The 230,686-nt window shown below is 70.7% G+C and carries 191 protein-coding genes and 10 pseudogenes; 105 read left to right on the plus strand and 96 right to left on the minus strand.

Going from position 1 to position 230,686, the window contains the following annotated elements; translation table 11 throughout:
• Positions 1-335: 335 nt before the first annotated feature.
• Positions 336-1,073: a DUF4232 domain-containing protein gene (locus OHS81_RS02090; RefSeq protein ID WP_328381870.1), complete on the plus strand. Its 738-nt coding sequence runs from the start codon at positions 336-338 to the stop codon at positions 1,071-1,073.
• An 84-nt stretch (positions 1,074-1,157) separates the two neighbouring features.
• On the opposite strand, the gene OHS81_RS02095 is transcribed toward OHS81_RS02090, so the two are convergent.
• Positions 1,158-2,639: a helix-turn-helix domain-containing protein gene (locus OHS81_RS02095; RefSeq protein ID WP_328381871.1), complete on the minus strand. Its 1,482-nt coding sequence runs from the start codon at positions 2,637-2,639 to the stop codon at positions 1,158-1,160.
• A 548-nt stretch (positions 2,640-3,187) separates the two neighbouring features.
• On the opposite strand from OHS81_RS02095, the gene OHS81_RS02100 reads away from it, so the two are divergent.
• Positions 3,188-3,661 carry a carboxymuconolactone decarboxylase family protein gene (locus tag OHS81_RS02100; protein WP_328381873.1) on the plus strand — a complete coding sequence of 158 codons (474 nt, stop codon included), beginning with the start codon at positions 3,188-3,190 and terminating at the stop codon, positions 3,659-3,661.
• Between the two features lie 36 nt (positions 3,662-3,697).
• On the opposite strand, the gene OHS81_RS02105 is transcribed toward OHS81_RS02100, so the two are convergent.
• Complete coding sequence (locus OHS81_RS02105; protein ID WP_328391704.1) at positions 3,698-4,063, minus strand: hypothetical protein; 366 nt, start codon at positions 4,061-4,063, stop codon at positions 3,698-3,700.
• Positions 4,064-4,106: 43 nt separating this feature from the next.
• On the opposite strand from OHS81_RS02105, the pseudogene OHS81_RS02110 reads away from it, so the two are divergent.
• Positions 4,107-4,493: pseudogene (locus OHS81_RS02110) on the plus strand (pyridoxamine 5'-phosphate oxidase family protein); the annotation flags it as partial.
• A 407-nt stretch (positions 4,494-4,900) separates the two neighbouring features.
• Here the strand turns inward: OHS81_RS02110 and OHS81_RS02115 are convergent.
• Positions 4,901-5,176: pseudogene (locus OHS81_RS02115) on the minus strand (DUF4440 domain-containing protein); the annotation flags it as partial.
• 203 nt (positions 5,177-5,379) lie between these two features.
• Here OHS81_RS02115 and OHS81_RS02120 point away from each other — a divergent pair.
• The 5 genes from OHS81_RS02120 to OHS81_RS02140 all read left to right on the plus strand — a co-directional run bounded on the left by OHS81_RS02120 (position 5,380) and on the right by OHS81_RS02140 (position 10,775).
• Positions 5,380-6,045 (plus strand): maltokinase N-terminal cap-like domain-containing protein, encoded by a 666-nt coding sequence (locus tag OHS81_RS02120; RefSeq protein ID WP_328381875.1) that lies wholly within the window; start codon positions 5,380-5,382, stop codon positions 6,043-6,045.
• A 179-nt stretch (positions 6,046-6,224) separates the two neighbouring features.
• The gene (locus tag OHS81_RS02125) at positions 6,225-6,650 is read left to right on the plus strand and encodes a GNAT family N-acetyltransferase (protein WP_328381877.1); all 426 of its coding nucleotides are present in this window, start codon (positions 6,225-6,227) and stop codon (positions 6,648-6,650) included.
• A gap of 330 nt (positions 6,651-6,980) precedes the next feature.
• Positions 6,981-8,324 carry a hemolysin family protein gene (locus OHS81_RS02130; RefSeq protein ID WP_328381879.1) on the plus strand — a complete coding sequence of 448 codons (1,344 nt, stop codon included), beginning with the start codon at positions 6,981-6,983 and terminating at the stop codon, positions 8,322-8,324.
• Entirely contained in the window at positions 8,321-9,340 is a 1,020-nt protein-coding gene (locus OHS81_RS02135) for a hemolysin family protein (protein WP_328381881.1), read from the plus strand. Before OHS81_RS02130 ends, OHS81_RS02135 begins: the two co-directional genes overlap by 4 nt.
• Positions 9,341-9,488: 148 nt before the next feature.
• Positions 9,489-10,775, plus strand: coding sequence for an FAD-dependent oxidoreductase (locus OHS81_RS02140; protein ID WP_328381883.1), 1,287 nt, complete (start codon positions 9,489-9,491; stop codon positions 10,773-10,775).
• Here the strand turns inward: OHS81_RS02140 and OHS81_RS02145 are convergent.
• A complete protein-coding gene (locus OHS81_RS02145; RefSeq protein WP_328381885.1) occupies positions 10,744-11,367 on the minus strand; it encodes a TetR/AcrR family transcriptional regulator in 624 nt (207 codons plus the stop codon). The two genes, OHS81_RS02140 and OHS81_RS02145, sit on opposite strands and share 32 nt — an antisense overlap.
• A gap of 125 nt (positions 11,368-11,492) precedes the next feature.
• Between OHS81_RS02145 and OHS81_RS02150 the strand changes: the two genes are divergently transcribed.
• The 3 genes from OHS81_RS02150 to OHS81_RS02160 are packed head-to-tail and all read left to right on the plus strand — an operon-like array spanning position 11,493 to position 13,419.
• A complete protein-coding gene (locus tag OHS81_RS02150; protein WP_328381887.1) occupies positions 11,493-12,329 on the plus strand; it encodes an SGNH/GDSL hydrolase family protein in 837 nt (278 codons plus the stop codon).
• A gap of 38 nt (positions 12,330-12,367) precedes the next feature.
• The gene (locus tag OHS81_RS02155) at positions 12,368-12,850 is read left to right on the plus strand and encodes a DUF6545 domain-containing protein (RefSeq protein WP_328381889.1); all 483 of its coding nucleotides are present in this window, start codon (positions 12,368-12,370) and stop codon (positions 12,848-12,850) included.
• Positions 12,847-13,419 (plus strand): hypothetical protein, encoded by a 573-nt coding sequence (locus OHS81_RS02160; protein ID WP_328381890.1) that lies wholly within the window; start codon positions 12,847-12,849, stop codon positions 13,417-13,419. Before OHS81_RS02155 ends, OHS81_RS02160 begins: the two co-directional genes overlap by 4 nt.
• Positions 13,420-13,491: 72 nt before the next feature.
• On the opposite strand, the gene OHS81_RS02165 is transcribed toward OHS81_RS02160, so the two are convergent.
• Complete coding sequence (locus tag OHS81_RS02165) at positions 13,492-13,959, minus strand: esterase-like activity of phytase family protein (RefSeq protein WP_328381892.1); 468 nt, start codon at positions 13,957-13,959, stop codon at positions 13,492-13,494.
• 31 nt (positions 13,960-13,990) lie between these two features.
• Between OHS81_RS02165 and purB the strand changes: the two genes are divergently transcribed.
• From purB to OHS81_RS02190, 5 genes are all read left to right on the plus strand, one after another.
• On the plus strand, positions 13,991-15,424 hold the full coding sequence (purB, locus tag OHS81_RS02170; RefSeq protein ID WP_328390846.1) for an adenylosuccinate lyase: 1,434 nt from the start codon (positions 13,991-13,993) through the stop codon (positions 15,422-15,424).
• Positions 15,425-15,435: 11 nt separating this feature from the next.
• Positions 15,436-15,993: a G/U mismatch-specific DNA glycosylase gene (gene mug / locus OHS81_RS02175; RefSeq protein ID WP_328381894.1), complete on the plus strand. Its 558-nt coding sequence runs from the start codon at positions 15,436-15,438 to the stop codon at positions 15,991-15,993.
• Between the two features lie 162 nt (positions 15,994-16,155).
• On the plus strand, positions 16,156-17,034 hold the full coding sequence (locus OHS81_RS02180) for an alkaline phosphatase family protein (protein WP_328390848.1): 879 nt from the start codon (positions 16,156-16,158) through the stop codon (positions 17,032-17,034).
• Position 17,035: 1 nt separating this feature from the next.
• On the plus strand, positions 17,036-18,364 hold the full coding sequence (locus tag OHS81_RS02185; RefSeq protein WP_328381896.1) for an MFS transporter: 1,329 nt from the start codon (positions 17,036-17,038) through the stop codon (positions 18,362-18,364).
• Positions 18,365-18,420: 56 nt separating this feature from the next.
• Positions 18,421-19,437: a TolB family protein gene (locus OHS81_RS02190; RefSeq protein WP_328390850.1), complete on the plus strand. Its 1,017-nt coding sequence runs from the start codon at positions 18,421-18,423 to the stop codon at positions 19,435-19,437.
• 33 nt (positions 19,438-19,470) lie between these two features.
• Here the strand turns inward: OHS81_RS02190 and OHS81_RS02195 are convergent, their stop codons facing one another.
• On the minus strand, positions 19,471-19,902 hold the full coding sequence (locus tag OHS81_RS02195; RefSeq protein ID WP_328381897.1) for a hypothetical protein: 432 nt from the start codon (positions 19,900-19,902) through the stop codon (positions 19,471-19,473).
• Between the two features lie 90 nt (positions 19,903-19,992).
• A complete protein-coding gene (locus OHS81_RS02200) occupies positions 19,993-20,694 on the minus strand; it encodes a TetR/AcrR family transcriptional regulator (RefSeq protein WP_328390852.1) in 702 nt (233 codons plus the stop codon).
• A gap of 137 nt (positions 20,695-20,831) precedes the next feature.
• Between OHS81_RS02200 and OHS81_RS02205 the strand changes: the two genes are divergently transcribed.
• Positions 20,832-22,532 (plus strand): CocE/NonD family hydrolase, encoded by a 1,701-nt coding sequence (locus tag OHS81_RS02205; protein WP_328381899.1) that lies wholly within the window; start codon positions 20,832-20,834, stop codon positions 22,530-22,532.
• Positions 22,533-22,693: 161 nt separating this feature from the next.
• On the opposite strand, the gene OHS81_RS02210 is transcribed toward OHS81_RS02205, so the two are convergent.
• Together OHS81_RS02210 and OHS81_RS02215 are read right to left on the minus strand one after the other, a co-directional pair.
• On the minus strand, positions 22,694-23,428 hold the full coding sequence (locus OHS81_RS02210) for an ABC transporter permease (protein WP_328381901.1): 735 nt from the start codon (positions 23,426-23,428) through the stop codon (positions 22,694-22,696).
• Between the two features lie 4 nt (positions 23,429-23,432).
• A complete protein-coding gene (locus OHS81_RS02215) occupies positions 23,433-24,362 on the minus strand; it encodes an ATP-binding cassette domain-containing protein (RefSeq protein WP_328381903.1) in 930 nt (309 codons plus the stop codon).
• Between the two features lie 108 nt (positions 24,363-24,470).
• Here OHS81_RS02215 and OHS81_RS02220 point away from each other — a divergent pair, with 108 nt between their 5' ends.
• The 3 genes from OHS81_RS02220 (at position 24,471) to OHS81_RS02230 (ending at position 27,632) form a co-directional block, all read left to right on the plus strand.
• Positions 24,471-25,703: a sensor histidine kinase gene (locus OHS81_RS02220; RefSeq protein WP_328381905.1), complete on the plus strand. Its 1,233-nt coding sequence runs from the start codon at positions 24,471-24,473 to the stop codon at positions 25,701-25,703.
• Positions 25,704-25,707: 4 nt separating this feature from the next.
• On the plus strand, positions 25,708-26,358 hold the full coding sequence (locus OHS81_RS02225) for a response regulator transcription factor (protein ID WP_328381907.1): 651 nt from the start codon (positions 25,708-25,710) through the stop codon (positions 26,356-26,358).
• Between the two features lie 86 nt (positions 26,359-26,444).
• Positions 26,445-27,632: an ROK family transcriptional regulator gene (locus tag OHS81_RS02230; RefSeq protein WP_328381909.1), complete on the plus strand. Its 1,188-nt coding sequence runs from the start codon at positions 26,445-26,447 to the stop codon at positions 27,630-27,632.
• 176 nt (positions 27,633-27,808) lie between these two features.
• On the opposite strand, the gene OHS81_RS02235 is transcribed toward OHS81_RS02230, so the two are convergent.
• Positions 27,809-28,555 carry a GntR family transcriptional regulator gene (locus OHS81_RS02235; RefSeq protein WP_328381912.1) on the minus strand — a complete coding sequence of 249 codons (747 nt, stop codon included), beginning with the start codon at positions 28,553-28,555 and terminating at the stop codon, positions 27,809-27,811.
• Between the two features lie 299 nt (positions 28,556-28,854).
• On the opposite strand from OHS81_RS02235, the gene OHS81_RS02240 reads away from it, so the two are divergent.
• From OHS81_RS02240 to OHS81_RS02265, 6 genes are all read left to right on the plus strand, one after another.
• Positions 28,855-29,526, plus strand: a complete 672-nt coding sequence (locus tag OHS81_RS02240; RefSeq protein ID WP_328381914.1) for an aspartate/glutamate racemase family protein — start codon at positions 28,855-28,857, stop codon at positions 29,524-29,526.
• Between the two features lie 232 nt (positions 29,527-29,758).
• A complete protein-coding gene (locus OHS81_RS02245) occupies positions 29,759-30,601 on the plus strand; it encodes an alpha/beta fold hydrolase (protein WP_328381916.1) in 843 nt (280 codons plus the stop codon).
• A gap of 403 nt (positions 30,602-31,004) precedes the next feature.
• Positions 31,005-32,627 (plus strand): alkaline phosphatase D family protein, encoded by a 1,623-nt coding sequence (locus OHS81_RS02250; protein WP_328381917.1) that lies wholly within the window; start codon positions 31,005-31,007, stop codon positions 32,625-32,627.
• Positions 32,628-32,711: 84 nt separating this feature from the next.
• Positions 32,712-34,109 (plus strand): GNAT family N-acetyltransferase, encoded by a 1,398-nt coding sequence (locus OHS81_RS02255; protein ID WP_328381919.1) that lies wholly within the window; start codon positions 32,712-32,714, stop codon positions 34,107-34,109.
• Between the two features lie 150 nt (positions 34,110-34,259).
• Complete coding sequence (locus OHS81_RS02260; RefSeq protein WP_328381921.1) at positions 34,260-35,954, plus strand: DUF885 domain-containing protein; 1,695 nt, start codon at positions 34,260-34,262, stop codon at positions 35,952-35,954.
• Between the two features lie 78 nt (positions 35,955-36,032).
• Complete coding sequence (locus OHS81_RS02265; RefSeq protein WP_328381923.1) at positions 36,033-37,484, plus strand: GNAT family N-acetyltransferase; 1,452 nt, start codon at positions 36,033-36,035, stop codon at positions 37,482-37,484.
• Here the strand turns inward: OHS81_RS02265 and OHS81_RS37315 are convergent.
• The 3 genes and pseudogenes from OHS81_RS37315 to OHS81_RS02280 all read right to left on the minus strand — a co-directional run.
• Positions 37,456-37,554 (minus strand): annotated as a pseudogene (locus OHS81_RS37315) (SDR family oxidoreductase); the annotation flags it as partial. The gene OHS81_RS02265 and the pseudogene OHS81_RS37315 overlap by 29 nt on opposite strands.
• Before the next feature lie 302 nt (positions 37,555-37,856).
• A complete protein-coding gene (locus OHS81_RS02275) occupies positions 37,857-41,078 on the minus strand; it encodes an SMC family ATPase (protein ID WP_328381925.1) in 3,222 nt (1,073 codons plus the stop codon).
• On the minus strand, positions 41,075-42,241 hold the full coding sequence (locus tag OHS81_RS02280; RefSeq protein ID WP_328381927.1) for an exonuclease SbcCD subunit D: 1,167 nt from the start codon (positions 42,239-42,241) through the stop codon (positions 41,075-41,077). The genes OHS81_RS02275 and OHS81_RS02280 overlap by 4 nt, the downstream gene beginning before the upstream one ends.
• A gap of 374 nt (positions 42,242-42,615) precedes the next feature.
• Between OHS81_RS02280 and OHS81_RS02285 the strand changes: the two are divergent.
• A pseudogene (locus OHS81_RS02285) lies at positions 42,616-42,849 on the plus strand (chaplin); the annotation flags it as partial.
• A gap of 257 nt (positions 42,850-43,106) precedes the next feature.
• Here OHS81_RS02285 and OHS81_RS02290 read toward each other — a convergent pair.
• Complete coding sequence (locus tag OHS81_RS02290) at positions 43,107-44,591, minus strand: APC family permease (protein ID WP_328381929.1); 1,485 nt, start codon at positions 44,589-44,591, stop codon at positions 43,107-43,109.
• 164 nt (positions 44,592-44,755) lie between these two features.
• Positions 44,756-45,382, minus strand: a complete 627-nt coding sequence (locus OHS81_RS02295; RefSeq protein ID WP_328381931.1) for a YigZ family protein — start codon at positions 45,380-45,382, stop codon at positions 44,756-44,758.
• Between the two features lie 263 nt (positions 45,383-45,645).
• Between OHS81_RS02295 and OHS81_RS02300 the strand changes: the two genes are divergently transcribed.
• Both OHS81_RS02300 and OHS81_RS02305 read left to right on the plus strand, forming a co-directional pair.
• Positions 45,646-46,434 (plus strand): type VII secretion system-associated protein, encoded by a 789-nt coding sequence (locus OHS81_RS02300; RefSeq protein ID WP_328381933.1) that lies wholly within the window; start codon positions 45,646-45,648, stop codon positions 46,432-46,434.
• A 193-nt stretch (positions 46,435-46,627) separates the two neighbouring features.
• Positions 46,628-47,035: a CoA-binding protein gene (locus OHS81_RS02305; RefSeq protein WP_328381935.1), complete on the plus strand. Its 408-nt coding sequence runs from the start codon at positions 46,628-46,630 to the stop codon at positions 47,033-47,035.
• A gap of 25 nt (positions 47,036-47,060) precedes the next feature.
• On the opposite strand, the gene OHS81_RS02310 is transcribed toward OHS81_RS02305, so the two are convergent.
• Entirely contained in the window at positions 47,061-47,288 is a 228-nt protein-coding gene (locus OHS81_RS02310) for a hypothetical protein (RefSeq protein WP_328381937.1), read from the minus strand.
• A 267-nt stretch (positions 47,289-47,555) separates the two neighbouring features.
• Between OHS81_RS02310 and OHS81_RS02315 the strand changes: the two genes are divergently transcribed.
• Entirely contained in the window at positions 47,556-48,047 is a 492-nt protein-coding gene (locus OHS81_RS02315) for a GNAT family N-acetyltransferase (protein WP_328381938.1), read from the plus strand.
• 66 nt (positions 48,048-48,113) lie between these two features.
• Here the strand turns inward: OHS81_RS02315 and OHS81_RS02320 are convergent, their stop codons facing one another.
• The gene (locus OHS81_RS02320; RefSeq protein WP_328381940.1) at positions 48,114-48,671 is read right to left on the minus strand and encodes a YbaK/EbsC family protein; all 558 of its coding nucleotides are present in this window, start codon (positions 48,669-48,671) and stop codon (positions 48,114-48,116) included.
• Positions 48,672-48,713: 42 nt separating this feature from the next.
• A complete protein-coding gene (locus tag OHS81_RS02325) occupies positions 48,714-49,286 on the minus strand; it encodes a helix-turn-helix domain-containing protein (protein WP_328381942.1) in 573 nt (190 codons plus the stop codon).
• Between the two features lie 106 nt (positions 49,287-49,392).
• Here OHS81_RS02325 and OHS81_RS02330 point away from each other — a divergent pair, with 106 nt between their 5' ends.
• Entirely contained in the window at positions 49,393-50,262 is an 870-nt protein-coding gene (locus OHS81_RS02330) for a DMT family transporter (RefSeq protein WP_328381944.1), read from the plus strand.
• Positions 50,263-50,304: 42 nt separating this feature from the next.
• On the opposite strand, the gene OHS81_RS02335 is transcribed toward OHS81_RS02330, so the two are convergent.
• Positions 50,305-51,069: an acyltransferase gene (locus OHS81_RS02335; protein ID WP_328381946.1), complete on the minus strand. Its 765-nt coding sequence runs from the start codon at positions 51,067-51,069 to the stop codon at positions 50,305-50,307.
• 143 nt (positions 51,070-51,212) lie between these two features.
• Between OHS81_RS02335 and OHS81_RS02340 the strand changes: the two genes are divergently transcribed.
• On the plus strand, positions 51,213-51,752 hold the full coding sequence (locus tag OHS81_RS02340; protein ID WP_328381947.1) for a gamma carbonic anhydrase family protein: 540 nt from the start codon (positions 51,213-51,215) through the stop codon (positions 51,750-51,752).
• 108 nt (positions 51,753-51,860) lie between these two features.
• Here OHS81_RS02340 and OHS81_RS02345 read toward each other — a convergent pair whose 3' ends face one another.
• The 9 genes from OHS81_RS02345 to OHS81_RS02385 form a co-directional block, all read right to left on the minus strand.
• Positions 51,861-52,625: an enoyl-CoA hydratase/isomerase family protein gene (locus OHS81_RS02345; protein WP_328381948.1), complete on the minus strand. Its 765-nt coding sequence runs from the start codon at positions 52,623-52,625 to the stop codon at positions 51,861-51,863.
• Positions 52,626-52,649: 24 nt separating this feature from the next.
• The gene (locus OHS81_RS02350) at positions 52,650-53,888 is read right to left on the minus strand and encodes a cytochrome P450 (RefSeq protein ID WP_328390854.1); all 1,239 of its coding nucleotides are present in this window, start codon (positions 53,886-53,888) and stop codon (positions 52,650-52,652) included.
• A gap of 132 nt (positions 53,889-54,020) precedes the next feature.
• Entirely contained in the window at positions 54,021-55,385 is a 1,365-nt protein-coding gene (locus OHS81_RS02355) for a cytochrome P450 (RefSeq protein ID WP_328381949.1), read from the minus strand.
• Positions 55,386-55,395: 10 nt separating this feature from the next.
• On the minus strand, positions 55,396-55,986 hold the full coding sequence (locus tag OHS81_RS02360) for a GTP-binding protein (RefSeq protein WP_328381950.1): 591 nt from the start codon (positions 55,984-55,986) through the stop codon (positions 55,396-55,398).
• Positions 55,961-56,341 (minus strand): DUF742 domain-containing protein, encoded by a 381-nt coding sequence (locus tag OHS81_RS02365; protein ID WP_328381952.1) that lies wholly within the window; start codon positions 56,339-56,341, stop codon positions 55,961-55,963. Before OHS81_RS02365 ends, OHS81_RS02360 begins: the two co-directional genes overlap by 26 nt.
• On the minus strand, positions 56,338-56,754 hold the full coding sequence (locus OHS81_RS02370; RefSeq protein WP_328381954.1) for a roadblock/LC7 domain-containing protein: 417 nt from the start codon (positions 56,752-56,754) through the stop codon (positions 56,338-56,340). Before OHS81_RS02370 ends, OHS81_RS02365 begins: the two co-directional genes overlap by 4 nt.
• A complete protein-coding gene (locus OHS81_RS02375; RefSeq protein WP_328381956.1) occupies positions 56,751-57,989 on the minus strand; it encodes an ATP-binding protein in 1,239 nt (412 codons plus the stop codon). Before OHS81_RS02375 ends, OHS81_RS02370 begins: the two co-directional genes overlap by 4 nt.
• A gap of 433 nt (positions 57,990-58,422) precedes the next feature.
• Positions 58,423-58,779 carry a DUF4333 domain-containing protein gene (locus tag OHS81_RS02380; protein WP_328381958.1) on the minus strand — a complete coding sequence of 119 codons (357 nt, stop codon included), beginning with the start codon at positions 58,777-58,779 and terminating at the stop codon, positions 58,423-58,425.
• A 133-nt stretch (positions 58,780-58,912) separates the two neighbouring features.
• Positions 58,913-59,905, minus strand: coding sequence for an alpha/beta hydrolase (locus tag OHS81_RS02385; RefSeq protein WP_328381959.1), 993 nt, complete (start codon positions 59,903-59,905; stop codon positions 58,913-58,915).
• 296 nt (positions 59,906-60,201) lie between these two features.
• On the opposite strand from OHS81_RS02385, the gene OHS81_RS02390 reads away from it, so the two are divergent.
• Together OHS81_RS02390 and OHS81_RS02395 are read left to right on the plus strand one after the other, a co-directional pair.
• On the plus strand, positions 60,202-62,271 hold the full coding sequence (locus OHS81_RS02390; RefSeq protein ID WP_328381961.1) for an ATP-binding protein: 2,070 nt from the start codon (positions 60,202-60,204) through the stop codon (positions 62,269-62,271).
• Between the two features lie 101 nt (positions 62,272-62,372).
• Positions 62,373-62,582, plus strand: coding sequence for a hypothetical protein (locus tag OHS81_RS02395; RefSeq protein ID WP_176956302.1), 210 nt, complete (start codon positions 62,373-62,375; stop codon positions 62,580-62,582).
• A 102-nt stretch (positions 62,583-62,684) separates the two neighbouring features.
• On the opposite strand, the gene OHS81_RS02400 is transcribed toward OHS81_RS02395, so the two are convergent.
• Together OHS81_RS02400 and OHS81_RS02405 are read right to left on the minus strand one after the other, a co-directional pair.
• Positions 62,685-63,335, minus strand: coding sequence for a DedA family protein (locus OHS81_RS02400; RefSeq protein ID WP_328381966.1), 651 nt, complete (start codon positions 63,333-63,335; stop codon positions 62,685-62,687).
• A 254-nt stretch (positions 63,336-63,589) separates the two neighbouring features.
• Positions 63,590-64,045: a DUF4442 domain-containing protein gene (locus OHS81_RS02405; RefSeq protein ID WP_086717747.1), complete on the minus strand. Its 456-nt coding sequence runs from the start codon at positions 64,043-64,045 to the stop codon at positions 63,590-63,592.
• Between the two features lie 272 nt (positions 64,046-64,317).
• Here OHS81_RS02405 and OHS81_RS02410 point away from each other — a divergent pair, with 272 nt between their 5' ends.
• Positions 64,318-65,604, plus strand: a complete 1,287-nt coding sequence (locus OHS81_RS02410; RefSeq protein WP_328381969.1) for an MFS transporter — start codon at positions 64,318-64,320, stop codon at positions 65,602-65,604.
• 39 nt (positions 65,605-65,643) lie between these two features.
• On the opposite strand, the gene OHS81_RS02415 is transcribed toward OHS81_RS02410, so the two are convergent.
• The 4 genes from OHS81_RS02415 to OHS81_RS02430 form a co-directional block, all read right to left on the minus strand.
• Positions 65,644-66,498 (minus strand): spermidine synthase, encoded by an 855-nt coding sequence (locus OHS81_RS02415; RefSeq protein WP_328381971.1) that lies wholly within the window; start codon positions 66,496-66,498, stop codon positions 65,644-65,646.
• A 123-nt stretch (positions 66,499-66,621) separates the two neighbouring features.
• Complete coding sequence (locus tag OHS81_RS02420) at positions 66,622-67,467, minus strand: patatin-like phospholipase family protein (protein ID WP_328381973.1); 846 nt, start codon at positions 67,465-67,467, stop codon at positions 66,622-66,624.
• A 170-nt stretch (positions 67,468-67,637) separates the two neighbouring features.
• Complete coding sequence (gene tuf / locus OHS81_RS02425) at positions 67,638-68,810, minus strand: elongation factor Tu (RefSeq protein ID WP_328381975.1); 1,173 nt, start codon at positions 68,808-68,810, stop codon at positions 67,638-67,640.
• A 109-nt stretch (positions 68,811-68,919) separates the two neighbouring features.
• On the minus strand, positions 68,920-69,081 hold the full coding sequence (locus tag OHS81_RS02430) for a hypothetical protein (RefSeq protein WP_328381977.1): 162 nt from the start codon (positions 69,079-69,081) through the stop codon (positions 68,920-68,922).
• Positions 69,082-69,284: 203 nt separating this feature from the next.
• Here OHS81_RS02430 and OHS81_RS02435 point away from each other — a divergent pair, with 203 nt between their 5' ends.
• Together OHS81_RS02435 and OHS81_RS02440 are read left to right on the plus strand one after the other, a co-directional pair.
• Positions 69,285-69,986, plus strand: coding sequence for a TVP38/TMEM64 family protein (locus tag OHS81_RS02435; RefSeq protein WP_328381978.1), 702 nt, complete (start codon positions 69,285-69,287; stop codon positions 69,984-69,986).
• A gap of 280 nt (positions 69,987-70,266) precedes the next feature.
• Complete coding sequence (locus OHS81_RS02440; protein ID WP_088801387.1) at positions 70,267-71,139, plus strand: undecaprenyl-diphosphate phosphatase; 873 nt, start codon at positions 70,267-70,269, stop codon at positions 71,137-71,139.
• An 80-nt stretch (positions 71,140-71,219) separates the two neighbouring features.
• Here the strand turns inward: OHS81_RS02440 and OHS81_RS02445 are convergent, their stop codons facing one another.
• From OHS81_RS02445 to OHS81_RS02455, 3 genes are all read right to left on the minus strand, one after another.
• Positions 71,220-71,606 carry a hypothetical protein gene (locus tag OHS81_RS02445; RefSeq protein WP_328390855.1) on the minus strand — a complete coding sequence of 129 codons (387 nt, stop codon included), beginning with the start codon at positions 71,604-71,606 and terminating at the stop codon, positions 71,220-71,222.
• A gap of 145 nt (positions 71,607-71,751) precedes the next feature.
• Positions 71,752-71,949, minus strand: a complete 198-nt coding sequence (locus tag OHS81_RS02450) for a hypothetical protein (RefSeq protein WP_443058640.1) — start codon at positions 71,947-71,949, stop codon at positions 71,752-71,754.
• Positions 71,950-72,115: 166 nt separating this feature from the next.
• On the minus strand, positions 72,116-72,970 hold the full coding sequence (locus OHS81_RS02455; protein ID WP_328381982.1) for a hypothetical protein: 855 nt from the start codon (positions 72,968-72,970) through the stop codon (positions 72,116-72,118).
• A gap of 243 nt (positions 72,971-73,213) precedes the next feature.
• On the opposite strand from OHS81_RS02455, the gene OHS81_RS02460 reads away from it, so the two are divergent.
• On the plus strand, positions 73,214-74,071 hold the full coding sequence (locus tag OHS81_RS02460; protein ID WP_328381984.1) for a hypothetical protein: 858 nt from the start codon (positions 73,214-73,216) through the stop codon (positions 74,069-74,071).
• Between the two features lie 61 nt (positions 74,072-74,132).
• Here the strand turns inward: OHS81_RS02460 and OHS81_RS02465 are convergent, their stop codons facing one another.
• Positions 74,133-75,053, minus strand: coding sequence for an SCO6745 family protein (locus tag OHS81_RS02465; RefSeq protein ID WP_328381986.1), 921 nt, complete (start codon positions 75,051-75,053; stop codon positions 74,133-74,135).
• Here OHS81_RS02465 and OHS81_RS37320 point away from each other — a divergent pair.
• The gene (locus OHS81_RS37320) at positions 75,042-75,710 is read left to right on the plus strand and encodes a S41 family peptidase (RefSeq protein ID WP_443058641.1); all 669 of its coding nucleotides are present in this window, start codon (positions 75,042-75,044) and stop codon (positions 75,708-75,710) included. The two genes, OHS81_RS02465 and OHS81_RS37320, sit on opposite strands and share 12 nt — an antisense overlap.
• An 81-nt stretch (positions 75,711-75,791) precedes the next feature.
• Here OHS81_RS37320 and OHS81_RS02475 read toward each other — a convergent pair whose 3' ends face one another.
• The 4 genes from OHS81_RS02475 to OHS81_RS02490 form a co-directional block, all read right to left on the minus strand.
• Positions 75,792-76,022: a hypothetical protein gene (locus tag OHS81_RS02475; RefSeq protein WP_328381990.1), complete on the minus strand. Its 231-nt coding sequence runs from the start codon at positions 76,020-76,022 to the stop codon at positions 75,792-75,794.
• A 2-nt stretch (positions 76,023-76,024) separates the two neighbouring features.
• Positions 76,025-76,261 (minus strand): DUF6400 family protein, encoded by a 237-nt coding sequence (locus OHS81_RS02480; RefSeq protein WP_328381992.1) that lies wholly within the window; start codon positions 76,259-76,261, stop codon positions 76,025-76,027.
• Positions 76,262-76,574: 313 nt separating this feature from the next.
• Positions 76,575-77,819 (minus strand): PP2C family protein-serine/threonine phosphatase, encoded by a 1,245-nt coding sequence (locus OHS81_RS02485; protein WP_328381993.1) that lies wholly within the window; start codon positions 77,817-77,819, stop codon positions 76,575-76,577.
• 70 nt (positions 77,820-77,889) lie between these two features.
• On the minus strand, positions 77,890-78,597 hold the full coding sequence (locus OHS81_RS02490) for a TetR/AcrR family transcriptional regulator (protein WP_328381994.1): 708 nt from the start codon (positions 78,595-78,597) through the stop codon (positions 77,890-77,892).
• A gap of 289 nt (positions 78,598-78,886) precedes the next feature.
• Between OHS81_RS02490 and OHS81_RS02495 the strand changes: the two genes are divergently transcribed.
• Both OHS81_RS02495 and OHS81_RS02500 read left to right on the plus strand, forming a co-directional pair.
• Positions 78,887-80,413: an APC family permease gene (locus OHS81_RS02495; RefSeq protein WP_328381996.1), complete on the plus strand. Its 1,527-nt coding sequence runs from the start codon at positions 78,887-78,889 to the stop codon at positions 80,411-80,413.
• Positions 80,414-80,566: 153 nt separating this feature from the next.
• Positions 80,567-82,282, plus strand: a complete 1,716-nt coding sequence (locus OHS81_RS02500) for an amidohydrolase (protein ID WP_328381998.1) — start codon at positions 80,567-80,569, stop codon at positions 82,280-82,282.
• Positions 82,283-82,363: 81 nt separating this feature from the next.
• Here the strand turns inward: OHS81_RS02500 and OHS81_RS02505 are convergent, their stop codons facing one another.
• Positions 82,364-82,774 (minus strand): organic hydroperoxide resistance protein, encoded by a 411-nt coding sequence (locus OHS81_RS02505; protein WP_328382000.1) that lies wholly within the window; start codon positions 82,772-82,774, stop codon positions 82,364-82,366.
• Positions 82,775-82,901: 127 nt separating this feature from the next.
• Here OHS81_RS02505 and OHS81_RS02510 point away from each other — a divergent pair, with 127 nt between their 5' ends.
• The 7 genes from OHS81_RS02510 (at position 82,902) to OHS81_RS02540 (ending at position 88,584) form a co-directional block, all read left to right on the plus strand.
• Positions 82,902-83,363 (plus strand): MarR family winged helix-turn-helix transcriptional regulator, encoded by a 462-nt coding sequence (locus OHS81_RS02510; protein ID WP_328382002.1) that lies wholly within the window; start codon positions 82,902-82,904, stop codon positions 83,361-83,363.
• Between the two features lie 271 nt (positions 83,364-83,634).
• Entirely contained in the window at positions 83,635-83,868 is a 234-nt protein-coding gene (locus OHS81_RS02515; protein ID WP_129297794.1) for an acyl carrier protein, read from the plus strand.
• Positions 83,865-85,103 (plus strand): beta-ketoacyl-[acyl-carrier-protein] synthase family protein, encoded by a 1,239-nt coding sequence (locus OHS81_RS02520; protein WP_328382006.1) that lies wholly within the window; start codon positions 83,865-83,867, stop codon positions 85,101-85,103. Before OHS81_RS02515 ends, OHS81_RS02520 begins: the two co-directional genes overlap by 4 nt.
• Before the next feature lie 105 nt (positions 85,104-85,208).
• Positions 85,209-86,114: an alpha/beta fold hydrolase gene (locus OHS81_RS02525; RefSeq protein WP_328382007.1), complete on the plus strand. Its 906-nt coding sequence runs from the start codon at positions 85,209-85,211 to the stop codon at positions 86,112-86,114.
• A 67-nt stretch (positions 86,115-86,181) separates the two neighbouring features.
• Positions 86,182-86,499: an ArsR/SmtB family transcription factor gene (locus OHS81_RS02530; RefSeq protein WP_328382008.1), complete on the plus strand. Its 318-nt coding sequence runs from the start codon at positions 86,182-86,184 to the stop codon at positions 86,497-86,499.
• Positions 86,496-87,344, plus strand: a complete 849-nt coding sequence (locus tag OHS81_RS02535; RefSeq protein WP_328382009.1) for an SRPBCC family protein — start codon at positions 86,496-86,498, stop codon at positions 87,342-87,344. Before OHS81_RS02530 ends, OHS81_RS02535 begins: the two co-directional genes overlap by 4 nt.
• 535 nt (positions 87,345-87,879) lie before the next feature.
• The gene (locus OHS81_RS02540) at positions 87,880-88,584 is read left to right on the plus strand and encodes a transglycosylase SLT domain-containing protein (RefSeq protein ID WP_328382011.1); all 705 of its coding nucleotides are present in this window, start codon (positions 87,880-87,882) and stop codon (positions 88,582-88,584) included.
• Positions 88,585-88,851: 267 nt separating this feature from the next.
• On the opposite strand, the gene OHS81_RS02545 is transcribed toward OHS81_RS02540, so the two are convergent.
• Entirely contained in the window at positions 88,852-89,067 is a 216-nt protein-coding gene (locus tag OHS81_RS02545) for a hypothetical protein (RefSeq protein ID WP_328382013.1), read from the minus strand.
• Between the two features lie 711 nt (positions 89,068-89,778).
• Here OHS81_RS02545 and OHS81_RS02550 point away from each other — a divergent pair.
• The 3 genes from OHS81_RS02550 (at position 89,779) to OHS81_RS02560 (ending at position 92,356) form a co-directional block, all read left to right on the plus strand.
• On the plus strand, positions 89,779-90,423 hold the full coding sequence (locus tag OHS81_RS02550; RefSeq protein WP_328382015.1) for a transglycosylase SLT domain-containing protein: 645 nt from the start codon (positions 89,779-89,781) through the stop codon (positions 90,421-90,423).
• 385 nt (positions 90,424-90,808) lie between these two features.
• Positions 90,809-91,672, plus strand: coding sequence for a lysozyme (locus OHS81_RS02555; RefSeq protein WP_328382017.1), 864 nt, complete (start codon positions 90,809-90,811; stop codon positions 91,670-91,672).
• 225 nt (positions 91,673-91,897) lie between these two features.
• Positions 91,898-92,356 carry a spore-associated protein A gene (locus OHS81_RS02560; protein ID WP_328382019.1) on the plus strand — a complete coding sequence of 153 codons (459 nt, stop codon included), beginning with the start codon at positions 91,898-91,900 and terminating at the stop codon, positions 92,354-92,356.
• A 63-nt stretch (positions 92,357-92,419) separates the two neighbouring features.
• Here OHS81_RS02560 and OHS81_RS02565 read toward each other — a convergent pair whose 3' ends face one another.
• Positions 92,420-93,517 (minus strand): phytoene desaturase family protein, encoded by a 1,098-nt coding sequence (locus OHS81_RS02565; protein WP_328382020.1) that lies wholly within the window; start codon positions 93,515-93,517, stop codon positions 92,420-92,422.
• A 70-nt stretch (positions 93,518-93,587) separates the two neighbouring features.
• Positions 93,588-95,198: an SDR family oxidoreductase gene (locus tag OHS81_RS02570; protein ID WP_328382022.1), complete on the minus strand. Its 1,611-nt coding sequence runs from the start codon at positions 95,196-95,198 to the stop codon at positions 93,588-93,590.
• Between the two features lie 463 nt (positions 95,199-95,661).
• Here OHS81_RS02570 and OHS81_RS02575 point away from each other — a divergent pair, with 463 nt between their 5' ends.
• Together OHS81_RS02575 and OHS81_RS02580 are read left to right on the plus strand one after the other, a co-directional pair.
• Positions 95,662-96,957 carry an erythromycin esterase family protein gene (locus OHS81_RS02575; RefSeq protein ID WP_328382024.1) on the plus strand — a complete coding sequence of 432 codons (1,296 nt, stop codon included), beginning with the start codon at positions 95,662-95,664 and terminating at the stop codon, positions 96,955-96,957.
• Entirely contained in the window at positions 96,957-97,340 is a 384-nt protein-coding gene (locus OHS81_RS02580; RefSeq protein WP_328382025.1) for a hypothetical protein, read from the plus strand. The genes OHS81_RS02575 and OHS81_RS02580 overlap by 1 nt, the downstream gene beginning before the upstream one ends.
• A 71-nt stretch (positions 97,341-97,411) precedes the next feature.
• Here the strand turns inward: OHS81_RS02580 and OHS81_RS02585 are convergent.
• Positions 97,412-97,609 (minus strand): annotated as a pseudogene (locus tag OHS81_RS02585) (helix-turn-helix domain-containing protein); the annotation flags it as partial.
• A 106-nt stretch (positions 97,610-97,715) separates the two neighbouring features.
• Here OHS81_RS02585 and OHS81_RS02590 point away from each other — a divergent pair.
• The gene (locus OHS81_RS02590; protein ID WP_328382026.1) at positions 97,716-98,429 is read left to right on the plus strand and encodes an SDR family NAD(P)-dependent oxidoreductase; all 714 of its coding nucleotides are present in this window, start codon (positions 97,716-97,718) and stop codon (positions 98,427-98,429) included.
• A gap of 130 nt (positions 98,430-98,559) precedes the next feature.
• On the opposite strand, the gene OHS81_RS02595 is transcribed toward OHS81_RS02590, so the two are convergent.
• Positions 98,560-98,874 carry a hypothetical protein gene (locus OHS81_RS02595; protein ID WP_328382027.1) on the minus strand — a complete coding sequence of 105 codons (315 nt, stop codon included), beginning with the start codon at positions 98,872-98,874 and terminating at the stop codon, positions 98,560-98,562.
• Between the two features lie 195 nt (positions 98,875-99,069).
• On the opposite strand from OHS81_RS02595, the gene OHS81_RS02600 reads away from it, so the two are divergent.
• Entirely contained in the window at positions 99,070-100,095 is a 1,026-nt protein-coding gene (locus OHS81_RS02600; RefSeq protein ID WP_328382029.1) for an alpha/beta hydrolase, read from the plus strand.
• Between the two features lie 113 nt (positions 100,096-100,208).
• Positions 100,209-100,400, plus strand: coding sequence for an antitoxin (locus tag OHS81_RS02605; RefSeq protein WP_328382031.1), 192 nt, complete (start codon positions 100,209-100,211; stop codon positions 100,398-100,400).
• A gap of 186 nt (positions 100,401-100,586) precedes the next feature.
• On the opposite strand, the gene OHS81_RS02610 is transcribed toward OHS81_RS02605, so the two are convergent.
• From OHS81_RS02610 to OHS81_RS02620, 3 genes are all read right to left on the minus strand, one after another.
• Positions 100,587-100,790: a cold-shock protein gene (locus OHS81_RS02610; RefSeq protein ID WP_006601696.1), complete on the minus strand. Its 204-nt coding sequence runs from the start codon at positions 100,788-100,790 to the stop codon at positions 100,587-100,589.
• 293 nt (positions 100,791-101,083) lie between these two features.
• Entirely contained in the window at positions 101,084-102,274 is a 1,191-nt protein-coding gene (locus OHS81_RS02615; RefSeq protein WP_328382032.1) for a D-alanyl-D-alanine carboxypeptidase family protein, read from the minus strand.
• A gap of 242 nt (positions 102,275-102,516) precedes the next feature.
• Entirely contained in the window at positions 102,517-103,413 is an 897-nt protein-coding gene (locus OHS81_RS02620) for an endonuclease I family protein (RefSeq protein WP_443058642.1), read from the minus strand.
• A gap of 467 nt (positions 103,414-103,880) precedes the next feature.
• Between OHS81_RS02620 and OHS81_RS02625 the strand changes: the two genes are divergently transcribed.
• Positions 103,881-104,309, plus strand: coding sequence for a hypothetical protein (locus tag OHS81_RS02625; RefSeq protein WP_328382033.1), 429 nt, complete (start codon positions 103,881-103,883; stop codon positions 104,307-104,309).
• A gap of 108 nt (positions 104,310-104,417) precedes the next feature.
• Here OHS81_RS02625 and murJ read toward each other — a convergent pair whose 3' ends face one another.
• Entirely contained in the window at positions 104,418-105,986 is a 1,569-nt protein-coding gene (murJ, locus tag OHS81_RS02630) for a murein biosynthesis integral membrane protein MurJ (RefSeq protein ID WP_443058826.1), read from the minus strand.
• A 231-nt stretch (positions 105,987-106,217) separates the two neighbouring features.
• Positions 106,218-107,165: a non-homologous end-joining DNA ligase gene (gene ligD / locus OHS81_RS02635; RefSeq protein ID WP_328382037.1), complete on the minus strand. Its 948-nt coding sequence runs from the start codon at positions 107,163-107,165 to the stop codon at positions 106,218-106,220.
• A 30-nt stretch (positions 107,166-107,195) separates the two neighbouring features.
• Between ligD and ku the strand changes: the two genes are divergently transcribed.
• Both ku and OHS81_RS02645 read left to right on the plus strand, forming a co-directional pair.
• Positions 107,196-108,320: a non-homologous end joining protein Ku gene (ku, locus tag OHS81_RS02640; protein WP_328382039.1), complete on the plus strand. Its 1,125-nt coding sequence runs from the start codon at positions 107,196-107,198 to the stop codon at positions 108,318-108,320.
• Positions 108,321-108,465: 145 nt separating this feature from the next.
• Positions 108,466-108,840 (plus strand): RNA-binding S4 domain-containing protein, encoded by a 375-nt coding sequence (locus OHS81_RS02645; protein ID WP_129297775.1) that lies wholly within the window; start codon positions 108,466-108,468, stop codon positions 108,838-108,840.
• Between the two features lie 12 nt (positions 108,841-108,852).
• Here OHS81_RS02645 and OHS81_RS02650 read toward each other — a convergent pair whose 3' ends face one another.
• Positions 108,853-109,320 carry a YchJ family protein gene (locus tag OHS81_RS02650; RefSeq protein ID WP_328382042.1) on the minus strand — a complete coding sequence of 156 codons (468 nt, stop codon included), beginning with the start codon at positions 109,318-109,320 and terminating at the stop codon, positions 108,853-108,855.
• A gap of 195 nt (positions 109,321-109,515) precedes the next feature.
• On the opposite strand from OHS81_RS02650, the gene OHS81_RS02655 reads away from it, so the two are divergent.
• Both OHS81_RS02655 and OHS81_RS02660 read left to right on the plus strand, forming a co-directional pair.
• Entirely contained in the window at positions 109,516-109,710 is a 195-nt protein-coding gene (locus tag OHS81_RS02655) for a hypothetical protein (RefSeq protein WP_018092434.1), read from the plus strand.
• Between the two features lie 246 nt (positions 109,711-109,956).
• The gene (locus OHS81_RS02660) at positions 109,957-111,807 is read left to right on the plus strand and encodes a hypothetical protein (RefSeq protein WP_328382044.1); all 1,851 of its coding nucleotides are present in this window, start codon (positions 109,957-109,959) and stop codon (positions 111,805-111,807) included.
• Positions 111,808-111,877: 70 nt separating this feature from the next.
• On the opposite strand, the gene OHS81_RS02665 is transcribed toward OHS81_RS02660, so the two are convergent.
• Positions 111,878-113,383 carry an SCO1417 family MocR-like transcription factor gene (locus OHS81_RS02665; protein ID WP_328382046.1) on the minus strand — a complete coding sequence of 502 codons (1,506 nt, stop codon included), beginning with the start codon at positions 113,381-113,383 and terminating at the stop codon, positions 111,878-111,880.
• Between the two features lie 100 nt (positions 113,384-113,483).
• Between OHS81_RS02665 and yczE the strand changes: the two genes are divergently transcribed.
• From yczE to OHS81_RS02685, 4 genes are all read left to right on the plus strand, one after another.
• Entirely contained in the window at positions 113,484-114,167 is a 684-nt protein-coding gene (gene yczE, locus OHS81_RS02670; RefSeq protein WP_328382048.1) for a membrane protein YczE, read from the plus strand.
• Complete coding sequence (locus tag OHS81_RS02675) at positions 114,164-114,964, plus strand: glycerophosphodiester phosphodiesterase family protein (RefSeq protein WP_328382049.1); 801 nt, start codon at positions 114,164-114,166, stop codon at positions 114,962-114,964. The genes yczE and OHS81_RS02675 overlap by 4 nt, the downstream gene beginning before the upstream one ends.
• Positions 114,965-115,109: 145 nt before the next feature.
• Positions 115,110-116,492, plus strand: coding sequence for an MFS transporter (locus tag OHS81_RS02680; protein ID WP_328382051.1), 1,383 nt, complete (start codon positions 115,110-115,112; stop codon positions 116,490-116,492).
• A 312-nt stretch (positions 116,493-116,804) separates the two neighbouring features.
• Positions 116,805-117,182, plus strand: a complete 378-nt coding sequence (locus tag OHS81_RS02685) for an RNA polymerase-binding protein RbpA (RefSeq protein WP_030080286.1) — start codon at positions 116,805-116,807, stop codon at positions 117,180-117,182.
• A 163-nt stretch (positions 117,183-117,345) separates the two neighbouring features.
• On the opposite strand, the gene fxsA is transcribed toward OHS81_RS02685, so the two are convergent.
• The 5 genes from fxsA to OHS81_RS02710 all read right to left on the minus strand — a co-directional run bounded on the left by fxsA (position 117,346) and on the right by OHS81_RS02710 (position 123,376).
• On the minus strand, positions 117,346-117,963 hold the full coding sequence (fxsA, locus tag OHS81_RS02690; protein ID WP_328382054.1) for an FxsA family membrane protein: 618 nt from the start codon (positions 117,961-117,963) through the stop codon (positions 117,346-117,348).
• 248 nt (positions 117,964-118,211) lie between these two features.
• Positions 118,212-118,967: a polyprenol monophosphomannose synthase gene (locus OHS81_RS02695; RefSeq protein ID WP_328382056.1), complete on the minus strand. Its 756-nt coding sequence runs from the start codon at positions 118,965-118,967 to the stop codon at positions 118,212-118,214.
• Positions 118,964-120,637, minus strand: a complete 1,674-nt coding sequence (gene lnt, locus OHS81_RS02700) for an apolipoprotein N-acyltransferase (protein WP_328382058.1) — start codon at positions 120,635-120,637, stop codon at positions 118,964-118,966. The genes OHS81_RS02695 and lnt overlap by 4 nt, the downstream gene beginning before the upstream one ends.
• A gap of 585 nt (positions 120,638-121,222) precedes the next feature.
• Positions 121,223-122,878 (minus strand): amidohydrolase, encoded by a 1,656-nt coding sequence (locus OHS81_RS02705; protein WP_328382060.1) that lies wholly within the window; start codon positions 122,876-122,878, stop codon positions 121,223-121,225.
• Positions 122,879-122,935: 57 nt separating this feature from the next.
• Positions 122,936-123,376 carry an Lrp/AsnC family transcriptional regulator gene (locus OHS81_RS02710; protein ID WP_026170119.1) on the minus strand — a complete coding sequence of 147 codons (441 nt, stop codon included), beginning with the start codon at positions 123,374-123,376 and terminating at the stop codon, positions 122,936-122,938.
• Between the two features lie 209 nt (positions 123,377-123,585).
• On the opposite strand from OHS81_RS02710, the gene OHS81_RS02715 reads away from it, so the two are divergent.
• On the plus strand, positions 123,586-124,014 hold the full coding sequence (locus tag OHS81_RS02715) for a hypothetical protein (RefSeq protein WP_328382062.1): 429 nt from the start codon (positions 123,586-123,588) through the stop codon (positions 124,012-124,014).
• 50 nt (positions 124,015-124,064) lie between these two features.
• On the opposite strand, the gene OHS81_RS02720 is transcribed toward OHS81_RS02715, so the two are convergent.
• The gene (locus OHS81_RS02720) at positions 124,065-125,174 is read right to left on the minus strand and encodes a phosphotransferase family protein (protein ID WP_328382064.1); all 1,110 of its coding nucleotides are present in this window, start codon (positions 125,172-125,174) and stop codon (positions 124,065-124,067) included.
• The gene (locus OHS81_RS02725) at positions 125,171-126,310 is read right to left on the minus strand and encodes a hypothetical protein (RefSeq protein WP_328382066.1); all 1,140 of its coding nucleotides are present in this window, start codon (positions 126,308-126,310) and stop codon (positions 125,171-125,173) included. The genes OHS81_RS02720 and OHS81_RS02725 overlap by 4 nt, the downstream gene beginning before the upstream one ends.
• 176 nt (positions 126,311-126,486) lie before the next feature.
• Between OHS81_RS02725 and OHS81_RS02730 the strand changes: the two genes are divergently transcribed.
• Entirely contained in the window at positions 126,487-127,644 is a 1,158-nt protein-coding gene (locus tag OHS81_RS02730) for a pyridoxal-phosphate dependent enzyme (protein WP_328382068.1), read from the plus strand.
• Positions 127,645-127,806: 162 nt separating this feature from the next.
• Here OHS81_RS02730 and OHS81_RS02735 read toward each other — a convergent pair whose 3' ends face one another.
• Positions 127,807-128,979: an acyl-CoA dehydrogenase family protein gene (locus tag OHS81_RS02735; RefSeq protein WP_328382070.1), complete on the minus strand. Its 1,173-nt coding sequence runs from the start codon at positions 128,977-128,979 to the stop codon at positions 127,807-127,809.
• A gap of 335 nt (positions 128,980-129,314) precedes the next feature.
• Between OHS81_RS02735 and OHS81_RS02740 the strand changes: the two genes are divergently transcribed.
• The 3 genes from OHS81_RS02740 to adh all read left to right on the plus strand — a co-directional run bounded on the left by OHS81_RS02740 (position 129,315) and on the right by adh (position 133,786).
• A complete protein-coding gene (locus OHS81_RS02740; RefSeq protein WP_328382072.1) occupies positions 129,315-130,598 on the plus strand; it encodes a glycoside hydrolase family 18 protein in 1,284 nt (427 codons plus the stop codon).
• Positions 130,599-130,869: 271 nt separating this feature from the next.
• Positions 130,870-132,195: a GAF domain-containing protein gene (locus tag OHS81_RS02745; protein ID WP_328382073.1), complete on the plus strand. Its 1,326-nt coding sequence runs from the start codon at positions 130,870-130,872 to the stop codon at positions 132,193-132,195.
• A 67-nt stretch (positions 132,196-132,262) separates the two neighbouring features.
• On the plus strand, positions 132,263-133,786 hold the full coding sequence (gene adh, locus OHS81_RS02750; RefSeq protein ID WP_328382075.1) for an aldehyde dehydrogenase: 1,524 nt from the start codon (positions 132,263-132,265) through the stop codon (positions 133,784-133,786).
• A 163-nt stretch (positions 133,787-133,949) separates the two neighbouring features.
• Here the strand turns inward: adh and OHS81_RS02755 are convergent, their stop codons facing one another.
• The 6 genes from OHS81_RS02755 to OHS81_RS02775 form a co-directional block, all read right to left on the minus strand.
• Entirely contained in the window at positions 133,950-134,192 is a 243-nt protein-coding gene (locus OHS81_RS02755) for an integrase (RefSeq protein WP_328382077.1), read from the minus strand.
• A 694-nt stretch (positions 134,193-134,886) separates the two neighbouring features.
• Positions 134,887-135,704, minus strand: a protein-coding gene (locus tag OHS81_RS02760) for an IS5 family transposase (RefSeq protein WP_328382079.1) whose coding sequence is annotated in 2 segments (ribosomal slippage) — positions 134,887-135,362 and positions 135,362-135,704 — 819 coding nt in all. Because the reading frame shifts where the segments join, the coding sequence is not laid out codon by codon here.
• Between the two features lie 149 nt (positions 135,705-135,853).
• Positions 135,854-136,300, minus strand: coding sequence for a YncE family protein (locus tag OHS81_RS37325; protein ID WP_443058643.1), 447 nt, complete (start codon positions 136,298-136,300; stop codon positions 135,854-135,856).
• A gap of 240 nt (positions 136,301-136,540) precedes the next feature.
• Positions 136,541-138,253, minus strand: coding sequence for a trypsin-like serine peptidase (locus tag OHS81_RS02765; RefSeq protein WP_328382081.1), 1,713 nt, complete (start codon positions 138,251-138,253; stop codon positions 136,541-136,543).
• Between the two features lie 297 nt (positions 138,254-138,550).
• Entirely contained in the window at positions 138,551-140,161 is a 1,611-nt protein-coding gene (locus OHS81_RS02770) for a S1 family peptidase (protein ID WP_328382082.1), read from the minus strand.
• A gap of 167 nt (positions 140,162-140,328) precedes the next feature.
• A complete protein-coding gene (locus OHS81_RS02775) occupies positions 140,329-140,832 on the minus strand; it encodes a hypothetical protein (protein ID WP_328382083.1) in 504 nt (167 codons plus the stop codon).
• A gap of 345 nt (positions 140,833-141,177) precedes the next feature.
• On the opposite strand from OHS81_RS02775, the gene OHS81_RS02780 reads away from it, so the two are divergent.
• Entirely contained in the window at positions 141,178-145,278 is a 4,101-nt protein-coding gene (locus OHS81_RS02780) for a polymorphic toxin-type HINT domain-containing protein (protein WP_328390857.1), read from the plus strand.
• A 470-nt stretch (positions 145,279-145,748) separates the two neighbouring features.
• On the opposite strand, the pseudogene OHS81_RS02785 reads toward OHS81_RS02780, so the two are convergent.
• Positions 145,749-145,973, minus strand: a pseudogene (locus OHS81_RS02785) (IS30 family transposase); the annotation flags it as partial.
• Positions 145,974-147,130: 1,157 nt separating this feature from the next.
• On the opposite strand from OHS81_RS02785, the gene OHS81_RS02790 reads away from it, so the two are divergent.
• The 6 genes and pseudogenes from OHS81_RS02790 (at position 147,131) to OHS81_RS02810 (ending at position 155,489) form a co-directional block, all read left to right on the plus strand.
• Positions 147,131-148,903 carry a non-ribosomal peptide synthetase gene (locus tag OHS81_RS02790; RefSeq protein ID WP_328382085.1) on the plus strand — a complete coding sequence of 591 codons (1,773 nt, stop codon included), beginning with the start codon at positions 147,131-147,133 and terminating at the stop codon, positions 148,901-148,903.
• A pseudogene (locus OHS81_RS37330) lies at positions 148,900-149,109 on the plus strand (hypothetical protein); the annotation flags it as partial. The gene OHS81_RS02790 and the pseudogene OHS81_RS37330, both read left to right, overlap by 4 nt.
• Before the next feature lie 25 nt (positions 149,110-149,134).
• A complete protein-coding gene (locus OHS81_RS02795) occupies positions 149,135-149,755 on the plus strand; it encodes a condensation domain-containing protein (RefSeq protein WP_328382087.1) in 621 nt (206 codons plus the stop codon).
• Positions 149,752-150,987: a cytochrome P450 gene (locus OHS81_RS02800; protein WP_328382089.1), complete on the plus strand. Its 1,236-nt coding sequence runs from the start codon at positions 149,752-149,754 to the stop codon at positions 150,985-150,987. Before OHS81_RS02795 ends, OHS81_RS02800 begins: the two co-directional genes overlap by 4 nt.
• A gap of 55 nt (positions 150,988-151,042) precedes the next feature.
• Positions 151,043-154,198 (plus strand): amino acid adenylation domain-containing protein, encoded by a 3,156-nt coding sequence (locus OHS81_RS02805; protein ID WP_328382091.1) that lies wholly within the window; start codon positions 151,043-151,045, stop codon positions 154,196-154,198.
• Position 154,199: 1 nt separating this feature from the next.
• Positions 154,200-155,489 (plus strand): condensation domain-containing protein, encoded by a 1,290-nt coding sequence (locus OHS81_RS02810; protein WP_328382093.1) that lies wholly within the window; start codon positions 154,200-154,202, stop codon positions 155,487-155,489.
• Between the two features lie 401 nt (positions 155,490-155,890).
• On the opposite strand, the pseudogene OHS81_RS37335 reads toward OHS81_RS02810, so the two are convergent.
• A pseudogene (locus OHS81_RS37335) lies at positions 155,891-156,109 on the minus strand (three-helix bundle dimerization domain-containing protein); the annotation flags it as partial.
• 377 nt (positions 156,110-156,486) lie between these two features.
• On the opposite strand from OHS81_RS37335, the gene OHS81_RS02815 reads away from it, so the two are divergent.
• Positions 156,487-159,372: an AfsR/SARP family transcriptional regulator gene (locus OHS81_RS02815; RefSeq protein WP_328382095.1), complete on the plus strand. Its 2,886-nt coding sequence runs from the start codon at positions 156,487-156,489 to the stop codon at positions 159,370-159,372.
• A gap of 61 nt (positions 159,373-159,433) precedes the next feature.
• Here OHS81_RS02815 and OHS81_RS02820 read toward each other — a convergent pair whose 3' ends face one another.
• The 6 genes from OHS81_RS02820 to OHS81_RS02845 all read right to left on the minus strand — a co-directional run bounded on the left by OHS81_RS02820 (position 159,434) and on the right by OHS81_RS02845 (position 171,525).
• The gene (locus tag OHS81_RS02820) at positions 159,434-165,502 is read right to left on the minus strand and encodes a non-ribosomal peptide synthetase (RefSeq protein WP_328382097.1); all 6,069 of its coding nucleotides are present in this window, start codon (positions 165,500-165,502) and stop codon (positions 159,434-159,436) included.
• A 29-nt stretch (positions 165,503-165,531) separates the two neighbouring features.
• Positions 165,532-165,738: an MbtH family protein gene (locus tag OHS81_RS02825; protein ID WP_244329906.1), complete on the minus strand. Its 207-nt coding sequence runs from the start codon at positions 165,736-165,738 to the stop codon at positions 165,532-165,534.
• Positions 165,739-165,799: 61 nt separating this feature from the next.
• Positions 165,800-166,576, minus strand: coding sequence for a thioesterase II family protein (locus tag OHS81_RS02830; protein ID WP_328382100.1), 777 nt, complete (start codon positions 166,574-166,576; stop codon positions 165,800-165,802).
• Between the two features lie 208 nt (positions 166,577-166,784).
• Entirely contained in the window at positions 166,785-168,608 is a 1,824-nt protein-coding gene (locus OHS81_RS02835) for a non-ribosomal peptide synthetase (RefSeq protein WP_328382102.1), read from the minus strand.
• Positions 168,605-169,639 carry a TauD/TfdA family dioxygenase gene (locus OHS81_RS02840; RefSeq protein WP_328382104.1) on the minus strand — a complete coding sequence of 345 codons (1,035 nt, stop codon included), beginning with the start codon at positions 169,637-169,639 and terminating at the stop codon, positions 168,605-168,607. The genes OHS81_RS02835 and OHS81_RS02840 overlap by 4 nt, the downstream gene beginning before the upstream one ends.
• 602 nt (positions 169,640-170,241) lie before the next feature.
• Positions 170,242-171,525 carry an MFS transporter gene (locus OHS81_RS02845; protein ID WP_328382106.1) on the minus strand — a complete coding sequence of 428 codons (1,284 nt, stop codon included), beginning with the start codon at positions 171,523-171,525 and terminating at the stop codon, positions 170,242-170,244.
• Positions 171,526-171,850: 325 nt separating this feature from the next.
• Here OHS81_RS02845 and OHS81_RS02850 point away from each other — a divergent pair, with 325 nt between their 5' ends.
• Positions 171,851-172,660, plus strand: coding sequence for a LuxR family transcriptional regulator (locus tag OHS81_RS02850; RefSeq protein WP_328390858.1), 810 nt, complete (start codon positions 171,851-171,853; stop codon positions 172,658-172,660).
• An 18-nt stretch (positions 172,661-172,678) separates the two neighbouring features.
• On the opposite strand, the gene OHS81_RS02855 is transcribed toward OHS81_RS02850, so the two are convergent.
• Positions 172,679-173,971, minus strand: a complete 1,293-nt coding sequence (locus tag OHS81_RS02855; protein ID WP_328382108.1) for a condensation domain-containing protein — start codon at positions 173,969-173,971, stop codon at positions 172,679-172,681.
• Positions 173,972-174,870: 899 nt separating this feature from the next.
• Here OHS81_RS02855 and OHS81_RS02860 point away from each other — a divergent pair.
• The 3 genes from OHS81_RS02860 to OHS81_RS02870 all read left to right on the plus strand — a co-directional run bounded on the left by OHS81_RS02860 (position 174,871) and on the right by OHS81_RS02870 (position 178,834).
• A complete protein-coding gene (locus tag OHS81_RS02860) occupies positions 174,871-175,095 on the plus strand; it encodes a hypothetical protein (RefSeq protein WP_328382110.1) in 225 nt (74 codons plus the stop codon).
• A 246-nt stretch (positions 175,096-175,341) separates the two neighbouring features.
• Positions 175,342-177,834, plus strand: a complete 2,493-nt coding sequence (locus OHS81_RS02865; protein WP_328382112.1) for an SdrD B-like domain-containing protein — start codon at positions 175,342-175,344, stop codon at positions 177,832-177,834.
• Positions 177,835-178,144: 310 nt separating this feature from the next.
• Entirely contained in the window at positions 178,145-178,834 is a 690-nt protein-coding gene (locus OHS81_RS02870; RefSeq protein WP_443058827.1) for a hypothetical protein, read from the plus strand.
• Between the two features lie 7 nt (positions 178,835-178,841).
• On the opposite strand, the gene OHS81_RS02875 is transcribed toward OHS81_RS02870, so the two are convergent.
• On the minus strand, positions 178,842-180,182 hold the full coding sequence (locus OHS81_RS02875; protein ID WP_328382114.1) for a right-handed parallel beta-helix repeat-containing protein: 1,341 nt from the start codon (positions 180,180-180,182) through the stop codon (positions 178,842-178,844).
• A gap of 87 nt (positions 180,183-180,269) precedes the next feature.
• On the opposite strand from OHS81_RS02875, the gene OHS81_RS02880 reads away from it, so the two are divergent.
• Entirely contained in the window at positions 180,270-181,427 is a 1,158-nt protein-coding gene (locus OHS81_RS02880; RefSeq protein WP_328382116.1) for a Dyp-type peroxidase, read from the plus strand.
• 148 nt (positions 181,428-181,575) lie between these two features.
• On the opposite strand, the gene OHS81_RS02885 is transcribed toward OHS81_RS02880, so the two are convergent.
• Positions 181,576-182,934 (minus strand): MFS transporter, encoded by a 1,359-nt coding sequence (locus OHS81_RS02885; RefSeq protein WP_328382117.1) that lies wholly within the window; start codon positions 182,932-182,934, stop codon positions 181,576-181,578.
• Between the two features lie 1,085 nt (positions 182,935-184,019).
• Between OHS81_RS02885 and OHS81_RS02890 the strand changes: the two genes are divergently transcribed.
• The 6 genes from OHS81_RS02890 to OHS81_RS02915 are packed head-to-tail and all read left to right on the plus strand — an operon-like array spanning position 184,020 to position 195,821.
• Entirely contained in the window at positions 184,020-190,076 is a 6,057-nt protein-coding gene (locus OHS81_RS02890) for a polyketide synthase (protein WP_328382119.1), read from the plus strand.
• Positions 190,073-191,893 carry a non-ribosomal peptide synthetase gene (locus OHS81_RS02895; protein ID WP_328382121.1) on the plus strand — a complete coding sequence of 607 codons (1,821 nt, stop codon included), beginning with the start codon at positions 190,073-190,075 and terminating at the stop codon, positions 191,891-191,893. Before OHS81_RS02890 ends, OHS81_RS02895 begins: the two co-directional genes overlap by 4 nt.
• A 35-nt stretch (positions 191,894-191,928) precedes the next feature.
• A complete protein-coding gene (locus tag OHS81_RS02900; RefSeq protein WP_328382123.1) occupies positions 191,929-193,713 on the plus strand; it encodes a type I polyketide synthase in 1,785 nt (594 codons plus the stop codon).
• Complete coding sequence (locus OHS81_RS02905) at positions 193,710-194,948, plus strand: cytochrome P450 (RefSeq protein ID WP_328382126.1); 1,239 nt, start codon at positions 193,710-193,712, stop codon at positions 194,946-194,948. The genes OHS81_RS02900 and OHS81_RS02905 overlap by 4 nt, the downstream gene beginning before the upstream one ends.
• Positions 194,948-195,088: a hypothetical protein gene (locus OHS81_RS02910; RefSeq protein WP_328382128.1), complete on the plus strand. Its 141-nt coding sequence runs from the start codon at positions 194,948-194,950 to the stop codon at positions 195,086-195,088. The genes OHS81_RS02905 and OHS81_RS02910 overlap by 1 nt, the downstream gene beginning before the upstream one ends.
• Before the next feature lie 37 nt (positions 195,089-195,125).
• Positions 195,126-195,821, plus strand: coding sequence for a formyltransferase family protein (locus OHS81_RS02915; RefSeq protein ID WP_328382130.1), 696 nt, complete (start codon positions 195,126-195,128; stop codon positions 195,819-195,821).
• A gap of 464 nt (positions 195,822-196,285) precedes the next feature.
• On the opposite strand, the gene OHS81_RS02920 is transcribed toward OHS81_RS02915, so the two are convergent.
• The gene (locus OHS81_RS02920; protein ID WP_328382132.1) at positions 196,286-196,945 is read right to left on the minus strand and encodes a YceI family protein; all 660 of its coding nucleotides are present in this window, start codon (positions 196,943-196,945) and stop codon (positions 196,286-196,288) included.
• Between the two features lie 447 nt (positions 196,946-197,392).
• On the opposite strand from OHS81_RS02920, the gene OHS81_RS02925 reads away from it, so the two are divergent.
• The 5 genes from OHS81_RS02925 to OHS81_RS02945 all read left to right on the plus strand — a co-directional run bounded on the left by OHS81_RS02925 (position 197,393) and on the right by OHS81_RS02945 (position 202,776).
• Positions 197,393-197,533, plus strand: coding sequence for a hypothetical protein (locus OHS81_RS02925; RefSeq protein WP_177164756.1), 141 nt, complete (start codon positions 197,393-197,395; stop codon positions 197,531-197,533).
• Between the two features lie 81 nt (positions 197,534-197,614).
• Positions 197,615-198,802 carry a cupin domain-containing protein gene (locus OHS81_RS02930; RefSeq protein WP_328382136.1) on the plus strand — a complete coding sequence of 396 codons (1,188 nt, stop codon included), beginning with the start codon at positions 197,615-197,617 and terminating at the stop codon, positions 198,800-198,802.
• A 169-nt stretch (positions 198,803-198,971) separates the two neighbouring features.
• The gene (locus OHS81_RS02935; protein WP_328382138.1) at positions 198,972-200,042 is read left to right on the plus strand and encodes a hypothetical protein; all 1,071 of its coding nucleotides are present in this window, start codon (positions 198,972-198,974) and stop codon (positions 200,040-200,042) included.
• A gap of 140 nt (positions 200,043-200,182) precedes the next feature.
• Positions 200,183-201,409: an MFS transporter gene (locus OHS81_RS02940; protein ID WP_328382140.1), complete on the plus strand. Its 1,227-nt coding sequence runs from the start codon at positions 200,183-200,185 to the stop codon at positions 201,407-201,409.
• Positions 201,410-201,822: 413 nt separating this feature from the next.
• The gene (locus OHS81_RS02945; RefSeq protein ID WP_328382142.1) at positions 201,823-202,776 is read left to right on the plus strand and encodes a helix-turn-helix domain-containing protein; all 954 of its coding nucleotides are present in this window, start codon (positions 201,823-201,825) and stop codon (positions 202,774-202,776) included.
• A 524-nt stretch (positions 202,777-203,300) separates the two neighbouring features.
• Here OHS81_RS02945 and OHS81_RS02950 read toward each other — a convergent pair.
• On the minus strand, positions 203,301-203,984 hold the full coding sequence (locus OHS81_RS02950; RefSeq protein WP_328382144.1) for an HdeD family acid-resistance protein: 684 nt from the start codon (positions 203,982-203,984) through the stop codon (positions 203,301-203,303).
• 610 nt (positions 203,985-204,594) lie between these two features.
• Here OHS81_RS02950 and OHS81_RS02955 point away from each other — a divergent pair.
• Complete coding sequence (locus tag OHS81_RS02955) at positions 204,595-205,233, plus strand: molybdopterin-dependent oxidoreductase (RefSeq protein WP_328382145.1); 639 nt, start codon at positions 204,595-204,597, stop codon at positions 205,231-205,233.
• 261 nt (positions 205,234-205,494) lie between these two features.
• Here the strand turns inward: OHS81_RS02955 and OHS81_RS02960 are convergent, their stop codons facing one another.
• On the minus strand, positions 205,495-206,295 hold the full coding sequence (locus OHS81_RS02960; RefSeq protein WP_328382146.1) for an alpha/beta fold hydrolase: 801 nt from the start codon (positions 206,293-206,295) through the stop codon (positions 205,495-205,497).
• Positions 206,296-206,429: 134 nt separating this feature from the next.
• Between OHS81_RS02960 and OHS81_RS02965 the strand changes: the two genes are divergently transcribed.
• Complete coding sequence (locus OHS81_RS02965; RefSeq protein WP_328382148.1) at positions 206,430-207,347, plus strand: AraC family transcriptional regulator; 918 nt, start codon at positions 206,430-206,432, stop codon at positions 207,345-207,347.
• Positions 207,348-207,431: 84 nt separating this feature from the next.
• Here the strand turns inward: OHS81_RS02965 and OHS81_RS02970 are convergent, their stop codons facing one another.
• The gene (locus tag OHS81_RS02970) at positions 207,432-208,037 is read right to left on the minus strand and encodes a YdcF family protein (protein WP_328382150.1); all 606 of its coding nucleotides are present in this window, start codon (positions 208,035-208,037) and stop codon (positions 207,432-207,434) included.
• Positions 208,038-208,174: 137 nt separating this feature from the next.
• Complete coding sequence (locus OHS81_RS02975; RefSeq protein ID WP_328382152.1) at positions 208,175-209,479, minus strand: erythromycin esterase family protein; 1,305 nt, start codon at positions 209,477-209,479, stop codon at positions 208,175-208,177.
• Positions 209,480-209,837: 358 nt separating this feature from the next.
• Between OHS81_RS02975 and OHS81_RS02980 the strand changes: the two genes are divergently transcribed.
• Both OHS81_RS02980 and OHS81_RS02985 read left to right on the plus strand, forming a co-directional pair.
• On the plus strand, positions 209,838-210,704 hold the full coding sequence (locus OHS81_RS02980; protein WP_328382154.1) for a helix-turn-helix transcriptional regulator: 867 nt from the start codon (positions 209,838-209,840) through the stop codon (positions 210,702-210,704).
• Between the two features lie 148 nt (positions 210,705-210,852).
• Entirely contained in the window at positions 210,853-211,611 is a 759-nt protein-coding gene (locus OHS81_RS02985; RefSeq protein WP_328382156.1) for an SDR family NAD(P)-dependent oxidoreductase, read from the plus strand.
• Positions 211,612-211,778: 167 nt separating this feature from the next.
• Here the strand turns inward: OHS81_RS02985 and OHS81_RS02990 are convergent, their stop codons facing one another.
• On the minus strand, positions 211,779-212,483 hold the full coding sequence (locus tag OHS81_RS02990; RefSeq protein ID WP_328382158.1) for a DUF2470 domain-containing protein: 705 nt from the start codon (positions 212,481-212,483) through the stop codon (positions 211,779-211,781).
• A gap of 145 nt (positions 212,484-212,628) precedes the next feature.
• Positions 212,629-213,222: pseudogene (locus OHS81_RS02995) on the minus strand (alpha/beta fold hydrolase); the annotation flags it as partial.
• 389 nt (positions 213,223-213,611) lie between these two features.
• On the opposite strand from OHS81_RS02995, the gene OHS81_RS03000 reads away from it, so the two are divergent.
• The 4 genes and pseudogenes from OHS81_RS03000 to OHS81_RS03015 all read left to right on the plus strand — a co-directional run bounded on the left by OHS81_RS03000 (position 213,612) and on the right by OHS81_RS03015 (position 217,681).
• Positions 213,612-215,375 carry an MOSC and FAD-binding oxidoreductase domain-containing protein gene (locus OHS81_RS03000; protein ID WP_328382160.1) on the plus strand — a complete coding sequence of 588 codons (1,764 nt, stop codon included), beginning with the start codon at positions 213,612-213,614 and terminating at the stop codon, positions 215,373-215,375.
• A gap of 285 nt (positions 215,376-215,660) precedes the next feature.
• Positions 215,661-216,398 carry an SDR family NAD(P)-dependent oxidoreductase gene (locus tag OHS81_RS03005; protein ID WP_328390863.1) on the plus strand — a complete coding sequence of 246 codons (738 nt, stop codon included), beginning with the start codon at positions 215,661-215,663 and terminating at the stop codon, positions 216,396-216,398.
• Between the two features lie 151 nt (positions 216,399-216,549).
• Complete coding sequence (locus OHS81_RS03010) at positions 216,550-216,900, plus strand: hypothetical protein (RefSeq protein WP_328382162.1); 351 nt, start codon at positions 216,550-216,552, stop codon at positions 216,898-216,900.
• A gap of 89 nt (positions 216,901-216,989) precedes the next feature.
• Positions 216,990-217,681, plus strand: a pseudogene (locus OHS81_RS03015) (SDR family oxidoreductase).
• 728 nt (positions 217,682-218,409) lie between these two features.
• Here OHS81_RS03015 and OHS81_RS03020 read toward each other — a convergent pair.
• Together OHS81_RS03020 and OHS81_RS03025 are read right to left on the minus strand one after the other, a co-directional pair.
• Positions 218,410-218,580 (minus strand): hypothetical protein, encoded by a 171-nt coding sequence (locus tag OHS81_RS03020; RefSeq protein ID WP_328382164.1) that lies wholly within the window; start codon positions 218,578-218,580, stop codon positions 218,410-218,412.
• A gap of 839 nt (positions 218,581-219,419) precedes the next feature.
• Positions 219,420-219,995 (minus strand): helix-turn-helix domain-containing protein, encoded by a 576-nt coding sequence (locus OHS81_RS03025; protein ID WP_328382166.1) that lies wholly within the window; start codon positions 219,993-219,995, stop codon positions 219,420-219,422.
• A gap of 79 nt (positions 219,996-220,074) precedes the next feature.
• On the opposite strand from OHS81_RS03025, the gene OHS81_RS03030 reads away from it, so the two are divergent.
• Together OHS81_RS03030 and OHS81_RS03035 are read left to right on the plus strand one after the other, a co-directional pair.
• A complete protein-coding gene (locus tag OHS81_RS03030; RefSeq protein ID WP_328382168.1) occupies positions 220,075-220,998 on the plus strand; it encodes an alpha/beta fold hydrolase in 924 nt (307 codons plus the stop codon).
• 362 nt (positions 220,999-221,360) lie between these two features.
• Entirely contained in the window at positions 221,361-222,188 is an 828-nt protein-coding gene (locus OHS81_RS03035; protein ID WP_328382170.1) for a hypothetical protein, read from the plus strand.
• Between the two features lie 329 nt (positions 222,189-222,517).
• On the opposite strand, the gene OHS81_RS03040 is transcribed toward OHS81_RS03035, so the two are convergent.
• The 7 genes from OHS81_RS03040 to OHS81_RS03070 all read right to left on the minus strand — a co-directional run bounded on the left by OHS81_RS03040 (position 222,518) and on the right by OHS81_RS03070 (position 229,271).
• Positions 222,518-223,744 carry an HTTM domain-containing protein gene (locus OHS81_RS03040; RefSeq protein ID WP_328382172.1) on the minus strand — a complete coding sequence of 409 codons (1,227 nt, stop codon included), beginning with the start codon at positions 223,742-223,744 and terminating at the stop codon, positions 222,518-222,520.
• Positions 223,741-224,328 carry a DUF5819 family protein gene (locus tag OHS81_RS03045; protein ID WP_328382174.1) on the minus strand — a complete coding sequence of 196 codons (588 nt, stop codon included), beginning with the start codon at positions 224,326-224,328 and terminating at the stop codon, positions 223,741-223,743. Before OHS81_RS03045 ends, OHS81_RS03040 begins: the two co-directional genes overlap by 4 nt.
• Before the next feature lie 653 nt (positions 224,329-224,981).
• Positions 224,982-225,752 carry an AfsR/SARP family transcriptional regulator gene (locus OHS81_RS03050; protein ID WP_328382176.1) on the minus strand — a complete coding sequence of 257 codons (771 nt, stop codon included), beginning with the start codon at positions 225,750-225,752 and terminating at the stop codon, positions 224,982-224,984.
• 530 nt (positions 225,753-226,282) lie between these two features.
• Entirely contained in the window at positions 226,283-227,017 is a 735-nt protein-coding gene (locus OHS81_RS03055) for an IPT/TIG domain-containing protein (protein WP_328382178.1), read from the minus strand.
• A gap of 381 nt (positions 227,018-227,398) precedes the next feature.
• On the minus strand, positions 227,399-228,022 hold the full coding sequence (locus tag OHS81_RS03060; RefSeq protein WP_328382180.1) for an IPT/TIG domain-containing protein: 624 nt from the start codon (positions 228,020-228,022) through the stop codon (positions 227,399-227,401).
• 87 nt (positions 228,023-228,109) lie between these two features.
• A complete protein-coding gene (locus tag OHS81_RS03065; RefSeq protein WP_328382182.1) occupies positions 228,110-228,592 on the minus strand; it encodes a hypothetical protein in 483 nt (160 codons plus the stop codon).
• Between the two features lie 373 nt (positions 228,593-228,965).
• Entirely contained in the window at positions 228,966-229,271 is a 306-nt protein-coding gene (locus OHS81_RS03070; RefSeq protein WP_328382184.1) for a hypothetical protein, read from the minus strand.
• Between the two features lie 555 nt (positions 229,272-229,826).
• Here OHS81_RS03070 and OHS81_RS03075 point away from each other — a divergent pair.
• Positions 229,827-230,321 (plus strand): peptidylprolyl isomerase, encoded by a 495-nt coding sequence (locus OHS81_RS03075; protein WP_328382186.1) that lies wholly within the window; start codon positions 229,827-229,829, stop codon positions 230,319-230,321.
• Positions 230,322-230,686 lie beyond the last annotated feature (365 nt).

Here is a 230,686-nt window from a genome sequence, read left to right on the forward strand (position 1 = left end):
AGGTCAGAGGTGGTACGAGCGTTCCGGCGTCCCGTCTTCCGCGACGGCCGCGGCGACCGGGACGGAGGGCGCCGCAAGCTGAGGTCAGCAAGCAACCACAGCCTCATGCCGTATGCCGTATGCCGTATGCCGTATGCCGTATGCCGCATACCGAAGGGAGACACCGTGCGGGCACGCTTCCGGCTCCGCCGGTTCAGCGGCGCCGACATCACCGACGTGGTGGCTGTCGCCGTGCTCGTCGCATCAGCCGCGACCGTCTTCCTCCTGCTCGCCGACCGTCTCTGACGGCACGCATTCCGACCGCACGCAACCGAACAGAAGGCACCCCACTCACCATGCGCACCACCCGTCGCGCCACCCAGGTCGTCGCCTCTGCCGCCGTCCTGACGGCAAGCCTGGCGCTGACCGCCTGCCAGAACGACACCACCAGGGACAACGGCGGCCAGGCCCCGACCACGTCCTCCCGGCCCCTGACCGGCGGCCAGGATGCCCAGTCCCCTTCGGACGGCGACGGCAAGGGCAACGGCCCGGCCAAGGGCGGGCATGTGTCCAAGACCGCCGTGTCGTCAGGCGCCTCCGGCAGCGGGAACGCCGGTAAGAACGGCCCTGGTCGGACCGCCGGGCAGGACTCCGGCAGCCGGACGACGACCGCCGCCTGCACCGGCGCGCACGTCAAGGTCGCCGTGACCAAGGTCCGTCGCCCCGTCAACCACATGCTGCTGACCGCCACCAACACCGGCTCCGTGCCCTGCAACGCCTACGGCGCGCCCTACCTCCGCTGGGACGACGCCCAGGCCGCCACCACGTTCCTCGACGCCTCCAAGCCGCAGGCCGTGGTCACGCTCGCGCCGGGCGAGTCGGCGTACGCGGGGATCATGTACCAGTCCGCTGACGGCTCGGGCAGCGAGGGCCACACCGCCCGTACCCTGGGCGTCCTGTTCGGCAACCGGGCGGGCGATGGATCCACCGGCCCGTCCGTGCGCCTCATGCTGCCCAACGGAGGTGTCCACACCGACAGTTCGGCATGGGTCACCTACTGGCAGTCCCGTTCCGAGGACGCGCTGACCTGGTGAAGGAGCGCCGCTGATCCGGCCCGGTCGAAGGCCGGCCCGGTCACTGGGGGGAGCCCGACGCCGGTAGCCGGGGCGGGGCCGGACTCAGCCGTTCTCCTTCGGAGCGGGGATCCATTTGCTGCCGCCCAGCGGGTAGTCGTACTGTGGACGGCCCTCCATCCCACTGGTGTGGAACGGCTCCCCGTTGTCGTCGATGCGGAGCGTGCCGTGCCGGTTGCCGCTGGACCACTCCAGTTCCAGGTACCAGCGCACCGCGCGGACCCCGGCGCGCGCGGTGATCTTGAAGACCTCGGGGTCCCGCTCGCTCACCTTGTAGGGGAAGTCCCGCTGTCCGCCCTGCGGCGCGATGCCGGGCTGCGGCGCGTCCAGGGAAACCGCGAACGTCTTGGGCGTGATGCCGCCGCCGCAGCCCACACCCATGCTGTAGGCATTCCAGGCGGGCGGCGCGGCACTGCTCACCACCCGCACCCGCAGCCCGTGCAACACCACGGTCTTGTCCCCCGTGCCCTGCACCGACACCTCCACCAGCTGGCTGTCCGCCGAGACCGCGCCCAGCGACGAGATCCAGCCCCGGGCGTCCTGTTCGGAGGGCGGCGGACCCATCGTGCCGGGGTCTCGGTCGACCAGGTAGCGCTGGCTGCACGGGCTCTCCCAGCGGTACGGGCGGACATCCACACTCACCGGGAGCCCGGCCCGGTCGTCCGTGTCCGGCCCGTTCGCCTCTCCGCCGCCGGCCGTACGGGACGGGGAGAGGAACGGGGAAGGGGACGGGGACGGGCCCGTGCTCCCCGTAACGGGCGGCTGTGCGGACGCCGAGGGCAATCGACCGTCCCCGGCTCGCGCCTCCCCGTTGCCGCGCTCCGCACTTGCGGTCCGCCCGGCTGCCGCCTGACGGCCGTGCCCGTCCCCGTCGGCGACCAGTCCGGCTACAAGCGCGGCGGAGACTGCCACGGCGGCCACGGCGATTCCGGCCGTCAGCGCGATACGCCGTCGACGGCCCCCGGGCACCACCTGGGTCACGGGCCGCCCCGCGGGGCTGGCCCCGGCCACTCGGCCAGGGGCGGAGGCGGCCCCGAGGGGAGCCGGTGGCGGCACGGGCGCGGCGCCGGCGTCGGCCCCGCGGCCGGCCCCGGCCCCGCGGCCGGCCCCGGCCCCGGACCCGGACCCGGACCCGGACCCGGACCCGGGCTCGGGCTCGGATTCGGGCTCAGCCCCAGCCCCGGCCCCGGCCCCGGCCTTGCCCCCGGCAACCGTCTCACCCTCCACGGCAACAACCGCCGTGCCCCTGCCCGCTTGTTTACGGTCTCGCTCCCGGCGTCGCGCCTCGTCCGCCAGGATCCACCGCCGGTGCAGCTCCACCAGCTCGTCCGGCGTCGCCCGGCACAGCCGTGCCAGCCGCTCCAGCGGTGCGTACTCCGTCGGCACCGCATCACCGTTGCAGTAGCGGTGCAGCGTCGACGTGCTCATGTGCAGCCGCTTGGCGAGCGCCCCGTAGCTGTTCCCGGAGCGGTCCTTCAACTCCTTGAGCAGCGCCGCGACCCCAGATGTTTCTTCGACCGCCCCCACTGTCACTCCCTCCCCGCCGGCGCACACCGCGCACGGACCGTTCACCCAACACGACCGCCCGAGCCGGACCGCCCCACCCCACCCCGTACCGGCATCGCCAATTCCTCTGCAGGTACGGGAATCTCGGTACTGGATTCTGCAGGGCAGCGGCCCGCTTTGCGCGCCGACACGGTCATCGGCACCGGTTCGGCGGAGCTCAAGACCGGGCCGTCCAGTACCGCTTGAGCACCTCCAGTTGCAAGGAGGGGCGCCTTCGCCACCCACGGCGACCCCGGCTTGCCGCCCTACGACACCGACCGGCACGCCACCATGCACATCGACCGCAGCTGGCGCCTGCACCACGACGCCTCCGCCTCGGCCGCCACAGGAGAACCGGCATGACCCGAACCTCCCGCAACGGCACGGACTCCCCGGCCTCCTCCCCCCGTTGCGGCGCGGCAGGGAAGCTGCAGGTCAGGCGCCCATGTCACATTCTGCCGGGCTGTGTCGTCATCAGTGTGTAAGCACCGACGACGAACGTAAGCACCACAACGCCAGAGGAGATCACCATGAGTGCCCGATTGAACGCCTTCGGCAGCCCGACCCTGAGCAAGGTCTTCCAGCACATCATCGCGGCAGGCAAGGTGCTGGAGGACTCGACGCTGCCGGCCGCGACGCAGGAGCTGGTGAAGCTGCGCGCCAGTCAGATCAACGGATGCGGTTTCTGCACCGACATGCACAGCAAAGACGCTGCCGCGGCCGGTGAGACCTCGGTACGCCTCAACCTGGTCGCGGTGTGGCGGGAGGCCACGGTGTTCACCGAGGCCGAACGGGCCGCGCTGGAGCTGACGGAGCAGGGCACCCGCATCGCGGATGCGGCCGGTGGGGTCACGGACGAGGCCTGGGCGAACGCCGCCAAGCACTACGACGAGGAGCAGTTGGCCGCCCTGGTGTGCGGGATCGCTCTCATCAACGCCTTCAACCGGGCGAACGTCCTCATCCAGCAGCCCGCCGGCGACTACCGGCCCGGCCAGTTCGCATAATCCGGGGCCGGCAGCACGACACGCCCCTCGCCGCCCTCATGAAGAGGACGGTGCCGCACCGAAGAGGCGGCGAAGCCGTGCCCACCGGGAGGCCCCTGGGGCGTCCCCAGGGTCAGGACCCGGGTCCTGACCCTGGGGACGCCGGGCGTCTTCGTGGGTTACGGAGGACTGCGCAGCCGGCTCTTCGTCCGGGTCTCCGCGGAAGGCGACGGCCTCCTCTCCGATCCCGATCACCTCCAGGAGGACATCCAGGGCCTTGTCGGCGTCCTCGTGCCGCTGGGTGAGCCAGACAAGGGAGATACCGGCCGGATTGCCGTCGTGCTCGCTGAGGGCGAAGCTGAAGCCCCGCAGCCGGAACAGGACGACGTCGAGGGCGTCCAGCCCGTCCCACGACCGCTCCACCAGCAATCTCAGTCGCCTGGCCGCGGGCTGCACCGGTAGCTCCGGCCGGCTGCACGTCACCCCCGTGATCGCCGCCTGGCACGACGGAGTGCTGTACTTCTCCACCGGCGCGGGGGAGCAGAAGGCGAGGAACCTCGCCCACGACGGACGCTGTGCGCTGACCACCGGGAAGAACGCGCTCACCGAAGGTCTCGACCTCGTGGTCGAGGGCCGGGCGGAGCCGGTTGCCGATCGCGCGCTGCTGGAGGAGGGGATCGCGGCGTACGAGGCGAAGTACGGGCCGCACATGACCTCACCCGAGGGCACCTTCCACGGGATCGGGGAGACGTTCCGGAGGGGGGACGCGGTGGTGTTCGCGGTCGCCCCGGCCACGGCGTACGGCTTCGGCGGGGCCAACGGGGTGTATTCCCATACACGGTGGGCGTTCTGAGCAATCGGGCCCTCTGAGCAATCGGCCCCACGAAATTCCGGGCTCGCGGAGAGAAAGTGGTTGCCGGTGGACGGCCAACGCCAACATTCTCGCTGTGCCAGGGCGCCATAGCGGTGGCTCTCCAGATGGAGCCACCGGCGGCACTGCAGAGTGGTCATGTGTGGTGACGCCGGGACCCCGAGGACCTTCCGTAGGCCAAGGCAAGGGCATTGCGTACTGCAACGTGTCCGGCCGCCCGGAAAGCCTCGGCGTGGGAATCCACTTTTCTCTGGCCTCTTGGCCCCGGCGAATGGCCAGGTGTTGGCGAATGGCCAGGTATTGTCGGTCAGCGTGCCTTGATGGAAGTACAGACGCCACCCTGCCGCACTCCTGCGCCACAGTGAACTGCGTCGAGCTCGGCGGCCTTTGCGGTCGGAGATGTACGTCACGTGAACGATGCCCGGGGCCATCAGCGTCGCTGTCATGTCGCTGGTGGTGATGCGATCCGGTGGGGTGTCTGAACCAGGAGCGATGGCGGTCAGGATCGACACCCGGTCCCAGCGCCGCCCGGACGCCCCGAACTCGACGAACTCCGGGTCCAGGAGTTCGGCTGCGAGGGCCGGCGACGCGCGAACGTCCGGATCGAGCAGCCGCAGTTCACCTTCGACAGCGGCTCGTAGGGACTGGTCCTCCTCGTCGTTCATGGAGCGAGCCCAGGGTCTCGTCCGTTACGAGAGTGGATCTCGGCCGAGGCCGGTCATGTCTGCCGGGACAGTCGCGATCTGACGCGCCGCCAGTGGGCCCGGCTGGAGCCGTTGTCTCCTTGGCGCCGGGAAACCACGCCATCAGCGCGCTGCAGATGGAAAACTGGGAAGGCTCACCTCTGCGTAACGGGAGAATGCTCGGCATGGCTGTCATCCACCACACCCGCCTCGAACCGACCAAGTTGGAACTCCTTGCCTCCTGGCTCCCCTCCCGTCCGTGGTACGGCGACGGCGCGGGAGGGCCGGAGTTGGCCAACGCGGGTGGCTTCCGGCTGGACGACCCGCAAGGCGAGGTCGGGATCGAGTTCATCGTGGTCACCGACGCCTCCGGACCTCTCCCGGCCGCCTACCTCGTTCCGCTCACCTATCGCGGTGCCCCGCTCGACGGGGCCGAGCACGCGCTCGTCGGCACCATGGAGCACGGAGTGCTGGGGCGGCGCTGGGTCTACGACGGCTGCCACGATCCGGTGCTGATCGGCCAATTGCCGGCTCTGATCGAGGGCCGGGACCAGGCGCAGGACCAGAACACCACAGGCGCCCCGGCCCGGGACGTCACCTGCGCCTATGCCGGCGAAGGCTCCCTCCCCATGGACTTCACCACGGCTGCCACCGACACCCGGGAGAGCACGGAACTGCCCACGCTGAACGGCATGGTCCTCCGACTGCACCGGGTACTTCGGCCCGCCCCGGAGCCCTCGTCCCTCTCCCCGCGGGGAACGACCGGTCACATCGCCGGCTCCTGGCACCTGCCGGATGGCAGCCGCACCGCGGGACTGTTCGCCACCTTGCACACCGGCCCTCGGAGCTGAGGGCCGTCCCGCAGGTTCTCGTGAACCCGGGAAGCCTGACGCTTCGGCCCATACGCTCGCGGCGTACGTACGGACATCCGGGACCGGGCCCGCCCCTTCCGCCGCCGTCGCCGTCTCCGCCGGTCCACCGGCGGGGAAACCGTTCGCCGGACAGGCCGACGTTCTGTTTGGCTCGTCTCATGAACGATCTACAAATCCGCTGCGCCGATCTCTCGGACATCGACACCGTGTTGCAGTTCTGGCGCGAAGCCGCGGAAGGAACGAGCATCAGCGACGACCGCGAAGGAGTGGCCCGGCTGGTTACCCGGGATCCCGAAGCACTGCTCCTGGCGGAGCGCGACGGCACCCTCGCGGGGACCGTGATAGCCGGCTTCGACGGATGGCGCTGCCACCTCTACCGGCTGGCTGTGCACCCCGGACACCGCAGGCAAGGCATCGGCGGTGCGCTGCTGGCGGCCGCCGAGGAGCGGTTCCGTGCGCTGGGCGGGCGGCGCGGCGATGCGATGGTGCTGGACCGCAATGAAACGGCGCAGCATGCGTGGCGCGCGGCGGATTACGCGCCCGAGCCCCAGTGGAGCCGCTGGGTCAAGCATCTCGACGGCTGAGCGCCCCCCGGCGCACCGATTCATCGATACGCCGATACGTCGATACGCCGTCGCACCGGGGCCTCGACACCCCGGCACCCCGGCACCCCGGCACCCCGGCACCCCGGCACCCCGGCACCCCGGCACCCAAAGAGCCCGCCCCTGCCCCCGGCACGGGGCGGGCCCACCCCCGACCGGCAACTTTGCTGACCCTTTACCATGGAGTCTCTCCTCCCCCGAGTGAAAGGTGTGTGAGCGTCCGGCCATGGACGAGCCTCCTAGTTGTCGATCATCCATTCGACAGAGCGCGAACCTCCCGATCCTGTTCGATCATGGGACGGAGGTGACTCGATGACCGACCTGCTCTTTCTGGGCGTGGCACTCCTTCTGACTCTGGCCTGCGGGGTCTTCGTCGCCGCCGAGTTCTCCCTGACGACCGTCGAGCGCAGCGACCTCGAACGCGCCGCCGAGCGCGGCGACCGTGGCGCGGACAGCGGGCTGAAGGCGGTCCGCAGCCTCACCTTCCAGCTCTCCGGCGCCCAGCTCGGCATCACCGTCACCGGCCTGGTCATCGGCATGCTGTCCAAGCCGGCGATCGCCACCCTGCTGGCGGGTCCGCTGGACGCGATGGGCCTGCCGCATTCGGTGGCGGAATCGGCCGCCCTGGTGCTCGGAACGGCGATCTCGACGGTCGTCCTGATGGTCGTCGGCGAGCTGGTGCCGAAGAACTGGGCCATCTCCGACCCGCTGGCCATCGCGAAGCGGGTGGCCACCGCCCAGCGCGGCTTCAGTGCCGCCTTCAAGCCGCTGATCCGGCATCTCAACAATGCCGCGAACCACATGGTCCGCCGGATGGGTCTGGAGCCCGCCGAGGAGCTGGCCTCGGCACGCGGTCCACAGGAGCTGGTGGCGCTGGCGCGGCACTCCGCCAAGGAAGGCGCGCTGGAGCCCGACACCGCCGAGCTGTTCGTCCGCACCCTCAACCTCGCCGATCTGACCGCGGAGAACGTCATGACCCCGCGGGTGCAGGTGATCGCGCTGGAGGTGCAGTCCACCGCGGAGGACGTGGCCAATGCGACCCGGGCGACCGGACTGTCCCGCTTCCCCGTCTACCGCGGCAGCCTGGACAGCGTCGTCGGGGTGGCGCACATCAAGGACGTCCTTGCCGTCCCGGCCGAGCGCCGGCCGCGGCACCCGGTGTCCGAGCTGGTGCGCGAGCCGCTGCTGGTGCCCACGACGCTGACCGTGGACCGGCTGCTGGACCGGCTCTCCGGCAGGCGCACGATGGCCGTGGTCATCGACGAGTACGGCGGCACGGCCGGCGTGGTGACCCTGGAGGACATCGTCGAGGAGGTGGTCGGCGAGGTCCGCGACGAACACGATCCGATGGAGACCCCCGACCTCGCGCCGGCCGGCACCGACGCCGAGGGCCGCAGGGTCTACCAGGCCGACGGCTCCGCTCGCACCGACCAGCTGCAGCGGATCGGCCTGTGGCTGCCCGAGGGCCCGTACGAAACCCTCGCCGGACTGGTCGCCACCGAACTCGGCCGGATACCGGTCGCCGGCGACACCCTGGAGGTGGCCGGCTGGCGGATGGATGTGCTGGACGCCGCCGGCCATCGTGCCGCGCGGGTGCTGTTGCACGCCCCGCTCCCGGGCAGCCATGACGAGCAGGACGCGGAGGCCCGCCGATGATCGGGGTGCAGCTTTTCGTGGGCCTGCTGACGCTGGTCGTCAACGCCTTCTTCGTGGGCGCCGAATTCGCCGTGATCTCGGTGCGCCGCAGCCAGATCGAGCCGTACGCGGAGCGCGGTGACCGCCGGGCGACCAGCGTGCTGTGGGGGCTGCAGCATGTCTCGGCCCTGCTGGCGGCCGCCCAGCTGGGCATCACGCTGTGCACCCTGGTGCTGGGCGCGGTCGCCGAGCCGGCCATCGCGCATCTCCTGGAGCCGGTGTTCCACGCGGTGGGGATCTCGGACGCGCTGATCCATCCGATCTCGTTCGTGATCGCGCTGTCGCTGGCCACCTATCTGCACATGCTCTTCGGCGAGATGGTGCCGAAGAATGTCGCACTGGCCGAGCCGGTCCGCAGCGCCCTGATGTTCGGGCCGCCGCTGGTCGCGCTGACCCGGGCGCTGCGCCCGGTGATCTTCGCGATCAATGCGCTCGCCAATGCGCTGCTCAAGCTGCTGCGGGTGGAGACCAGGGACGAGGTCGCCGCGACCTTCTCGGACGACCAGCTGGCGAAGATGGTCGAGGATTCGCGGGCGGCCGGGCTGCTCGACGAACGGGCGCAGGAGCGGCTGCGGGACGCCCTGGAGCTGGGCCGCCGCCCGGTCAGGGATGTGGTGCTGCCGGCCGAGAAGGTCGTCTCCGCGCAGATGGGGGCCACGCCCGAGGAGCTGGAGCTGCTGGCCGCCGAGTCCGGCTTCTCCCGCTTCCCCGTCGTCGACGACACCCGCCGCATCCTCGGCTATCTGCACGTCAAGGACGCGCTGGACGCCACCCCGCGCGATGTGCCCTTCCCGGTGTCGGCGCTGCGCCCGATCGCCCGGGTCAAGGCCTCCACGCTGCTGGACGACGTGCTGACGGCGATGCGCGGTTCCCGTACGCATCTGGCCGCGGTGATCGGCGAGGACGGGCGGCTGGCCGGGCTGGTGACGATGGAGGACGTGCTCCGGGAGCTGGTGCTGCAGCGGCCCGGGGCCTGACGAGAGGCGGCAGCCCGAGCGCCTGACCGATCGGTTAGATTATTGACCGATCGGTCAGATGCGTGCGCGCTCAGCCGTGTGGCGCACTCAGAGGCGTGCGTGCCCGCACCGGTCGCCATCGCATCCGACGCGACGAGGGGGCAGGGGCATGGATCGCACCAGGTGCTGCATAGCGGGCGGGGGACCCGCCGGAATGATGCTCGGACTGCTGCTGGCCAGGGCCGGCATCGAGGTGACCGTCCTGGAGAAGCACGGCGACTTCCTGCGGGACTTCCGCGGGGACACCGTCCATCCCTCGACCCTGCGGCTGCTGGACGAACTCGGCCTCGGTGAGGCGTTCGCCCGGCTGCCGTTCGCCAAACTGGAGGAGATGCGGGCACAGGTGGGCACCACCACGGTGGTACTGGGCGATATGCGGCACCTCCCCGGCCGGCACAAGTACGTCGCCATGGTCCCGCAGTGGGACTTCCTCGATCTGCTCGCGAGCGCGGCCGCCAAGGAGCCGTGCTTCACGCTGCGGATGCACACCGAGGTGAGGGGACTGCTGACCCAGGACGGCCGCGTCACGGGGGTGCGCTTTCGTGACGAGCACGGCAACAGCGGCGAGCTGGCCGCGGACCTGACGGTCGCGTGTGACGGCCGGGACTCGCGGGTGCGGCAGGCTGCCGGGCTCCGGCAGCGGCTGTTCGAGGTACCGATGGATGTCTGGCAGGTACGGGTGGAGGCTCCCCCGAGCTCTCCACTTCGTTCGAGCAGGAGGGACCCCCATCCTGACACCCGCAAGGACGGCCGGGTCTTTGCGCGCTTCGACGGCGGCCAGGCGGCGGTCACCATGGACCGCGGCACGTATTACCAGACGTCCTATCTGATCAAGAAGGGCCGGGACGCGGAGCTGCGCGCCCACGACATCCAGTGGCTGCGCGACCGGCTCGGGGCGCTGTTCGACTGGGACGACGAGGTGACCGGGGCCATCGGCTCATGGGACGACGTCAAGCTGCTGGAGGTGACCTTCGGGCGGCTGCGGCGCTGGTACCGGGACGGCCTGCTGTGCATCGGGGACGCGGCGCACACCATGTCGCCGGTCGGCGGCGTGGGGGTCAATCTGGCGCTGCTGGACGCGGTCGCGGCGGCCCGGATCCTGGCGGCACCGCTGCGCCGCGGCACGGTCGGCGTGGCCGATCTGGCGCGCGTCCAGAAGCGGCGGCACCTGCCGATGGCCGTGGTGCAGAAGTCCCAGCAGGCCGAGCACACGATGATCCGGTCCGCGCTGGACGGCACGCTCGACGCGGGCCGGCTGCCGGTGCCGATGCGGCTGCTGCGGCGGGTGCCGCCGCTGCGGACGGTGGCCGGCCACCTGGGCGGGTTCGGGGTCCGTCCCGAGCGGGCTCCCGCCTTCGCCCGGGTCAGGCCCGGGGCTCGATCGCGTGGAGAGTGAACTCCTCCAGCTCCGCGGCCGCGGCGTCCAGGTCGAGCTCCGGGTGGACCAGCCAGTGCGCGATCACCCCGTCGATCGCCCCGCCGATCGCCAGGGCAACGACCTGGACATCGAACTCCCGGAGCACACCCGCCTTCTGACCTTCCATCAGCAATGCGGCGAGGGCCTGCCAGCGGCCGTGGGTGTCGTGCGAGCCGGGCGTCTTGAGCCGGGTGCCTCCCTCGTCGTCGAGCAGCATCTCGGTGATCACGCGCACCTGGCGGCGGTGGGCCTGCTGGTAGCCGATCATCGCCCGTACGTAGGCGACGATCGCGTGCCGCGGGCCGACCGCCCGCGCCACCCGCTCGCCGACATGCGCGCGGAACTGCGCCATCACCTGCTCCAGTGCCGCCCGGGTCAGGTTGTCCTTCGAGGAGAAGTGGTAGAGCACCGCGGCCTTGGACAGCCCGGCGCGCTCGGCGATCGCCGACAGCGAGGTGGCGGGGTAACCGCGGGTGGAGATCAGGTCGATGGTGGCCTCGATGAGCTGTTGGCGGCGGCCCCGTTCGGTGAAGGTCAGCGCGTCGGGTCCGGCCTCCCGGCGAGCAGTCATCGCGTTTCCACCTGCACCTTTCCTCGCCCTGACGACGACTTCCGACCGTACACCGCAGGCGTCGGGGGCACCGCCGTGGACCTCGCCATACCGCGCGGTATGGCGAGCGGTAGGATCACCGCGCCATGGAAATGAATGCTCTCTACACCAGTTTCGTCGCGGTCGGCGACAGCTTCACCGAGGGGATGTCGGACGGGCTGCCGGACGGCTCGTACCGCGGCTGGGCGGATCTGCTCGCCGCCCGGCTGGCGGCCGCCTCGCCCGGTTTCCGGTACGCCAATCTCGCGGTGCGCGGCAAGCTCATCGGGCAGATCGCCGACGAGCAGTGCGGGCCGGCCGCCTCGATGGGCGCCGATCTGGTCACGCTGGTCGGCGGGCTCAACGACGTCCTGCGGCCCAGGTGCGAGGTGGATCAGGTGTGCGCACGGTTCGAGGAGGCCGCGGCGCTGCTGGCGCGGGGCGGCGGGCGGCTGGTGCTGATGCGCAGTCCGGGACGGCAGGGGCCGGTGCTGGAGCGCTTCCGGCCGCGGATGGAGCAGCTGTTCGCCCGGATCGGCGAGGCGGCCGCGCGGCACGGTGCGGTGGTCGTCGACCTGTACGGGTCGCGGGCGCTGTCCGACCCGCGGATGTGGGCCGATGACCGGCTGCACCTCAACGCCGAGGGGCACCGCCGGGTGGCGGAGGCCGTCTGGCAGGCGCTCGGGCTGCCCGCCGCGTCGGACTGGGACGCACCGCTGCCGGCCGCCCCGCCGCCGGGCTGGGGTGCGCGGCGCGCCGGCGATCTGCGCTTCGCGCGCGAGCATCTGGTGCCGTGGATAGGACGGCGGCTCACCGGCCGCTCCTCGGGGGACGGCCGGACAGGCGCCCAGTTCAGCGCTGAGCTGGGCAAAGCCTTCTGGGTCACCCCAGCGGACCACACAAACCCTGGCCCTGTGACGGACTGGCGACGGGTGTGGCCTTGACCCGATGCCCTGCCCGGCTGCCATCACCGCCGATTGGGGTGTCGATCCCCGCCTCGGAGGCGGGCTTCCGCCGTGCCCGCGCCTGGTGGGCCCTCGCGCGCCTGTACCCGATGTGGCGGGAGCTGATAGCAGCCTTCCCCGACATCCCGATGGAGCCGCCGCGCTCCCGGTACAGGGAGCTGACACGCCGCGACATGAACGCCGAGCTCCAGCTCGACCGGTGGGTCCACGATGTCGCCGACGCGATCGAGAAACTGTGGCATCACGTCCCCGACGACCTGATGGCGGCTGCCAGGGAGAAGGCCGCGCACGGTGCCGTCGCTCAGGCGTACTGGATCAAGGCCGCGCTCGCGGCCAAGGCGGGAGGAGCGCCCCCGGGCCCGGTCGCGGCGTTTGAGCAGCCCGCGGCCGTCGACCAGGCCGGAGAGGTCGCATGGCTGCGCCAAGTGGCCAGGACATACCGGAAGAGCAGCACGGCGCAGGTGCAGAGCCTGCTTACGACCGCGGAGGAAGACGCATGAGCGAAACCACAACGGCCCGGACCGTCACCGATATTCTCCAGCCGCGCAACACGCTCGTGGCCGGCATGGTCGGCATCGGTCTGGCTGCGGCAGGCGACTGGACGGGCATCCCCTGGGGCCTGCTCGGCGCGGTCTGCGCCGGACTGATACCGGCGGGGTACATCGAGTGGGAGCGGGCGCGGGGTACTTGGGGTGACCGGCACGTGGTGGACCGTACGAAGAGGGCGCCGATCTTCTTCGTCATCTTGGGGTCGATCGGCCTTGGCTCGCTCGGCATGGTCCTCGGTGATGCCCCCACCGGCATCCTCGTCGCGATGCTTGCGCTGTGGGCCATGACTGTCGTCCTTCTGGCGGTGAACAGCTTCTGGAAGATCAGCGTCGACTCGGCGGTGGCGTCCGCGGTGCCTGCGCTGCTCGCTGTCGTCCACTCGCCTTGGTGGCTGCTCGCCTATCTGTTGACGGTCGCGGTGTGTTGGTCCCGGGTGGCGCTGACGTACCACACCGTCGCTCAGACCGTGGCGGGCGCCTCTCTGGGTGCGGCGACCGCGGCGGCCTTCCTGGTGGTGTGAATCGTCCTCTCCCGACATGGAGGTGGGCCCGGACCGACGAACGGTTTGGGCCCACCTCCCTGTCTACGGGCGTCAGCGGCGCGGCAGCCGGACGTCCAGCCCGTATAGGCGCGTGATCGCGGCCGGGCTCTGGTCGTCGTCAGCAACTAGCGTCAGACGCAGGACTCCATGGCGCCGGCCAGTAATCGCCATCCCCTCGATGTTGCCAACGAGGGGGTTGGCCTGGACAGGGAACCGCGTCGGCGCGTCGAGCGAGGGGCACTCCTCCAGCTTGGCGACGAGCATCTTCGACGCGAAGCGCACCCGCTGGTCCCGGTCGGCCAGGTCCGTCACGCTGCTGACGTCTGTGGCCCGCCGCGGGTCGGTGACGTAGAGGCGACGGCCGCCCGGCGAAGCGCCCCGAGCTGCTGCCGTACGAGGGCTGACCTCCCGCTCCCGGCCGGGACGCCGGGTGCCGCACCCGGCGCCCGGCCCGGGGGAATGGCCCGGAAGAATGCCTGGAGGAACATACAGCCGGGACCGGGCCGCCGGCCTGCACAAACGGCCAGTAGACTCTCACCACGTGACTGCTGTGTCTGCGAAGCCTCGCATCCCCAATGTCCTGGCCGGCCGCTACGCCTCCGCGGAGCTGGCCGTGCTGTGGTCCCCCGAGTACAAGGTCAAGCTGGAGCGGAAGCTGTGGCTCGCCGTGCTGCGCGCGCAGAAGGACCTGGGGGTGGAGGTCCCCGAGCAGGCGCTCGCCGACTACGAGCGGGTTTTGGAGACCGTCGACCTGGCCTCCATCGCCGAGCGCGAGAAGGTCACCCGGCACGACGTCAAGGCCCGCATCGAGGAGTTCAACGCCCTCGCCGGCCATGAGCAGGTCCACAAGGGCATGACCTCCCGCGACCTGACGGAGAACGTCGAGCAGCTGCAGGTGCGGCTGTCCCTGGAGCTGATGCGGGACCGTACGGTCGCCGTGCTGGCGCGCCTGGGCTCGCTGGCCGGCCAGCACGCCGAACTGGTACTGGCGGGCCGCTCGCACAATGTCGCCGCGCAGACCACGACGCTGGGCAAGCGCTTCGCGACCGCGGCCGACGAGCTGCTGGTGGCATACGGCCGGCTGGAGGACCTGCTCTCCCGCTACCCGCTGCGCGGTATCAAGGGCCCGGTCGGCACCGCTCAGGACATGCTCGACCTGCTCGGCGGTGACGCTGCCAAGCTCGCCGATCTGGAGCAGCGGATCGCCGGGCACCTCGGCTTCGGCCAGGCCTTCACCTCCGTCGGCCAGGTCTACCCGCGCTCGCTCGACTACGACGTGGTGACCTCGCTGGTGCAGCTGGCCGCCGCCCCCTCCTCGCTGGCCAAGACCATCCGGCTGATGGCCGGGCACGAGCTGGTCACCGAGGGCTTCAAGCCCGGCCAGGTCGGCTCCTCGGCGATGCCGCACAAGATGAACACCCGCTCCTGCGAGCGCGTCAACGGTCTGATGGTGATCCTGCGCGGCTATGCCTCGATGACCGGTGAGCTCTCCGGTGACCAGTGGAACGAGGGCGATGTGTCCTGCTCGGTGGTGCGCCGGGTCGCGCTGCCGGACGCGTTCTTCGCGCTGGACGGCCTGCTGGAGACGTTCCTGACCGTGCTCGACGAGTTCGGCGCCTTCCCCGCCGTCATCGCCCGCGAGCTGGACCGCTACCTGCCCTTCCTCGCCACCACCAAGGTACTGATGGGCGCCGTACGCGCCGGTGTGGGGCGTGAGGAGGCGCACGAGGCGATCAAGGAGAACGCGGTCGCGTCGGCGCTGGCCATGCGCGAGCAGGGCGCGGAGCGCAACGAGCTGCTGGACAAGCTGGCCGCGGATGCGCGGATCCCGCTGGACAAGGCGCAGTTGGACGCGCTGATGGCGGACAAGCTCTCCTTCACCGGTGCGGCGGCCGACCAGGTGGCGTCCGTCGTCGCCCGGATCGAGGAGATCGCGGGGCAGCACCCGGAGGCCGCGGCCTACACCCCCGGCTCGATCCTCTGACCCGAGGGCCCGTGCGCTTCACCCCCGAAGAGCTGGAAGCCGCTCGCGACCGCCTCGTCCCGGACGTGGCCGCGAGCGGCCTTCGCGTGCTCTTCTGCGGTATCAATCCCGGGCTGATGACGGCGGCCACCGGCCACCACTTCGCCCGCCCCGGCAACCGCTTCTGGCCGGCCCTGTACGCCGCCGGGTTCACTCCGCGCCAGTTCCGGCCCGCCGAGCAGCAGGAATTGCTCGCCCATGGCCTCGGCATCACCAATGTCGTGGCCCGGGCGACGGCCAGGGCTGACGAGCTGACCGCCCAGGAGTACCGCGAGGGCGGCCGGCTGCTGGCCGAGAAGGTGGCCCGGCTGCGCCCGCGCTGGCTCGCCGTTGCCGGTGTCACGGCCTACCGCGTCGCCTTCGACGACAAGCACGCGAAGATCGGCCCGCAGGAGCGCACCCTCGGCGACACCCGTATCTGGGCGCTGCCCAACCCGAGCGGGCTCAACGCCCATTGGACGCCGGCGACCCTGGCCGAGGAGTACGGCAGGCTGCGCGCCGCGGCGTTCGCGGCGGACGACGGCGCATAAGGTCGTCCACCGTTCGGCCGTCCGCCATCTTGAAGGCATGTACATGCCTACCCGACGCCTCTACTCTGGCGCCGCCCGCGCAGCCCCCACTCCCTTACGGAGACTCCTGTGCCTGCCCTCTCCGCGCCCCCCTCCGCCGCAGCGTCCCCCTCCTCCCACCGCATCCGCCGCTCCCGCCGCCGCAAAGTCACCGCACTCGCCGGCGCGTTCGCCCTCGCCACCGGCGGACTCGGCGTCTGGGCGGGCAACGGCTTCGGCGCCGAGCCGGCCGCGGCCGCCCTGCCGACCCCCGACCACGTGGTCGTGGTGGTCTTCGAGAACCACGCCTACAGCCAGGTGATCGGCAGCTCCGGCGCGCCCTACGTCAACTCCCTGGCCTCCGGGGGCGCCAGTCTCACCGCCTCCTACGCCGAGACCCACCCCAGCCAGCCCAACTACTACGCGCTCTTCTCCGGTGACACCCAGGGCGTCACCGACGACAGCTGCGTCGACCCGGGCTTCAGCGACGCCCCCAACCTCGCCTCCGAGGTGACGGCGGCCGGCAAGTCCTGGGCGAGCTACAACGAGTCGCTGCCGTCCGAGGGCTCCACCACCTGCAAGAGCGGCACGTACGCGCAGAAGCACAACCCGTGGTTCGGCTTCGGCAATGTCTCCACCGGCTCGGCGCACACCTTCGACGCCTTTCCCACCGACTTCTCGAAGCTGCCGACCGTTTCCTTCGTCGTGCCGAACCTGTGCAGCGATATGCACGACTGCTCGGTCTCCAGCGGTGACACCTGGCTGAAGGACCACCTCAAGAGCTATGCGGACTGGGCCAAGACCCACAACAGCCTGCTGCTGCTCACCTTCGACGAGGACAACCGGCTCAGCGGAAACCGCATCCCGACCGTGCTCTACGGCCAGCCGGTGACGGCGGGCGCCACCTCCGCCACCACCTACAACCACTACGACGTCCTGCGCACCCTCGAGGACATGTACGGCACCTCACACGCGGGCAACGCCGCAGGCGCCAAGGACATCAGCGGCATCTGGGCCGGCTGAGGTGTATCTCGCGGACCGCCGCTCCGCCCCCTCGGCCTCCGCGCCGCCGGGTGACCGGCGCGCCACGACGGACCACCGTCCGCCTCGGCGCGCCGTAGCCGCCCTTCCCTCGACGGTGCTCGTGCTGGGCACCGTCAGCCTCATCACGGACATCTCCTCGGAGATGGTCACCGCCGTGCTCCCGCTCTACCTCGTCGCCGAACTCGGCCTGTCCCCTTGGGGCTTCGGGGTACTGGACGGGGTCTACAACGGGGTGAGCGCGCTGGTCCGGCTGGTGGGGGGACGGTTGTCGGACCGGGGCGGGGGCGGTGGCCACAAGACGGTGGCCGCGGTGGGGTACGGGCTCTCCGCGCTGTGCAAACCGCTGTTGCTGATGGTGCACTCGCTGCCGTTGATCGGGGCGGTGCTGGCGGTGGACCGTACCGGCAAGGGGCTGCGGACCGCGCCGCGGGACGCGATGATCTCCCTGGCCGCCGAACCGGCCGCCCGGGGGCGCGCGTTCGGGGTGCACCGGGCCATGGACACGGCGGGCGCGCTGTGCGGGCCGCTGGTGGCGTTCGTGCTGCTGCGGGTGGCGGCGGAAGGCTATGACGCGGTCTTCACGGTCAGCTTCTGTGTGGCCGTACTGGGTGTGGTCGTCCTTCTGCTGTTCGTCCCGCGCGGCCTCCCGGATGCCGCGCAGGCCGCTGCCGAACGGGCACCGGCCGGGCCCCGGACGCCGGTGCGCGCCCTGCTGGGACGGCCGGAGGTGCGCCGGCTGACGGGGTGTGCGGTGCTGCTGGGGCTGACCACCGTCAGCGACTCCTTCCTGTATCTGACCCTGCAGCGGCGGCTCGATCTGCCGACGGGCTGGTTCCCGCTGCTTCCGCTGGGCACGGCCGCGGCGTTTTTGCTGCTGGCGGTGCCGTTGGGGGCCGTCGCCGACCGGATCGGCCGCCGGCGGCTGTTCCTTGCCGGGCATCTGGCGCTGTTGGGTGCCTACGGGCTGCTGCTGGTGCCGTCGGCCGGCGGGGCGGCCCTGGTCTGTGCCGTGCTGGTGCTGCACGGCTCGTTCTATGCGGCGACCGACGGAGTGCTGGCGGCGGCGACCGCCGATGCGGTGCCCGAGGACGCCCGCGGCAGCGGTCTGGCCGTGGTGCAGACCGGCCAGACCGCCGCCCGCTTCGTCTGCTCCCTCGCCTTCGGCGCCGCCTGGACCGCCTGGGGTGACCGCACCGCCGTCCTGACCGCCGTCATCGGCCTGGCGCTCGCCGCGGCCGTCAGCGCCTGCCTTCTGCGCCGTGCCGTCCCGGCGCCGGCCTCGCACTCCCCCTCGGAGGACGCACGGTGAGCCGCACCCCCTTGAGCAGCACTCCCTTGAGCCGCACCTCCTTGAGCCGCACCTCCTTGAGCCGCGGCGCACGCCTGTCCCTCCTGCTCGTCACCGTGCTCGTGCTCGGCGGAGTCGCCGTCGGCGCGACGCTGCACGCCGCAGGGCGCGCCGCCCGCAAGGAGCGCCCCCAGGCGGGCGGCCCCGCGGTGGCCTCCGGAGCCGTACGCCTGGACGACCCACAGCGCAGCCTGTTCCGCACCATGGCCTGGGGCCCGCACCGCGACGAGATCACCGCCGTCCCGGCCGGCCGGCTCACCGGCCCGCGCACCGCATCCGGCGTCCGCTGCCTGCGCTTCCACGCGGCCGCCGGCACCGGCCTCTGTCTCCAGGCCGTCCACGGCGCACTCCGCGACACCTACCGGGCCGTGATCCTCGACAAGGCCCTGCGCCCGCTGCGCCACTACGACCTGGCCGGCACGCCCACCCGCGCCCGGGTCTCCCCCAGCGGCCGTACCGTCGCCTGGACGGTCTTCGTCAGCGGGGACTCCTACGCGGGTACCGCCTTCTCCACCCGCACCTCCGTTGTCGACACCCGCGGCCGGCATCTGGACGCCAACCTGGAGACCTATGCCCTGACCGTCGACGGGCGTCCGGTGCACGCGGCCGATGTGAACGTCTGGGGCGTGACCTTCGCCGACGACACCCACTTCTACGCCACCGCCGCCACGGCAGGAAAGACCTATCTCGTCCGCGGCAACCGCACCACCCGCACCCTCCGGGCGCTGCACCCCAACGTCGAATGCCCCTCGCTCTCGCCCGACGGCAGCCGGCTCGCGTACAAAAAGCGCGTCAAGGGCGCCGACCCCAACGCTCCGTGGCGTTTGTACGTCCTCGATCTGCGCACCTTGCGGGAGAGGGCGACCGGCGAACACCGCAACGTCGACGACCAGGCCGTCTGGCGCGACGACCACACTCTCGTCTACTCCCTGCCGGGCGACTTCGGTTCGGACCTGTGGACCGTCCCCGCCGACGGCACCGGCGCCCCGCACCGGCTCGTCACCGCGGCGCTCGCCCCCGTCTTCCCCCGCTGACACCGCGGCACGGTATCTGCGTCCGCAGCTGCGTCACCTCCCCTCCCCCACCGCCACCAGCAGCTGGAAGGGCAGCTCACGGTCGCCCTGCCCCACGCCCACCCCGATCCACCGGCCCTGCACCCGCCAGCCGTGCATCCGCGGGACATATCCGCACAGCGTGTCCAGCGGCGGCGGGACGGGCAGACCCCTCGCCGACCGTTCCAAGTGGGCGGCGAGATCGACCGTTTCGGGCTCGCCCCACCGTAACGACAGTGCCTGCACCAGCGCCGTCAGCTCGGCCTCGAACTCCTCCGCGGCCTCGGCCACCTCGGCGAGGTCGGCGTCCCAGAACTCCTGGCTGCCCCGCAGACCGGCTATGTGGAACCCCGGTCCGCTCTCGACCATGGCGGACCGGGCCCGGGCAGCGGGGAAATCCCGGAGCCGCAACCGGTCGATGGCGGCCAGATACGCGTCGGTGGTCATGCCGTCAGTAAACCGCCCGGGTCTGACAATTGGCCCTCCCGGACCGTGCGGCCGCAGTTGGACGCCCTGGCGGGAGCGCCGGTGCCGGGGTCACGTCGCCGCCGTAAGACCGTTGATCATGCGGTCGAGAAGGCGGTCGAAGACGGCTTGCGGGGCCGGGTCGTCGCCCGTCGCCGCCAGCGCCCCGGCGAGATGGGGAAGGCTGCCGGCGGCGGCAGCGGTCTTGAGGTAGCGGGCCTGTGCATCGAGGAGTTCACCGGAGGTGCGGCCGGCCGCCTCGACCGCCCGTTCCTGGGCGAGTTCGTACAGGACGTGGCTGGCCACGAAGCCGGTGAGCAGACTGAAGGTCTCCAGCCGCGCCCGGGCATCGAGGCCGGCGGGGGCGAGGACGGCGAGGGTGTACTCCCATACGGCGAGGGTGTTCGGGCCGAGCGTCTGCTGCGCGGGCAGGGCACCCGGCAGCCAGGGGTGACGATGCATGATCGCGCGCTGCTCGTGAGCGATCCGCCGGAGGTCGGCGCGCCAGTCGCCGGAGGGCTCGGGCGGCAGCCGATGGTCGCCGCTGACCCGGTCGATCATGAGCTCCAGCAGCGTCTCCTTGTTGGGGACATAGCTGTAGAGGGACATCGTTCCCGCTCCGATCCGGCCCGCCACCGCACGCATCGTGACCGCGGCGAGCCCTTCGGCATCGGCGAGGGCAACGGCCTCGGCGGTGATCGCGGCGCGGTCGTGCGCCGGCGGCCTGCCCCGTCGCGGGCGTTCGGCCCGCGACCAGAGCAGCTCGGGATCCACACCGGCACGACGCCCTGACGAGCCTCCTGTACGGGCCACGGCAACCTCTCCTCAGTCGTGAGCCCATCCCACCACACGCTATTCTCGTACAACGTACTGGAAATATGCGCGGAGACCGCTCCAGGAATCGAGGCACCATGACGACGGCCACGCACCACTCGTCCGCGAAGCAGCCACCCCTGCACATACGCGCCCTGCGGCGCACCTTCCGGGGGCTGCCGCCCAAGCTCCACGACATCGCCTACGAGTCCGGCCTCGTGGTCCCCGCGGCGGACGGCAGTGCACTGCTGACCGACCACTACTTCCCCCTGGCCGAGGGCGACTTCCCCACGCTCCTGGTCCGCTCGCCGTACGGCCGGGGCTTCCCCTGGGCGCCGATGTACGGCGTGCTCTTCGCCGAACAGGGCTTCCACGTCGTCCTGCAGAGCTGCCGCGGCACCGGAGGGTCCGGCGGCACCTTCGACCTGTGGCACCACGAGGCCGCCGACGGCCGGGCCACCGTCGCCTGGCTGCGCCGGCAGTCCTGGTTCACGGGCGCGCTGGGCATGATCGGCGCCAGCTACCTGGGCTATGTCCAGTGGGCGCTCGCCGCGGACCCGCCGCCGGAACTGCGCGCGATGGTGATCCAGGTCGGCCTGCATGACCTGCACGGCTACTTCCACCCCGGCGGCGCCTTCGCGCTGGAGAACACCCTTGCCACCTCCATGGGCATGGTGCACCAGCACCGGGGCACGCTGAGGTTTCTGTGGGCCGCACTGCGGCTGCTGCGCCACTTCCGCACGATCACCCGCAGCCTTCCGCTCGGCACGGCCTATGTGCCCGCCCTGGGGGGAAGGGTGCCGTTCCTGGAGGAGGCGATGGCCCGCCCCGAGCCGGAGGACGCGCACTGGCACGGGGCGGACCTGGGGCCCGTGGCCGAAGGTCTGAAGGTGCCGACCAGCCTGATCACCGGCTGGCACGACGTGGCCCTCGACCAGACCCTGCAGCAGTACGACAGACTGCGGCGGGCCGGCTGCGACCGCAGCTTGCTCGTCGGCCCCTGGACGCACCACTCCGCCGTGCAGCAGGGCTGGCCCGAGGTCTTCACCGAAAGCCTCGGCTGGCTGCGGGCCCACCTGTGCGACGACCCGAGCGGCCTGCGGACGACGAGGGCGCGGGTGCACGTGGCCGGCCGGCAGGCATGGCAGGACCTTCCCGACTGGCCCCCGGCGACGACCGCCCGCCACTGGTACCTCGACGGCGACGGCACCCTGCGCCCCCGGATGCCCGAGAACGCCCCGGCGCCGGTGTCCTTCCGCTACGACCCGGCCGACCCGACGCCCTCGGTCGGCGGCCCCCTGCTGTCCGGCAAGGCCGGGTATCAGGACAACACCACGCTGGAGGCCAGGGACGACGTCCTGACCTTCACCACCGCTCCGCTCACCGCGCCGGTCGAGCTCCTCGGGCCGGTCGGCGTGGAACTACGGGTCACCACGGACACCGGTCACGCCGATGTCTTCGCCCGGCTGTGCGACGTCGACGACCGGGGCCGCTCGGCCAACGTCTGCGACGGGCTGCGACGCCTGCGGCCCGGCGGCCCCACGGACACCACCAAAACCACCCCCGCCGCGGTCACGGTGCCGATGAGTTCCACGGCCTATCGCTTCCCCGCAGGACACCGGATCCGCCTGCAGATCAGCGGCGGTGCCCACCCACGCTTCGCCCGCAACCCCGGCACCGGCGAACCTCCGGCGACGGCCACCCGGCTCCTACCGGCCGAGGTCACGCTCCACCACCCGTCCGTGCTCTCTCTTCCCGTCGCGGACGCGGAGTCCGCAAGCGCCGGCCCCGACCGCTGACGGAACCACGCGCGCCTGCGCCACCACCGGCAGCGCAGGCGCCGTCCGCAGCGGTCATCCCCCAGGGACTCGCACCCGGGTGAGCCGCTTCACCGCCCGGGGCTTCCCTCATGCCCTCACTCAACCGGGCCGGTTCTGACAATGGACGTGTGCACGAGCCGTCAGACATCCCGGCGTAGCAGTGACCGCAGCCCCGCCGCCGCTGCCAGCGCCGCCCAGCCGGCCATCACCGCGATGCCGGACCACGCCCCGAGCGCCCCCTCGGGCGCAAGGTGCAGAATCTGCTGCCCCGCCCGGTCAGGCAGGAACTGGCCCACCTTTCTGGTGGCGGCCAGTGAGCCGAACAGCGGGCCCAGAGAGAGGAAGAGCGGGACGAGGAGGCTCAGGGTTCCGACAGGGCTGCGCAACAGCGCGGCCACACCGGCGGAGAACACCGCGAGCAGCCCGCAGTAGACCCCGCATCCTACGGCGGACCGCACCACGCCCGGCGAGCCGATGCTCACGCCCGCCTCGCCGAGCAGCGCCTGCCCCCCGATCCCGGACGCAAAGCCGGCGGTCAGCCCGACGGCGAGGGCGAGCCCGCCCACGGTGACGAGCTTGCCCGCGTACAGCAGTCCACGACGCGGCACGGCGGCCAGCGAGCCCCGGATGGAGCCGCTGGACCACTCCCCCGCGACCGCGAGGACGCCGCAGATGATGGCCCCGAACTGGCCGATGTTGAGACCGAAGTAGGCAGGGAAGACCGGGTCGAAGTGTGGCTGCGACCCGTCGTAGCTGCCGCAGACGAAGCAGGAGATCGCGAGAGTCACCACCAGGATGGCGGAGAGACTGTACGACAGGGAACGCAAGGAGCGGATCTTCGTCCACTCGGAGCGGAGCACGGCGGTGAACAGCATGGCGTCAGACCTCCTGAGTCTTGGCAGTGGCGGAGACGAACTCGGCTGCTTCTGCGGTCAGCCGCAGATAGGCGTCTTCCAACGAGGCCGCCTCATCGGCGAGTTCGAGGACCGGAATGCCCCGTCGGGCGGCGAGGGCGCCGATATCAGCGGGTTCGGCGCCCTCGACCAGCCAGCCTCCGGAGCCATCCGGTGCAGCCGCCCACCCGGCCCGGGCGAGCTCGGCATGCAGCCGGGTCCCTTCGGGCGTGCGCACCCGCACCCTGTGGTGGGTGTGCTGGCGCAGAAAGGCAGCCATGGTGGTGTCGGCCAGCAGCCGGCCGCGTCCCAGCACGATCAAGTGGTCGGCGGTCAGGGCGGTCTCGGTCATCAGATGGCTGGAGATCAGCACCGTACGGCCATCGGCGGCACGACGCCTCAGGAGCCTACGGATCCAGATGATGCCCTCCGGGTCGAGCCCGTTGGCGGGCTCGTCCAGCATCAGCACCGCCGGGTCACCGAGCAGCGCGGCCGCGATGCCGAGCCGCTGCCGCATTCCGAGCGAGAAGGTCCCGACCCGCTTGCCCGCCACGGCTGACAGTCCGGTCTCCTCCAGGACCTCCGCCACCCGCCCTACCGGGATGCGGTTGCTGTGTGCGAGGGCGAGGAGGTGGTCGCGGGCGCGCCGGGACCCGTGGGCGGCGTTCGCGTCGAGCAGCGCCCCGACGTGCCGCAACGGGTCGTCCAGGGCGCGGAAGGCACGGCCGCCGACGGTGGCGGTTCCCGAGGTGGGGCAGTCCAGGCCCACGATCATCCGCATGGTGGTGGACTTGCCGGCACCGTTGGGGCCGAGGAACCCGGTGACCCGCCCCGGTTCCACTCGGAAGGTGAGATCGTCCACGGCTCGCACGGTTCCGTAGACCTTCGTCAGCTGCTGCACTTCGATAGGGGTCATGCCGCAAGACTGGCGGCCGTATCCGGCCTCTGGCCTCCCCCCTCGCCGGGGACTTCCTCCCCCGCGCGGGGGAGGCGGCGGACGGATGACCGCTGCCACGATGACGGGGTGCCCTCCTCGCTCTTGGCCGTCCTCCGCCCGCTCTCCCGAGCCGTCACCTACACCCGCTGGCTGCATCTGCTGATCACCTCGGTGGCCGGCATCGTGACCGGCTTCCTTTACGAAGGAACCTTCCGCACGGGCGGATGGCTGCCGTGGCTGTGGATCGCGGTGCTTCCCGCGCCGCTGCTCGTGCTTGCCGGTCTGATACCGGTGGTCCGCCGCGTCGAAGGGCTCCAGGCCCAACTGCTGCTGACGCCGGGCCCGCACGGCCTCGAAGCGCGCGCCGCGTCCGGAATCGCCACGACCCCGTCGGGCTCCTGGAGCGAGCGTGGCCGTACGGCGGTGTGGCTGCTGCTGCGGCTCGCGGTAGGTGTTGCCCTGTCGGCCTTGACCGTTCAACTGCCGATACTGGCCGGGGCGTTCACCATGGCTGCGGCAGGACACCCCACCCGCCTCGAGGGCCTGCCGGCGATCGAGGAACCCCACTGGTGGTACGGGCTGCTCGCACCGCTTCCCCTCGTCCTGCTGTCGGCCGTCGCCGTCGGGGCGGGCTCGCTGACAGCCGGCGCTGCACGGCGGCTGCTGGGTACCTCGGCCGCCGAGCGGCTGGCCGAACTGGAGGCCCGTACGGAGCGCATGCTGCAACACAACCGGCTGGCGCAGGAGCTGCACGATTCGATCGGCCACGCGCTGACCGTCACCGTCGTCCAGGCAGGCGCGGCCCGCACCGCCGGTTCGCCCGAGTTCACCGAGCGGGCGCTGGCCGCCATCGAGGGCACCGGACGCCAGGCGCTGGTCGATCTGGAGCGGGCGCTGCGGCTGCTGCGCGAGGACGCCCCCCGGCCCGCCGACCGGCCCACGCTCACCGATGCGGAGCTCCTGCTGGAGTCGGCACGGGCCGCGGGCTCGACCGTTCGTGCCGAACTGAGCGGCCCGTTGGACACCTTGCCCGGTCCGGTGTCCCGGGAGGGGTACCGCATGGTGCAGGAGGCCCTGACGAATGTACTGCGGCACGCAGGCCCGGTGCCGGTGTCCGTACGCATGGCCGCCGGCGCCGACGCACTGGAACTGGAGGTACGCAACCCGCTGCCCGCCATACCCCTGGCGCCCGGCGCTGGCGGTCGTGGCCTGCGCGGCGTCCGCGAACGGGCCGCGCTGCTCGGCGGCGAGGCCGAGACCGGGCCGGACGGCGGCGAGTGGCGGGTGAGCGCCCGTCTCCCCTTGCGCCAACTACGCTGACCCCGTGCCGATTTCCGTACTCCTGGTCGACGACGAGCCGCTGGTACGCGCAGGGCTGCGCGCCATTCTGGAAGCGCAGACCGATATCGAAGTGGCGGGCGAGGCGGCGGACGGAGCGTCCGTCGTCCCGCTGGTGCGCAAGGTGCGGCCCGATGTGATCGCCATGGATGTACGGATGCCGCTCCTGGACGGCATCGAGGCCACTCGCGCGGTGCTGCGCTCGGTGCCCGGGCCGCCCCGGATCCTCGTCATCACCACGTTCGAGGAGGACGAGTACGTTTACGAGGCGCTGCGCGCGGGCGCGGACGGCTTTCTGCTCAAGCGCTCCCGGCCGGCCGAGATCGTGCACGCGGTGCGGCTCGTTGCCGAAGGCGGATCGCTGTTGCTCCCCGCGGCGCTGCGCACCATGGCGGCCGGCCGCCGCAACGAGCGCGCCCGGGCGGACTTCGAGCGGGCGGCGCTCACCGCACGGGAGCGGCAGGTGCTGCGGCTGATGTCCCGTGGACTGTCGAACGTGGAGATCGCCGGCGAGCTCGTCCTGGGAGCCGAGACCGTGAAGACGCATGTCAGCTCGGTGCTGGGGAAGCTGGGGGCCAGGGACCGCACCCAGGCAGTGATCGCCGCGTACGAGTCCGGCTTCGTCTCGCCCGGCTGACCGCGGCGAACAGCCTGTACGAGGCTCGCCGCCCACCCGGTGACCGGCTACGATCCGCCACACACGCGAAGTGAGGGAGACGGACGTTGGGGCGGCTCACCGGCGGGGACCCCTCCCTGCTGCGACGGATCAACTCCGCTGTGGTGCTGCATGCGCTGCGCGCCGCGGACTGCCCCACGCTCACCCACCTCGTCCAGGTGACGGGCCTGTCCCGGCCGACGGTCGAGGGCGTGGTCGAAGGGCTCATCGAGACCGGCCTGGTGGTCGAGGCGGCCGCCGAGGAAGGCGGTGCCCGCCGCCAGGGGCGGCCGGCCCGCCGGTTCCGGTTCCGTACGGAGGCCGGGCATCTGCTGGGCATCGAGATCGGCCCGCACCGCGTCGCGGCCCTGCTGTCCGATCTGAGCGGCCGGGTGCTGGACACCGCGCAACGCCCCGTGGCGGAGAGCGCACCGGCCGACGAGCGGCTGGAGCGGGTCCGCGCCGTGGTGGCGGAGCTGCTGCGCCGCACGGGCGTGCCCCGGTCTTCGCTGCGGGCCGTCGGTGTGGCCGGCCCCGGCATCGTGGAGGCGGACGGCACCGTCCGGCTGAGCACGGCGCTGCCCGGCTGGACGGGTCTGCCGCTCGGTGAGCGGCTGCGGCGGTCGTTCCGCTGCCCGGTGCTGGTCGAGAACGACGCGAACGCCGCCGCGGTGGCCGAACACTGGCAGGGGGCCGCCATCGGCTCCGATGACATCGTTTTCGTGCTGGCCGGACTCAGCCCGGGAGCCGGCTCGCTGATCGGCGGGCGCCTGCACCGCGGATTCGGCGGGGCGGCCGGGGAGATCGGCGCCCTGCACCTGCTCGGCCGTGAGGCGACACCGGAGAGGCTGCTGTCGACGACCGGTGAGCCGCTGCACCCCCTGGACGAGGCGCAGGTCGCGGCGGTCTTCGCGGCGGCGCAGGAGGGGGACGCACAGGCCCGCGAGGCGGTCGACCGATTCCTGCGCCGGCTGGTGCACGATGTCGCGGCCCTGGTTCTGGCGCTCGACCCGGAGCTGGTGGTGATCGGCGGCTGGGCGGCGGGGCTGGACGGCGTACTGGAGCCGCTGCGCGCGGAGTTGGCGCGCTATTGCCTGCGCCCGCCGCAGGTCGCCCTGTCCCGGCTGGGCGAGGCGGCGGTCGCCACCGGGGCGCTGCGGCTCGCGCTCGATCATGTGGAGGGCGAACTCTTCGCGGTGGAGGGCACAGTGACGGAACGTCCCACGCGCCGCGACGCGGTGCCGGGCCACCGCTGACCACTACTGATCAGGACTGACGACCGCTCACCACCGCATCCTGTACGGCACAGCGCCGAGGCCCGCGGCGCACGGCGAGCCACCGCCCGGCCGCCACCCGGCGTGCGGCCGTACGCGCACGGGCTCCCACCCGGATCACCGTCCGGCAAGAGCCCGTACCTCGGCCGTCGGGCGGCTCAGCCCGCGAGCAAGGCGACCGCGTCGCTCTCGCCGAAGGTCAGTCGGCAGGTGTCCGCACGGTAGGTGGAGACCGCAACGGCAGTCGTGCGGCCCCCGGAGACATAGCGGGTGGTGACCACGAGGACGGGCGCCCCGGGGAGCCGGTCCAGTTGCTTGGCGTCCTCCGCACGCGCCGAGCCGAGCTCGACGGTACGGTCCTGGCCGTCCAGCTCCAGCGTCTGCAGCGCGTGCAGCACCGCGCGGGCCCGGTCCGGAGCGCCGAGCGAGTCGGCCGGCGCGCAGTCCGGGACCGCGGCCGCCGGGACGTACAGCAGCTCGGCGGCCACCGGCCGGCCGTGCGTGACCCGGCTGCGGCGCACGATGTGCACCGCCTCGCCGGGCGCCGTCGCCAGCAAACCGGCCACCGCGGCGGGCACCGTGTCGCTCTCGACGGCGTCGGCCGGCTGCCAGTCGTCACCGGCGGCGCCGGGCCAGGTGTGGCGGACGGGGTCGACGGCGACGCCGATCCTCGGCGGTGCGACGGTGGTGCCCACACCCCGGCGGCGCTGGAGTCTGCCTTCCAGCTCCAGCTGTTCGAGCGCCTGCCGCAGCGTGGCCCGGGCGACGCCGAACCGCGCGGCCAGATCGCGCTCGTTGGGCAGAATCTCGCCGACCGCGAACTCCGAGTCCAGCGCCTCGCTGAGCACGGTCTTGAGGTGCCAGTACTTCGGCTCCGGCACCGTTTCGAGCTGCGTGGTCCCCACCCTGTCCTCCGCACTGGCCGCTACCGGGGCTGCGCCCCGTGTGGGGCTCGGGCCCACCCCCGAGGCGCCGCCTTCGCGAGCCCGCCTGCACGCCCGCTTCTTCACGGGCCGCCTGCACGCCCGATAATGAGCGCTTCTTTATGAAAGGTTGTTGCAGTATCCCGACGATATGGCTGCCCCCACCCTTGGTCAAGACCAATCCGGCATCCGTTTCGGATCGGCGCAACCGCCCGTGGCAACCGCCTCAACCGGCCGCCCCGCCCGCGTCCTCCCGCACACCGCCCGCTACCGTCACCGGCATGCTCGCCCTCCTCCACACCTCTCCCGTGCACGTCCCGGTCTTCGACACACTGCGTGACGAGGAGGCTCCCGGCTTGACGATGAATCACCTCGTACGCCCCGAACTCCTGGACCGGGCAAGGGCACAGGGCCCCGATTCGGTGGCCAAGGATCTCGAAGCCGACCTTGCCGGGGCAGCCCGGGGCGGGGCTCGGGCGGCGCTGTGCACGTGCTCGACGATCGGTTCGGTCGCCGAGGCGGCCGGTGCGGCGCTCGGCCTCCCCGTCCTGCGGGTGGACCGCCCGATGGCCGCGACCGCCGTCGCCACCGGCCCGCGCATCGCCGTGCTCGCCGCGCTGGAAAGCACCCTCGTCCCCACGGAGGACCTGATCAGGCAGGAGGCCGCCGGGGCCGGCCGCGGGATCAGCGTGCGCACCGTGCTGGTGCCGGACGCCTGGGAGCACTTCGAGGCCGGCGACCACGACGGCTATCTGACGGCGGTCGCCTCGGCCGCACGGGAGATCCGGGACGCCGACGTGATCGTCCTGGCGCAGGCCTCCATGGCGCCGGCGGCCGACGGGCTCGATGTCGGTGTGCCGGTGCTGGCCGGTCCGCGGACCGGTCTGCGCGCCGCCGCCCAACTGGCCACGGGAGACACTTGCTTCCCGGGATCGCGGGCGGTCCAGGGCTGACTTCGAAGTCCTGCCTGGATCTTGTCGTCCTGGACACCGAGCTGAAGGACCCGGGGGCGGCCCGGTCCGCGGACTCGGTGATCCGCAGCGGGGCTCCGCCCTTCCCGGCAGCGTGGCCCGCGGCGCCTCCCGTACTCGCCCCGGCGGCCCCATACCGCTCAGTAGCCACACCTGGCATCGTGTCAGCGCACGCCCGGGACCACCGCACGCACCGCACCCCCGAGGAGTTCTGATGGCCACCCCGGTCTCCTTCGCCCGTGTCACCCCCGAGGACCGGCCGCCGTTCACGGTCGCCTACGAGCGCAAGGGCGCGGGCGACCCCGTCGTCCTGTTGCACGGTATTGGCCACCATCTCCAGGCCTGGCGCCCGGTGTGCGACATCCTGGCCGCCTCCCATGAGGTCATCGCCCTCGATCTGCCGGGCTTCGGCGCCTCCCCCGCGCTGCCCGGTGGTTCCTCCTACGCGTTGTCGTCGGTCGTCCCGCTGCTCATCGCGGCGTTCGATGAGCTCGGTGCCGGCCGTCCGCATGTGGTGGGGAACTCGCTGGGCGGGCTGCTCGCCCTGGAGCTGGGCCGCGCGCGGGCCGTCCGGTCGGTCACCGCGCTCTCGCCCGCGGGCTTTTGGACCCCGGCCGAGCGGCGATACGCCTTCGGCGTGCTGCGCGGTATGTACGCCGGGGCGCAGGCGCTGCCCGAGCCGGTGGTGGCGACCCTGGCCCGCACCGCACTCGGCCGCGCCTCTCTGACCGGCACCATCTACGCCCACCCCGGCCGTCGTTCGGCCGCGGCCGTCGTGGCGGAGACCCGGGCGCTGCGCGAGGGCCCCGGTTTCGCACCGACGCTGGCGGCCGGCCGGGAGGTGCGGTTCACCGCCGATGTGCCGGACGTCCCGGTGACGATCGGCTGGGGCAGCCGGGACCGCCTGCTGCTCCCCCGCCAGGGCGTACGCGCCAAGCACACGATTCCGGGCGCGCGGCTGGTACGGCTGCCGGGCTGCGGGCATGTGCCGATGCACGACGATCCGGCGCTGGTGGCGCGGGTCATCCTCGACACCATCGGCCAGGGCACCTCGTAGCGAGTGCGCCGGCTTCCCCCCCCTGGCCCACGGCGGCGCGAAGACCTCCGCGGCAGCGCTCCGTGGCGGGCGCCCCGAGCGTCCCGAACATCCCGAGCGCCCTGAGCGCCCTGAGCGCCCTGAGCGCCCTGAGCATCCCGGCCGAACGGCCCGGCGGCCGCCATGGCGACGGCGGCGCGTACCCAAGCCGTAAACGTCCCTGCGGCATCCTGGCGATCGGCCGGGGGTCTTGCGACCATGGCCGGGGCCGGTGGGTCGCAGTGCCGGGACCGGAAACCCACCCGGCCGGCGGACGGACCGCGCAGACGAACGGGCCGCTGTTCACCGTCCGTTCGGCTGCCGGGCACCGGACAGCGATACGAACGGGGCGGCAGTGAAGTCGGTCGAGGCATGGAGGTTGGAGATGGCGCAGGGATCCGGCGGCGGCTTCGGACGGCGGTCGCTGCTGCAGGGCGCGGCGGCCGGCTCGGCGGCACTGGCGCTGCCCGCACTCTCCTGTGCCGCACCGGCGCAGGCCCGCAGCGGGCGGCCGAGCGCCGACTGGGGCGTGCAGGTCGGGGATGTGACCACCTCGTCGGGTCTGGTGTGGGTACGGTCCGACCGGCCGGCCCGGATGGTGGTACAGACCGCGGCCACCGAGTCGTTCCGTAACGCCAGGACCTGGCACGGCCCGGTGACCGGGGCGGCGACGGACTTCACCGGCGTGACCTCGCTGCACGGCCTGCCGCCCGGTGAACAGATCCACTACCGGGTGCTGCTCGCCGACCCGGACGATCCGCGGCGGTCCGGCGAGCCGGTCACCGGCACCTTCCGGACGGCGCCGGCGGGCCGCACCCCCACGGATGCCGGGAGAGATTCCGGCAGGGTGGGTGGCGGGCGACGGGAGGGCGTGCGCTTCCACTGGTCAGGGGATCTGGCCGGGCAGGGCTGGGGCATCAACCCGGACCGCGGCGGCTACCGCATCTACGAGGACATGCGGCGCCGGAATCCGGACTTCTTCCTGTGCAGCGGCGACAACATCTACGCCGACGGTCCGATCCCCGAGCGGGTGACGCTGCCGGACGGCCGGATCTGGCGGAACGTGACGACCGAGGAGAAGGCGAAGGTCGCCGAGACGCTGGCGGAGTTCCGCGGCGCGTTCCGCTACAACCTGCTGGACGACCCTCTGCGCCGCTTCAACGCCCAGGTGCCGACGATCACCCAGTGGGACGACCACGAGGTGCACAACAACTGGTATCCGGGACAACTGCTCGACGACGACCGGTACACGGTGAAGGAGACGGATGTGCTGTCCGCGCGCTCCCTGCGCGCGTTCAGCGAGTATTTCCCGATCCGGACGCTGCGGCCCGACCGGGGCGGCCGGGTCTACCGCGTGGTGCACCACGGCCCGCTGCTCGATGTGTTCGTACTGGACATGCGCCGCTACCGGAACGCCAATTCGCCGGACCGGCAGACCGACGACCCGCAGGGCATTCTCGGGGCCGAGCAGCTGCGCTGGCTCAAGCGCGAGCTGTCCCGCTCCGCTGCGGTGTGGAAGGTGATCGCCTCCGATATGCCGCTGGGGCTGGTCGTCCCGGACGGCAAAACCAACTTCGAGGCGGTGGCCCAGGGCGATCCCGGGGCTCCCCTGGGGCGCGAGCTGCAGCTGGCCGAGCTGCTGCGGCACATCAAGCACGCCCGGGTGACCGGCACGGTATGGCTGACGACGGACGTCCACTACACCGCGGCGCAGCACTACGCACCGGAGCGTGCCGCGTTCAAGGACTTCGAGCCGTTCTGGGAGTTCGTGTCGGGCCCGCTGAACGCCGGTGGATTCCCGGCGGTGAAGCTGGACGGAACATTCGGGCCCGAGCAGCCGTTCATCAAGGCGCCGGACCGTGCCAACACCTCCCCCGCGGAGAGTCCACAGTACTTCGGCGAGATCGATATCGACGGGGGAAGCGGGGAGATGACGGTGCGGCTGCGTCAGGAGGGTGGCGAGGTGTTGTTCAGCAAGGTGCTGCAACCGGGACGGGTAGGACAGTAGAGGCCAATGCGTCGATTGCGTCTTTTACCCGTCGGACACAAGGTGTTGGCGATCAGGCAACACCTGTGCGCCAGGCTTGTGTGCATGACTGAAGCATCCTCTGCCCGTGCCACCCGCCATCCTCACCGGCGGCGGGACCTCGTCGGGCTGGCCGCCCTGTTCACCACCGTGGCGGCGGCCGGCGCCCTCGCCCACACCGTCACACACGGCCCGTCGGTCCCGGTGCTGCTGTGCTCCGCCACGGTCGCCCTGCTGGCCACGGCCGGCTTCCACGTCTGGTGGTCACGACGCCACGAAAACGCCCCGCCGCCGACCGATACCGGCGCCGCGGCGGCGTCCCCGTCCGGACCGGCCCCCGGGGCCGGCGGGCAGGAGACGGTGCTGTGGCGGATGCGGACCACGGTCCGGGACGAGCCCGGCAGCCTGGCCGTGCTGTGCACGGCGCTGGGCGCGCGGCGGGTGGACATCCTCAGCCTGCAGACCCACCCGCTGTCCGAGGGCACGGTCGACGAGTTCCTGCTGCGCGCGCCCGGCGCGCTGACGTCCGCAGAGCTGACCCGCACGGTCACCGAAGCGGGCGGCACGCACAGCTGGCTGGAGCGGGCCGATGCGCACGATCTCGTCGATGCGCCGACCCGGATGCTGGGCCTGGCGACCCGTACCGCTCTGGACTCCTCCGAACTCCCCCTGGCACTACGCCAGTTGCTGGGGCGCTGCGCGATTCGTTCGGTGCCCGCGCACTGGCTGCGCGGTCAGCCGCTCGCCGAGCAGGTACCCACGGAGGGCGTGCTGGAGAAGCACCGCATGAAATTCCGCGACCCCTCCGGGGGCTCGCTCACCATTGAAAGGCCGCAATTGCCCTTCACTCCCACCGAGTTCGCCCGGGTACGCGCCCTGGTCGACCTGGACGCCAGACTCGGCCAGCGGGTGCCCCCGCGGCGCGATGTGCTGACGCTGCCCGAGGGAAACGAGATCACGGTCCGCCGCGCCGACACCTCCGATCTGGCCGCGGCCCGCGAGATGCACGACCGCTGCTCCGCGAAGACCCTGGGGCTGCGCTACCACGGCCCGGTCGGTGACGCGGACCGCTATCTCGGCCATCTGCTCAGCCCGCGATTCGGCCGCACCCTGGCGGTGGAGACCGCCTCCGGCCGGCTGGTGGCGCTGGGGCATCTGCTGTGGGACGGCGACGAGACCGAGGTCGCCCTGCTGGTCGAGGACGCCTGGCAGCAGCGCGGCATCGGCGCCGAGCTGCTGCGCCGGCTGGTGACGATGGCGGCCGAAACCGGCTGCGAGAGTGTCTATGCGATCACCCAGTCCTCGAACACCGGCATGGTGGCGGCGATGCGCGGACTCGGGCTGCCGCTCGACTACCAGATCGAGGAAGGCACGCTGGTGATCACCACCCGCCCCGCGGATCTGCCCGCCCGGCGGGAGACCCCGCACAGCGCATGGGTCCAGGACGGCACGGGGCGCCGCTGAGCACCACCCCGTGGTGCCCGGCCGGGCGTACCGACGCCCGGCCGGCGCCCCGCAACCGGACCTCGCACCTCCGGACAAGACCGCAAAGCGTCAGCAACGTACCGTCTCTCGGTGGTGACGCGGCGGGGCCATCCGTACGAGGATGGACGCATGTCCCACACCACTACTTCCGGGGGCGGTCCGCTGCCCCGCCAGGTCGCCGATGCCTATGTCGACGCCCTTGTCGGCCTGGACCCGATCACCGGCACCTTCCTCGGCATCGCCGAGAGCTCCGGCAAGCTCCCCGACTTCTCACCGACGGGCCAGGAAGCGGTGGCCCAGCTCGCCCGGGCGACGCTGGAGAAGCTGGCCGAGGCCGAGTCCCGGCCGGGCGCGGAGCACGCCGCCGAGCAGATCTGCGCCCGGCTGCTGCGCGAGCGGCTGACCGCCGAGCTGGCGGTCCACGAGGCGGGCGAGGGCCTGCGCACGGTCAGCAACCTCAGCTCGCCGCTGCACCACGTCCGTGAGGTCTTCACGGTCACCCCGGCAGAGACGGAATCGGACTGGGCGGCGATCGCCCAGCGGCTGCGGGCCGTACCCGCCGCGCTGGAGGGCTACCGCGCCGCACTCGACGCCGGCCTGAAGCGCGACCTGCCCGCCGGCCCGACCCAGGTCCGCACCGTCATCGGCCAGTTGGACCAATGGATCGGCACCGACCGCGGCTGGTTCGCCGAGTTCACCGACCCGGGCCCGGACACCCTGCGCGCCGAACTGACCGAGGCCGCCGAGGTGGCGACCGGCGCCCTGGTGGAGCTGCGCGACTGGTTCCGTGACAGCTATGCCCCGGCCGTCGAGGGCGCACCGGACGTGGTGGGCCGGGAGCGCTACGCCCGGCTCGCCCGCTACTTCAACGGTGCCGACCTCGACCCCGAAGAGGCGTATGCGTACGGCTGGTCCGAGTTCCACCGGCTGCTGGCCGAGATGGAGACCGAGGCCGAGAAGGTCCTGCCCGGCGCGAAGACGCCGTGGGAGGCGCTGGCCTGGTGCGATGAGCACGGCGAGGCGATCGAGGGCGTCGAGGAGACCCGGCAGTGGCTCCAGTCCCTCATGGACGAGGCCATCGACGGGCTCGACGGCACCCACTTCGAACTGGCGGAGCGGGTGCGCCGGGTGGAGTCGCGGATCGCCCCGCCCGGTGGCGCCGCCGCCCCCTACTACACCCAGCCGTCGCTGGACTTCTCCCGGCCCGGCCGGACCTGGCTGCCGACGATGGGCGAGACCCGCTTCCCGGCGTATGACCTGGTCTCCACCTGGTACCACGAGGGTGTGCCCGGCCACCACCTCCAGCTGGCGCAGTGGGCGCACGTCGCCGGCCGGCTCTCCCGCTACCAGACCACGGTCGGCATCGTCAGCGCGAACGCCGAGGGGTGGGCGCTGTACGCCGAGCGGCTCATGGACGAGCTGGGCTTCCTGACCACGGCCGAACGGCGCCTGGGGTATCTCGACGCGCAGATGATGCGGGCGGTCCGGGTCGTCATCGACATCGGGATGCATCTGGAACTGGAGATCCCGGCGGACTCCCCCTTCCATCCGGGCGAGCGCTGGACGCCGCAGCTGGCACACGAATTCTTCGCCCGGCACAGCAGCCGTCCGGCCGACTACGTCGAGAGCGAGGTCATCCGCTACCAGGGCATGGCCGGGCAGGCGATCGGCTACAAGCTCGGCGAGCGGGTGTGGCTGCAGGGCCGGGAGGCGGCCCGCGCCCGGCACGGTGCGGACTTCGACCTCAAGGCCTGGCACATGGCGGCGCTGTCGCAGGGCTCGCTGGGCCTGGACGATCTGCTCGCCGAACTGTCGGCGCTCTGATCCCGGCCCGGGTGTACGGCGGCCGGCCATCACACCGGGTGTTGTGGCCGGCCGCCGCCGTCCGTAGGGTCCGCTGACATGACAGTGGATCTCGCGGCGGCCCGGCCGCTCCTTCTGCTCCCCGGCGACCCACTGCGTCCCCGGCGCCCCGATCCGCACTTCGCGGACGAGGCCGGCGCGGCGCAGTCGGCCGGCGCGGTGACCGCGGTGCTCGGCCACGAGGCACTGGTCGCCGGGGACGCCGAAGCGGCGGTGGCACGGGTCCCGCGGGATGCCGGACCGGTCTGGTACCGCGGCTGGATGCTGCCCGCCGGCCGCTATGCCGAGCTGTCCGCGGCGCTCGCCGACCGCGGCTGCCGGCTGCTGACCTCCCCCGCGGCATACCAGCGCGCCCATGAGCTCCCGGGCTGGTACGACACCTTCCGCGCGCTCACCCCGCACAGCGCCTGGCTCCCCTGCGCGCCCGGCCGCGCGCCGGAACGGGCGGCGCTGGCGGGACTTGCCGAAGGGCTCGGGGCGCCGGGCGGGACCCGTCCGCTCGTCGTCAAGGACTGGGTCAAGTCCCGTAAGCACGAGTGGGACGAGGCCGCCTTTGTCCCCGACGCGGGCGACACCGGGCAGCTGGCCGCGGTCGTCGGCCGCTTCGTCGCCCTCCAGGAGGAGTTCTTGACCGGAGGCATGGTGCTGCGCGACTTCGAGTCCTTCGAGGCAGTGGGTGAGGCGCGGGTGTGGTGGGTGGACGGCGAGCCGGTGCTGACCGGCCCGCACCCCGACACCCCGGGGCTGCGCCCCGTCCCCGATCTCACCCGGGTGGCGCCCGCGGTAAGGGAGTTGGGGCTGCGCTTCGTCACCACGGACCTGGCGCTGCGCACCGATGGTGTGTGGCGGGTGGTGGAGGTCGGCGACGGTCAGGTCAGCGGTCTGCCCACGGGGGTGGACCACCGGCCGCTGTTCGAGGCGCTGGTCACCGCGGGCGCCGGCTACCCGCTGGTGCTCAGGTCCGGCCGGGTGGCGCTGCGTGCGCTGCTGCCGGCCACCGCCGCGCGGGTCGCGGACGGCGAACCCGCGGGGTTCGACTGGATCGACGGCGCACCGGCCGCGGCCACCTCGGGCGGCGCCGGTATCGCCGTACGGGCCGCCGCGGCCGGCCACTACCGGCCCGGCTGGGGCGTCTTCGTCCTGACCGACGCGGCCTCGGGGACGGCACTCGGCAGCATCGGCTTCCACGGCCCGCCGGACGCCGAGGGCTTCGTGGAGATCGGCTACGACCTCTCCCCGTCCGCGCGCGGCGCCGGCTGGGCGACCGACGCCGCGCGGCTGCTCGCCGGCTGGGCGGCCGCCCACCCCGAGGTACGGACGGTGTGCGCCCTGACGGAACCGGAGAACATCCCGTCCCAGCGGGTGCTGGAACGGGCGGGATTCCGGTTCTCCGGGGAGCGCGAGGGGCTGTGCGCCTACGAGATCGACGGGTCCGCTGCCACGGCCGGGGCCGGTGCCGGGGTCAACGCCGGAAGCCTCCCTCGGAGTTGATGACCTGGCCGGTGATCCAGGCCGCCTCGCCGGTCGCGAGCCGGGCGATCAGCCGGGCCGGATCGGCGGGCCCCTGGGCCACCACCGCCCCCGGGACGGCCACTTCACGCACCCCGGCGGCGACCACGTCCGGACCGCCCGGGTCCGCTCCCCAGGGCTGCCGGGCGTCGTGCGCGACATGGTGGTGCAGAGAGACACCGGCCCCGTACGCGGCCGGACAGCTCGCGGCGGAGCGGCTGTTGTCGTCGGTCATGACACCGCAGGCTGGTGGGCGCCCGGTGGCGGTGTCATCCGGCTTTCCGGGTGACGCGCGCTGCCCGCGCGGGTCCTCCCCTCGACCGGGCACCCCCGCGCGGCAGGCTCAGACCCAGCTCAGCTCCGTACCCGATGCCGGACCGTCGAGCCCGACCGGTCCTTGACGACCTCCAGTTGGGCGGGGATCCGCGCCTTGAGGTCGGCGACGTGGCTGACGATGCCGACGCTGCGGTCGCGTTCGCGCAGGGAGTCCAGGACGTCCAGCACCTCGTCCAGGGTCTGTTCGTCCAGGCTGCCGAACCCCTCGTCGATGAAGAGGGTGTCCAGCCGGGTGCCGCCCGCCTCGTCGGTGACCACATCGGCGAGGCCGAGCGCCAGCGCGAGCGAGGCGAAGAAGGTCTCGCCGCCGGAGAGGCTGGAAGTGTCCCTCTCGTGCCCCGTCCAGGCGTCGATGACATGCAGACCGAGGCCGGAACGCCGGGCGCCGCCGGCCCGTTCGTCGGAGTGGACGAGGGTGTAGCGGCCGCCGGACATCCGCTGCAGCCGGGCCGTGGCGGCGGCGGCGACCTGTTCGAGCCGGGCGGCGAGCACGTACGACTCCAGGCGCATCCGCCGCTCGTTCTCCGTGGACGTACCGGAGGCGAGGGCGGCGAGGCGGGCGATGCGCTCGTAGCCGGCGCGCAGCGGGGCCAGCGCGCGGGCGTCGGCCTCGGCGCGCGCGGAGAGCCGGTCGAGCTCGGTGCAGCGGTCCCGGGCCGCGGCGTGGGTGGCCGAGGCGGTGCGCAGCCGCGCCGCCGCTGCCTGCTGCGCGGTCTGTGCGGCGACCGGATCCGCGGGCGGCAGCGCCGCGGCGGTGCCGGCCGCGGGATCGGCCAACTCCGCTTCCACAGCGGCCGATTCGGCCTGCCAGTCGTCGAGTCGCTGCTGCATCTCCCGCCATTCGCCGTCCCGCAGCAGGGCCTCGGCGGCGGCCTGCGGAGTGTCGAATCCGGCGCGGCGGGCGGCGTCGGAGAGCCCGGCCTCGGCGTCCTGGAGACGCCGGGTGCAGGCGCCTGCCGTACGGGCCGCCTCCGCCGCCGCGGCGAGCAGAGCGACCTGCCGCTCCAGCCGCGCGGCCCGGTCCGCGACGCTCGGGGAGTCGCCGCGCGCCCGGGCCAGCTCCTCTTCCAGGGCGGCCCGTTCGCGGTCCAGTGCCTCGCGCCGGGAGGTACGGGCAGCGACCCGGCGCTCGGCCTGCTGCTGTCCGTCGCGCCGCCGTTCGTATTCGCGCTCGGCGCGTCCCAGCGCCTCACGGGCGGCGGGAAGGCCGGCGCCGAGCGCACCGGCGCGGGCGAGGTCGGCACGCAACTCCTCCACCTGGGCGCCGAGTTCACCGGTCGGGGTGCTGCCGGCCGTGGCGGCCGCGGCGGCCAGCGCCTCCTTGGCCGACTGGCAGCGGGCCTCGGCCTGCTGCCGCGTCTCCTCGGCCCGGCGGTGAGCCGCCAGCGCGGCTTCCTCGGCCGTCCGGTCGACATGGCCCGCCCCGGCCCGGGCCGGGGCGGGGTGCTCGGTCGCACCGCACACCGCGCACGCCTGACCGTCGCGCAGCCCGTCCGCGAGCTCGGCGGCGATCCCGCGCAGCCTGCGGTCCTTGAGATCGAGCCAGTGTTCATGGGCCGCTGCGGACTGCTCCCTGGCGGCGAGCAGTTCCCCGTCCGCCGACCGCACCTCGTCCCACAGCCGGTCGCGGCGACGGGCCGCCTCCCAGCGTTCGGCGGCCGGTGCGATCCGGGCTTCGAGCTGGTCGGCCCGGGTGGCGGCCTCCTGGGCCGTTTCGATGCGCTGCTGATGGGCGTGCCGGTCATCACCCCATGCGGCAAGCCAGTCGGCGGCGTCCCGCAGCGTCTGCTCATCGGCGCGCGCCTCACGGTCGAGCGCGGCCCGCTCCCGGCCGATGTCGGCGGCGCGCCGCTCGGCCCGCCGGGCCGCCCCGAGCGAGCCGAGTTCTTCCCTCACCTGCCGTTCCTGCGAGGCGAGGTGGTCGCTCTCGGCATCGGCGAGGGCGGCCGGCAGCGGGCTTCTGGCCTGCCGTTCGGCGCGCTGTGCGGTATCCAGTTCGTGCCAGGCGGCGTCCCGCAGGGCGAGGGCGGGCGCGACCTCCGCGGCCGCACGGGCCCGCTCCAGCCGCTCCCGGGTGCGCTCCCGCTCCCCGGCGCAGGCGTCGAGCCGGGCGGCCCGTCGCCGGGCGTCCGCGTACCGCTGCTGAAGCCGGTCGCGCTCGCGGGCCTCTTCCCACTCCCCGGCCGCCTGGTGCTCGGCGGCCTCGGCGGCGCGCACCGCGGAATGCGCGACCGCCAGCCGCTCCCTGGCGCACACCCGGGCAACGGCCGCCCTGACCAGCACCGCTTCCGCGAACCCCGGCTCGCCGGGGGCCGCTGCGACCCGGTCTTCCCCGGGCGCGGTGCGGCCGGTTCCGCCCCGTCCGCCGCTCTCCACGGGCCCGGCCTGCCCCGGCACGGTCGCTCTTGTCCCCGCCGGGGCCGCCGCCCGCCCGCGTCCGCGTGCCGGTGCGCCCGGTGCCGCCTGCCCGGCGCGGTCCGGCGCCGGGACGGACGGATCGGTCAGATCGGCGCTCTCGCCGGCGGCCTGCGCCATCCGGTGCGCCAGCGCCAGCAGTCGTTCGTCACCTGCCGTCACGGTGTCGGCGGCGGCCTTGCGGCGCACATTCAACTGCTCTTCGAGGGCGGCGAACCGCCGGGTGTCGAAGAGCCGGCCCAGCAGCCGGGAGCGGGCCTCCGCATCGGCCCGCAGAAAGCGCGCGAAGTCCCCCTGCGGCAGCAAGACCACCTGGCAGAACTGTTCCTTGCTCATCCCGAGCAGCTGGCCGATCTCCTCACCGATCTCCTGGTGCGAACGGCTCAGCGCCTTCCAGTGACCGCCCGGGCCGTCATCCGGCCCGTCGCCGTCCGCCGCTCCCCCGCCGCCGGCCGCCGCCGGCACGAATTCCCGCAGCCTGCTCTGCGCCTTCTCCTTCGTCGTGCCGCTGCCGCGCTTCTTGGGGCGTGGCTGCTCGGGGAGCCGGGTGATCTCCAACCGCCGCTGTGCCACGGTCAGTTCCAGAACGACCTCGGTGAGGGTCAGCGGGTCGGCCAGGTCACTGCGCAGGGCCTGGCCGCTCTGCCGCGCCCCGGGCACCGACCCGTACAGCGCAAAGCACACCGCGTCGAGGACCGAGGTCTTGCCCGCACCGGTCGGGCCGTGCAGCAGGAACAGGCCGTCCCGCGACAGCCGGTCGAAGTCGATGGTCTGGGAGCCGCCGAAGGGTCCGAAGGCGGTGAGGGTGAGCCGGTGCAGCCTCAACGCGCCACCTCGGCCACCATGTCGTCGACACGCACCTCGTCGATCGCCGAGCGCAGTTCGGTCCGCTCCTGCTCATCGACCGCCCGGCCGGACCGTACGTGCTCCACGAAGTCCTCGGCGATCTCCTGGTCGCTGCGCCCGCGCAGCCGCTGCGCATATGAGGCCGCCGAGCGGTCGGGCCCCTCGTCGGGGTCGAAGACCAGGCTGACGAGGTGCGGGAAGCGCCGGGCGAGCCGGGCCATGGGCTCGTGCGGCCGGAAGGTGTCGGTGAGCGTCGCCTCGACCCAGGACTCCTCGTGCCGGGCCTGTTCCGGGTCCTCCAGCAACTCCTCCAGCGGCCCGCGGATCCGTGCCAGCGGCCGCGGCACCGGGCAGTCCACCCGCTCCGCCTGCACGGCGCCGTCCGCGTCGAGCTCGACGATCCATGACGACTTGCGGTGACCGGCCTCGGAGAAGGAGTAGGCAAGCGGCGATCCGGAGTAGCGGACCCGCTCGGTGAGGGTCTGACATCCGTGCAGATGCCCGAGGGCGGCATAGTCCACCCCGTCGAACACCGGCACCGGAACGGAGGCGACCCCGCCGACGGTGATGTCGCGCTCGCTGTCGCTGACCGCACCACCGGTGACGAACGCATGCGCCAGCACCACGGAGCGGGTCCCCGCAGGCCGGCCGGCGAGGTCGGCCCGTACCCGCTCCATCGCCGCGCCCAGCACCTCCGCATGGTCGGCCCGCCGCGCGCCGAGGGTGTCGCGCACCATGGCGGGTTCGAGATACGGCAGGCCGTAGAGCGCCACCGGACCGTGGGCGTCGGAGAGCAGCACGGGGGTGCCACAGCCTGCCGGGTCGGTCCGCAGATGGATCCCGGCCTGCTCCATCAGCCCCGCGCCGACACCCAGCCGGCGGGCGGAGTCATGGTTGCCCGAGATCATCACGGTCGGGACCCCGAGGGCGGCGAGCCGGTGCAGGGCGTCGTCGAAGAGCTCGACAGCGGCGAGCGGCGGCACGGCACGGTCGTAGACGTCGCCCGCGACCAGCACCGCATCGATGTCCCGGTCGCGCACCGTGGCGACGAGATGATCGAGGAAAGCGCGCTGGGCGGAGAGCAGGCTCACGCGGTGGAAGGACCGCCCCAGATGCCAGTCGGAGGTGTGCAGAAGCCTCACGTAGCGACTCCGACCAGCATGTTCTTCCCCTCCGTGGGCTACGCGTCGGCACGGTCGGCGTGTGCTTCGGCAACCACCCCGTCCGTCACGGACCTCATTCTCGCACCCGCGGTGGGGCCGGGTGGGCCGGTGGGCCGGGTGGCGCGCAGCGGCCTGCGGCACCGATGCGGCCGTACCGGAGCCCGCACTCTGCGGTCCGTCACTCCAGCAACACGCGCCCCAGCAGACGCTTTACACAAATAAGGCACCATTAACCACATTTTTCACTCGAAAGCGTGAACCCCTCCCGGGTTTACTCATGTTGCGGCCGCACGCGCCGAAAGGAAGTAACAGGAAGCGGCAGTGAGCCGCTTGGATCGATCGGGAGATTTGTTATGTCACGGATCACGCGGGTGGCTGCTGTGGCCGCTCTTGCGGCAGGTACTGCCCTGGGGGGCGTTACGGCAGCGTTCGCAGACAGTGGCGCGGCCGGCGGCGCGGCCAATTCACCGGGAGTGGTGTCGGGCAATGCGTTTCAGATCCCGGTCCACATTCCGGTCAATCTGTGCGGCAACACCATTAACGTCGTGGGTCTGCTGAACCCGGCCTTCGGCAACACCTGCTTCAACGGCAACGTCGAGCGCCGGGTGATCGTGCACCGCCACGTCACCAGGCACGTCACCAAGCACGTCATCAAGCGCGTCGTGAAGCACCACAAGAAGCACCACCCGAGCGGCGGCATCCACACCGGCGGCGGCGGCCTGATGCGCTAGCCCGCGATCCGTCCCGGGTGCGGCCGGTCACCACGGCCCCACCCGGGACGGTCACTGACAAACGCATCACCAGGCCCGGGGCCGGGCCGTTTGCACCGACAGCCCTTCCACCTTCATCGGAGCGGACGACCCGGCCCCGGGCTCTTGTCTGCCCTCCGGCACCCGGAGGGCTCCACGTCGTGCAGATACTCCTCGCTGATCCGCTTCGGCCCGAACGGCCACTCCTTCTCGTAACGGGCCCAGGCGAGGAAGGCCACGACACCCGCGCCGACCCAGGCCAGCGACCATTCGATGGGGTGCCTGCCGGGCGAGTTGCGGTCCGCGTAGCCGTAGATCACCAGCCAGCCGACCAGCGCCACGACGCCGGGCAGCGGATAGAGCCACATCCGGTACGGGCGGCGCAGCCCCGGCTGACGGCGGCGCAGCACGGTCACCGCCGCGATCTGGGCCAGCGACTGCACAATCACCATGACCGTGGTCAGCAGCTGGATGATGGTGGCCAGGTCGGTGTGCCGTCCGATGAGGAAGCCCACGGCCATCACGGCTCCCATGGTCAGCAGACCCAGTACGGGGAAGCGGTGACGAGGGTGCAGTGTGCCGTACGGGCGGAAGAAGACCCGGTCGCGGGCGGCATCGTAGGGGACCCGGGAGCCGCCGAGGAGCCCGGTGAAGACGGAGGCGACGGCGGTGATGAGGATGAGCACGGTGACGGTGTCGGCGGCGCCCCTGCCCCAGGCCTTCTCCAGCACCGCCGAGGCGACGGAGGAGGACGCCGTGGAGTGCGGGTCGAGCATGTCCTTCCAGTCCACGACGCCCAGGGTGCCGATCTGCAGCAGCAGATAGATCGCCATGATGCCGAGGATCGAGGTGATCACGGCGCGGGGGATGGTGCGTCCTGGCTGTCTGATCTCGGCGCCCATGTACGCGATGGTGTTGTAGCCGAGGTAGTCGTAGATGCCGATCGTCAGGCCGGCCGCGAAGCCGGCCCAGAAGTGACCGGACGTCACCTCAAAGGCATGGGCGGGGTAGGTGAAGGCGCGCTCAGGGCTGAAGTGGGTGAAGGCTGCGGTGATGACCAGGAGGACGGAGGCGATCATCACCGTCCACAGGACGACGGTGAGCTTGGCGATGTTCTCCACCCGCCGCCACAGCAGCGCGATGATGCCCACCGTGACGACGAGGCCGACGAGGTCGCCCTGCGCCGGGCTCATGTCCGGCCACACATAGCCGAGGTACTGCACGAAGCCGATCACCCCGGTGGACATGCCGAGCGGGATGAACAGCATGGCCGTCCAGACGAACAGAAACGGCATCAGCTTGCCGGTCCGGTACTGGAACGCCTGCCGCAGATAGACGTAACTGCCTCCCGCACCGGGCAGTGACGCACCCAGCTCGGCCCAGACCAGTCCGTCCGCGAGCGCAAGAACCGCACCGGCCAGGAACCCGGTCACGGCCTGCGGCCCGCCGAATGCGGCGACCATGAGCGGGATGGTCACAAAGGGGCCGATGCCGCACATCTGGCTCATGTTGATGGCGGTGGCCTGGAACAGGCCGATCCGGCGCACGAATCCCACGCGCTCATCGAGGAGTTCAGGCATAGGGCCCCCTTCTCGTGCCGGCGCGCACACCGGTTTCGCGGCCTGTTCCCGCCGCGCCACAGGCTGACACGATCGGCGCTCCGGCGCACCGGTGCGTCCCGGCCTTTTTGGCGCGGTCCGCCCCCGCCGCCCCTGCCTCCGGCAGGCACACGGGGCCCTGGCGGTCAGAGGTCGCCGTACGCCTCGCCGCCGAGCTCCAGCCTCGCCGTGCCGGCGGTGGTGTCCGCGAGCCAGGCGCGGAAGGCCTCGAGGCCGGCCTCCGGCAATCCGATCTCGATCCTGACCTCCGCCCCGTAGCTGACCTCACGCACCGCCCGTCCCGTCGTGCGCAGATCGTTCTCCACCCGGCCCGCGCGCTGGTGGTCGACGGTGACCGTCACCAGGCGGTAGCGCTGCCGGGTGACCGTGCCCAGTGCGTCCAGTGCCTCGCCGACGACGCCTCCGTATGCCCGGATGAGGCCGCCGGCGCCCAGTTTGACGCCGCCGAAGTAGCGGGTGACGACGGCGACGACATAGCGGACCTCGCGGCGCACCAGCATCTGCAGCATCGGTACGCCCGCGGTGCCGCCCGGCTCGCCGTCGTCGCTCGCCTTCTGGATGCCGCCGTCGGCGCCCAGGACGTAGGCGAAGCAGTGATGACGGGCGGTGGGGTGCTCCTTGCGGATGCGCGCGATGAAGTCCTGGGCCTCGGCCTCGGTCGCGACGGGCGCGAGCGCGCAGAGGAAGCGGGACTTGTTGATCTCGATCTCATGGACGCCCTCGCGCGCGAGCGTGCGGTACTGCTCCTGCATCGGACCAGCCTATGCGGACCCTGTGACATGCGGATACCGGCCGGTCCGGCCGGACCGCGCCGCGCTGGCGTGTCCGCAGAACGTGCGCGGGTGTCCGCCGTACGGGCGCAGAGCGCACGGCCGAGCGGCGTACCCACCCCGTCCGCACGGTGCGTCGGTGCGACGTCCGCCCCGGCCGTGGGCACTGTGAGGTCAGTGCGAGAGCCTCGTGTTTCCGGGGCCCCGCTCGTACGTGTAGGAACGGCGGGTTTGCGGAGGGCTGCATGGAAGAGAGCACACAGTCGGCGATGACGGCGGGCGTTCCCGTCACGGGCGAGGAGATGCCCGAGCCCCCACCGGAGGTCATCGAGGCGGCACGCCAGGCACCCGACCACTGGCTGGCCATGGTGGATCTGACCTGGCAGGGAGAGGGGCCACCGCCCCTCTGGGCGCTGATCGGGCAGTGGCGCTCGGACGCGTCCGGCGAGATCGTCGAGTGGCGCGACAATCCGGAGTACCGGCCGTCACCGCAGATGCTGGACTGGGCGGAGCCGACCGATGCGGTCGACAGCGCGCTGCAGCTCGCCGCGACCGGCTACGGACCGGGAGAGGCCGTCTCCGAGGCGCTGGCGCGCGCGGAGGTGTCCGTCCTGGTGACCGCGACCGGTACGCCGCTGGCCGCCGCCTCGCCCGAGGGCACTCCGGTGATCCCTGTCTACACCTCGCAGAGCTACCTCGAGTCGGTGGGCCGTCTGCTGTACGACCGGCGGCCGGTGGCCGCACTCGTCGAGCAGCTGCCGCCCGGGCATGCGCTGTACCTCAATCCGACCGGTCCGGTGAGCATGCTGGTGGACACCGAGGAGCTGCGCGCCATGCTGGCCGGCGCGCCCGGAACGGCGGATGAGCCGCGGGATGCGGCCGTGCCCGTGGCGCCGCGCCCGGGTACCGGGGCCGGCGGGGCCGAGCCGGTGGGCAGCGGCCGGGCGATCGGCAAGCCGGCCCGCGCCGCGAAGGGCAGCACCGCCGTCGGAGCCGGAATGGCCGGCAGCGGTATGGCCCGCGGCGCCAACTGAGCTGCCGGTACCCAAAAGACCCGCCCCGCCCGTCTTCCCCTTCGGGCGGGGCGTCTGCCGTCCGGCGCGCGCCGAGCGTGGCGCGCCCCACGGCCGCACCGCCGCGCCTTCGCGCCGTCTCCCGCAACGGGAATCTCCGGGTCCCGCCGTCCGTTGTCCGGCACAGGACCCTTCCATCCGCAGGAGGCAGTGCGTGTACGGCGACCCCAGCACGATCCGCAAGATCCTCACCGAGCTCGGCGACACCTGGGCCGTCGTGGGCCTGTCCAGCAATGAGCAACGTGCGGCGCACGGCGTCGCCGAGGTGCTGCAGCGTTACGGCAAGCGGATCGTGCCGGTGCATCCGAAGGCGGAGACGGTGCACGGTGAGCAGGGGTATCCCTCGCTGGCCGCCATTCCCTTCCCGGTCGATGTGGTCGATGTGTTCGTCAACAGCGAGCAGGCGGGCGGCATCGCCGACGAGGCCGTGGCGGTCGGGGCGAAGGCCGTCTGGTTCCAGCTCGGGGTGGTCGACGAGGTGGCCTGGGACCGGGTGCAGGATTCCGGACTCGCCATCGTGATGGATCGCTGCCCGGCGATCGAGATACCCCGTTTGCGCTGAGCGGCGGGCTCGGGGCACGCCCTGCTCACTCCTCGGGGTGCCGGTGTGGGCTCCCGTCACCAGAACACTCGGCGTTCAGGCAGTGTCCGGTGATGACCACCATGGGCGTTTGCACGCTGGTGGCGCGCTCTCGCCCGGTGAAGATCAGGGGCGTATCGCAGCGATCGCACAACACGGCTTTCCCTTCGCGCCCCTGAGTAGCCGCATGGAGAATCCGATTGACGTGATCGCCGTCACCATCGTTACCGGTCATGCACTCACCGTAGCCAAGTCGAGAGTCCTCGGGGCCTGTTTGCGGTGCTTGACCGCCCGCCCCGGCCAACCGAACGATCCGGCAGGCCGGGGACGACGCCCGGGCGGAGGAGCGGGGTATCCGGCAGTACCTCGCCTTCCCCCGGCAACGCCCCACCCCCCAGACCCTGTTGGCTCCCACCCCGAGGACCGCGGCAGCGAAGCGCTACGCGCTGCGACCGCCAGGTGCGTCCCGGCAGCCGAGCGGCGGATGCGCTAGCGTCCGGGCATGAGCCGGACACGAGCCGCTGTGCCTGAGGACGCCGCCGAGCTGGTCAGGTTGCGCCGTCTGATGTTCCTCGCCATGAACGGGTGTGATGTTCCCGGGAGTTGGGAGCGGGACGCGGAGGTGACGGCACATCGGCAGCTGACCGGGCCGCAGGCGCGGCTGGCCGGATTCGTGGTGGCGGGTGACGAGGCCGGTGCGCCCCATCTCGCGGCGTGCGCGCTCGGGACGATCGAGGAGCGGCTGCCGTCACCGAGCCATCCGACGGGGCGCTTCGGCTTCGTCTTCAATGTCTGCACGGACCCCCGCTACCGGGGCCGCGGCTATGCGCGCGCCACGACGCAGGCCCTGCTCGGCTGGTTCGCCGAGAGGGGCGTCACCCGGGTCGATCTGCATGCCACCGACGATGCCGAGCCGTTGTACCGGCGTCTGGGATTCGCCGAGCACCCCACGGCGCTGTCGCTGGAGCTGCCCTCCGGCGCGTTCACCCCGTAGAGCCGGTCGAGCGGACGGGCGGCCGAGGAGACGGACGGAGTTCGACGACCGGACGTCAGTCGGGCTCTAGGCGATTCCCAGCCCCTCCAGGACCGTGGCGCCGGGCAGTTCGGCCAGTGCCTTGCCGGGCACGATGAGCTTGCCGCGGCGGCTGCCGCTGCCGATCAGGGCGTAGGGGATATCGGCGACGGCCGGGTCCAGCAGCAGCGGCCAGCCGGCGGGCAGGCCGATCGGGGTGATCCCGCCGTACTCCATCCCGCTGTCGCCGACCGCCTGGTCCATCGGCGCGAACGAGGCCTTACGGGCGCCCAGATGACGCCGTACCACGCCATTGACGTCGGCGCGGGTGTGCGAGAGAACGACACAGGCGGCCAGGGTGGTCTCGCCGCCGCGCTTGCCGGCCACCACCACGCAGTTCGCCGACTGCTCCAGGAGCCAGGGGCCGTGGCGCTCGACGAGCAGCGCGGTGTCCGCGATGGCCGGGTCCGTGTCGACGAAGCGCACCTCCTCGACCGGTACGGATCCGCTCCAGGCGCGCAGCGCGTCGGCCACCGGCGCGGTCAGCAGGTCCAGGCACTCCACGGCGGGCCGGACCTCGTCGAAAGCATCCATCGGCACAGGCATGGCGCCAAGTTAACAGTCCTTGTGGAGCGGCGGCCGGCCGTCTCAGCCGGCGAGCGGGATGATCACCGACATGGTCATCTCGACCGGTTCCGCGCCGTCGTTGCGGTAGCCGTGCGCGACCTTGGCCTCGAAGGTTGCCGAGGCACCGGCGGGCATCGCGTGCTCCACACCGTCCACGACCAGCGTCAGGGTGCCGGCCCGGACATGCAGCAGTTCGACGGTACCGGGCGGATGCGGATCGGAGGCGCTGCTGTCGCCGGGCATCAGCCGCCAGTCCCACAGTTCGTACGGGCCGGGTGCCTCGGCGCCCACCAGGAGCGTGGTGAAGCTGCCGCCCTCGGTGGACCACAGCCGGACCGCCTCGCCCGGCGCCACGATGCGGACCTGCGGACCCTGTTCGTAGTCGAGGAGCGTGGTGATGCTGACGCCGAGCGCATCGGCGATCTTCACTGTGGTACCCACGCTCGGATTCGTCCGGGCCTGCTCGATCTGGATGATCATGCCGCGGCTGACCCCGGCGCGGGCCGCCAGCGCATCAAGGGTGAAGCCGCGCTCGGCGCGCCAGTGCTTGAGGTTGCGGGCGAGCGACTGCGTGAGCTGGTCGAGGTCCGTCACGGTCCGTCCAAGTCAAAGGGCAATATATTGGATGCCGCAATGCAGTTTGTTGCACTACGGTGTGGTGTACTTCAGCGTCCGGTTCACTGTACTGCGAGGTTTCACCATGACAGCGGTCTTCGCCCTGGCCACCAGCCTTCTGTGGGGGCTCGCCGACTTCGGCGGCGGACTGCTCACCCGACGCCTGCAGGCGCTGACCGTGGTGGTCGTCTCGCAGACCCTGGCCGCCGTGGTGCTGGGCGCCGTGGTGCTGGCCACCGGAGGCTGGCGGGAGGCCGGACCGCAGCTGTGGTGCGCGGTCGGGGCGGGCGTCGTGGGGCCCGCCGCCATGCTCTGCTTCTACCGCGCCCTGGCGCTCGGCCCGATGGGCGTGGTCTCCCCGCTCGCCTCGGTCGGCACCGTCCTCGTACCGCTCGGGGTCGGGATCGTGGCGGGCGAGCGGCCCGGACTGCTGCAGGCCGCCGGCATGATCGTGGCCGTGATCGGTGTCGTGCTGGCCGGCGGCCCGCGGATCAGCGGCGCGTCGGTGGCCCGCCAGACCATTGTGCTGACGCTGATCTCGGCGCTCGGCTTCGGCGCGGTGATGGCGCTGATCTCGGAGGCGTCCACGACCGTGACCGGCCTCTTCCTCGCCCTGTTCGTCCAGCGGGTGTGCAACGTCGCCGTCGGCGGCGCCGCCCTGTACGCATCGGTGCGGCGTGGCACCCCGGCGCTGCCCGAGGGCGGGCTCCCGGCCCTCCGGAGTGCCCTGCCCGCGCTCGGTTTCGTCGGGATCGCCGATGTCGCCGCCAATGGCACCTACGCCCTGGCCGCCCAGAACGGGCCGGTCACCCTCGCGGCGGTGCTCGCCTCCCTCTACCCGGTGGTCACCTCGCTCGCCGCGCTCGGCGTCCTCAAGGAACGGCTGCGGGCGATCCAGACGGCCGGCGCCTCCCTCGCGCTGGTCGGCTCGGTCCTGCTCGCGTCGGGGAGCTGACGCAGAAGGGGCAGGCGGCGCCTCCGGCTGCCTGACGGCGGCTCAGGACGCTTCGTACGCCTCCTTGGCTTCCGCCGCCTGCCATGCCCGCAGCGCGACCAGCTGGTCCGGGGTGACGCCCTCGGGGATCGGCACCGGCGCCGGTGTCCGCAGCGGCGGCTGCCAGCCCTGCCGGGCGTCCCACCGGCGGACGACCCGGGCGGGCGCACCGGCCACCACCGCGTGATCGGGGACCTCGCCGCGGACCACGGCGCCTGCCGCGACCACCACATTCCGGCCCAGCCGGGCACCGGGCAGGATCACCGCACCGGTACCGATCCAGCTGCCGGGGCCGATGGCCACCGGCTCGCTGCGCGGCCACTGCTTGCCGACCGGCACCTCGGGGTCGTCGTAGCTGTGGTTGGTGGTGGTGACGTAGACCCCGGGGCCGAAGAAGCAGTCGTCGCCGATCGTCAGCCGGACATCCGCGATCACATGGCTGCCGCGGCCCAGCACCACACCGTTCCCCAGCGTGAGGATCGGCTCCGGGCCGAGGTCCAGGTCCGGCATCATGCCCGCGGTCAGCGTCACGTCCTGGGCGATGATGCAGTGGTCGCCGAGCTCGATCCACGGGTCACCGAAGACCGTGCCCTGCGGATAGGCGAGCCGGGTGCCGCTGCCGATCCGCCGGAAGCGGTACGGGCCGGGGCGCTCAGCCGTGACGGCCGCGGCTTCCCTCACCCAGCGCGCGCCGCGGTGGACGGCACGCGACACGGCCCGGCGCCGCCAGGCCGCGACGGATGAGAACACGTTCTGGTTTATCGGCACCCGCACACCGTACTCAGCCCGCCGGACGGCGGACCGCGCGCCGGGCTGTGATCTTCGCCCCACCCCCCGCCGTCCCTGCCCGGCACAGCGGGCGTCGTCTACGGTGCTGTTGGCGCGGCGCATCACGGCGAGGAGATCCACAGATGGCGGGACGGGCGTTGATTTCACCGGTGGGCGGCAAGGAGCCGAGGATCGATCAGGAGGCGTTCACCGCCCCGACGTCCGTCGTGCTCGGCGAGGTCAGCTTGGCGGCGGGCGCCAGCGTCTGGTACCACGCGGTGCTGCGGGCCGACTGCGGGCCGATCGTGCTCGGCGCCGACAGCAATATCCAGGACAACTGCACGGTGCACGTGGACCCCGGTTTCCCGGTGACCGTCGGCGCCCGGGTCTCGGTCGGGCACAACGCGGTCCTGCACGGCTGCACCGTCGAGGACGACGTGCTGATCGGTATGGGTGCCACGGTCCTCAACGGCGCGCACATCGGCGCCGGCTCGCTGGTCGCCGCGCAGGCGCTGGTTCCCCAGGGCATGCAGGTGCCGCCCGGCTCCCTGGTCGCCGGGGTGCCGGCGAAGGTCAAGCGGGAGCTGACCGACGAGGAGCGCGAGACCATCAGCCTCAATGCCACGATGTACCGGGAGCTGGCGGCACGGCACCGGGAGGATGTGCCGGGCGCCGGGGACTGAGCCCGGCTGCCGCCGGGCGGCACAGCGCGCGGCCGGCTGGGGCCCGACGGGTACGGGACCGGTCGGGACCGCACCTGTGGGCCTGCACCGCTGCCCACCGGCGCCCCGTCAACCGCACCGTTCCGACCCGGCGGCCGCCAGCACCGACGTCAGCATCTCCGCATCGAAAAGGGTGGCGTCCGCAAGGCGGCCGGCGCCCGCGTAGGCATTCATCATGACCTTGGCGGTCCGCAGGGCCGCCGGAGACCTGCGGACCAGCGGTCTGGTCCACCGGGCGATCATCTCGTCCAGCTCGCCTTCCGGAACGGCCTTGTGGAGGAGGGAGAGCTCGACCGCCTTCGCCGCGTCGAAGCTCTCCCCGGTCAGGATCAACTCGCGGATCCTGGCGGCTCCCGCCTCGTTGAGCAGGCGTGGCAGTACGCCTCCCCAGGCGGGCGGCATGCCCAGCGCGAGCTCCGGCAGCCGGAAGCGGCAGTTGTGCGCACCGGCCCGCAGATCACAGAACACCGCGAGCGCGATACCCGCGCCGATCACCCCGCCGTGCAGCCGGGCGATGGTGACCGCGCTGGTGGCCGCGAGTGCTTCACACACCCGCCGTGCCTTGTTGCCCATGGCGCGAAGGGCCGCTCCCGAGCGGTCCGCGGCGAGGGACTCCGCGAACTCCCGGCGGTCTCCGCCCAGGCAGAAGTCCGCTCCCGCGCCGGAGAGGACCACCACCCGTATCTCGGGGTGGTCGTGCAACGCTCCCAGTACGGTGAGGAGTTCGTCGAGCATCGGCTCGCCGAGCGCATTACCGGTGTCCGGGCTGTTCAACTGGACGTTGAGCAGGGGTCCCTGGTGGGCAACGGCAAGGGTTTTGAAGTTATCGATCACGACGCTCTTCCTACCTCACGGCTCTCAGGACTCCACCACGGGCAGCGTCATCAGCCGCCGGAAGGCCACCCGCGGCGCCCAGTCGGGCGTACGGCTGAGCCGCAGGGCGGGGAACCGCCGGAGCACGCCGGTCAGCAGGGTCGTCGCTTCCAGCCGGGCCAGCGCGGCACCGAGGCAGTAGTGGATCCCGCCGCTGAAGCTCAGATGGGTGGCCTGGCGGCGGACGTCGAAGAGCGCGGGATCGATGTGGTGGGCGGGATCGTGGTTGGCGGCACCGACCATGAGGTGCACCATCTGGTCCTTCTCCACGGGGATCCCCGCGAGTGTGGTGTCCTCGCCGGCGATCCGGCTCACCACATGCGTCGGGGAGTCAAAGCGCAAGACCTCTTCGACGGCCGCCGGTATGCAGTCCGGGTGGGCACGCAGCCACCCCATCTGCCGGGGGTGTTCGGCGATCAGCCACACCATGGTGGACAACAGGTTGGAGGTGGTCTCCAATGCCGCCAGAACCACGAACAGGGCAAGCCGGTAGACGGCCTCGTCCGCGGCGTCCTGATGTGGTTCGAGTTCGTCCCAGGTCCGTATCCACGACGAGATCGGGTCATTTCCGGGCGCCCGGCGGCGTTGCCGCACCAAGGCAATGAAATACTCGCGCAGATTCCGGGTTGCGGCGTCGGACTGCGCGAGCTGACTCGCGGTGGGCAGTAGTTCCTGGGCGAAAACCTGATCATGGGTGAGTGATCGCAGCAGCGGATAATCGGCTGTCGGCAGGCCGAGCCATTCCCCTATCGTCATCACCGGCAATTCTTCGCTGACCAGGGAACCGAAGTCCGCCTCTCCGTCCTTCAGTCTCTCCGCCAGCCGGTCGAGCAATTCCTCGGTATTGCGCTCGACCGAATTCTTGATGGTATCCAGGCACTTACGGTCGAACATGTTGCCCACGGACCGTCTGGCCCGCGTGTGGTGCGGCGGATTGAGCCCGGGCAGCGTGCTGGCCATCTGCTGCGAAGAAGGCGCCATCCAGCGGGTCGCCTCCCCCTGCCTGGCCCGCCAGCCACTGTCCGGCACCAGCCATGACCTGTTGCGCAACACGTGGTCGCACAGGCCGAAAGAGGTCACCAGATGGCCGCCCCAAGGTGCCGGAACGATATCTCCCATCGATCGGAGCTCCGCGTAGTGCGGCAGCGGATTCGCTTGGCCGTCCGGTGTGCGCAGGCGGGAGAAAAGCCTTATCACAGATCGTCGGTCCACGGACGTGACCATGGGCGGGGCAACCACGGCGGATTCCACTGCGAGAACTCCTTCATTCAATGCATCAGGCCAGGACGACCAACCCTGACTACCCCGGCGATTGAACGTTTACGCCCGGTGGAAAACGAAGCGCTGTCGCGAATATCACACCTTCCACCAAGAGAGGAACGAGCTCCACCACTTTCCTCTTTGCACCTCATTCCTGGCCTGTCCAGAGGCATGTTCCGTCGCGCGGCCACCCGTTACCGGACCAGCGGACGGACGGCGCTCGGGGCGTACCGGGGTGAAGCGGGCGGGCAGGACTTCCAGCGCCCGGTGGAACGGGCCCGGCCGCCAGGTCAGGCTTTCCGCGGGCAGGGCCAGGTCGATGTCCGGCAGGGTGTTGAGCAGCTTCTCGATGGCCAGGACCGACACCAACAGGGCGGGATCCTTGGCGGGGCAGGCGTGCGGGCCCGCTCCCCAGGCGAGATGCGCCCGCTTGCTGAGCATCTGACGGCCCGTCGACAGATTCGGGTCGGTGTTGGCCGCCGCGAAACTGATGACCACGGGTTCACCGGCCGGCAGCTTGGTTCCCCCGAGCTCCATGTCGTGCACGGGGTAGTGCACACCGTAGTTGGCTATCGGAGCGCTGTTCCACAGCACGTCGTTGATGGCGTCGTCGACCAGCAGGCCGGCCGCGCTCTGGTCGCCCACGTACTTCTCATCCGTCAACAGCAGCCGCAGCGCGCTGGCGATGATGTTCTGCGTGGGCTCCGTCCCCGCCGCGATGAGGGTGACGAGCTGATGGACCATCTCCTCGTCGGAGAGCCCGGAGGGGTGCTCCATCAGCCAGGAGGTGATGTCCTCACCCGGCGAACGCCGCTTGAGCGCCACCAGCTCCAGCAGCGCTTCGGTGAGGACCTCGTTGGCCTTCTCCGCGTCGACCCCGTCGAAGATGCCCGATATGCCGAAGACCAGGCGGTCACCGATCGCGGCGGGGCAGCCGAAGAGGTCGTTGAAGACCAGCAGCGGCAGCAGCTGGGCGTAGTCGGCGACCAGATCCGCTCGGCCCCGGCTGCTGAACTGGCTGATGAGGTACGCGGCGACGCGTTCGACATGACGGCTCAGCCGGTGGGTGTCCACCCGGGCCAGGCTCGCCGTGACCGACTGACGCAGCCTCATATGGTCCGCACCGTCGGAGAACAGACAATTCGGACGGTACATCATCATCGGCAGCACGGGGCTGTCCAGGGGCACGCGCCCCTCGTTCAGCGCGCGCCAACGGCGTGAATCACGCGCAAAGGTGTCCGGATTCTGTAGCACGTGGAGCGCCGCGGCGTAGTCCGTGACGAGTTCGGCCTCCACCCCGGGGGCGAGCTCGACCGGCGCGCTGGGTCCGTGCTGCCGCAGGACCTCGTAGAAGGCCTCCGGCGCAGCGGCGAATTCCGGCCCGTGCAAGGGAGTCCGCTGACCGTCGGCGTGTGCGGGGCAGCCGGGCGGTGGGCCCTGGAATTCCGAGTGAGATTGCATGCCTGAACTCCTAGTTGAGGCGGGACTGTAGATAACGGACGAGCGCGATCAGCGAATCCGCCGAGGAACGTTGGTCCCGTGCGTCACAGTTGACGACAGGCGTCTCAGGAAGGAGGTCAAGCGCCTCCCGGATCTCGTCGAGCGAATGCGTGGGGGTCCCGTCGAAGCGGTTCACCGCGATGGCGTAGGGGATTCCGTAGTGTTCCACCAGGTCCATGACAGGGAAGGACTCGTCGAGCCGCTGGGGGTCGACGAGGACCAGCGCCCCGAGCGCCCCGCGCGTCATGTCTTCCCACACCTGAACGAAGCGCTGCTGGCCGGGCGTTCCGAACAGATACAGGACCAGCTTCTCGCTGAGCGTGAGCCGCCCGAAGTCCATGGCGACCGTGGTCGTCGTCTTGTGGGGCGCACCTGTGGGGTCGTCAATTCCCGCCCCCGCCTGCGTCATTATCTCTTCGGTCCGCAGCGGAGGAATTTCGGACATGGTTCCGATGAATGTCGTTTTGCCCACGGCGAAGTGTCCGACCACGAGGATCTTCGCCGCGGTCTGCACTGAATTGCGCAGGTACACGCCGTCATCCAAAGCGAGCCTGGAGCCCATTCAGCACCTCCTCAAGGATTTGCCGGTCGACAAGCTGAGCGCTCGGTATGGGCGCACGCGAATACAGATGGCCCTCCCGCGCGAGATCGGACACCAGAATCTTGACGACACCCACCGGCAGCCGGGTGTGCCCGGCTATCTCGGCGATCGAGAGAAAGCCCCCCGAACACAGCTCCAGCAGACGCAGCTTCTCCGGATCGAGGGGTTTCGTCCTGGGTGGTTCCGCCTGCACGGTGACCAGAGTGATCAGCGAGAATTCGCTGCCGTCAAGAAGATCTCGGCCGTTGGTGATGACGTACGGCCGTACTAATTCCGCTGCTTCGTGTTCCAGCTCCGGCTCGTCATCGGTGGTCATGACTGGATATCAGCCCTCTCACGCGGCGGACTGGTCAGTGCCTTACCGAGCTGACCGACAAGCTGCTGCATGCGGAACGTGATCTCTGCCATATCGACATCGGGAGAAGCCGAAACCGCGAGATATGCACCCTCGCCGGCCGAGATGAGAAAGACCCAGCCATGATCGAACTCGACCAGCGTCTGCCGCCATTGCGGCCGGCCGGCGGGGGATGCACCACCATGACAGAAATCGGCGACCGTACGGCTCAGCGACTGCATTCCGCTCATCGCGGCGGCGACGGTGTCGGCGTGGTCCCGGCCGACTTCCTTGGAGCGGGCCATGAGCAGGCCGTCGGCGGAGACGAGAATGGCGTGCTGCGCTTCGGGCAATTCCAGAGCACTGTCAAGCATCCACGACAGATCGTAGTTCACTGAACCTCATGCCCTTCATTGCTTGCATTGGTGGAACGGCGGCCGGATTGCGTGCCGCGCTGGAATGCCCCCATGACGGAAGCGGTCTGTGCGCTGTCGCGGGCCGGGGTTTGTGTGCTTTCGGAATCGGTCGGCACGATGGATATCGCACCGCGCCGGCGGCGCTTCGGCAGACCGCCGGCCGTCGTCTCGGGAGCCGGGTGAGCGGGGGCCTGCTGCCCCATGGGCCCGGCCCCGGGATACGGGGTTCCTGCGGCTGGGTAACCGGGGGGCGCGGGGACCGGAGCCGGGCCGCCAGGCACCGGCTGACCAGGAAGGTTCTCGGGCGGCAACGGGGCGGATGCGGCCACGGCAGGACTCTCCTCGGGCTCGTGCAGGGACGTCAGTAGATCCTCGGGGAGCAGGACGACCGCGCGCACGCCGCCATAGGGAGAGGTGGAATCCACCGACACGCTGAAGCCATAGCGGGCAGCGAGCACTCCGATGACGGTGAATCCGAACTGCGGCGGGTTGCCGAGGCTGGAGACACTCGCTGCATTCTCGCTCGACAGCAGCCGGGCGGCCCGCGCCTTCTCCTCCTCGTTCATCCCGACACCGGCGTCGTCGACGACGATGCACACGCCCCTGGGCACCGGGCGGATATTGATCTCGATCATCGTTTCCGGCGCCGAATAGCTGGTGGCGTTGTCCAGCAGTTCGGCGAGCACCAGGGCCACCGGCTCCACGGCGCGGCTCACGATCGCGAAATTGCTCTGCGAGCGGATCTCGACGCGCGTGAAATGCCGGATACGGCCCTTGGCGCTGCGCACCACATCGTAGAGCGAGGCATGGTGCCGCCGCCGGCCGAGCCAGCCGTCGCAGAGTACGGCGATGGACTGCGCGCGCCGCGCAAACTGCGAGTTCATGTGGTCGATGTCGAGCAGATCCTGAAGGATCTTGTGCTCGCCATAGGCCTCCTGCAGCTTGGAAATCGCCAGCTGCTGCTCGCCCGCAAGCCCCTGCAGCGTCCGCATGGCGGCCTTCAGCGTGGTCTTGGTGGCCTCCTCCGCCCGGTCCTTGGCCTCTTCCACGGCTTCCGCGTAGTGGCTTTCAAGAGTGGCGTAGTGCTGCTTGAGCTCGGCCTTTTCTTGTTGGAGTTCCGTAATCTTCTTTCTGCCGCGAATAATCGCGGTTGCGGCAACAGGGGTACCAGCGATCAAACCCCAGAACGCTGGATCCTGGAAGTATTGCGTCATAGGACTCTCTTCGGACGACGGAGCCACCAGGTGTCGTATATCTGGCCATGACGTGGCGAATCGATCTCGCTCCCAGACATACGTGAACGGCCACGCACAGTCGCCTGCCAGAAAGCCATCAAAGGGCCGGCTAATGGCATAGTTCTCCCCGGGGTGGCGGTTTTCTTAGGCCAATGCGCGGAATTTCTTTCATGCCATATCAGGTGACTACCCCGTTGGCAAGTGCGATGATCTTAGCATCACAGCAACACCCCCCGTCCAACCGCGATCTGATCATGAGGCAGATCCGGTGTTCATTCAACAAAGGCTTGTTGGTGGGTCTTTGGGAGCGTTGTCGGGCCCGGGGGGCTACGGACCGGCCCATTCCTGACGGCTCGTTAACACGCGTTCGCGTGACGTGCACCACGTCTCGCGCGGCAATTGTCAGCCGAGGTCAGCGATGCGGGGTGTCGTGGACATAAGTGATCTCGCCCCCGCGGACCCGGACGACGCGTACGGTCATGCCGCGCTCCGTCCCTTGCAGGTAGTGCGCCGTGCAATGGGTCCGCGCCCCCTTGACCGCACGCAGGTCCCTGGCGCAGTCGACCGAGCGCGGCCCCCGGGAGATCACCGGCAGCGACAGATGACCCGAGATGGAGCGGGCGACCTCGTCGCGCGGGACGGCATCGGTCGTCCCGTTCACCTCACTGGTCGCGCCCCGCTCCTCCAGCCACTGGGTTCCCGCCGTGAGGCTTCCCCCCAGCAGAGCCGTGCCGGCCAGCGCCAGACCGACGACTCGCAGATTCCGCACGGCTCTCCTTCCAGCGGGCACACCCGTCATACGCCGGCCACGCCCACCGGCCGGGTCACGGACAATTCTTGCGGCCGGCCCGGGGCCGGCAACACGAGGCCCCCTCCTGTGCGACCACCCGGGCGACGGTGCGTCAAACGGACGGCACGGGGCCCTGCATCTGCTCGCTGATCCAGTGCAGCGAGTCGGCCATCCGCTGGATATAGGTGTGAGGGCTGTGCACACCGCCCGGTATTTCGAAGAGCGTGGAGTGGACCGGCCCGCCGGTGTAGTCCTTGATGAAGCGCTTCACATCGGGCACCGCCGCCTCCTTGCTGCCGAGCTCGAAGGCAAGGTAGACCGGGGGACTCTTCCGCGCGGCCAGCCGCCGCGCCAGATGGCGCGGGTCGTTGGCACGCATCGCCGCGGGATGCCCCAGCCACATCGGCGAATCCGGCGCCGTGTCCGGGCCGTTGACGATGGCCGCCTTGAACTTCCGCGGCTCCTTGAGCACGGCCTTCAAAGCGGCGAACCCACCCGACGAGGAGCCCATGAAGGCCCAGCCGTCACGGCTCTTGTACGTACGGAAGTTGGCCCGCGCGAAGTCCGGCACGTCCTCGGTCAGCCAGGTGCCCATCTTCGGCTGCCCGGGTATGTCGCTGCCGTCGTAGTACTTCCTGCCGGGGTTCAGCACCGGCATCACGACGATGAACGGCAGCGTCTTGCCCCGCCGCGACCACTGGGCCATCCGCTCCTCCAGCGCGAAGGCGTCCCCGGCCCAGTAGTTGAACGGATAGCCGTAGGCGCCGGGCAGCGCGATCAGCACCGGGAAGCCGCTCGTGGCGTACTGCGGCCGGTGGTACTCCGGCGGCACCCAGGCCCAGATGTCCCCGGTGAAACCGGACTTGCGCCCGTGCCACTTCGTCGTCACGACCTCGGTGCCGTCCCCCGCCGTACGGAACGGGGTGAAGGAGGAGCGCGGGCCCCGCGGACCGGCCACCCGGAGTTTGCCGTTGCGGGCGTCCGCGGCACGGGCCTGCAACTGCGGCACGCTCGAGGCGTCGACGAAGTCCCGGCCGTCGCCGCAGCCGGCCAGCAGCCCCAGGGCCACCACACTCACCGCAGCACGGACACGCAGGCGCTTCATCGGGACGTACTCCTTGGGTACTCGGGCCGGCCGCGGACAGCCACGCTGCCACTGCCACGCCGGTCGAAAGACACCACTTTAAGATCGCCCGACGGGTCCTCGGCGCCGGCCCCGGGCGCCGTGACCTGGTGCTCCGCCCTTCCCGGGGCCTGCGGAGACCTCGCGGCACGTCAAATACGGCGCCGGGGTTTCCCTCGTTCGATGCGCCCACTCGTTCCTTACCGGACGGTCGGTTCTGGCATCGTGGGTTCCCAGTTCGGAAGGGCGCGGCACTGTGCCGTGGTTGGGGATGACCGATGACCGCGTGGGCCGATCACCGGCCACTGCCCGGCGTAGTGGGGCGGGCCGTTGAGCATGAGCAGGTGTCCGGGCTGCTGACCGGTGCTTCGCTGGTGACGCTCACCGGGGCCGCCGGCGTGGGCAAGAGCGTGCTGGCCCGCGCCGTCCTGGAGGAGTACACCGCTCGGCACGGCGGCACGGTCATCCGGGTCGGCTGCTGGGACGGGCCGGCCGAGGGCGGCCCGGCCGAGGCGCTGCTCCGGGCGGCGGGGCAGGCGGACACCGTCTGCCGGGACACCGCCCGGCCCCTCGCCCGGCAGGCGGCCGACCCCGGTGCCGGCGCACCGGCGCCCGTTGGGGCGGGCCGGACGGATGCCACCGCGGCCCGCACTCCCGCGGGCGGCACGGCCCTCGCGGCGCTGGCCGCACACTGCCGGCGGCAGCGCGCGACCGTGCTGCTGGACGACTGCGACCCGGTGCTCGCCGAGTGCGCACAGCTCGTGCGGCGGCTGCTGCGGGCCGATCCGTCGCTGCGCATCGTGGCAACCGCACGGGGCCCGCTGGGACTGGCCGAGGAGCGGGTCGTCGACCTCGCGCCGCTGCCGGTGACGCTGGGCGAGGGGATTGCAGGGCCGGCGGTCGAGCTGCTGGCCACGCGGGTCGCCGGCACCGGGACCGGAGCCGCGGCGCCCGAGCTCCTGGTCACGGTGTGCCAGGCGCTGGAGGGCTCACCGCTGGCGATCGCCCTGGCCGCGCACCAGTTGGACCGGATGTCCCTGCCGCAGCTCGCGGCGCAGGTGGGCACGGACGGTCCGCTGTTCTACTCCGGGCCGGCGGCAACCGTGCGGCACACCTCGCTGCACGCCGCCCAGGCCGCGGGCTACGCCCTCTGCTCGCCGACCGACCGCCGGGTGTGGGCCAGGCTCTCGGTGCTTCCCGGCGACTTCGACCCCTGGCTCGCCGGATGCGTCTGCGCCAGCAGTGACGTGCCCGCGGCGGCGGTCGACGGCGCACTGGAACGGCTCCGTACGGCCTCGGTCGTCGAACGAGTACGGGACGCGGGTGGCGCGCACGAGGACACCGGGGCCGCGCTGCCGCCGCGCTACCGACTGCCGCGCGCCGCCCGGGACTTCGGGCGGACACAGCTGCGTGAGGCGGGCGAGGAGTCCGCGGCGCTGCGACGCTTCCGGCAGGCCTGTGCGGCGCTCGCGGCCGAGGCCCAGATCACCTGGCAGGGACCGAACCAGCAAGTCGCCGTGCGGCTGGTGGAGGACGAACAGGCCAATCTCGACGCAGCACTGACCCGGCCGCCGCAGGACGCGGAGGATGCGCTCGGCGCGCTGGAGATCGCGGTATCCCTGTGGTTCCACTGGGCCGCCTGCGGCTTCCGCCGCGAGGGGCGGGCCCATCTGGACCGTCTGCTGCTGCTCTCCCTGGACGACACCGCGCTGCGGGCCCGGGCGCTGTGGCTGGCCGGCTACCTCGCCGCGCAGGAACACTCGCTCGCCGCCGCGGAGGCCCTGCTCGGCAAGGCCTGGACGGCGGCCGTGATGCATGCGGACTCCGACGGACTGGCCCGTATCGCGCATGCGCACGGTGTGCTGGAGCTGTACCGCGGGAACACCGCGGCAGCCGTGGCCTGCCTGGAGGAGGCGACCCGGCACCGCTCCAGGGATCCGTGGTTCGGGCCGGGTCCCGCCCACAGCTGGGCGCTGCTCGCCATCGCCCTGGCGCCGCTCGACGCGGAGCGGGCGCGGACGGCGGCCCACCGCGCCTGGGAGACCCGGCACTGCGACGGCGATTTCTGGCTGTACTCGACGGTCCTCTACGCCCGAGCCATGACCGAAAGCGCCCATGGGAAGCCGACGGCGGCGCTGCGCGCCTGCCACAAGGCGCTGGTGGCCAAGAAACTCATCGGCGACCCGCTGTTCATCGCGGGCGTCCGCAACATGCTGGCGGGCCTGCGCCGGACGGTGCGCGGCGGGACGGCACGGCCGGACGCCGAAGAGGAGCCACCGTGGTGGCAGCGCGGCGGGACCGGTGCACGGGCCCGCCCGTTCTTCTCGCGGCTGCGGGCCGGCTCCTGAGGGCCGGGCCGTCCGCGGCGGGCCGGCCGGGAAACACGCTGTGTGACGCGCCGACCGCGTTCGGGATGCGGGCGCGGGGAGCCGGTCGCATGCTGGGAGGCATGAAGCGTGCCCCCGTGATCGTGCATCCGCCCTGCACCGGCGGTCGCCGTGTGTCGCTCAACGGACAGGATCTGGGACGGGCGCTGCGGCCCGGTGATGTGGCCGCGATACTGCGCCGGGCCGGATTCGGGACCGCGAATTTCGTCTGGGACGACACCGGACTCTTCGAATGGCGCGACGGCGGGCCCGATGTGTGGCTGATGACCTGACGTGCGGGCCGCCAACGGGCCCGCGACGTCAGCCGAGTTGTGCCGGGCGAGCCGCGGAGTGCCGTACGGACCCGCGCGGACGGGGCTGCGGCCCGGGGAAGGTCAGTCGACCGCCGCGGTGACCGGCGCCTTTGCCGCCTCGCGCGCGGCGGCGGCCTTCTTCGCGCGGTACTTCATGAGGAGGAAGGACCCGGCGCCGAACAGCAGGGCGGCGACCAGTCCGAGCCAGGAGAAGCGCTTGAGCCACGACTCGGCGACCATGCCCACGCTGTAGATCAGCGCGGTCGTGCCGCCGGCCCAGATGATGCCCCCGAGGACGTTGGCGATCAGGAACTTCCAGTACGGCATCTTCAGCACGCCGGCGAGCGGTCCCGCGAAGATGCGCAGCAGCGCGACGAAACGGCCGAAGAAGACCGCCCACATGCCCCACTTGTCGAACTTCGCCTCGGCCATGGCGACATGGTCCGGGCCGAAGTGCTTGGGGAACTTCCGGCCCGCCCATTGCAGCAGGGGCTGGCCCCCCTTGCGTCCGATCAGATACCCGATGGAGTCACCCAGGATCGCGCCGGCGGACGCACAGGCACCCAGCACGACCGGATTGATGTGGTCCTGGGTCGCCGCGAGAATCGCCGCGCTGACGAGGACGATCTCGCCGGGCAGCGGGATGCCCACGCTCTCCAGTCCGATCACCACCCCCACCAGGAGGTAGACGCTCACGGCCGGTACGGTCTCGAGCCACTCCTGGATGTGCAACGCCGCTTCCTCCGCTGGTGTAAGGCCCCCGTGGGCCGTGACCCGGCGCCCATGACACCGGTGCCGGTCGATCCCCTGGCGCGCCTCGGCACGCCCGGGAAGCGTACTCGATGGCACCGACGGAGGGCCGAATCCAGGTGAGGTACGCAACACCGGCTGTCCGCGGCCCGGTCCGGGGCCCAGGGGTACCCCGGAACGCCATCGGCCCGCCGTGCGGGGCACGACGGGCCGGGGAAACCCCGCTGTGAATCAGCTCACTTGTTGGGGCGCAGGGTCCACACGATGCTCATCTCGCCGGTGACCGCGCCGTCCTCGCGGGTGATGGCGATGTTCACGGGGAACTCCGGGCGCTCGCCGGCGTCGAGCTCGGCGACGACCTCGGCCACCGGCCGGCCCAGCTCCGCGGTGGCGGTGACCGGTCCCATGGCGAGTTTCTTGTAGCCGATCTCGGCGCGCACGGCCAGCGGCACCGCCCGGCCGAGCTGGTCACCGAAGGCCGCCATCACGATGGCACCGCTCGCCGACTCGGCGAGGGTGAACATCGCGCCGGCGTGCGGTCCGCCGACGTGGTTGTGGAAGTCGGCCTGGTCGGGCATGCGGACCACGGCGCGCTCGGCGGTGGTCTCGGCGAACTCGAGGTTCAGGGTGCGGGCCATCGGCACGGAGGCCGCCATCATTTCGCCGATCGACGGCAGGGTCTCGGAGGACATGGGCATCATGTTACCTAGCGGTAGCTTAGGTGTGAAGGGGCGGTCGCGCTCCGGCCGCCGGAACCGTCTCGGACGCCGCGGCCCCGCGGCAGCACCCTCCGGGAATATCCGTGCGCGGCGCACGTAGCGCCTTGCCTATCGTTGACGCCCATGCGGCGAGGACAACAGCACAGCGAAGACGGAGGGGTGCGGGCCCCGGCACACCCCGTGCGGGCGGCGGGCGCCCCGGACCGGACGCGGTTCCCCGCGGCGCCCTCCCTGCCGGTGCCCTCGTGGTAGGAGCCCGCCCCGCATGGGCGGGGCGGAACTACCTGCTGCTCACCGGCGCCACGGTCATCGCGAACCTGGGCAGCTCCGGCGCATTGATCGCCACCGCCTTCGCGGTGCTCGCCTCCGGCGGCTCCGCCACCGACGTCGGCCTGGTGGCGGCCGCACGGACGGTCGCACTGGTCCTCTTCCTGCTGCTCGGCGGCGCGGTCGCCGACCGGCTGCCCCGGCACCGTGTGATGGTCGCCGCGAACGCCCTCAGCTGCGTCTCCCAGGGCCTGTTGGCACTGCTCGTCCTGGCGGGCGATCCGCGGTTGTGGCAGATGGCCGTGCTGGCAGCCCTCGGCGGCACAGGACAGGCATTCTTCGCGCCGGCCTCCGAGGGCATGGTGCTCGCCAGCGTCTCCGGCGACCAGGCGGGGCGCGCCTTCGCCGTGTTCCGCATGGGCATGAACGGCGCGAACATCGGCGGTACGGCGCTCGGCGGTGCCTTCGTCGCCGCGGTCGGCCCCGGCTGGGTGCTGGCCATCGATTCCGCCTCCTTCGCCCTCGCAGGCCTGCTGCGCGCGTTCCTCGACGTCGACAAGGTGGCCGCGCGGGCCCCCGGCGGCGGCGTGCTGCACGATCTGCGGGACGGCTGGCGCGAGGTCGTCTCCCGGCCCTGGCTGTGGACGGTGGTGGTGCAGTTCTCCCTCGTCAATGCGGTGGTGTCGGCCGCCGAGGCGGTCTACGGGCCGCTGGTCGCCGAGCAGCATCTGGGCGGACCCGGCCCCTGGGGACTGGCCCTGGCCGCCTTCGGTGCGGGCACGGTGGCCGGCGCCCTCATGATGACCAAGGTCAGACCGCACCGTCTGCTGCTCACCGGTTCCCTGTGCATCTTCCCGCTCGCCCTCCCGTCCGCCGCGCTCGCCGTGCCCCTGTCCGCGACCGGACTCGGCGTGATCATGTTCGGCACCGGGATCGCGGTCGAGGTCTTCGCGGTGACGTGGATGATGGCGCTGCACCAGGAGATCCCCGAGGAGAAGTTCTCCCGGGTCTCGTCGTACGACTGGCTCGGGTCCCTGGCCATGGTCCCGCTCGCCACCGCGCTGGCCGGCCCCGTGCAGGACCTCATCGGCCGGCAGGCCGCGCTGTGGGGCTGCTCCGCCGTGATCGTGCTGCTGACCGCGGCGGTGCTGTGCGTGCCCGACGTGCGGCGGCTCACCCGGCGTACGAGTCCGGAGCCGGCGGCCGCAGGGCCCGTCTCCCACGCGGCCGGAGCGGCGAAACCGCACACCGCGGAGGCGGAGTGACCGGCCGTCGCGGCCCTGCGCGCCCGCGGCGGGGCGTGCTCAGCCGACGCTGAACGCGCCGTCGGGTGGCATGGGGGACGCCACCGCCTCGGCATCGCGTACGGGGACCGCGTCAGCGATCAGCCGCCGCAGCGCCGCACCGTGCTCGACCCGGGCCGGGAAGGCGTCACCGGCCGTCCGCCGGGCCAGTGCGGCGATCGGGAGCGGTGCGCGCGAGGCGAGCAGCACGGCATTGCCGAACCTGCGGCCGCGCAGCACCGAGGGCTCGGCGATCAGTGCGAGATGGTCGAAGACCGCGGCGAAATTGGCGAGTTGGCCGCGCAGGAAGCCGAACGGCGCGCCGTCCGCGAGGTTCGCGGCGTAGCAGCCGTCCGGTCGCAGCACCCGGGCCGCGGCCCCGGCGTACTCGACCGACGTGAGATGCGCCGGCACCCGCGAGCCGCCGAAGACATCCGCCACGATGACATCCGCGCTGCCCTCCGGCGCATCCTCCAGCGCCCTGCGGGCATCCTCGGCGTGCACCGTGATCCCGCAGTCGCCGGGCAGCGGCAGATGCTCCGTCACCAGGGCGAGCAGCCCGCGGTCGGCTTCGATGACGTCCTGCCGGGAGTGCGGACGGACGGCGGCGAGATAACGCGGCAGGGTCAGCGCCCCGCCGCCGAGGTGCAGCGCATCGAGCGGCCGGCCCGGGGCGGCCACCTCGTCCAGGACATGGGCCAGCCGGCGTACGTACTCGAATTCCAGATGGGCCGGCGCGTCGAGGTCCACGTACGACTGGGGTGCGCCGTCCACCGTGAGCAGCCAGGCGCGCGGGCGGTCGACGTCCGGCAGCAGCTTGGCCGTGCCGCAGTCCACGGTCCGGGTGACGGGTATCGGCTCGGGTGCTTCGTCCACCGTCCCATTGTGCCGGTGCGGCCACGGTGTCCCGGCCCCGGCCGCCGCGGGCACCGGCCGCCGGCGCTGTCCCGCCCTGTCCTGGCCTGCCCGGTCACGGCGATCAGACCTGCCGGGCCCGGGTCAGTCCGACCAGGCCTGCCGGATCCCCGCCACCTGGGCCGCCGCCTGCCGGCGCCCCGCGCGGGCCGCGTCCGCGCGTTTGGCGGGGTCCAGGACATTGCGGCCGAACGCCGCCCGGGCCGCACGGTCGGGGGTCAGGACGCACACCCGGGCGCCCCGGCGGGCCAGTTGCTCGCCCTGCGCCCGCGGTCCGGCGACCGGCCCGCCGCCGGCCGCCATCGGCGCGACGATCACCACCCGTTCGTATCCGGTGGCCAGATCGGCGTTGGCGCTGGAGTGCACCCCGCCGTCGATCCACCGGGTGCTGTCGATGGTGACCGGCGGATAGATACCGGGGACCGCGCAGCTCGCGCCCACCGCGTCGAGCAGCCGCACCCCGCTGGTGTCGTCGAAGGCGGTCCGCTCCCCCGTTGCGGCGTCCACCGCCGTGATCACCAGCCGGCGGGCCGGCCAGTCGGTCAGGTTCAGGGTCCGGGCGATCACCGTGCGCTGTTCCGCCTCGGTGACGGTACGGGCCGCGACGGCCAGCTTCCCCATCCGTACGCCGAAGGACACCACGTCCCGGGAGCGCAGCGCGATGGCCGCGAAGCGGGCCAGCGCGGCCGGGCCCATCCGGGCGGCCGAGCGGGCCGTATCGGGCGGGGCGAGCTGGTGCTCGTACATCTCCTCCAGGGTGCGGTGCCCGGAGGCGAGGTGGGCGCCGACGATCGATCCGGCGGAGGTGCCGATGACGACATCGGCGTCGGCGAGGTCGAGGCCCGCCTCGGCGAGACCGGCGAGCAGCCCGATCTCCCAGCCGATACCGGTGAGCCCTCCGCCGCCCAGGACCAGTGCCGTGCCCGCCATCGGGTCTCCCTCCCGCTCCGGCCGACCGCCCGTGCCGCGTGGCGCAGCGGTGAGCCCTCGTGCCCGTTCGTCCGGGCGAGCAGTCTCGCACCCACGCCTCCCCGGCAACAGCAGACGGCTGCGCCCGGCACCCGGAGAAGTGCCGGGCGCAGCCTGCTGACCTGCGGTGTCTACTCCCCGACGGTGCGCACCGTGCCCGCGCCGACGGTGCGTCCGCCCTCGCGGATGGCGAAGCCCAGGCCCCGCTCCAGCGGCACGTCCCGGCCCAGTTCGACCGACACCGTCACGGTCTCTCCGGGCCGGGCGACGCCCCGCTCGCCGAGGTCGAGGTCGCCGACCACGTCCGCGGTACGGATGTAGAACTGCGGCCGGTAACCGGTGGACAGCGGGGTACGGCGGCCACCCTCCTCGGTGGAGAGCACATACACCTCGGCGGTGAAGCGGCGCCGGGGTGTGACGCTGCCCGGCGCGGCGACCACATGCCCGCGGCGCACCTGGTCGCGGTGCAGACCGCGCAGCAGCAGCGCGACATTGTCCCCGGCCTCGGCGGACTCCATGGGCTTGCCGAACGTCTCCAGCCCGGTGACCGTCGTCTCGGTCTCCGCGCCGAGCACCGCGACCCGGTCGCCGACCCGCACGGTGCCGCGCTCGACGGCTCCGGTGACGACCGTGCCGCGGCCGGTGATGGTCAGCACGTTCTCCACCGGGAGCAGAAAGGGCGCGTCGACATACCGCTCGGGCATCGGGACATAGGTGTCGACGGCGTCCAGCAGCGCGTCGATCGCCGCCGTCCAGCGCGGGTCGCCCTCCAGGGCACGCAGCCCCGAGACCCGTACGACGGGTACATGCTCCCCGTCGTAGCCGTGCGCGCTCAGCAGTTCGCGCACCTCCAGCTCCACCAGGTCGGTGAGCTCCGGGTCGCCGGCGTCGGCCTTGTTGAGGGCGACGACGAGGTGCCGGACGCCCACCTGCTTGGCGAGCAGCACATGCTCGGCGGTCTGCGGCATGATCCCGTCGAGCGCCGAGACGACGAGGATCGCGCCGTCGAGCTGCGCCGCGCCGGTCACCATGTTCTTGACGAAATCGGCGTGGCCGGGCATGTCGACATGGGCGTAGTGCCGGGTGCCGGTCTCGTACTCGACATGCGCGATGTTGATGGTGATGCCGCGGGCGGCCTCCTCCGGGGCACGGTCGATCCGGTCGAAGGGCACGAACGTGCCACTCCCCCGCTCGCTGAGGACCTTGGTGATGGCCGCGGTCAGCGTCGTCTTGCCGTGGTCGACGTGACCCATGGTGCCGATGTTCAGGTGCGGTTTGGTACGCACGTATGCCGTCTTGGGCATGGTGTTCTTCCTCGCAACAATGCGGTGAGAACGGCGACTTGGCGCCGTGGGGACCCCTGAACCCGGCCGACCCTCCCCCTGCGGGGTCCGCCGGACGATCCGGAGAGGGTCAGCTTCGTGCGCCGTCGACCGCTGCGGCGGCCGGGACGGCGACCGCTGCGACGGCAGTGACTGCGGGAACGCAGGCGGCGAGGGCCGCGAGGAAATCGACGGCAGCCTTCGGCTCGTCCGCGACTGCGGACGGGAGCGGGAGGAAGGCGTACCGGAACATGCGCCCTATGGTGCCCGGTGCCCGCTGCCGCGTCGACCGATTTATCCGGCCGCCGTCCCGGTGCACGCGCGGACGGGCAGCCGACCCGGCCGGTCGGCCGGCGGCGTACCCGGCGATGCGTCAGGACGCACCGATCCCCGGCGGCTCACGCACCGCCGACACCATTACGGCTCCCCGCCGGCCCCGTCGGTTACGCTCCCGGGGTGTTCCCACCCGCCGCAGCATCCGCCGGCCTCGCCGCGCGCTGCACGCGCGCGCTGTCCTCTCCCCGGTCCCGGCTGTGGCTGCTGCTCACCCTGCTGGCCTGCGGCGCGGCCATGACGCTCTGGTGGCAGCCGCAGCATCTGCTGACCGGCGCCCGGCCCGCCGGGTCGTCCGGCCCTGCCGCCCTGGTGCTCTTCGCCCTGGCATACGGCGCGTGCGCCAGCGCCTTCGTCCCGCGCCCGGTCCTCAATCTCGCGGCGGGGGCCCTCTTCGGCAGCCAGGCCGGGCTGGCCGCCGCGCTGGCCGGTACGGTGCTCAGCGCCGCGCTGACGTTCGGGCTCGGCCGGTTGCTCGGACAGGACGCCCTGCGCCCGTTGCTGCGCGCCCGCTGGCCGGCGGCCGTCGACCGGCAGTTGAGCGAGCACGGCTTCCGCTCGATGCTGGTGGTCCGGCTCGTCCCCGGTCTGCCGTTCTGCGCCATGAACTACTGCGCCGCCATCTCCCGTATGGGCTGGGGTGCCTACCTGGCCGCAACGGCACTCGGCAGCATCCCGAACACCGCGGCCTACGCCGTGGCCGGCGCGCGTGCTTCGACGCCCACCTCACCGGTGTTCCTCGCGGCCATGGGCTTCATCGCGGTCAGCGCTCTGGGCGCGCTGGTGGTGGCGTGGTGCAAGCGCAAGGCGCTGCGCGAGGACTGACGGCGGTTCGGGCGGGCGGGCACGCGTTCCCCGCGACGGCCACGGGGCGGGCGGCTGCTGCACGGGCAAGCGCGGTCGGGCCGGCACGATCGCGCGGTCACGGGGCAGGCAGGTACGGCGAGGCGGGCGGCCACCGTACGTCCAGGACCCTTTGGCCACCCGGACATCTTCGGACGTTACGCTGCCCCCTGTCGGCGATGATCCGCATCCGCCGCCACCGTCCGTTTTCTCCCCTCTTGCGCAGGTCGGCGCTTGACCACCCTTGGATAGCGTATTTTCCATGTCTTGGTTTGAATCATTCGTCCTCGGACTCGTCCAAGGGCTGACCGAGTTCCTGCCGATCTCCTCCAGTGCGCACCTCCGTCTGACGGCGGCGTTCGCGGGCTGGCAGGACCCGGGCGCGGCGTTCACCGCCATCACCCAGATCGGCACCGAAGCGGCCGTCATCATCTACTTCCGCAAGGACATCGGGCGGATCATCTCGGCCTGGGCGCGCTCCCTCTTCCACCGGGAGCTGCGGCACGATCACGACGCCCAGATGGGCTGGCTGGTGATCGTGGGCTCGATCCCGATCGGTGTCCTGGGCATCACGCTCAAGGACGCCATCGAGGGCCCGTTCCGCGATCTGCGGCTGATCGCCACCACCCTCATCGTGATGGGTGTGGTGCTCGGCATCGCCGACCGCCTGGCCGCCCGCGACGAGACCGGCGGCCGGCACCGGGCCGCCAAGCAGCGCAAGTCCCTCACGGACCTCAGCGTCAAGGACGGTCTGCTGTACGGCATCTGCCAGGCCATGGCGCTCATCCCCGGCGTCTCCCGCTCCGGCGCCACGATCAGCGGCGGCCTCCTGATGGGCTACACCCGCGAATCCGCGGCCCGCTACTCCTTCCTGCTCGCCATCCCGGCGGTATTGGCCTCCGGCGTCTTCGAACTCAAGGACGCGGGCGAGGGCCACGTCTCCTGGGGCCCCACCCTTTTCGCCACGCTCATCGCCTTCGTCGTCGGCTACGCCGTGATCGCGTGGTTCATGAAGTTCATCTCCCACAAGTCCTTCATGCCGTTCGTCATCTACCGCATCCTCCTGGGCATAGCCCTGTTCGCCCTGGTCGCGGCGGGAACCCTGACGCCGCATGCAGGCGAGACGGCGGGCTGAGAGGGCAAGGTCACGCGCTCGGGAAGGGCGGGCCTCTGACCGGCACCGACGGGCGCTCAGAGGATCAGATGCCCAGGGGATCAGGGGATCAGCACACAGTGGTTCTCGATGACCCTGCCACTGCGATCCAGACCGCCGCAGACGGCCAGTCGCGGATACGCCCTGATCTCCCGGTTGACGACGAACCGCCACCGCGACACGTTGGCCTTGCGGTTCCCGTAATCGCCCACGAAGGCGCGCAAGGTCCCCGGCAGTCCGTCCCGCGTCGTGACGGTGATGTCCTGGACGTAGTCGCGCCCCTGGTAGGCCGTGGCCACGCAGATGTAGGTGCCGCAGGTGGACTTGACCTCGGCGCTCGCCGGTGCTGCGGTCGCCAGCCCCAGCGCACCGACTGCGGCGAGGGCCGCCCCGACCGTCGCCGATCGCCGCCGTGCAGTGGCCACCGGCCGGACCTTCTCCTGTCGCATGTGCCTCACAAGACCCCCTTGACTGCTTGCAGTCGGCTGACCGCACCACTCTCCACACTGTCGCGGGCCCGCCCGGATTCGACAAGTAGCAAGAGGGTCACGGAGGGCTACGTTTCGCCCGGCGATGGCTCATGATTGGCAGCCGTCAGCGATAGCCGGTGTCATCGGCGGCAAGGCCCCGGTCCTGGACCTCCACGACGTAGCGCCAGCAGTCGGGCTGGGTGCCGTCGGTGTCGGTGAACCCGTACAGCGGGGCGAGTTGGCCGCTGGAGACAACGATCGCGCGTCCGGCACCTCGCGTGGCACCGGCCACCAGCGCGACCTTCCCGTCGAGCGCACCCACCCGCGCGCCCTCCGTCGCATGCCTACGGCCCGTTCCCTTCTCTCCGTCTCTCGCTGTCTCTCTTCGTCCCCGGTCAGGAACCCCGGCGGGGACGCGTCGCCCTCGGCCGGGCCGGTGCCGGCCTGCCGGGCAGGGTGGGTACGCATCGCAAGGGCATCGTGTGGTGTCAGGAACTGAGGTGGTATTGGGCCCAGGGCTGATGAGCCGGTGCGGGATCCTCGTGGGAGGGCGCGAGGGTCCCCCACGGGGCGAGAGCGTTGTCCCATTCCGAGGCCAGGGCGGCCATGTCCGGGACGGACTCCGCGGGCGGCATCGTGCCGGTGTGCCAGGCGGACGCCATCTGGTGCCCCGAGGGCGCGGCGTTCCAGGAGTTCGTCTGCTGTGCGGGGATGGTGTATTCGGACTCGTGCACATCGCCGGGGCCGCGCCGGTGGCGGCCCGCATGGCTCTCCGCGGGGCCCGGGTAGAACCGCCCCTGGGCGGAGAGTTGTTGGGCCCGGGTGACCAGGCGGGTGAGATCGATCCCGAATTCGGCGGCGAGTTCGCGCAAATCCACCCCGGTCTGCCAACTGCCGATGAGGACCGCGTCCATCGCCGGGGACCAGGTCTGTTCCGCTGTCCCCGTGCCGCCGGCACCTTCGCGGGGCAGGCCGGTGGGACGCGTTCCGGCAATCGGGTTCTGGTGGGAATATTCGGCGGCGGGATCGGGCGCCGGTGAGGCCTCTTCCGGTTCCCGCGGTGGCGCGGCGGGGGTGGCGGCCGCCAGCAGCTCCTCGGCGACGGCACGGGCATCGTCCTTGCCCACCGTGCGCCGGGCGATCCGTACTTCCCGCTCGTTCAAACCGAACAGACCGGCCACCGCGCCGGTGCTGCCCACCGTTACCGCAAATGCCGCCAAAACCCGTGACCGGTCCGCCTGCGCCTCGTCAAGTCGGGCCTGCGCCTCGCGCACCCGCTCATCGCCCAGACAAAACGCTTCTGCCAGCACGGCGTTGCGGTCCCACAACTCTCTAGGATCCATACCCATTCAACGGCTCTTGGTCAGAGGTGTCCCGACCCGGCCCAGCAAAGCACCCCAAAGCACTCATCGAACCACCAGATGACAATCACCCCGGTGCGCGGCCCGCGATCGCCCCCGACCTGGTCGGGATGTCATATTCCCTGGTCACACGCTTGCGTACATACTCAACGCGGATTGTCGGCGCCATGAGCTATTGTCATGATCGATGACATTTTCATCGTTCCATGTGCTCATGGGGGGGCCATGACTCATTTCTCCCGTATCTCGTCCCGCGTCTTTGGGGCGCTGCTCACCGGAGCCGTGCTGTGCGGCACGGCGGCCTGCACGGCGTCGGGCGACCACACGGCCGCGTCGGGGAGCATCAACGCCACGCCGGTCGCCGCGGTACAAAAGGCCGTCGACAAGGGGGCCAGGCTCAACTCCGTCTCGTACCGGCTCTCCGGCAGGGTTCCGGGGCAGGGGACGGTCGACGGCAAGGTGTCGTTCAGCATGCGCCCGCGCGCCATCGACATGCGGATGAAGGCCTCCGGGGGCAAGGAGGAGGGCGAGTTCTCGGTGCGGCTCGTCGGGGACGCGGTGTATCTCGGCGGGGACGGGAAGGCGACGGCCGCGTTGGGCGGCAAGCACTGGATCAAGTTCGCCATGCAGGACAAGGGGCCCGGCGCCCTCGGGGGGATGCAGCAGCAGGCAGACCAGGACCCGGCGGCGCAGGCGTCCTTGCTCCCCCAGTCCGACGACGTCAAGAAGGTCGGCGAGGAGACCGTCGACGGGGTGCGGACGTCGCACTACGCCGGTGTGGTCGAGGTGGCGGATCTGATGAACAAGCAGGGCGCCAAGAGCGCGCTGGATGCCGAGCGCCGCAAGAAGGTGATCGAGCAGTATCAGCAGCTCGGGGTGAGCAAGCTGACGCTCGACATGTGGGTCGGCCCCGGCGACCGCACCGTGAAGTTCCGTGAGCGTGCGCAGGCGGCCCAGGGCCCGCTGGACGTGACCATACGGTTCTTCGACGTCAACAAGCCGGTCAGGGTCCAGGCGCCGCCCTCCTCCGACACGGTGGATCTGGAGCAGAAGCTCAAGGAAGCCGGAAAGCGCCTGGGCTAGGGGCTGTCTTCACGGTCCCGTCGTTCGCCCGTAGGGCGGGCCTTGCGGTGTCCGGTGCACTTCACTCGCTCCGCTCGCTTCGTCTCGGCGGTGCGGGCTCGTCGAGGTGCGGCAGGCCGATCGGGTTGGGGAAAGGCAGGACATCCGCGGCCAGGAGGCGCCGGACCAGGGGTTCGAGCGTATGCAGCAACCCCTCGGTCTCCGCCTCGGGCAGCGGGTGCAGCAGCCGTCCGGCCAGCCGGTCGGTCGCCGCCTCGATGCGCTCGCGTTCCTGCCGGCCGTGTTCGGTCGCGTCGCCCCGTGCGTCCACGAGGCCACGGGCGCGCAGCCGGTCCGCCGCTTCCGCCCACTCCTCCTCGCTCCAGCCGCGGTCCTGCCGCGGTCCTGCCGCGGTCCTGCCGCGGTCCTGCCGCATGGTGTCCCGGGGGACGCGCCCCGAGGCGACGGCCAGGACCAGTGCCTCGCAGCCGTCGAGCCCTTCGTCGGCGAGCACCGCGAGATGGGCGTCGCCCCTGAACTCCCGCACGGAGGTGACCAGTTGCCACAGGCGCTCGACAGGGTCGGCGTGGTCGCACAGTGTACGGTTGGCGGCGAACAGGGGGCGGGCGAGGGCCGGTGCCTCGTCGACGATCGTCTGGAGCGGGGGCAGCACTGCGGCTGCGGTGCGCTCCAGCCCGGGGTCGATCGCGCGCAGCGCATGGGCCGCGCGACGGCCGCGCTCGTCAAGGACGTGTGCCGGGCTGACGACGCTCCAGGCCGCGGGCAGCGCACGGGCCACCATCCCCGGGGCGAACACCCCGAGTACGGCCGTGGCCGCCGCGGGCTCCACAGCTCCCATGGGCGCCGTACGCGAGGCGAAATAGCCCATCCAGAAGCCCTTGAGGCCGAGATCCTTGCCCAGGCGGCGGCACCTGTCATCGAAGTAGCAGACCGCATGCAGCGGCTCGGACAACAGCCAAAGCGATCGCGCATGCAGCTCCATGGCCGCACGCTACCGCCGGCCGACGCCTGCTGCACCGCATCGCAGCGCGAAGGCCGCCCGTACCGGCGCCCTCGGCGCAACCGACCCGAATCGAGGTTCCGTGGCAGCACCCGGCAACACAGAGATCATCAGCAGTGCCCTCGACCACATCGTGGCGGGCTATGTCTTCGCAGCCATGCCCTCCTTCTCGATCTGCGGAAGTGCCGGGGCGGCTCACCCTCGGGCGCCGCGATGTGGTGCAGCTATTTCTTCCCCGACGATGAGGTGCATCTCAACGACTTCTACGTGCGCTCCACCGACTCCACCCGGCAGTACTGGACGCTCCCGTATCTGCCCGCGCCCCGCTATCTCGATCGTCCGGTGTACGTGCTCACCAGCGCGTCCACCTTCTCGGGCGGCGAGGACGTCGCGTACACCCTGCAGGCCCACGGGCGCGCCGAGGTGGTCGGCGAGACGACGAGAGGCGGTGCACACCCCACCGCCCGCCATCCGGTGACGGAGCACATCACGGTCACCGTGCCGACGGCCCGGACCATCAACGCCGTCACGGGCACCAACTGGGAGGGCGTCGGAGTGCAGCCGGATCGTGCCGTACCCGCCGAGGAGGCATGCGAGACGGCGTACGGGGAGGCGAGGGAGTCTTTGGGACAGCGCTGAAGATCCGGCTGAGGTAGCACTCTCCGACGGCAGGGAGCGGTGCGCGGGAGCGATAGGCGCCCGACGGCGGTCCGGCGGGCGTCAGCCGTCGGTGCGGCCGCCCGCTCCGAAGCCCGACTGCCAGGCCCACAGGTGGCTGCAGTTGGGGCACTGCAGGTGCAGGACGCTGCCCTTGTTCGACAGAAGGTAGCGCCAGTGGTCACCGCAGGTGCGGCCGTCGCGGCAGGTGCCGCAGTCCTGGTGGTCCTGGCAGCGGGGGCAGGGGACCCAGGCGCGGCGGCCGATGTCGGCGGTCGGGTCGAGCGGCAGCATGCTCAGCCCTGCCCGGGGCCCGGCAGTACCTCGGCGGCGATCAGCATGTCGTAGGTGGCCTGCTGCTCCGCGTCCAGGCCCGAGTAGAGGAGCCGGTACGCCTCGTCCTCACCCTCCACCACCGCGATGGGGTCCCAGGTGTCACCCAGCGCCGCGAGGATTTCGGTCCGCCGCCGGGCTTCGTGAGCGGCGAGGTCGAGCTCGAATATCTGGTGGTCAGAGGTGTTGCCGTCGTTCATGGTGCGCGTCCTGTACCACGTGCGGATGATGCGGACGTGTCTATCAAGCCGGGCGGCACTGAGGAAGCGTCAGGCGGAGCACACCGGACCGGAGCCCCCTGGAGTGCAGGGTCGGTAGCTCAACGTGATGAGGTAAAAGCGGATATACCGGGAGCAAATCAATCCTCTGGCGAGACGTTGCATGCGGTATGCCGGATTTTGCGAGGAATTCAAGGGGAATCCGAGGCGTGACGTAATTCATCCCTGTGGTGCCGGATCCTCCCTGCGGGAGGGGAGTATGTACGGCCGCTCCGCTGCAGGAGTGCGGGCCGCCTCAGGGAGCGTCGGCGCCCCCGGCGGAGGACGGTGGCCGGACAGGCAGGCGCCGTACCGCGACCGCGGCGGCGTCGTCACCGAGCCTGCCGTTCGTGTGGGCCAGCAGGTCCGCGCGCAGCCGACGCAGAACCTGCTGTGGACTGCCGTCGCCCCAAGCGCCGGCACGCTCGGCGAGGGGGTAGAAGGCGCCCTCGTCGTCGCGGGCCTCGGTCACCCCGTCCGTGTAGAGCAGCAGCAGATCTCCTGGCGCGAAGGGGAAGGTCTCGACCTCGTAGTCCGGGGCGCCGGCCAGGCCACCGAGACCGATCGGCAAGGCGGTCCGCTCGCCGTACAAGGGGAGGGGGGCGTGCCCCTCGCGCAGCAACAGCGGGGGCGGGTGACCGCAGTTGATGATGCGCAGCACGGGCCAGCGGTCGGGGAGGTCCAGCAGTACGGCGGTCGCGAAGGTCTCCTCGCTGTCGGCGACGGAGTCCGGGCCGGGAGCCGGGGCGACGGGAAGGAGGCCGTCGTTCTTGCCGGGGTCCGGTGGGGGCGCCGGCTCCGCCCCGGTGTCGGCGCCCGGCGCCTCGTACCACTGGCTGCTGTCCCAGCGGACGGCGCCGTCGAGGTGGACGGCCAGCCTGGGCAGGGTGGCCTGCCGGTGGGCGGCTGCCCGGAAGGCACCGAGGAGGAGGGCGGCGTCACCGTAGGCGGGCAGCCCCTTGCCCCGGACGTCGCCGATGATCAGCCGGGTGCTGCTGGTGGTGCGCGCCGCCGCGAACAGATCGCCGCCCATCTCCGCCTCCTCCTCGGCGGCCAGGTAGAACGAGGCGATCTCCAGGGCACCACTGCGCGCGGGCAGCGGCCGGAGCAGCACCTGCTGGGCGACCGCGGCCACCGAACGGCTCTGGGTGAGCCGGCGCTCGTTGCGGTCCCGTACGACGGTGAAGAGCACGACCAGACCGGACACGACCACCAGTGCGGCGATCTGGGCCTGCAGATTCGCGGTGAACAGCACCTGGCGCGCGATACCGATGAACACCTGGGTGGCTACCGCCAGCGCACCGATCGCGGCTGTCAGGCGGGGCCCGGCGAACGCCGCGGTGATCGCCGGAGCCGCGACGAGGAGTGGCCCCAGATGGATGTCGGGCGGCGCGAGAACATCGATCACACAGACGGCCGCGATGAGCCCGACCGGGATCAGCACCAGGACGTGGCTCAGCTCCCGTCGTCCGTGCAGCGACGTCCGCCATGGAAGGGGCATGCCTCATGTTTGCACCCGGGTGAGCGAAATGCCCGGATCGCCCCCGTCGCTCCGTCACCCCGCCGCCCCGTCACCCCTCCTCCCGCTGCCCGGCCTCTCGCCGCAGGGCCGCAATGAGCAGATCGAGCGCGGGCTCGACCGCCGAGCCCGCCATCAGCGGAAGGTGATCCCGGACGCGGTGCAGGCTGGGGAACTCCTCCGCAGGCAGACCGGCGTACCCGTCCCGCCAGGCCTGCTCGTCCGCCACGCGCTGAGCGGGAGCCAGCCGCAGTACGCCGGCGTCCAGTGCCGCGTGACCCAGGGCGGTGTCGACGAGTGCGTGGTAGTGGCGGACCGCGCCGGCCTCGTCGAAACCGGCCTGGAGCAGCAGACCGATACCCGTGTCGACCGCGTGCTGCTCATGGGGCCGGCCCGTGACCCGGACGGTGCTGAACACCGCGATCTGCGGGTGGCGCAGTGCGGAGCGGTAGGCCCGCAGACCGAAGTCGCGCAGGTCGGCGGCCCAGTCGCCGCTGGGCGCGAAGCCGGTCATGGACTCCCCGATGAGGCGGTCGGCCAGCGCCAGCAGCAGATCCTCGGTGTTGCGGAAGTAGCGGTAGACGGCGGACGGATCGGCGCCGAGCGCCGCACCGAGTTTGCGCACGGTGAAGGCCTGCGCGCCCTGGGCGTCGATCAGTTCGCAGGCGGCGTCGACGATGAGATCGGCCGACAGGACCACGCCTGAACTGGTCGGCCGGCGCCGCTTGCGCTCGACCGGGACGCGCTCGCTCTCCACCACGCCGAACCCCTCCGCATCGCTCCGCCCCGGCCCCCCGGGCCCTCTCGGGCCAGTTAACCACCAGGTTACGTCAACACCGTTGACACAAGGATCAACGGCCTGTTTCATCGGCGGACATACACGGATCACCGCGGTGCCGTATCCCGCACCACCCCCTTCCGTACGACGCAGCCGGCCCGCAACCCCGGGCCCGGCCCGCGCCGTCCTGCCCCGCCGCCCCACCCCGCACCTCCGCGTCACCCTGGCCCGTCCGAGACCGGTCCGGCCCGCAGCCCAAGGAGTGAGTGCCATGCCTTCCGCAGTGCAGCAGGACCCCGGCCCGGCGAGAATGCGCCGCTCGCTGGGGGTGAAGGACGGGGTGGCGATCGCCGCGTCGAGCACCGCCGCGACCACCAGCATCGGCATCGGTATGGGCACCCTGGCCGCGTATACGGGACGGCAGACGCCCGCCCTGTTGCTGCTCGCCTTCGTGCCCATCCTCGGGATCGCGCTGTCGTACGCCCGGCTCAACCGCACCGAGCCGAACTGCGGCAGCGGCTACACCTGGGTGGGCCGGTCCATCGGCCCCTGGCCCGGATTCCTGACCGGGTGGGTGGTGCTGGTCGGAAACGTGATCTTCATGGCGTACACGGGTGCGGTGACCGGCTCCGTCGTCCTGCAGTTCCTCAACAAGCTGGGCCTGCGCAGCATCGGAGGGCTCCGCCTGGATCCGGCCTCGACCGGCATCAGCACCGCCGTCGGGCTGATCGCGCTGGTCATCGTCACGGTCACCGCGATCACGGGGGTGCGCGCCGCGACCCGGCTGCAGATGTGGCTGCTGATCTTCGAGTACACGGTCCTGCTGGTCTTCTGCGGCTACGCTCTCGCCACCGGTGACCAGCCGTTCTCGCTCTCCTGGCTCAACCCGTTCGAGATCTCCTCGCCCCAGGCGCTGGCCCAGGGGATGGTGCTGGCGGTGTTCTTCTATTGGGGCTGGGACGCCGCGTTCAGCGTCAACGAGGAGACCCGCAGCTCCACCGACGCGGCCCGCGGCGGACTGATCGCACTGGTGGCGATGCTGGGGCTGTTCCTCATCGGTGCGCTCGCCTTCCAGCGGGTGCTGAGCACGGACGAGCTCATCCACAACGGGCCGCAGGCGCTCACCTTCCTCGGCAGCGCACTGGCGCCGGAACCCTGGGCCTCGCTGCCCCTGGCCGCCCTGATGTGCTCGGCCTTCGCCTCTCTCCAGTCGAGCGTCATCCCCACCGCCCGCGGCACGCTGGCCATGGCCCGCGACCGCACACTCGGCCCGGTGTGGCAGCGGCTGCACCCCCGCTACGGCTCCCCCGCCGTGGGCACCCTGCTGATCATGGCTCTCGCCGCGCTGCTCGCCGTGCTCGCGGTCGGCATCCCGCGGCTCAACGACATGATCCTGACCGCCGTGAACTCGATAGGCCTGACCGTGGCCCTCTACTACGGGCTCACCGCACTCGCCTGCGCGGTGCGCTTCCGCGCGAGCCTGCGCGACGGAGTGGTGCGCGCGCTGCGCGATGTGGTCGTCCCGGCGGTGAGCGCGCTGACGCTGTTCGGGCTCGGCATCTACCTCGTCTGGGACTACGCGACCATGAGTGACCACTTCGAGGCGAGCCCGGACAACGGCTGGTTCATGCTGCTGCTGCCCGCGCTGTTCATCGCGCTGGGCCTGGGCACCGCCGCCTGGGCCAAGTGGGTGCGCCGCGCCCCGTACTTCCGTACCGGCCGGGGGACGGACGGCGACGCGATCAGCCTGCCGATGGACGCGGACGCCGCCGTGCTCCCCCACCCGTCGGAGGGCTGACCGCCCCGCCCGGACCGCCCTCCCTCCACCCGCCCGCCTCGGCCCCTTACGGCACCGCCACAACCACGAAACCCGCTACGACACCTGCTACGCCCCCGATTGATCTCCGCGCAGAACACCCGAACACCCGACGCATCTGGAGCGACACCCCCCATGGATCTCAGCACCACCGTGGACCCCGAGCCCACCGCGGACACCGCCGCCCGCGGCGCCACCGATGACGGCCCCGCCGACCTCGTCTTCCTCTCCGGCCCCGTGCACACCGTCGACGCCGCGCGCACCCGGGCGAGTGCGGTGGCGGTCCGCGAGGACCGCATCATCGCCGTCGGGCACGACGCGGAGGTCCGCGACCTGATCGGGCCGGCCACGGAAGTCGTCGATCTGCACGGCAAGCTGCTCATCCCCGGCTTCCAGGACGCACATGTCCATCCGGTCGGCGGCGGGCTGGAGTTGGCGCTGTGTGATCTGAGCGCGGCCGTCACCGCCGAGGCGTACCGCGAGCTGATCAGCGCGTACGCGGCGACGCATCCGGAGGCGGCGTGGATCACCGGCGGCGGCTGGTCCATGGAGGCCTTCCCCGGCGGCATGCCGACCCGGGAGTTCCTGGACGCCCTCGTCCCGGACCGGCCGGTGTTCCTCGTCAACCGCGATCACCACGGTGGCTGGGCCAACTCCCGCGCCCTGGAACGCGCCGGGATCACCTCCCGTACGCCGGACCCGGCCGACGGGCGCATCGAGCGGGACGCGGACGGCCACCCGACCGGCATGCTGCAGGAGGGCGCCATGGAGCTGGTGGGCGATCTGATCCCGGAAACGACACTCGCCGAGCAGACCGCCGGGCTGCTCAGGGCACAGCGCCTCCTCCACGGATACGGGGTGACCGCGTGGCAGGACGCGATGCTGGGCCGCGCTCCTGGAGGGGCCGATCCCATCCCCGCTTATGCGGCCGCCCGGCGCGACGGCAAGCTCACGGCACGGGTCAGGGGGGCACTGTGGTGGGACCGGGCCCGTGGCGCCGAGCAGATCCCTGAACTCATCGCCCGCCGGGAGGAGTTGACGGGCGGACGGCTCCGGGCGACCAGCGTCAAGATCATGCAGGACGGCATCGCCGAGAACCACACGGCCGCCATGCTCAGCCCCTACCTCACCGCCTGCGGCTGCACCTCCGACAACAGCGGTATCTCGTTCATCGACCCCGAGGACCTGCGGGCCTACGTCACCCTGCTGGACGCGGAAGGCTTCCAGGTGCACTTCCACGCCCTGGGCGACCGGGCCGTGCGCGAGGCGCTGGACGCCGTCGAGGCGGCCCGGCGGACGAACGGCCGGCGTGACACCAGGCCGCACCTCGCGCATCTCCAGGTGGTCCACCCCGACGACGTCCCGCGCTTTCGCCGGCTCGGCGCCACCGCGAACATCCAGGCGCTCTGGGCGGCCCACGAGCCGCAGATGGACGAACTGACCATCCCCTTCCTGGGGGCCCAACGGGCCGCCTGGCAGTATCCGTTCGGGGACCTGCTGCGCTCGGGCGCCACCCTTGCGGCGGGCAGCGACTGGCCGGTCAGCTCCCCCGACCCGATCGCCGCCCTGCATGTCGCGGTCAACCGCCGGGAGCCCGACGCCCCGGCCTCGGCACCGGTCTTCCTCCCCGAGCAGCGCATCGACCTGGGTTCTGCTCTCGCCGCGTACACGGCCGGCAGCGCCTACGCCAATCACCTCGACGACACCGGCACCATCCAGCCGGGAAAGCTGGCCGATCTGGTCGTCCTCGACCGTGACCCCTTCGACGGGGCCGCCGAGGAGATCGCCGCGACCCGCGTGCTGCAGACCTTCGTCGGAGGGCGCCGGGTGTACGCGGCCGAGGACGCCTGAGCACGCCGCCGCCGGGGCGGCGCGCCGCCCCGGCTCGGCACGTCGAGCCGGCCACCTGCTCGATGACCGGCTCCGCGTCGCCTACTCGATGACCAGCTCGACGTCGATGTTGCCGCGGGTGGCCTTGGAGTACGGGCAGTACTGGTGCGTCGCCTCGACCAGCTGCCGCCCGGTCTCGCCCGCGAGGGCGTCCGGCAGCTCCACCCGCATGACGACGGCCAGGCCGAAGCCGGTGTCGTCCTTGCCGAGGGAGACCTCGGCGGTGACCGAGACGTCCTTGGTGTCGAGCTTCATCTGGCGGCCGACGTTGCCCATCGCGCTGGCGAAGCAGGCCGCGTAGCCGGCGGCGAAGAGCTGCTCCGGGTTGGTGCCGGCGCCGTTGCCGCCGAGGGCCACAGGCATGGACAGGGCCAGGTCGATCCGGCCGTCGGAGCTGACCGCCCGGCCTTCGCGGCCGTTGGCGGTGGCGACAGCGGTGTACAGCGCGTCCATCACAGTTCCCCTTCGGTGGCGGGCGGCCACTTCCCGGCCGCCCGATGGGCATCACAGTGACACACATTTAAATTGTGCGCAACTAGATTGCGCACAACTAAATGCCGCGGCGAGCTAACCTGGCCCCATGACCTCCGCCACCAGGCCCCCGGTACCCGACGCCGAACTGCTCCGCCTCGACCACCAGGTCTGCTTCTCGCTGCACGCCGCCTCGCGGGCGTTCGGCAGCGTCTACCGCGACGCCCTGAAGGACCTGGGTCTGACCTACCCCCAGTACCTGGTCATGCTGGTTCTCTGGGAGCACGGCGCCCAGCCTGTCAAGGCCATCGGCGAACAGCTCCGACTGGACTCCGGCACCCTCTCCCCGCTCCTCAAGCGCCTGGAATCGGCCGGTCTGGTGCGCCGCGAACGGAGCACCGAGGACGAGCGCTCGGTCACCATCCACCTGACACCCGCCGGCGACGACCTGCGCGAGGCGGCCCTGCCCGTCCCCCGCAGGATGCTGGCCGCCACGGGCCTCACGATCGAAGAACTCCGCACGCTCCAGGGCTTGTTGGGAAGGGTGACCAGCGCCCTGGACGAGGCCTGACCCCGGAGGATCCCGGAGTCCGCCGGCCCCGGGCCCGTACCTCCCGCCGGTCCGCGGCGTTACGTACGTAGGTGCTTTCCGCGGCGCCCGCAAGGCGGGGCGCCAATGCCCCGCCCCTGCCGGTGCGCTCATCACCCCATTGAGCTACCAAGGTTGGGGAGTCATCGGGACAAAGGCGTATAAAGAGGGGTCAAACCAGCCGGAGCCGCCGGTGAAATCCCGCCCACGACGCGGTTGGCAGCATCGCCTACGACAAGCGGAGGAGCGCCACGTGAACGCGGCAGAAGTTGTCAACACCTTGCTGGTCCAACGATTCGGGGTCTCCCCGGCCGACATCACCGATGAATCCTTGCTGCGCGGCCTGCGCCTCGACTCCCTGGCGCTGGAAGAGCTCCGCGTCCTGATCGAGGAACGGCTGGACATCGACCTCGACGAGGTGTCGCTGACCCCGCGGAACACCGTGGGCCAGCTGGTGGCGGCCGTCGACGGCAAAGTTCCGGCATGACGGCCCGCCAGGAGCCGTTCGCCGCGGCCGTGACAGGGCTGGGACTGGTGACCGCGGCAGGGGTGGGGGCGAAGGCCACCTGGCATGCCGTCACCCAGGAAACCGTGCCCGGCGGCGTGACCCACCAGGAAGAACTCGCCGATCTGCCCTGCGACTTCATGTACACCATCGCGGGTCTGGACACCACGGAACTACTCGGGGTGGCCACCCAGCGGCTGATGGACCGCTTCGCGCAGCTCGCGGTGATCGCCGCCCGGGAGGCCGTCCTCGATGCCGGGCTCGACCCGGAATCCTGGGACAGCAGCCGGGTCGCGGTGGTCATCGGCTCCGCACACGGCGGGCTGCCGTTCTACGACCAGCAGCATGTCGCCATGGCCGGGCGCGGCGCCCGGCGGGTCTCCCCCAAACTCGCCCCGCTGACAGTCGTCAACAGCGCCGCCAGCAGCGTCTGTATGGACATCGGCGCCCACGGCCCCAGCCTGGGCGTGGCCACGGCCTGCTCCTCCGGGACCGTCGCCCTGGGCACCGCGCACCAGCTGCTGCGCGCCGGGGTCTGCGATATCGCCCTCGCCGGCGGCGCGGAGTCGGTCCTCTCCCGGCTGCTGATCGCCAGCGCCTGCCAGATGAAGGCGGTCTCCACCCGCCGGGACGATCCGGCCACCGCGTGCCGCCCCTTCGACGCGGGCCGGGACGGCTTCGTGGTCGGCGAGGGCGCCGGGCTGCTCGTACTGGAGCGGCCGGAGCACGCCAGGGCCCGCCACGCCCCCGTGCGGGCCCACATCCGCGGCTACGGCGCGTCCAGCGATGCCTACGCGGCGGTGGCCCCCGACCCCGAGGGCAAGGGGATCGAGCGGGCACTGCGCACCGCGCTGGCGGACGCCGGGGTGCAGGCCGGCGATGTCGGCCACGTCAATGCGCACGGCACCTCGACGGTCGCCAACGACCACATCGAGGCCGCCGTACTGCAGCGGGTTCTCGGCGATCACCCCCTGGTCACCTCGACCAAGGCGATGACCGGGCACGCACTCGGCGCCGCGGGCGGGATCGAGGCCGCGCTCACCGTGCTCGCCCTGGAGCAGCAGCTGGTGCCGCCGACCGCCAACCTCGAGATGCTGGATCCGCGGATCCCGGTCGACATCGTGCACAAGGAGGCCCGGCAGGCGGCATTCGACTGTGCGGTCAAGACGTCACTCGGCTTCGGCGGGCACAACGCCGCACTGGTGCTGACCCGCTAGGGCCCGTCTTCACAGTCCCGTCGCGACGACAGGCCCGAGGCCGCCCCGGCGCGCCGCGTCGGCGCGTCCGTTCCCGCCCGCCGGTGCTTCGAGAAGGAATCTCACATGTCCGAGGAAATGATCCGCTCCTTGTCGGTGGACGGGGTGTCCTACTCCTACCGGCGCCTGCGGCAGCCGGAGCGGATCACCGAACCCGTGCTGGTGCTGGGCGGCGCGCTGCAAGGGATGTTCGGCTGGCCGCAGATGGAAGATCATGTGGGGCCACTGGCGGATGTGGTGACCGCCGACCTGCCGGGGATGGGGAGCGCCGACCCGCTTCCCCCGGGGCCGAGCATCGATGTCGTGTGCGCGGCGATCGAGGGCATCATCGACGATCTGGACGTCCCGCGGATCAATCTCTTCGGCTTCTCCTACGGGGCGGGCCTGGCCTACGGGTGCGCCCGGCGGTTCCCCGGGCGGATCGCACGGCTCGCCCTGGGCGGGGTGCCGGCGCACATCAGCGAGGCACAGAAGGAGCTGTGGCGACGGGCCTCCGACCACCTCGCGCAGGGCGACACCGAGGCCTTCGCCACCCTGGTCACCGAGGGGCTGATGTGCCTCGACGACCGGCGGCACGTCGCCCACCGGAAGCTGGCGTACCGTTACGTCCGGCGCTCGATGCTGCATGCGGCCCGGAACTCGCGGCACGCCGTCGACTCGCTGCGCCGCGGAATCTCGGACCGTCCGGACTTCTCCGCCGGCCTGACCGGTATCCCCACGCTCGTCTTCAGCGGGGAGCACGACACGGTGACCTCGCCGGCCCGGCAACGGCACTTCGCGTCCACCATCCCTGGCAGCCGCTTTCTGACGATTCCGGACGCCGATCACTGGGTGGTGCTCGAACGCCCGCAGGACGTCGCGGACTTGGCCGCCAGGTTCTTCACCGACGGGCCGCTGAGCTCGGCACCGTGTCTCGCACCGGTGGCGCGCGAGCGCGAGGAGGCGCCGGCGGCCGGTCCGGCGTGTGCGTGATCCGGCGGTCCTTCGCCCGCGATAGCATTCCCTTGCAGTTATATAGCCAGGGCGGCATGATGGAGCCATGCCCCTACCGTTCGACGTACTTGCGGAGCCGAGCCGGCGCAAGATCCTCGACCTGCTCCTGGAGCGCCCACGACTGGTCGGGGAGCTCACGCAGCAGCTCGGACTGAGCCAGCCCGGCACCTCCAAGCATCTGCGGGTGCTGCGCGAGGCCGGCCTGGTCCACGTCCGGCAGGACGCCCAGCGCCGCTGGTACGAGCTCCGGCCCGAACCCCTGGCGGAGCTGGACGCCTGGCTCGCGCACTACCGGCATCTGTGGACCGGGTCCCTTGACGCCCTGGAACGGCATCTCGACGCCATGGAGGACGACCCCCGATGAACCCGCACTCCGACAGCCTCACCACCGCCGACGGCCGCAATGCGCTGCGCATGGAGCGCAGGCTCGCCCATCCGCCCGCGAAGGTCTGGTCGGCGATCACCGACCCGGCGCACCTCGGCCGGTGGTTCCCCTCCGAGGTCACCGTGGAGCTCCGGCCCGGCGGAGCGATGACCTTCTCCATGCCCGGTGTGACCGGTGTCGCCATGACCGGTACGGTCACCGACGCCGAGGAGCCCCGGCTGTTCGCCTTCACCTGGGGAGAGGACCACCTGCGCTGGGAGATCGCTCCGGACGGCGACGGCTCGCTGCTGACCTTGGTGCACACCTTCGGCGACCGGTTCGGCGGCGCGAGCTTCGCCTCCGGCTGGCATCTGTGCCTCACCGCGCTCTCGCAGCTGCTCGACGGCGCGCCGACGTCCGTGCCGCGCGATACCGGAGAGCTGCACGAGGCGTATGTCGAGCAGTTCGACCTCGGCCAGGGGGTGGTCGAGGACACCCCGAACGGCCGGCGGATCCGCTTCGAGCGCCAGCTGGTGCGGCCCGCAGAGGCGGTCTGGGCGGCGCTGACCTCGGGAGACGAACCCGTGGAGGGTGCGCCCGCACCGGCCGGCTTCACCTCCCGGGAGGCGCCGGCCGGGCCCGTCACCGAGGTACGGGCCCCTTCGGTGCTCGCCTACCGCCACGATCCGGAAGGCACGGTCCGGTGGGAGCTGGGCCGGGGCACCGGTCATGGCGCCCGGCTCGTCCTCGTCCAGACCGGCCCGCCGGGCGCCGACGCGGATGCCGCGCTGCAGGCGTGGCACGACCGCATCGAGCATCTTGCAGCCCGGCTGCTGGAGAACTGACACGGACCGACAGTCCGCGGTCCGGCCGGCGCCGCCGCATTCCCGCGCCCCCCAGGAAGGCCCTGGGGGGCGCGATGCCGTGCAGGCGCGATGCCATGAAGGCCCACTCCGCAATACCCCGTCGGCGCCCCGTCGGCGGCCTTTCGGAATTGCCCTTCATCCCTGCCGGCCGGGCCGCTTTTGCATGTGAGCCAGGCAACTCTGCGGTGCCGCGAAGGAGCCTTGGGCGCCGGTCCAGGGTGATGCCCAGCACGCGACGTACGTCACGTACGAGCACACCTAGTCGGTGCCTTTCCCGGCCCTGAGCGCGAAACACCGCATTTACAACGGACATCTCACTGCATCTCACGAAGATAGGTAGTACAAGGCACCTTTGCCTCCATCCAGGGCGCTGGCTCAGCATGTTCGGCGTAGCACCGAGAACGAGCCTGCGATCTCAGCCAGAGCGGCGAACGCGGCCAATGACCCTCGGTCTCACGCGCCAACCGAAGGCCGCCTCCCCCGCCATCAAGCCCTGGAAGAGGTCAGAACCCCCATGCCCAATTTCACCCTGTCCCGCCCTGTCCGCATCACCCGCGCCCACAAGATTTCCGCGGCGCTGGTGGCCACCGCGAGCGGCGCCGCGGCGCTGGCGTTCACCGCGGCACCGAGCAACGCCGAGACCACCGCCGCCCACGCCACATCCGCGGTCAAGCCCGTCAGCGCCAACGGCCTTCCGCTCACCGCGAAGGACCGCGCCGACGACGGCACGAAGGGCCGGCAGCTCGCCTCGTCCGTCACCGCCGGCCTGAAGGTCACCGCGGTCGAGAAGCAGGGTCACACCGCCCAGCAGGCCGCCAACCGGTCCGTCGAGCGCAAGGTCATAGCCGCGCCCAAGTCGGCCCCCAAGGCAGCGCCGAAGGCCGCCCCCAAGCGCTTCGCGAACAACCTCGACGGCTGGATCCGCGAGTCGCTCGACATCATGAAGGCCAAGGGCATCCCCGGCTCCTACGAGGGCCTGCACCGCAACATCATGCGGGAGTCCAGCGGCAACCCCAACGCCGTCAACGACTGGGACATCAACGCCATCAACGGCGTGCCCTCCAAGGGCCTGCTGCAGGTGATCCAGCCCACCTTCGACACCTACCACGTGTCGGGCACGCCCAAGAAGCTCACCGACCCGATCGCCAACATCACCGCCGCCGCCAACTACGCGGCCCACCGGTACGGCTCGATCGACAACGTCAACTCGGCCTACTGAGCCGGAGCGACGCGACCGTGAGGACGGTCGGAGCAGACTGATACGGGCGCCGCAGTGCGGCGCCAGGCATGGCAACGGCAGTGGCCCTGCCCGCATCTCGCGGGTGGGGCCACTGCCGTTGCCGTTGCGGTCGCCGCGGCGCCTGCCATCGCCGCGGCCCTTGCCGTGGGCATCGCCGTGGCCCTGGCCGCCGCCGTCCGGTGCGGGTGCCGGGCGCCGGCTCCCGTGCCGGTGCCGGGTACCGGACGCCGGGCCCGGCGCCGCGCGTCAGAAGCGGTCGCGTCGCACCGTACCGCCGCCGAAGACGGTGTCGAGGATGTGACCGGCGAGGCGAAGTCCCGCCCGCTCTCTGGGTGTGAGCGGGTGGTCGCGGTACCAGCCGCGCTGGTCGTGGCTGTCGGCCGGGGCCGCGGCGGCGACGCCCGTCGCGAGGAAGCCCGAGACGAGAAGACCGGTGAGAACGACGGCAAGACGACGGAGCATGAGCACGTCCCTACGAGGAGTGATGGCTGTGTGCGGTGCCACCTTCGGGGAGCCGGGGGCCCACAGTCATGCGACAGCTCCGGGGGCTGCTGCGAACGGACCAGCAGCACCGCCGTATCGCCGTACCGAGGACTCACCAACGGCCCATCCGCATGCGCCCTTCCCCGTGCCGCACCTCCCTGAAGCAGGGCCCCGACCCGCTCGTGAATCAGCGCACAATCGACGCCCTATTGGGCCCCGGACGCCGTGCGCCTCACCACATTTGGAGATTCCCGGGCCGCCGCACCGGGCAGTTGCCGGGATAAATCTGCTGCCGTCCGCGCGTAAAAAGGCGCCGGAGACCGGTAATTCCGGTGTGAGCCAGGCAACTTATACGGACCGGTCGAGCGGCCTTTGAAGGCCCTCTCAGGTGACTCGGGGCACGCGACGTACGTCACATACGAGCTTGCCTAGTTGATTTCCATGCGGCCATTCCGGGCCAACGCCGCCAGAAACGCTTATCACTTCAGGTATCCGGGTTTACCTCACGAAGATGAGTAGTACCGAGCAACATTGCCTCGATTCGGGACCGGCGTTAACCATGGATTCCGACGCACTGAGAGCGAGCTTGCGACTTACGCCCCACGGCGATCGCAGCAAAGACCTCCGGTGCGGAACGCGCCGCCAAAAGGCCGCCTCCCCGTCCCCAGTACCTGGAAGAGGTCAATCTGCATGCCTAGCTTCACCCTGCCCCGCATTACCCGCATCACCCGCACCCACAAGATCGCCGTGGCCGTCCTGGCCGCCGCGGGTGCCACCTCGGGCCTGGCCATGACCTCGGCTCCGGACACCGCCCAGGCGGCGTCCGCGCACGCCCCGGCCGCGGTCAAGCCCGTCGATGCGAAGGGACAGCCCGGCAAGGCCGACGACGCAAAGACCGGCCGTGCCGTGACCGCCTCGGTCGCGGGCCACACCAAGGTCGCCGACGTCGCCGAGCAGCACAGCACTCAGCAGGCCGCCAGCCGCTCCGCCGAGCGCACCGACGTCAAGAACTACTCGAACAACCTGGACGGCTGGATCCGCCAGTCCCTGGACATCATGAAGGCCAAGGGCATCCCCGGCTCCTACGAGGGCCTGCACCGCAACATCATGCGGGAGTCCGCCGGTAACCCCAATGCCGTCAACGGCTGGGACGTCAATGCCGTCAACGGCACGCCCTCCAAGGGCCTGCTGCAGGTGATCCAGCCCACCTTCGACAGCTACCACGTGTCCGGTACGCCCAAGAAGCTCACCGACCCGATCGCCAACATCACCGCCGCGGCCAACTACGCGGCCGACAAGTACGGCTCGATCGACAACGTCAACTCGGCCTACTGAGCCGACGGAGCCGACCAGCCGTCGCCGGCCCTCCCGGCCGGTCCAGCCTGATGAGGCCACGGGTGTGACGGAGTGCACAAGCGAGCCGACAGGCTCTGCATAAGGCAGCTTGCGAAGCGGCGGAATGGCGCGTTCGCCGCTGCGCGGTGGAGCGGGTCCCGGCGGTGCCGGGGCCCGCTTCGCTCTGTCGTGCGATACAGGGGCCGGGCCAGAGGCGCGGCCATCCGTTCCTGACCGCCGGACGGGTGAGATGTGGGGCCGGTGGGCGGACCGACGGCCTGTTGGGCCATGGCGTCAGGCAGTTCTGCGTATAAGTCTCTTATCGGCAGGATTCTGCTCAAAAGCTGCCGAACCTGACTCAACCGAAGGCCTTCGGAGGCATGCGATGCCCTTGCGCAGATCCGGTCCGGCCCGCCGTACAGTCCCTCTTGCGGCCGGAACTCTCGTCTCTCTTCTCTCCGTGCTCGCTCTGCCCCTCGCGCTGCCCGGCTCCGCCACGGCGTCGGACTCCGAGAAGAGACCCGCCCACCCCGAACAGGACTGGATGGGTTCCACCATCGCGGCCCACGAGGGCAGCAGCGTCCGGGCAGGTGGTCTGGAGCCGCAGGCGTCGTCCAGAAGGGCCGTGTCCGGCGTCGACGTCTCCAGCCACAACGGCAGGGTCGGCTGGAAGTCGCTGCGCAAGTCCGGGGTGCGTTTCGCGTATGTCAAGGCCAGCGAGGGGACCAGCTACACGAACCCGTACTTCGCGCAGCAGTACCGGGGCTCGTACTCATCCGGCATGATCCACGGCGCGTACCACTTCGCGCTGCCCGACCACTCCAGCGGCAGTTCCCAGGCGGAGTACTTCGCCGACCACGGCGGCGACTGGTCCAGGGACGGCAGGACGCTGCCCGGCGCGCTCGACATGGAGTACAACCCCTACGGCGCGACCTGCTACGGCAAGAGCCACAAGTCGATGGTCCACTGGATCCGCGACTTCGTGCAGACCTACCGGGAGGAGACCGGCCGCTACCCGGTCATCTACACCTCCACCAACTGGTGGAAGCGCTGCACCGGCAACTCCGGCAAGTTCGGCAGGACGAATCCGCTGTGGATCCCGCGCTACGGCTCGTCCGTCGGCTCGCTGCCGCGCGGCTGGGAGTACCACAGCATCTGGCAGCACACCTCCTCGGGCCACTCGGTCGGCGACCGCAACCGCTTCAACGGTACGTACACCCGCCTCAAGGTCCTCGCGAAGGGCAGCTGACACCGCCCCGCCCCCACGCTCCCGGCCGGTCCCCGGCGCCTCATGCGGCGCCGGGGACCGGCCGTTGTGCGCCCGCGTCCGCCGCGAACCGCCCGTGTACGGTTTTTGGACAACCGGGTTCGAACAGCGGTGAATTCCCTTCCGCGGTGCAACCATCCGCGGCCGGCCGTTGTCCAACACTGCGAAAAGACCACGCGACGCACTCACCCAACGGGGGTAATTCAGATGAAGCGTTCACGTGCCATCGCAGGATCCGCGGTACTGGCCGTGGCGAGTATCGCCACGATGACAGCGGCCACCACCGCATCCGCCGCAACAAAGGCCGCCGCCTACAACGGAGCCTGCGGAAGCGGCTACAGCGTAGTGAATTCCGTACCGGTCACCGGAAAGGGGACCGTGTACCTGACGTACAGCGCAAAGACCGGAAAGAACTGTGTGGTGACGGTGCGGAACAGCCCGGGTAAGCCGGTGTACATGTACACGTATCTCTCGGCCAGCGACGGCAGTTCCGGCTGGGTTTACGACGAGGGGAAGTACACCTCGTACGCCGGTCCCGTCTACCTGCCCGCGAAGGGCATCTGCGTGGACTGGGGCGGCACGATCGAGTCGGTCAGCGTCAACGTTTCCGGCTCCAACTGCGGCCGGATGGCAGCCGGCATCGTCACGCACCACACGCGCCACTGAGAAGACCGTGAGGGCGGGCTCCCGGGCAGCGCGCCCGGGAGTCCGCCTTCCAGGTGTCTCCGGTCAGGCCCTGCCGAGCGCCCGTAGCGCGGAGCGGGCCGCATTGTGGCCGCACATCCCGTGGGCGCCGGCTCCCGGCGGTGTGGCCGCCGAGCAGAGGAAGACCCCGGGGACGCCGGTGCGGTACGGGTCGAGGGCGGCGCGGGGGCGCATGGTGAGCTGCAACGGGGTGTTCGCGCCGGCGATGATGTCGCCGCCGGCGAGATTGGCGTTGCCCCGTTCCAGCTCGGCGGTCGAGGTGGCGGTGGCCGCGACGATGCGCTCCCGTGTCCCCGGCGCAAAGCGCTCGAACTGCGCCAGCATCGCGGCGGTGGCATCGCCGGTGTAGCCATGCGGCACATGTGCGTACGCGGAGACGGGGTGGAGGTCACCTGCAGAGCGGCCGGGGTCGGCGAGGTACTGCTGGGAGACCAGGAGGAACGGCCGCTCCGGCATCCGCCCGAGAGAAACCTCCCGCTCCGCGTGGGCGATCTGCTCGAAGCTGCCGCCGAGGTGCACCGTACCGGCCCGCCGGCAGGCCTCGGCGCGCCAGGGCACCCCGCCCTCGACCGTCAGGTCGAGCTTGAACGCACCGGGGGCGGGCCGGTAGCGGGTGTAGGCGCGGCGTACCCGGGGCGGCAGCCGGTCGCCGATCAGCGCTGCCGCGGCGGCCGGCATCAGATCGAGCAACACCGTTGCGGCGGGCGGGAGTTCGTCGAGCGAGCGGATCGGTGCGCCGGTCTCGATCCGGCCGCCGGCCTCGGTGAGCAGTGCGGCCAGCGCCGTGGCGATGGCGCCCGAGCCGCCCTTGGCCACCGGCCAGCCGTACCGGTGCCCGGCCGCGATGATCATGAGCCCCACCGACGCGCCGGCCGGCTGGCTCAGCCGGCCGAAGAGATGGGCCGCCACACCGCCGAAGAGGCCGCGGCCCGCCTCCGTGCGGAAACGGTGCGCGATCAGCGGGGCCGGCTGCAGGGCGTGCAGCCCGAAGCGGGCGAGCCGGAACGGGTGGCGGGGCACCTGCAGCCCGCTGCGGGCCAGGGTGACCGCCGCGGCCAGACCGTTCGGCCCCGCCCCCACCACCACTGCCCGCTCCCGCGCACGCCCGGCCCGCTCCGTCATGGCACCAGCCTGCCAAGGGTCCCGGAATCCGGCCGGAGCGGCCGCGGATCCCGCTCCGCCCTCGGTGCGTTCACGCCGGGCGGGCGTGGTGCTCGGCAGCCGCGGCGGCCGCGATATTGCGGGCCATCCCGCCGAACACCGCGGCGTGGAACGGGGAGATGGACCACCAGTACGCATGGCCGGTGAGCCCGTGCGGGTGGAACAGGGCCCGCTGGCCGTAGCGCGTGCGGCCCTGGGCGTCACGGCCGACCGTCAGCTCCAGCCAGGCCAGACCGGGCAGGCGCATCTCGGCGCGCAGCCGCAGCAGCCGGCCCGGCACGACCTCTTCGACCCGCCAGAAGTCGAGCGAGTCACCGACCCGCAGACGGCCCGCGTCCCGTCGGCCGCGGCGCAGCCCCACCCCGCCGACCAGCCGGTCCAGCCAGCCGCGCAGCGACCAGGCGAGCGGGAAGGAGTACCAGCCGTTGTCCCCGCCGATGCCCTCGACCACCCGCCACAGCACCTCGGGCGGGGCGTCCACGGTCCGCTCCCGCCGGTCGGTGTAGAGGCTGCCACCGGACCAGTCGGGGTCGGTGGGCAGTGGATCGCTCGGTGCACCGAGCACAGCGGCGTTGGACCACCGGGTGGTGACCTCGGCGTCCCGCACCCGGCGCAGCGCCAGTTCCAGTGCGTCGTCGAAGGCGAGGGGGTGGCCCGGTGGGTCGGGGGCGGGGACGTAGCGGGCGATGTCGTGCTCGTGGCAGACGACCTCGTAGCGCAGCGATTCGGCCAGGGGGCGGGCCAGGCCGGGAGGCACGGGGGTGACCAGTCCGATCCAGAGGCTGGACAGGCGTGGGGTGAGCATCGGGACGGGGAGGATCAGCCGCTCGGGCAGCCCGGCGACCCGTGCGTAGCGCTGCATCATGTCGCGGTAGGTGAGGATGTCGGGCCCGCCGATGTCGAAGGTACGGCTGACGTCCTCGGGGAGGCGGGCACAGCCCACGAGGTAGCGCAGCACATCGCGGACGGCGATCGGCTGGATGCGGGTACGCACCCAGCTCGGCGTGACCATGACCGGCAGCCGCTCGGTGAGATAGCGCAGCATCTCGAACGAGGCCGAGCCGGAGCCGATGATGACGGCGGCGCGCAGGACCGCGGTGGGGACACCGGAGGCCAGCAGGATGGCGCCGACCTCGGCGCGGGAGCGGAGGTGGGGTGAGAGGTCCCGCTCGGGGATGCCCCGGGGGCCGAGACCGCCGAGGTAGACGATGCGGCGCACTCCGGCGGCGCGGGCCTGCCGGGCGAAGATCTCCGCGGCCCTGCGGTCGGTGTCCTCGAAACTCCGGCCGCTGCCCAGGGCGTGCACCAGGTAGTAGGCGACCTCGACGCCGTCCATGGCGCTACGGACCGACTCGGCGTCGGTGACATCGCCGCGCAGGATCTCGGTGTCCGCGGCCCAGGGGTGGTCACGCAGCTTCTCCGGCGTCCTGGCCAGCGCCCGTACGGCGAATCCGGCCGCGAGCAGTTCGGGGACCAGGCGCCCGCCGATGTAGCCGGTGGCGCCGGTGACCAGGACGCACGGGCGGTGCGCGGGCGGCGCCGGGGCCCCGGCTCCGACGGTGCCGTTGGCGGTCCCTTTGTCGTCGGTGCCTTTGTCGTCGGTCCCCTTGTCGGTGCCTTTGTCGGCGCCTTTGTCGGCCATGGGCACGGCCTCCTCCGGCTGGCGGCGGCACGATGATCCTGCCCGCCAAGTGTGGCACCGGCACCGGTACGGGGCATCACGACGCGGGCGAGGGGGCGCGTCCGGCCGGGGGTACGGCGGGGAGCATGTCGTGGGGCGGGGCGGGGCGTATCGCGGGCGGAGCGGGGCGGAGCCGTCGCGCTGGAGAGTCCCGCTCGCAGGCCCGGCTCACACCGGCACCTGCACCCACGGTTCACCCGAGGACATCGCCGGGCAATTGGCCGAATACGGTCGGGCGGGTGGGGACGAAGTTGTCGTCAGCGTCGCGGGGCGTGTACTGCGAGCACGGACACCGGGACGCCGTGCGAGACCTCCAGGACCTCCTCGCCGCGTGCCGGGAGCGGGAACAGACACATGATCAGGTGCGGGAGCACGGGCGCGCCGAAGCGCCGCCCGGCCGCACGCAGGGAGGAGAGACACCACGGTGCCCGACGACATCACTCGCTGGCTGACCGAGTACGCCAGACCACTCGGCTCGCTCACGCCGGGCGCTCCGCACCAGGACCTCGAACCGCTCGGTGCGGCCCTGCGGGACGTGCGGATAGTCGGCCTGGGCGAATCCACCCACGGCACCCGCGAGTTCTTCCGGCTGAAGCACCGGATCGTGGAGTTCCTGGTGCGCGAGGCCGGCTTCACCACCTTCGCCATGGAGGCCAGCGCGTCTGCCGCCCGGGCCCTGGACACGTACGTGCGGCACGGCACCGGCGACCCCGCGCGCCTCATCACCCGCCTGGGGTTCTGGACCTGGCGCACCGAGGAAATGCTCGACCTCGTCGTATGGCTGCGCGCCCACAACCGCGGCCTCCCCGAGAGCCGCCGGGTGCGCTTCGTCGGCACGGACCCCCAGCGCTGCACCGACTCGCTCGAGGCGGTCGCCGCCTTCCTGCGTCAGGTGGCACCCGAGCGGGCGCAGGACGTGGACGCACTTCAGGTGCTGAAGCAGGCCCGCCCCGCTTCCCGGCCCGACCCGGAACAGGCCCTGCTGCGCCGCGTCGAAGCACTCGCCGGCTTCTTGGAGGACCACCGGGAGCAGTTCGCCCGGCACACCACAGCGGATACCGCGCACGAGGCCCTGGAACACGCGCGCATCCTCATACGCGCCGCCGATCTGGTGACCCGCTCGCCCGGCATGCACTCCGGGGAACACAGCGTGTTCGCCGCCCGGGACCGCTACATGGCCGACGCCGTGGCGCGGCTCGTCGACGACGGCCCCGCGGATCGCGTCATCCTCTGGGCCCACAACGGGCACCTCACCAAGGGCACATACGGCAACGGAGTGCCCGCGCTGGGCAGCAGACTCCGGGAGCGCTACGGCGACAGCTATTACGCTCTGGCCCTGCTCTTCGGCAAGGGCTCCTTCCTCGCCCGCCGCGGCAACGACCCGCAGGGCCCACCACGCCGGCACCGCATCGGCACCGGAATCCAGTCCGTCGAAGCGCGCCTCGCACAGGCCGTCCCCGGCAACTACTACGCCGACCTGCGCACCCCCGGCCCCTCCCCCGAAGCCGCCCGGTGGCTGCACACCCCGCACATGCACCGCAGCTTCGGTGCGGGCGTGCCACGGTTCGTCTACCGCTTCCACACGGCACCACTCGTCCCGGCCGAGGACTACGACGGCATCGCCTTCGTCGCCCACTCCACCTGCTCCCGCCTCCTGCCGCCCGTGCAGCCCCCTGTACCCCCGGTCGATCCTGTGTGCGCGTCGACAAGGAGGACATGATGGGCGTCTTGCTGTTCCCGGGAGACGACGACACCGGCAGCCCGGCTGTCTCCTGGTCCTACACCGGTTTCGGAGGGTTCCGGCGGTGGCCGGCGCAAGCCGAGGGCTTCACGCTCGACGAGATGCACGGCTTCGGCGGACAGCGCCCGTGGAGCGACGTCTCCACCAGGCTGGCGCCCCTCCTCGATCACCCCGACGACGCCGGTCCCGACCTCACACCCACCCACTGCGCAGCGATGCTGCCCCGCCTGCGGGAGATCGGCGGCCGCCGGTACGAGGCAAGCGCCGGTCCTCTCCTTCAACGGCACCTCGACGACGTCCGCCAATTGGTGGTCGTCCTGCAGCGCTGCGTCGAGAAGGACGTGGACCTCCTCTTCAGCTGAGGGCTGTCCCGTCGCCGTCGGCAGGCGCCCCCGGCTCACGGCCACCCGCAGCCGGAGGACAGGCCATGGCGGGCTTCGACGACCTGGGGCGAGGGATGGGTGGCACGCCCCTGCTCGAGCCGGGTGACGTGGTCGACCGAGATCCCGGCCAGCAGGGCCAGCTCCTGGCGCCGCAGGCCTGCCGCGCGCCGCTGCCCGCCGGCCGCCGGCCCCGCCGCTTCGGGCCCCACCCGGTCGCGCCGGCGGCGCACCGCTTTGCCGAACTCCACTGTCGCCGTGCGACCGGTGTGCCCGGCCGGCCGCCTTCCTGGTACCGCCGGTCCCAGGAAGGCGGGGCTGCTGGCTGCGGCGGCGGGCGAGGCGGATGCTGGAGGTATGACGACAACACTGGTCACCGGAGCGAACAAGGGTCTCGGCTACGAGACCGCCCGACGCCTCATTGCCGCGGGCCACACCGTCTACGTCGGCAGCCGGGACGCGGCCCGCGGCCGTCGCGCGGCCGGGCAACTGGGCGCCGGGGCCCGGGCCGTACAGCTCGATGTCACCGACGATGCATCCGTCACGGCCGCAGTGCAGACCATCGAGACCAACGGCGGCCTCGACGTGCTGGTCAACAACGCCGGCATCGAGGTGCGCGGCCCCGACAACGAGGTGGCCGGCGCGGCGGACGTCACCGCCGGCATGATGCGGGAGGCCTTCGAGACCAATGTCTTCGGCACGGTACGCGTCACCCACGCGTTCCTGCCGCTGCTGCAGCGGTCCGCGTCGCCGGTCGTGGTCAACGTCAGCAGCGGCCTGGCGTCGCTCACGCGCGTGGCTGACCCGGACCACCCCGCAGGCGCCTACCCGGGGGTCGCCTACCCGGCGTCGAAGGCCGCGGTCAACATGATCACCGTGCAGTACGCGAAGGCGTTCCCTGACATGCGGATCAACGCGGTGGAGCCCGGCTTCACCAAGACGGACCTGAACGGGCACACCGGGACCCAGTCGGTCGAGGAGGGGGCCGAGATCATCGTCCGCATGGCGCAGGCGGGCCCGGACGGCCCCACCGGGGGGTACTTCGATGCGGCGGGGCCGCTGCCCTGGTAAGCGTCCGGAACCCCGGTCGCCGGGCATCGTGACCGAGCGCTTGACGCGGCGAGCGAGCCCCGCGGCCCTACGGCTGTGCCGGGCGGCCGGCCGGTAGCAGCCGGGAACGGCGGGCGGGCCCGGGCGTCGCTTACGCCCCGGGTCCGCCCGAGCGCGACCGGGCGTCACGGCAGGTGTCACGGCGCGGCTCCTGGCGCCGCTCGCGCCCGGGGCCGCGCCCGGCTCCCGGGCCAGGGTCCGGCTGACGGCCGTGCGCCGCCTCGTGGTCCGGATCGCGGCTCGGGTCCAGGCCCAGCATGTCCGTCAACAACGACAGGTCGTCCGCGTCCCGCGCCCGGCCGGCCAGCGCCTTCCTGGCGAGCCTGCGTTCCTCGTCGCACGGCATGGCGCGCGACGAGGGGTCATCGGCACTGCGGTGTTCCTCACTGCGGTGTTCATCGCTCACCGCTGCATTCTCGGCCGGGCCGCACGACCGTGCGCGTCGAGCGAGCCGGAGGCAGGCCGAGGGCAACCACCGGGGACGCGCTACTCCATATGAGTGAACCGAGCCTCGAAAGCCGGCGCCGGCAAGGGAACCTCCCCAGCCTCTTTTCCCTCTTTATGGGCACTTGCACTTGATCTTCCAGTCGTGGAGTCCCTCGTGAAACGCCCCTCTGCCGTCGCGTTCGTGGCCACCCTCGTCGCTGCCTGCGCGCTGCTCGCCGGCTGCTCGGAGGCCGGAAACCCGGTCGACTTCAATGCCGGCGCCCACGGCGACGGCGCCGCGCGGGCCCGGCCCGTCGACGCGGACACCCTCATGCCCACCGGCCCCAAGAGCGACTTCCGGATCACCCGGACCCTGGACGACGGCACCCATATAGCGCGGACGACCTTGAAGGGCCCGAAATCCGGCGTCACCGGAAGCGTCTGGGTCTGGGCACCGAAGGAGTACCACGACCCGAAATACGCCAAGAGCGGATTTCCCGTGCTGATAGCCCTGCCGGGTGGCCTCGGCAGCCCGAAGGAGCCCGGCGGCGTCACGAATTACTGGGTGGGCGGCGATATCGAACTGCAGGAGAACCTCACCCGGTGGACCGAGGAGGGCAAAAGCCTCCCGTTCATCGTGGTGATGCCGATGCTCAACCCGGACACGCAGTACCACGACGCCAGCGACATACCCGGCCGGCAGAAGATGGGGACCTGGCTGACGGACGACGTCGTCCAACTGGCCAAGGCCAATTTCCGTACGTTCAAGTCCCGCGACGGCTGGGCCTTCATGGGGTCGTCCTCGGGCGGCTTCGGCGGACTGAAGTCCGTGCTCAAACATCCGGAGAAGTTCAAGGCGGCCATAGCCAGCGGCCCCGACATAGCGCCGGATTCGCCGTTGTGGGCCGGGCACCGGGCACAGCGGGACGCCAACGATCCGGCAAAGCTCGCCCAGCGGCTGCTGCAGAAGGGCGGGCCGGACATCTACCTCGCCTTCCAGGCCGGCAGCCGGGAGCCCGCCGCCGTCACCACCGCCATAGACCACTTCCGCCGGACCTACGGCAAGGGCCCGATCCACACCGCCATGCAGCTGATCCCCGGTGGCCGGCACAACGCCTGGGACTACCAGAAGGGCATGGCCGCCGGTTCGATCAAGTTCATCAGCGACCGGATGAAGGCGCCGGTGGCGAGCCGTCCCTGAACCGGCCGCCACGGCCGCCGGGGCCCCCGGCACCGCCCCGGCGCGCGGATGCAGATCACCTGGCAGGGGGTGATGCTGGAGTCGTGGGGGGACCGTGGTGAGGAGGACCACTCATGTCCATGATGGACAAGATCAAGAGCATGCTGAAGGGCCACGAAAGCCAGACGGACAAGGGCGTCGACAAGGCCGGCGACATGGTCGACGACAAGACCCAGGGCAAGTACAAGGGTCAGGTCGACACGGCCCAGGAGAAGATGCGGGACCAGTTCGGCGGGGAGGGCCGGGACCGGCCACCGCAGCCCTGAGGCGGCGGCCCCCGTCGGGCCCGCCCGTACGCGAGGGCCAGGACCGGCCGCCCTTTGCCTTTCCGGAGACCGGCCACCCTTTGCTTTCCCTGCGGCCGACCGGGTGACGTCCCGGGCGCCCCGTGACATGCGTCGGCGCCCGCCCCCGGGGACCGGGAACGGGCGCCGTCGGCGGATCCGCCGGGCCTACGCCAGACGGATCTTCTCCGCCTGGGGGCCCTTGTGGCCCTGGGTGACCTCGAAGGTCACCTTCTGGCCTTCCTGCAGCTCGCGGAAGCCCGTGGCATCGATGTTGGAGTAGTGCGCGAAGACGTCGGCGCCGCCGCCGTCCTGCGCGATAAAGCCGAAGCCCTTCTCCGAGTTGAACCACTTCACCGTGCCGGACGCCATATCGGTCTCCTTCGTTCAAGGGGGCTCGAATCGGGTTCCGCGTGCTGCGGACCCCGGAGGTGATCGCCCTGGTCCGGAGACGCGCTACACAGCAAGGACGCCCGTGAATGCGACACGGGCGTCCGGCACTTCGGAACCACGACAGCTGATCAGGACGCTACACCGAGCAGCGCCCGGCAGGCCGCACAACCGTGGCGGACGCGTCGCCCTTCACCGGGCAAGGCCATCGCGCGTCCTCCGTATCCCTGACCGATCGGATGGATGTACGACGTCCGGCGGCGCGCGGCACGGCCTCAGCCGGACTCTCCGCCCCGGCTCTCGGACGGCTTGCGACGGCGCCACCACAGAGCGGTGCCGAGTGCCGCGAGGGCGATGACCCCGACGGCTCCGGCGGCGGAGACGAACCACCAGTACCGCGCCTCGGTGCCGGCGTCCGTCTGCGCCACGACCGCCGCCTTGTTCAGCGGCATGACGGACCGCGAGTGGTGCGCGACGGGCTGCGACACGCCGGTGCCCCCACGGTGCTCCAGCGCGGGCAGCACGCCGACGGCCGCGGCCCGCGGGGCCGCCTCGAATCCCCAGTCCAGCAGGTCCCGGGTCTCCTCGTAGACGGCGTTGCGGCTGCCGGACTGCGGGTTCATCACGGTGACCAGCAGCGTCCGGCCGTCGCGCCGGGCCGCGGCGATCAGGGTGTTTCCGGCGTGGGTCGTATAGCCGTTCTTCACCCCGATCAGGCCGTCGTACGGTTTGACGCCGTGCGAGCCGACCAGCAGACGGTTGGTGTTCACGATGCCGAATGCGTCCGGACCGCCTTCTTCCGGCAGTTCCGTCTGTTTCGTGGCGGCGAAGTGGGCGAAGTCGGGGTCGGCCAGGCCTGCCCGTCCGAAGAGCGTCAGATCGTAGGCGGACGAGAACTGGCCCGGCGTGTCGAACCCGTCGGCGGACGCCACCGTGGTGTCGCGGGCGCCGAGGCGGTCCGCCGTCTCCTGCATATCGTCGATGGTCTTGTTCCAGCCGCCGTTCATGCCGGCCAGGGTGTGCACCGCATCGCTGCCCGAGCGGAGGAAGACCGCATCCCACAGGTCCGCGACGCGATAGGGCAGGTCCTCCTTGAGGCCGGCCAGCGAGCTGCCCGCCTCGATACCGTCCAGGTCCCGCAGGGAGACGGTGTGCACCTCCCCCTGGGAGAACTTCGGCAGCACGGTCACGGCGAAGAGCGCCTTGAGGGTGCTGGCGGGTGGCAGGGGCCGGTGAACATCCTTGGCCGCGAGGACCTTGCCGCTCGCCATGTCCGTCACCATCCACGACAGGGCGGAGACATCCGGTGGCTCCGGCACGTCCGGCCGGGGCAGGAACTGCACTCCCCGGCCGTTCAGCCGGCTCTCGGCACGGACCGGATCGGCCACGTGCGCGGCGGCCCGCAGGTCGTCGATGCCATGGGGGCCATCGGCGGCCGCCGGGACCGGCACGGCCAGCAGGCTCACGGCACAAACGGTGGCTGCGGTAACGACTCTGACGGGGTCCCAACTCGCGCTCGACATGTGGCCCACGCTAAAAACGACCTCGGCCGCGCGCTGGCTGGCCTACGCCATCCGATGCGCGAGCGCCCCGACTGCCGTACGCGGCACGCCGACTGCCGTACGTGGGCACGCCGACCGCCATGCGTGGGCACGCCGGGGCCGGCGGAAAGACCGCCGCCGGCCCCGGCCGGCCGACCGGATGCGGTCTACCAGATCGACTCGACCCACTCCGGGTGGTCGATGAACGGGTTCCGGTTGTGCTGGTACTTGTCGAAGATCACCTGGTTGCGGTGCTTTTCGAAGGAGTCCGGCGGGTCCTGCTTGCTCCACTGCTTGAGGACGGAGAGCCGTCCGATGTGCGGCTGGGTGCCGTTGCTGACCTTGTCGTTGGGCTCCAGGTCGGCGAAACCGTCACCGCCGTCATAGCGGACGGCCATATAGAGGATCATGCGGGCGACATCGCCCTTGACCGCGTCACGGGGCTCGAAGGAGTCGTCGTCGGTGCGGCTGCCCGGCGCGCCGTCCACCGCCGTACCGCCGTTGTCGAAGTCCTTGTCGCCGCGCTCGCTGTTGACGGACACGTCCTCCGGGCGCAGGTGGTGGAGGTCGGTGCCGGGACCGGTGTCGGTACCGAAGTCGCCATGGGACTTCGCCCAGACGTGCTCGCGGTTCCAGTCGTCGGGATTTCCGCCGTGGGCGTCCTTGCTCTGCGACCGGCCGCTGTACAGCAGAATGACGTTCGCGCTGTTGGCCGGGTCCTGGTCGGTGTCCTTGAGGGCGTCCCAGACCTGTTCGTACGTCAGTTTTCCGGTCTGGGTGGTGCTGATGATCCGGTGCAGCGAATCCTTGAGCGCCTGGCCGGTCTTGCCGACGGCGTCTTTGTAGTAGTCGTCGTCATAGGACGTGTCGTCATACGACGCGGCATCGGATGCGCCGACGGGTATGGACGAGTGCTGGGTGACGGACGCGGCAGCGGCACGGTGGGGTGCGGCCGGAGTGGCCGTCGCACCGGCCGGGAGCTGTCCGACCGTCACCGTCAGTACCGTTCCGGCGGCGACGGCCAGCGCGGTCCGGGCGCGACGGTTCACGCGGGTGTTGTCCACGAAGGGTGTCCTTTCCCCGAATGTGGCGCCGAGTCGCGAAAATGTGGGGCACGACCGGCACCGGCCGTTGGGAAATACGGCCGCAGGAAGCTTTCCATCGCGGTAATCACCACGGTGCGGACATCAGGGGAGAGTTATCTTTCCCACACCGCGGCAACCGAAGAATTCCGCCGAAAATGCTATTCCGGCGCAGATAGCCGATTCCTGGTCAGAAGTGCCGCACCCGGGCTGCTTTCCGTTCGGCGGCGTGGTGACGTGGTGACGTGCGGGCGGCAGCGAAATCCAGGTGGTGGACGACCGCCACCACGGGACGACGTCGCAGCGAGAGGGGCAGGCGCCCCTTGGGCTCATCGGGTGAACCCTCGTCCCGCCCGCAACCGGACGGGCGCCTTCCGGCTTCCGAAGAACTGACACCGTCTTCGCCGAAAGCCGGTGAACCCTTCGGACCGCGAGTTGTGGAGGCCGCCATGTCGCCTTTCCGCCCCACTCCCCCGCCGTACGGCGCGACGCCGGACTATGTGCTCGCTCCCCCGCGCCCCGAGGAGCGCCTCGGCGCGCCCGCGTCCCCGCACGAACCGCCGCGCCCGTCCCCCGCCGCGCACCCCTTCCTCCCGCCGCCCCGCCCGGAGGACCGGCTGCCCTTCGAACCGCCGCAGCCGTACGGTCTGTCCGTTCCCCCGTTTCCCGAGGAGCAGCGGCAGGGGCCGGTGGCGATGCCCGATTACCGGCGGCTGGACCTCCACGCCGCCTTGACCGCGGCCGGTGTCGCTCCGGCGGACGGGGACCTGGCCGCCCTGGCGGAGATCGCGAGCCTGGGTGACACCACCGTCGGTGCTGTCATCGGCTGGCTGGCGGCCGCCGCGCAGACGTCCTGGCCGCGGTCGCGCGCGGTGTGAGCGAGCCCGCCGGCCAGGTCACCGCAGACCGGGCCACTGCAGACCTGGTCACCGCAGACCGGGGCACCACCTACCGGGCCACTGCGGACCTGGCCACTGCAGACCTGCTCACCGCAGTCCGGGCAGGCTGCGCAGCTCACCGATCTTCAGGGCACGGGCCAGGGCCAGGAAGATCAGCGCCATGCCGATACCGCCGGCGGCCAGGCCCAGGACGGGGGTCCAGGCCGCCGGGACGGGCACGCCGGAGCAGGCCCGGGCCGCGAGCCAGCCGACCGCCGCGGCCGTGGCGGCGGCCCCGGTCAGCTTGCCGTAGGTGCGGCACAGGCGCCGGCCGTCGAGACGGCCGGAGAGCCGCCGGCGCAGCAGCAGTGCGGTGACCAGCAGCCCGATGCCATACGCAAGGGCGTAGGCCGCGGCCATACCGGTCACCGCCCAGCGGGCGGGCAGCAGCAGATGACACCCGGTGGCCAGGGCGATGTTGACGGCCGCGATCCAGACGGCCATCCAGAACGGCGTGCGGGTGTCCTCGAAGGCATAGAAGCCGCGCAGCAGCAGGTACTGGGCGGAGTACGGGATCAGACCGAGCCCGAAGGCCTGCAGCATGTGCCCGGCGGGCACGGCCGATGCGGTGTCCACGGTGCCGTGCGCGAACAGGAGCTGGGCGGTCTGCGGGCCGAGCGCGAGGAAGAAGAAGGCGGCCGGAACGATCACGACGCCGCTGACGCGCAGCCCACGGGAGAGGTCGGCGCGCAGCTCGTCCAGACGGTTTTCGGCGACCGCCCGGCTCATCCTCGGCAGCAGCGCCGTCACCAGCGAGACGGTGACGATCGACTGCGGCAGCGTCCAGATGAGCTGGGCATAGCTGTAGACGGTGTATCCGACGCCCGCGGTGGGCAGTTGCTGGTCGGCGGCGACGGCGTAGTGCGTGACGACGACCATCGCGGCCAGATTGGCGAGCACGAACAGCAGGGTCCAGCGGGCGGCCGTGATGCTCTTGCGCAGACCGGTGCCACGCCAGTCGAAGCGCGGCCGGAAGCGGAAGCCGGCGGCGCGGACGAAGGGGATCAGGGCCAGGCCCTGTACCGCGATGCCACCGGTGGTGACGATGCCGAGGAAGTCGATCTGGCCGGGGCTGATGTCCTCGATACGGTCGGGGCCGGCCAGCAGGCCGAGGTAGATCCCGAACATCGTGATCAGCACGGCGTTGTTGAGGACCGGCGTCCACATCATCGCGCCGAACTTGTTCCGGGCGTTGAGGACTTGGCCGAAGATGAAGAAGAGGCCGTAGAAGAAGAGCTGCGGCAGCAGGAACCGGGCGAACACCACGGTGAGTTCGAAGGCGGCGTGGTGCCCGGGTGTGTCCGGTGTGAAGACGGCGACGATCTGCGGCGCGGCCCAGAGCGACAGCACGGTGCCCACCGCCAGCACGCTCAGGACCAGGGTGACCAGGCGCTGTTCATGGGCCCGGCCGCCGTCCGCGTGCTCCGCCCTGGCGCGTACCAGCTGCGGCACCAGCACCGAGTTCAGCGCGCCGCCGATCAGCAGGGTGTAGATGCTCATCGGGACCATGTTGGCGGTGTTGTACGTCGTGGCGAGCAGGCCGGTGCCGAGTGCGGCCGCCTGGAGCACCTGCCGGATCATCCCCGTGCCGCGGGAGACCACGGTCCCCAGCGCCATCAGGAGTGAGGAACGCTGCAGACCTCCGCCCTCGCCGCCCCGTTTTCCCGCGGCGTGCCGGCGCCGCCCCGGGCGCGGCGCACGCCCGTCCGGTTCTCCCTCGTCCGGTTCCCCCTCGTTGCCGGGCGCCGGTCCGTCGCCGGCGCTCCCGTCGTCCGTCCACCGGTCCGGCAGACGTAGCGGCAGTGTGTCGTGTGGCGTGTGTGGTGTCCCCTCCAGCATGCCGCCAATCTACGTCGAACCCCGGCCGGGCCCGGGCCGGTTGGGCGCCGCGGGCGCACGCGGGGGTGCGGCGCGCGGCAGTGGCCGGGCCCGGCCGGGGTCGAGGAGCGGGCCGAGCAGGTCGCCGTGGTGTGCGAGGCGGGGTGCGATCTCGTCGAAGAGGAAGGTGAGTTGCCGTGGATCGGTGCACTCGGTGATCTCGTCCCGCGTGACGGGGGTCGAGACGGTGGGGGTGGGGCGGGCACGCAGCGTGTAGGCGGCGGCGGTGGTCTTGGCGGCGGCGTTCTGGGAGAAGTCGAGGAAGACCTTGCCGGGGCGCAGGGCCTTGGTCATCTTGGGCACGACAAGGTCCGGAAGGGCCGCCGCGGCCTCGACGGCGAGGGTCTTGGCGTATGCGGTGGTCCGCTCGGAGGGGGTGGGTTCGATGGGCACGATGAGGTGCAGCCCCTTGGAGCCGCTGGTCTTCGCGCAGACCTCCAGGCCGTCGGCGGCCAGCCGCTCGTACAGCCACTGCGCCGCGGCACAGCACTCCACGATGGTGGCCGGGGCGCCGGGATCGAGATCGAGGACGAGGCGGTCCGCAAGGCCGGGAGCCCGGCACTTCCACTGCGGGGTGTGCAGTTCGACGACCAGGTTCGCGGCCCAGACCAGCGAGGGGAGGTCCTGCAGCAGAACCTGCCGGGCGGGCCCGGACGTCGAGTGGGGGACCTCGCAGGTCTTCACCCAGGAGGGTGCGCCGGGCGGCACGTTCTTGGTGAAGAAGCACTGGCCTTCCGGCCCGTCGGGGTAGCGCAGGAAGGAGAGCGGCCGGTCGTGGAGGTGGGCGAGCAGCGGGCCGGCGACGGTGGTGCAGTAGTGCAGCACCTCGCCCTTGGTGGTGGCGGTCTCGGCGTAGAGCACCTTGTCCAGGTTGGTCAGCGGAAGGCGCCGCCCCTCCACGTCGGTGATAGGCGACATACGATGAGAATCCCACATAAGGGATAAACGATGCGATCTATCTGGAACGGCTCCATCTCGTTCGGTCTGGTCACCATCCCCGTGAAGACCTACAGCGCCACCGACCGCACCTCGTCGGTCTCTTTCGTGCGCATTCACGAGAAGGACGGCGCGCAGGTCCACTACCGGAAGATCTGCGAGCTGGACGGCGAGGAGGTCCCGAACGAGGAGGTCGGCAAGGGCTATCAGCCGCCGGGCGACGAGACCGTCGTACCGATCACCGACGACGATCTGTCCCAGCTGCCGATGCCGACCGCCAAGACGCTGTCCATCCTGTCCTTCGTCGACCCCGCCGAGATCGATCCGCTCCAGATGGACAAGGCCTACTACCTGGGTCCCAACGGAGCGACCGCCGCCAAGCCGTACACCCTGCTGCGGGAGGCGCTGGAGCACCACCGGAAGGTCGCGGTCGGCAAGGTGGCGATGCGGGGGCGGGAGTCGCTGGCGATGCTGCGGGCGTACGACCGGGCGATCGTGATGCATACGCTGCTGTGGCCCGATCAGATCCGGTCCGCCACCGGGGTGGCACCCGACGATGTCGAGCTTCGCGAGAACGAGCTGACGCTGGCCGAGACCCTGATGGATTCCCTGGGCGAGCTGGACCCCGCCGAACTCCACGACGACTACCGCGAGGCCGTCGAGGAGCTGGTGGCCGCCAAGGTGGAGGGCGAGGAACCGGCCGCCCCCGCCGCGTCGGGCAGCTCCGGCGCCCAGGTCATCGATCTCACGGCGGCCCTGGAGAAGAGCGTGCGGGCGGCGCAGGGCGGCGGGGATCCCGGCACCCGGGCGGGGTCGGCGTCCGTGACCTCCCTACGGGGGCGGAAGCCGGCGAAGAAGAAGGCTGAGGCCGGGCCGCGCACCTCCGGGCGGAGCGGCACTCCGGCGCAGCAGGCGGCGAAGAAGACCAGCTCCGGCTCGGCCACCGCAAAGAAGGCCCCCGGCAAAAGGACGGCGGCCGCGGCGAAGACCTCCGGCGGACGGACGAAGGCCGCTTCACCGGCCAAGAAGACCGGCACGAGCACCCGCGCCTCGGCCGCCGGCGCCGCCACGAAGAAGGCATCGAAGGGCACCGCCAAGAAGGCGACGGGCGGGAAGGCGGGCCGGAAGACGGGGTGACGGTCGTCGGCGGCGGACGGGTATGGGGGCACGCGTTGGGCAGACACGTACGGCGAGCCGAAGCGGCCCCGGGCCACCGGGCCGTAGGGGACACCCCCGGGCCGTCGGGCCACCGCTCGCCGGGCGCCCGTTCTAGAGTCTTGGTATGGCTTCAGACGAGGGGACCACCCGCATCGACAGCTGGATCTGGTCGGTACGGCTCACCAAGACGCGGTCGCTGGCCGCGGCGGCCTGTCGCGCGGGACACGTACGGGTCAACGGCGAACGGGTGAAGCCGGCCCATGCGGTGCGCAACGGCGACGAGGTGCGGCTGCGGCACGCGGGCCGGGAGCGGATCGTGGTGGTCTCGCGGCTGGTGCGCAAGCGGGTAGGCGCGGCCGTTGCCGCCGAGTGCTTCATCGACAACAGTCCGCCGGTCCCGCCACGCGAGGAGGTTCCGGTGATCGCACTGCGCGAACGCGGCACCGGACGGCCCACCAAGCGCGACCGCCGCGAGATCGACCAGCTGCGCGGGCTCTGAACCGGGCAGCGCCTACGTGGACGGCAGAGCGTCGAGATAGACCCACTCGCCGTTCTCGCGGACGAAGCGGCTGTGCTCGTACTGGCTGTCGGCGTGGCCGCGCAGGGTGAAGTGGGCGCGGAATTCCACGGTGCCCTCGGCGTGGAAGGCGCTGCCGCCGGTGGTGCCGAGGATGTCCAGGCCGCTCCAGCGCCGGTCCGGTTCGAGGTCGAGACTGCCGGGGCGGGTCGTCGGGTGCCAGGTGCGCAGCAGGTATCCGGTGTCACCGACGGCGAAGGCGCTGTAGCGCGAGCGCATCAGGCGCTCCGCGGTCGGGGCGGTGGCGCTCCCCTGGTGGAAGGGGGCGCAGCAGTCGCCGTAGGCCTCGGTGCGTCCGCACGGGCACGGTGAGGCAGCGGTGACAGCGGCGGCCGGGCGGCGCGGCGCGCCCTTCGGCTTGCTCGACTTCTTCGGCCTGTTCGGCTTGTTCGGCTTCGACACCCCACGATTGTGCCGGGTCGGCGGAGCGGGACCGCGACACGCCCAGCACACGCCGGAGCGGCACGCCCTGGAGATGCACCCATTTGGGGAATTTCCACGACAAATCACCCATTTGCAGCTTTTCCTGGCTTGATACGTGCTGTGAGGCTGGAAGAACTCATGGTGTCCGTCCCCACCACCCAGGAGAGAACCCCCATGATTCTGTCCATCTCCGGCGTCGTCCTGCTCGGTGTCATCGTCTTCCTCTTCTTCCGCAAAGACGGCCTGAAGTTGTCGCATGCACTGGTCTCCGCGCTCTTCGGGTTCTATCTCGCCAGCTCCGCCATCGCCCCCAGCATCAAGGCCGGCGGGGCGAGCCTGGCGAGCCTCCTCGGGGGGATCAAGATCTAGGGCTGTCCGGTCGTCATCCGCCGTCCGGAGTCGTCATCCGTTGTTCCGGTGGTCCGGAGTCGTCATCCACTGTCCGGAGTCGTCATCCGGTGCCACTCCACGGGTCCCGCCCGAACGGACCGCACCACCTCCCGTCCGGGCGGCTCCGCATGCAGCACGCTCCCGGCTCGCCGCCCACACCGAGCCGCCCCCCCCACGAGCTCCCCCACGCCCCCGCGACCACCGCTACGAGCAACAGGAGACGATGTGGCCCGTCGACCGCTGCCCCGCATCCTGACCGACAGCGCACCGCTCGCCCGCATGGCCCACAGCACCTCGCTCACCCGCAGCCGGGAACTCGCGCGGACCGCCGCCGACAGCGCCTGTGACGTGCTCCATCCGCTGATCACCATCGGCCGGGGACTGCGCCGGCTGGCTGCGGCAGGCCGGGGACGCTGGGTCGACACGCCCCGGGAGAACCGCGGTCCGCTGGCCTTCTTCGTCGGCGCGTGTGTGCTGGTCATGTGCCTGGTCCCGTACGGTCCGCTGCTCGCCCTGATCGCGGTGATGGGCGCGGGCGCCTGGGCGGGACGGGAGCGTACGCCCGTCGAAACCGGGCCCGGAGAGGCCGAGCGCGAGCGGCTGCAGGCGCTCTACGAGGCGCTGGTGCCGTACTTCTCCGTCGAGGGCGACCCCAGCCCCCTCTACGCGCACGACGGTGGCTGGGAGCGGGCCTTCACCGAGCACGTCTTCGACGACAGCGGGCGGATCGAACGGCTGCAGCTGAAGTACCCGGCGTACTTCACCGACGGTGAGGACCAGTCCCGGGTCCGCATCGAGCAGGTGCTGTACGCCAAGGCGGGCCGTGGCCGCGAGTACCACTTCGGGTGGGACGAGCTGGCCAATCAGCTCACCGTGACCGTGCTCGAAGCGCTGCCCGCCGATATCGGAGCGCAGCGCTTCGTCACCTCACCGGGCGAGACGGTGCTCGGGTTCACCGACGCGGACGCCGTCCAGCGGACCCTGCCGGTCACCGCCGGGGAGGAGACGCGCGATGCGCCGCCGGTGGTCTGGCGTACCGGGCCGCGCTCCACCGAACCGCATCTGCTCGTCCTGGGGCAGCCGGGGACGGGCGCCACGACCCTGCTGCGCTCGATTGCGCTGCAGGCGCTGGAGCACGGAGATGTGCTGGTCATCGACGGCGGCGGCACCGGTGAGTACGGCGCCCTGTCCGGACGCCGTGGGGTACTGGGGGTGGAGAGCGGCCTTGCGGGGGCGCTGGCGGCCCTGGAGTGGGCGTCCCACGAGACCGAACGGCGGCTGATCGCGGCGAACCGGGCCCGGCAGGCCGGCCGGCCGGCGCCGGAGGACACCCGGCGGCCCCTGTGGATCCTCGCGGACCGTCCGACGGCGCTGGCCCATGTGGCGGTCGCGGAGGGCCGGGACGATCCGCAGCGGTGGCTGCAGACGCCGCTGCGGCACGGCCGGGCCGCCCGGATCACGGTGGTCGTGGCCGACCAGTTCGAGAGCGCCGAGCTGCTGAGCGAGCCCGTACGGGCGCACACCAAGGCGCGGGTGGTGCTCGGCCCCGCCACGGCGGAGGAGGTACGGGCGGTGCTCGGAGCGCCGCCGCACACCACGCCGACCGCGAGCGTCCCACCGGGCCGCGGCTATGTGCGCCTGGGATCCGCTCCGGTACTGCGCCTCCAGGTGCCGGCCACGCCCGATCCGCTCGACGACGCCACGGGGCAGGCGCTGCGGCAGGCCGTCCTGTCGCTGCTGCCGGAGCGTACGGTCCCGGCCGACGGGGCGGGGACGGCCACGACGGCGACCGACGGCGGGCAGGGTGACGTGGACGCGTCCGCGGATACCGGCCGGCGGGTGAACATCAGCAAGTCCGGCGACGCCGACGCGGCGGAGCCGCACCGCGAAACCGTGCCGGCCGGCGACGCCGCGGGGACCGGCGACACCGAGACGACCGGAGCGGCACCGGACGCCGGAGCGGCCGGGCCCCCCGCCGGGCCGGTGGGCGCGGCGGGGGGCCGGGTACGGACCGTCAAGGGTGGCGCATCCCGCGTGGTCAACGGGTCGGTGGAGGCCGTCCCCACCGAGGGGTGAGGCCTGCGCCCCAAGGGCCGCCCCTAGGGCCGCCCCGAGGGCCCCGAAGGGCCGGCCCGCTGATCAGCCGTCAGGCCACGAACGCATGCCGCATCTCCGTGTCCACGGGTGCGCCCGTCGCCACCAGTCGCGCGGCGCCGGCCAGCCGGACCGCGGCCTCTTCGGCGACGGCTCCGCTGACCGTGAAGGGCAGCCGTACGAAGCCCTCGAAGGCACCGTCGACACCGAACCTCGGGCCGGAGGGCACCCGCACCCCGAGCCGCTCCCCCGCCTCCGCGATCCGGGAGCCGGAGAGTCCGCCCGTACGCGCCCAGAGAGTGAGGCCGCCGCGGGGAACGCTGAACTCCCAGTCGGGGAGGTGCCGGTGCAGCGCCTCGACGATCGCGTCGCGGTTCTCGCGGGCCTGCTCGCGGCGGATGCCGACGGCCGCTTCCCAGCCGTCGCCCTCCAGGAGCGAGGCGATGGCGAGCTGTTCGAGCACCGGTGAGCCCAGGTCGGAGTAGGCGCGGGCGGCGACCAGACTGCGGATGATGTCGGGGGCGGCACGCACCCAGCCGATCCGCATCCCGGCCCAGAACGCCTTGCTCGCCGAGCCGACCGTGATCACGGCGCTGCCGGCGGGGTCGAACGCGCACACCTGACGGGGCGGTGCGGTGTCCTCGTCCAGCCGGAGTTCGGTCATGGTCTCGTCGACGACGAGCAGGGTGCCGGCCGACCGGGCGGCATCGACGAGGCGCCGGCGCTGGTCCTCGGTGGCAAGGGTGCCGGTGGGGTTGTGGAAATCGGCGACGACATACGCCATACGGGGCGCGGCATCACGCATCACCTGGCGCCAGACGGGGATGTCCCAGCCGGCCAGCTTGTCGGCGAGCGCGACCGGAACGAGCCGGGCGCCGGCGTCCCGCATCAGCTGGAGGATGTTGGCGTACGACGGGGAGTCGACGGCCACCCGCTCACCGGGGCTCGTACACAGCCGGCAGATCGCGGCCACCGCACCCATCGCGCCCGTGGTCACCATGATCTGCTCGGGCATGGTGGGGATCCCGCGGGCGGTGTAGCGGTCGGCGAGGGCCTGGCGGAGGACGGGCAGACCGGCGGGGTAGTCGCCGTGGGTGTGGGCGTAGAGCGGAAGGTCGGCCATCGCGCCCTGGAAGGCGCGGGTGAGCCACGGCTCGGGAGCCGGGAGGGCGGCGCAGCCCAGGTCGATCATGGAGCCGGCGGCTTCCGGGGGCAGCGGTTCCAGGCCGCGGGTGGGCAGCGGGTTGCCGGCCGGGACGGCGGTCCAACTGCCCGAGCCGCGCCGGGACTCCAGGAATCCCTCGGCGCGCAGCGCTTCATAGGCGGCGGCGACGGTGGTGCGGCTCACGCCCACGGCCGTGGCCAGCTCGCGCTCGGCGGGCAGGCGCGCGGCGACCGGCACCCGGCCCTCCAGCACGAGCCGGCGGATGCCGTCGGCAAGGCTGCGATAGGCCGGCAAACGGCGTCCGGCGGCGGTGAGTTGAGCCTCGCACGGGTCCTGCGACCGGAGCAGCCGGGCGAGTTGGGGTGCACCCACCGCTGAAGTCCACTGAGCCATGAAGATCAGTCCACCTTCCCCGAATTGGCTCTACTTCGCGAGCCCGGACCTGCCACATGGTGTCATGCGTCGGTCCAATCCTGCCAGGAGGGGGAAATTCATGTCCATATTCAGGGAAACCGGACCGGGGAGGAGGCTGCCGGTGCGCCGGCTGGTCCAGCTCTTCGCGGGACTGACGCTGTACGGCGCGAGCATGGGGCTGATGCTGCGGGCCGGGCTCGGCCTGGAACCATGGAGCGTGTTGAACCAGGGCATTTCCCGCCATACGGGGCTGTCGATCGGCACGGTCACCATCGTCGCCGGAGCGCTGATCCTGCTGCTGTGGATCCCGCTGCGCCAGCGTCCCGGCCTCGGCACGGTGGCCAACGTGGTGATCCTCGGACTGGTGATGGACGCGACGCTGGCCTGGATGCCGCAGCTGCACTCGCTGACCGCCCGTATCCCGCTGCTGGCGGGCGCCATCCTGCTCAACGGTGCCGCGACCGGCCTGTACATTTCCGCCGATTTCGGTCCGGGACCCCGGGACGGGCTGATGACCGGGCTGCATCTGCGGACCGGCCGTCCGGTGCGGCTGGTGCGCACCTGCATCGAGGTGACGGTGCTGGCCGGCGGCTTCCTGCTCGGCGGCTCCGTCGGGGTCGGCACGGTGGTCTATGCGCTGGCCATCGGGCCGCTGGCGCAGTTCTTCCTGCGGCGCTTCGCGATCAAGGACCGGCCCGTGAAGCCCTCACCGGTAGTGGCCCGCGGAGGTGCTTCACCCGAGCACGCAATACTGCCGGAGTGACCCCAGCGATACGCACCCGCCACAGCTATCTCGACCACCCCGTGCCGCTCCCCTTCGCCCACCGGGGCGGGGCGGCCGAGGGCCTGGAGAACACCGCCGCCGCCTTCCGCCGCGCGGTCGGCCTCGGCTACCGCTATCTGGAAACCGATGTGCATGCCACCTCGGACGGAGAGCTCGTCGCCTTCCACGACGCGACGCTCGACCGCGTCACCGACTCCCGTGGCGCGATCGGGCAGCTCCCCTGGCGGGCGGTGCGACAGGCCCGCGTCGGCAGTCACGAGCCGCTGCCGCTGTTCGAGGAGCTGCTGGAGGAGTTCCCCGAGGCGCGCTGGAACGTCGACCTCAAGGCCGACGCCGCGCTCGCTCCGCTGCTCGCCCTGCTGCGCCGCACGAACGCCTGGGACCGGGTGTGCGTCGGCTCGTTCTCGGAGGCCCGGGTGGCCCGCGCCCAGCGGCTGGCCGGACGCCGGATGGCGACCTCACTCGGTACCCGCGGCGTGGCCGGCCTGCGGCTGCGGTCGTACGGCCGCGGGGTGCTGCCGCTGGACCGGCTGCTGGGTGCGGCGGTGCGGCGCAGCGCGGTCTGCGTCCAGGTTCCCGAGCGGCAGTCCGGCCTTCCCGTCGTCGACCCGCTCTTCCTGCGCGCCGCGCACGCGCTGGGCATGCAGGTCCACGTCTGGACGGTCAATGACGCGGACCGGATGGCGGCGCTCCTGGACCTCGGCGTGGATGGCATCATGACGGACCACATCGAGACGCTGCGGACGGTGCTGACCGAGCGAGGGTGCTGGGTCTGACGGGGCGAGGATGCCGGTGCCGACCGGGCGAGGATGCGGGTTCCAGGGGCGTCGCGAGCCGGACGGCAGATGCGGACGCACCCGGTTCCGGGTCCGCCGGCCGTCGTCCGCCGCCGTGAACGGGGACAGGAAGACGGGGGTGGGCGTGGAGAGCACACAAGCCGTGGCCGGGGGCGTGGCCGAGGGCGGCGACGAGACGGCCGCCCGGCGCCGTGAACAACGCGGCTGGTACTGGTACGACTGGGCCAACAGCGTCTATTCGACGACCGTGCTGACCGTGTTCCTGGGGCCGTATCTGACCTCGGTGGCGAAAGCCGCTGCGGACGCGGACGGCTTTGTGCATCCCCTGGGCCTTCCGGTGCGCGCGGGCTCCTTCTATGCGTATGCGGTGTCCGCGTCGCTGCTGCTGTCCGTGCTGGCGATGCCGCTCGCCGGAGCGCTGGCCGACCGGACCGGCCGGAAGAAGCCGCTGCTGGGCTGCTGCGCCTACGTGGGCGCCGCCGCGACGACGGGGATGTTCTTCCTGGGCGGCGACCGCTATCTGCTGGGCGGGGCGCTGCTGGTCATCGCGAATGTTGCGTTCGTGGTGTCGATGATGCTCTACAACTCCTTCCTGCCGCAGATCGCCCGGCCCGACGAACGGGACGCGGTCTCCTCCCGTGGCTGGGCGTTCGGCTACGCGGCCGGAGCGCTGGTCCTGGTCGCCAACCTGGTGCTCTACGGCGCGCACGACTCCTTCGGCCTGTCCACGGGCGCCGCGGTGCGCATCTGCCTGGCGTCGGCGGGGCTGTGGTGGGGCGCGTTCTCGGTGATTCCGCTGCGCCGGCTGCGCGACCGGCGGGCGGCCGCCGCCAAGCAGCCCACCGGGCCCGGCGCCGCCGGGCTCGGCCGGGGACGGCAGCAGCTGCGGGAGACGCTGCGCCACATGCGCCGCCATCCCCTCACCCTCTCCTTCCTCCTCGCCTACCTCGTCTACAACGACGGCGTACAGACGGTGATCACCCAGGCCTCCGTGTACGGGTCCGAGGAGCTGGGCCTGGACCAGACGACGCTGATCGTGGCGGTCCTGCTGGTCCAGGTGCTGGCCGCGGCGGGCGCCCTGCTGATGGGACGCCTGGCCGGACGGTACGGCGCACAGCGGACGATCCTGGGCTCCCTGGTGGCGTGGGTGCTGACGCTCGCGGCCGGCTACTTCCTGCCCGCGAAGGCGCCCGGGTGGTTCTTCGGGCTGGCCGCGGGCATCGGTCTGGTCCTGGGCGGAAGCCAGGCGTTGTCCCGTTCGTTGTTCTCCCATCTGGTGCCGCGCGGCAAAGAAGCGGAATATTTTTCCGCGTACGAGATGAGCGACCGGGGCGTGAGCTGGCTGGGGCCGCTGGTGTTCGGGGTGGCCTACCAGCTCACCGGGAGCTACCGGGATGCGATCGCGTCCCTGGTGGCGTTCTTTTTGATCGGTTTTGTCCTGTTGGCGAGGGTGCCGGTGGGACGGGCGATCGCCGCGGCGGGAAATCCTGTACCTGACCGGATTTAGCCCCAGGGCGTGCGGGCCGGTAGTGTACGCCTTTGGCTCACCAGGCGGACCGTTACTGCGCGCTTCACTCTCGATGGCGCTGGGTGACATCTGCTGCCAGATGTGACAAACCGGGCGCTGGTGGGTACAACAAGGGGCGGCACGAAGGAAGGCAGCGGCGCACAGCGCCTCCATCATGGGCGGTGGTGGGCGACGGGTGGGCGCATGTCCCGAATTTCGAATACGGGAATCTTCACCGCCGACCGGACGTTGACCGGATGACGACGACAGCGACACCTGTCCTGTGGGCGACAAGCCCGGGAGGCACGATTCATGAGTGAGCGAGCTCTCCGCGGCACGCGACTCGTGGTGACCAGCTACGAGACCGACCGCGGCATCGACCTGGCCCCGCGCCAGGCGGTGGAGTACGCATGCGAGAACGGACATCGATTTGAGATGCCGTTCTCGGTTGAGGCCGAGATTCCGCCGGAGTGGGAGTGCAAGGTATGCGGTGCACCTTCGCTTCTGGTGGATGGCGATGGCCCTGAGGAAAAGAAGGGTAAGCCCGCGCGTACGCACTGGGACATGCTCATGGAGCGGCGCACCCGCGAGGAGTTGGAGGAGGTGCTGGCCGAACGGCTGGCCGTCCTGCGCTCCGGCACCATGAACATTGCCGTGCATCCGCGCGACAGCAACCGCAAGTCCGCCTGACAACGGGCCTGCGCCAAGCAGCACGAAGGGCCGGGGCCACTGCACTGTGCAGTGGCCCCGGCCCTTGCTGCGTCCGCACCCGCATGCACCGGGCGTGCGCATGCGCTCGGCGGCCCGCACACGCCGGGCGTCGTCGCCGCACGCATCGAGCGCCCGCGTGCGATCAGCCGGTCAGCGGCGGGTCCTGGCGGCGCGGGGAAGAGGGCTCGTCCTCGTGGATGACCTCCCCCTGGACGACCTTGCCGTCGGGCCGGTGCATCCGGGCCTGCTGGAAGGCATCGCCGAACGAGCCCGGGGCGTAGCCCGCCCGCCGGTTCAGCAGCTTTTCGGCACGGCGCTGGATCAGCTTCCCGGTCGGCGGGAAGAGGCAGAGCAGCCCCATGGCGTCGGACACCAGCCCGGGGATCATCAGCAACAGCCCGCCGGCCATCGGGAGCGTATTGCCGCTGCCGGTTTTGCCGTCGCCGGGTTTGCCCGTGCCTGAGGCGCCGTTGCCGGACGCAGCGGAGTTGCCGGGAGCCGCCGGGCCGCCGGTGGTCTGCAAGCTTTCGGTGAGGTTGCGCCAGGCACGACGGCCGGCCCGTTTGACCACATAGCCGCCGATGATCACTCCGGCGACCAGCAGAAGAAAGACCGTCAGGCCGTTGGTGGCCCCGGCGACCACGGTCAGCAGCCAGATCTCCAGCACCAGCCAGGCGGCGATGCCCAAGGGGACGAACCGGCGGGCGCGCGAGCGCTGGGGCGGGCGGGAACTCGGCGGTGGCGTGGCTCCGAACGTCATGCCTCAAGTGTGCCTGGCCCCTGCCGCCCCACTCCCCGAGGGTCACGCGGGATGGATCATCTCCGGGCGGCGGTCCGGCGCAGCGGCACCGGCGTCAGCGGGTCCGGCGTCAGCGGGTCCGGCGTCAGCGGGTCCGGCGTCAGCGGGTCCGGCGTCAGCGGCACCGTACGTCAGCGGCACCGTACGTCAGCGGCACCGTACGTCAGCGGGTCCGGCGTCAGCGGGTCCGGCGTCAGCGGCACCGTACGTCAGCGGCCGCGGATCTTGTCGACCCGGGAGCCGACCCCCCAGGCCGTGACCCGCCACAGGGCCTCCACGACGATGTCACGGCTCATCTTGCTGTCGCCCAGTTCCCGCTCGACGAAGGTGATCGGCACCTCGACGACGTGATAGCCGGCCTGCACGGCACGGCGGGCGAGGTCGACCTGGAAGCAGTAGCCCTGGGAGGCCACGTCGTCCAGACCCAGCCCTTTGAGCGCCTCCGCACGGAAGGCCCGGAAACCACCGGTGAGGTCGCGCAACGGGAGGTCCAGCACCAGCCGGGAGTACGTACTGCCCCCGCGGGAGATGAGCCGGCGGTACGTGGGCCAGTTGACGGTGCGGCCGCCGGGCACCCAGCGCGATCCGAGGACGAGATCGGCGCCCTTGAGGGCGGTGAGCAGCCGCGGCAGCTCCTCGGGCTGGTGCGAGCCGTCGGCGTCCATCTCGACCAGCACGTCGTAGCCGTGGTCGATCCCCCAGCCAAAGCCCGCGAGGTAGGCGGCACCGAGGCCTTCCTTGCCCTTGCGGTGCAGGACGTGGACCTGCTCGTCGGCGGCGGCCAGTTCGTCGGCGAACTTGCCGGTGCCGTCAGGACTGTTGTCGTCCGCGACGAGGACATGTGCCGCGGGGACGGCGGACCGCACCCGCGAGACGATCGGCTTGATGTTCTCCGCCTCGTTGTACGTCGGAATGATCACCAACGTGGTGCCGAGCGGACCGTACTGCCGCTGCCCGTCTGTCACTGCTGCCCCTTCTCGTCCTTCGTTCGCCCGCGCCGGCCCGCAACTACCGCACCGGCGCAGGACAGAAGCCCCACGATAGCGAGCACCCACTCGGGAGCGGCGCCGACGCGGTCGGCGAGCGTCGTTTCGTCCCGCAGCGGGATCCGCGCGGAGACCACACCCTGGGTGAACTCGGGGATCCGGTGGGTGATCTTGCCGTCCGGGGCGACCACGGCGCTGATCCCGCTGGTGGCCGCGGTGACCACGGCCCGGCCGTGTTCGACGGCGCGCAGCTTGGACATCGCCAGCTGCTGCTCGGGCTGGCCGGAGCGGCCGTAGGTGGCGTTGTTGGTCTGGATGACCAGGGCACGGGCGCCCGCGTCGACGGTGTCGTGCACGATCTGGTCGTAGGCGACCTCGAAGCAGATGACGTCGCCGAGCCGGGCGGGGCCGACGTGGAGGACACCGGTGTGGTCACCGGGGTAGAAGTCGCGGGGCACCCGCTGGAAACGCGTGATGATCTTGCTGAGCTGTTCCCGGAACGGCACGTACTCGCCGAACGGCACCGGGTGCTGCTTGGTGTAGGAAGCGCCCGGCCCCTTCTTCGGGTCCCAGACGATGCCCTCGTTGAAGACATAGCCCTTCTTGGAAGGGTGGTCGATCAGGGCGCCGACGAGGACGGGCACGCCGATGGCCTTCACGGCCTCGTCGATCCGGTCGTAGGCCTGCGGGTATTTGTACGGGTCGAGGTCGGAGGAGTTCTCCGGCCAGATGACCAGGTCCGGCTTCCTGACCCGGCCGGCCTTGACGTCGGCGGCGAGCTTTTCGGTGGCCGTGGCGTGGTTGTCGGTGATCATCATGGGGCGGCCCAGGAAGTCCATGCCGGGCTGCTGGACGTTGCCCTGGACGACAGCGATGTCAGCGGTGTCGTCGGCCTTGGTGGGAACGGGCACCACGGCGCCGGCCAGGGTGACCGCCGCGGCGAGCCCGAAGGCTTCCAGGGCCGGGACGGCCCGGCGCAGCGAGCCGTTGCCGCGCAGCTGCCAGAGGGCGGCGGCACACACGGCCAGCAGCGCACCGGCCAGCGCCACGGCGAAGGTCACCAGCGGGGCACCGCCGAGCGCGGCGAGCGGGGTGAACGGCGAGCCGGTGTTGGCGAAGGCGAGCCGGCCCCACGGGAAGCCGCCGAACGGCAACCGGTCGCGGGCCCATTCCTCGGCGACCCACAGGCAGGCGGCCCACAGCGGCCCGCCCGGCAGCCGGGAGGTCACGGCGAGCGCCGCGCCCAGCAGCGTCAGGAAGAGTGCTTCGGCGACCGAGAGGCCGAACACGGCGTCCCACCCGACGACATGCAGCCACTTCAGCAGGATCAGGAAGAACGGCAGACCGAAAGCGAAGCCCGTCCAGGCGCCCTGCCGGGCGGTGCGGCCACGGGTCAGCAGCGACAGCGCGGCGACGGCCACCACGGACAGCGGCCACAGGTCGTACGGGGGGAAGGCCAGGCCGAGTGCGATGCCGAAGACGGCCGCAAGGCCGGTACGCAGCGCCTCCCGGCGGACCAGGGCGGCGAGGCGCCGCGCCCGTCCGGGGCGCCCGGGCGCGGCGGTGGAGCCCGTCCCGGCACGCGGCACCGGGCCGTCGGGCGCGGTGTCGCTGACGGCTTCTTCGGTGGTGTCGGAACCCGATGGCACGGTCGCGGGCCTTCCTGCAGGTCGTGCGGTGGTGAGCTGACCGTACATCGGGAGGCCGGGATTACGGATATGGGGTGCACAAAAGGTGAAGGGGCACCGAGGGAGGCTGCGGGCGGGGCCGCGGTGCGGAGAGCGGGGCCGCGGTGCGGTGCGGATAGGGGCCCGGCGCCCTTCGGGCCGACCTGGGACCCGCTGGCTGCGGGTCGACCGAAAGCCGTTGTCTACTGAGCGTCCGGGCCCCACCCGGGTCGCACCGTCCCCCAAGCTCCCACGGAGCAGGGAGGGACCCCCATCCGGCCGAAACGCTCCGTTGTCCCGTGCCGCTGGTGCTGGACCTGGCTCCCAGTGGTGGTGTGCCCCAGTGGCGCACCACCCCATGGCCCAGCTGCGTTCGACGACTGCGCGGAGGTCTCCCGGTCGGACGTCCTGGTGGTGGACTCCGCCGAACCTACCGGCCGTCGACCGTCTGCTGTCAACAGGTGCTGCACCTGCGTCGTTTCGCGTCGCCCCAGGTCAGCCGCGAGCGCCCCCAAGTGAGGCAAGGAGCGGCAGGCGCAGCCCGCGCCGGCACCTGCCCGCGCGATGTCACTCGTTCGGCGGCCCGAAGACCGTTCGCCCGCCGACGACCGTGGTCAGGCACACCGGGAGGTCGTTGCCGGGGGTGAGATCGGGCAGGCCAGGGGTGCCGGAGCGGGGGTCGGTGGACCAGCGCTGCACCCGCTCGTCGGGGGCCTGGACGATCAGGTCGCCGGTGCGCCAGACCGCGTAGTCGGCGGGGGCGCCGGGCACCAGGACACCCGCGTCGTCCCGGCCGATGGCGCGCCAGCCGCCACGGGTGTGGGCGGTGAACGCGGCGCGGGCGGAGATGCCGTGGGCACGGGTGCGGTGGAAGACGGCGGCGCGCACCGTGCCCCAGGGGTCGAGCGGGGTGACCGGGCTGTCCGACCCGAGCGCGAGCGGGACACCGGCCTTGAGCAGCGCGGCGTACGGGTTGAGCGTGCGGGCCCGCTCGGCGCCCAGGCGGGCGGCGTACATGCCGTCCTCGCCGCCCCATGCCGCGTCGAAGGCGGGCTGGACGGAAGCGGTCAGGGCCAGGTCGGCGAAGCCGGCGAGGGTGTCCTCGGTGAGCATTTCGGCGTGCTCGACGCGGTGCCGGGCGGCGCGGACCCGGTCCAGGCCGATCCGGTCGGCGGCGGCGCGCACCCCGGCGACGACGCCGGTGAGGGCGGCGTCACCGATGGCGTGGAAGCCCGCCTGGAGCCCGGCCTCGGTACAGGCGGCGACATGGGCGGCGACGGCCTCGGCGTCGAGCTGGGCGGTGCCGGTGTGACCGGCGTCGGCGTAGGGGGCGTGCAGATGGGCGGTGTGGGAGCCGAGCGAGCCGTCGGCGAACAGATCGCCCGCGGCGCCGAGCGCCCCGAGTTCCCTGACCCGCTCCGCATCCTTTGCGGATGCGATCAGCTCGGCCCAGTAGCCGATGACACGGGGGCCGTTGCCTTCCCGGGCCAGGGCGAGCAGCCCCGTGAAGTCGTCCTCGCCGGAGATGTCCGGGCCCGCGCACTCGTGGACGCTGCCGATGCCGAGCGAGGCGGCGCGGGCGAGCGCCGCGGCCTGGGCCTCGGCCCGCTGGGCGGGGGTGACGGTGGCGTAAGCGGCCTTGCGCACCGCGTGATGGGCGGCGCCGGTCAGCGGGGCACCGTCGTGGAAGCCGTCCCGGTCGCGGATGCCGGGGACCAGATCCAGCAGCGCCGTGGTCACGACGGCGGAGTGCACGTCGACCCGGGTGAGGTAGAGCGGGCGGCCACCGGTGGCCTCGTTCAGTTCCGCGCGGGACGGCGGGCGCCCCTCCGGCCAGATGCCGGCGTCCCAGCCGTGTCCGAGCAGAATGCGGTCCGCCGGGCGCGCGTCCGCGTAGGCGCGGATCCGGGCGAGCGCGTCGGACAGTGTGCCGACCCCGACCAGATCGAGGCCGGTGAGCGCGAGACCGGTCGCCGTGGTGTGCACATGTGCGTCCGTGAACGCCGGAGTGACGAGCGCACCGTCGAGCGGAATGACCTCGTCCACGCCCTCGGCGAAGGAGTCGGCCGCGCCCTCCTCCCCGACCCAGGCGATGCGGTCGCCTTCGACGACCATGGCGGTGGCGAAGGGGTCCGCGGGGCTGTGCACCTCACCGCCGCGCAGCAGGACGGTGCGGGGCCGGGAAGGGTGCTTCCGGGCCGGGTGGGAAAGGGGCTCGCTCATACCGGACAGTTTGGCCCCTGCGGACGGAGGGGCCGCGCGCAGGGGGGCGCTCGCCGGTCAGATGCGCGGCGGCCGGGCCTCGTAGGGGGTGGAGAGTACGACCGTGGTGCGGGTCGACACGCCGGCGAGGGTCCGGATGCGGGTGAGCAGATGCTCCAGCTCCAGCGGGGTGGCGACCCGGACCTTGAGGATGTAGTTCTCGTCGCCGGCGACGCTGTGGCAGGCCTCCAGCTCGGGGACCTCGGCCAGGCGGTCGGCGATGTCGTCCGGCGCGCTGGGGTCGAAGGGTTTGACCGAGATGAAGGCGGTGAGCGGCAGGCCCACGGCTTCGGGGTCCACGATGGCGGCATAGCCCCGGATGACACCGCGCTGCTCCAGGCGGCGCACCCGCTGGTGCACCGCCGAGGTGGACAGGCCGGTGGCCTTGCCCAGGTCGGTGTAGCTCATCCGCCCGTCCTTGACGAGCAGATCCACGATTTGTCGGTCCAACTCCTCCACCCGCTCAACCTACTGTGCGCGGGGGCGTATGCGCACCGTGCGCCGGATCGTGGACACCCCCACGCCGGTCCGTGTGACCAATGCCACACATGTGATCCGGTGTCGGTGGGTTGCCCGCGATTATGCGTGCGGCATGAAGGGAATTGCTGCTGGTGGCCGGGACCGCCCGTCACAGGAAGTCAGCGGTACGACCGACCCACCCGAGGGGGATGGACATCATGCGACGCCTTGAGCAGGACTCCGCTGCCGCGAACATCGGCGCCCAGGAGGGCGACAGTCCCGGCGGCTCGGGCGACGACGGTGCGGACGTCGACTCTTTCGACACCTATGAGATCTACCGCGTGACCTGCCCCGACTGCCTGCAGCCGATCGCGCTGCTGGCGGACGAGGACACGCTGCCCGAGCACGCGCTGTGCGCCTCGCCGTGGAACCCCTTCGGCCTGACGGTGTGCCAGGGATCCGGGCGGACGGTGTCCGAGGCACCCAGGACCGCCGACACCCTGGACGCCCAGGAGCAGGACGCGGCAGTGCTGCTGACGCTCCCGGAGAGCCTGGACTGGCGCCGCCAGCCGTTCTCGCACCTCGGCGGGCCCGGCACCCGGCCGGTCCGGGTGCCGCGAATGCGCCCGCTCGGCTGAGAGCGCCGGCAGGCCCGTAGACCGCCGGCCGGCCCGTAGGCCGCCCGGTCTCACCAGTACCGGCGCTCGATCATCGCTTCCAGGGTCCCGCGGTGCAGGATCAGCGCATCGGCGTCGGCCGGGACCGGAAGTTCCCCGAAGTGGACCTGGCGGTAGGCCACTCGCAGCATGACGATGGCGTGCCGCAGGGCCGCGTAGAGGGTGTGGAACTCCATGGCGCGGGGCCGGTGTCCGGTGAGCCGGGCATAGCGGTCCTCGACGCGGTCACGGCGCAGGAATCCGGGCAGCCCCCGCCGGCCGCCGCTCTCGGTGAGGTCCTGGAAGAAGCGGTGGAGAAAGACCATCCAGCCCAGGTCCAGTTCGCGGGGGCCGAGGGCGGCCATCTCCCAGTCGAGTACGGCCGCCGGCTCGAATCCGTCATAGACGATATTGCCGATCCGGGCGTCGCCCCAGGTCAGAACGGTCTCCCCGGGGTCCGCCGGCCACAGGTCGGCCAGCCGGGCAAAGCCGCGCTCGATCAGCGGGGAGCGGGGGCGCCCGTCAACGACCCAGCGATAGTAAGCCCGTTGGGCCTCCACATGTCGCCGCAGTGCGTCTCCCGTTCCGGAGGTGGCGAGGAAGCCGGCCGCGCCGGAGGGGACTTGGTCGTGCAACCGGGCGAGGACCGACACGCTGGCGGCTTCCAGATGGTCGCGCTGGGCGTCGGTGGCGTCGTACAGCCAATTGCCCTCGTACGTATAGGGCATGACGTCCGGTGGGACGCGGCCGGCGGCGCGCGCCATGACGAAGAACGGCGCACCGAGATACGCCGGGTCCTCTTCGAGCCAGAGGGTGCGGGGCACGGGCAGGTCGGTGTGTGCGGCGACCAGGCGCATGGTGCGGTACTGCCGGGCCATGTCGTAGCGCGGGAAGACGGTGTACGCGGCGGGGTCGGCGGCGAGGCGCAGTGCGCAGGAGCGGGGGACGTCCTGTGGCCCGGACGGCGGCCGGGGGTGGTCGATGTCGAAGAGCAGCGTCTCGCTGGACATGCCGTTGGAGTCCGGTACGGCCGGGGAGACGGCGCGGGCGCCGGGCAGCCGGGTGCCGAGCCAGGCGGTGAGCCGGCGGGCCAGCACTTCGGGGTCGCGGGTGGTGGTGCGGGGCCGGGGCGCCGTGTTCACTGTCCGGCCTCCTGCGCGACGGAGTCATAGCCGGTGAAGCCGCTCGGGTCGTGCCGGCCGAAGCTGCCGTGCTCGAAGATCCCGTAGCCGGTCCGTCCGTCGAGGGTGAAGCGGGCGGCGTGGTCGGTGACTCCGTAGGCGGCGAGGGGGTGGGCTGCCGGGTCGGAGAGGTCGTAGCTGCGGCGGTCGGTCCAGCCGCGGCCGCGCCAGGTGCCGTGCTGCCAGTCGTCGGCGCTCGCCGGAGGGTAGCCGGCGCCCACGGCGAGGGGTGAGGAGGTGAGGATTTCGGCGGTGAGGTCGAGGGGTTTGCGTGCCGGGTCGGTGAGATGGATGACGGCGCGTTCGGGGTGGCGGGTGCCGGGGCGGTAGCTGATGTCCGTGTGCGGCCAGCCGAGTTGGGCATCGCGGACGCCCTCGCGGACCATGGTGGCCTCGTTCAGGGTGCGGTGCCCGTCGGCGTCCTCCTGGACGATGACCATCACGAAGCGGTCGTCGAAGCGCACCGGGCACCAGATCCAGTGGAAGCCCTCGGGCCGCAGCTCCTCGGCCGCCCGTCCGCCGTCCTCACCGGCGATCGGGCGTACGCCCCAACTGCGGTCGCGGGTGCCGGTCCACTCCCCCGCCGTGACGGTGAGCTCCTGGCCGGCCACGCGGATGCTGCCGCTGCAGGTGCCCGCCTGGACGAACCGCCGGCCTTCGAGCAGCAGCCGGTCGCCGCGGTACTGGGTGTGGTGCGGCTCCCAGGTGGCGGGAAACGCCGCGGTCCAGGTCAGGTCGTACGCCAGGCCGTCCGGGTCGCCGGGGTCTGCGGCGCAGGTCAGCCGCAGGCGGGCCAGCGGTTCCTCGACGGTGACGGCGAGCGGGCCGACGGCGAGCGCGAGGCGGTCATCGGTGAGCGCGTCGGAGGCCCGTACGGCGTGCAGCCGGTCGCCGAGGCGGAGGGTGGCATAGGCGTCGATGACACCGGTGTTGGGGTAGACACCGAGGCCGGCGATCAGCAGGGCGCGGCCGGAGTGGTCCATGACATGGAAGATGCACCGGTCGTAGGCGTTGCGGTCGCCGGTGGCGACATGCCGCATGGACAGCGGGACCTGGTGGATCGGGTACTCGTCGAGCGCGATCGGGCGGTCGGGCACGGTCTCCTCCTGGGCGCGCGGTCGGCGGGGCGTAGCCCGGTTCGGGCCCCCACAGCGGGAGTTGACGGTACGTCAGCTCCGGACGGACGACCAGACCCGCGGAATACGTAGGGGCCGCATGCCCACTTCACCTGTTACATTTCGGGGCTGACGCCCGACCGACCCCTGGAGCCACGGTGACCTCACGACCTCCTCTGCACTGCCTGCGCTGCGCCCGCGTCTCCGAGGGCTTCGCGGGGTGCCGGACCTGTGCCGCGGAGGGCATCGGCGTCAATACGATGCCGCCGCTCGCGGATCTGGCCGGTGTGGACCTCGCCGCGTATCCGGGCGGGCCGTGGGGCCTGCCGCAGGCACTTCCGGTCTCCGGCCCGCCGGTCACGCTGGGAGAGGGCAACACCCCGTGCGTCCGGCTGCGGACGGCCCCGGAGCGGCCCCAGGACGGCGCACCCGCCGGGGAGTTGTGGCTCAAATACGAGGGCGGGAATCCGACCGGCTCGCACAAGGACCGGGCGATGGCCGTCGGGGTGGCCGCGGCGGTGGCAGCCGGTGCCGGCACCGTGGTCGCCGCGTCCTCCGGCAATGCCGGGGCGGCGGCCGCGGCGTATGCGGCACGGGCCGGGCTGCGGTGTGTGGTGTTCACCAACGAGAAGGTGCCGGCGGGGCTGCGGGCCCAGATCGATGCGCTGGGTGCCGAGCGGAGGGTGCACCCGGGCACCACCGGCGCCCGGAACGCGGCGATGGCCAAGGCCGTCGAGGAACCCCACCGGTACCCGCTGACCAGCTACTCGTCGCCGTCGCCGGGCGGGAATCCGTACGCCAACGAGGGGTACAAGTCGGTCGCCTACGAGCTGGCGCGGGACTTCGCCGGGCGGCGGATCGACGTGGTCGTGGTGCCCACCAGCCGGGCGGATCTGCTGGCCGGAGTCGGCCGCGGCTTCCGGGAGTTGGCGGCCGCGGGGCTGGTCGCCCACGAGCCCCGGCTGGTGGCCGCGGAGCCGTCCGCCGCGGCGCCGTTCACCGCGGCGCTGCGCTGCCCGGACCGCGCGGACCAGGAACGTACGCGAGTGGCGGCCCGGCCCACGGTGGCGTTCTCCCTCGGGGAGGAGCGGCCCTGCTGGCAGGGGCTCGACGCGCTGTGGCGCACCGCGGGCACGGCCGTGGCGCTGGACGACGAGGCGATCGGGGCGGAACACCGGAGGCTGGCGGCACAGGGCCTGGTCCTGGAGCCGTCCTCCGCCGTCGGGTCCGCCGTGGCGCGGGATCTGGCCCGCAGACCCGGCACCCTGGTGGTCGCGATCGGGACGGCCACGGGACTCAAGGGGCTGGTGGGCTGAGGCCGGGAAGCCGGGAGGCCTGACGGGCGGGCGAGCGGAGCGGCGGACGGGGCGGGGAGGAGCGTGCGGGCGGCTGGGCACGGCGGGCGAGGCGGGCCCCGGCGGGCGGAGCCGGTCCGGAGGCTTCCGGGCCTGCTTCCGCCCTGCCCGCCCCACCCCCACTCAGCGCGTCTCGGGCCCCGCGAGATGGCGGGCGATGACCATCCGCTGGATCTGGTTGGTGCCCTCGACGATCTGCAGGACCTTGGCCTCGCGCATATAGCGCTCGGCCGGGAAGTCGAGGGTGTAGCCGTAGCCGCCGAGAAGCTGGACCGCGTCGGTGGTCACCCGCATCGCGGTGTCCGTGCAGAACAGCTTGGCCATCGCCGCTTCCTTGGAGAACGGCAGACCGGCGTCGCGCAGCCGGGCGGCGGTGAGATAGAGGGCGCGGCCGGCCTCGATCTGGGTGGCCATGTCGGCGAGCATGAAGCGCAGGCCCTGGAAGTCGACGATCGGGCGGCCGAATTGCTGCCGCTCGGCGGTGTAGGCGAGCGCTTCGTCCAGCGCGGCCTGGGCGACACCGACGGCACAGGCCGCGATCCCCAGGCGCCCGGAGTCCAGGGCGGACAGGGCGATGGCGAAGCCCTGCCCCTCGTCCCCGAGGCGGCGGGAGTCGGGGATGCGGACGGCGTCGAAGTGCAGCTGGGCCGTCGGGGATCCCTTCATGCCCATCTTGCGCTCGGGCGCCGCGGCGCTGAGGCCTTCGGCGTCGCCGGGCACGAGGAAGGCCGTGATGCCGTGGGCGCCGCTGCCGCCCGTGCGGGCCAGCACGGTGTAGAAGTCGGCCACGCCACCGTGGGTGGTCCAGGCCTTGGTGCCCTCCAGCCGCCAGGTGTCGCCCTCCCGGGTCGCCCGGGTGGTCAGGGAGGCGGCATCGGAGCCCGAGGAGGGCTCGGAGAGGCAGTACGCGCCGATGAGTCCGCCGCCGAGCATGTCCGGCAGATGTTCGGCGCGCTGCTCCTTGGTGCCGTATCCGGCGAGCGCATGGCAGGCGAGGGTGTGCACGCTGACGCCGAGGCCGACGGTGAGCCGGGCGGCGGCGAGCTCTTCCAGAACCTGGAGGTAGACCTCGTAGGGCTGGCCGCCACCGCCGAATTCCTCGTCGTAGGGCAGCGAGAGCAGTCCGGATTCCGACAGCAGGGTGAAGGTCTCGCGCGGGAAGTGGCCGGCGTCCTCCTCCTCGGCGGCCGTTGGCCTGATCTCGCGCTCGGCAAGCTCGCGTACGAGGGTCAACAGGTCGCGGGCTTCCTCCGTGGGCAGCCTGCGGTCCACCGGCCGGGGGCCGTACTCGGTCATGGCGGCGCTCTCCTCCCTGTCGGGCGCTGCGGCGACACGCGCAGGGTGGGCGGCGGCGCCGGTTTCATCGTGCCAGGCCGATGATCGCGTTCCGGGTTGCGGAAGGCGATGACCTGCGGCGGTGGCGCTAGGAGTATGCCCGATCGGCGGCCTCGCGTCACGGGTTGATCATCACGGACTGCGGGAACCGGCCCCGCACCGCCCGGTCACCATATTGGTCCGAACCATTGACGCACTGGTCTAGTCCTTCTACCTTCTCCCCCAACGTTCAACGCGTTCATGCCAATTCGGACGCAGGTCAGGCTCCACCCCTCGCCCCCCTCCGAGGAGACAGCATGCTCAGACCGCACCGGATGCGTTCACCGCGCACAGTGATCGCCGCCGCCACCGCGCTGTGTACGGCGGCACTGGCCGGCACCCTGCTCGCCGGACCGGCCGCCGCCGCCCCGGCCGGCGCCCCTGCCGCACACCACCCGTCCGCGGCCGCCGCGCCCGCCCCGAAGCCCGCCGCGGCGGGCAACAAGGTCGTCGGATACTTCACCAACTGGGGTGTCTACGACCGCAATTACCACGTCAAGAACATCGAGACCTCGGGCTCGGCGGCCAAGCTGACCCACATCAACTACGCCTTCGGCAACGTTCAGGGCGGCAGGTGCGCCATCGGCGACTCCTACGCCGACTACGACAAGGCCTACACCGCCGACCAGAGCGTCGACGGCAAGGCGGACACCTGGGACAACGGCGCGCTGCGCGGCAACTTCAACCAGCTGCGCAAGCTCAAGAAGCTGCACCCGGGACTCAAGGTGATCTGGTCGTTCGGCGGCTGGACCTGGTCGGGCGGCTTCGGCGAAGCCGCCAAGAACCCCGACGCCTTCGCCCGGTCCTGCCTCGACCTGGTCGAGGACAAGCGCTGGGCGGATGTCTTCGACGGCATCGACATCGACTGGGAGTACCCCAACGCCTGCGGCCTGACCTGCGACACCAGTGGCAAGGACGCCTTCACCAAGGTGATGAAGGCGCTGCGCTCGGCGTTCGGCCAGAGCAATCTGGTGACCGCGGCGATCACCGCGGACGCCTCCGCCGGCGGCAAGATCGACGCGGCCGACTACGCCGGCGCGGCGCAGTACGTCGACTGGTACGACCCGATGACCTACGACTACTTCGGCGCCTGGGACGCCAAGGGCCCGACGGCGCCGCACTCCCCTCTCACCTCGTACAACGGCATCCCGAAGGCCGGTTTCAACAGCACCGACACCATCGCCAAGCTCAAGGGCCTCGGTGTCCCGGCGGGCAAGCTGCTGCTGGGGATCGGCTTCTACGGCCGTGGCTGGTCGGGCGTCACCCAGGATGCGCCGGGCGGCAGCGCGACCGGTGCGGCACCGGGCAAGTACGAGGCCGGTATCGACGACTACAAGGTGCTCAAGGGCCGCTGCCCGGCCACCGGCAAGGTCGGCGGCACCGCCTATGCCAAGTGCGGCGACCAGTGGTGGAGCTATGACACCCCGGAGACCATCGGCACGAAGATGGCCTACAAGGACGCACAGGGCCTGGGCGGCACGTTCTTCTGGGAGCTGAGCGGTGACACCGCAGGCGGTGAGCTGATCAAGGCGATCAGGTAGGCGGCAGATGCGGAACCGGGCGGGCGGGAGGCGGCGGCCTCCCGCCCGCCCCCGTCGTACGGCAGCGGTCGAGCCCGGTGGCCGCGCCCGTCACCGGCACGGCCGTGCTCTCCGATGACGGCTGCGCGCACGGTGACCACGGTGACGCCTGCGCACATGGTGACCACGGTGACGCCCGTGGGTGACCCGGCGCGCCCGCGGGGTTTACGCTCCCGCCCCGTACGAGCACCATCGGCCCTAAGGGCACGAGCCGCAGGTGAAGAGGTGACACGTGGTCAACCCTTGGCTGGCGATGGAGACCGGTGCCGATCCGGTGGAGCGCACGCGCAGGGTGCGCCGGGCCCATGCCGCCTTCCTCAGCGACGGGACCGTTGCGCCACCGGTCCGCCAGGTGGTCGCCGACTCCTGGCGCCGCTCCGCCGACGCCCGGGCCGCGGCGGACGGCGCCGCGCCCATCGATCTGGACGAGGCCACGCTGGGCGCCTACCGGGACGGGCATCCGCTGGCCCGCGCGATGCCCGTCTTCCGGGAGCTGCTGGGCAGCTTCGCGCAGGACGGCGCGCATCTGCTGGCCGTCTGCGATCCGCAGGGACGGCTGCTGTGGGTGGAAGGGCACCGCGGGGTGCGGCGCAGCGCCGAGCGGATGAACTTCGTGGCCGGCGCCCGCTGGGACGAACGGCACGCCGGTACCAATGCCCCGGGCACCGCGCTCGCCGCCGATCACGCCGTACAGATCTTCGCCGCCGAGCACTACAACCGGCAGGTGCAGCGCTGGACCTGCGCCGCCGCCCCACTGCACGATCCGCGGACCGGGCGGCTGCTGGGCGCGGTCGACATCACCGGCGGCGATCATCTGGCGAGCCCCCACAGCCTGGCTCTCGTCCAGGCCACCGCACGCGCCGCGGAAGCCCATCTCACCTCCGACGCACCCGAGTTGAGCATCTGCCTGTCGGCGCTCGGCAGGGACGAGGCACTGCTGGTGGTGGACGGGCAGCGGCTGCGGCTCGGCCGGCGCCACAGCGAGATCATGGTGCTGCTGGCCCGGCACCCCGACGGACTGACGGGCGATCAGCTCTCGGTGCTGCTGTACGGCGAGCGCGAGATGCGCCCGGTGACGCTGCGGGCCGAGCTGTCCCGGCTGCGCCATCTCGTCGGCACGCTGCTGCATTCGCGTCCGTACCGGCTGAGCCGCCCCGTCGAGACCGATCTGTGCACCGTCGGGGAGGCCTTGGACGCCGGCGAGGTGCGCTCCGCGCTGGGCGCGTACCGCGGCCCGCTGCTGCCGCTGTCGGAGGCGCCCGGTGTGCAGCGGCTGCGCGGTGCGCTGGAGGACCGGCTCCGGCGTACGCTGCTCGCCACCCGCGACCCCGCGCTGCTGCGCGAGTGGTCGCGCACCCCCTGGGGCGAGGACGACCTGGAGGTCTGGGAAACCCTGGTGGACGCCCTCCCGGAACGCTCCCCGGCCCGCAGCGCACCGATGGCGACCGCGGACCGGCTGCGCGCGGCGTACGGCCTGACGACCGGTGCCTCCCCCCGTGCCGTGCCCGCGCCCGCCGCCGCGCGCGTCGCAACGTTCACGCAACCTCCCCCGCCATAGCCTGCGCACAACGCCCGTCACACGGGAGTGGCGGGCACCGCGCCGAGAGCGATTGGGAGGCCGCACCATGGCCCGTTACGCCAGCCCGGGTTCCGCCGATGCCGTCATGAGCTACCTGCCCCGCTATGACCACTGGATCGGCGGCGAGTTCGTGGCGCCCGCACTGGGCCGGTACTTCGAGAACCCGACCCCGGTCAACGGTCAGCCGTTCACCGAGGTGGCGCGGGGCACCGCCGAGGACGTCGAACGGGCCCTGGACGCGGCGCACGCGGCCGCGCCCGGCTGGGCCCGTACGGCCGCCGCCGAACGCGCCGCCGTCCTCAACAAGATCGCCGACCGGATGGAACAGAACCTGGAGGCCCTGGCGGTCGCGGAGAGCTGGGAGAACGGCAAACCCGTACGGGAGACGCTGGCGGCCGACATCCCGCTCGCCATCGACCACTTCCGCTACTTCGCGGGCGCCATCCGCGCCCAGGAAGGCTCCCTGTCGGAGATCGACGAGGACACCGTCGCGTACCACTTCCACGAGCCGCTCGGGGTCGTCGCCCAGATCATCCCCTGGAACTTCCCCATCCTGATGGCGACCTGGAAGCTCGCCCCGGCGCTGGCCGCGGGCAACGCCGTGGTCCTCAAGCCGGCCGAACAGACCCCCGCGTCCGTGCACTACTGGATGAGTCTGGTCGCGGATCTGCTGCCGCCCGGCGTGGTCAACATCGTCAACGGCTTCGGCGCCGAGGCCGGCAAGCCGCTGGCGTCCAGCCCCCGCGTCGCCAAGGTCGCCTTCACCGGCGAGACCACCACCGGCCGCCTGATCATGCAGTACGCGTCCGAGCACCTGCGGCCGGTGACGCTCGAACTGGGCGGCAAGAGCCCCAACATCTTCTTCGACGACGTCTCCTCCGCGGTGGACGACTTCCACGACAAGGCGCTGGAAGGCTTCACCATGTTCGCCCTCAACCAGGGCGAGGTGTGCACCTGCCCGTCCCGCGCACTGATCCAGCGCGGCCACTACCAGGACTTCCTGGAGGCCGGCGTGGCACGCACGGAGAAGATCGTCCAGGGCCACCCGCTGGACACCGACACCATGATCGGCGCCCAGGCCTCCAACGACCAGCTGGAGAAGATCCTCTCCTACCTGGACATCGGCCAGAAGGAGGGCGCCCGCGTCCTGACCGGCGGCTCCCGCGCCGAGCTCGGCGGCGAACTGGAGGGCGGCTACTACGTCCGGCCGACGATCTTCGAGGGCAACAACGAGATGCGGGTCTTCCAGGAAGAGATCTTCGGCCCGGTGGTCGCCGTGGCCCCGTTCAGCGACTTCGACGACGCGATCGGCATCGCCAACGACACGCTCTACGGCCTCGGCGCGGGCGTCTGGACCCGCGACGGCTCCACCGCCTACCGCGCGGGCCGCGCCATCCAGGCCGGCCGGGTGTGGACCAACTGCTACCACGCCTACCCGGCCCATGCGGCCTTCGGCGGCTACAAGCAGTCCGGGATCGGCAGGGAGAACCACAAGATGATGCTGGATCACTACCAGCAGACGAAGAATCTGCTGGTCTCGTACTCGGCCAAGAAGCTCGGCTTCTTCTAGGGGCACGAGAAAAGGCGCCTGACCTGGACTTTTGCCCGCCAGGCGCCTTCCGCCCGGTCCACTCGGAGCAGGGCCCGGTTTACTTCGTAACTCCCAGTTCCTCCCACCCGTATCCCGCTCCTGACCAGCTCTTCCGGACCAGTCACGGACCAAAACCCCCGACTCACCCGGCAGGCGCCGCGCCCTGGCTGACGCGGTCCCACTCCTGCATGGACTGCTCGATGAGACGGTTGGCCTGCTCCCGGACGCCGTCCAGGAACTTGGCGTAGTGGCGGAAGAGGACCTCGATGCTCTGGCCCGCACGGCGTGCGCATTCGGCCGGGTCCACACCGGAGTACAGCCAGAACGAGATCCCGGCATGCCGGAGGTCGTAGGACCGCTTGGCCAGGCCGGAGGCAAGCTCCATCCGCGTCAGGACGGACTTCCGTGCCCGCGCCCACGTTGTGCCATACGCCGAAGCGTCCACGTAGTTACCGGCCTGGTTCCGGAGCAGTCGGCCGTCCGGGGCCACGCCGAACCGTTCGATGTGTGCACAGAGGATGCGCACGAACTGCGGCGGGATGGGCACAGGCCGGGTCGGTAGCCGCACGGCGCTTGAGCGAGTGCACCTCGTGCACTGCACCGTCGTCCGTCCACTCCTCGCCTGCGGTGACGACTCCGCCCGACAGGTTGAGCATCCCCCATCCGGTCTCGGGCAGGTGGCACTGTTCGAGCCGGAGGTGGATGACCTCCGCCGGCCGCATGGCCGCGTAGTAGATGCAGCCGAAGAACGCCTCAAAGTGAGGGCCTCGCCCGCGCTGCTGGGCAACCGCCGCGAGCAGTCGGACAACCTGAGCCGGATTGGGACCGGCAGCCGGGTCCACCTCCTCGTTGACCGCCGGGGCATTCCACCTGAGCCCGTTGAGAGGGTTCTCAGCGAAGTACCCCTTTTTCGACTGCGGTGTTGAGAACCTCGTTGAACGCGGCTCTCTTGCGCCGTGCCGTCTTGGCCGCAGCTGCCCTCCCGTCCAACTTGCAACACAGGGCGTCCAGCGCCCGTCGCAGCACATCGACTTCCGCGAGAGCGCTGACGGGCAGGGAGTTCCGCCTTAGACCGTGTCCTATGTGGTGAGGCGGACGTATCGCTTGTAGCAGCAGATGGCGGCTGCGAGTCCGAGAAAGGCCAGGTAGTTGCGATGGTCGCGTTCGTAGCGGGGGCTGAGTCTGCGGTAGCCCGACAGCCACGACATGGTGCGCTCGATCACCCATCGACGGCGTCCTAACCGTTCGCTGGACTCGATGCCCTTGCGGGCGATCCGCACTCCAATCCGCTTTCCCCGTAGCCATTTCCGCAGGTCGGGCCGGTCATATGCCTTGTCGGCGTGCAGGCGCTGGGGTTTGAAGTACCGGCCGCGGTGAGGGTCGTGTCTCGTTTGGTGACCCTCGATCATCGGCTTCAGCCCTTGGCTGTCGTGGGTGTTCCCAGCGGAGACGCCGACGATCAGGGGCAGTCCGTTCGCGTCCGACAGGACGTGCATCTTGGAACCCGGCTTGCCCCGGTCCACGGGGCTCGGACCTGTGAGTTCGCCCCCTTTTTGGCCCTGACGTGAGCGGAGTCCAGCACCACGCGGGAGACGTCGATCAGGCCGGCGTCGTCGAGCCGGTACAGGACCGCCTCGTGCAGCCGGCCCCACACGCCGGCCCGCGACCAGATCAGAAACCGGCGGCGGGCAGTCGACTTCGATATCCCGAAGCACGGCGGCAACGCACGCCAGGCACAGCCACTGACCAGCACGTAGATGATCGCCGCGAACACCGTCTCATCAGGCGTGTCCTGGGTCCCACCACCCTGCGGCCGCACCTTCGACGCAGGGATCAACGGCTTTGCGATCTCCCACAGCCCATCCGGAACAATCCAACTCCACGTACCCCGCCCCATACCCGGACCAACGCCGGCCTCACCACATAGGACACGGTCTAAGCACAGCGGCGGCCAACGCGCTTCGGATGCGACGCGCCGGACGTGTGATGGTACGAGCCAAAAGTCCCCCTTGTTTGGGATCGTCCGCCGAGCATGGCAGCGTCTCGTCACCGCGTCGACGCTACGGAGACCATGTGACGGGTATATGACACAAAAGGTTCGATGCTGAACGAATGCCAAAGCTGCAGAGTTCTCCGCGAGCGTGGAGGTGGCCGAAGCTGGGGCTTGTGGACGCCAGTCCGCCGGAGTGCTCTGCGCGCGGGCGGAGGTAAGCCGATGTACGGGAGCGTCAGCGTCTTCGAGTTGAAGTTGCTGACGTAAGCGCTGTTGTTGGGCGCGACCACCACCGCGCTCGGGCTCGCGCCGGTCGGGGCGGTGGCGATGACGGTGCTGGAGGTGCTGTCGATGGCGCTCAGGGTGTTGCCGCTTTGGCTGACGACGTAGACGACACCTCCGGGCGGGCCGCCGCCGCGAACGGGGTGCCGCTGATGGAGAGGATGGCCGTACTGGGATGCGCTTGCCGCTGTCTGTGCCGCCAGCCTGACCGTCGTCATCCTGCTCGTCGGGGTTCTCTCCTTCCGGCTCGCCGCACTGACCCAGTGCCGGGAGGAGCTGCAGGCGGGCGGGTGTCACGGGCGCCCGCTCCCCTTCGAGTTGCCGACGGCTGTCGCAGACAACTCTCAGGACCGGTCTCGCTACAGCCACGACACGCGGGACCGTGCGGCTGCCGCGTTGTTGTTCAACCCGTCAGCGGGGGTCTCGTCAGCTGGTCAGCGGTGTGCAGGTCTTTGTGGTCACGGGCTCACGAGGATGCGTTCGGCGGGCAGGTCCGTGCTGGTGGTGTCGGGGTGGAGGGTGAGTTTCCCTCCGGGCCAGAGTGCGACGAGGTCGTTCTGGAGGGCGGGACCACCAAAGGTGCCGGTGGTGGCCAGCAGCACTTCGCGCCAGGGGGACTTGGCAGGCAGCAGCCGGTGTTCGCGCCCGAAGGTTTCTGTGGCGATGTTCTCGTAGGCCGTGACCTCGCCGTCGCTCCAGCGGACGAACAGGTCCTGGTCTCCCGTTGCGGGGCGGAAGTCGCCCGCTGCGACGTCCCGTGCGTGCGGCCAGGTGGTGTCGGGTGGTTTGACGAGCTGCTTCTGGGCGTGCAGCCCCTTGGCGTCGACGTTGGAGTAGAGCGTCACTTCACCGTCGGTCCACGTGACCACGAGGTCGTCGCTGCGCGTGTTTCCGCCGCCGAAGCGCCCGGCAGCCATCGTGCTCGCGTGGGTCCAGGTGTCGTTGGGGCCCTTGAGCTCCACCTTGTCCCTCAGCTTGCGGCTTTCGTTGACGTCCTTGTAAAGGGTCAGCCTGCCGTCGGTCCAGCGGACCAGGAGGTCGTAGTTCGCGTCTCCGGTGAAGTCGCCGGCGGTGATGACCGCGGCCTGCTGCCATGCCTTGTCCTTGACGAGCTGGATGTCCTTGCCGAACCCGTATGCGCCGTTACCCGGGTAGAGGGAGAGCTCGCCGTCGGACCAGCGCACGATCAGGTCACTGACGTCGTCGCGCACAGAGGCGGTATGGAAGCGGCCGGTCGTCATGGCCCTGGCGTGGGTCCAGGTGTCGGCGGAGCCCATGGACGTACCGGTGTCAGGATCCGGGCCCGACGGCATGCCTGTGACGGCCTGCCGGTAGAGCCGGAAGACGTCCTCGTCGAATTGAGAGGTGTAGCTGGTGTGATCGTAGGGGCCGCCGGTCTTGTAACCGCCGATGATGCCGATGAGGTTGCCCCGTCGGCCGTCGAAGTTCTCCAGGAACGGACCGCCGCTGACGCCGGTGCGGAAGCCCTCGCATCGGATTTCCATGAACCGGCCTTGGAAGGCGGTGGTGTCATTGGTGCACTGCAGAGGGATCTTCTGCCCGGGGTAGCCGACGAGCGTCACAGCTTTGCGCGCGAGCTTCGCCGTGGGTACGGAGGTGAGTTCGTTGCCGCGTCCGACGGCGTCCTCCAGGAGCTGTCCGCGGGCGTTCGGGCCGACGCTGAGGAAGGCGAAGTCGACATCGTCATCGGGAGTTGATGTTCGGTAGCGGGCATCGATCCAGGTTTTCCCTTCCTGGGCCGGGAAGATGCCGTAGGGAGCTTCCCCTGCTTGTCCGGCCGTCGATGTACCGGTGTGGTAGCCGGGCACGAACGCGAAGTCCCGGTGGCGGTTGCCCTTGAGGCAGTGCCCCGCCGTGATGACGAGGCTCTTGGTCGACGAGGCCACCGCGCTGGCGGTGCAGAACTGGTCCGGGGTGGGAGAGCCGTCGGTGGTACGGATCAGGAATACGCCGACCGTGGCGATCCCCTCGGGCACCTCGCGGGATGGCTCGTTCGCCAGCGAGCGATTCCGCCCCTGTCCAGAGCCCGGCCGCGATGGCGTATCCGTCTTACCGGACTGCGCGGCGTTCACCGGTACGGCAGCGCGAATGCGCTCCGGCGTCCAGTACCGCTGTGCCTCCCGCGCCGTGTCGACCTGCTCCTTGCTCACGCCGTGTGCAGGGGCGTGGCCGGTACCTGGTGGAACGGTGGTGGGGCTCACGGGGCCGGGCCCGGTTCCGGGTGAACCCGGCCCCTCGTGGGGGAGAGCGGCCGCCGGGGCGGTGAGGGCCAGTGATGCGCACAGAGCGATAAGGGCGGTGCGCATCCACGATATGCGTCTCATGGAGCTTTCCGTTGCGGTGTCGGGACGGGAAAGGAGGGGTCGGCCGGGCCGCGCCGGCCGGGTGCCGCGGTGCCGCGTGACGCGGCGGGGAGCTGCCCCTCCCGTCACATCACGCGGCCTCGGTCAATTGACGATCTTGATTTCTTCGTGTGTTCCCGAGGCGTCCACACCCGGGTAGAGGCTGACCGACCCGTTGGCCCAAGGGATGATGACATCGTTGGCCCGGTCGTTGGCGGCGTAGGCGCCGCCGGCCATCGCGTTCGTGTTCGTCCAGTAGGACTTCTTCGGGCGGACGTTGGTCTCGCCGTGGAAGCCCGCGGTGTCGACACCCGGGTAGAGGGTGGCCTCGCCGTCCGACCACCGCACCAGCAGGTCCATGGTCTTCGTGCCGGTGAACTCCCCGGCGCTGATCTGGGTGGCGTGCGTCCAGGTGGTGTTCTTGTTGACGATCACCTTCTGTGCCTTGTCCGCCACGCCGTTGGTGTCGATGTCGGGGTGGAGGGTGACTCGGCCGTCGTCCCAGGTCACGAGCAGGTCGTCACGCTGCTGGTTGGCCGAGTACCGGCCGGCGGTGATCTGCTGGGCGTGCGGCCAGAGGGTGTTCTTGGCCTTGGCGAGCATCTTCTCCCCGTGGAAGCCCTCGGCGTCGACGTGGGTGTACTGCGTCAGCTCACCGTCGCCCCAGCGCACCACCAGCCCGTCCGTACCGCCACCGAAACTGGCACCGGTGATCTGCTTGGCGTGCTGCCAGATGGTGGTCTTGCCCGGCTTCGGCGCCTCGGCCAGCTGGTACTCGGCGGCGAAGGGGTGGCGGGGGTCCTTGTCGTCGGAGCCCTGGTAGAGGGTGACTTCCGCATCGTTCCAGCGCACGATCATGTCCATGTGCCGGGTACCGCCGGCCGAGCCGCCGGTGAAGTACCCCGAGGCGATGTGAGTGGCCTTCTCCCACGGCGCGGCGGCGAAGACCGGCCGGTAGCGGACCTGCTGCACCCAGGCACCCAGGTCATCCACCCGGGCGTCCACGGCGCCGGTGCGGGTCTCGGCCGGGTCCGTGCCCAGGCAACCACCCTGCCAGGAAGTGCTGTTGACGGCGACCACCTCGACCCGGTCACCGCTCTCCCGCAGCGCCGGGCCCCCGGTGTCGCCCTTGCACACCGCCGCGTCCTTGCCGGTGAGACCGATGGCCGTGCCTTCGACCGTGTCCACAGTGAAGGAGGCAGTATGCAGGTTGTTCGGGACCCACTCGGTCTTGGTGCGGCCGAAGCCCACCACCTTCAACTGCTCGCCCGTGGCGATCGGATTGGTACCCACGGCCACCGGGGTGACGCCGCTCACCGGTTGGGCCAGCCGGGCCATCACCAGGTCGCGGCCCGCGTAGGGGACGAGCTCGGCGATGTCCGCGACGCTGCCGGCCGTACCCGACAGGTCGGTGCGGCCGATGGTCGCCGTCGCTTTCCCCTTGGGGGCACCCTCGTCGATCCTGAAGTCCTTGCCGGGATCGGCGGCAAAACACCGGGCGGCGGAGAGGACCCACTGCTTGTCGACCAGCGCGCCGGAACAACTGCGCTTGCCGCCGTCGCGCTCGATGTCGAGCTTCACGGTGAACGCGTAGGTGCCGGCCTTCGCGGCCTCTCCCGAGATGGCGTGCGCGGAGCCGGTGAGCAACGCGCTGCTCGCCACTGCGGCGACCACCGTTAACGTCATCCACGCTCGGCGCGGACGTATGCCAGCCATGTTTCTTCCTTTGACGTCGGTTACTGCGTCCTGCCGTTGGACGTAGCAGGCGGAGGCGGAGCAACTGGGGCCGCGGCGCTCGGTCAGGTCCGGCCGTTGTCGCCGTTGTGGCGGTGGCGATGTGCGCGAGCGTCGATGTGTGGCGCCAGTGAGGCTCTCGGTGAGGGTCAGCCGGTGACGCGGAGTTCGACGAGTACGGCCGGGTTGCCCTCCGTGCCTTCACCGACGCTCTGGTAGCCGTCCTGGGGGCCGGTCTTGGAGACGTTGACGGTCTCGGTTTTGCCGCGGGCGGTGACATCGGCGCTGATGGGGTGACTCGCGGTCTCCAGGGCCCACACCTTGGGGACCTCCAGGGTCACATAGCCGTGCTTGGCGTTGGCCAGGAAGCAGAAGTCGCCGTCGCGCGTCCAGACCTTGACCTGCTGAGGCGAATTCCCGCAATCGGCGAACAGGAGGTGGCCGTCACCCTTGAGGAGCTTGATCTTCTTCTCCGCGAGGATCTTCGCCGCGTCCGGGTAGTCGAACTCCTCGACCGCGGAGGGCGGTTCCCCTCCAGCAGTCGCCCCTGCCGGTGCGGCGGAGGCGGAGTTCAGCGAGGGCAGGCCGAGCGCGGTGCCGAGCAGGCCGAACAGGCCGGCAGCAAGTAACAGGCTGCGGGGACGAGATCTCACCGGCGGTCCTTCCGGGCAGGGGTGACAGCGCATCCGCAGTCCCCCGTAGTTGTCATGACAGCGTAAGAAGCGAGGGGGAAGGTATCACGAAACCACAGCCGAAATCGGACAGTTCTTGTTTGCACCAAATCGATGCAATGTGATGCGAGTCACTTGATGGGTCCTCAGTCTGCTTTTGCGTGCTAAAGTCCACCGCGCTTCGCCGTGAGCAGTCACCGTGAAGCAGGGGGCTACGAGGGCAGATTCCTGCCGTCCATCATTTCCGCAGGGCGCAGAAACTTTCCCGCCGTGGCCAGTTCCCGTCGCTGGACAGCCTGAAATATCGCAGATTCCGCAGTGCGCGGCATGGTTATGCTCCTCCCACTTCTATTCGTTATCCGGCAAAGAAGTCCGCCGGCCAGTGGGAAGAGTATTTCCTTGAGACGAAGAACCCGTTCAAGAGGAGCCAGGGAAAGGGCGAACCGCGCGGTACGCGCGCTGCACCTGAGTCTGTTATGCGCATTGTTGGCGGGCCTGCTCGCTCCCGCACCGGCATGGGCGGAGAGCGGAGCCACAGGCTCCGGGGAGCCTTCCCCCTCGCGGATTTCCGCCAAGCGGGCGTGGATCGTCGAGCAATGGATGACCGGAGGGCCGGGCGTCAAGGCTGCCGCCGAAGTCGCGCTGGCGGGCACCGATGACGACATCATGCACTTCCTCACCGTGGTCGAGGGTGAGACCTTCCAGGACAACCGGGTGGCCGCCGCCCAGAAAGCGAACGCGGGTGGCCGGGCCCTCCAGGAAGCCGCACGCACTGCACTCGGCCAGAATTCGGACAAGCTGAAAGCATTTCTGGAAAGCGGCTGGCAGGGTCCGCTTGCTGAAGATCAGCGGGTCCGGGTCGCCCAGGTCATCAACGACGGCGGACCCGGCGTTCAGAAAGCCGGGCATGCCGCGCTCAACGGAACAGCTGAGGATGTCCGGAAATTCCTGGAAGAGGGCCGGTACTCGGAGCGCGACGGGGATCAGCGGGTCGAACTCGCGCAGATTCTGAATTCCGGCGGTCCGGAGGTCCGTACCGCCGGCCGGATTGCGCTCAACGGCACCCCGGACGATATTCGTGAGTTCCTCGAGGTCGGCCAGTTCGTGGCACGTGCCCGTGACGAGGAGCAGACCTCGGTTACGGAGCTGGCGGATCAGGCTCGGGAGGCGGGCCGGCGGGCGAAGTCGGAGACGGAGGCGGCCAAGAAGGCATCCGCGCACGCCGTGACGGCTTCGGAGCTGGCGAAGCAGGCTGCGAAGACGGCAGCCACCGAGGCTGCGGCGGCCAAGGACGACTCCCAGAAGGCGGCCGGCGCGGCGCAGCGGGCGGCTTCGGCGGCTTCGCAGGCTGCGTCTGCCGCGCAGGAGGCGATCGGGGCGGCTCGTGCGGCCACGCATTCGGCCCGTGTGGCGGCGCATGCTGCGGCGCAGGCGGCGTCCGCTGCGGCGGGTGCGTCGCAGGCCGCTTCCCGTGCGCGGGGTGCGGCGGCTGCTGCCGCCACCAATGCTGCGAATGCTTCTGCTGCGCGTAAGGCGGCCGAGGTGGCACGGTCGGCTGCCAAGGGGGCTGACCTTGCGGCTGATGCCGCCGATGAGGCGCACAAGGCCGCGACGGAGGCCGGGAATGCGGCGCAGGATGCCGTCGCGGCCGGGGCCAATGCCCAGTCAGCGGCCAACGCCGCGGAGGAGGCGGGGAATTACGCCGGTCAGTCGGATGCGCGTGCCGCCGAGGCGCGGCGTGCGGCGGCCCAGGCGCGCCGGCATGCGGATGAGGCCACCCGTGCCGCGAACGCTGCGACGTCTCTGGCACGCAAGGCCGCAACCGCCGCGGGCCAGGCGCGTGATGCCGCCCGGTCGGCCGCCCAGCACGCCAATGCGGCGGCCAAGGCCGCAGAGGAGGCTGCCGATCAGGCCGGTGAGGCCGCGAGTGCGGCGACGAAGTCCGATGCCCACGCCAAGGCCGCTCAGCAGGAGGCCGACGCCGCGAGTGCGGCGGTCGACAAGGCGAAGGACATCTACAGCCTGGCGCGGGAGTTCGAGACCGCGGAGATCCTGACCCGGACCAACGAGGGGATCGAGCGGGCCAAGGACCTCACGGCGGACAACGACGAGTTGCAGGCGGACCGCAGCGCGGCGGCCGGGGAGCTCAAGAAATTCCAGGCCGACGCGCAGCGCCTGGCCGCCGAAGCCGGCCAGGACGGTGCCGACGTCAAGGACGTCGTGGTCAAGGGCCGGAAGGTCGCGCTGCTGGCGATGAAGTCCGGCGGTCCGTGGAGCCGGGCGGCCGCCGAGGCGGCCCTGGGCGGTTCGGATGCCGAAGTCGCCGAATACGTACGAACCCGGTGGAAGGAAGCGCTCCAGCAGGACGACCGGGTCGATGTCGGGCGGCTGGCCGAGGAGAGTCCTCTGGAGCCGGTGCGTGACGCCGCCGAGCAGGCCCTCAAGGGGGACGCAGCGCAGGTCGGTGCGTTTTTGTCGGACGGTCAGTTCCAGGCCGGTGCGGCGGACTTCCGTGTCGAGATCGCGCAGGTCATCAATCGTGGCGGCCCCGGGGTGCAGGAGGCGGGCAGGGCCGCGCTGAACTCCGGGTCCACCGAGAAGTACTGCGAATTCCTGGCCACCGGGCAGTACACCGCCCGCACGCAGGACGAGCGGGTCCGGGCCGGCCAGCTGATCAACAGCGGCGAGCCGGAGTTGAAGTCCGCGGGCCGCATCGCCCTGGAGAGCCCGCCGCAGCTGCTGCACTCCTTCATCGAAACCGGGCAGTACACCGCCCAGCGCAAAGACCTGCTGGCCGCCACCCACAAGGCGCGCGTCCAGCAGCTGATCGCCGAAGCCGCCCGGAACGCGGCCACCGCCCAGCAGAGCGCCGCCGAGGCCCGCAGAGTCGCCGCTCTGGCGGCGAGGAAGGACGAAGAGGCGAAGAAGTACGCCAAGCAGGCCCAGGATTCGGCCGCTTCGGCAAAGAATTCCGCCGCCGACGCGGCGAAGTCCGCCAAGGAGGCCGAAGCCTCCGCGGCGCGTGCCGCCGAGTCCGCCAAGACCGCCCGCAAGGCCGAGGCCGAGGCCAACCACGCCGCATCCAGCGCAGCCACCTCGGCTGCCGACGCCTCGGTCTCGGCACAGCTGGCGCATGTCTCCGCCAACACCGCATGGGCCGAGGCACGCCGCGCCCGCATCTCCGCCACCGCAGCGGGCAAGGACGCCACCGCCGCCAACAAGGCGGCCTACGAGGCCTTCAGCATCGCCGTCGACAAGGCCAAGGCCGAAGCGGAAGCCCAGCGCAAGGCCGCGGCCGAAGCCAAGAAAAAGGCCGCCACGGATCCCGGAAAGATCGCCCGGGACCAGTACATGTGCGGCGTCATGGGCTGCGACGCCGCTCACAACTTCCCCAGCTGGTGTGTACGCAACTGGGGCTACTGCACCATCCTCTCCGCCGGGTACAAGCTCGAACCCGGCCTCGAAAAAATATGGCGGTTCGAGAAAGACCTCCTCGGCATCGGCATGCTCCAGGAATGCCTGCAAACAGGCGACCTCGAATCTTGCACGCAACTCATGCAGGACGCCGCCTTCGGCTCCAAACTCAAACTCCTCTCACGGTCATACCAGGCGTTGCGGTTCCTCCAGAGAGGGTGCACCCAGTGCTTCCTGGCCGGCACCGGAGTGCTGATGGGCGACTCCTCGACACGCCCCATCGAGGACGTCAGACCAGGTGACAAGGTCCTTGCGACCGACCCTGAGACAGGGAGAACCGCGCCCCGCAAGGTCACGCGCCTCATCGTCACCGAAGACGACAAGCACTTCAACGAACTGACGCTCACCACCCCCAACGGCCCCCGGAAACTTACCGCCACCTACGAACACCCCTTCTGGAGCCCGTCACAACACCGCTGGCTCCCGGCAAACGAACTCACCCCGGGCACCAGCCTCCTGAGCAACGACGGAAGCACCGTCCGCGTCCAGTCCAACCGTCCCTTCGAAAAACACGCACGCACCTACAACCTCACCGTCGAAGATCTCCACACGTACTACGTGATGGCCGGCCAGACCTCCGTATTGGTCCATAATTCCAACCGTTGCGGAGGAATTGCTCTCGGCCTCAGTGAAGTTGATGCAGACCCGATGGCTCTCCATGAATTCGCGGACTCCATTGACGCGAAGTCGTATCACGATTGGCCGTCGGCCGGCGACAACTGGGTCTCCGAACTCAAGAGCTACATCAATGACGGAAAGACACCGATCCACTTCAACTTGGACGGAATCGACGACCCCGTGGCACTCGCTCGCAAGGGCAAGGGTATGGATCCGGTCTTCGATGGGCACGCGACCGCTTGGGAGCTAAGCTTGATCCAGGACAACCCGAGCATCTGGCCTCGCGTGACGTTCTACAGAAACGGAGTTCCCGATGCCAACCCCTTCGCACACTGAGGGAGGGCAGCAGCCCACTGCGACTCTGCCCATCTCGTTCGACCGTAAGTTCCGGCCGTGGCGATACAGCATCGGGCATTCGGAGCTGAAGCTTCGAAGTATCGACTCCGAAGCAGAGCGTGACTTCATCGAAGTGACCTTCTATGGAGTGGTGGGAATGAGGCTCAAAACCGTATACAGGCCGCTCAGCATTGCCCTCGCTGGACCGGCGGATACCGAGGAGATGCTGAAATTCTCCGAAGTGCGGGAGTCCCAGGCCTCGCGGGTTCACTGTCTGGCACTGAAGTCGGACCGCGGTGACGGTCTCGTGGCGTGTCTCAGCTACAGCATCTGGTCGCATCCCAGGGAAACCGTTGAAGAAGGGGCGGAAGTCCCGCATCGGGATTCCGTGTTGATTCTGAGAGGGTAGTCGAGAAGCCCCGCCTGGATGCAGTGGATTCCAGGGGTCGTTGCAACACGTGGTTGGTTGGTCAGGCCGCGAGCAGTTTATGCAGGCGCTCGGCTGGGGTTTCCCAGTCGAGCGTTTTGCGTGGGCGGCTGTTGAGTTCGGCGGCGACGGCGGTCAGCTGCTCGGGGTCGTGGACGGACAGGTCGGTGCCCTTGGGGAAGTACTGCCGCAGCAGGCTGTTGGTGTTCTCGTTCGATCCGCGCTGCCAGGGGCTGGCCGGGTCGCAGAAGTAGACCGGAATATCCGTGCCGTTCGGTGTAACTCCCGATCAAGGAAGATGCACCGATGACCAGTGAGAACGCCACCGAGGTCGAGATCATCGAGTCGTCTGAGCCGCAGCCGTCGAAGGTGGTGGATGACCGGCTGATCGAGAACTGGTCTCCCGGGCGCTGGCCGACCGACCCGCGGCGGAGATCCTCGTCGACGCCAGCCACCTTGCGGCGCTGTCCGGCCAGGTCCAGCCAGAAGTCCGCGAAGTCGACCTCCGCCTCCCCCGGGCCGTTTCGCCTGCGGGACCACACCCTCCAGATGCCTCCCCCCCCCGCAAGGGCCTCCGCCTTGGCCTCCGGACGCCGCCTGGCCACGTACTCCCACACCGAGTTCTGCCGTGCCGGCTCAACGTCGTACTCCGCGGCCAGACGGCTCCGTGATCCGCTCGATCATGTCCCTCTGTTCCAGCGGCGCGTCCGGGTCCTCGCGCAGCATCCCGTCGATAACCCTTCACCGGCTCCAGCACACTCGGACGCGGCGGCGACTTCCGCTTCGGCGGCAACGGCGACCCGATCGCCTGCCGCACCGTCCACCGCGACACCTTGAACCGCGCGGCCGGCCCCGCACCAACAGCCCCTACTCACGATGGGTCCGGTACTCACGATGGATCCGGTACTCACGATGGGTCCAGCGGATTTTCTCGGACAAACACCTCACGCGACCTGTGCATCAACGGTCTCCCAGCGGGCCTCCAAGTCACCAGGGGGCGCCCGCGGTGTGAGCTTCCGCTACGACGGCTCGGCCGTCCGCGCCCTCTCACGGACGCAGGCGTCCACCACCGACTGGGCGGAGGCCTCATCACAGCGCCCTGAGCTCCATGTGCATGCCGCGATACGTCAGTCCGGCAGCCGTCGTGCCGGATGGCATTTCGCGGCGGCCGAAGCCCTCTGCCGGCTACGACTCACGAGGTCACCACTACCGAGCTGCGGTCACCGTCACCTGCCCCGACTCCGGCTCACCGCGGATGTTTCGGACACGCCGTGGGGTGTCTTCGTAAAACCGTTGGACAGATGGTCGCGGCTCCATCAAAGATGGCTCGAGCCGAGAAGATGATCTGCCTGAGGGGCGACTTTGCGGTCCGCTGACTGCGTCGTTGACGCTTGTGAACATGCGAATTACTTCGCCGGCGAATCCGTGATCAGCGCCTTGGTCGCCCGCCGCGTGAGGGAACAGCCCGAGGAATGCGCGCTGCGCGACACCACCGGCAGATCACTGACCTATGCCGACCTGTGGGAACGTGCCGGCTGGATGGCCGCGGCGCTCGCGGAGGCCGGGGTGGCACCGGGAGACCTGGTCGCCCTGGCGGTGGAACGGTCCGTCGAACTGCCGGTCGCCGCACTGGGAGTTCTGCGAGCGGGCGCCGCGTACGTACCGCTGGATCCAGCAGTACCCGAGGCGCGGCTGCGGACCATGGTGGAGGACTGCGCGCCACGCGCCGTCGTCCGAGGGCCGGGCACCCGCTGGATGCCGCCGGCAGGCCCGGCAGTGGTGGCTCTGCCCGATGCGGCCCCAGCCTCTCGGCCGCCGGCTCCGGCCCGAACCGACGCCGGGAAACCGATGTTCGTCGGGTACACCTCCGGTTCCACCGGCCGCCCCAAGGGCGCGGTGATCAGCCATCGCGCGGTCGCCTCCTACGTCCGTTCGTCGCACTACTGCCCGCTCGGTCCCGGAGACCGGGTGGCGGGCCTGTCCAGCCCGGCGTTCGACATCACGACCTTCGAGATCTGGAACACCCTGGTGGCCGGGGCGACGCTGGTCGTCCTGCCCCACCCCGCGAGCATCCCGGTACAGGCGTGGGACGGGCTGCTGCGCGAGCACCGCATCACCGCCATGATGCTGACCACCACGCTGTTCGACATGATCGCCCGCGAGGACCCGACCGCCTTCCGCTCTCTGGACACCTTGCTGTTCGGCGGCGAGCAGGCCGACGCCGTGACGATCCGCCGGGTGTGCGCGGCCGAACCGCCGCGCCGGCTGGTGAACACCTATGGTCCCACCGAAGCCACCACCATGGTCTCCGCCTTCGTGTGCACGGCACGGTCGACGACGGAGGTCACTCGTGTCCCGATCGGCTTCCCCATCCAGCCGGGCACCCTGCACGTCCTGGACGCCGACGCGCGGCCCGTCCCGACGGGCGAGGACGGTGAACTCTGTGTCAGCGGACCACAGCTGGCCACCGAATACCTCGGCGACCCGGCCCTGACGGCCCGCAAGTTCGTCACCCTGCCCGGCGGCGAACGCGTCTACCGCACCGGGGACCTGGTCCGGTGCCGCCCCGACGGCGCGCTGGAGTTCCTGGGGCGGATCGACCGGCAGATCAAGCTGCGGGGCTTCCGCATCGAGCCCGAAGAGGTCGAACTCGCCCTCATGGCCACGGGTATGGCATCCGCCGTGGCGGTGGAGAAGACCGGGGAGGGCGCCAGGGCCGGCCTCGTGGCCTACGTGCGACCCGCCGCTGGTGCCGCAGCACAGGCCGACGACCTGACCGACCGCCTCGCGGTCGCGGTCCGCGAGGCGCTGCCCGCGTACATGGTGCCCGGCCGCTGGATCGTCATGGCCGAGATGCCGATGCACGTCACCGGGAAGATCGACCGCGGCCGGCTGCCGGAGCCGGGATCCGCCGACGGGACCCCGGCACCCGGCGACGCCGTCCCCGCGGACGGCGACGAGAACGACCCGCTCACGGCCGTACGCGCTGTCGTGGCGGACCTCCTCCAGCTCCCGGGCGTCGGCCCGGACGAAAACTTTCTGGATCTCGGCGGCAACTCCATCCTGGCGTTGCAGGCCACCGCACGGCTGCGCGACCGGTTCGGCGTCGAGCTCAATCCGGCGGACCTGCTCTTCGCCGACAGCATGGCGGAATTCGCCTGCCTGCTCGCCGCACAGCTCGCCGAGCTCCCCGCGTGATCCCCGCCACCGACCGCCGCCCTGACCTGCGTCGGCGCGGCGTCGTCGAGGCACCCCTCTCATCGTCGCAACGGGGCCTGTGGTTCTCACACGCCGCCGACCCCAACCTCTCCGCCTCCGCCGTACCGCTTCTCCTGCGCTTCCCGCGACGGGTCGCTGGGCCGGCCCTCCGCACCGCCCTGGCGGCTCTGCCGGCCCGGCACGAACCACTGCGCACCCACTACCCGCTGCGTGACGACGAACCGGTGCAGCGGATCCTGCCACCGGGCCCGGCACCGCTTCGGGGTGGTCGACCTCACCGGCGTGCCGCAGGCCGCGGAACGGGCCGTCCGGGAAGCAACCACAGCCGCCGCGGAACCCTTCCGACTGACCGCGGAACCGCCGCTGCGCTGCTCCCTGTGGCACGCCCCGGCCGGCGAGGATCTCCTGCTGATCTGTCTCCACCACATCTCAGTGGACGGCTGGTCGCTGTCGGTCCTGGTCGAGGAGCTGTTACAGCTGTACGCGGCGGCTGCGGCCGGCACCGAACCGGACCTGCCGCCACCCGCGCTCCAGCACGCCGACTTCGCCGCCTGGGAACACGAGGAGCACCGCACCAGCGCCTACACGGCACTGCTCGACGCCCGGATCGAGCGGCTGCGCCCGCTGCCCACCGTTGGAGTCCCGATGACCGAAGGCCCGGCGTTCCGCGTCGTCGTCAACGACGAGGACCAGCATGCGATCGTCCCCCAGGAGTTCCCCGCACCCGCCGGCCGGCGCGAGGCCGGCTCCGCGGACCAATGCGAGAGCTGGGTGGACGAGCACTGGCCGGACATCCGCCCGCTCAGCATCCGGGGAAACCGGACACAGTGAGCATCATCCCGGCCTCCTCCGTACTCGCCGGAGTCGACCTCACCGATCCGCGGACCCACGCGGAACGCGACGTGCGTCCCCTCTTTGCCCGGTTGCGGAGGGACGAACCCGTCGCCTGGCACGAGCCGCCCCCGGGGCGTGACCGGGGATTCTGGGTGCTGAGCCGGCACGCGGACGCCCTGCGCGTGAGCCGGGACACCGCCCGGTTCTCCTCGGCGCGCGGCAACATGCTCACCACGCTGCTCGGCGACGGCGACTCGGCGGGCAACCGAATGCTGGTGGTCAGCGACGCGCCACGGCACACCGTCCTGCGCACCCGGATGCGCCGGGCGTTCACCGCCGAGGCGCTGAACGAGATCGGCGACCACGTCCGCACAACCACCCGGCGGCTGCTGGCGGCGGCCGTCCTGCGTGGTGCGGCCGGTGAGCCCGTCGACGCCGCCCGAGACATCGCGGCGCACATCCCGCTCGGTGCGATCTGCACGATGCTCGACGTGCCGGAGGCCGACCGGCCGTTCGTGCTGGCGCAGACCAGCCTCGCGCTGGCCTCGCACGAACCGGTACCGGCCACTCGACAGGCCCGGCTGGCTCAGGCCCAACTGCTGCTGTACTTCGCCAGACTCGCCCGCACCCGCGCTGCGAGCCCCGGCCGCGACGCGCTGTCCCTGCTGGCCGACAGTGGCATCGACGAGGAGCGGCTGAGCGAGGACGAGGTCGTCCTCAACTGCTACAGCCTCATCCTCGGCGGTGACGAGACCACCCGGCTCGCGATGATCGGCGGCATCCGGGCGCTGGCCGAAAACCCGGAACAGTGGCGCCGGCTGCGCGACGGTGAGGTCGGGCTCAGCGACGCGGTGGAGGAAGTGCTGCGCGGGACCAGCCCCGTTCTCCACCTGGGCCGCTCCCTGACCGAGGACATCGACCTGCACGGACGGTCGCTGGCGGCGGGGGACGTGGCGACCGTGTGGATTCCCTCCGCCAACCACGACGAACGGGAGTTCACCGAGCCGGACCGCTTCGACGTCGGGCGGCAGCCCAACCGGCACCTGACGTTCGCCCACGGCCCGCACTTCTGCCTCGGCGCGCGGATGGCCCGCGGGGAACTGGAGATCCTGCTCGGCGAGCTGCGCGACCAGGTGGCGGAGCTGCGGCCGGCCGGACCGGCCACGCCGGTCTACTCCGCCTTCGTCGGCGGCTCCGCCGGCCTTCCCATACTGATGCTTCCCGCCTGATCCGGCGACCAGACACACCATCCACAGCCCTCGACACGAACGGGAGCGCATCCGCATGCCCGGTCAACCCACCCAGGACACCCTTCACGGCCGCGTCGCCGACCTTGCACGCCACGCCCCCGAGCGCATCGCCCTGGTCTTCCAGGACGAGCGGATCAGCTATGCCGAACTGCTGCGCCGCGCGGACACGCTGTCCGCCCGGCTCCTGCGCCTCGGCGTCCGCCCCGAGCAGCGGGTGGCGATCCGCCTCGAACGGTCCGCTGACCTCATCGTGTCGATGCTGGCCGTGCTGCGGGCCGGCGCCGCCTTCGTGCCTGTCCCGCCGGACTACCCGGCCGAGCGGGTCCGCTTCCTGCTCGACGACTGCGGTGCCGCCGCCGTGATCGCCCCGGCGGGCGCCGAACTGCCCGACGGCCCGGTCCACGTCACCCCGGGCGGGCCGGAGGGGGCGGGCGACATACCGGTACGTCGGCCCGAGGTGCCGGCCGACGGCGCCGCCTACGTCCTGTACACGTCCGGTTCCACCGGTCGGCCCAAGGGCGTGGTCGTCACCCACCGCAACGCCCTCGGCCTGGTGAGCGGCCAGGACTACGCCGATTTCTCCGAGGACGAGACGTTCCTCCAGCTCGCCCCGGTCGCCTTCGACGCCTCCGCCTTCGAGATCTGGGGCGCGCTCACCAACGGGGCCCGCCTCGTGCTGCCCGTGGCCTCCTACCAGGCGATCGAGGAACTCGGTGACCTGCTGCGCGAGCACGCGGTCAGCACGCTCTTCCTGACGCCCGCGCTCTTTCACGAGGTGGTGCGCGGCCGGATCAGCATCCTCGACGGCGTCCGGCGTGTGGTGGTCGGCGGCGACGTGCTGTCCACTGAACGCGCCACCTCCTTCCTGGCACACCGTGCAGTGCTCTCCCGGCCGGTGGTCCTCGTCAACGGCTACGGTCCGACCGAGACCACGACCTTCGCCACCGCCCACCGGGTGGCGGTCGCGGACGGCGCGGACGGCGCCATCCCGGTGGGCCGCCCGCTCGGCTCCGTTGCCGTCCATCTGCTCGACGCCGAGCTCGCGCCGGTACCGGCCGGGCAGCGGGGCGAGATGTGGATCGGCGGCCGAGGGGTGACCCGCGGCTATCTGGGGCGCCCCGGCCTGACCGCGCGCTCCTTCCTGCCCGACCCGTTCGCCGGGGTACCCGGCGCCCGCATGTATCGCACCGGGGACCTCGGCCGCCGACGCTCCGACGGCGTCATCGAGTTCGTGGGCAGAGTTGACGATCAGGTGAAGGTCAACGGCTTCCGCATCGAGCCCCAGGAGGTGGAGGCGGCCCTGCTGGCTCTGCCGGGGGTGCGGGACGCCGGGACGGTCGCGGCGGCGTCGCCGGACGGCGGCAAACAGCTCATCTCCTACGTCGTCGCCGAGCCCGGTCACCACGCCGACCCCTCCGGTCTGCGTGCCGCTCTGGCCGCGACGCTGCCCGGATACCTCGTGCCGTCCCGGGTCGTGCTGGTGGACGCTCTGCCGCGCACTCCGTCGGGCAAGCTGGACCGCGGCCGGCTCCGCGAACGCCCGGTCCCCGCCCCGGTCCCCGCCCCGGGAGCCGGGGACGCGGTGCTGCGCGGCCGCAACGAGACGGTCCTCGCCGAGATCTGGGCCGACGTTCTGGGCGTTCCGAAGGTCGGTCCGGACGACGACTTCTTCGCGCTCGGCGGTGACTCCATGCTCGCCATCCGTGCGATCGCCGACGCCGAGGAGCGCGGCGTACAGGTCTCACTGGTCGACATGTTCGAAAACCCGGTCCTGCGGCACGTCTGCCCCCCTGACGAGGAAGCCGCCGAGGTCGCCGCGGCCGGCACCGCCGTGCCCGACGTTCCGGCGGCGAGCCGTGTCGCCGCGGCGGCCGCCGGTGTTCCCGGGACGCCGGACGGCTCGCCCGTCCCGGCGCGGGAGACCTCGTGTCCGGCGACCCGGCTCCAGCTCGGTCTGATCTTCGAGGCGTCAGCCACGGGCGGAGCCCTCTACCACGATGTGATGGCTCACCGGATCGAGGCGCCGCTCGACGCCGCCGCGTTGCGGACCGCGCTCCACGTGGTGGCTACCACGCACGAGGTGCTGCGCACCCGCTTCGACCTCGGCGCCGCGACCGGCCCCCGCCAGGTCGTCGAGCCCGAGCCGCGCCTCCTGCTCGTCCTCGACGACCTGCGCGGGCTCGACGCCGAGCAGGAGGAGAAGGAACTCGCCCGGATCGCGGCCTCCGCCGGCCGCCGTTTCGACGTGGCCGAGGCCCCGCTGATGCGCGTGTACGCCGCGGCTCGGGACGACGCCTCGTTCTGGCTGGTGTACGGCTTCCACCACGCCGTGATGGACGGCTGGAGCGACACGGTCTTCCTGTCCGACCTCGTCGCCGCGTACGCCGAGGCCCGAGACGGCCGCACTCCGGTGCCCCGCCAACCGGCTGTGCCCTACGCGGAATTCGTCCGGTTGGAGCAGCAGATGCTGGAGTCGCGGGAGGCGCGCGCCTTCTGGAGCGAGCGCTGCTCCAGCCTCAAGCCGACGCCCCTGAGGCCGGGCGCGGCGAGCCGGGGCGCGGATCGCCGCCGGGTCTCCCGGCCGCTGCCCGGTTCGTTGCGCACCGCGCTGGAGAAGGCCTCCGCCGGCCTGCGCCTCCCGCTGAAGAGTCTGGTTCTGGCGGCGCACCTGTCGGTGGTCGGCGCACAGACCGGTTCCGACCGGCCGGTCTCCGGGCTCCAGCTCAACGGCCGACCCGAAGTCGTCGGGGCCGACCGGCTGGTCGGGCTGTTCCTCAACATCGTGCCGGTGTCCGCAGACCTGACCGACGTGACGTGGGACGGCCTGGCACGGCGGGCCTTCGACGAGGAGCGGGCCGTGCTGCCGTTCCGCCGTTTCCCGTACCCCGCGATCCGGGAGTTGGCCGGTCGGCCGCTGTTCGACGTGGTCCTCAACTTCGCGCACTTCCGCCTATGGGCGGGACTGGACTCGCACCAGGAACGCCCGCGTGTCGGCGCGACCCGTATGTGGGACAAGTCGAGCTACCCGCTGGTGGTCGACGTCGCGCTGGACGCCGTCGGGGACGGCATGCGCGTCGAGCTCACGGGCGACTGCGCGCTGTGGGACGCGGAAGACCTCCACCGCACAGCGATCGCCTACCAGGAGGCACTGGCCGCGCTGGCCGCCGACCCGCGCGGGTCGGTGTTCTGAGATGGCCGTGCGATCGACCCCGGCCGTGGTGGGCGCCCGCCACGCACCGCTGAGCCCGGCGCAGTTCGCCATCTGGCTGCGGGACCGGATGACCGGCGATCCCACTCTCTACCGGGAGCACGCCTGCTACGAACTGCTCGGCCCCTTGGACCCGAAGCGCTTCGCCGCCGCTCTGCGCGCGGCCGTCGCCGCGCATCCGGCCTTCGGCGCCGCGGTGCTCCCGGGGCTCCACGGCGTCCCCGAGTTGCACCTCGACCAGCACATCATCGAGGTGGAGCACCGTCACGTCACCGAGGGTGAACTAGCCGATGTGCTGGACCACGAGTCGCTGACCGGTCCGGCGCTGGACGGCGGCCCGCTGACGCGCTGTCTACTGCTGTCGGTGACGCCCGAGCGCCACGTGATGCTCATGGTCTGGCATCACCTGGTGGCCGACGGGATGGCACTGCGTGTGCTGCTGGAGACCTTGCAGGACTGCTGGGACGATCCGGCCCGCCTGCCGGAGGCCGGCGGACCCACCGTGTGCGACGCCAACCTGGCGTACCTCGCAGCCGCCGAGTCGGCGGCGGCCCGGGAGCGGGCCCGGGCAGCGGCGGATCGTCTTACGGGGCTCGCCCTCCAGCCGCTGCCCCGGACCGGGGCCGGGGCGGGCGCGTCGCGCCGCGAGGTCATCGGCGAAGGGGACGGCGCCGTCGACGGTCTGGCCCAGGCGGCGGTCGCCGCCCGGTTGACGGTGCCGATGCTGCTGGCGGCCGCCTGCCGGCGCGCGGCCGGGGAGGTGCTGGGGCTGGAGGACTTCCTGCTCGGCTGCGTCACCGCCGGCCGCTGGTTGCCGGACTTCGAGAAGGTCGTCGGCTGCTTCGTCAACACTGTGCTGGTGCCCGCGAACAGCGGCCTGGAGCTGCCGGTCCGTGAGCATGTCCGCTCCGGCGCACGGGAGTTGGCCGCGGCGGTGGCCCGCCAGGACATCCCCTTCACCGCGGTGGCCGGCCACTTGCTGCGGGACGCGCGGCCGAGGCCGCGGGCCTTCCCGCAGATCTATCTGAGCATGGACACCCCGACACCGCTGCGCCTGACCGGCCTGGAGTGCCGGAGGATCCGGATCCCGCATGCCCAGGCCAAGTTCGACGTGACCCTGATCGTCGAATACGACCGGGGTGGCGTCCACGGCGTCCTGCAGTACCGTGACGACGTGCTCACCCCGGCGACCGCTCAGCGCTTCGTCCGCGTGTTCCTGGCCCGGCTGCGCGAACTGCCGGGTGCACTCGTCCGGCCGTCGCCGGCCCGCTGAGCCGGAGGCCTCCCCGTCCAGGTGGCACGGGGAGGCCTCCGGTGGTGTGGTCACCGGCCGAGAACCCGCAGTAGCCGCGCCTCCTTCTCCGAGGGGAGCCCGACCGGGGAGCGGCCGGGGCAACGGCTGACACCATGTAACAGGGGGCGGGGCCAACGCCAGCGGCTCTGGCCCCTGTACCTGCAGAGAGGACAGGAGCAGTCGGGTGGCAGGTACCAGGTCCGGTGCGGACACGGCGCAGTCATCGTTGAAGCTCACCGCTGCCGTGCCGGCCGGCCTGCGCCTGAGCCGGAACAACAGCGCGTCGCGCTCGGCCTGCGCCCCCTGCCGGTACCTGTCCTGCTTACGCCACGACATGTTCTCCGCAGACGCCAACTCCGCCGGCTTGATCGTCACCGCCCTCAAGGCGTACACGACCGACACCGAAGGCGGCCGCGGACCCGGCCACGGATCCTGCACGGTGAGGGCGCGCCCGCGGCAGGGACTCCGTGACTGCCGGCGTTGAGCATGTTCCGCGCTCGGCGTTCGACCAGAATCGGGATGGAGGTTCGGATCCCGGCCTGGTGCAGGTGCTCGTAGGCCGTTTTGACGAGTGCGTCGATGGCGGCGGCCGGGTCTACCGACGGGTAGGCGGACTGTCATCGCGTGGCCACGTGGTGGACGGCAGTGAGTTCATCCTGCTGAGCGCGCGCAAAGCGGCCGGCTGTATCCGAGAACCGGGCAGTGAACTGGGCCCTGCGGGCGCGCGAGTCGCCGCGACATGGGTACTTCCGTGGGTATGGGGCCCTGCTCATCGTCCCGACGCGTCAACACCGGCTTTCTAGCGGTTAGTTGGTATACAGGAACAATGTCACACTTATCCGCACTACACGGAGTGGCCCACCTCCGGCTGCTCGGTCCCGTCGAATATGTTTCGGCTGACGGAACGGCCGGACGGCCCGGAGCGCCGGGGCCGCAGGCCGTGCTGGCAGCGCTGGCACTCCGTGCGGGGACCCTGGTGACGATCGATCAGCTGGTGGACGGTCTGTACGACGACGATCCGCCCGCCTCGGCCCGCCGAGTGATCGTGAACTATGTCCATCGGCTGCGGACCTACCTCGACCGCGTGCACGCCGCGGGCGGGGAGGGGGGCGCCGAGGCCGGTGGAGACGGTGGGGCCACGGTCATCGGGACCATGGCGGACGGCTATGTCCTGCGACTGCCGGCCGAGCGTGTCGACGCTCTGCTGTTCGGCCACCTCACGCTGCGGGCCCGGCGCGCGGCCGCGCAGGGCGATCCCGCGTACGCCGCATCCGTCCTGAAGGGGGCGCTCGGTATGTGGCAGGGCCCGGCGCTGGCCGGGCTCCCCGGGCCCTACGCGCAGGAACAGCGCCGGGCGCTGGCCGAACAGCGGGCCTCGGCGACGGAGCACCACCTGGAGCTGTCGCTGGCGTGCGGGCGGCATGAGGAGGTGGTGCCGGAGATCCTGTGCGCTCTGGAGGCCTATCCATACCGGGAGCGGCTGCACGGTGCGCTGATGCTGGCCCTGTACCGGTCGGGGCGGAGCGCCGACGCGCTGCTGGCCTACGATCACGCCCGCCAGGTACTCGCGGACGAGATAGGCATCGATACGGGCCCCGCCCTCGACGAGTTGCACGCCGCGGTGCTGGCGGGTGACCGGACTCTGTTGGCGGTTCCTGATACGGCGAGGACCGCTGCCGTCCGGGCCGAGGTGCAGGTGCGGTCGGCCGTACCCGCGCTGGGGGCGCCCGCCCAGTTGCCGGCCGTACCGTGCGACTTCACCGGTCGGCACGACGAGGTCTGCACCCTGGTCGCCGCGCTCAGCGGGCACGCCGCGCACCCCGTCGCGGTCATCACAGGGATGGGCGGCGTAGGCAAGACCGCGCTGGCCCTGCGCACCGGGCATGCGGTCATGGGGTCCTTCCCCGACGGCCAGTTGTACGCCGAACTGCGCACACCGTACGGCGCTCCTGGTGACCCGGCCGACGTTCTGGCCGGGTTCCTGACCTCACTGGGCGTGCCGCACGAGCGTCTGCCGGCTTCGGTGAGCGACCGCGCGGCACTGTTCCGCACCCTGCTGTCGGACCGCGCCGTGCTGGTGGTGCTGGACAATGCCGCCAGCGTCGCCCAGGTCGAGCCGTTGCTGCCCGGCGCCGACCAGTGCGCGGTCCTGGTCACCGCCCGTGCGCTGGCGGCGCTGCCGGCCACCGTCAAGGTGTCGCTGCAGGGTCTCGAACCCCACGATTCCGTGGAGCTGATCGGCAAGGTCGCCGGTATCCAGCGGATCGAGGAGGAGCCGGACGCCGTCGCGGCACTCGCCGCCGCCAGCGGCCATCTGCCGTTGGCACTGCGGGTGATCGGCGCTCGCCTCGCGCTCCGGCCGGCCTGGCCGGTCGCCACGCTGCTGTCCCGGATGTCCGACGAAGCCAGGCTGCTCGGGGAACTGCGGGTCGGTGAGCTGACGGTCGAGGCGGTGTTCGAGCAGTCGTACGCGCAGCTCTCCCCGCAGCGGGCCCGGGCGTTTCTGGAGTTGTCCCTTCCGCACTGCGTCGAGTTCGGTGTGAAGGGCGCCGCCGCGGTTCTCGAACTTCCGGAGCGGGAGGCGGAGGACGTACTGGAAGCTCTGGTCGACGCGGTGCTCCTGGAGACCCGCGCACCGGGCCGCTACCGCTACCACGATCTGGTCGGGGCGTATGCGCGGGCGACGGCCCGAGTGGAGCTGACCGACGAGGAACTCCGCCACGTCGTGCGCCGCGCGGCCGACTTCATGTGTGCCAGTGTCGCCGGAGCGGTCCTGGCGACCCAGCCGCTGGGCGGTCGGCTGACCGCTGAGCTGCGACCGCGGCGGTCGGCGGGCGAGGACGTGGGGACCGGCCAGGAGGCGATGCGGTGGATACGAGGAGTGCTGCCCACCGTGGCCGCCGTGGCGGAGCAGGCGGCCGGCAGCGGAGACGCGGAGGCGGTGGCACTCGCCGTCGACGGGCTGATGCTGGCTCCCTGCTTCGAGGAGGGCGTGCCCCTCGGGATGCTGGCGCCGGCGGCCACCGCTCTGGTGCGGTCCGCGGTGACGTACTGCGACGAGGACGTGGTGGGCACGGCTCATTACGCGGCCGGGGTGATCCTCAAGAAGCACTCCTCGCTGGACTGCCTCGACCGCTCACGGGCGCATCTGCTGAAGGCACTGGAGATCTTCGGTGAGTCTCCCGCACCCGCCGATGGCCTCCGGCCCTTCCTGACGGTGCTCTTCACCCATGCGATGCTGGCCCACCTCGACGCCATGTGCGCCGACTTCAGCTCGGCCCGCGCCCATGCGGAGCGGTCGGTGGAGATGGCGGTGGTCACCGGCGATCAGGGGCTGGTCACACGGCGGCGCACCCTCCTGCTCCAGATCCGGGCCCAGGACCCCGGCAGCAGGAGGGACCTGGTCTGGATCCGTGAGCAGTGCCGGGAGCTGGCCGGCCTGCTGACCTGCGGCAATGACGTGAAGTGGCTGATCCGGGTGATGACGACGGAGGCGGACACCCTGTTGTACGGCGGGCGTCCCGCGGAGGCGGCCGCGCTCTACCGCCAGGTGTTGCCGCGCGCCCGGACCACCGGCCATGCCCGGAACGAGACCGAGTGCCTGTACCGGCTCGCCGAGGCACTCCTGCTGACCGGGGACCCCCATACCGCCGTCGATCACGCGCGGCAGGCCCTTCAAGGAGCTCAACTCGCCCAGGAGCACCTGCTGATGGCGCGCAGTCACCAGGCTCTCGGCAGGGCCCTTCAGGCCGTGCGGGCCGAGTACGTGGACGGGGAAGCGGCGGGTCACTTGGAGAAAGCCGCGGAACTGTACCGGGTTCTCGGGCTCCATGCGGGTTCCGGGGCTGCCGTCGGTCAGTGACCACGGCCCGCCCGGACACCGCTGGGGATCCGGGCGGGACGCGATCAGCCGCACTGTGGCGTCACTTCCGGTGCCCGGCACACCAGTTGGCCAGCACCGGGCCGATCTGCGCAAGCTGCTCCGGGCGGGTCAGTTCGCCGTGCGCGCCACGTACGGGGGTGACGGCGAGCCGGCCCGTCACATGGGGCCGCCAGGCCTGCGGGCGCTGCATACCCGGAACCCAGCCCTCGGTGGCCTCGAAGAACAGCACATCCCCCCGGAACGAGCGCGGAACGAATCCGCTCTGGAGGCGACTGTTGCGGGCGAACACCCGGACCATGGCCGCCAGGCCCCGTTCCCCGAGCAGGGCGAGCGGGCCGGCCGTGGCGTCCGCCTGGTGCCCGAGGGAGTCGAACAGGGCCTGCCGCAGTTCTTCCGCGTCCGCTGCGTCGCCCCGGTCCGTCCCTGATCCGCTCTTCTCCGTCCTTCCTTCGTCGTGGCCGTCGACGGTCGCACTCGACGGGTAACTGTCCATCAGCACCAGTGAGTTGACCTTCTGCCCGGCCTCCTGGAGCCGTACCGCCATTTCGTGGGCCACCACCCCGCCGAAGGACCAGCCGAGGAGCGAGAAGGGGCCGTCCGGCTGAACCGACCTGATCTGCGCGAGGTAGGCCTCCACCATCTCCGCCATGCTCTCCGGAGCCGCATCGGGCTCGGTGAGCCCGTGCGCCTGGAGGCCGTACACGGGCTGGTCGGGTGCCAGGTGGCGGAGCAGCCCGGAGTACACCCAGCTGGTTCCGGCCGCCGGGTGGATGCAGAAGAGCGGCTCGGGGGGTGTGGCGCCCCGTGTGCGGGACGGCGTGGCCGCCCGGCGTACGGAGCGCAGCGGGAGCAGGACCGCGAGGGAGTCGTCGGACGTGTCCTGCGAGAGCCGGTCGGCGAGTCCGGCGACGGTGGGGGCATCGAACAGGGTCCTGATGCCCAGCTCGGCGCCGAGCACCGAACGCGCCCTGGCGATCAGCCGGGTGGCGAGCATCGAGTGGCCGCCCAGGGCGAAGAAGTCGTCGTCGATGCCTACTTCGGGCACCCCGAGGACCTCGGCGAACAGCCCGCACAACACCTCCTCGCGCACCGTCCGCGGGCCTCGGCGGCGCTCCACCGTCCCGTCACCCGGTGCCGGCAGCATCCGCCGGTCGAGCTTTCCGCGCGAGGTCAGCGGCAGGGCGTCCAGGAACACGAACGACGACGGCACCATGTGGCGGGGCAGTGACGCCGTGGCGAGGCGGCGCAGCTCCCGGGCATCCGCCCGGCCCTGCTCCGTCGGAACCACATAGGCGACCAGCTTGCGCTCCCCCGGCCTGTCCTCCCGGACGATCACGGTCACCTGGCGGACCGCGTCGTGTCCGGCGAGCACCGACTCCACCTCGCCTGGTTCGATCCGGAAGCCGCGGACCTTCACCTGGTCGTCGGTGCGGCCCATGTATTCCAGGGCACCGTCGGCGCTCCAGCGCGCCAGGTCCCCGGTCCGGTACATGCGCCCCCCCGGCTCTCCGAACGGGCAGGCCACGAACCGCTGTGCCGTCAGCCCCGGCCGGCCCAGGTAGCCGCGGGCCGTCCCCGCTCCGGCCACATACAGTTCGCCGACCACCCCGGCGGGCAGGGGACGCAGGCCCTCGTCGAGGACGTACATACGGTTGTTGCTGATCGGCCGGCCGATCAGCGGGCGCTCGTGTTCCGCTGCCGCGCCGTACGACACGTACACGGTGCACTCCGTCGGGCCGTAGGAGTTGAAGCCCTCGGTCCCGGAAATGGCGCGGAGTTCGCTCCACAGCGCCTGGTCGACGGCCTCGCCGCCGAGCTCGACGATCCTCGGTTGCGAGGGCTGCCCTGCGGACAGCATGCCCGCCGTCATCAGCTGCCGGCAGTACGTCGGCGAGAGCTCCATGTAGTCGATGCCCGCGGCGCCGATGTACTCGACCATCGCCTCCGGGTCGCGGCGGACCTCGTCGTGCACGAGGTGCAGTTCATGGCCGCCCAGCAGCCACAGGACCGGTTCCCAGGAGGAGTCGAAGGTCAGCGGTCCGGTCACCAGGGCACGGAACCGGTGGTCCCCGGCGGCCGCCACCTGAGGCGCGAACACCGCGAAGTGGGCGTGGAACAGGTTGCTGAGATTGCGGTGCTCCACGGCCACCCCCTTCGGCCGGCCCGTCGAACCCGAGGTGTAGATGACGTAGGCGAGATGGTCCGGGCGCAGCGGTACGGGCCGGTCCGCAGGGTGCGGATCGACCGGCGCGTGCCGGCTGAGGGACTGACGCATGGCGGGGTCGTCGAGGACCAGCACCTCGAGCGAGGGATCGGCCCCCGGACGGAGCCGGGTCACGTTCTCCCTGTCGGTCAGCAGGAAGGACGGCGCGGCGTCCGCCAGCATCAGGGCGATCCGGTCCTCGGGGTACTCCGGGTCCATGGGCACGTAGCAGCAGCCCGCCTTGAGCGCGGCCAGCAGCGCGACGATGTGCTCGCCGGCCCGTGGGAGCAAGGTGGCCACTCGCTGTTCCGGCCGGATGCCCTGGCTGATCAACAGCCAGGCCAGCCGGTTCGCGCGGGCGTTCAGCTCACGGAAGGTCAGCGTGCCGTCGGCGTCGACCACCGCGGTGGCATCCGGGCGCTTCCGTACCTGCTCCTCGAAGATCTCGTGCACCGGCCGGTCGTCCGGCAGCGGAAGGGCGGTGTCGTTCCACCGGGAGAGGATGCGGACGCGCTCCTGCGGGGAGAGCAGTTCCATCGCTCCGATGGGAGTGTCCGGGGCAGCGCCGGCGGTGGTGAGGAGGCGCAGCAGCCGCTGGGTCAGGGCCTCGGCGGTGGCACGTTCGAACAGGTCGGCCGAGTAGTGCAACAGGCCTTCGACGCCGCCGGGGCTGCCGTCGGCGCCGTGCCGTTCGGTGAAGGTGAAATCGAGGTCGAATTTGGTGGGGGCGGTGTCGAGGGGTTGGGGGGTGATGGTGGTGCCGGGGAGGTCGAGGGTGCCTTCGGCGTTGTTCTGGAGGACGAGCATGGTCTGGAAGAGCGGATGGCGGGCGGTGCTCCGGTCCGGGTTCAGCCTCTCCACCAGCTGCTCGAAGGGCAGATCCTGGTGGGCGAACGCCGCCAGATCCCCTTCCCGGGTCCGGGCGAGCAACTCACCGAACGACGGATTGCCCGAGGTGTCCGTCCGCAGCACCAGCGTATTGACGAAGAACCCGACGATGTCGTCCAACGCCTGGTCGGTCCGCCCCGCCGTCGCGGTGCCCAACGGGATGTCCGTACCGGCCCCCAGCCGCGTCAGCAGCGCCGCCAGCCCCGCCTGAAGCACCATGAACAACGTCGCACCCTGCTCACGCGCCAACGATTCAAGACGCCCATGCAGGTCGGCGGGCAGCTCGAAGTGGACGAGGCCGCCGGAATGGGTGGGCTGGGGCGGGCGGGGCCGGTCGGTGGGGAGCGCCAGCTCCTGCGGAAGACCCTGGAGCGCCTCGGCCCAGAAGTCAGCCTGCTGCCCACCCACTTCCGCCAGAAGCTCACGCTGCCACAGCGCGTAATCCGCGTACTGGACCGGGAGTGCCTCCCACACAGGAACACTGCCGGTGCCGCGGGCGCGATAGGCCATGGACAGATCGCGCAGCAGGGGCACCAGCGACCAGCCGTCACTGGCGATGTGATGCAGCGTCAGCAGAAGCAGGTGGTCTTCGGGGCCGACGGTGAACAGCGTGACCCGCAGGGGCAGTTCCTCGGCGAGGTCGAAGGGCGTGAAGGCCGCGGCGTGGAAGCGTGCAGAGATCTCGTCGGCGGGGCACGGCACCACGGTGACCTCGACTGCGGCCTCGTCGGGGGCGAGCAGCTGCTGGTGCGGCTCGCCGTCGTGGGCGGGGAAGACCGTGCGCAGCGCCTCATGGCGCCCGACCACATCGTTCACGGCGGACTGGAGGGCGTCCGCATCCACCGGACCCCGCACCCGGAAGGCGAACGGCGCGTTATAGGTCGGACTCTGCTCCAGACGGTCCAGGAACCACAGCCGCTGCTGCGCGAACGACAGCGGCACCACCGCCGGCCGCACCCGCGCCGTCACCGCAGGCCGGGCCGCGGCACCGCCGGCCAGCAGTTCCGCCAGCCCTGCGGCCGTCGGGGAGCCGAAGAACTCCCTGACGCCCAGCTCCACGCCCAGCACCGAACGGATCCGGCTCAGCAGTCGGGTGGCCAGCAGCGAGTGGCCGCCCAGGGCGAAGAAGTTGTCCGCCACCCCCACCGTCGGCACACCCAGCACCTGGGCGAACAGCCGGCACAGCACCTCCTCCCGCGCCGACCGCGGACCACGCCCCCTCCCGGCACGTCCGGGGCCGCCCCCGGACGTCGGACCGGAACCTGCGGCACCGCCGGGGTCGGACGCGCGACGGGCGGGGAGCCGATGCTCGTCCGTCCGGTCCAGTAATGCCCGCTCCTCCGTCCGCGACGCGAAGATCTCCAGCGAACCGATGGCGGTGTCCGGTGCGTCCGCGGCGGCGTCGAGAACGCGGACGAGGAGGCCGGTCAGGGTGTCCGCGGTGGTGCGGTCGAACAGATCGGTGGCGAACTGGAGGATGCCGGACATGCCCAGCGGGCGTTCGTCGGCGTCCCGCTCCTCCGTGAAGCTCCAGCCGAGGTCGAATTTGGAGGGGGCGGTGTCGAGGGGTTGGGGGGTGATGGTGGTGCCGGGGAGATCGAGGGTGCCTTCGGCGTTGTTCTGGAGGACGAGCATGGTCTGGAAGAGCGGATGGCGGGCGGTGCTCCGGTCCGGGTTCAGCCTCTCCACCAGCTGCTCGAAGGGCAGATCCTGGTGGGCGAACGCCGCCAGATCGCCCTCCCGGGTCCGGGCGAGCAACTCACCGAACGACGGATTGCCCGAGGTGTCCGTCCGCAGCACCAGCGTATTGACGAAGAACCCGACGATGTCGTCCAACGCCTGGTCGCTCCGGCCCGCCGTCGCGGTGCCCAACGGGATGTCCGTACCGGCCCCCAGCCGCGTCAGCAACGCCGCCAGCCCCGCCTGAAGCACCATGAACAACGTCGCACCCTGCTCACGCGCCAACGACTCAAGACGCCCATGCAGGTCGGCGGGCAGCTCGAAGCGGACGAGACCGCCGGAATGGGTGGGCCGCGGGGGACGAGGCCGGTCGGTGGGGAGCGCCAGCTCCTGCGGAAGACCCTGGAGCGCCTCGGCCCAGAAGTCAGCCTGCTGCCCACCCACCTCCGCCAGAAGCTCACGCTGCCACAGCGCGTAATCCGCGTACTGGACCGGGAGTGCCTGCCACGTCGGCGCGGTTCCGGTGCGGCGGGCGCGATAGGCGGCCGACAGATCGCTCAGCAACGGAGCTTCCGACCAGCCGTCGCTGGCGATGTGATGCAACGTCAACAGCAGTACGTGCTCATCGGGAGCGGTGGTGAACAGCGAGACGCGCAAGGGGAGTTCGACCGCCAGGTCGAAGGGGGCGAACGCCGCGTCATGAAAGAGGGAGGTCAGCTCCTCGGCGGCACACGGCGCCGCCGCCACCTTCACCGTCGCGTGCTCGGGTGCCAGGATGTCCTGGAAGGGCTCGTCGTCGCGGACCGGGAAGACCGTGCGCAGCGCCTCATGGCGCCCGACCACATCGTTCACGGCGGACTGGAGGGCGTCCGCATCCACCGGGCCCCGCACCCGGAAGGCGAACGGCGCGTTATAGGTCGGACTCTGCTCCAGACGGTCCAGGAACCACAGCCGCTGCTGCGCGAACGACAGCGGCACCACCGCCGGCCGCACCCGCGCCGTCACCGCAGGCCGGGCCGCGGCACCGCCGGCCAGCAGATCTGCCAGCCCCGCCACGGTCGGCGAACCGAACAGTTCGCGGACGCCCAGCTCCACACCCAGCACCGAACGGATCCGGCTCAGGAGCTGGGCAGCCCTCAGCGAATGGCCGCCCAGGGCGAAGAAGTTGTCCGCCACCCCCACCGTCGGCACACCCAGCACCTGGGCGAACAGCCGGCACAGCACCTCCTCCCGCGCCGACCGCGGACCACGCCCCCTCCCGGCACGTCCGGGGCCGCCCCCGGACGGGACTGTGGCATCGGTCTGCTCCGCGACCGCGGGGCTCTGCGCTTGCGTCATGGTGCTCCTCCCTTGGAGACGGAGATGGGTCAGTTGCCGGTGGCGGGCTGCGGCGACAGATCGCGCCAGTGCTCCTCGATGTGGTCGAGGCAGGCCTGATATCCGTCGGCGCCCCGGGTCACCGTCCAGCCCTGTGGAGGTGCCAGGTGCGACGGCCAGAGGGAGTGCTGGTTGTGCTGGTTGACCAGGACGAGATAGGTGCCGTCGACGTCTTCGAAGGGGTGCGTGTGCGTCACGGGGAAGGTCCTTTCAGGTGGCAGGGAGCGGTGTGGGGCGGGATGTTCCCGTCCGGCGGGCTCAGACCGTGGCGTGTGATGCCGGTGTGGTGAGCGGTGCGATGTGGGCCGGCAGCTGCCGCCAGATCTCCGGGGTGTAGAAGTGCCCGCCGGGCAGCACATCGTGGCGGTACGCACCGCGGGCGACCCGGCGCCACTGGTTTCCGGCGTCCGGCTCGATGACATCGTCGTCCGTCGCGGAGAGCATCTGGACGGGGACGCCCACCGTGGTCCCCGGCCGGCAGCGGAAGGTGTCACGGACCCGGATGTCCGCACGCATGAGCTCCACGGCCATCTCCTGGAGTCCCGGGTCCGCCAGGACGTGTTCGGGCATCAGGCCGTTGGTGCGCATCCAGTCCAGCAGCTCGGCGTCGGTGTCCTGGCGCGCGGGGAACATGTCCCGTGGAGTCAGACCGCGGTCCGGCGCATTGCACGAGGAGACGACCAGTGCCTCCGGTGCCGGGCCGGCCGCGTCCTCGATCCGGGCCGCGACGTCGAAGGCCATCCATCCGCCCATGCTGTGCCCGAACAGGACATATGGCCCGTCGGCCGCGGAGAGCACCGCGGAGGTGGCGTCCGCGGCGAGTTCCTCCCAGTCGGCCGCGTACGGCTCCAGGAAGCGCCCCTCCCGGCCGGGGTAGCAGATGGCGGAGAGGGCCACCTCGGCGGGCAGGCTGTCGCTCCAGGAGTGATACGGCCCGGTGCCGCCGCCACAGAAGCCCAGGCAGAGGAGCGTGCGCACGGTGTGGCGGTCCGGTGGTTTGATCGGGATGACGGTGGTGTCCTGAGGTCCGGCCATCGTGGCCCTCTCCCTGTCTGTGTGGGGGCTCTTTTTGTCTCTTCGGCGTCTTTTTGGTGTCTCTGCGGCGTCTCTGCGACGTCTCTGCGACGTCTCTGCGACGCCTCTGCGACGTCTCTGCGGTGACGGATCGCGGTATCCGCGCAGGCGACGCAGTGACGGTGGTGCAGAAGGTGCGCGGTGGCCGCGGGAGGCGGATGCCGGCCCGTCAGCGGCCGGCGCGCAGGCTCTCGACGTGCCGCGCCAGGTCCCTGAGCCGTGGATGGCGGTAGACCTCACGGGCCGACATCGCGACCCCCAGTTGCTTCTTCAGCCGGGCCACGACACGCAGGGCGATCAGCGAATGTCCGCCCATGGCGAAGAAGTCGTCGTCGGCCCTGATGTGCTCCCGGCCGAGCACCTCGGACCATACGGCCGCTATCAGCGTCTCGGCCTCGCTCTGTGGAGCGCTGTCCGGGTCCGCCGTGGCCGGTTCGGGCGCGGGCAGGGCGGCGAGGTCGACCTTGCCGTTCACGGTCAGCGGCAGCGCGTCGAGGGCGAGGTAGGCGGTCGGGAGCATGAACTGCGGGAGGGCGGCGGCCAGATGGGCGCGGAGCGTGCCGGGAGTGAGGGTGCCGGTGGCAGGCGTGTCGCCCGCGGCACCTGTCGCCGCCACGTAGTACGCGGCGAGCTGTTCGCCGGCGGCCGTGCCGCTGTGCAGGTTGACCACGGCGGCCGCCACGCCCGGATGGGTGGTCAGCGCGGCCTCGATGTCGCCCAACTCCATGCGGTGGCCGCGGAGTTTGACCTGACGGTCACTGCGTCCCCGGAATTCCAGGGAGTTGTCGGGGCGCCGGCGCACCAGGTCTCCGGTGCGGTACATCCGCGTGCCGTCGGCGGCGAACGGGTCGGCGACGAACCGCGTGGCGGTGAGCGCGGGCCGGTTCACATAGCCGACGGCCAGCTGCCGTCCGGCGAGGTAGAGCTCGCCCTCCTCGCCGAACGGCACCGGCCGCAGCGCGGCGTCGAGGACGTGGCACCGGACTCCCGGCAGGGGACGTCCGATGTGCGGAGCGAAGTCCTCGATCCAGGCAGCGGTGGCGTCCACCGTGCACTCGGTGGGGCCGTAGAGATTGACCGCTTCGAGGCGCCGGGCGTCGTGTGCGGCCGCCAGCTCCCGCCAGGTGCCCTCCGGTACCGGCTCGCCGCCCATGAACAGCCGGAGCCGTCGCCCCTCGGCCGCGCGTACGAGCAGGTCGTCGCGGAGCAGCGGCCAGTGCGAGGGGGTCAGGTCGAGGTCGTGCACCCCGTGCTCGTCCAGGACTGCCCGCAGCAGGGCCGGGTCGGTGCGCTCCGCCTCCCCCAGGACGACCACGGTGTCGCCCCGGCACACCCGTGCCCACTGCTGGACCGAGGCGTCGAAGGAAACGCTGGCGTTCCATGCGACGACCCGGTGCCCATGGTCGTAGAGGCCCGCCTCCTCCAGCCCGGCGACCAGTGCCGCCACCGCGCCCCGGGTGGTCTCGACGCCCTTCGGTACGCCCGTCGAGCCGGAGGTGTAGATGACATACGCCGGGGTCCGGGCGGAGACCGGTACGGGCGGAGCCGGAGTGTACTCCGGGGCCGGGGCCTGCGGAGGGGGTGCGACCGGAAGGGTGCGGACACCTTCCGGCCACACCGGGCCGTCACTTCCACCCGTCAGCACCACGTCGATGCCCGCGTCACGCACCATCGCCTGCAGGCGTTCCTGCGGATAGGCGGGGTCGAGCGGTACGTAGGCGGCGCCGGTCCGCCAGACGGCGAGCAGCGCGACGACGAGGTCGGTACCCCGGGGCAGGCTGATCCCGATCCGCCGGCCGGGCGCGGCGCCGTGGCCGGCCAGCACTCCCGCCAACCGGGCGGTGTGCCGGTCGAGTTCGGCGAAGGTGAGCGCACCGTGGTGGCTGACCGCGATGCGGTCCGGGGTCGCCGCGACGGCCTGCTGGAAACGGGTCAGCAGATCGACGGCGTGGTCGGGTGCGGTGTGACGGGGATTTTCGAGGAGCTCGGTCATGCTGCCCGCTCCTCTCCCGGGGCGGGCGGCACGGTGGGCCGGCAGCCCGCGAGGTCGACGGGCTCGCCCATCGCGACGACGATGCGGCGGTCGCCGCGGAAGGGGTCGCGGCCATGGGTGGACAGCACGTTGTCGACGAGCAGCACATCGCCCGGCTGCCAGGCCTCGCGCACCGTCGCACCCTCGTATGCGGCGTTGATGGCGTCGAGTTCGTCGCGCGTCAGCGGCGCGCCGTCGCCGAGGCCGGTCTCGAAGGGCAGGCCGTCCGGCCCGAATTCGTCCAGCAGCGCCTCCCGGATCTCCTCGTCCAGCGACCAGGAGTTCCAGAACGCCATGTGGTTGAACCAGACCTCCTCCCCCGTCTGCGGATGCCGGATGATCCCGGGCCGCAATTGCCGGGTACGCAGTCCGCCCGAGGCGTCCCATTCGCAGGAGATGAGGTTGTCCGCGCAGTACTTCTCGGCCTGCTCCCGGGTGTCGGCGGCGAACGCGGTGCGCCAGTCCAGGGAGATGTGCTCGGAGTAGTTGCGGGTCAGCAACCACCCGGCCGAGCGCATCCGCTCGACGAGCGCGGAGGGTATCCGGCGGAGCACTTCGCGGCAGTCGGCGACCGGTGTCGCGCCACCCTCCTCCGGTGCCGTCAGGCAGGAGAACAGCAGCAGACCGGGGAAGGTCAGTGTGTAGCTGTTCTCGTTGTGCATACGGATCGGCTGGTTGGGCGGGAGGTCGGTGGAGGAGTAGACGTCGTTCCCGTAGCTGCTGCGGGGGGTGGCCTTCTCACGGTAGGGAGTGCGGCGGGGCACCAGGACGTCGCGTACCTTCGCGAAGTCCTCGACGTCGCGGACCGGGAGGCCCCGCAGGTACACCGCACCGTGCCGGTGCAGTGCGGTGCGCAGCTCCGCGTGGACCGAACCGAGCCACTCAGCTGCTTCGGCGGCGTCGTCGAAGCGGGGGACGTGTGCCATCGCCGGCTTACCGGCTTCGAGGGTCCAGGCGGGGGGTCCCGCGGTGGCGGACCGGGAAGAGCTCATGGTTGTGCGCTGCCTCTCGTGTCGTTGCTGACGGATGTCCTCGGACGCTGCTCGGGGGAGGTCACCCCCATCCGGTGTCGTTCCGGATCTGGGACGGGTGGCGCACGTTCTGCGCGGGGGAGAGCGGGAACATGGAATTCCTTTCACGTCATGGGGAAGGTGCGGACGGTTCCGCGGGAGGATTCGGTGCGGTACGCCGAATCGGTGCGGTACCTCGAATCGGCCCGGTACGTCGAATCGGCACCGGACTCGGCTCGGTTCATCCGGCCCGGCTCGGTTCACCGCACTCGGCTCGGTCCGTCCCGCGTACCGCGCGCGGGACGTGCTGCCGAAATGCGCTGCGGAGTTTCTCGGGCCGCGGGTGCCGGTCGCCATTCCCGGCCGTGCCGACGCGTGTCACGTTGTCATCGGGAAAGGCGTGCACCAAGAGCGTTCGGGGATGGTGTTCATGCCTGTCGCATAAAGGAGAGGGGACAAAAGGGGCATCCGTGGTTGCGGGGCCGGAGCGGTCGGCGCCCGTCGGTACGGCGCGGAGGGGCCCGGGCGGGCGCGGCGCGGACGAGCCCGGGCGGGCGCGGACGAGGGGCACGGCCGTCGTCCGGTCAGCTCGCTTCGGCCTCGCGCGCGGGCAGGTCGCGGCGGGATCGGATCGGGGACCACCACAGGATCAACGCCGCCAGCGGCATGGCTGCGGTCAGCAGCCACATCGTCGGCCGCACCCCCAACAGCGTGCCGAGGCCACCTGCGAGGAGCGCGCCCAGCGGCAGGGTTCCGTAGTTGAGGAACGCCGAGCAGGCAGTCACCCGGCCGAGCACACCGGAGGGGCAATACCCCTGGATGAAGCCTGCCTTGAGGATGTTTCCCGCCACCACGCCGAGCGCGGCAGCGCCGTAGCCGACGACGAAGAACGCCAGTCCGGCGCCGTCCCGGGTGAGCGCCATCAGCGGGGCGAGGGCGGGCACGCCCAGCTCGAACAGCAGCAGGGCCCGAGCGGTACCGAGCCGGGCCGCGCCCCGGCGCACCAGCAACGCGCCCAGGACACCCCCTGCGCCGCCGAGGCCCACCAGCGCCCCCACCGCGCCGGAGGACAGGCCGACGTCCCGCACCAGGAAGACGACGAGCAGGGCCTGGCAGCCTCCCAGGGCGAGGTTCGAGGCGCCTCCGAAGAGAGTGAGGCTGCGCAGGTACGGATCGCGGGCGACCAGCCGCACCCCCTCCCGTACGTCCCCGAGCAGCGGCGCGCGGCGCCCCGGCCGGGAGGCAGCTGCCGGCGGCTCGCGGTGGCGGATGCGGCCTATGCACAGGAAGGAGATGAGGAAGGTCGCCGCGTTGGTCAGCATGCCGTCGACCGCACCGGCGGCCTGTGCGATCAGGCCTCCGGATCCCCCACCGGCGATCTGCGCCGCGGCGGCGCTTCCGTGCAGCTTCGCGTTGCCCTCGGCCTGGTCCGGGGGGCTGAGCAGGGTGGGGAGGTAGGCGGTGTACGCGGTCTGGAAGAAGACGGCCGCCGAGCCCACCAGCAGGGCGACCAGCAGCAGCTGACCGATGCCGAGCACACCGCACCATGCGGCAACCGGCACGCTCAGGAACAGGGCGCACGAGACGGCGTCGCAGACCAGCATGACCGTGCGGCGGCGCAGCCGGTCCACCCAGACTCCGGCGGGCAGCCCGATGACGAGCCAGGGCAGCCACGTCGCGGCGTTGAGCAGGCTCACGGCGAAGGTTCCGGCATGCAGCACGGAGACGGCGGCCAGCGGCAGCAGCACACCCGTGACGGACACGCCGAACTTGCCCGCGGTCTCCCCGTACCACAGCTGCCGGAAGTCCCGGTGGCGGCGTAACAGTCCGCCGCCCGCGCTGCGTGCCGCCCGGTGCCCGGTCCTCACCGGCACGGGGAGGTGCCCGTCTGCTCCGAGGTGCCCGTCTGCTCCGTGTTGACTGACTGTTGATCAAGCATGTCTAGCGTGCCTTCCGATCGGGGGATATCTCTGATGGGGCTGAGGGATGATGACTACGTCAGAACCACTGGGACGAATTGAGCTCAGCGAGGAAGCGTCGCGCGTATTCGGCTACGCCGCACAGCGCGCCGTCTGTGGCATCGAGGAACTCACCGCCGTGGGACTGGACAGCGCGGATGCGGAACGAGCGGTGAAAGAGCTCGTGGAAATGCGATTACTCTGCCGCGCCGAAGGAGAGGCTGACCGGTTGACCGTGGTGCCGCCCCGGACCGCCGCAGACCGTTTGCTGCGTCCCTTGGAGCGCGATGTGCGGGAGCGCTATGAGGAGATCGAGCGGCTCCGGGAGACGTTCGCATCGCTGCTCCCTGCCTACGAGTCGGGGCGGGCGCGTCGTGCGGACGCCGTGCCGATCGAGCTGCTCACCGACCTGAGGACCGTCCAGGAGACCATCGACGAGTTGACGACCGGTGCCCGGCAGGAGGTGCTCACCGCCCAGCCGGGTGGTGCCCGTTCCGCCCGCGTACTCCAGGAGGCGGGTGAGCGGGACCGGCGGATGCTCACGCGCGGCGTCCGGATGCGCACCCTCTACCAGCATCCCGCCCGCTACGACCAGCCGACGATCGACCACGTCCGGCGCGTGATGCACCTCGGAGCGCAGGTGCGGACGCGGACCGACGGCCTGTGCCGGCTGCTGGTCTTCGACCACCGTGTGGCCCTGCTGGGGCTGCGGGACGACCCGGAGGCGGCCCTGCTGGTGCGCGAGCCGCATGTCGTCCACTACATACGGGTGTTCTTCGACTGCCTGTGGCGCGATGCCTCACTCTTCCCGGTCAGCTTCGACTCGGCCGCGGCCGTCCGGATCTCCGGCGAGATCCAGGAGTCGATCGTCGCCATGCTGTCGGAGGGGTTGGAGGACAAGTCGATCGCGCGGCGCCTGGGGATGTCCGTGCGCAGCTGTCAGCGCCACGCCTCGGAAATCATGAAGGCGGTCGGCGCGAAGAGCCGGTTCCAGGCCGGGTATGTGCTGGGGCGGCTGCACGCCGCCGCGCGGGACCGGGAGTGAGCCGGGGCCGCCCGCACGTCACCGGGGCCGGCCCAGGGCTCGTACGGGGCGCCCCGGATCCACCCCGGCCAGTTCGCGTACGAGCCCGCCGAGGCCCTCGGCGTGCCGGGCTGCCTCCTCCGCCGTGTAGTTGGCGGGGTTCGCTTCCACGCACACGCTGGTGCCGGCGTGCTCGGAGTGCACGTCGAAGTACAGGCCGAGGTCCGGGATGGGCCCGGTGACCAGGGTGCGCACCACGCCGGTGGCCGGTCCGAAGCGCAGGTCGCGGTCGAAGTTGACGATATTGACCACCGGTCCGACGCTGTGCTGCTCCGGGGCCGCGGCGAGCGTGCGCCGGAACTCCTCGTAGCGGTAACGGTGGTGGCGCAGCGCCTGCCCGATCTGGCGGTCCGTCCGCCGGAAGGTGTCGGTCACCGACCGCTCCGGCTCCACGAGCACCCGGAACGGCAGGAGGTTCGCCATCGGGGCGACGACATTGCGCAGCAGGCGGGTGGGCCGGCTCGTCGCGGAACAGCCGAAGGTCACCTCCTCGGCGCCGGTGACCTGCCACAGATAGAGGGCGGCGGCGGTGATCAGGAAGCGCGCGGTGGACACCTCCAGCCGCTCGCTTTGGGCACGGACGGCGTCGACCACCTGCCGTGGCAGATGATGGCTGTACTGCAAGGTGACAGGTGCGGGCGGAGCGTCCGCCCGGAGCCGGCCGGTGGCCGGCCAGTCGAGCGCGACCTTCTCCCAGAACTCCCGGTCGGCCGCGTACATCCGGCCGGCCCGGTAGGCGCGGTCGTGCTCGACGGCGGCCGTGACCGGCGCGAAGGGGTTGGATTCGCAAGGGGAACCGGTGTGCATCGAGTGGTAGAGGGCCGCGGTCCTGCGGGCAACGGCGGCAGTTCCATGGCCGTCCGTGATGATGTGGTGGAAACGGCGGTACCAGAAGTGGCGGTCCCTCGATACCTTGATCAGCGCACCGGCCAGCAGAGAACCGCAGGTCAGGTCGACCGGGCGGGCCATCTCGGCACGCATCCAGGCCACCGCCTCCGCGTCGGGGTCGGGCCGCTCACTCATGTCGAGGACCTCGAAGGACCATTCCGCGGGCCCCAGTTCCTGGTAGGGCGTCCCGTCGGTGGCGACGAGGAACCGTGCGCCGAGCGATCCTGCTTCGTCCACGGCGGTACGGGCGGCCGCTTCGAGGAGCTTCGCGTCGACGGCGCCGGTGATCTCGTAGTAGTCACCCACGTTGTAGACCGGGCTGCCCGGTTCGAGTACCTGCGATATCCAGATCTCCAGTTGCCCCGCGGTCAAAGGGGATTGCACGTTTCCGCTCCAGAGGTCTAGGGAACCGTTGTCCGCCCAGCCTGGCAGCCGCGCCGGGCACCGCACAGGCCGTGCCGGGGGTGGTGTCTGCGCCAGTCGTGGACCCGAGGGGGCACGGCGCCTCCCGCTCCGCGCCGAGGAACGTCGGCGCACACTCGGGTGGTGAACGTCGAGGACGCGGAACACCCTCGGCGCCGGCTGGAAGCGCAAGCCGCCGCCATCGCGGAATGACGCGGCTGGTGGAACCGGTATTACCGCCGATTCCGCCGGAGAAGTCGGCCCGGATATTGCGCCAATGGTCTTCACGGACAAGCCGGTTCGCCGGGAAAGCTCTCCGATCGAGTAGAGGGTCGTCACGTCCATGTCCCCCACTCTGCTGTCTCCAGTCACTGGAGACTCAAGGCCATTCCCCAACTGGGCCCCGACCGCCCCGACCGAGACGGCCTCCGAGTTGCTGAGCACACGTCACATGGTCTCCGCCGACCGCCAGGACGACGGGGCGCACTTGTACGCACTGGGCCGAGCGATGGCAGCGACATGCGCCACCGCTCGCCGGCGGCCTATGGCTACGAGCCCTTGGACTCATCCATCCAGGGCGTGGTTGAGATGTGGTCACAGTGCCTGCCGTATCGAGGTGATTGGACGGTGGTCTCGTAGGGACAGCGAGCTTGCCGTACCGGGTGGCGACGCTTCCGGCCTGCTTCAACAGGCCGATCCTGCATTCGGCCTTGTGCCTGCGCTTGCACCCTCTCGACTACGCGACGCCCCGGTGTGACGAGCACGTCCCGGACGCGTCATCGGGACGTCACCCACGGGACCGGATTCAGCCATCGCATCGCTATTCGCATATTCTTCCGGTCGCCATTCTCCGGGCGCCTGGGGATTATCAACGGATCCCCATGGATGCCAGGGTTCTGCTGGTGGCGGCGACGCTCCAGCGCATAGAATATCGCGCGCTGCTCGCGATGGCGGTCGGTGAGGTCGGCGGTGGGGGCGGGGATACCGTGATTGGTCTGCAAAAACACTCACTGCAGGGCGGCGCCGCCCGGGGCCTTGAACACGCGTTCGCTTTTCCTGGCCTGCGGCACTTACGACTCGTCCGCGATATCGCTAAAAGATCATGAAAAGGCGGTCCACGCAACAACAGCGGGCCGCCCTTTTCCTTTTCCGTGACGTTCGCGAGGGGCTTCCGCTCCTGGGGCCAGGAAGCGGACGTCAGCGAGAAGCGGCCGTTTCGTTTTCACGACAAGAGAAGTGTGGAGTGTGATGCCATGAACCGACTCGGCAGAGACTCGCGCCGGTTAGCCCGGAGGCTTGTGAAGCCGCCGGCGCGCATCGCGTTATCTGTTCTTTTGCTGGCAGGCGGTGCCGTGGGAGGGACGGCTGGACCGGCCGCCGCTTCGACCGCCGACGGCACGCTGACGGTTGAGGTGCTGCGCGACTTCTTCGGCACCGGCGTGATCAACGCGACGATGGACGTGCCGCAGCGGGGCATGAAGGTGGAGATCTCCGACCCCGCTGGGCACGTTGCCACCGGCATCACGGATGCCACCGGAAAGGTCGTGGTGTCGCGGTCGGCCGTGCTGAACGGCGGCCGGTACCGCGTCGACGTCAGCATCCCGGCGCCGTACAGCGGCTATCTGCGGGCGGCGCCCGCGTCGACGGCGGGGAACCACTTCGACAGCTTCACGTCGTTCGTGGATGTGTCCGGCGGAAAGAACGCCTCGGTGGTGACGGGGGTGTGGGATCCGGCCGACTACACGCTGCCGGACTCGCGGTACTTCGTGCCGATCCACAACGGCGCCAACGGGACCGACAACCGGGCGTTGGCGGCGTTCGGGACGAAGACCCGGGGCACGTGTCCCACCGATGCGGCGTGCCCGACCACGCTGGCCACGCAGGACCAGGTGGGCACGACGTTCGGGTTGGCGTACGACAAGAACCGGACCCGGCTGTTCCAGAGCGCGTTCGCCCGCCGGTACGCCCCGTACGGGCCGCAGGGCGGGGGCGCGATCTACACGGTGCCGGTCAACGGCTCGGGTGCGCCGGAGCTGTTCGCGCGGGTGCCGGACGCCGCGGTGACGCGGCACGACACCGCCAACATGGTCAAGGATCCCGGGTTCACCGACGTGCCGGGCAAGGAGAGCATCGGTGGCCTGGCCCTGTCGGAGGACGGCTCCACGCTGTACGCGGTGAACCTGCGGACCCGCAGCCTGGTGAGCTTCGACGCGACGGGGGCCACCGCCGCGGCGCCCAAGTCGACGGTCCCGATCCCGGACCCGGGGTGCGCGAGCCCCGACGACTGGCGGCCGTTCGGTCTCCAGGTCCACAACAACACGCTGCACGTCGGCGGCGTGTGCAGCGCGGAGAGCACACAGCAGCGCGCGGACCTGAAAGCCTTCGTCTCCACCTACGACGGCAAGCGGTTCACCACGGTGCTGAGCCACCCGCTCACGGACGAACGCGGCAGCGTCTTCGGTTCCGGCGACAAGGCCACCCACTGGAACCCGTGGAACACCGGCCTGGACACGTGGGACGACCGGAAGGCGGGCAGCGTCTTCATCGATCCGCAGCCGGAGCTGGCCTCCCTCGCCTTCGCCCGCGACGGCTCGATGATCCTGGGCTTCCGCGACCGGTTCATGGACGTGCTCAGCTGGGGAGGGCTGGACCCCCGCCCGGGGAACAACACGGCGGAAAACGGCATGTCCGGTGGTGACATCACCATGGTCTGCGCCACTCCCACCGGTGAATACCAGTGGGAAGGCACCGGGAGCTGCCCCAACCACGCCACCCCCGCCAACAATGGCGGCCAGGCAGCCGATGTCGTCGAATACTTCCCCGGCGACTTTTACGCCAACGCGCACCAGGAGACCGCGCTGGGATCGGTGGCCTATATCCCGCAGCAGCAGTGGGTCGTCAGCACGGAGTTCGACCCGGTCGTCAACGTCGCGACCTCAGGGACCGGTTACCACGACATCACGACCGGTCAGGGCCCGGGCAACAACCCGACCGCCAATGGGTTCCAGTTCGTCAGCCAGGCACAAGGCGGGTTCGGCAAGGCCGGCGGGCTCGGTGACATCGCGTACGCGGCGGCGAACGCGCCGATCCAGATCGGCAACGTCGTGTGGTTCGACGGCGACCACAACGGGATCCAGGACCCGGGGCACGTGCTGCTGCCGGGGGCGACGATCAACCTGCTGGACGCGGACGGCAAACAGGTCGCCACGACCAGGACCAATGCCGCCGGCGAGTACTACTTCGGTGGTGTCGGCGCCACGTACGAGCTCACGCCGGGCGCGAAGTACACGGTGCAGTTCGACGTGTGCACCGCGGACACCAGCCAGGTGCCCGAGCAGCCCCCGGCGAGCGAGCTGAGGTTCACGCTCCCGCGGGCCGGTGCCAACCGTGCGCACGACTCCAATGTGACCCCGCCGACCACCGGACCGTTGTGCAACGGCTACGCGCCTGTCACGGCGCCGGACAAGCCGGGCGGGGTCGATCACAGGATCGACGCCGGGGTGTACCTCCCGAAGGAAACGCCGACGCCGACCCCCACACCCACACCCACACCCACCCCGACCCCGACTCCCACACCGACACCGACACCGACACCGACACCGACACCGACTACGACGCCGACTCCCCCACCGACACCGACAACTCCGACTCCGCCCGCGGCCTCCACGCCGCCGTCGCCCGCGCCGCCTGCCCACCGCCCGGGCCCGGCCGGTGGAGGCGGGGGTTCGCTGGCGAACACCGGTACGCCCGGGTTGGCGCAGATGATCGGCATCGTCGGTCTGCTGGTGGGTGCCGGCCTGGTCATCGCCTTCGTGACCCGGATTCGTCGCGCCCGGCAACACTGAACGAACCGCACAACGGTGAGCTGCCCGTCCGCGATCCGGACGGCGCGGACGGGCAGTTCACGGCTCGGCCGGTCCATGAGGGCCGGCCTTGGCGTGGTCTGCCACCGGACTGCCGAGTGCCGCCGCGAGCCCGCGGCGGCCGGACGGTGTGGTGATCGAAAGGATGAATCGGAGAGTGTCAGCGTCGAACCGCGTGCGGAGCGTGAGAATCCGGCAAGCCCCACCGGGTCGTCCGGCCGGCCGGCGCCGGTGGCCGCGGTCGCGCCGGGCCGCGGCCGTCCTCGGCATCGCGGCCGTCGCGGTGGCCGCGATGGCCGCGGTGGCCGCGTTCCTGGTCGCCGACGGCGGCTCCGGCGCCGGCGGTCCGCGCCCGCTGACGACGGATGAGGCGAGCCGGCTGGCGATCACGCGATTCCGTAACTACCAGGCGCAGGGCCGCGCGGTGACGATCACCGTGCCGGGCACTGCCGGCGGGCTGACCGTCACCGGGTCCGTCGACTATCGGCGCAAGGCCGGTTACGGCGTGGTGCACGGCACCGGGCGCGACAAGTCCAGCGACGGGCTGATCCAGTGGACGCCCGCCTCGGTGCACGTCCGCCCGATGACGGACGCCCCGGCGCACGCACCCGCCTCGCCGCCCCGTTCGGGCTGGTACGACCGTCCGCTGCTGTCGTCCGGCAGCGCGCTGGACACCTCCCTGTCCATCGCGCTCGGTCTCGGCGGCAACCGGCCGGACAACGCCGAACTGCTGCCGCAGAACGGCGCCGCTTGGTGGGGGCGGGAGCAGGTGGACGGGCGCTGGGTGGACGTGATGACCGGACCGTCCTCCTCTGACCGCTCCGGTACGGCGGGCAACGTGCGCTACTGGATCGGTTCCGACGGCACCATGTACCGGGTGCGCGTCAGCGTGGGTTCACAGCCGGCGCCGGTAGTCCTCGCGTTCGACACCCACAAGTACGTTCCGGTCAAGCCGGTACCCGGAACCACCCCGACCCGGTAGCCGCTGTTCAGGACGTCTGCACCCGCGCGTTCGCGGCGAGCAGGGACGCCGGCGGCAGCCGGATGCCCTCCGTCTTCGGCAGGGCCGGGACGGGCGGGACGGCGGTGGCGTCCGCGGTGGCGGCGTCGGGGAACTGCGGCTGCGGAGCAGGCGCCGCGACCTCGGTGAACGGGATACCACCGGGTGCCGTCGGCGCCGCCCACGTGCCGGCCGGCGAGGACGACCCGGCCGGAAGCGGGCAGGCCGCAGTCGTCGCGAGCCGGGCGGGCACGGTGGTGCGCAGAGCGTTGCCGCGCAGGCAGTTGCCGCGTCCCCGCGTGGCGGTGGGGAACGTCCAGCCGACGTCGACGCCGTTGCCGGTGAACGTGTTGTCCACGATCTGGTTGCCGACCGGAGGTAGGTCGGCGGTCGCGGTGATCACCAGCCCGGCGTTGCGGTTGCCGGCGATGCGGTTGCGGACGAACCGGTTGTCGCTGCCGCCGTCGATGCCGATGCCGGTGCCCCACCCGCCGTCGGCCTGCTCCGGGGTGGCCGTCTGCTGGTTGGCGGCGATCAGATTGCCCGCGATGACGGAGCCCTTTTGCGGGAGCAGTTTCTCCTGGTGGTCGGAGTTGGTGGTGAGTCCGACCCGGTTGCCGACCAGGCGGTTGCCGACCACGTACATGTCCCCGCTGGCGTTGGTGCCTTCGTAACCGACCGCGTTGAGTTCGGCGACGTTGTCCCGCACCACGATGTGGCATGGCTTGCACTGGCCGACATAGATCCCCGAGTCGGCGCCGCCCGACGCGTACGAGTGCTCGATGACACCGTTCCGGGCGGAGAACGCGTAGATGCCGTACAGACCGTTGCGGGTCGCGGTCACATACGAGACCAGGAACGACTTCAGGAAGGTGACGGGCTCATCGCCGGTGTCGTAGCCGCCGCTTTGCCCCGGCAGCCCGGCGGCCGCCTTCGCCGAACCGGTGACCAGCACGCCGTTCTGCGTGTTGTTCTCCACGGTCAGGTTCTCCACGGCCACCCCGGGCGCCGCGACGACGACACCGTTCGGCTGCCGCAACCGTCCGTCGATGACGACCTTGTCCCGGGACGCACCGCGAAGAGTGATGCGCGCCGTGTCGATCTTCACCGACTCGTGGTACACGCCCGGCGCGACCAGCACCAGGTCACCGGGACGGGCCAACGACACCGCATCCGAGATCGTCGGGGCATCGGCAGGCACTCGGATCGTCACCTCCGCACCGGCCGGTCGCCGGCCTTTGCCCGATCCGCCATCGCCGCCGCTGCAGCCGACCACAAGCGTCAGCGTGCCCAGTACCGCCGCCACCACGCGAAGAGCTAATCGAGGCATGATCCCAGTCTGGCATGACGCCCAAGTCCACGCCAGAATCGGGAGGTTGACCCGCACCTACGAGGCGGCTGTGGCACTCTGCACACCATGCACCGAGCCGATCACCATCCGTCGCGCCGCAGGTTCCTCGATGTCACCGGCGCCGTGGTGGCCGCCGGTCTGGCCGCCGGGTGCACATCGGACTCCGCCCGGCCAGACCGGCACGCCCCTACCCCAGGGGCCACGCCAGTGCCGGTTGCGGCGACGGGCCGCCATCAGGCAGGCATCACGCTCCCCCAGCCGGCCCAGCCCAACCTGCTCGCCGTGGTGGCCGACCTCGGTGCCACCGTGGCTCCCGGCCCGTTACTGGCCGAACTCGGCCAGGCCATCCGCTCACTCACAGCGGGGACCGACACGCGGCTGCTGGGCCTGCCGCCGGGCGACCTCACCGTGACCGTCGGCGTGGGCCCCCGGCTGGTGCGCACGGCCGGTGCCTCGCTGCCCGGCGCGACCGACCTCCCGCGATTCTCCCGCGAGCGGATCGCTCCACGGGCACGCGGCGGAGACCTGCTGATGCAGATCTGCGCCGGCGACGCCCTGCTCTTACCGGTCGTCGCCGCCGCTCTCCTGGACCAGGCCGGTGACCGCATCCGCGAACGCTGGCGGCAGTCCGCACGCCGCGGTGCGAACGTGTCCGTCGGCAACGGCCTTACCGCGCCACGCAACCCACTCGGTTTCATCGATGGCATCGTGGGCCCGCACACGACCGCCGAACAACAACGCGACCTGTGGCTGGCGGGGCCGCCTGCGGTCGCCGGCGGCACCCTTGCCGTACTGCGGCGTATGGAACTCGACCTGCCACGGTTCGCCGCCCTGTCCGTAGCCGAACAGGAAGCGGTCTTCGGGCGGCGCCGGGCCAGCGGCGTCCCCCTCTCCGGCGGCACCGCCGCCTCGGGCCCGGAACTCGGAGCCAAGACACCGGACGGGCGCTATCTCGTCCCCGCGGACGCCCATGTGCGCAGGGCACACGCCACCGTGGTCGGGGTCGGGCTCATGCTCCGCCGCTCCTACAGCACCGACGAGCCCGCCCCCGGCCTGCTCTTCATCAGCTTCCAGAACGACCTGCGGACCTTCACCGCCACCCTCACCCACATGGACACCTCCGACGCACTGCTGCCCTTCACCACCACAACCGCCAGTGCGACATTCCTGGTCCTCCCCGGCTTCGACCGGCAACACCCGCTCGGTTCCCAGCTGTTCGGCTGATCACGGTCAACCTCATGCCGGTTGCCTCGCGCGTGCTCCAGAGGCCCTCCAGCTCCCGCAGGCCGGGAACCGGAGGGACGACGGCGTCGGCGCCGTTCGCCGGCACGATGTGGTCGGCGGTGTACCGCACCTCGCCCGGTTCACCTGGTCACTCATGGTGGTCATGACGACCTGCCATGGCGATGAATACCGCTCCGAGCACACAGGCGATACCGGCTGTGAGGTAGGCGAGGTGGTAGCCGGTGAGCTGGTCGTTGCCGGTGGCTGCGACCAGGACCATGACCGCCACTCCGACGCTGGCCCCGATCTGCTGTGCCACGACGTTCACCGCCCCGGCGACCGCGTGCCGGTCCGGCTCGACGCCGGTGAGCGCGGCGGACGTCATCGAGGGGAAGTTCAGTCCCTGGCCGATGCCGCTGATCACCAGGCCGGGCAGCACATACAGCAGATAGTTGCCTTCGTGCGGTGTGGTCATCCACAGCGCTGTTCCTCCGCCGATCAGGACGAGCCCGACGGCCATCAGCGTGCGCGGCGTGTACTTGGCCAGCAGGCGTCCGGTGAGGAAGTTGGCGGTGAGGAACACGCCCGCCGACATCGGGACCAGTGCGAGACCGGACTGGAGCGGGGAGTACTTCAGCATCTCCTGGAGATACAGCGGCGCAAAGAACAGCATCCCGACCGAGGCCATGTACTGGAGGAACGCTGCCAGGCTCGCGGCCCGTACCGATGTGACCCGGAAGAGCCCGAGAGGGAGCACCGGGTCGGCGGTGCGGTGCTCGTGCACCACGAAGAACACCAGGAAGACCGCTGCGACGCAGAGTGCGCTCCAGGCCAACGTGCCGGTACTGCTCGCGCCGACGACCACCAGGGTGAGGCCGAGAGTGCCCGAGATCGCACCGGGCAGGTCCAGCCGGCCGCCGCGCCCGACGCCACCGGGCAGCCCGGCGCGCGTCACGGACAGCACGGCCAGCCCCAGTATCACCGAGAACCACAGCACCGACCGCCAGCCGAGGAACTGGGTCAGTACACCGCCCAGCAGCACCCCGCCGCTGAAGCTCGCCGCGCCGACCGCGGCGTACACGCTGAGGGCCCGGTTGCGCGCCGGACCGGCCGGAAACACCTCGGTCAGCAGGGCCAGGGCGGCCGGACCTGACAGGGCCGCGCCGATGCCCTGGACCGCCCGCGCACCGAGCAGAACCCCGGTGTCCGGCGCCACGGCCCCGGCCAACGCGGCCACCGTGAACAGGGCGACACCGCACTCGAACACCCGCCGTCGGCCGAAGACATCGGCCAGGCGGCCGCCCACCAGCAGGAAGCCGGCGAACGTGACGGCGTAAGCAATCATGACCCACTGGAGGGTGGCTTCGTCCAGATCGAAACGTGCTCCGACGGACGGCAGGGCGGCGTTGAGCACCCCGAGACCACTCACGTCCAGTGCGAGCGCCCCGGCCAGCGCCCCAAGTGCCAGGCCCGGCCTGTGCCGTGGCATCACCGCGGTAGTGGTCATGCAGTCCTCCCGGGGAACTCGCCGTCACATATCCGGCCGACGGCTGTCCGAGGAAGGTGGCAGCTGAGCCGTAATCGGGCGAACACGTCACCCGCAACCGCTACAGGCGTGTCGTCGCCGGCCTCGGCCGCAAGCGGCTGCCGTGTCGTGGTGAGTTCCCTCCGTCCGGCACCCGCCACCCCCACGTGGGCGTCAGCCGGCACCGGTTCGCTTTTCATGATTTTCATGCCGAGCAGCTTGCAGCGCCGTCCGACCGCTGTCCAGCCCGGCCCTTCTCGTATGCCACCGGAGCATCGCTCACCGGGTCGTCCCCTCCCGTCGGCTGAGGCGCGGTGACGGGCGCACAGGGCACCTCCGGAATTGCGTGAGAAGAGGGCGAACCAGTCACTCGGGGTCCAAATCAGGCCAGTGCACCTTCCGGCTCATAGACCACACTTGTTTCACCATTCACAGGGTGGCAGTCTGAAGTTGCCGGGCGGGCGAGTACCTCATGATGCGGTCCACGCCAGTCCGTATCATTCTTCACCTAGGAAATGGATCTTGAAGCTGGTCCGGCAGTGGTTGTGCCGAGAGAGAGTTCCGCCTGCACGTCCCCGAAGGCAATGCAGTTGCGGATCGAATTGACCAGGAGACGGACGATGCAGGCCGGCGGCCGGGCTGCCGGGAAGTGATCCTGAACCAGATCGCAATCTGATTCAGCCAAAACGACTTAACGGGGGAACGGGTCGGGTGTAGGTACTAGTTTTTCTCCAGCCATACGTTCCTGTCCGGGGCCGGACAGCCTGCCCAGCAGGACACGGGTCCCCTTGCCTCTGACAGGGGTTCCTCGTATTCGGCTGCACTGCGGCACTTGACCCGTCGAAGCGAAGCTTCCGTGTCCTGAGCCATCCCCATGACCAGCTGCCTGGGTACTGACTCACCATTGCGAGAAGCATCGGCCTCGGCCATGTTTTCGGCACGGCCGCATGTGCGCCGCAACCCCCTCGATCCCGCTGCCAGGACAGAGCGGACGGAGTTTCCGAGAACGTGATCACCCGGCCGCAAGCTTCATCGGTCCCTTCCATCCGCCCTGCTGAGGAGCCGTAATGCCCCAAGAGCACGCAGCACGAGATGTGCATGCCATAACAGAGTTTCTGCTCTCTCGCGTTGTTGAGCTGTTGGACTTGTCCAAGGGCGCGGTGGATCGCTGGGCACCGATGCATCAGTACGGCCTGGACTCGCTGAAGTTGACGGCTCTTGCCGCCTCGTTATCCGAATTCCTCGGCTGGAAAGTTCCGGTCACCTGGATGTGGCAGTACCCGACCCTCGACGAGCTGTCCCGTGCACTCGTCGAGGGTCCACGTGCCGCGGAGACCGCAGCCCCGGGCAACGACCGCCGTACGGCATCACATGAACCCATCGCGATCGTGGGCATCGGCTGCAGGTTCCCCGGCGGACCGGACCCGTCCGCGTTCTGGCAGCTGCTTGTCGAGGGCGGCGACGCCGTCGGCCCGGTGCCGCCCGCGCGACGCGACCTCCTCAACGACAAGGTGCGGTGGGGCGGGTTCATCGACGGCATCGACCGGTTCGATCCACTGTTCTTCGGCATCTCACCCCGCGAAGCCGTCCAGATGGACCCGCAACAGCGTCTGATTCTGGAGCTGGCCTGGGAGGCGCTGGAGGACGCGGGTGTCGCGCCCCACAGCCTCGTCGGCAGCGACACCGGCGTGTTCATGGCCTCCTGCTGGGGCGATTACGCCGCTCTGGCGCACTCTCGCGGTCCCGACAGCCAGATCACCCCGCACACCGCGACCGGCATGCACGACGGCATCATCGCCAACCGCGTCTCCTACCTCCTCGGCCTGCAGGGCCCGAGCATGGCCATCGACGCCGCCTGTGCCGGATCGCTGGTCTCGGTGCACGTGGGATGCCAGTCGATCTGGATGGGCGAGAGCGAGCTGGTGCTGGCCGGTGGCGTGAACCTGAGCTTCGTCTCCGACTACTACACCGCCATGGACGAGATGGGCGCGCTCGCTCCGGACGGCCGCTGCAAGTCGTTCGACGCCCGGGCCAACGGCTACGTCCGCGGTGAGGGCGCCGGCGTCGTCGTGCTCGCCCCGCTCAGTGTGGCGCTTGAGCGCGAACTGCCGGTGTACTGCGTGATCAAGGGCAGCTCGTCGAACAACGACGGTCTGAGCAACGGCATGACCGCGCCGAACCCCCAGGCGCAGGAGAAGATGCTCCGCACCGCGTACCGGCGGGCCGGCATCAAACCGTCCCTCGTGGACTACATCGAGTGCCACGGCTCCGCGACGCCCCTCGGCGACCCGATCGAGGCCAATGCCATCGGCGCGGTCCTGGGCGCTGACCGCGGGGAGCCCCTGCGGCTCGGTTCCGTCAAGTCCAACGTCGGGCATCTGGAGGCGGCGGCGGGCATCGTCGGCCTGGTCAAACTCGCGCTTTCGATGCGCAACGGCGTGCTGCCGCCGAGCCTGCACTACGCCTCTCCGAACCCGCAGATCATGTTCGACGAGTACCACCTCACCGTCCAGGACCGGCTGACGCCGTGGCCGCGACGGTCCGACGCGCGCCGAGGAGGCGTCAGCTCGTTCGGGTTCGGCGGCGCGATCTGTCATGTCGTCGTCGAGGAGCTGCCGCGTCCCGAGACCTCACTCCTCCTGCTGGCCGGGGACTCCCGGGAGGCGCTGGCCGAGCGGGCGCTGGCACTGCGCGAGGAGGACGACCTGCGGGCGCTGTGCAGCCGGACACCCGGCGAGGGCAGGTTCCGGCTCGCGGCCACCGCCCACGACATGACCGAACTCCGGGCGCAGCTCCATGCCTTCGGCACCGGCGCAACGGCCGCCGGGGTAAGTGCCGGTGAGATCACCGAACGCCGGCCGCGGGTGGCGTTCCTGTTGTCGGGCAACGGTTCGCAGTGGGTGGGCATGGGCAGGCAGCTGCTCGCCGGTATGCCCGTGTTCCGACGGTCCATGATGCGCTCCGACAAGCGGATGCGGGAGCTGCTGGGCTTCTCCCTCGTCGACCAGTTGCTGTCCCCCGATGGCCGCATCGACGACATGGACGTGTTCCAGCCGCTGTTGTTCTCCCTCCAGGTCGCTCTGGCCGATGCCTGGCGCTCGCTGGGGGTGGAGCCGGATGTCGTGGTGGGACAGAGCGTCGGAGAGTTCGCCGCCTCCTACATCGCCGGCGCACTCGACTTCGAGGACGCCTCCCGCCTGGCAGCCCACCACGGCCGGCTCCTCCAGCAGCTGGCCGTCGGACGCGGTGACGGCATCGTGGTCATGACCGGTGCGGACGACGTCAAGCAGTACCTGACCGGCCGGCTCACCGTTTCCGGCTACAACGGCCTGAACTCCACCCTGGTCACCGGCACACCGCAGGAGATCGACGAGCTGAGCCGGCGGCTCACCGACGACGGCGTCACGAACCACCGGGTACGGATGGGTCACGCACCGCACTCGCCGCTGGTCGACCACGTCCTCGCCCCGCTGAGGGCCGAGCTCGACGGCATCACGCCCCGGAGCACACGCATCCCGATGATCTCGACGGTCACCGGGAAGCGCGTCGACGGCGCGGAGCTCGGGCCGGACTACTGGGCGGACAACCTGCGCCAGGAGATCCGGGTGGTCGACGCCCTGACGAACCTGCGCGACCACGACATCGACGCGGTGATCGAACTCAGTCCGCATCCCCTGCTGCTCAAGTCGGTGTCGGAGATCCTGCCGGCGACCACCCTGCCCTCGCTCCGTCGTGGCGCCGACGAAGCCTCGACCCTGCTCGGCTCGCTCGGCGCGCTGTACACCGCCGGCCTCCCGGTCACCCCCGGCCCGTTCACCGCGGGCGACCGGAGACGGCACGTCACCCCGAGCCAGGGCGAGGTCGCGGCCGACGAGCAGGTGCATCTCCTGCCCGTCACGGCGCGTACGGCGGCCGCGCTCACCGACACCTGCCGTGAGCTGTCCAACCATGTCGAACGTGACACCGGCCTGCGGGTTTCCGACCTCGCCTACACGCTGGCGGCCAGGCGTACCCACCACAACCACCGGATTGCGCTGTTCGCCCGCAACCGTCAGGACGTCCTGGACGGACTCGCCCGGGTCGCCGCCGGTCAGCCGCACACCGACGTCGTCACGGGCACGGTCGCCGGCAACAGCGACCGGCGGGTGGCGCTGGTGTTCTCCGGCGGCGGAACCCAATGGGTCGGCATGGGCCGGGAGCTCATGAGCGCGCACGCCGGCTTCCGTACGTGGATGAACGCCTGCGACGCCGCCGTGCGCGCGGCCGGCGGCTGCTCGGTGCTCGACGAGCTCGCCGCCCCGGCCGACGGGTCCAGGTTCGAGGAAATGGACTTCCAGCAGCCTGTTCTGTTCGCCTTGCAGGTCTCGCTGGCGAAGGTCTGGCTCGCACTCGGCATCCAGCCGACCGCCGTCGTCGGGCACAGCCTGGGCGAGGTCGCAGCCGCCCATATCGCCGGCGCATTGTCGTTGGACGACGCCGCTCGCGTCGTGGTCGCCCGGTCGCACCTGCTCGAACAGGAGGCGGCCTCCGGCGCCATGATCTCGGTCGACCTGCCGGAGCAGGAGCTGCTGCCGAGGATCGCCCCGTACGCCGAGCACGTGGCCGTCGCCGTGGTGAACAGCCCCACCAGCGCGGCGGTGTCCGGCTCGCCCGACGCCATCGGCGCCCTGGAGGCCGACCTCCAGCGGGCCGGGATCCCGACCCGGAGGATTCGGGTCGAAAGGTCGGTGCACAGCCCCGGCATGGATCCGCTGATCCAGCCACTGCGCGAACGCCTCGACGGCATCACCCCACTGACGAACACCATCGCCTTCCGTTCCACGGCACTGGCCGGCACGGTGAACCCGGTCGCCGGCGTCGACTACTGGGTGCACAACCTGCGCAACCAGGTCCGGTTCGCCGAGACGATCGGTGCCCTGGTCGAGGACGGCGTCGGCACCTTCATCGAGATCGGCCCGCACGAGACGTTGCGCGGCGCGGTCGAGGAGATCGCGCTGAGCCGTGGTGCCCGGGTGCACGCGATCAACTCCCTGCGGCGCAACGAGAGTGACGTCCGCTGTCTGCTGGGGGCCGCCGCATCCTTGTATGTCAGGGGCCTCCCGCTGACCTTCGACTCGTTGTTCGCCGACGACGTCGAAGTCGTGGAAACCCCACTCGTACAGTGGCAGAAGGACCGGTACTGGCTGGACACCACACCTCACCCCCGCGTCGCGTCGGCACCGGTCGCCGCGACCGTGGCCGAGTCCGTGGTCACGACGGTGGCCGAGCCCGTCGTCGAGAGCGTGGAGAGCAGGCCGCTGGAGGAGGTCGTCCTCGGCGAGATCGCCGACGCGCTGGGTGTGCCGGCGAGCACGTTCGGCGAAGGCGCGAGCCTGCGCGACTTCGGTCTCGACTCGATGCTGGCGCTCCGCCTCGTCAACAGGCTGCAATCGCTGTTCGGGCAGCGAGTGTCGCCGGTGGTGTTCCTGGACGGCCGGACCATCTCCGAAGTCGTCGGCCACCTCATCGAGGCCATCGGCCGGCCGACGGCAACCGCGGCGGTCGAGCGGGCACCGGCCGCGGAGGTGCAGCCGGCACGGGCGCCGGAGCCGGAGCCGAAGGCGGCGGTCGTGCCGGCGCCGGAGCCGAAGGGTGCGCCGGCCATGACGTTCCTCGACGATCTTGCCGAGTTGGACGCCGAGGAGCTGGTGGAGGAACTGGCCGTGCGCGGGTTGCTGGACCCCACCGACGCACCGGCGTGTGAGCAGCTGCGCGCCGACGGTCTCGGCCTCGAACTGGCACCGGCCTCACACGGCCAGGCATCGCTGTGGTTCATGCAGATGGTCGCGCCGGACGCCGTGCCCTACAACTTCATGGTGGCCGCCCGGATCCGGACCGCGGTCGACGAGAAGGCGCTCGACCGCGCCGTGCGGGCCGTGATGGAGCGGCATCCCGCGCTGCGCACGCTCTTCGTCGAGGCGGGCGGCAGCCCGTACCAGGTCATCCTGGACGAACCGGTGTACGAGTTCGTCGTGGTGGACAGCACGGACCGGGACGACGAACAAGCCCGCGAGGAACTGGCCGAGTACGGGCACCTGCCGCTCGACATGGACAACGGGCCACTGGTGCGGGTGGTGCTGATGACGCGTGGTCCGGCGGACCACTACCTCCTGGTACTCGTCCACCACATCGCGTCGGACGCGGCGTCGGCCGACGTGATGATCCGCGAACTCCAGGAGTCCTACGAGGGCGTCGACCACGCCGCCGGTGAACCGGTCGCCCCCTACACGGAGTTCGTCGAGTGGGAGCGGCAGTGGCTGGCCGGTCCGGCGTCCGACGCGGCATTGAACTGGTGGACGGAGAAGCTGGCCGACCCACCCGCCCACCTCGACCTGTCCACCAGGAAGCGGCCTCCCGGCGTCACCTACGAAGGCCGCGACCTCACCTTCCGCTGGAGCGCCGAAGAGACCCGCCTGCTCAGGGAGTTCGCGGTACGCGAGGGCGTGTCGATCAGCACCGTCGTGCTGGCCGGTTTCTTCGCCACGCTCAACCGCGCGGCCGGAGTCGAGGACTCCGTACTGGCCACCGCCATCGCCCAACGCGGCGAACCCGGCTGGGAATCCGCCATCGGCTATTACCTCAACACGGTGCTGGTGCGTGCGAAACCCGCCGGTGACCGCAGCTTCCGCGACCTGCTGCGCGAGGTCCACGCCTTCTCGCTCGGCCTGCTGGAGCACATGAACTACCCCCTCGACCTGCTGGCGTCCCAGCTGAAGCCGCCGAGGGCCGAGGGCCGCTCCCCGTGGTTCGACGTGGTGGTGAACTGGCTTTCCTCGGACGCGTTTCCCCGGTCCGTCAAGCTCTTCCACGGCATCGGCGAGACCATCACGCCCGACGGCGCCCTGCCGCTCGAACCGCTTCAGGTACGCAGGCACCTCGCCAAATTCGACCTGGAGATCTCGATGGCCGATATCGATGGCGAGGTCGCCGGCCACATCCAGTACAAACCCAGCTACCTGGAAAGGCAGACCGTGACGGCACTGCTCGCGCTCTACCGCACCGTGCTCTTCGACTCGATCGCCCACCCCGGCCTGGCACTCCAGGACATCGCCCCGAGCGGCTGCCCCGAGGAGACGGACCGGTGACCGAAACCCTGCACTCCGAGTTCATCGAGCAAGCGGCCAAGAACCCCGACGCGCCCGCCGTCTACTCCGACGCCGGCGTCCTGACCTACGGCGAGCTGAACGAGCGGTCCCGCGTGCTGGCCGAACGGCTCGTCGCCGACGGCGCAGGACCGGGCGTCCCGGTCGGCATCTGCGTCGAGCGCACACCCGACCTGCTCGTCGGCATCCTGGCCACGCTGCGCGCCGGCTCCTGCTACGTGCCCCTGGACCCGAAGTATCCGGCCGAGCGGCTGGCCTTCATGGTCCGGGACAGCGGGACCCACCTGCTGCTGACCACGCCCGCGTCCCGGGCCGGCTGCCCGGCCGGCCCGACCGTGGTCGTGCTGGACGAGACCGTGACGACCGAGCCCGGCGAGAAGCCCGTGCCGGTCGTGCCCGGCGACACCGCGTACATCATCTACACGTCGGGATCCACCGGCCGGCCGAAGGGCGTGGCCGTCCACCACAGTGGCTGCGTTGCCATGCTGTCCGAAATGGACCGCATCCTCGAAGGCTGCGATCTGAGCGGCGTCTCAGCGGCGAGTTCGGTCTGCTTCGACATGTCCGTGATGGAGATCTTCGCCGCGTTGTGCCGTGGCGGCGCCGTCGTGCTCGTGGAAAGCGCCGTCCACCTGCCGGAGAGCCGGTATGCCGACAAGATCACCCACCTCAACGTCGTCCCGTCGGTGATGAACGGCCTGCTCGACGCCGGATATCTGCCACCGCACGTGCGCACCGTGGTGTTCGGCGGCGAGCCCCTGCGGCGCAAGCTGGTGGACCGGACGTACCGCGAGACCGGCGCCGACCGGGTCTTCAACGCCTACGGCCCCACCGAAGGAACCGTCTTCTGCTCGTTCGGGCCGGTACCGGAGGGCGGGACCGGTGAGCCCACGATCGGCACGCCGTCGGTCAGCGCCCGTGCGTACGTGCTCGACGAGAACCTGAAGCAGTTGCCGGCCGGCGTGCCCGGCGAGCTCTACATCGGTGGTGCCGGCCTGGCTCACGGCTACGTCAACCGGCCTCGCACCACGGCCGAACGGTTCGTGCCGGACCCGTTCCTGGACGGCGCACGCATGTACCGCACCGGTGACGTCGTCACGTTCACCGACGACGGTGAGCTCCGGTTCAAAGGCCGCACCGACCACCAGGTCAAGCTGCGCGGCTACCGCATCGAGCTGGAAGAGGTCGAGGCCCGGCTGACCGGCTGCCCCGAGGTCCGGGAAGCCGCCGCCGTCGTACGGGGCAACAGGCTCATCGGCTACGTCGTGCCCGAGGGCGAGACCCGGGACGGCGTCCGGCTGGACGCCGGACTGCAGACCGCCCTCACCGGCAAGCTCGCCACCCAGCTGCCCGACTACATGGTGCCGGGCACGATCGTTTTCCTGAGCGCACTGCCGTTGGCACCGGGCGGGAAACTCGACCGCACCGCGCTTCCCGAGCCGCCGGCCGCCGACACCGGCGGGCCCCTGACGGCCGCCGGCACGCCGACCGAGGTGGCACTGGCGGAGATCTGGGGCCAGCTGCTCGGCCTCGAACCGGCGAGCATCGATGTCCGGGCCGCCTTCTACGACCTCGGCGGCGACTCTCTGCTGCTCGTCCGGCTGGCCAGGCTGATGACCCGGCGGTTCGACCGCCGCGTGCGTGTGCCCGACCTCTTCAGCTTCCGTGACATCTCCTCCCTCGGCCGCTGGCTCGACGAGGAGAGCGGCACCACCCCCGAGCTGGTCCAGTCGGCTCGCCGCCGCGCCCACACCCGCCGCGCCGCCCTGCGCGGCCGCGGCGCCTCCACCGGCAGCTGAGCCACCCCCACTCGACTCGAAGCAGGAGCCTTTCCATGAGCGACAGCCCCGAGCAGGACTACGACCCCGGTGATGTGGCCGTCATCGGCATGTCCCTGCGGGCGCCCGGCGCCCGTACCAAGGAGCAGTTCTGGGACAACCTCGTCCACGGCAGGGAGTCCGTGTCGTTCCTCGCCAAGGACGACATCCACGTCGACGAGACCTTGATCCACAGCCCGTTCTACGTGCGGGCCTGCGGCATCCTCGACACCTACGACAAGTTCGACCCGTCGGTGTTCGGCATCAGCGACCGGATGGCGGCCGCGATGACCCCGGAGAACCGGCTGTTCCTGGAGAGCGCGTGGGAAACGCTCGAGGACGGCGGCTACGACCCGGACCGGGTCGAGGCCGAAATAGGCATGTACGGCGCCAACAACCCGCAGACCGCGGCGCTCTACAGTTCCCCGCCGGACCGGGTGTCGGTCGGCCCCGAGGCGATCGAGGCCAGCCTGGCGTGGTCGCCGGACACCATGACGTCCAACGCGCTGTACTACATGGGGCTCACCGGCGAGGCCGTCACCGTTGCCGCCGTCTGCGCCGGTTTCCACTACGCGGTGCACCTGGCCTGCCAGTCGCTGCTGCTCGGCCAGACCGACATGGCGGTCGCCGGTGGCGCGATGGTCCGTCTGCCCCACCCCCGTGGTCATTTGTGGGAAGAGAACCGCATCCTGTCCAAGGACGGCCACTGCCGCCCGTTCGACGCCAACGGCACCGGCACCGCGCTGTCCAGTGGTGTCGTCACCGTGCTGCTCAAGCCGCTGGCTCAGGCCGTCGCCGACCGTGACCACCTCTACGCCGTGGTCAAGGGTTCGGCCGTCAACAACAACGGCGTCAGCGCGATGGCCTACGGCCTGGCCCAGCCCGAGCGGCTGAGCGCGTGCATCGCCAACGCCATGGAGGTGGGCGGCGTCGCCCCGGACACCGTGTCCATGTACGAGGCCAACGGTCTCGGTATGCCGATGACCGACGAGCTCGAAGTGCACGCGGCGAGCATGGCGTTCGGCAAGCAGAGCGGCACCACCTCGATCGGCGGGGTCAAGGGCAACGTGGGCCACGGCGGTGTGGTGTCGGGTGGCTTCGGTGCGGTGAAGGCCGCGATGGCCCTGCACCACAAGAAGCTGCCGGCGACGATCAACCTGACCGAGGTCAACGAGGACCTCGACCTCCCCGGCACCCCGTTCGTGCCGCAGCTGGAGACGGCGGACTGGGCGTCGGAGTCCGGTATCCGCCGTGCGGGCATCACCTCGATCGGCGGCGGTGGCTACAACGCGCACCTGGTGCTGGAAGAGGCACCGGCGGTCGCCGAACGCGCCCCCGAGGCCGACGGCAGGCCGCGGCTGGCCACCCTGTCCGCCCTGGACGACGAAGCGCTGGCGCGTCAGCGCGCACGGTTGAAGGACTGGCTGGAGGCCCACCCCGACCTGCGCCTGGACGACATCTGCTTCAGCCTCAACCTGGGCCGCAAGGTGATGTCCCGTCGGTGGGCGGCCGTGGTCCGCAGCCGTGCGGAGCTGATCGCGGCGCTGTCCGGCGGCTCCCCCCGGGGCCTGGCGACCGAGACCGCTGCCGCGCCGCGGGTGGATGCCGATTCCTTCCGCTGCAACGACAACGGGATCGTGCAGTCCGGGACGGACGCACCGGCGCTGTCCGAGCTGGCCGCCGCCTGGGTGACCGGCCGGCAGGTGGACTTCGACTCCCTGCACCTGGGGGAGACCAGCCACCGCGTGCCGCTGCCCACCTACCCCTTCCAGCCGCGTCGGTTCTGGCGTACGGACTGGTGACCGTGAGCACACCGGCACCGGACACCGTGGACCTGGGTGACCCGAACACCTTCACGGACCACGACCTCGACGGTTTCTGGCGCACCCTGCGGGACACCGCCCCGGTGTACTGGAACCCTCCGGTCGACGGCCGCCGGGGGTTCTGGGTGATCTCCCGCTACGACGACATCATGGCCACCTACCGGGACAACGTGAACTTCACGTCCGAGCGCGGCAATGTGCTCGTCACGTTGCTGGGTGGCGGTGACGCCGGGGCCGGCCGGATGCTGGCCGTCACCGACGGGCACCGGCACCACGAGTTGCGCAAGATCCTGCAGCGGGTGCTCTCGCCGAGGGTGCTCAACGAGGTCGCGCAGACGGTGCGGGTCAACACCCGGCAGCTGATGCGCGAGGCGGTCGAGTCCGGCGGCTGCGACTTCGCCGAGCGGATCGCCGGCCGGATCCCGATGACCACGATCTCGAACCTGCTCGGCGTGCCCGAGCAGGACCGGGACTTCCTTCTCTCCCTGACCAAGACCGCGCTGTCGACCGACGACGAGGACGTCGACGAAGTCGACTCCGAGATGGCCCGCAACGAGATACTGATGTATTTCATGGACCTCGTCGAGGAGCGGCGCGAGTCACCGGGCGACGACGTGATCAGCATGCTGATCGGCAGCGCCATCGACGGTGTGCCCCTGTCCGACGAGGACGTCGTACTCAACTGCTACAGCCTGATCATCGGGGGCGACGAGACCAGCCGGCTCACGATGATCGACTGCGTCCACACGCTCGCGGACCGGCCCGAGCAGTGGCGGCGGCTCAAGCACGGTGAGGTCGCCGTGGAGACCGCCGTGGACGAGGTGCTGCGCTGGGCGTCCCCCACGATGCACTTCGGGCGCAGTGTCGTCCGCGAGAGCGAACTGCACGGCGTACGGCTGCGGCGGGGCGAGATCGTCACGCTCTGGCACGCCTCCGGCAACCGGGACGAACGGGTCTTCGAGCGGCCCGGGGAGTTCGACCTCGGCCGCACCCCCAACAAACACCTGGCCTTCGGCTACGGCCCGCACTTCTGCGTCGGCTCGTACCTGGCCAAGGTGGAGATCTCCGAACTGCTGCTCGCGCTGCGGGACTTCACCACCGGATTCGAGCAGACCGACGCATCGCTGCGCATCCGGTCCAACTTCCTGACCGGGTACTCCACCCTGCCGGTGCGGTTCCGGCCCGATCACTGTGGACTGAAGGAGGCCGGTTGATGAGCGGTACCCCCGTCGTCGGCGGCGAGGCCGACTGCCTGGTGGTGGCGAACGCCGGCAGGCGGTACGCCCTGCCGCTCGGCACCGGAACCGCTGTCAACCGGCTTTGTGCCGTGGTGGAGCGTTCCTACCCCTACTGAACAGACACCCGACCAGCGACCGCACGGAGCGCGCGTGATGAACATCTACATCTCAGGGCAAGGGGCATTCGCGGTGCAGGTCGCGGATGCCCTGCTGGAGGAAGGGCACAAGATCGTCGGCGCAGCCGCCCCCCGGCTGCGCAAGGGGCAGTCCGACGAGAGCAACGCGATGTCCTGGGACCGTCTGCGCTCCTGGGCGTACCCCAGGGACATACCGTGGACGGATTCGGCCGAACTGCGCGCGATGCAGGTCCCGGACGGGGTGGACGTGATCGTCGCCGCGCATTCACACGCCTTCCTCGGCCGCCACACGCGCGCCAGGGCCGCCGTCGCCACCATCGGCTATCACCCCAGCCTGCTTCCGCTGCACCGCGGTCGGGACGCCATCCGGTGGACGATCCGCGACGGCGACAAGGTGACGGGCGGAAGCGTCTACCACCTCACCGAGCGCACCGACGCCGGCCCGCTCGCCGCCCAGGAGCACCTGTTCGTGCCTCCGGGCTCGACCGCGCAGAGCCTGTGGCGCGAGCACCTGGCCCCGCTCGGTGTGCGGTTGCTGTTGAAGGTGGTCGCCGACCTGGCCCAGGACAGGCGGATCGAGGTCCCGCAGGACGAGAAGGTGGCGACCTGGGAGCCTGCAATGGACTCGCCACCGCTGTTCAAGCCCGAACTGATCGCGCTGCCCGGAACGTCGTCCGTCGATGGCAGCAGATGGGCACTGCACGCGCAGTGAAGGGGTGCACCACGTGGAAGGGTGACGTGCTGGAAAGTCGGCCCGCGGTGAGCAGCAGCCAGGAAGGGAACGGCCACACTCGGCATCCAAAGCCCTACCTCTCGTTCCGACGACGGAGCCAAGATCCGGTCCTACACGGATTAACGCTCCGCCGATGGCAGTCGCAGTCGATATGTCAGCAGGCCAGCAGGCCAGCAGGCCAGCGCCATCAAACGCCACGGCCTGCCCTCCCTGACCGCACTGGACCGCGCCATCAGCGAGCCCGTGCACCGCTACGAGCATGAGCACCCTCGCGAACCGGTCCACCGCCGGCCGCATACTGCTCGACGCCGATCCGGCTGAGCGGTGCCGGTTGTCAGCCCCCAATGAAGGCAATGCGTCAGCGAGCGTTGCGCGTCAGAGGGTACGCAGCTCCCTCGTCGAGGGTGCGGGCGACGGAACGCAGTGGGCCTCCTTCCGGGAAACTACGCCAGGGGCACGGACCGGATCGCGGAGATATCGAACTGCAGCCGGACCCTCTCGCTCACCATGGCCCCGCCCGCTTCCAGGCGTTGGTTGTAGACCAAGCCCCAATCGGTGCGGTCGATGGTGGTGGTGGCGTCGAAACCGGCCCGCTCATAGCCGAACGGGTCCAAGACCGAGCCGAGGTAGGCGAGTTGCAGCTCGACCGGCCGAGTGATGTCACGGATCGTCAGATCCCCGGTCATCCGGAAGTTCTCTGCGCCCTCGTGGATCGTGGAGGTGCTGCGGAACATCATCTCCGGATAGCGGTGCGCGTCGAAGAAGTCGGTGCCGATGAGGTGCGCGTCCCGCTGTTCTACGCCCGTGTCAACGCTGGCGATCCGAATGACGAGTTCAGCCCGGGACCGGGAAGGCTGAGCTCCGTCGAAATACAACGCGCTGTCGTAATCGGTGAAAGCCCCCCGCACCGTCGTGACCATCGCATGCCGCACGGAGAATCCGATGCGGCTGTGCGGGCGGTCGATGGTCCATTCTCCCGTCAGCGCACGAAGTGCGGGGTCGAGCTCGACCCCGGCGCTCTCGGCCGCCGGGAAAGGCGTACGGGGGCCAACAGCCTGCGTCGGCTCGGTAGTCGCGCCCTGGCGACGGCTGAAGATGCCCATGCGGACGTAGCCTCCCTTGAATCGGATCACTCCGTGCTATCACGGCGCAGACAGGCGCTACACGGCGAGATGGGCGGCCGCGTCCGGATTCCATGCTCCCGACTGCAAAGCTGCACAGGATCGACACGAAGAGGGAATGCGCTGACGGAGCGCCACGATCTGCAGGGTGACCTCCCCACCCCACTCCGTCCTCGCGCGGTCGCTCCGGCCGCGGGCCGCACCTACTGCGCCTGACCCTCGAGCCGCCACCGTGCGCCGGGCCCCCTCATGCCGTTTCCCTGGTTGGTGGACTTGACTGCCCCTGGGATCACACGATCGCCAAGTTTCGCAAGCACTTTGCCGATTATGGCTCAATCCATTTGATCGTGACCTTTCACACGTTTCCGGCAGTTGGCGACAACAAGTAGTACGAATGGAAGGGCAAGTCCCCTAGTTGAGGAGTCACCGATGGCCAAGGTTCCCGCAGCTGCCAAGACCGAGTCCCACACGGCACCCCGCCCGAAGAGGATCGGGTTCTCCGTGGAGACGGTGAAGACAGCCCAGGTCAAGAACGTGCCGAACCTCGAAGTCGACCAGAAGGACGTGTAAGGGCAGGAGTCAAGCCACTGTCCTGACCCGCCCGGTGGCTCCTGGAGCCACCGGGCACCCGTTTAAACCGTGAGGAATGGCGTGTTCGATCTCGAATCTCTGCTTGGCCCGATGCCTCTCGATCAATTTCTTCGCGAGAACTGGACAACCCGGGGCGTCGTCTTACGCGGGCAGAATCGGGACCGCTTCCGTCCGCTCTTCTCATGGGACCAGCTCAACCACCTGCTCAATTTCCATCGCCTCCGTTTCGGCGAGGAAATCCGCCTGGCGGCAAAGGGCAGGAAGATCTCCGGCAAGCCTGAGACGCCTGAGGAGTGGATCAGGCACTGCCAGGACGGCTACACCCTCATCATCAACCAGTTGCAGGCGCGGCTTCCCGCGATCGCCGAACTGGCATCGTCGATCGAGCGTGCGATCGGCCACCGGAGCCAGGTCAACATGTACTGCTCCTGGCCAGAGCAGCAGGGGTTTGACCAGCACCACGACGACCATGAAGTCTTCATCCTGCAGATCGAGGGGACGAAGCGATGGGTCGTCTCCGAGGAGACGTACAAATACCCGCTCGACAAATACACCAACGCCTCCGACGACACCGGCGAGCCCAAGGGTCCCCCCTACATCGAGACCGAACTCCATCCGGGGGACGTGCTCTACATTCCACGGGGCCACTGGCACTACGCGGTGGCCGGCGACGAACCCTCTTTGCACCTGACGCTGGGGGTGACGTGCCGCACCGGCGTCTACTGGTTGAAGTGGCTGGCGGACGAGCTGATGGACGAGGAGGAGTGGCGGCGCAATCTCCCGCCCGTGGTCGGAGGCGACACAGCCCAACTCGCCGATCACGTGCGCGGACTGATGGGCAGACTTGCTGCGCTGGCCGGCGACGAACAGTTCGTGAAGGCGTACCTCGCCCATCATCTGACCACCCAGGACAGTCGTCACCGGGAGGTAAGCCTCCCGAGCCAGTCCGGGTTCCACCCGCTCTCCACGGACAGCAACACGCGTTTGCGGCAAGCGCATTTCAACCCCGTCAAGGTTGATTATGATGCCGAGTCCGAACAGCACCGCATTCTGTTCGGCACGAGGAAGATCACGCTCGACGGGGCTCCTGCAGATTTCATCGAAAATATCTTCCGCCACGAGTCGTTCACCGTTGGGGAAGCCATCGGTTGGGCCCCGGAGTTCGACCCGGCCGAAGACATCGCCCCATTGCTGCGGCTCTTGGTCGAGGAAGGAATCCTGCTCGAAGAACACCCCCCGTCGGAGTGAGCACCGCCAGGCATCCCGGCCCGGCCAACCCGGCCGGCCCAGTCAGCCCGACCGGCCCGCCGGCGGCATGACGGGCAAGCGGTCCATGCCCCCGGGCCCATGCCACGGGGCCGGTTCCTCTTCCAGGTTCTGGCCCCGCGGGGCGCTCACCACCGACGGAGTCAACTCGATGAAGATCGGCCTGATCGAGCTCAGCGCACACAGTGAGGTCCTTGAAAGCCTCATACGGCAGTCCCTTGACGTCGGGGCAAGGCCGACCGTCTACACGAACCCGTTCTGTGCCAGATACCCGGAGTCCGCCGAGTCGTCGGCGGTCGAATGGCAAGTGTGTCCCCCGGGTCTGTCGTACGCCGAATTCGTGGAGAAATGCAAGCCCTCGATCTCCTCCCAGGACCACCTGTTCATCATCACCCCGGTCGATTCCCTATGCCATCTGCTCTCCGACGCGAGCGCGAGGTCAGCCACCTGGCACTGCCTGGTACACAACCTCAACACCTTCACCTCATCGGACAGCAACCGGCCGAGCGCTGCCATCGCGGAGCTCGTTCTCGAAGGCGCGGCAGACGTGCTTCTTCCGGATCTCCGGCTCATGAAATCCGGCGCCCCTCTGCGGGGCCGCGCCATCAACATCGCCTATCCGCAGCGTCCGCCCACGGAGTACCTGAGGGACGAGGTGCGGTGCTGTATCCCGGGGAGAATATATTCCGGCAGGGACCACGCCGAGGTTCTGTCCGCGCTGGAAGTCGCCGCCCCACGACTGACGAGGCGACTACGCGTCGATTTTCTGGGCGAGCACGCCACCGAGGAGACCAAGTCCGCCGTCGAAGCAGCGAGGAAGGCGGTCGCCCCCTCGGTCGAACTACGGGATCACCCCGGTTACGTCGCCCAGGAGGAGTTCGACCGGACGCTCGCGGAGGCTGACTTCCTCATTCTGCCGGTGGCCGAACGCCTCACGCGTAACGGCATCGTCGAGACCCGCGGCCAGACCTGTGTCACGGGCAACATCCATGACATGGTCCGGTTCGGTCTCCCCGCGCTCATGCCGGCTTTCTATCCGTTGAGTGACCATATCGACGGGATGACCGCACGGTACGACAGCATTCCGTCCCTGGCGGACCTGATCGTCACCTGGGTGAACACCGGCGAGTTCAACCGCAGGAAACGGGCGGCGGCACCGGGACTGGAGGCCTACCGGGCCGAGTGTCTGTCGGCCATGCGCGAGCAACTGGCCCGCCCTTAGCGGCTCGCGTGGGAAGACAACCACTCTGCCGAGTACCGCGCGAGGGGCGCACCAGCGGTGGCACCGAACTCTATTCGAAGGAAAGCGCAGGACAGCGACGTGTGCAAGCAGGAGACCAACGGCGCCCCGCAGAGGCATATATGACGACCGAGGCAATCCGGGGCCCGGTACGTTTCCTGGCGACCGCCAGTTTCGTCACCACCGTCGGCAGCGGGCTCTATCTGGCCGGCAGCATGCTGTTCTTCACCCGCGTCGTCGGACTGAGTGTGCCGGGCGTGAGCACCGGCCTTGCCGTCGCAACGCTCGCCGGCATCCTGTCAGGACTCCCCCTCGGCGCGGTGGCCGATCACGTCGGGCCCCGAGGACTGTACGTCGCCACCCAAGCTGTCCAGGCGACGGCAATGTTCCTGTTCCCGATGGCACACTCCTTCGCCGTCTTCCTCACGCTGGTCACTGTCGCCGCCATCGGCCAACGCGGCGCGCAGGCCGTCGGCGGCGCTCTCGTCGCGCGGATCAGCGAGCCCGGAGAACGTACCCGTATCCGAGGCCATCTCCGCGCAGTCACCAACCTCGGGATGGGCATCGGCGCCGCCGCAGCAGGCGTCGCACTCCAACTCGACTCGGCGGCGGGCTACACCCTTCTGATCCTGGCGAACGGACTGAGCTTCCTCGCAGCGGCCGGACTGCTGCTCAAAATCCCCTCCGTGGAGCCGGTGCCACGTCCGCCGGGTGCGCGACGCTGGGAGGCGATGCGGGACCGACCGTACCTCGCCCTGTCGCTGCTGTGCGGGGTCATCGGGTTCCAGTACGACGTGGTGTCCCTGGTCCTGCCGCTCTGGCTGGTGTCGCACACCGCGGCGCCCCGGTGGTGGCTTTCCGCACTGCTGGTGGTGAACACGGCAGTGGTCGTCCTGTTCCAGGTCAGGGCAACCCGCTGGGTGAGAGGCCCGCTGGCCGCTTCCACCGCGCTCCGCGGAGCGGGGTTCCTGTCCCTCGCCGGCTGTACCGCCCTGGCGTTCGCCGCAGGGGTTTCCGCCCCCGTCGCCGCGGGCCTCCTGCTCGTCGGCGTGCTCCTTCTGTCATCCGGAGAACTCGGCCTGGCCGCAGGGGCCTTCGAAATCAGCTACGAGCTGGCCCCGGAACACTCCCAAGGGCAGTACCAGGGAGCCTTCAACCTGGCCGACGGCGTGGTACGTGCCGCGTCACCGGTCGTGCTCACCACTCTGTGCCTGCAAGGGGGCAAACCCGGCTGGGTGGTACTCGGCGTCCTCCTCGCCCTCTGCGGCCTCGCCACCCGGCCGCTCACCCACTGGGCCTTGCGCACCCGGACGCTTCCCGCGCCGGAAACGGCTGTCCCCGTCGGCTGAGTAACCCTCGGGGTGCCCGGCACATTCGTGCGCGAATACACCGTGACCAGCAGTGTCCTGCCTGTGGGCGGCAGGACACTGCTGGTCACAGGCAGGACACTGCCTGTGGGCGGCAGGCTCGGGACCGGCAAGCCCGTCCGGAACGCGGGCAGCCGACCTGCGAACCCAATTTCGTGACGGCCAAGCGCACCAAGTCGGCCCGGTGTGACACCTGTTGGCGAGCCGGTCGCCTCGCCCACTGGATTGCCGGGCATCCGATGGCCACACGACTCCGCGCTGCCCGGAATACCGCGTCTCAGCGGCGGAGAAGGAAACGGGAAACAGCACCATTCGCCTTGTCCGTCCGGCCGGGGTTGCCGCACTCTTTCGTGCAGCAACCCCGCTCACCTGGATGGATGGTTATGGAGGTTCCCGTGCCGCAGCCGTCCACCGAGTTCGGCGAGGAACTGAGGAGACGGCGTCTGGACGCCGGACTCAGTCTCACCGGACTGTCTGCCGCCGTGCACTACAGCAAGGCGCAGCTGAGCAAGGTCGAACGAGGCATCAAGGCGCCCAGCCGCGATCTCGCCCGACTGTGCGACGCCGCCCTCCGGGCCGACGGCGCACTGATCGCCCTGGTCGCCCCATCCGCTTCCGGTGAGCCCGATGAGCCGGCACCGGGTGGAATCGATGAGGAGGAGTGGACGATGCAGCTGTCACCGGACGGCTCAGGCCGGTTCCAGCCCCTGGGCCGACGCCAGGTCGTGAGCGCCGGTGCCGCTTCGTTGATGAGTTGGCGTAGCGGCGGTCAGGGGCCGGTCTCGACGGCCACGGGTGCCGGGATGCTGGAGGCGTCCCGCTCCCTGTTCACGCACTATCGGCGGCTCGGCCAGACCGTCGAGCCCGGCTTCCTCCTGCCCGGTCTGATCGCGCAGACCCACACGCTGCGGGAACTGTCCGCGCACGCCGACTCCCGCACCCGCCCAAAACTGCTCGCGCTCGGCTCCAGGTACGCCGAATACATCGGCTGGCTGGTGCAGGAGACCGGAGACGAGCAGGCAGCACTGTGGTGGACACAGCGTGCGGTGGATCTTGCGGCTGCCGGGGGTGACCAGGCACTGGCCGGATATGCGCTGGTCCGCCGGGCATTGGTCACGCTGTATCAGGACGACGCCGAACAGACGGTCGCCCTCGCCCGGCGGGCGCAGACGGGCACACTCCCGTCCCGGACCCGCGGACTCGCCGCGCAGCGCGAGGCGCAGGGGCACGCGCTCGCGGGCGACCGCGACGCCTGTCAGCGCGGACGTTGCCACGGTAGCCACCCTGGACTCCGCCCGGGCCCGGCTGCTCGACGCCCGGGCTGCAGACGGTACGCACACCGCCGATGACCTCACCGCCCAGTGGCACGCCTACCTGCAACACGTTCTACAGGCCGGGTCCGCCACGGGCGACGACCTGCGCGACCTGCTCGCATCCTTGCAGCGGCTCGCTAACACCGCGCCGGGCACCCCACGGGTCACCGTGCACAACGACATCAGGGGCGGTACCCAACACGGCCCCGTCATACAGTCCGGCCGGATCACGGGCCTCACCTTGCACGTCCACCATCCCGCCGGCTTCTCGCAGGACTGAAATCCTGGCCCTCGGTCCGGGGCAGGCCTTCTCTCACCGTCAGGGGGCGGCGGGACCGCCGAAGGCCACGGCCCGTCTGCCGTACGGGCACGACAGTGCGGTCCCCCGACGACGAGCAGCCCGTGCCGTGCGATTCGACATGAACGGCAGCGCCGGCGGCGGCCCCTGGCCGGCCGTGCCGGAGGCGGCAGGAGCCATTTCGGACTTGAGATGAATAGCAAAAGTGGCCGCTACACCCCTTCAATGATCCACAACTGGACTCCCGAACGAGAATTCGGCGTCAATGCTGGGGGTGGGGGCGGGAGTGGAACATGGGCCGCCGCTTGGTGGTGGTGCCCTGGGTGAGGTGGCCGAGTTCGACGCGCATCTTGATGGCGTGGAAGACCTCGACGGCGCCCACGACGATGGCCATGATGCCCACCACCAAGGTCAGTGCGGCGATCGAGCTGAACGGCGAAACGATCAGCACGATGCCTGCCAGAGTGGTGATGATCCCCGAGAAGATCTGCCAGCCGCGTGCCGGGATCTCCTCGGCGGAGACCGCCGTGGCGGTCACCATGATGCCGCGCAGCAGCCAGCCGAAGCCGATCCACAACGCGAGCAGCAGAATCGATTCCAGGGTGCCCCGGAAGCAGACCAGGCCCAGCAGGATGAAGAGCGCACCCGCGACGAAATGCAACACCCGCAGATGCCGAGGGACGTGTGTGCCGAAGGCGCCGGCCAGCTGAAAGACACCGGTGGCCAACAGGTAGATGCCGAAGAGCACGCCGACGACCCGCAGGGTCTGACTGGGCCAGGCCAGGGCAACGACGCCCAGCGCGATCGCAGCCAGGCCCATGATGAGCAGGAACTGCCAGCCCATGTTCGCCAGGGCGCCCATGCCGCCGGACGGGGAGACGTCTCGGGGCTCGGTGCCGTGCGGAGAACCGGTGCCTGCGGAATCGGAATCGGAGGGGTATGTCATGCCGTCTGCCTCCTCCAGGAGAGAGCACGGGTCAGTGGAGTCCAGTTCCATCGTCACCCGCCTGGCCCTGTCTCGCCTGGCAGGCGCTCACCTGTCCCGGCGGTGGCCCGGCGTGCCATGCGTCCCCCGAGGAGGCAGAAAGGCCCTTGGGCTCCGGCCGCGCGCCCACGGGTTGCCGCGGGCACCGTGGCGCGATGACATGGAAGGCGGAGACCGTGGTGGCCGTCTATGAGGGAAGCGCCGCCACGGGCTCACAGCGATGGCGAGAGTGTTGGTCACCTCCGGCGGACGGGGTCCCCGTGGCGCTCATCGACTTCGACACACCGCTCACCCCGGCCCGCGGGTCTGGGACCTTGCCCATGCCGCATACCGGTTCGTGCCACTGACCGGGCCGGACAGCCGGGATTTCCGCCTGCCGGTCGCCGAACAGGCTCGTCGACTTCGGCTGTTCGCCGACGCGTACGCACTCGATCGCGCCACCCGAAAACCCTGCCCCATACCGCGGCCGAACCGACGCGCCCGGCTGCGGATGCTGACCGGATCTGCCGGAGGCCCGTAGAGGAGAATGTGGGCGATAGGGCGTTGTCGACGAGCAGGGAGGATCGGTCCGATGGGAAGTGACGAGCCCGGCGCGGGCTGTGGCCCGTACGCCACCGACGGACTCCTTCCGCCTGGGCAGCGGCTCGCCCGGGGCTGGCCCGTCTCGCACTACGGCCCCGTTCCCAGGTTCCGGCCCGACCGCTGGGACCTGAAGGTCTTCGGCGCCACCCGCACAGGCGACGACCACACCTGGACCCTCGAAGCATTCGCCGCCCTGCCGACCGTCGAGGTCGTCGCCGATCTGCACTGCGCGACAGGCACCACGTCGACCGGCCACGAGTGGTTCGGCGTCGCTGCCACCACGCTGCTCGAACTGGCACCTCCCTCGCCCCCGGTCACACACGTCATGGCCTGGGCGGAGTACGGCTACAGCGCCAACCTGCGGCTCAGCGACTTCGCCTCCGCCCACACGCTCCTGGCCACACACCACAACGGGGAATCGCTCACCGCCGAGCACGGCTTCCCCCTGCGTCTCGTCGTCCCCCACCTCTACGGCTACAAGGGCCCCAAGTGGCTGCGCGGCATCGAGTACATGACTGCCGACCGCCGCGGCTTCTGGGAAGAGCGCGGCTACCACAACATCGGCGAGGCGTGGCAAGGCCGGCGCCACTCCTACCAAGAGGAAGACGGCGACGGTCCTCCTCTGTAAGGACGGTCCTCCTCGATAAGCAGGCATGGCCGACGAGAGGGGTGCGCTTCCGGGGCGGTGACACCGACCGTCCGACCGACCCGACCGACCCGACCGACCTGTCCGACCCGTCCGACCGTCATCGCAAAGAACGGTGAAGCGGCCTCGATCCCGAACGGCTCGGCGGTCGCTGAAGCTGGGTTCGTGAGGCGGCAGGCGGCAGGCGGCTGACGACGGCAGGCAGCTGGCGGCCGGCGACTGAGGGATGGCGGCAGAGCCCTGTCAGCAGCCGAGACCAGCAATAAAGTCCTCCAGTGCCGCGGCGACTTCGGCGGGAGCTTCCAGGGGCAGCAGGTGGCCGCTGGCCGGGACGATCTCGAACCGGGCCTGGGGGACGCTGGGCAGGAGGCAGCGGCGCAGGACGTCCGGCGGTTCGACCTGGTCACGCTCGCCGGCCAGGACGAGGACGGGGGCCTCGATGGTCCTGGCGGCGTCTGTGACATCCGTGGCTATCCCCCGCAGGGGCCACTCCAGACGCGCGGCTTCGTCACTGTTCAGACTGTCCTGCACGACGGCGCTGCGGACGGCTCCCGCCAGCGGCGTGGCGGTGAGGACGTGGTCGAGCGCCTGCCCGACGGACTGCGCCGAATCGTAGGCGCGGGAGAGGGCGTGCCGGTACTCGGCAGTCACGCTCGCGGGCGGCTGCGGCGGCGCGGGGGCCAGCAGGGCCACCCCTGCCAGGCCCGGGGGACGGCGGGCGGCGGCGAGCAGGCTCACCTTGCCGCCCATCGAGTGCCCGACGAGGACGAACGTGCCCAGGCCCTTGACGATGTCGATGAGATCGTCAGCGAGCTCGTCCAGTCGGTACGTTCCGGGCAGCGCCCGCGACGAGCCCCAGCCGCGCTGGTCGAAACGGACCGTGTCCCGATCAGCCGGGAGCCGTTCCACCACTGCGTCCCACGTACCGGCGGATCCGCCCCAGTAGTGCACGAACACCAGCGTGGGCCCGCCTCCTCCACGCCGGCGGACCTCGATCGAGCCGTCCGCCACGGGGACGTGGTGTGTTGTGGATACTGTCGTCATGGAGACCTCTGAGCCATATCGCGGAAGGGTACGAAGAACTGCTCCAGCCGAGTTCACGCCGCTGAGCAGTGAATATGACCCAAACGCTACGGACACGCCGCAGCGCAAGCCCGGTCGAAAGGTGCAAGCTTCTTGTGAAAAGCGGTCAGCTTCCCGGAGTCAGGCAGCTGCGCTACACCCCGGCTCCCGGGGCGCAGTTCGATGTCGAGACGCTCAGCTTCGCGCAACTGCGGCTCATGGACCACAGCCGCCAACGAACCCGCCCTCAGCGCCCGGACTTCCATGTCATGGCCTTGGTGCAGTCGGGCGTGGGACGGCATACCGCCGACTTCATCGATCACCCCCTGCGGGAGCGAACCGTCGTGTGGATACGTCCGGGTGTGGTCCACCGCTGGACCGATGTCGACGACCTGCAAGGCCCCCTCCTGCTCTTCGCGCAGGGCTTCCCGCCCGCCCCGGGCCCCGCGGCGCAAGCGGCGGCGGACGTCTTCGGCCCGGCCTGCTGGCAACTGGACGAGGACGCCTGGGAACTGGCCATGCGGGCCGCGGACCATCTGCGGCACGAGCACACCGCAGCGGTATCCCATCCGCGACTGGCCTCGGTGCCGCTGCTCGCCCATCTCCTGTCAGCCCTCGTGCTGCGGGTGCTGCCCACCGAGCCGGCCGGTCCCGCGACAGGCAATCCCCACGAACACGAACCTGAAGCCGGACCCGGACCCGAACCCGAACACGCCGTCTTCCACCGCTATCGGGCCGCGGTCGAGGAACGGTTCACCCAGCACCACCACGTACGTGACTATGCCTCCGCCCTCGGCTACGACCCGCGCACCCTCACCCGGGCGACCCGCGCCGCAACGGGCCTGGGTGCAAAGCAGTTCCTCGACCAAAGGATCCTGCTGGAGGCCAAACGGCTGCTCGCACACACCGACCTGCCCGCCGCGCGCTGCGCAGAGCACCTCGGCTTCCACGACGCCGCGAACTTCACCACGTTCTTCCAGCGCCAGGCCGGGCTGTCCCCCAGCCGCTGGCGCACGCGGCACGACGGCCGCTGAGCCTTTCTCGCTCTCGGATGCCGCCTCATCTGCCGGCGTCGGCTCGAGATCCACCGTCGGTGAAGCCGACGCGGCAGCGGCTGTCTACGGTGAGGCCTTCGCCTTGCGTTCGCCGGCCTTGAGACAGCGGAGGCTCCAAAGACCGTACAGAGCCAGCAGCGGTTTGCCGACCAGCCACTCACCAGGGCGGTAGTCCTCCGCGCGCACAAGCCTCTTGGCAAGATCAGGGCGCTGGCGCCGCAAGTACGCGCGGGCCTTGAGCGCGTGCGCCGGCTGAGAGACGATCTTGATGCGGTCGACGTCCTCCAGCAGCGGGATCACGTTCGTGATGTTCTCCCATGTCGTGCCGCTTTCGTCTTCGAGGAGCACTGTGCCGTCGAACGCGAGCACCGACTTCGCGTAGTCAGCCATCAACTGGGCCTCCGCGGCGGCACTGCCGGTCGCACCGCCGCTGAAAATCACGCGCGTGGCACGCACACTGTCGGCGGCGATGGAGCGCATTCCCGCACGGACGCGCCAGCGGTTGATGAAGTTCGCCGTCGCCTGCGGGTTCCGGTAACCCAACACGACCACGGCCTCGGCAGCGCCCCCGCTGTTCCCCACGAGAGTTCGAGACCAGCGCCGGTTCAACCACTCGCCCCAGGCCAGGGCTGCAGCCCCGGCCATCGCCAGTCCTGTCCTTCGTCGCATGCGGCGACTCTAGGGCACCTCGGTACTGTCGTTGCTGTCGTTGCCTCTGCCACCCGTGCCGGCCACCCGGCAGCCGCTTGGGGCCGTTGGCAGGCGGGGCCTTGGTCCAAGGCCCCGCCTGCTCGGGTTCGGGCCGGTCAGAAGCGCACTGTGCGGTCCCGGGTGACCGTCGGGACGGCGATTACGGCATCGAAAGCCTCAGGGACCGGGGTGCTCAGATGGGAGCTCTGTGCCCGGATTCCGTTGAGCAGTGGTGTTCCCTGGGCGTCGCGGGGTGTGGGGCGCAGGTCGGTCAAGGTGATCCGGTCGGCGAGTCCGGCGTCGGTGAGGGCGGCCTCGACGCTGCCGGGCCCGGCAGGCTCAAGGTGGGCTTCGGCGAGGGTGAACCCGACCGCGGCGCTCTGGTCGGGGTACATCTCCGGCACATGGTCCGCGGTGTGGACGAGGGCCACGGTGCGGTAGTCCTGGCCGAGCATCCGATGCAGGTGCCGGCCCATCGGGGGGTTGGTGAGTCCGCCGGCGAACTCGAAGGAGAACGCTGTCTTGTGGATGTGGTTGTTGTGTGCGGCGAGGACGATCCGGGTCCCCGGTTCGGTGTGGTCCAGGTGCCAGCGTACGGATTCGGCCATGTAGATCTCGCGCACCGACAGGTCCGCTGTCAGGCCCCGGCCGGACAGCAGGGCGTGCAGCGCCTGGAACATGTAGTCGGTGTGGCAGGCCGCTTCCACGCGGCGCCTGGCGATGTCGAAGCGGCTCTGGCTGCTGCGGGAGACGTAGAGCGGTTCGGCGGCGCGCAGCCGCAGCAACAGCCGCGCCAGTACGGCAGTCAGTTCGTTCTGCTCGGCCACCGGAAGGGCGGCCCATGCGGGCCCGGCCGCAGCGCCGGAGCCGCAGCCCTTGAGGAACCGGTCGCTCACCTCCAGGATCGCCTCGACGAGGCGGAGCGCGTCGGGGTCCACCTCGCGCAAGTAGTCGGCCACCGGCTCCAGGGCAGGCCGTAGCGCCCCGCCGGCCTCGGGGACATCGATGCCGGCGAAGCGCAACGGGTGCTTGCTGGTGCGGTTGTGGTGGCGGAGCCAGTGCATGAGGTCCGCGGCGCCCCACTCGGCGGCGGCCCGGCTCACTGTCGCCAGGTCGCCGTCGTCCCCCTCGCCCTGCAGCCACCGGTCGAGCGGGAAGGCCTCGCTGAAGCCGAACTCCATGGCGAAAACGGTGAATCCGCAGCGCTCGGCGAGAAAGCGCAGCACGCGCTGGCGTACGCGGGAGAACTCTTCGACGAAGTGGGCGCCCTCACCGATCGCGACAACGCGGGCATCGCCGATGATCTCCCGGAGCCCTTCGAGATCGTCGAGGGGTTGCTGCGGGTCAAGGGTGGTCAGAGGGGTGGAGTGTGCGCGAAACCAATCGGCGAGCACGGTTTGGGCGGAAGGCTCAACAGGCACAGCTGTAGCTCATTTCTCGGCTTGGGGTTCAGGACACAGCGGCTCGTCCGCCTGCGGCGGACCAGCGGCGTGACGATGCGCAGACGCAACCGGCGCCGGGCCACTGGGCCAACGGCGCGCCGCATCTGTCGACGAACCCCGTCAGAGAAAGTTGCTGAAGATTGCCATGATCGGAAGCTAGCACCCGTGCCATCCACGTGCATGCGAATAATCCGGTAGTCCGGCGCTTGATCGCGAGGCGGGGAGAACTTGACGAGGAGCACCGACCACCGGCCGATGCCCCGGTCCACCGGATCCGTCAGACACCACTCAACGTCCGACAAGCAGGCCGTAAGGAACGGCGTCATAACATGGCCGCATGGAGGTCTCAAAGCTTTCCGCCGAGGCGCGGCAGCGGCGTAGTGCGGAGATGCGGGCGTTTCTGCGCTCACGGCGGGCGCGGCTGACGCCTGCGGACGTGGGCATGGCGGCCGGGGGCGGGCGCCGTACACCGGGGCTGCGGCGCGAGGAGGTCGCGGTCCTCGCCGGGGTGGGGGTCTCCTGGTACACGTGGCTGGAGCAGGGGCGCGACATCAAGGTGTCGGCCGAGGTGCTGGACGCCGTCTCCCGCGTGCTGCGGCTGGACGCCGCCGAGCGTGAGCACCTGTACCTGCTGGCCGGGCTGAACCCTCCGCAGGCCGCGCCTGCGGACCGCGCCGTACCGGTGGGGATCCGCCGGGTCATCGACGGCTGGCTGCCGCGGCCCGCGTACGTCATCGACCGGCACTGGAAGCTGGTTGCCGTCAACCGGGCTGCCCAACTGGTATTCGGTTACGGAGAACTTGACCACAGTTGCCTGGTCAGCTTCTTCACCAGTGCGCACTTCCGGTCCGTGCTGTGTGGGTGGGAGGACGCGGCGCGGCAGATCGTCGGCCAGTTCCGGGCGGACGCCGCTCGCTATCCGGACGATCCGGAGTTCGGGCGGCTCGCGGAGGACATGTGTGCCGCCAGTCCCGTCTTTGCCACCGTCTGGGCCGAACACCCGGTGGGCGCGGCGACCGAGGGCATCAAGTCGCTGGTGCACCCCGCTGCGGGGGAGCTGAGGTTCCACTACACGATGCTGCCCGTCTCCGATCTGCCCGGTGCCCGGCTGCTGTTGTACGCCCCTGTGGAGGGGACACCGACCGAGGCCCGGGTGGTCGGTCTGCTGGATGCGGGAGAACGGGCCGCGGTCCCTTCCTCGTAGGCCCATTGCCCGGCGGCCCGCGCCCCGGCCGCCGGGCCCCGGTCACCTGCCGCCTGCCGCCTGCCACCTGCCACCTGCGGGTGGTGGTGACAGACCCAGGTTCAGCTGACACTGCCGGAGCGGTTCGCGCCATCGCAGGATCATGGGCATGCAGCGATTCACGAACAAGACAGCACTGATCACCGGCGGCACCAGCGGGATAGGATTCGCCACGGCGCGGCGGCTCCTGGACGAGGGGGCGTACGTCGTCATCACCGGCCGCGACCAGGCGCGCCTCGACGCGGCGGTCGCCCGGCTCGACGCGGTGGAGGACCGCGTGCTGGCCGTGCGGGCCGACGCCGCCTCGACGGCTGACCTCGACGCGCTGATGCGCCGTATCGAGACCTGGCGTGGCACGCTCGATGCCGTCTTCGCCAACGCCGGGACCGGCATCTTCAAGCCGACCGCCGAGATTACCGAGGACGACTTCGACCGCACCGTGAACGTCAACTTCAAGGGCGTCTTCTTCACCATTCAGAAGGCGTTGCGGCTGATGCCGCGCGGTGGCGCCGTCGTCATCAACGCCTCCTGGACCCTGTACCGGGGGCTGCCCATCGCCTCGGTCTACGCGGCCGGCAAGGCGGCGGTCCATAACCTCGCCCGCACCATGGGATCCGATCTGGCCGCTCGCGGTATCCGCGTCAATTCCGTCAGCCCCGGCTACATCGACACTCCGATGTGGCGCGAGGCCAACACCGACCCGGACGCCAGAGCCCGCAACTCTGCCGAGGTGGCGCTGGGGTCCCTCGGCCACCCGGACGAGGTCGCCGCGGCCGTGGCTTTCCTCGCTTCCGAGGATGCCGCGTACATCACCGGCCAGGATCTGGTCGTCGACGGCGGGCTCGTCGGCTCGGTGCCGGTCACGTGAGGGCGGTGACGAACATTCCGCCTCAGTAGGCAGAAGGGCGAGCCGGCGGCGCCCGTGCCCGCTGCCGTCCCGCTGACCCTGCGGGGGTGCAGTGCGGTGCCGCTGAGAGGTCATGTGATGGCCTCGCCGACGTGAACCTTGGCTGGGGCCGTACGCGGCCCGGCGGATCAGGTCAACAGATGGCTGGGGTGGGAGAAGCGGCGCGCTGTGGCCAGGAGGGCGTGGATCTGGGGGCCGACCTGGTCGATGTCGGTCACCGGCGTCTTGAACGGCAGCCGGACATCGTGGTGGGTGTGCGGGTATTCGAGGCGCAAGGTCATGGCGTAGCGGTCCATCGCCACCGGCAGGGCGCGCAGCATGCCGTTGCCCGGACGCGGGCGGACGAGGCGCAGCAGCAGGGGAACGACTTCGGCGTGCGCGTCCAGGAGGTGGGTCAGCATGCCCGCCTCGCTCGTCGCGATCGGATCGAGGTCGGTTGCCTTCAGGTCGTGGAGGGTGACGTAGGCGCGTTCCCGGGCGTCTTCGAGGACCGCCTGACCGAACTCCATACAGGTGCTCTTCGTGGCCTCCGTGCTGTACGGGGCTGCCAGCAGCCCGGTCACCGTGACGCGGGCACGTACACGGTCCCGTACGGGTGTGGGGGCGATGTCGGTGAGCTCCAGCTTCACCGGGACGCGCGTCGCCGTCTGGGCGTCGGCGTCCTCGAACGGTGCGTGCAGGTGGACATGGCCCATTGCCCCGGTTCCGTCGAGGCGACGCACTTCGGTGAGCCTCCCGTCGCTCACCACGGTCATCGAATGGGCGGAGGCCAGAATCGACCGGACGCGCTCTGCGGCAGTCGGTGAGGCGGCACGGGTGTGAAAAGGACGCATCCGGGTGCTCCAGGCGCGGCTAGAGAGGCAAGGCTGTGGACTTAGGCAAGCCTAACCTAACCCACGCGCCACTGTTGCTGCCGTGCATCTGAGGCTCTGCACGTGACCGGCAAACCCGGCGTCGAGGAGCCCGGCTCCCTGAGCGTCAGGCGAAGACGCGCGCGAGGAAGCCGCGCATGCGCTCGGTGATGGTCTCGAGGTGGCTCTCCAGGGCGAAGTGTCCGGACTCAAGGAGGTGGATCTCGGCGTGGGGCAGGTCCCGGGTGAATGCCTTGGCGCCGTCGGGGCCGAAGATCTCATCGTTCGCACCCCAGACCGCCAGCAGCGGGACTTGCGAGTCGCGGAAGTACTGGTGAACCTGCGGGTAGAGGTCCACGTTGGCCGGGTAGTCACGGAAGAGCTTGAGCTGGATCCCGTCGCTACCGGGGCGGTCCAGCAGCGCCTGGTCGTGGACCCAGTTGTCGGGGCTGACCAGGCTCGGATCAGCCACTCCGTTGACGTACTGCCAGCGAGTGATCTCGGGGGTCAGCGCGCCCCGCATGGGACCTTCAGTGTCCGGGCCGGGCGCCTCCGCACAGGCGAAGACGCCGCCCCAGAAGAGCTTGACGAAGCCCTCTTCGTAGGCGTTGCCGTTCTGGGTGACGATCGCGGTGACCCGGTCGGGGGCTTGGAGGGCGAGCCGCCAGCCGATGGGAGCGCCGTAGTCGTGTACGTACATGGCGAACCGGTCGGTCCCCAGGTGCCGGCAGTTATACATCCAGCCACTCACAGCCCGCCTAACCTGTCAAAGGTAATTTACTGGCTATAGGAAAGGAAGCGACGCGGGCCGGGCGGTGCGGTCGGAGAGGCCGGTGAACCAGGGACGCGGGCGACGGGACGGTAGGAGGTCGGGACGTCACCCTGCCTCAAGCCTCCGCCCGTGAACGGTCGCCGGCCAGCGCAGGGAATGCACCGGGACCGACAGTCCCGAACGATGCGTGATGACGGAATCGCGGCGGCACCTGCACAAGAATGAGCATCGGCCCGAGCGCACAAAGCGCAACGCACTACAGAGCTGCAGAGCTGCAGAGCTGCAGAACAAAGTGCCATGGGGCTGCCCCGGCCGGCCACCCCGCAGAAGGGTCCGCAATGGCGACGCTGCTGTCCGTCAACGTAGGAATGCCCGAGGACGTCTCCTGGCAGGGCAGGACCGTCCACACCGGAGCCTGGAAGTCGCCCGTGCGCGACCCCCGGATGGTGCGGCGGCTGAACATCGACGGAGACGGTCAAGGCGACCTGGCCGGGCACGGCGGCGATATCCGCGCCGTCCTCGTCTACCAGTTGCAGTCCTACCGGTACTGGCAAACGCACCTCGGTCGCGATGACCTGACCTTCGGGATCTTCGGCGAGAACTTCACCGTCGATGGTCTGCCCGACGACGAAGTATGCATCGGCGACCGCTACCGCATCGGCGAAGCCGTATTCGAGGTCACCCAGCCGCGCGTCACCTGCTACCGCGTCGGTATGCGCCTGGGGGAACCCACCATGGCCTCCCTACTGGTCGCCCACCACCGCCCCGGCTTCTACCTGCGTGTCCTCACCGAGGGGCGCGTCCAGGCCGGCGACGAGATCACCCTGACCCGTAAGGGCCCCGAAGAGCTCAGCGTCGCCGACACCGACGCGTTGCTCTACCTCCCCGACCGCGACCCCGTACAACTGCGCAAAGCACTGAACATCCCCGCCCTCAGCCCCGGTTGGCAGCAGTCCTTTCGTGAACTCGCGGCCGCTCGGCAGCCCGCACAGGAACCGGGATGGCCGGGCGAACTCGCCGGCACCCGGCAGCCCAGGGAAGAGCCGGGATGGCCGGGTTTCAAGACCATGCGCGTCGCCCGTATCGTCCCCGAAACCACAGCGGTCTCATCGATCTACCTCGGCAGCACCGACCACACCCCCCTCCCCGAGGCCCGCCCCGGCCAGTACCTCTCCCTCCGCCTCGCCGTCGGCGAGGCCGCCCCTACAGTGCGCAGCTACTCCCTGTCCGCCGCGCCCACAGCCGACACCTACCGCATCAGCGTCAAGCACGAGCCTCACGGGCAGGTCAGCGGCTACCTCCATGGGACGCTCCGCCCCGGGGATCTCGTGGACATCGCAAGCCCCCGGGGGACGTTCGTGCTCGAAGAAGGCACCCGCCCGGTCGTCCTCGTCTCCGCGGGGATCGGTGCCACTCCCGTGCTCGCCATGCTCCACCGACTCGCCGCCACACGGGACCCACGCCCCGTCTGGTGGATCCACACCGCCCACGACCACGCCCACCACGCTTTCGCGGACGAGTCCCACGCGCTCCTGGCGCAGCTCCCCCACGCCCACGAGCACATCTACTACACCGCCGAGTCCACCCCGCATCCCGTAGGACCCCACATCACCCAGGGACGTCCGACCGCCCCCTCACTCACGGCCATGGGCATTCCCACCGACGCCGACGCCTACCTCTGCGGACCGCCCGCCTTCATGGACGACCTCGGCGGTTACCTGCGCGACCATGGCCTGCGCCCCGAGCGGATCCATACGGAACAGTTCAGCGCCCTCCCCGCCATCAATCCCGGCGTCACGCCCACGGCGGCGATCAGGCCGCACCAGCCACCCGGCCCACCGGGCTCCGGCCCCCTGATCACCTTCGCCCGCAGCGGCATCACCACCCCATGGTCGCCCGCTCACACCTCACTCCTCGATCTCGCCGAGGCCTGCGACATCCCCACCCGCTGGTCCTGTCGCACCGGCGTCTGCCACACCTGCATCACCCACCTCGTGACAGGCGACATCACGTACACCACTCCACCCCTCGAACTCCCCGAAGCCGGCACCGTCCTCGTCTGCTGCAGCACACCGGCCACGGAAGTCGTCCTCGATCTTTAGCCGGCGGGGCAACGGCATGCACCGGGGCCCGCAGCGGAGCGGTTGCGCCCTCAAGGGGTCGGTGCTGATGTGGAGATGAGGAAGGCGTCGTCCTCGGGCCGGCCCTCTTCACCGGTGCCGCGACCCCACGGGCGGAAGTGCGCAGGGAAGGCGCGGAGAAGGCGCAGGGAAGGCGCGGAGAACGCGCGGAGAACGCGCAGACCACGGTTTCCCACTGATGCCCTGGTAATCGGTTGCTGGAAGTGACCAGAAGGGAAGGGTGGTGCGCCAGTGACCACCACGTCCATGTCAGGGAGAGTCGCGCTGGTGACCGGGGCGACCAGCGGTATCGGGGCGGCCACTGCGGAAACGCTCGCCGAGCGCGGTGCGCACGTACTGGTGGCGGGCCGGGACCGAGGACGCGGCGAGAACGTCGTCGAGGCCATCCGGCAACGCGGCGGCACCGCGGACTTCATGGCCGCCGACCTGCTGCACGCCCTCTCGGTCCGACGGCTGGCCCGGGAAGCCGTGCAACAGGGCGGTGGCCGGGTGGACATTCTGGTCAACAGCGCGGGCATCTACCCCTTCGGGCCCACCGAGCAGACACCGGAGAACGAGGTCGACGCCGTCTACGCGCTGAACGTGAAGGCTCCCTTCTACCTGGTGGCCGAGCTCGCACCGGCGATGGCGGAGCGGGGCAGCGGGGCGATCGTCAACGTCAGCACCATGGCGGCCGAGCTCGGCATCGCGGGAGTGGCGCTGTACGGCTCGAGCAAGGCCGCCGTGAACCTGCTGACCAAGTCCTGGGCTGCCGAGTACGGCCCGCGCGGGGTCCGGGTCAACGCCGTACAGCCCGGGCCGACGCGGACCGAAGGCACGGCAGGCATGGGAGCGGACCTCGACACCCTCGCCTCCCAGGCGCCCGCCGGACGGCCGGCTAACCCCGGGGAGATCGCCGAGGCGATCGCGTACCTGGCCGGCGACACCGCGAGCTTTGTGCACGGCGTGGTGCTCCCCGTCGACGGCGGCCGCACCGCCGTGTGACCCGGGCCGGACCGGGCAGGCGGCCCGGCCCCCCTGAGCTTGTCGTCGCACCTCGGCCCTGCGGCCACTCCTCGCTAGCTGGTCAGCGCGCTGATCAACGAGGAGGGCGCGGCCGGCGCCCCCGCGCGGTCGGCTGATCGTCATGCAGGACATGCCTTCCGCTCTCATTCTTGGGTTCGACCCGCACGCAGTGCCCGGTATGGACGGGGACGCCATGCGCACGGTCCTGGACGAGGAACTGGCTCGTTTCGGCGGACAGGCCATCGATGCTTCCATGACGCTGATTACGCCGGACGAATCGGCCGAGTCCATGGTGGTCGCGGCGCTGTCCGAGCGGGACTGGGACGTCGTCGTCATCGGGGGTGGGATACGCAAGCCCGAACCTCTACTGACGTTCTTCGAGCAGGTCGTGAACCTGGTCCGGCAGCATGCGCCCGGGGCCGCGATCGCGTTCAACACCAGCGGTGGCGACAGCGTCGAAGCGGCCGAGCGGTGGCTGTAGCCCCAGCCCTTCAAAGGGATTGACTTGGAGTGCACTTCAAATGCTCCACTCTCCAAGTCGACTTCACCACACATCCCTTGGGGCCGCACATGAATGACTCTCCTGTCGCACTGATTACCGGTGGTGGTAGCGGGATCGGGGCCGCGACGGCTCGGCAATTGGTTGAGCAGGGGTACCGCGTGACGATCACGGGTCGGAGCGAGGACCGGCTCCGCCGATTCGCCGCGGAACTCGGCGAGCCGGACGGCTTGCTGGTGGTGCCGGGAAGCGCAGCGGACCATACCGCCGTCCGGACGGCGGTCGCGACGACAGTGACGACGTTCGGGCGGCTGGACGTCGTCGTTGCCAACGCGGGCCATGCCACCTTCGACGACTTGGCCGACGGTGACCCCACACACTGGGACGACATGGTGCTGACCAACGTTCTCGGCCCCGCGTTGCTCATCAACGCCGCACTGCCCGCGCTGCGCGGATCGTGCTCGTCGGCAGTGTGGCCGGCCACATCTACACGCCAGGAAACCTCTACGGCGCAACGAAATGGGCCGTCACCGGCATCGCGGAGAACACCAGGAGGATGGTGACTGCTGACGGCATCGGCGTCACCCTCGTCTCGCCGGGCGCGACAAAGACGAACTTCTTCGACGGTGCCCCCGGCGGGCTGCCCGACCGCGACTTTCTGTCGGCGGAACAATTGGGGAAGACCATTGTCTGGGCCATTGGCCGGCCGAGTGGTGTCGACATCAACACGGTGATCGTCAGGCCGGTCGGCCAGCCCGTATAAGCGCAATTCACGCCGCCGGTGGGGCGGCCGTCCCAGGGCGCCGTCGTATTCCGCCAAGCGGGGGCCCGCTCGGCCCGCCAACGTTCCTCGGCGGACGAGCGTTCTCGCCTTTGTGGGCCAGGCGTCCGTACAGGAGCTCTGCGGCCATCGACGTGCGGTCGGCTAGCGGTCGCCGGCGGCCCTCTCCAGGAGCGAGGTGAGGATCGGCTCGGCGTGTGTCCACAGCAGTGCGCCGCCGGCTCCTGGTACGACACGGTGATGAGCACGGGGTATACGGGTGGCGAGCAGTGCTCCGTTGTCGGGCGAGTGGCTGGTGTCCCGTTCGCCTTACCAGAGGTCGACCGGGACCGCAATATGCGCCACATCGCCTCCGCGCTGCAGCCTGCAAGGAATGCCTCGGCGCCGGCCGGGTCGCCCGCAGTCTGTTCGACGAGGCTCGAGGCACCGAGCCCCGGGCGGTCCACAGAGACGAGCCGCACCCCGAGTGCTCCCACGGCACCTGCACCGAACCCCAGCCACCGGCTCGTGCCCGCTCCCGGACACAACAACACGGGCACCCCGTCCGGCGGCCCCCACTCGGCCCACCCCAGCAACCGGCCATCGGAGAGACGGCTCTCACCGACCCCGGCCGGATCGTCGACGTATCCGGCCATGATCACCATCATGGGCCGTCAACTGGGCGCTCCCTAATGGTTTTTCGCCGTTGCCGGCGGGTCAGCATTTCGCCGTCAGTATTCGGCGCGGGAAGCGACAGGGGCGTCGAAATCGTCCTCCAAGTCGTCTTCGAGGAAGCTGTTCCCGTAGACCGGTTCGATGAAGACGTTGCGGTAGTCGGGCTTCGCGGGGCGCGGGAGAGGCGCAGCGAGCTTGTGGTGCGGCTGCGGTGTCGTGGGCGGCATGAGGTTCCTTGGTGTTCTACGCCGCAAGCGGCGGTCGGTTGGTGAGGGTCACACGGTCAGGGCCGGCGTCGACGTGCTCTGCGTGTGGCATGGTGCGGTGCGGTGGAGGCCTGCCATGACGTCGGGGGCCGATGCCTCCCCCTCCCGCTCTCGGCGGGTTCAACTCCGCCGGTACAGCCGTGGAGATGATGCGGTGGGGCCCGTCCGGTGCGGTGTCGTAGCAGGTGTCAGTGTCGGCGAGGGACTGCGAATCGCGCCGGAGCCTCGATTCGGTGATCATGATACGTGTAGCGGCTCAGCAGCTCTTGCCAGGCGACGCATGAGGGCGCCCCCAGCACTCCGCAGGAGCGGAGGCACAGCCTGATGACGCGGCGGGCGGGATCGGCTACCACGAGGGCGCTTCGGGGTTCCGCCGCTACGGTGCTCCGCCGGTCCCGCCGGCTCCGGTTTCCGCCACCGGAGCACCACTGCAGTCAGTCAGTTCACGTCCACGTTGTCGAAACGTCGAGCATCTGCGTGAGCACATGCACGCATGCGGTCAGGTCGGCGTCGGTCAGGCCCCCGCCGACCTGACACAGCCGAACGTCCACGCGGGTCGCCCTTCCCGCATACGCTCCGCATCGCCCCTGATCATGGCCCCTATACCCTGCTCGCCGAGCCACTCCAGGATGAGGAGCGTTGCGTCCTCGACGCCGCTTTCCAGATCCACCTTGAGCCAGCGACCCCTTGCTTTAGTCATGGCCATGACCTCCAGGCTTCCGCCGGGCTCCGCAATGGAGCGTTTTTTCGGAGCGCCCGGAGCTTTCGAAGAGGGCGGCGCACCAATGGCAAGCTGAGCCTCAGGGCTCAATGCCAGATTCCGCCTGCTTGCCAGGGGAACGCGGGGACGGCCCCTCGGCGGGGAACACAATCGGGCTGAGCAGATGCCGTGTGCGTTCCGGTGAGGGACCGTGGCCCATCCGCGACACGATCACGTCGCGCAGGTCACCGATCATCTCTGCCAGCTCATCCTGGCTGAGCCAGAGCGCATGCTGGCGGAACCCCACCGAGTCGACGGACGGGTCGGCGCCGTCCCGGTCGAGGTAGGCGTTGAACTCGGCCAGCAGCGTGGCCATGGCCACCGCGAAGCCCCGACGGTAGTCCTCCAACGACATGGCCGCGGCCGCGTCGGCATCGATCACCGCTCGGGCGCGATGAAGCCGGTACCGGCGTTCAACGGAGCCACGCACCCGCTGTTCACCCTCCACCCTCAGCAGACCGCCGTCGGCCAGAAGTCCGACGTGCCGGTAGACCGTGGCCTTCGATACGTCGGGAAGGAGAGCGCACAGCTCGGTGGTCGTACGCGTCCGCCCGTCGCACATGGCGTGCACGACACGCAACCGCACCGGGTGCAGGAGTAGATCAACCGTATCCATGGACACATAGTCTCACCTTCGATACCTTTCTTAAACTTGAGAACAGCGAATTTCACAGGAAAAGGTAGGGAAACAGTCCATGACGCGCTTAACGCCCTCGGCCCGGCCCGAATCCGCCCTCCCCCAGCCGCCGTTGGGACGCCTGTACGACGTCGGGGGCCGGCGACTGATGCTGCACCGTTCCGGTAGCGGAGGTCCGACCGTGGTGTTCCTGCCGGGGGCCGGGCTGGTCGGCCTGGACTACCTGAACACCCAGAGCCGTGCGGCCGAACTGACCACCAGCGTGCTCTACGACCGTGCCGGCACCGGCTGGAGTGAAGAGGTTGAGCTGCCCCGCAGCGCCGCCGAGGTCACCGGTGAACTCCGCGACCTGCTACGTGCCGCCGGCGTCCCCACCCCCTACGTGCTGGTCGGCCACTCCCTGGGAGGGGCCTATGCCCGCCACTACACGCAGCGCTTCCCCGACGAGGTGGCGGGCCTGCTCCTGTTGGACCCCTTCCACGAAGACCTCCTCGACCACACGTCCCAAGGGGTACGGGAGAAGCTGGAGAAGATGTACCGGCAGGACCTGCCGGAGGCGACGCACGAGCAGCTCCAGCAGGCCCGCGACTGGGCGACACCGTTCTTTGCGAAGTGGCCTGCCCCCGTCCGCCGGCCGCTCATCGAACACCACCTCGCCACGTGGAGGACCGGGTATTACGAGGCCCGGAACGTCTACGACGACGTCGCAGACGAACTCCGGCACGCACCCGGCCTCCCCGACGTACCGCTGATCGTGCTCACCGCCCTCGGGTACGACGCCACCCAGGCCCGGCTGTGGTCCGAGGAAACGCTGCGTGAGAACAACAGCATCAAGGCCACCCTGCACAAGCACCTTGCCGCATCCGTCCCCCGCGGTGAGCTCCGCACCCTCGACGATGCCGGGCACGGCTGGCTGCACGAGGAGCAGCCGGAGTCCGTACTGCAGGCAATCACCGACCTGCTCCGCAGGTCGGCCGTATGACGGGCCGGGGCGCCGGCCGTCGGCCGTCGACCATCCGCCGGTGAGGAAGCCCACAGCAACACCGCCGACACGGCGCGCTACCGCAACAGCCGGATGATGCAGCGCGGCGGCCGGACGCCGCACCACGACGGCCCCGTCATCCACGGCATCGGGCGCTCCCGGGCCACGCCACGGCCGAGTGGCGAGCCGAGAGGGAGACCGTGCAGCTCGCCCGAGACGATCCCGCCGGCCGGGAAGCCCGGATTTCCGCGGCTTGCTCCGGCGGCGTCACGCGGGAGTCACGTCCGTTCCACGCCACAGTCATGGCCGACCTTCCACGCTGCAACAGATATGCCCTGCTCATGAAGACAAGGGGAAGCATCATGACGAATCTCCGGAAGCGGCTTCCGCACGTGATCGGCGCCTCGCTCCTGGCCGCGGCGCTCACCGGCACAATGGGCGCCATGAGCGCTGTGGGCGCTGAAGCGACGCCCACGAAGGCAACAACGTCGAAGTCGGCACCGGATGTCAGGTGCCGGTTGGTCCTCAACAAGAAGACCGGCAAGCTCTTCGTGTTCCCGAGGGGATGCAGGTTCGTCGGCGGTGGAACCACCGGAGCCACCACAACAGGAGCCACCATCGGTGGACGCACCGGTGGAGTCACCACCGGCGCCACGACAACTGGCGCGACCACCACCACAACCGGTGCCACCAGTACCACCGGCGCCACCACAACTGGCGCGACCACCACCTCTACCGGTGCCACCAGCACGACCGGCGCCACCACTACGGGCGCCACCATAGGCGGCGGCGTAGGCGGAACCACGGGCGCCACCACGACCGGCGCCACCATAGGCGGCGGCGTAGGCGGAACCACCGGTGCCACCACGACCGGCGCCACCATAGGCGGCGGCGTAGGCGGAACCACCGGTGCCACCACGACCGGCGCCACCATAGGCGGCGGCGTAGGCGGAACCACCGGTGCCACCACGACCGGCGCCACCATAGGCGGCGGCGTAGGCGGAACCACCGGTGCCACCTCCACCGGCGCGACCATAGGCGGGGGCGGCGGCACGACCGGTGCCACCTCCACCGGCGCCACCATAGGCGGGGGCGGCGGGACCACGGGTGCCACCACGACCGGCGCCACCATCGGCGGCGTACTCGGCGGGACCACCGGCGCCACCACCACCGGCGCCACCATCGGCTGAGGCAACAGCCGCTCAGGCAACAGCCGTACGAGTGGCACCCTCACCGGCGCCACCACCGGCTGGGGCGAGCGACGCGCAGCGCAGAGCTCTCGGCTCCTGCCGAGGGGCGGACGCGGTCTCGCGATCTCCGGTCTCGCGATCTCCCCGCTCTGCGCGCGCAGTCGACAGGTGAGGTGAACCCTGAGGTCTCTCCAGCGGATCGTCCCCACCACGGGCCCGATTCCGCCGGGGGGACGTTCGCCGTGTCGTGCGGGGGACGAACGGTGTGCCTCATCCCGGACAGCGCGTCAGTCAGTTGGTCACAGTGTCCTCACACGCAGGCCGTCGCTTCACACGCGGGCCTTTGCCCCGGTTGCCTGTGGTTCCTTGTCGCGGCGAAGTGGGCGGGTGATGCGGTTCCGCGTGGACGACGCTCTCGACCCGATCCATTGCAGGAAGTTGGTCGGAAGGAAGACCATGTCCGCAACGACCATCGCCAGCGAGAAGAACGGCAAGCCGCAGATCACCGCGATCGTTGCGTGTTCGGTCATCAGGACCGCGAGCAGCACGTTCTTCACCCGGCGGTTGAGGAGGGTGAAGGGGAAGGCGACCTGCGCGATGACAGTGCCGTAGGTGATCAGCGTGACGATCACGGAGCCACTGTCGAGTGCCTGGGACAGCGGAGTCCACGGGCTGAAGTAGTTCAGGTGAAGCGGATAGTGCAGGGCGGTCCCGTCCTGCCAGCGCGGGCCCTGGATCTTGTACCAGCCGGCCGTGGCGTAGAGCAGACACACCTGGGCGGCAATCACAAACATCGCTGAGTTGTGGACGAGGTTGGCGGTGACATCCAACACCCCTCGCACCTCGGAGAAGCGGCTCCGCCCTGCCCAGTACCACAGGGCCTGGATCAGCCACAGCCCCCAGAAGATCAGAATCCACCCCCACGGGAGCTGCGCGAATCCCGTGATCTGCGCGAGGGCGAGGCCCAGGCCGCAGAGCCCCCACAAGGCCACGCCCACCGGATTCCTGTCCTCCTCGCCCAACGCCGCGGCGCGCGCCCGCCGTCGCGCGTCCAGCGACCACACCTGCCCACAGCGGGTCAGCACCAGATAACTCGCGATCAGGTGGATGAGGGTGTCGCCACCGTCGCCCAGCAGGACGTTGCGGTTCAGGAGCGACAACACCCCGATCATGAACAGCAGCGAGGTCGTGCGGGTGTGCCACCCGACGAGCAGCAGCAGGCAGGCGAGGATCGTCCCGTGGTAGACCAGCTCGAACCACAGCCTGTCGCTCGACCACAGCAGCACCGTGAACGCGTGGTTCGAGGCAACGAGGCGATGGGCCAGGTCCAGTCCCCACGGGCTGGTGGTGCCGTAGAGCTCCTGGCGGTGCGGCCACTCGCGGATGAGGTAGAGCCCGAAGGTCAGCGCGAAGCCGATCCGGACGACCGCGGCCTGGTAGGGCGCCAGCGTCAGCCCCGTGATCTTGTTCAGACCTCTGGCGATGGCCCGGTCGAGCTTTGTGCCCAGATCCTTGAAGGGGGAAGGTGCCCGGGCGGTGTCCTTCTCGACGCTCACTGGAACTCCTTCTTGGAGACCGGCCACCAGGGAAGCACCTGGTAGGTCGTCTGGGTGTTCACGCGCTCAGTACTCCACTTCGGCGGGACAATCGGGGTGTTCGACGCGTAGATCTGCACCTTGACCACCTGGCCGCCGTCGACCCGAGGTCCGATCCGGTGTGCCGCGATCCGGCGCACATAGGCCTCGGAGAGCTCGCCCCGCAGGCCGACCGGCCGCCCCTTGACGTCGTGCGTCCTGTTGTAGAAGTCCCAGGCCTGGCGAAGCATGTTCTGGTGCGCGTGGCTGGGTGCGGGATTGCCCCTGATCGCTTTGATGTCCTGGGCGGTCAGGCCCACCCAGTTCGTCAAACGCCGGGAGCCGTCGGCGAACTTGACCTCGGCGCGCGCGTTCACGGCGATGTTCTGCTGGAGCGGGTTCGGGGCGAAAAGCTGCCAGTTCTGGTCGAACTCCGGATAGACCCAGCCGTTGACCAGCCCGACGTACTGCCTGCTGAGGGCGTTGGACGGGGCGACGAACAGGAACAGCATGATCACGTGGAGCGTGACAACGATCGCCAGCACCGCGATGGTTCCTGCGATCACGATCCGCGACAGCAGCGACCAGGACCCGTTGGGCGCGGGCGGCAGGGCACGGGGGGCGGTTGACGCACTGGGCGCAGGGCCTCCGTCGGCGCTTTCCGCACCGGTCTCGACCGAGGCTGTCTCGCGTGGCTCCACAATGCTCCCTCGGTCGCAGGTCCCGGACATTCGGCGGATTCACTGGCGGATCACCTGGTCTTTCATCGGATCACCGCGTCTGAATGAGAATAAATGCGTACATAGCCGTACAAATACTCTATTGAGCCGAATGGTTGACGGGGCGTGCCCCTGCGCGGCGACCACGTACGACGAAAGCGCCGAGGCCGCCGGAGCGCACGACTACGGAGCCACTTCACGTCACGAAGACCGGCCGCACAGTCAGGTGGCACCTTGAACGCGAACAGGCACAGGCGCAGGCACAGGCACAGGCACAGCACCTTGCACGGGCGACACGCGGAACGGGCCAAAACATGGAACGGGTGGCACGCGGAACGAGTGGCACAGGGAACGGCGTGACGGCACCTTGTCGGCACCTTGTCGGCGCCTTGAGAAGAAACCCTCGGAGGGCCCCGGCTCGGGGCCCCTGAGGAGTCCATGACCCTGTGGCCACGGAGAGTCACCAGCTGGAGTTGCCGGCCGGCCTCACCGGGCCGGAGTCACCAGCCGGCGCCCGGCCTCTGCAGTCCGTCCACCAGGTGGCACAGCCGCGGCGTGGGACGAAGTCCGAGCTCGTCGCGAAGACGGTGCGTATAGCGTTCGAATTCGTCCAACGCCTCGGACGGATTGCCCTCCGCCAGGTGGGCACGGATCAGCGAAGCCTGGCTGCTCTCCCGCAGTGGATTCGCCTGTACGGCCGCGTGGGCGGCCGCCACTGCCCCGGCGAACTGCTTCGTGTCGATGAACGCTCCCGCCAGCGCCTCAAGGGCGTGGAGTCGGAGCTGCTGCCATTGCTCGGCCTCCCGCAGGGCCCACTCGTCGTACCAGCCGGGCAGCAGGTCGTCGGTGAGCTGGTCAACGGTGGCCGCGTTGATGTTGAGGTCCTCGGCCGGGACACCCGGGTCGAGTATGCGCTGGGCGAGCGACCGGGCATGGTGCAGGTCGACGGTGACCTTTCGCGCGAGGCGCACCTCGGTAGGGCAGACATCCAGTGCCTTCCTGCCGATGCCACGCAGGCGCGACAGCGCCGACCGCAGGTTCGCGTACGCGCTCTGTTCGCATGCCTCGGGCCACAGGGTCCCCGCAACCAGGGAGCGGGGGGCAGCGGCACGACCGTTGAGCGCAATGAACGCCAACAGCCGCTTCGAGCCGACGGGCACCGTCACCGGGACGTCGTTCACCACAAGGTCGAAACCGCCGAGAAGGGCGATGTGCACGGTCGGCCGGCTGCTCGCGGGTGGCCAGGAAAAAATCAGGTCATCTGAGCTCATGGCTGGTGATCGCGGAGGGAGACGTCCGGTGCGGCGTAAGCCGACTGGCCGTGCCCCCGATGTTCGAGGTTCGCAATCATCTGTGCACCTCCCACAACCACATGTTGCGCTGCCCTCGGTGGGTTGTCGAATTGTTCCAATTCAGCAGGACATATTCCCTCCTGGGGCGCGTGGGCACATATGCCCTCCGGTGGCAAATGGGCAGGCACCCGGGACCGCTCTTCGACGACCGCGGCGCAGCTTCCGCGCCGCGAGGCGACGGGTCGGCCGGTCGCTTGCACGGGACCTGCAGGTGGCCACCCGACGGGCCGACGGAGGGTCCGGACCTCTTTCAGGAGCCGTGAAAAGGGGCCCTGGCCTGTGTCGAAACCAGGTCGGGCGTGTTGAGTGCCATGGCGCCAGGCGTAAGGGCCGGACCGGACCGGCGCCGCACAGACACCAACGATGCGCACAGGGCCGATGACGGGAAGCGACAGACCGGGCGTGGAACCCTCCGGTGGACGCTCCAGGTACGGAGTGCGCACCAGCCGTCAACCGATCAGATAGAGAAACACCCCAGGCGCGGTGGCGGAGCCGCCCGTAGTGGTCACCGCGATGGTGACCGCACCCAGGGAATGGGCGGGAGCGATGGCTGCGACTTCGGTGTCGGACAGGACGGCGAACGTGGCGGGGACACCGCCGAAGGTCACGCCGGTGGTCGTCGACAGGTGAGTGCCCGTGATGCCGACCAGGGTGCCGCCCGCGGGGAGGCCGGTCAGCGGGCTGAAGCCGGTGGCGGTCGGCGGGCCCACGAAGTTGAAGGTTCCGGAGGCGGTGGCGGTACCACCCAGGGCCGTGACGACCAACGACACGGCACCGGCCGTGTGGGCGGGGCTCACGACGGTCAGTTGACTGTCGGACACCACCGTCGGCGTCACCTCGGTTGCACCGAACGCCACCGAGGTGGTGGTGGCGAGGCCACGCCCGGTGACGGTCACCGTTTCGCCGCCCGCGAGGGGCCCGGACGACGGCACGACGGCGACGATGACGGGCGGGGGAAGGTAGTAGAAGGGCTCCGGGTTGCTGGTGCCCGCTGGTGTGCTCACCGTGGCGTCGACCACTCCGGCCCCTGAGGGGGCGACCACCGACACGGATGTGGGTGTACTGGCCGTGATGGCGGCCGACTTGTTCCCGAAGCGCACCTCGGTGGCGCCTGCGAGGCCGGTGCCGGTGATGGTCACCGTGGCCCCACCACCGGTAGACCCCTGGTCGGGATTGATCGGCATGTCCCCGCCTCACCTCTGCCTCGGCGAAACCCTTGAAACGCCCTTTGCCCGTAGTCCACCAGTTACGCAGGAAATACGATCCGAGGCGAGACGGCATCTCCCACTTCACCCGGATGGCGCAGCCGAGAGCGTTGAGCGGATGCGCGGCCGGCCCCGCCGGCCGGCTGCCGTGCCGCCGTCTCGCATGCCGTTCGTGACGCCCTCTTCCTGGCGACCCGCTCGTGGCGCCCTGTCGCCGGCTCCTGATGAGCCGGCGACAGGGCAGGGCGGACCGGTGAGGAGTGCCGCATCACCGCTCGACGGATTACGGCTCGACGGATTACGGCATTTGCGGGCCCCGGACCGTCCTCGCTCCGGGCGAACCGGTACGGGGAGGACCGCTCACACGTAGGTGTATCCGCCGGCGACGGTCGTGCTGCCGCCCGGTGTGGTGACGACCACGGGAACGTTGCCGAGCGCTCCGGCGGGGGTGAAGCCGACCAGCGCCGTACCCGACGCATTGACCGAAACCCCCGTCGCCGCAACCCCGTTGAACGTCACCACCGCACCGCCCAGACTGCTCCCCGTGATCACAAACGCCGTACCACCCGCAGCGCTGCCCGACGACGGCGAGAGCAAGGTGACCACGGGCGGGGGTGCCGTATAGGTGTACCCACCGGCGACGGTGGTGCTCCCGGCCGGGGTGGTGACGACGACCGGGACGTTGCCGGCGGGGCCGGGCGGCGTGACGCCGGTGAGCACCGTTCCCATGGGGTTGATGGACACTCCGGTGGCCGGCACACCGTTGAAGGTGACCGTTGCGCCGGTGAGGTTGGTGCCGATGAGGGCGAACGCGGTGCCTCCGGCGGTGGACCCGCTGTTGGGCACGAGAGCGGTGACCGTCGGGCCGCTGACCGGCGTGCGCCGGTATTCCGCAGGCCCGTTTCGCGAGCCGCCCGGCGTACGCGCCGGGCGGTGCCAGCTGGGCAGTCCCCGCCGTGTGGCAGTGGTGACGCCCGGGGACACATACCGCTCGTCCCCGGGCCCCGTTTCCGTTGTCCGCTTTCCGTTGTCCGTTTGCCTTTGTTCGCCCCTCGGCCGAGGGGCGAACGGCTACTGGTGGTAGATGGTTGCGGCCCAGTTGGCCTTCCAGTTTCCGTCGCCGAACTGGAGGTTGACGGAACAGCGACCGGTGTCGCCGTCACAGGTCAGGCTGTTCGCCGGGACGGGAGCGGCAAGCCGTGCGCCCTGAGGGGACCGGAGCGCCTGGTGGAAGATGTTGGCCGACCAGCTTGCGCGCCAATTCCCGTCGCCGAATTGCAAGTTGGCGGTGCACTTTCCGGTGTCGCCGTCGCAGTTGAGGCCCGTTACCGGTACCGGAGCGCGGTAGGCGGAGCGGGGTGTCTGGTGGTAGATGGTCGCGCCCCAGCTGGCCTTCCAATTGTTGTCACCGAAGCGGAGGTTGGCTGTGCACTTGTAGGTGTCGCCATCGCAGTTGAGCGCAGTCACCGGTACCGGAGCAGCAACGGCCGGGCCGGCCAGCCCGATTCCCAGAGCAGCGAGTGCAGCGCAGGTGCCGACGATGATGCGTCGCATAGCCGTCCTTCCCTCGTGGGCGCACGGCGCGCCCGATTCCAGAGAAGGATTTGCTGATTTCCTGCTGCGCCAAGCCCGCAGAGAGCGGCCTTCAGCAGAAAGAGTGCACCCCCGCACCGACGACCGAAATCGGAGCCGGGCTGCCGGTCGGCAGTTGGTGGTGAACGGCGCATTCGCAGGGGCTCGGGGAGTGAAGAGGGTGCAGCGCCCGGTACGGCCGGCTGTCCGTGGCTCATGCCACCGGCACGATCCGGGCTTCCGGCGGCAGCCTCGCCGCACGCGCTTCCGTGCGTGCCGGCTGCGCGGATGAGGGTGCGGTCCGTGGGTAGCTTGTACGGTTCGCCCTTGTCCGTCAGCCTGCCGCTCCTCCCCCTCAGGGCGCCGGAGTTTCGATCGCCGAGGCGTCGTCGAGAACGCGGCGGGCGGCCTCCGGAAAGTCTCGTACCTCGGCGGTGAACGCCAGTCCGGCTTCGGCAACGGTTGCGGCGGCGTCCGTGCACTCGCGCGACCCGGCGTCGCCTCTCTCTTGCGCTCCGATGGAATTCCGCAAGGGTCTGATGCATCGGTGCGCAGTTCTGATGAGCTCCTGTGAAGGGGAGACCACGGGCGGCGGCCCCTCCAGGATTACCTGCACTCCGAGATGGTCGAGTTTGTCGATATCCCGGTGGAAGGCGTCCATGTCCGTCGTGTGTGTGACTCCCGGTACCTTCCGAGCGCCCGCTCGATGGCTCGTACCTGTGCGAGGAAATCCGCGTACACGATACGGCGCGGCTCACGGCGCTCCCGCACATGGCCGACTCGCAGTCCGCGCCTCAGCTGCGCCTCCTGGGCCGCGAGTTGCCCCCGGACGGTCCGGGCTCCCCATAGCCCCGTGACGGCCGCGGCACCTCCTTTACCGAGTGCGCCGACGGTAGCTCCCAAGATCGCTGCTATGCCCGAATCCACCTCGGCAGTCTTGCGTATGCCATCGGCCTGCGTGGAATAGCGCAGTAACGTACCGGACGGTTCACCTTCGGTCATGGGCCGGTCCAGCCCTTGCTCTCCCGGTCCGGAAGTGCGCTTGCCCGGGACGGTTTACGCGTGGGCATCCGGGCGCCCTTCACGGGGAGGCACCTTGCCGTTCGCGGGGAGGGACCCTGCCTTTCACGGGGGCGAGTCTCTTACACGGACTCCGTGGCGACGTGCGCCGGGGGCCGCGCCTCGCCCTGGCGGGGGCGGATGTAAGGATGCCGTCATGACTGACAACGTATTTTTCGACATCACCATCGATGGCGCCCCTGCCGGGCGGATCGTCTTCACCCTGTTCGACGACGTGGTCCCCAAGACCGCGAAGAATTTCCGTGAGCTGGCCACCGGCGAGCACGGCTTCGGCTACGAGGGATCCGGCTTCCACCGCGTCATCCCCGACTTCATGCTCCAGGGCGGCGACTTCACCGCCGGCAACGGCACCGGCGGCAAGAGCATCTACGGCGAGAAGTTCCAGGACGAGAACTTCCAGCTCAAGCACACCAAGCCCGGTCAGCTGTCGATGGCCAACGCGGGCCCGCACACCAACGGCTCGCAGTTCTTCATCACCACCATCGTCACGGACTGGCTCGACAACAAGCACGTCGTCTTCGGCGAGGTCGTCGAGGGCATGGAGATCGTCAGGAAGATCGAGTCCCTGGGCTCCCGCAGCGGCGCCACCCGCTCCGACATCGTCATCGCCAAGTCCGGCGTGGTCGCGTAGTAGCCACCGTGCCTCCGGCGTCGGCGGACCCCGTCGACGCCACCCGATCCTGGGTACGGCGGCGTCGCGCAGACTTGGGCTGCCGCGTCGGATGCCACTGCGGATGGCACTTCGGATACCGCTTCGGACGCCGCCCTGCTGCAGGCCGGGGTTCGACAGCCGTGCCCCGGCCTCGCTCGGCGTGACGATCAAGGCCCTCGGCGCCGATGTCCGCCGGGACGGGCCCCGGGCACCCGAGCTGCGCTCCGGGCGGCCGCCGCCATGAGCGCGGCGGCCGCCCGCGGCGGCCCGTTCCGCCGCTGACTCGATGACCTCCCCTGTGGCCCACGTCACACCACATCGCCGGAACTCGCACGTCCGGTTAT

The sequence above is a fragment of the Streptomyces sp. NBC_00400 genome (genome assembly GCF_036048035.1).
In the GTDB taxonomy this organism is placed as follows: Bacteria; Actinomycetota; Actinomycetes; order Streptomycetales; family Streptomycetaceae; genus Streptomyces.

Excerpts from the sequence above, each read along its gene's own strand:
- OHS81_RS02550 (WP_328382015.1), top strand. The coding sequence starts at position 89,779 with ATGCCTAGCTTCACCCTGCCCCGCATTACCCGCATCACCCGCACCCAC.
- OHS81_RS02875 (WP_328382114.1), bottom strand. The coding sequence starts at position 180,182 with ATGCCTCGATTAGCTCTTCGCGTGGTGGCGGCGGTACTGGGCACGCTG.
- OHS81_RS02705 (WP_328382060.1), bottom strand. The coding sequence starts at position 122,878 with ATGAGCGAGCCCCTTTCCCACCCGGCCCGGAAGCACCCTTCCCGGCCC.
- OHS81_RS02925 (WP_177164756.1), top strand. The coding sequence starts at position 197,393 with ATGGCCAAGGTTCCCGCAGCTGCCAAGACCGAGTCCCACACGGCACCC.
- OHS81_RS02950 (WP_328382144.1), bottom strand. The coding sequence starts at position 203,984 with ATGACATACCCCTCCGATTCCGATTCCGCAGGCACCGGTTCTCCGCAC.
- OHS81_RS03055 (WP_328382178.1), bottom strand. The coding sequence starts at position 227,017 with ATGCCGATCAATCCCGACCAGGGGTCTACCGGTGGTGGGGCCACGGTG.
- OHS81_RS02495 (WP_328381996.1), top strand. The coding sequence starts at position 78,887 with ATGCCTTCCGCAGTGCAGCAGGACCCCGGCCCGGCGAGAATGCGCCGC.
- OHS81_RS02205 (WP_328381899.1), top strand. The coding sequence starts at position 20,832 with ATGACGACGGCCACGCACCACTCGTCCGCGAAGCAGCCACCCCTGCAC.
- OHS81_RS02215 (WP_328381903.1), bottom strand. The coding sequence starts at position 24,362 with ATGACCCCTATCGAAGTGCAGCAGCTGACGAAGGTCTACGGAACCGTG.
- OHS81_RS02420 (WP_328381973.1), bottom strand. The coding sequence starts at position 67,467 with ATGGCGGGCACGGCACTGGTCCTGGGCGGCGGAGGGCTCACCGGTATC.
- yczE (WP_328382048.1), top strand. The coding sequence starts at position 113,484 with ATGTCCATATTCAGGGAAACCGGACCGGGGAGGAGGCTGCCGGTGCGC.
- OHS81_RS02295 (WP_328381931.1), bottom strand. The coding sequence starts at position 45,382 with ATGCAGGAGCAGTACCGCACGCTCGCGCGCGAGGGCGTCCATGAGATC.
- OHS81_RS02545 (WP_328382013.1), bottom strand. The coding sequence starts at position 89,067 with ATGCTCCGTCGTCTTGCCGTCGTTCTCACCGGTCTTCTCGTCTCGGGC.
- OHS81_RS02350 (WP_328390854.1), bottom strand. The coding sequence starts at position 53,888 with ATGGTCACGTCCGTGGACCGACGATCTGTGATAAGGCTTTTCTCCCGC.
- fxsA (WP_328382054.1), bottom strand. The coding sequence starts at position 117,963 with ATGACGTTCGGAGCCACGCCACCGCCGAGTTCCCGCCCGCCCCAGCGC.
- OHS81_RS02375 (WP_328381956.1), bottom strand. The coding sequence starts at position 57,989 with ATGACGCAATACTTCCAGGATCCAGCGTTCTGGGGTTTGATCGCTGGT.
- OHS81_RS02125 (WP_328381877.1), top strand. The coding sequence starts at position 6,225 with ATGAACGATCTACAAATCCGCTGCGCCGATCTCTCGGACATCGACACC.
- OHS81_RS02880 (WP_328382116.1), top strand. The coding sequence starts at position 180,270 with ATGCACCGAGCCGATCACCATCCGTCGCGCCGCAGGTTCCTCGATGTC.
- OHS81_RS02195 (WP_328381897.1), bottom strand. The coding sequence starts at position 19,902 with ATGACCACCGACGCGTATCTGGCCGCCATCGACCGGTTGCGGCTCCGG.
- OHS81_RS02735 (WP_328382070.1), bottom strand. The coding sequence starts at position 128,979 with ATGACCGAGTACGGCCCCCGGCCGGTGGACCGCAGGCTGCCCACGGAG.
- OHS81_RS02820 (WP_328382097.1), bottom strand. The coding sequence starts at position 165,502 with ATGACGCAAGCGCAGAGCCCCGCGGTCGCGGAGCAGACCGATGCCACA.
- OHS81_RS02330 (WP_328381944.1), top strand. The coding sequence starts at position 49,393 with ATGACAGCGGTCTTCGCCCTGGCCACCAGCCTTCTGTGGGGGCTCGCC.
- OHS81_RS02505 (WP_328382000.1), bottom strand. The coding sequence starts at position 82,774 with ATGGACGCGCTGTACACCGCTGTCGCCACCGCCAACGGCCGCGAAGGC.
- OHS81_RS02100 (WP_328381873.1), top strand. The coding sequence starts at position 3,188 with ATGAGTGCCCGATTGAACGCCTTCGGCAGCCCGACCCTGAGCAAGGTC.
- OHS81_RS02885 (WP_328382117.1), bottom strand. The coding sequence starts at position 182,934 with ATGACCACTACCGCGGTGATGCCACGGCACAGGCCGGGCCTGGCACTT.
- OHS81_RS02310 (WP_328381937.1), bottom strand. The coding sequence starts at position 47,288 with ATGACCGGTAACGATGGTGACGGCGATCACGTCAATCGGATTCTCCAT.
- OHS81_RS02770 (WP_328382082.1), bottom strand. The coding sequence starts at position 140,161 with ATGGCTGGCATACGTCCGCGCCGAGCGTGGATGACGTTAACGGTGGTC.
- OHS81_RS02140 (WP_328381883.1), top strand. The coding sequence starts at position 9,489 with ATGGATCGCACCAGGTGCTGCATAGCGGGCGGGGGACCCGCCGGAATG.
- OHS81_RS02250 (WP_328381917.1), top strand. The coding sequence starts at position 31,005 with ATGGCGCAGGGATCCGGCGGCGGCTTCGGACGGCGGTCGCTGCTGCAG.
- OHS81_RS02385 (WP_328381959.1), bottom strand. The coding sequence starts at position 59,905 with ATGAAGCGCCTGCGTGTCCGTGCTGCGGTGAGTGTGGTGGCCCTGGGG.
- OHS81_RS02555 (WP_328382017.1), top strand. The coding sequence starts at position 90,809 with ATGCCCTTGCGCAGATCCGGTCCGGCCCGCCGTACAGTCCCTCTTGCG.
- OHS81_RS02440 (WP_088801387.1), top strand. The coding sequence starts at position 70,267 with ATGTCTTGGTTTGAATCATTCGTCCTCGGACTCGTCCAAGGGCTGACC.
- OHS81_RS03075 (WP_328382186.1), top strand. The coding sequence starts at position 229,827 with ATGACTGACAACGTATTTTTCGACATCACCATCGATGGCGCCCCTGCC.
- OHS81_RS02405 (WP_086717747.1), bottom strand. The coding sequence starts at position 64,045 with ATGTCCTCCGAGACCCTGCCGTCGATCGGCGAAATGATGGCGGCCTCC.
- OHS81_RS02540 (WP_328382011.1), top strand. The coding sequence starts at position 87,880 with ATGCCCAATTTCACCCTGTCCCGCCCTGTCCGCATCACCCGCGCCCAC.
- OHS81_RS02135 (WP_328381881.1), top strand. The coding sequence starts at position 8,321 with ATGATCGGGGTGCAGCTTTTCGTGGGCCTGCTGACGCTGGTCGTCAAC.
- OHS81_RS02830 (WP_328382100.1), bottom strand. The coding sequence starts at position 166,576 with ATGGCCGGACCTCAGGACACCACCGTCATCCCGATCAAACCACCGGAC.
- OHS81_RS02500 (WP_328381998.1), top strand. The coding sequence starts at position 80,567 with ATGGATCTCAGCACCACCGTGGACCCCGAGCCCACCGCGGACACCGCC.
- OHS81_RS02915 (WP_328382130.1), top strand. The coding sequence starts at position 195,126 with ATGAACATCTACATCTCAGGGCAAGGGGCATTCGCGGTGCAGGTCGCG.
- OHS81_RS02590 (WP_328382026.1), top strand. The coding sequence starts at position 97,716 with ATGACGACAACACTGGTCACCGGAGCGAACAAGGGTCTCGGCTACGAG.
- OHS81_RS02360 (WP_328381950.1), bottom strand. The coding sequence starts at position 55,986 with ATGGGCTCCAGGCTCGCTTTGGATGACGGCGTGTACCTGCGCAATTCA.
- OHS81_RS02960 (WP_328382146.1), bottom strand. The coding sequence starts at position 206,295 with ATGACGACAGTATCCACAACACACCACGTCCCCGTGGCGGACGGCTCG.
- OHS81_RS02160 (WP_328381890.1), top strand. The coding sequence starts at position 12,847 with ATGAGCGAAACCACAACGGCCCGGACCGTCACCGATATTCTCCAGCCG.
- OHS81_RS02920 (WP_328382132.1), bottom strand. The coding sequence starts at position 196,945 with ATGGGCATCTTCAGCCGTCGCCAGGGCGCGACTACCGAGCCGACGCAG.
- OHS81_RS02480 (WP_328381992.1), bottom strand. The coding sequence starts at position 76,261 with ATGAACGACGGCAACACCTCTGACCACCAGATATTCGAGCTCGACCTC.
- OHS81_RS02990 (WP_328382158.1), bottom strand. The coding sequence starts at position 212,483 with ATGCGTCCTTTTCACACCCGTGCCGCCTCACCGACTGCCGCAGAGCGC.
- OHS81_RS02980 (WP_328382154.1), top strand. The coding sequence starts at position 209,838 with ATGGAGGTCTCAAAGCTTTCCGCCGAGGCGCGGCAGCGGCGTAGTGCG.
- OHS81_RS02520 (WP_328382006.1), top strand. The coding sequence starts at position 83,865 with ATGACGGCCCGCCAGGAGCCGTTCGCCGCGGCCGTGACAGGGCTGGGA.
- OHS81_RS02565 (WP_328382020.1), bottom strand. The coding sequence starts at position 93,517 with ATGACGGAGCGGGCCGGGCGTGCGCGGGAGCGGGCAGTGGTGGTGGGG.
- OHS81_RS03005 (WP_328390863.1), top strand. The coding sequence starts at position 215,661 with ATGTCAGGGAGAGTCGCGCTGGTGACCGGGGCGACCAGCGGTATCGGG.
- OHS81_RS02665 (WP_328382046.1), bottom strand. The coding sequence starts at position 113,383 with ATGGCTCAGTGGACTTCAGCGGTGGGTGCACCCCAACTCGCCCGGCTG.
- OHS81_RS02560 (WP_328382019.1), top strand. The coding sequence starts at position 91,898 with ATGAAGCGTTCACGTGCCATCGCAGGATCCGCGGTACTGGCCGTGGCG.
- OHS81_RS02580 (WP_328382025.1), top strand. The coding sequence starts at position 96,957 with ATGGGCGTCTTGCTGTTCCCGGGAGACGACGACACCGGCAGCCCGGCT.
- OHS81_RS37325 (WP_443058643.1), bottom strand. The coding sequence starts at position 136,300 with ATGACGACGGTCAGGCTGGCGGCACAGACAGCGGCAAGCGCATCCCAG.
- OHS81_RS02525 (WP_328382007.1), top strand. The coding sequence starts at position 85,209 with ATGTCCGAGGAAATGATCCGCTCCTTGTCGGTGGACGGGGTGTCCTAC.
- OHS81_RS02120 (WP_328381875.1), top strand. The coding sequence starts at position 5,380 with ATGGCTGTCATCCACCACACCCGCCTCGAACCGACCAAGTTGGAACTC.
- OHS81_RS03050 (WP_328382176.1), bottom strand. The coding sequence starts at position 225,752 with ATGAGCTCAGATGACCTGATTTTTTCCTGGCCACCCGCGAGCAGCCGG.
- OHS81_RS02940 (WP_328382140.1), top strand. The coding sequence starts at position 200,183 with ATGACGACCGAGGCAATCCGGGGCCCGGTACGTTTCCTGGCGACCGCC.
- OHS81_RS02805 (WP_328382091.1), top strand. The coding sequence starts at position 151,043 with ATGCCCGGTCAACCCACCCAGGACACCCTTCACGGCCGCGTCGCCGAC.
- OHS81_RS02315 (WP_328381938.1), top strand. The coding sequence starts at position 47,556 with ATGAGCCGGACACGAGCCGCTGTGCCTGAGGACGCCGCCGAGCTGGTC.
- OHS81_RS02390 (WP_328381961.1), top strand. The coding sequence starts at position 60,202 with ATGACCGCGTGGGCCGATCACCGGCCACTGCCCGGCGTAGTGGGGCGG.
- OHS81_RS02395 (WP_176956302.1), top strand. The coding sequence starts at position 62,373 with ATGAAGCGTGCCCCCGTGATCGTGCATCCGCCCTGCACCGGCGGTCGC.
- murJ (WP_443058826.1), bottom strand. The coding sequence starts at position 105,986 with ATGGCGCTGGGGACCGTGGTCTCCCGCGGCACGGGGATGATCCGGCAG.
- OHS81_RS02840 (WP_328382104.1), bottom strand. The coding sequence starts at position 169,639 with ATGAGCTCTTCCCGGTCCGCCACCGCGGGACCCCCCGCCTGGACCCTC.
- OHS81_RS02355 (WP_328381949.1), bottom strand. The coding sequence starts at position 55,385 with ATGCAATCTCACTCGGAATTCCAGGGCCCACCGCCCGGCTGCCCCGCA.
- OHS81_RS02740 (WP_328382072.1), top strand. The coding sequence starts at position 129,315 with ATGCTCAGACCGCACCGGATGCGTTCACCGCGCACAGTGATCGCCGCC.
- ligD (WP_328382037.1), bottom strand. The coding sequence starts at position 107,165 with ATGTCGCCTATCACCGACGTGGAGGGGCGGCGCCTTCCGCTGACCAAC.
- OHS81_RS02605 (WP_328382031.1), top strand. The coding sequence starts at position 100,209 with ATGTCCATGATGGACAAGATCAAGAGCATGCTGAAGGGCCACGAAAGC.
- OHS81_RS03030 (WP_328382168.1), top strand. The coding sequence starts at position 220,075 with ATGACGCGCTTAACGCCCTCGGCCCGGCCCGAATCCGCCCTCCCCCAG.
- OHS81_RS02475 (WP_328381990.1), bottom strand. The coding sequence starts at position 76,022 with ATGCTGCCGCTCGACCCGACCGCCGACATCGGCCGCCGCGCCTGGGTC.
- OHS81_RS02265 (WP_328381923.1), top strand. The coding sequence starts at position 36,033 with ATGACAGTGGATCTCGCGGCGGCCCGGCCGCTCCTTCTGCTCCCCGGC.
- OHS81_RS03000 (WP_328382160.1), top strand. The coding sequence starts at position 213,612 with ATGGCGACGCTGCTGTCCGTCAACGTAGGAATGCCCGAGGACGTCTCC.
- OHS81_RS02465 (WP_328381986.1), bottom strand. The coding sequence starts at position 75,053 with ATGGAGCTGCATGCGCGATCGCTTTGGCTGTTGTCCGAGCCGCTGCAT.
- OHS81_RS02935 (WP_328382138.1), top strand. The coding sequence starts at position 198,972 with ATGAAGATCGGCCTGATCGAGCTCAGCGCACACAGTGAGGTCCTTGAA.
- OHS81_RS02535 (WP_328382009.1), top strand. The coding sequence starts at position 86,496 with ATGAACCCGCACTCCGACAGCCTCACCACCGCCGACGGCCGCAATGCG.
- ku (WP_328382039.1), top strand. The coding sequence starts at position 107,196 with ATGCGATCTATCTGGAACGGCTCCATCTCGTTCGGTCTGGTCACCATC.
- OHS81_RS02455 (WP_328381982.1), bottom strand. The coding sequence starts at position 72,970 with ATGGATCCTAGAGAGTTGTGGGACCGCAACGCCGTGCTGGCAGAAGCG.
- OHS81_RS02890 (WP_328382119.1), top strand. The coding sequence starts at position 184,020 with ATGCCCCAAGAGCACGCAGCACGAGATGTGCATGCCATAACAGAGTTT.
- OHS81_RS02655 (WP_018092434.1), top strand. The coding sequence starts at position 109,516 with ATGATTCTGTCCATCTCCGGCGTCGTCCTGCTCGGTGTCATCGTCTTC.
- OHS81_RS02970 (WP_328382150.1), bottom strand. The coding sequence starts at position 208,037 with ATGCGACGAAGGACAGGACTGGCGATGGCCGGGGCTGCAGCCCTGGCC.
- OHS81_RS03035 (WP_328382170.1), top strand. The coding sequence starts at position 221,361 with ATGACGAATCTCCGGAAGCGGCTTCCGCACGTGATCGGCGCCTCGCTC.
- OHS81_RS02240 (WP_328381914.1), top strand. The coding sequence starts at position 28,855 with ATGCTCGCCCTCCTCCACACCTCTCCCGTGCACGTCCCGGTCTTCGAC.
- OHS81_RS02810 (WP_328382093.1), top strand. The coding sequence starts at position 154,200 with ATGGCCGTGCGATCGACCCCGGCCGTGGTGGGCGCCCGCCACGCACCG.
- OHS81_RS02570 (WP_328382022.1), bottom strand. The coding sequence starts at position 95,198 with ATGGCCGACAAAGGCGCCGACAAAGGCACCGACAAGGGGACCGACGAC.
- OHS81_RS02445 (WP_328390855.1), bottom strand. The coding sequence starts at position 71,606 with ATGCGACAGGAGAAGGTCCGGCCGGTGGCCACTGCACGGCGGCGATCG.
- OHS81_RS02365 (WP_328381952.1), bottom strand. The coding sequence starts at position 56,341 with ATGACCACCGATGACGAGCCGGAGCTGGAACACGAAGCAGCGGAATTA.
- OHS81_RS02340 (WP_328381947.1), top strand. The coding sequence starts at position 51,213 with ATGGCGGGACGGGCGTTGATTTCACCGGTGGGCGGCAAGGAGCCGAGG.
- OHS81_RS02870 (WP_443058827.1), top strand. The coding sequence starts at position 178,145 with ATGGCCGCGGTGGCCGCGTTCCTGGTCGCCGACGGCGGCTCCGGCGCC.
- OHS81_RS02210 (WP_328381901.1), bottom strand. The coding sequence starts at position 23,428 with ATGCTGTTCACCGCCGTGCTCCGCTCCGAGTGGACGAAGATCCGCTCC.
- OHS81_RS03070 (WP_328382184.1), bottom strand. The coding sequence starts at position 229,271 with ATGGACGCCTTCCACCGGGATATCGACAAACTCGACCATCTCGGAGTG.
- OHS81_RS02530 (WP_328382008.1), top strand. The coding sequence starts at position 86,182 with ATGCCCCTACCGTTCGACGTACTTGCGGAGCCGAGCCGGCGCAAGATC.
- OHS81_RS02685 (WP_030080286.1), top strand. The coding sequence starts at position 116,805 with ATGAGTGAGCGAGCTCTCCGCGGCACGCGACTCGTGGTGACCAGCTAC.
- OHS81_RS02780 (WP_328390857.1), top strand. The coding sequence starts at position 141,178 with ATGGTTATGCTCCTCCCACTTCTATTCGTTATCCGGCAAAGAAGTCCG.
- OHS81_RS02610 (WP_006601696.1), bottom strand. The coding sequence starts at position 100,790 with ATGGCGTCCGGCACGGTGAAGTGGTTCAACTCGGAGAAGGGCTTCGGC.
- OHS81_RS02460 (WP_328381984.1), top strand. The coding sequence starts at position 73,214 with ATGACTCATTTCTCCCGTATCTCGTCCCGCGTCTTTGGGGCGCTGCTC.
- OHS81_RS02835 (WP_328382102.1), bottom strand. The coding sequence starts at position 168,608 with ATGACCGAGCTCCTCGAAAATCCCCGTCACACCGCACCCGACCACGCC.
- OHS81_RS02430 (WP_328381977.1), bottom strand. The coding sequence starts at position 69,081 with ATGTTCCGGTACGCCTTCCTCCCGCTCCCGTCCGCAGTCGCGGACGAG.
- adh (WP_328382075.1), top strand. The coding sequence starts at position 132,263 with ATGGCCCGTTACGCCAGCCCGGGTTCCGCCGATGCCGTCATGAGCTAC.
- OHS81_RS02910 (WP_328382128.1), top strand. The coding sequence starts at position 194,948 with ATGAGCGGTACCCCCGTCGTCGGCGGCGAGGCCGACTGCCTGGTGGTG.
- OHS81_RS02860 (WP_328382110.1), top strand. The coding sequence starts at position 174,871 with ATGGATGCCAGGGTTCTGCTGGTGGCGGCGACGCTCCAGCGCATAGAA.
- OHS81_RS02955 (WP_328382145.1), top strand. The coding sequence starts at position 204,595 with ATGGGAAGTGACGAGCCCGGCGCGGGCTGTGGCCCGTACGCCACCGAC.
- OHS81_RS02150 (WP_328381887.1), top strand. The coding sequence starts at position 11,493 with ATGGAAATGAATGCTCTCTACACCAGTTTCGTCGCGGTCGGCGACAGC.
- OHS81_RS02130 (WP_328381879.1), top strand. The coding sequence starts at position 6,981 with ATGACCGACCTGCTCTTTCTGGGCGTGGCACTCCTTCTGACTCTGGCC.
- OHS81_RS02255 (WP_328381919.1), top strand. The coding sequence starts at position 32,712 with ATGACTGAAGCATCCTCTGCCCGTGCCACCCGCCATCCTCACCGGCGG.
- OHS81_RS03065 (WP_328382182.1), bottom strand. The coding sequence starts at position 228,592 with ATGCGACGCATCATCGTCGGCACCTGCGCTGCACTCGCTGCTCTGGGA.
- OHS81_RS02755 (WP_328382077.1), bottom strand. The coding sequence starts at position 134,192 with ATGGAGCTTGCCTCCGGCCTGGCCAAGCGGTCCTACGACCTCCGGCAT.
- OHS81_RS02510 (WP_328382002.1), top strand. The coding sequence starts at position 82,902 with ATGACCTCCGCCACCAGGCCCCCGGTACCCGACGCCGAACTGCTCCGC.
- OHS81_RS37320 (WP_443058641.1), top strand. The coding sequence starts at position 75,042 with ATGCAGCTCCATGGCCGCACGCTACCGCCGGCCGACGCCTGCTGCACC.
- OHS81_RS02145 (WP_328381885.1), bottom strand. The coding sequence starts at position 11,367 with ATGACTGCTCGCCGGGAGGCCGGACCCGACGCGCTGACCTTCACCGAA.
- OHS81_RS02485 (WP_328381993.1), bottom strand. The coding sequence starts at position 77,819 with ATGCCCCTTCCATGGCGGACGTCGCTGCACGGACGACGGGAGCTGAGC.
- OHS81_RS02320 (WP_328381940.1), bottom strand. The coding sequence starts at position 48,671 with ATGCCTGTGCCGATGGATGCTTTCGACGAGGTCCGGCCCGCCGTGGAG.
- OHS81_RS03025 (WP_328382166.1), bottom strand. The coding sequence starts at position 219,995 with ATGGATACGGTTGATCTACTCCTGCACCCGGTGCGGTTGCGTGTCGTG.
- OHS81_RS02090 (WP_328381870.1), top strand. The coding sequence starts at position 336 with ATGCGCACCACCCGTCGCGCCACCCAGGTCGTCGCCTCTGCCGCCGTC.
- OHS81_RS02900 (WP_328382123.1), top strand. The coding sequence starts at position 191,929 with ATGAGCGACAGCCCCGAGCAGGACTACGACCCCGGTGATGTGGCCGTC.
- OHS81_RS02290 (WP_328381929.1), bottom strand. The coding sequence starts at position 44,591 with ATGCCTGAACTCCTCGATGAGCGCGTGGGATTCGTGCGCCGGATCGGC.
- tuf (WP_328381975.1), bottom strand. The coding sequence starts at position 68,810 with ATGCCCAAGACGGCATACGTGCGTACCAAACCGCACCTGAACATCGGC.
- OHS81_RS02715 (WP_328382062.1), top strand. The coding sequence starts at position 123,586 with ATGGACATCATGCGACGCCTTGAGCAGGACTCCGCTGCCGCGAACATC.
- OHS81_RS02985 (WP_328382156.1), top strand. The coding sequence starts at position 210,853 with ATGCAGCGATTCACGAACAAGACAGCACTGATCACCGGCGGCACCAGC.
- OHS81_RS03020 (WP_328382164.1), bottom strand. The coding sequence starts at position 218,580 with ATGCCGCCCACGACACCGCAGCCGCACCACAAGCTCGCTGCGCCTCTC.
- OHS81_RS02300 (WP_328381933.1), top strand. The coding sequence starts at position 45,646 with ATGGAAGAGAGCACACAGTCGGCGATGACGGCGGGCGTTCCCGTCACG.
- OHS81_RS02260 (WP_328381921.1), top strand. The coding sequence starts at position 34,260 with ATGTCCCACACCACTACTTCCGGGGGCGGTCCGCTGCCCCGCCAGGTC.
- OHS81_RS02645 (WP_129297775.1), top strand. The coding sequence starts at position 108,466 with ATGGCTTCAGACGAGGGGACCACCCGCATCGACAGCTGGATCTGGTCG.
- OHS81_RS02625 (WP_328382033.1), top strand. The coding sequence starts at position 103,881 with ATGTCGCCTTTCCGCCCCACTCCCCCGCCGTACGGCGCGACGCCGGAC.
- OHS81_RS03010 (WP_328382162.1), top strand. The coding sequence starts at position 216,550 with ATGCCTTCCGCTCTCATTCTTGGGTTCGACCCGCACGCAGTGCCCGGT.
- OHS81_RS02245 (WP_328381916.1), top strand. The coding sequence starts at position 29,759 with ATGGCCACCCCGGTCTCCTTCGCCCGTGTCACCCCCGAGGACCGGCCG.